211 protein-coding genes, 1 tRNA gene and 1 riboswitch (2 of these 213 cut by a window edge) are annotated in these 230,686 nt (G+C 42.8%); of the genes, 98 read left to right on the top strand and 114 right to left on the bottom strand.

Features of this window, described 5'->3' with window-relative positions; genetic code table 11:
• A protein-coding gene (locus FFM84_RS06680; protein ID WP_130844390.1) for a LysR family transcriptional regulator crosses the window boundary here: on the top strand, window positions 1–608 show its 3' portion. The gene continues 286 nt to the left of window position 1, outside the view; 608 of the gene's 894 nt are visible here — the last part of the coding sequence; its start codon lies off the left edge, out of view; it ends in the stop codon at window positions 606–608.
• Between the two features lie 55 nt (window positions 609–663).
• On the opposite strand, the gene FFM84_RS06675 is transcribed toward FFM84_RS06680, so the two are convergent.
• Entirely contained in the window at window positions 664–3,060 is a 2,397-nt protein-coding gene (locus FFM84_RS06675) for an NAD(P)H-dependent oxidoreductase (RefSeq protein WP_165444470.1), read from the bottom strand.
• A gap of 129 nt (window positions 3,061–3,189) precedes the next feature.
• On the opposite strand from FFM84_RS06675, the gene FFM84_RS06670 reads away from it, so the two are divergent.
• Window positions 3,190–4,077 carry a LysR family transcriptional regulator gene (locus FFM84_RS06670; RefSeq protein ID WP_130844392.1) on the top strand — a complete coding sequence of 296 codons (888 nt, stop codon included), beginning with the start codon at window positions 3,190–3,192 and terminating at the stop codon, window positions 4,075–4,077.
• Here FFM84_RS06670 and FFM84_RS06665 read toward each other — a convergent pair.
• Window positions 4,066–5,583 carry a hypothetical protein gene (locus FFM84_RS06665; RefSeq protein WP_130844393.1) on the bottom strand — a complete coding sequence of 506 codons (1,518 nt, stop codon included), beginning with the start codon at window positions 5,581–5,583 and terminating at the stop codon, window positions 4,066–4,068. The genes FFM84_RS06670 and FFM84_RS06665 overlap by 12 nt on opposite strands.
• 295 nt (window positions 5,584–5,878) lie before the next feature.
• Here FFM84_RS06665 and FFM84_RS06660 point away from each other — a divergent pair, with 295 nt between their 5' ends.
• Window positions 5,879–6,616, top strand: a complete 738-nt coding sequence (locus FFM84_RS06660) for a hypothetical protein (RefSeq protein ID WP_130844394.1) — start codon at window positions 5,879–5,881, stop codon at window positions 6,614–6,616.
• 75 nt (window positions 6,617–6,691) lie between these two features.
• Here FFM84_RS06660 and FFM84_RS06655 read toward each other — a convergent pair whose 3' ends face one another.
• Window positions 6,692–8,386: an oleate hydratase gene (locus tag FFM84_RS06655; RefSeq protein WP_130844395.1), complete on the bottom strand. Its 1,695-nt coding sequence runs from the start codon at window positions 8,384–8,386 to the stop codon at window positions 6,692–6,694.
• Window positions 8,387–8,596: 210 nt separating this feature from the next.
• On the opposite strand from FFM84_RS06655, the gene FFM84_RS06650 reads away from it, so the two are divergent.
• Window positions 8,597–9,418, top strand: a complete 822-nt coding sequence (locus tag FFM84_RS06650; RefSeq protein WP_130844396.1) for an HAD-IIB family hydrolase — start codon at window positions 8,597–8,599, stop codon at window positions 9,416–9,418.
• A 181-nt stretch (window positions 9,419–9,599) separates the two neighbouring features.
• Window positions 9,600–10,244, top strand: coding sequence for a DUF6198 family protein (locus FFM84_RS06645; protein ID WP_165444472.1), 645 nt, complete (start codon window positions 9,600–9,602; stop codon window positions 10,242–10,244).
• A gap of 34 nt (window positions 10,245–10,278) precedes the next feature.
• Here FFM84_RS06645 and FFM84_RS06640 read toward each other — a convergent pair whose 3' ends face one another.
• Entirely contained in the window at window positions 10,279–10,734 is a 456-nt protein-coding gene (locus tag FFM84_RS06640) for a nucleoside 2-deoxyribosyltransferase (RefSeq protein WP_130844397.1), read from the bottom strand.
• A gap of 115 nt (window positions 10,735–10,849) precedes the next feature.
• Window positions 10,850–11,722 (bottom strand): aldo/keto reductase, encoded by an 873-nt coding sequence (locus FFM84_RS06635; RefSeq protein WP_130844398.1) that lies wholly within the window; start codon window positions 11,720–11,722, stop codon window positions 10,850–10,852.
• 494 nt (window positions 11,723–12,216) lie between these two features.
• Here FFM84_RS06635 and FFM84_RS06630 point away from each other — a divergent pair, with 494 nt between their 5' ends.
• From FFM84_RS06630 to FFM84_RS06610, 5 genes are all read left to right on the top strand, one after another.
• Window positions 12,217–12,927: a GntR family transcriptional regulator gene (locus tag FFM84_RS06630; protein ID WP_130844399.1), complete on the top strand. Its 711-nt coding sequence runs from the start codon at window positions 12,217–12,219 to the stop codon at window positions 12,925–12,927.
• Between the two features lie 63 nt (window positions 12,928–12,990).
• The gene (locus FFM84_RS06625) at window positions 12,991–14,355 is read left to right on the top strand and encodes a PTS sugar transporter subunit IIC (protein ID WP_130844400.1); all 1,365 of its coding nucleotides are present in this window, start codon (window positions 12,991–12,993) and stop codon (window positions 14,353–14,355) included.
• Window positions 14,356–14,362: 7 nt separating this feature from the next.
• Window positions 14,363–14,551 carry a hypothetical protein gene (locus FFM84_RS06620; RefSeq protein ID WP_130844401.1) on the top strand — a complete coding sequence of 63 codons (189 nt, stop codon included), beginning with the start codon at window positions 14,363–14,365 and terminating at the stop codon, window positions 14,549–14,551.
• Window positions 14,541–14,960 (top strand): DUF3284 domain-containing protein, encoded by a 420-nt coding sequence (locus FFM84_RS06615; RefSeq protein ID WP_130844402.1) that lies wholly within the window; start codon window positions 14,541–14,543, stop codon window positions 14,958–14,960. Before FFM84_RS06620 ends, FFM84_RS06615 begins: the two co-directional genes overlap by 11 nt.
• A 392-nt stretch (window positions 14,961–15,352) precedes the next feature.
• Window positions 15,353–16,600, top strand: a complete 1,248-nt coding sequence (locus FFM84_RS06610; protein WP_130844403.1) for a PTS sugar transporter subunit IIC — start codon at window positions 15,353–15,355, stop codon at window positions 16,598–16,600.
• A 59-nt stretch (window positions 16,601–16,659) separates the two neighbouring features.
• Here FFM84_RS06610 and FFM84_RS06605 read toward each other — a convergent pair whose 3' ends face one another.
• The 5 genes from FFM84_RS06605 to FFM84_RS06585 form a co-directional block, all read right to left on the bottom strand.
• Window positions 16,660–17,844, bottom strand: coding sequence for a CynX/NimT family MFS transporter (locus FFM84_RS06605; protein ID WP_130844745.1), 1,185 nt, complete (start codon window positions 17,842–17,844; stop codon window positions 16,660–16,662).
• A 58-nt stretch (window positions 17,845–17,902) separates the two neighbouring features.
• Window positions 17,903–18,199: an ArsR/SmtB family transcription factor gene (locus FFM84_RS06600; RefSeq protein WP_130844404.1), complete on the bottom strand. Its 297-nt coding sequence runs from the start codon at window positions 18,197–18,199 to the stop codon at window positions 17,903–17,905.
• A gap of 92 nt (window positions 18,200–18,291) precedes the next feature.
• Entirely contained in the window at window positions 18,292–19,524 is a 1,233-nt protein-coding gene (locus FFM84_RS06595) for an MFS transporter (protein ID WP_130844405.1), read from the bottom strand.
• Between the two features lie 204 nt (window positions 19,525–19,728).
• Window positions 19,729–20,073, bottom strand: a complete 345-nt coding sequence (locus FFM84_RS06590; protein WP_225424747.1) for a hypothetical protein — start codon at window positions 20,071–20,073, stop codon at window positions 19,729–19,731.
• Between the two features lie 529 nt (window positions 20,074–20,602).
• Window positions 20,603–21,478: an SDR family NAD(P)-dependent oxidoreductase gene (locus FFM84_RS06585; protein ID WP_130844406.1), complete on the bottom strand. Its 876-nt coding sequence runs from the start codon at window positions 21,476–21,478 to the stop codon at window positions 20,603–20,605.
• Window positions 21,479–22,555: 1,077 nt separating this feature from the next.
• Between FFM84_RS06585 and FFM84_RS06580 the strand changes: the two genes are divergently transcribed.
• On the top strand, window positions 22,556–23,326 hold the full coding sequence (locus tag FFM84_RS06580) for a TerC family protein (protein WP_130844408.1): 771 nt from the start codon (window positions 22,556–22,558) through the stop codon (window positions 23,324–23,326).
• Window positions 23,327–23,405: 79 nt separating this feature from the next.
• Here the strand turns inward: FFM84_RS06580 and FFM84_RS06575 are convergent, their stop codons facing one another.
• Window positions 23,406–23,825, bottom strand: a complete 420-nt coding sequence (locus FFM84_RS06575; RefSeq protein ID WP_130844409.1) for an Hsp20/alpha crystallin family protein — start codon at window positions 23,823–23,825, stop codon at window positions 23,406–23,408.
• 151 nt (window positions 23,826–23,976) lie between these two features.
• Entirely contained in the window at window positions 23,977–24,447 is a 471-nt protein-coding gene (locus tag FFM84_RS06570; RefSeq protein WP_130844410.1) for a MarR family winged helix-turn-helix transcriptional regulator, read from the bottom strand.
• Window positions 24,448–24,563: 116 nt separating this feature from the next.
• Here FFM84_RS06570 and FFM84_RS06565 point away from each other — a divergent pair, with 116 nt between their 5' ends.
• The 3 genes from FFM84_RS06565 to FFM84_RS06555 all read left to right on the top strand — a co-directional run bounded on the left by FFM84_RS06565 (window position 24,564) and on the right by FFM84_RS06555 (window position 25,904).
• On the top strand, window positions 24,564–25,160 hold the full coding sequence (locus FFM84_RS06565; RefSeq protein WP_130844411.1) for an NADPH-dependent FMN reductase: 597 nt from the start codon (window positions 24,564–24,566) through the stop codon (window positions 25,158–25,160).
• A 90-nt stretch (window positions 25,161–25,250) separates the two neighbouring features.
• Entirely contained in the window at window positions 25,251–25,652 is a 402-nt protein-coding gene (locus tag FFM84_RS06560; RefSeq protein WP_130844412.1) for a hypothetical protein, read from the top strand.
• 60 nt (window positions 25,653–25,712) lie between these two features.
• Window positions 25,713–25,904, top strand: a complete 192-nt coding sequence (locus tag FFM84_RS06555) for a PspC domain-containing protein (RefSeq protein WP_130844413.1) — start codon at window positions 25,713–25,715, stop codon at window positions 25,902–25,904.
• Between the two features lie 40 nt (window positions 25,905–25,944).
• Here the strand turns inward: FFM84_RS06555 and FFM84_RS06550 are convergent, their stop codons facing one another.
• A complete protein-coding gene (locus tag FFM84_RS06550; protein ID WP_165444462.1) occupies window positions 25,945–26,427 on the bottom strand; it encodes a GNAT family N-acetyltransferase in 483 nt (160 codons plus the stop codon).
• 251 nt (window positions 26,428–26,678) lie between these two features.
• Between FFM84_RS06550 and FFM84_RS06545 the strand changes: the two genes are divergently transcribed.
• The gene (locus FFM84_RS06545) at window positions 26,679–29,417 is read left to right on the top strand and encodes a cation-transporting P-type ATPase (RefSeq protein WP_130844415.1); all 2,739 of its coding nucleotides are present in this window, start codon (window positions 26,679–26,681) and stop codon (window positions 29,415–29,417) included.
• A 50-nt stretch (window positions 29,418–29,467) separates the two neighbouring features.
• On the opposite strand, the gene FFM84_RS06540 is transcribed toward FFM84_RS06545, so the two are convergent.
• The 4 genes from FFM84_RS06540 to FFM84_RS06525 all read right to left on the bottom strand — a co-directional run bounded on the left by FFM84_RS06540 (window position 29,468) and on the right by FFM84_RS06525 (window position 32,405).
• Entirely contained in the window at window positions 29,468–30,355 is an 888-nt protein-coding gene (locus tag FFM84_RS06540; RefSeq protein WP_130844416.1) for a proline iminopeptidase-family hydrolase, read from the bottom strand.
• Window positions 30,356–30,497: 142 nt separating this feature from the next.
• Entirely contained in the window at window positions 30,498–30,869 is a 372-nt protein-coding gene (locus FFM84_RS06535; RefSeq protein WP_130844417.1) for a hypothetical protein, read from the bottom strand.
• Window positions 30,862–31,656, bottom strand: coding sequence for an alpha/beta hydrolase (locus FFM84_RS06530; protein WP_130844418.1), 795 nt, complete (start codon window positions 31,654–31,656; stop codon window positions 30,862–30,864). The genes FFM84_RS06535 and FFM84_RS06530 overlap by 8 nt, the downstream gene beginning before the upstream one ends.
• A gap of 17 nt (window positions 31,657–31,673) precedes the next feature.
• Window positions 31,674–32,405, bottom strand: a complete 732-nt coding sequence (locus FFM84_RS06525) for a GntR family transcriptional regulator (protein ID WP_130844419.1) — start codon at window positions 32,403–32,405, stop codon at window positions 31,674–31,676.
• Window positions 32,406–32,592: 187 nt separating this feature from the next.
• On the opposite strand from FFM84_RS06525, the gene FFM84_RS06520 reads away from it, so the two are divergent.
• The 5 genes from FFM84_RS06520 (at window position 32,593) to FFM84_RS06500 (ending at window position 38,248) form a co-directional block, all read left to right on the top strand.
• The gene (locus tag FFM84_RS06520; RefSeq protein WP_130844420.1) at window positions 32,593–33,942 is read left to right on the top strand and encodes a PTS sugar transporter subunit IIC; all 1,350 of its coding nucleotides are present in this window, start codon (window positions 32,593–32,595) and stop codon (window positions 33,940–33,942) included.
• A gap of 14 nt (window positions 33,943–33,956) precedes the next feature.
• Window positions 33,957–35,045, top strand: a complete 1,089-nt coding sequence (locus FFM84_RS06515; protein WP_130844421.1) for a DUF871 domain-containing protein — start codon at window positions 33,957–33,959, stop codon at window positions 35,043–35,045.
• A 71-nt stretch (window positions 35,046–35,116) separates the two neighbouring features.
• A complete protein-coding gene (murQ, locus tag FFM84_RS06510; protein WP_165450288.1) occupies window positions 35,117–36,013 on the top strand; it encodes an N-acetylmuramic acid 6-phosphate etherase in 897 nt (298 codons plus the stop codon).
• A gap of 18 nt (window positions 36,014–36,031) precedes the next feature.
• Entirely contained in the window at window positions 36,032–36,922 is an 891-nt protein-coding gene (locus tag FFM84_RS06505) for a BadF/BadG/BcrA/BcrD ATPase family protein (RefSeq protein WP_165444461.1), read from the top strand.
• 198 nt (window positions 36,923–37,120) lie between these two features.
• Window positions 37,121–38,248: an MFS transporter gene (locus FFM84_RS06500; RefSeq protein WP_130844424.1), complete on the top strand. Its 1,128-nt coding sequence runs from the start codon at window positions 37,121–37,123 to the stop codon at window positions 38,246–38,248.
• Window positions 38,249–38,523: 275 nt separating this feature from the next.
• Here FFM84_RS06500 and FFM84_RS06495 read toward each other — a convergent pair whose 3' ends face one another.
• Both FFM84_RS06495 and FFM84_RS06490 read right to left on the bottom strand, forming a co-directional pair.
• Window positions 38,524–39,204: a hypothetical protein gene (locus FFM84_RS06495; RefSeq protein ID WP_137643808.1), complete on the bottom strand. Its 681-nt coding sequence runs from the start codon at window positions 39,202–39,204 to the stop codon at window positions 38,524–38,526.
• 89 nt (window positions 39,205–39,293) lie between these two features.
• A complete protein-coding gene (locus FFM84_RS06490) occupies window positions 39,294–40,655 on the bottom strand; it encodes an amino acid permease (protein ID WP_130844426.1) in 1,362 nt (453 codons plus the stop codon).
• Between the two features lie 222 nt (window positions 40,656–40,877).
• Between FFM84_RS06490 and FFM84_RS06485 the strand changes: the two genes are divergently transcribed.
• Window positions 40,878–41,333 (top strand): NUDIX hydrolase, encoded by a 456-nt coding sequence (locus FFM84_RS06485; protein WP_130844427.1) that lies wholly within the window; start codon window positions 40,878–40,880, stop codon window positions 41,331–41,333.
• A 50-nt stretch (window positions 41,334–41,383) separates the two neighbouring features.
• Here FFM84_RS06485 and FFM84_RS06480 read toward each other — a convergent pair whose 3' ends face one another.
• From FFM84_RS06480 to larA, 15 genes are all read right to left on the bottom strand, one after another.
• Window positions 41,384–42,646: a glycoside hydrolase family 5 protein gene (locus FFM84_RS06480; protein ID WP_130844428.1), complete on the bottom strand. Its 1,263-nt coding sequence runs from the start codon at window positions 42,644–42,646 to the stop codon at window positions 41,384–41,386.
• Window positions 42,647–42,719: 73 nt separating this feature from the next.
• On the bottom strand, window positions 42,720–44,198 hold the full coding sequence (locus FFM84_RS06475; RefSeq protein ID WP_130844429.1) for an ABC transporter substrate-binding protein/permease: 1,479 nt from the start codon (window positions 44,196–44,198) through the stop codon (window positions 42,720–42,722).
• 173 nt (window positions 44,199–44,371) lie between these two features.
• Entirely contained in the window at window positions 44,372–46,000 is a 1,629-nt protein-coding gene (locus FFM84_RS06470) for a peptide ABC transporter substrate-binding protein (RefSeq protein WP_130844430.1), read from the bottom strand.
• Window positions 46,001–46,536: 536 nt separating this feature from the next.
• A complete protein-coding gene (locus FFM84_RS06465) occupies window positions 46,537–47,271 on the bottom strand; it encodes a gamma-glutamyl-gamma-aminobutyrate hydrolase family protein (RefSeq protein WP_130844431.1) in 735 nt (244 codons plus the stop codon).
• Window positions 47,272–47,617: 346 nt separating this feature from the next.
• Entirely contained in the window at window positions 47,618–48,634 is a 1,017-nt protein-coding gene (locus tag FFM84_RS06460) for a polysaccharide deacetylase family protein (RefSeq protein WP_225424746.1), read from the bottom strand.
• Window positions 48,635–48,790: 156 nt separating this feature from the next.
• The gene (gene cytX, locus FFM84_RS06455) at window positions 48,791–49,966 is read right to left on the bottom strand and encodes a putative hydroxymethylpyrimidine transporter CytX (protein WP_130844433.1); all 1,176 of its coding nucleotides are present in this window, start codon (window positions 49,964–49,966) and stop codon (window positions 48,791–48,793) included.
• Window positions 49,950–50,615, bottom strand: coding sequence for a thiamine phosphate synthase (gene thiE / locus FFM84_RS06450; RefSeq protein WP_130844434.1), 666 nt, complete (start codon window positions 50,613–50,615; stop codon window positions 49,950–49,952). The genes cytX and thiE overlap by 17 nt, the downstream gene beginning before the upstream one ends.
• Window positions 50,605–51,432, bottom strand: a complete 828-nt coding sequence (thiD, locus tag FFM84_RS06445; RefSeq protein WP_130844435.1) for a bifunctional hydroxymethylpyrimidine kinase/phosphomethylpyrimidine kinase — start codon at window positions 51,430–51,432, stop codon at window positions 50,605–50,607. The genes thiE and thiD overlap by 11 nt, the downstream gene beginning before the upstream one ends.
• A 14-nt stretch (window positions 51,433–51,446) precedes the next feature.
• A complete protein-coding gene (gene thiM / locus FFM84_RS06440) occupies window positions 51,447–52,241 on the bottom strand; it encodes a hydroxyethylthiazole kinase (protein WP_130844436.1) in 795 nt (264 codons plus the stop codon).
• An 87-nt stretch (window positions 52,242–52,328) separates the two neighbouring features.
• A riboswitch (TPP riboswitch) is annotated at window positions 52,329–52,436 on the bottom strand.
• Between the two features lie 200 nt (window positions 52,437–52,636).
• Window positions 52,637–53,467, bottom strand: a complete 831-nt coding sequence (larE, locus tag FFM84_RS06435; RefSeq protein WP_130844437.1) for an ATP-dependent sacrificial sulfur transferase LarE — start codon at window positions 53,465–53,467, stop codon at window positions 52,637–52,639.
• Window positions 53,468–53,490: 23 nt separating this feature from the next.
• Window positions 53,491–54,207, bottom strand: a complete 717-nt coding sequence (larD, locus tag FFM84_RS06430; protein WP_130844438.1) for a D/L-lactic acid transporter LarD — start codon at window positions 54,205–54,207, stop codon at window positions 53,491–53,493.
• 3 nt (window positions 54,208–54,210) lie between these two features.
• Entirely contained in the window at window positions 54,211–54,639 is a 429-nt protein-coding gene (gene larC2 / locus FFM84_RS16405) for a nickel pincer cofactor biosynthesis protein LarC2 (protein ID WP_263854354.1), read from the bottom strand.
• A 41-nt stretch (window positions 54,640–54,680) separates the two neighbouring features.
• Window positions 54,681–55,499 (bottom strand): nickel pincer cofactor biosynthesis protein LarC, encoded by an 819-nt coding sequence (gene larC, locus FFM84_RS16400; RefSeq protein ID WP_130844440.1) that lies wholly within the window; start codon window positions 55,497–55,499, stop codon window positions 54,681–54,683.
• A gap of 36 nt (window positions 55,500–55,535) precedes the next feature.
• Complete coding sequence (gene larB, locus FFM84_RS06415) at window positions 55,536–56,273, bottom strand: nickel pincer cofactor biosynthesis protein LarB (RefSeq protein ID WP_130844441.1); 738 nt, start codon at window positions 56,271–56,273, stop codon at window positions 55,536–55,538.
• 1 nt (window position 56,274) lies between these two features.
• Window positions 56,275–57,549 carry a nickel-dependent lactate racemase gene (gene larA / locus FFM84_RS06410; RefSeq protein WP_130844442.1) on the bottom strand — a complete coding sequence of 425 codons (1,275 nt, stop codon included), beginning with the start codon at window positions 57,547–57,549 and terminating at the stop codon, window positions 56,275–56,277.
• A gap of 223 nt (window positions 57,550–57,772) precedes the next feature.
• Between larA and FFM84_RS06405 the strand changes: the two genes are divergently transcribed.
• The 5 genes from FFM84_RS06405 to FFM84_RS06385 all read left to right on the top strand — a co-directional run bounded on the left by FFM84_RS06405 (window position 57,773) and on the right by FFM84_RS06385 (window position 62,721).
• Window positions 57,773–58,438 carry a Crp/Fnr family transcriptional regulator gene (locus FFM84_RS06405; RefSeq protein WP_130844443.1) on the top strand — a complete coding sequence of 222 codons (666 nt, stop codon included), beginning with the start codon at window positions 57,773–57,775 and terminating at the stop codon, window positions 58,436–58,438.
• A gap of 14 nt (window positions 58,439–58,452) precedes the next feature.
• Window positions 58,453–59,436: a cobalt transporter CbiM gene (gene cbiM / locus FFM84_RS06400; RefSeq protein ID WP_130844444.1), complete on the top strand. Its 984-nt coding sequence runs from the start codon at window positions 58,453–58,455 to the stop codon at window positions 59,434–59,436.
• Window positions 59,414–60,247, top strand: a complete 834-nt coding sequence (locus tag FFM84_RS06395) for an energy-coupling factor transporter transmembrane component T (protein ID WP_130844445.1) — start codon at window positions 59,414–59,416, stop codon at window positions 60,245–60,247. Before cbiM ends, FFM84_RS06395 begins: the two co-directional genes overlap by 23 nt.
• A complete protein-coding gene (locus tag FFM84_RS06390; protein ID WP_130844446.1) occupies window positions 60,234–60,965 on the top strand; it encodes an energy-coupling factor ABC transporter ATP-binding protein in 732 nt (243 codons plus the stop codon). The genes FFM84_RS06395 and FFM84_RS06390 overlap by 14 nt, the downstream gene beginning before the upstream one ends.
• 163 nt (window positions 60,966–61,128) lie before the next feature.
• Window positions 61,129–62,721 carry a cation:proton antiporter gene (locus FFM84_RS06385; protein ID WP_130844447.1) on the top strand — a complete coding sequence of 531 codons (1,593 nt, stop codon included), beginning with the start codon at window positions 61,129–61,131 and terminating at the stop codon, window positions 62,719–62,721.
• A 604-nt stretch (window positions 62,722–63,325) separates the two neighbouring features.
• Here FFM84_RS06385 and FFM84_RS06380 read toward each other — a convergent pair.
• From FFM84_RS06380 to FFM84_RS06365, 4 genes are read right to left on the bottom strand one after another with little or no spacing between them, the layout of a single operon-like run.
• Window positions 63,326–65,623: an FAD-dependent oxidoreductase gene (locus FFM84_RS06380; RefSeq protein WP_130844448.1), complete on the bottom strand. Its 2,298-nt coding sequence runs from the start codon at window positions 65,621–65,623 to the stop codon at window positions 63,326–63,328.
• On the bottom strand, window positions 65,616–66,572 hold the full coding sequence (locus FFM84_RS06375) for an FAD:protein FMN transferase (protein WP_130844449.1): 957 nt from the start codon (window positions 66,570–66,572) through the stop codon (window positions 65,616–65,618). The genes FFM84_RS06380 and FFM84_RS06375 overlap by 8 nt, the downstream gene beginning before the upstream one ends.
• A gap of 22 nt (window positions 66,573–66,594) precedes the next feature.
• Window positions 66,595–67,356, bottom strand: coding sequence for a type I 3-dehydroquinate dehydratase (gene aroD, locus FFM84_RS06370; RefSeq protein ID WP_130844450.1), 762 nt, complete (start codon window positions 67,354–67,356; stop codon window positions 66,595–66,597).
• A gap of 23 nt (window positions 67,357–67,379) precedes the next feature.
• Entirely contained in the window at window positions 67,380–68,261 is an 882-nt protein-coding gene (locus FFM84_RS06365; protein WP_130844451.1) for a shikimate dehydrogenase, read from the bottom strand.
• A 143-nt stretch (window positions 68,262–68,404) separates the two neighbouring features.
• On the opposite strand from FFM84_RS06365, the gene FFM84_RS06360 reads away from it, so the two are divergent.
• A complete protein-coding gene (locus FFM84_RS06360) occupies window positions 68,405–69,334 on the top strand; it encodes a LysR family transcriptional regulator (RefSeq protein ID WP_130844452.1) in 930 nt (309 codons plus the stop codon).
• 79 nt (window positions 69,335–69,413) lie between these two features.
• On the opposite strand, the gene FFM84_RS06355 is transcribed toward FFM84_RS06360, so the two are convergent.
• Window positions 69,414–69,953 carry a hypothetical protein gene (locus FFM84_RS06355; RefSeq protein WP_130844453.1) on the bottom strand — a complete coding sequence of 180 codons (540 nt, stop codon included), beginning with the start codon at window positions 69,951–69,953 and terminating at the stop codon, window positions 69,414–69,416.
• 509 nt (window positions 69,954–70,462) lie between these two features.
• Here FFM84_RS06355 and FFM84_RS06350 point away from each other — a divergent pair.
• Window positions 70,463–72,106: a peptide ABC transporter substrate-binding protein gene (locus tag FFM84_RS06350; protein WP_130844454.1), complete on the top strand. Its 1,644-nt coding sequence runs from the start codon at window positions 70,463–70,465 to the stop codon at window positions 72,104–72,106.
• A 52-nt stretch (window positions 72,107–72,158) separates the two neighbouring features.
• Here the strand turns inward: FFM84_RS06350 and FFM84_RS06345 are convergent, their stop codons facing one another.
• Entirely contained in the window at window positions 72,159–72,596 is a 438-nt protein-coding gene (locus tag FFM84_RS06345) for a pyridoxamine 5'-phosphate oxidase (RefSeq protein ID WP_130844455.1), read from the bottom strand.
• 259 nt (window positions 72,597–72,855) lie between these two features.
• On the opposite strand from FFM84_RS06345, the gene FFM84_RS06340 reads away from it, so the two are divergent.
• Together FFM84_RS06340 and FFM84_RS06335 are read left to right on the top strand one after the other, a co-directional pair.
• Window positions 72,856–73,044 (top strand): helix-turn-helix transcriptional regulator, encoded by a 189-nt coding sequence (locus tag FFM84_RS06340; RefSeq protein ID WP_130844456.1) that lies wholly within the window; start codon window positions 72,856–72,858, stop codon window positions 73,042–73,044.
• A 14-nt stretch (window positions 73,045–73,058) separates the two neighbouring features.
• The gene (locus tag FFM84_RS06335) at window positions 73,059–73,364 is read left to right on the top strand and encodes a hypothetical protein (RefSeq protein ID WP_130844457.1); all 306 of its coding nucleotides are present in this window, start codon (window positions 73,059–73,061) and stop codon (window positions 73,362–73,364) included.
• 191 nt (window positions 73,365–73,555) lie between these two features.
• Here FFM84_RS06335 and FFM84_RS06330 read toward each other — a convergent pair whose 3' ends face one another.
• Window positions 73,556–74,440 (bottom strand): EamA family transporter, encoded by an 885-nt coding sequence (locus tag FFM84_RS06330; RefSeq protein ID WP_130844458.1) that lies wholly within the window; start codon window positions 74,438–74,440, stop codon window positions 73,556–73,558.
• A gap of 5 nt (window positions 74,441–74,445) precedes the next feature.
• Window positions 74,446–75,006 (bottom strand): TetR/AcrR family transcriptional regulator, encoded by a 561-nt coding sequence (locus FFM84_RS06325; protein ID WP_130844459.1) that lies wholly within the window; start codon window positions 75,004–75,006, stop codon window positions 74,446–74,448.
• A gap of 117 nt (window positions 75,007–75,123) precedes the next feature.
• Between FFM84_RS06325 and FFM84_RS06320 the strand changes: the two genes are divergently transcribed.
• Together FFM84_RS06320 and FFM84_RS06315 are read left to right on the top strand one after the other, a co-directional pair.
• Window positions 75,124–76,173: an SDR family oxidoreductase gene (locus FFM84_RS06320; protein ID WP_130844460.1), complete on the top strand. Its 1,050-nt coding sequence runs from the start codon at window positions 75,124–75,126 to the stop codon at window positions 76,171–76,173.
• A 70-nt stretch (window positions 76,174–76,243) separates the two neighbouring features.
• Window positions 76,244–76,771 carry a hypothetical protein gene (locus FFM84_RS06315; protein WP_130844461.1) on the top strand — a complete coding sequence of 176 codons (528 nt, stop codon included), beginning with the start codon at window positions 76,244–76,246 and terminating at the stop codon, window positions 76,769–76,771.
• Between the two features lie 195 nt (window positions 76,772–76,966).
• Here the strand turns inward: FFM84_RS06315 and pepI are convergent, their stop codons facing one another.
• From pepI to FFM84_RS06290, 5 genes are all read right to left on the bottom strand, one after another.
• Entirely contained in the window at window positions 76,967–77,851 is an 885-nt protein-coding gene (gene pepI, locus FFM84_RS06310; protein WP_130844462.1) for a proline iminopeptidase, read from the bottom strand.
• 11 nt (window positions 77,852–77,862) lie between these two features.
• Window positions 77,863–79,413, bottom strand: coding sequence for a PucR family transcriptional regulator (locus tag FFM84_RS06305; RefSeq protein ID WP_225424745.1), 1,551 nt, complete (start codon window positions 79,411–79,413; stop codon window positions 77,863–77,865).
• A 156-nt stretch (window positions 79,414–79,569) separates the two neighbouring features.
• Entirely contained in the window at window positions 79,570–80,220 is a 651-nt protein-coding gene (locus tag FFM84_RS06300) for a nitroreductase family protein (RefSeq protein WP_130844463.1), read from the bottom strand.
• A 13-nt stretch (window positions 80,221–80,233) separates the two neighbouring features.
• Entirely contained in the window at window positions 80,234–81,079 is an 846-nt protein-coding gene (locus tag FFM84_RS06295; RefSeq protein ID WP_130844464.1) for an acetoacetate decarboxylase family protein, read from the bottom strand.
• A 31-nt stretch (window positions 81,080–81,110) separates the two neighbouring features.
• Window positions 81,111–81,971, bottom strand: a complete 861-nt coding sequence (locus FFM84_RS06290; protein WP_130844465.1) for an SDR family NAD(P)-dependent oxidoreductase — start codon at window positions 81,969–81,971, stop codon at window positions 81,111–81,113.
• 261 nt (window positions 81,972–82,232) lie between these two features.
• On the opposite strand from FFM84_RS06290, the gene yaaA (FFM84_RS06285) reads away from it, so the two are divergent.
• Window positions 82,233–82,979 (top strand): peroxide stress protein YaaA, encoded by a 747-nt coding sequence (yaaA, locus tag FFM84_RS06285; RefSeq protein ID WP_130844466.1) that lies wholly within the window; start codon window positions 82,233–82,235, stop codon window positions 82,977–82,979.
• Window positions 82,980–83,016: 37 nt separating this feature from the next.
• On the opposite strand, the gene FFM84_RS06280 is transcribed toward yaaA (FFM84_RS06285), so the two are convergent.
• Both FFM84_RS06280 and FFM84_RS06275 read right to left on the bottom strand, forming a co-directional pair.
• On the bottom strand, window positions 83,017–83,685 hold the full coding sequence (locus FFM84_RS06280) for a type 1 glutamine amidotransferase (protein WP_130844747.1): 669 nt from the start codon (window positions 83,683–83,685) through the stop codon (window positions 83,017–83,019).
• Between the two features lie 79 nt (window positions 83,686–83,764).
• Window positions 83,765–85,726, bottom strand: coding sequence for an elongation factor G (locus FFM84_RS06275; protein WP_130844467.1), 1,962 nt, complete (start codon window positions 85,724–85,726; stop codon window positions 83,765–83,767).
• Between the two features lie 158 nt (window positions 85,727–85,884).
• On the opposite strand from FFM84_RS06275, the gene FFM84_RS06270 reads away from it, so the two are divergent.
• Window positions 85,885–87,297, top strand: coding sequence for a 4-hydroxyphenylacetate 3-hydroxylase N-terminal domain-containing protein (locus FFM84_RS06270; RefSeq protein ID WP_130844468.1), 1,413 nt, complete (start codon window positions 85,885–85,887; stop codon window positions 87,295–87,297).
• A gap of 62 nt (window positions 87,298–87,359) precedes the next feature.
• Here the strand turns inward: FFM84_RS06270 and FFM84_RS06265 are convergent, their stop codons facing one another.
• Window positions 87,360–87,899: a hypothetical protein gene (locus FFM84_RS06265; RefSeq protein WP_130844469.1), complete on the bottom strand. Its 540-nt coding sequence runs from the start codon at window positions 87,897–87,899 to the stop codon at window positions 87,360–87,362.
• Between the two features lie 117 nt (window positions 87,900–88,016).
• Complete coding sequence (locus FFM84_RS06260; protein ID WP_130844470.1) at window positions 88,017–89,228, bottom strand: MrcB family domain-containing protein; 1,212 nt, start codon at window positions 89,226–89,228, stop codon at window positions 88,017–88,019.
• 721 nt (window positions 89,229–89,949) lie between these two features.
• Here FFM84_RS06260 and FFM84_RS06255 point away from each other — a divergent pair.
• Window positions 89,950–91,218 (top strand): hypothetical protein, encoded by a 1,269-nt coding sequence (locus FFM84_RS06255; RefSeq protein ID WP_225425266.1) that lies wholly within the window; start codon window positions 89,950–89,952, stop codon window positions 91,216–91,218.
• A gap of 909 nt (window positions 91,219–92,127) precedes the next feature.
• On the opposite strand, the gene cas6e is transcribed toward FFM84_RS06255, so the two are convergent.
• From cas6e to yycF, 15 genes are all read right to left on the bottom strand, one after another.
• Window positions 92,128–92,799: a type I-E CRISPR-associated protein Cas6/Cse3/CasE gene (gene cas6e / locus FFM84_RS06250; RefSeq protein WP_130844472.1), complete on the bottom strand. Its 672-nt coding sequence runs from the start codon at window positions 92,797–92,799 to the stop codon at window positions 92,128–92,130.
• Between the two features lie 12 nt (window positions 92,800–92,811).
• On the bottom strand, window positions 92,812–93,516 hold the full coding sequence (gene cas5e, locus FFM84_RS06245) for a type I-E CRISPR-associated protein Cas5/CasD (protein ID WP_130844473.1): 705 nt from the start codon (window positions 93,514–93,516) through the stop codon (window positions 92,812–92,814).
• Window positions 93,497–94,564 carry a type I-E CRISPR-associated protein Cas7/Cse4/CasC gene (gene cas7e, locus FFM84_RS06240; RefSeq protein ID WP_130844474.1) on the bottom strand — a complete coding sequence of 356 codons (1,068 nt, stop codon included), beginning with the start codon at window positions 94,562–94,564 and terminating at the stop codon, window positions 93,497–93,499. Before cas7e ends, cas5e begins: the two co-directional genes overlap by 20 nt.
• Window positions 94,557–95,186 carry a type I-E CRISPR-associated protein Cse2/CasB gene (gene casB / locus FFM84_RS06235; protein WP_130844475.1) on the bottom strand — a complete coding sequence of 210 codons (630 nt, stop codon included), beginning with the start codon at window positions 95,184–95,186 and terminating at the stop codon, window positions 94,557–94,559. The genes cas7e and casB overlap by 8 nt, the downstream gene beginning before the upstream one ends.
• An 8-nt stretch (window positions 95,187–95,194) precedes the next feature.
• A complete protein-coding gene (locus tag FFM84_RS06230) occupies window positions 95,195–96,919 on the bottom strand; it encodes a type I-E CRISPR-associated protein Cse1/CasA (protein ID WP_130844476.1) in 1,725 nt (574 codons plus the stop codon).
• The gene (cas3, locus tag FFM84_RS06225) at window positions 96,912–99,665 is read right to left on the bottom strand and encodes a CRISPR-associated helicase Cas3' (RefSeq protein ID WP_130844477.1); all 2,754 of its coding nucleotides are present in this window, start codon (window positions 99,663–99,665) and stop codon (window positions 96,912–96,914) included. The genes FFM84_RS06230 and cas3 overlap by 8 nt, the downstream gene beginning before the upstream one ends.
• 167 nt (window positions 99,666–99,832) lie before the next feature.
• On the bottom strand, window positions 99,833–100,375 hold the full coding sequence (locus tag FFM84_RS06220; protein ID WP_130844478.1) for a plasmid pRiA4b ORF-3 family protein: 543 nt from the start codon (window positions 100,373–100,375) through the stop codon (window positions 99,833–99,835).
• Window positions 100,376–101,813: 1,438 nt separating this feature from the next.
• Entirely contained in the window at window positions 101,814–102,710 is an 897-nt protein-coding gene (locus tag FFM84_RS06215) for a hypothetical protein (protein WP_130844479.1), read from the bottom strand.
• Between the two features lie 337 nt (window positions 102,711–103,047).
• A complete protein-coding gene (rlmH, locus tag FFM84_RS06210) occupies window positions 103,048–103,527 on the bottom strand; it encodes a 23S rRNA (pseudouridine(1915)-N(3))-methyltransferase RlmH (RefSeq protein WP_130844480.1) in 480 nt (159 codons plus the stop codon).
• 557 nt (window positions 103,528–104,084) lie between these two features.
• A complete protein-coding gene (locus tag FFM84_RS06205) occupies window positions 104,085–105,356 on the bottom strand; it encodes a S1C family serine protease (protein WP_130844481.1) in 1,272 nt (423 codons plus the stop codon).
• A gap of 114 nt (window positions 105,357–105,470) precedes the next feature.
• Window positions 105,471–106,286, bottom strand: a complete 816-nt coding sequence (locus tag FFM84_RS06200) for an MBL fold metallo-hydrolase (RefSeq protein WP_130844482.1) — start codon at window positions 106,284–106,286, stop codon at window positions 105,471–105,473.
• Between the two features lie 185 nt (window positions 106,287–106,471).
• Window positions 106,472–107,338, bottom strand: coding sequence for a two-component system regulatory protein YycI (locus FFM84_RS06195; protein ID WP_130844483.1), 867 nt, complete (start codon window positions 107,336–107,338; stop codon window positions 106,472–106,474).
• 12 nt (window positions 107,339–107,350) lie between these two features.
• A complete protein-coding gene (locus tag FFM84_RS06190; protein ID WP_130844484.1) occupies window positions 107,351–108,676 on the bottom strand; it encodes a YycH family regulatory protein in 1,326 nt (441 codons plus the stop codon).
• Window positions 108,657–110,531, bottom strand: a complete 1,875-nt coding sequence (gene walK, locus FFM84_RS06185; RefSeq protein WP_130844485.1) for a cell wall metabolism sensor histidine kinase WalK — start codon at window positions 110,529–110,531, stop codon at window positions 108,657–108,659. The genes FFM84_RS06190 and walK overlap by 20 nt, the downstream gene beginning before the upstream one ends.
• A 13-nt stretch (window positions 110,532–110,544) precedes the next feature.
• Window positions 110,545–111,252, bottom strand: a complete 708-nt coding sequence (gene yycF / locus FFM84_RS06180) for a response regulator YycF (RefSeq protein WP_130844486.1) — start codon at window positions 111,250–111,252, stop codon at window positions 110,545–110,547.
• Between the two features lie 323 nt (window positions 111,253–111,575).
• On the opposite strand from yycF, the gene FFM84_RS06175 reads away from it, so the two are divergent.
• From FFM84_RS06175 to pgmB, 4 genes are all read left to right on the top strand, one after another.
• A tRNA-Lys gene (locus tag FFM84_RS06175) sits at window positions 111,576–111,648 on the top strand.
• Between the two features lie 137 nt (window positions 111,649–111,785).
• Window positions 111,786–112,217, top strand: a complete 432-nt coding sequence (locus FFM84_RS06170; RefSeq protein ID WP_130844487.1) for a pyridoxamine 5'-phosphate oxidase family protein — start codon at window positions 111,786–111,788, stop codon at window positions 112,215–112,217.
• 215 nt (window positions 112,218–112,432) lie between these two features.
• A complete protein-coding gene (locus FFM84_RS06165; protein WP_130844488.1) occupies window positions 112,433–115,147 on the top strand; it encodes a glycoside hydrolase family 65 protein in 2,715 nt (904 codons plus the stop codon).
• 13 nt (window positions 115,148–115,160) lie between these two features.
• A complete protein-coding gene (gene pgmB, locus FFM84_RS06160) occupies window positions 115,161–115,847 on the top strand; it encodes a beta-phosphoglucomutase (protein ID WP_130844489.1) in 687 nt (228 codons plus the stop codon).
• Between the two features lie 696 nt (window positions 115,848–116,543).
• On the opposite strand, the gene FFM84_RS06155 is transcribed toward pgmB, so the two are convergent.
• From FFM84_RS06155 to dnaA, 21 genes are all read right to left on the bottom strand, one after another.
• Window positions 116,544–118,364: a glycoside hydrolase family 13 protein gene (locus tag FFM84_RS06155; protein ID WP_130844490.1), complete on the bottom strand. Its 1,821-nt coding sequence runs from the start codon at window positions 118,362–118,364 to the stop codon at window positions 116,544–116,546.
• An 18-nt stretch (window positions 118,365–118,382) separates the two neighbouring features.
• Window positions 118,383–120,788: a glycogen/starch/alpha-glucan phosphorylase gene (locus tag FFM84_RS06150; protein WP_130844491.1), complete on the bottom strand. Its 2,406-nt coding sequence runs from the start codon at window positions 120,786–120,788 to the stop codon at window positions 118,383–118,385.
• A complete protein-coding gene (gene glgA / locus FFM84_RS06145; protein ID WP_130844492.1) occupies window positions 120,785–122,242 on the bottom strand; it encodes a glycogen synthase GlgA in 1,458 nt (485 codons plus the stop codon). Before glgA ends, FFM84_RS06150 begins: the two co-directional genes overlap by 4 nt.
• Window positions 122,235–123,407 carry a glucose-1-phosphate adenylyltransferase subunit GlgD gene (glgD, locus tag FFM84_RS06140; protein ID WP_130844493.1) on the bottom strand — a complete coding sequence of 391 codons (1,173 nt, stop codon included), beginning with the start codon at window positions 123,405–123,407 and terminating at the stop codon, window positions 122,235–122,237. Before glgD ends, glgA begins: the two co-directional genes overlap by 8 nt.
• Window positions 123,404–124,543, bottom strand: a complete 1,140-nt coding sequence (locus FFM84_RS06135) for a glucose-1-phosphate adenylyltransferase (RefSeq protein WP_130844494.1) — start codon at window positions 124,541–124,543, stop codon at window positions 123,404–123,406. Before FFM84_RS06135 ends, glgD begins: the two co-directional genes overlap by 4 nt.
• 3 nt (window positions 124,544–124,546) lie before the next feature.
• Complete coding sequence (glgB, locus tag FFM84_RS06130; RefSeq protein WP_130844495.1) at window positions 124,547–126,433, bottom strand: 1,4-alpha-glucan branching protein GlgB; 1,887 nt, start codon at window positions 126,431–126,433, stop codon at window positions 124,547–124,549.
• A 350-nt stretch (window positions 126,434–126,783) separates the two neighbouring features.
• Window positions 126,784–128,034, bottom strand: coding sequence for a glutamate-5-semialdehyde dehydrogenase (locus tag FFM84_RS06125; RefSeq protein ID WP_130844496.1), 1,251 nt, complete (start codon window positions 128,032–128,034; stop codon window positions 126,784–126,786).
• A gap of 17 nt (window positions 128,035–128,051) precedes the next feature.
• Entirely contained in the window at window positions 128,052–128,849 is a 798-nt protein-coding gene (gene proB / locus FFM84_RS06120) for a glutamate 5-kinase (protein ID WP_130844497.1), read from the bottom strand.
• Between the two features lie 49 nt (window positions 128,850–128,898).
• The gene (locus tag FFM84_RS06115) at window positions 128,899–130,101 is read right to left on the bottom strand and encodes an MDR family MFS transporter (RefSeq protein WP_130844498.1); all 1,203 of its coding nucleotides are present in this window, start codon (window positions 130,099–130,101) and stop codon (window positions 128,899–128,901) included.
• 154 nt (window positions 130,102–130,255) lie between these two features.
• A complete protein-coding gene (gene dnaB, locus FFM84_RS06110) occupies window positions 130,256–131,695 on the bottom strand; it encodes a replicative DNA helicase (RefSeq protein WP_130844499.1) in 1,440 nt (479 codons plus the stop codon).
• Between the two features lie 15 nt (window positions 131,696–131,710).
• Entirely contained in the window at window positions 131,711–132,163 is a 453-nt protein-coding gene (rplI, locus tag FFM84_RS06105) for a 50S ribosomal protein L9 (protein WP_130844500.1), read from the bottom strand.
• A gap of 12 nt (window positions 132,164–132,175) precedes the next feature.
• Entirely contained in the window at window positions 132,176–134,188 is a 2,013-nt protein-coding gene (locus FFM84_RS06100; RefSeq protein ID WP_130844501.1) for a DHH family phosphoesterase, read from the bottom strand.
• A 675-nt stretch (window positions 134,189–134,863) separates the two neighbouring features.
• Window positions 134,864–135,100 carry a 30S ribosomal protein S18 gene (gene rpsR / locus FFM84_RS06095; RefSeq protein ID WP_003641635.1) on the bottom strand — a complete coding sequence of 79 codons (237 nt, stop codon included), beginning with the start codon at window positions 135,098–135,100 and terminating at the stop codon, window positions 134,864–134,866.
• A 37-nt stretch (window positions 135,101–135,137) separates the two neighbouring features.
• Window positions 135,138–135,737: a single-stranded DNA-binding protein gene (gene ssb, locus FFM84_RS06090; RefSeq protein WP_130844502.1), complete on the bottom strand. Its 600-nt coding sequence runs from the start codon at window positions 135,735–135,737 to the stop codon at window positions 135,138–135,140.
• Window positions 135,738–135,780: 43 nt separating this feature from the next.
• A complete protein-coding gene (gene rpsF, locus FFM84_RS06085; protein ID WP_130844503.1) occupies window positions 135,781–136,080 on the bottom strand; it encodes a 30S ribosomal protein S6 in 300 nt (99 codons plus the stop codon).
• 265 nt (window positions 136,081–136,345) lie between these two features.
• Window positions 136,346–138,898 carry a DNA gyrase subunit A gene (gene gyrA / locus FFM84_RS06080; protein WP_130844504.1) on the bottom strand — a complete coding sequence of 851 codons (2,553 nt, stop codon included), beginning with the start codon at window positions 138,896–138,898 and terminating at the stop codon, window positions 136,346–136,348.
• 49 nt (window positions 138,899–138,947) lie between these two features.
• Window positions 138,948–140,894 carry a DNA topoisomerase (ATP-hydrolyzing) subunit B gene (gene gyrB, locus FFM84_RS06075; RefSeq protein WP_130844505.1) on the bottom strand — a complete coding sequence of 649 codons (1,947 nt, stop codon included), beginning with the start codon at window positions 140,892–140,894 and terminating at the stop codon, window positions 138,948–138,950.
• A complete protein-coding gene (gene recF / locus FFM84_RS06070) occupies window positions 140,891–142,015 on the bottom strand; it encodes a DNA replication/repair protein RecF (protein ID WP_130844506.1) in 1,125 nt (374 codons plus the stop codon). Before recF ends, gyrB begins: the two co-directional genes overlap by 4 nt.
• Entirely contained in the window at window positions 142,016–142,246 is a 231-nt protein-coding gene (gene yaaA / locus FFM84_RS06065; RefSeq protein ID WP_130844507.1) for a S4 domain-containing protein YaaA, read from the bottom strand.
• A gap of 518 nt (window positions 142,247–142,764) precedes the next feature.
• Window positions 142,765–143,904 carry a DNA polymerase III subunit beta gene (gene dnaN, locus FFM84_RS06060; RefSeq protein WP_130844508.1) on the bottom strand — a complete coding sequence of 380 codons (1,140 nt, stop codon included), beginning with the start codon at window positions 143,902–143,904 and terminating at the stop codon, window positions 142,765–142,767.
• 175 nt (window positions 143,905–144,079) lie between these two features.
• On the bottom strand, window positions 144,080–145,441 hold the full coding sequence (dnaA, locus tag FFM84_RS06055) for a chromosomal replication initiator protein DnaA (RefSeq protein ID WP_130844509.1): 1,362 nt from the start codon (window positions 145,439–145,441) through the stop codon (window positions 144,080–144,082).
• 499 nt (window positions 145,442–145,940) lie between these two features.
• On the opposite strand from dnaA, the gene rpmH reads away from it, so the two are divergent.
• The 8 genes from rpmH to FFM84_RS06015 all read left to right on the top strand — a co-directional run bounded on the left by rpmH (window position 145,941) and on the right by FFM84_RS06015 (window position 154,280).
• The gene (rpmH, locus tag FFM84_RS06050; protein ID WP_003640225.1) at window positions 145,941–146,075 is read left to right on the top strand and encodes a 50S ribosomal protein L34; all 135 of its coding nucleotides are present in this window, start codon (window positions 145,941–145,943) and stop codon (window positions 146,073–146,075) included.
• A gap of 117 nt (window positions 146,076–146,192) precedes the next feature.
• Window positions 146,193–146,537 (top strand): ribonuclease P protein component, encoded by a 345-nt coding sequence (gene rnpA / locus FFM84_RS06045; RefSeq protein ID WP_130844510.1) that lies wholly within the window; start codon window positions 146,193–146,195, stop codon window positions 146,535–146,537.
• A gap of 14 nt (window positions 146,538–146,551) precedes the next feature.
• Window positions 146,552–147,385, top strand: coding sequence for a membrane protein insertase YidC (yidC, locus tag FFM84_RS06040; protein ID WP_130844511.1), 834 nt, complete (start codon window positions 146,552–146,554; stop codon window positions 147,383–147,385).
• A 649-nt stretch (window positions 147,386–148,034) separates the two neighbouring features.
• Entirely contained in the window at window positions 148,035–148,853 is an 819-nt protein-coding gene (gene jag, locus FFM84_RS06035) for an RNA-binding cell elongation regulator Jag/EloR (protein WP_130844512.1), read from the top strand.
• Window positions 148,854–149,095: 242 nt separating this feature from the next.
• Entirely contained in the window at window positions 149,096–150,487 is a 1,392-nt protein-coding gene (gene mnmE / locus FFM84_RS06030) for a tRNA uridine-5-carboxymethylaminomethyl(34) synthesis GTPase MnmE (RefSeq protein WP_130844513.1), read from the top strand.
• Window positions 150,488–150,513: 26 nt separating this feature from the next.
• Window positions 150,514–152,427 (top strand): tRNA uridine-5-carboxymethylaminomethyl(34) synthesis enzyme MnmG, encoded by a 1,914-nt coding sequence (mnmG, locus tag FFM84_RS06025; RefSeq protein WP_130844514.1) that lies wholly within the window; start codon window positions 150,514–150,516, stop codon window positions 152,425–152,427.
• 674 nt (window positions 152,428–153,101) lie between these two features.
• Window positions 153,102–153,689, top strand: a complete 588-nt coding sequence (gene lepB / locus FFM84_RS06020) for a signal peptidase I (protein ID WP_130844515.1) — start codon at window positions 153,102–153,104, stop codon at window positions 153,687–153,689.
• 204 nt (window positions 153,690–153,893) lie between these two features.
• On the top strand, window positions 153,894–154,280 hold the full coding sequence (locus FFM84_RS06015) for a helix-turn-helix domain-containing protein (RefSeq protein ID WP_130844516.1): 387 nt from the start codon (window positions 153,894–153,896) through the stop codon (window positions 154,278–154,280).
• 50 nt (window positions 154,281–154,330) lie between these two features.
• On the opposite strand, the gene FFM84_RS06010 is transcribed toward FFM84_RS06015, so the two are convergent.
• Window positions 154,331–155,209, bottom strand: a complete 879-nt coding sequence (locus FFM84_RS06010) for a DegV family protein (protein WP_130844517.1) — start codon at window positions 155,207–155,209, stop codon at window positions 154,331–154,333.
• 208 nt (window positions 155,210–155,417) lie between these two features.
• Here FFM84_RS06010 and FFM84_RS06005 point away from each other — a divergent pair, with 208 nt between their 5' ends.
• The 4 genes from FFM84_RS06005 (at window position 155,418) to FFM84_RS05990 (ending at window position 157,151) form a co-directional block, all read left to right on the top strand.
• Window positions 155,418–155,927, top strand: a complete 510-nt coding sequence (locus tag FFM84_RS06005) for a Panacea domain-containing protein (RefSeq protein WP_130844518.1) — start codon at window positions 155,418–155,420, stop codon at window positions 155,925–155,927.
• A gap of 73 nt (window positions 155,928–156,000) precedes the next feature.
• A complete protein-coding gene (locus FFM84_RS06000; RefSeq protein WP_130844519.1) occupies window positions 156,001–156,249 on the top strand; it encodes a hypothetical protein in 249 nt (82 codons plus the stop codon).
• Window positions 156,250–156,303: 54 nt separating this feature from the next.
• The gene (locus tag FFM84_RS05995) at window positions 156,304–156,588 is read left to right on the top strand and encodes a hypothetical protein (protein ID WP_137643807.1); all 285 of its coding nucleotides are present in this window, start codon (window positions 156,304–156,306) and stop codon (window positions 156,586–156,588) included.
• A gap of 110 nt (window positions 156,589–156,698) precedes the next feature.
• Window positions 156,699–157,151 (top strand): GNAT family N-acetyltransferase, encoded by a 453-nt coding sequence (locus tag FFM84_RS05990; RefSeq protein ID WP_130844521.1) that lies wholly within the window; start codon window positions 156,699–156,701, stop codon window positions 157,149–157,151.
• 67 nt (window positions 157,152–157,218) lie between these two features.
• Here FFM84_RS05990 and FFM84_RS05985 read toward each other — a convergent pair whose 3' ends face one another.
• On the bottom strand, window positions 157,219–157,689 hold the full coding sequence (locus FFM84_RS05985) for a GyrI-like domain-containing protein (RefSeq protein ID WP_165444455.1): 471 nt from the start codon (window positions 157,687–157,689) through the stop codon (window positions 157,219–157,221).
• Window positions 157,690–157,768: 79 nt separating this feature from the next.
• Here FFM84_RS05985 and FFM84_RS05980 point away from each other — a divergent pair, with 79 nt between their 5' ends.
• Both FFM84_RS05980 and FFM84_RS05975 read left to right on the top strand, forming a co-directional pair.
• Complete coding sequence (locus FFM84_RS05980) at window positions 157,769–158,728, top strand: helix-turn-helix transcriptional regulator (RefSeq protein ID WP_130844523.1); 960 nt, start codon at window positions 157,769–157,771, stop codon at window positions 158,726–158,728.
• Between the two features lie 54 nt (window positions 158,729–158,782).
• Window positions 158,783–159,175, top strand: coding sequence for a DUF1398 family protein (locus FFM84_RS05975; RefSeq protein WP_130844524.1), 393 nt, complete (start codon window positions 158,783–158,785; stop codon window positions 159,173–159,175).
• Between the two features lie 82 nt (window positions 159,176–159,257).
• Here FFM84_RS05975 and FFM84_RS05970 read toward each other — a convergent pair whose 3' ends face one another.
• Window positions 159,258–159,806 carry a hypothetical protein gene (locus FFM84_RS05970; RefSeq protein WP_130844525.1) on the bottom strand — a complete coding sequence of 183 codons (549 nt, stop codon included), beginning with the start codon at window positions 159,804–159,806 and terminating at the stop codon, window positions 159,258–159,260.
• A gap of 712 nt (window positions 159,807–160,518) precedes the next feature.
• Here FFM84_RS05970 and FFM84_RS05965 point away from each other — a divergent pair.
• Window positions 160,519–161,331: a 2-keto-4-pentenoate hydratase gene (locus FFM84_RS05965; RefSeq protein ID WP_130844526.1), complete on the top strand. Its 813-nt coding sequence runs from the start codon at window positions 160,519–160,521 to the stop codon at window positions 161,329–161,331.
• Between the two features lie 95 nt (window positions 161,332–161,426).
• Here FFM84_RS05965 and FFM84_RS05960 read toward each other — a convergent pair whose 3' ends face one another.
• A complete protein-coding gene (locus tag FFM84_RS05960; RefSeq protein WP_130844527.1) occupies window positions 161,427–161,963 on the bottom strand; it encodes a phenolic acid decarboxylase in 537 nt (178 codons plus the stop codon).
• Between the two features lie 116 nt (window positions 161,964–162,079).
• Between FFM84_RS05960 and FFM84_RS05955 the strand changes: the two genes are divergently transcribed.
• The 3 genes from FFM84_RS05955 to adhE all read left to right on the top strand — a co-directional run bounded on the left by FFM84_RS05955 (window position 162,080) and on the right by adhE (window position 166,050).
• Window positions 162,080–162,628 (top strand): PadR family transcriptional regulator, encoded by a 549-nt coding sequence (locus tag FFM84_RS05955; protein ID WP_130844528.1) that lies wholly within the window; start codon window positions 162,080–162,082, stop codon window positions 162,626–162,628.
• Window positions 162,629–162,706: 78 nt separating this feature from the next.
• Window positions 162,707–163,168, top strand: a complete 462-nt coding sequence (locus tag FFM84_RS05950; RefSeq protein ID WP_130844529.1) for a universal stress protein — start codon at window positions 162,707–162,709, stop codon at window positions 163,166–163,168.
• A gap of 287 nt (window positions 163,169–163,455) precedes the next feature.
• Window positions 163,456–166,050 (top strand): bifunctional acetaldehyde-CoA/alcohol dehydrogenase, encoded by a 2,595-nt coding sequence (adhE, locus tag FFM84_RS05945; protein WP_130844530.1) that lies wholly within the window; start codon window positions 163,456–163,458, stop codon window positions 166,048–166,050.
• A 618-nt stretch (window positions 166,051–166,668) separates the two neighbouring features.
• Here adhE and FFM84_RS05940 read toward each other — a convergent pair.
• Window positions 166,669–167,358, bottom strand: coding sequence for an N-acetylmannosamine-6-phosphate 2-epimerase (locus FFM84_RS05940; RefSeq protein ID WP_130844748.1), 690 nt, complete (start codon window positions 167,356–167,358; stop codon window positions 166,669–166,671).
• A gap of 151 nt (window positions 167,359–167,509) precedes the next feature.
• Between FFM84_RS05940 and FFM84_RS05935 the strand changes: the two genes are divergently transcribed.
• On the top strand, window positions 167,510–168,325 hold the full coding sequence (locus FFM84_RS05935) for a MurR/RpiR family transcriptional regulator (RefSeq protein ID WP_130844531.1): 816 nt from the start codon (window positions 167,510–167,512) through the stop codon (window positions 168,323–168,325).
• A gap of 96 nt (window positions 168,326–168,421) precedes the next feature.
• Here the strand turns inward: FFM84_RS05935 and FFM84_RS05930 are convergent, their stop codons facing one another.
• From FFM84_RS05930 to FFM84_RS05920, 3 genes are all read right to left on the bottom strand, one after another.
• Complete coding sequence (locus FFM84_RS05930; RefSeq protein WP_130844532.1) at window positions 168,422–169,888, bottom strand: FAD-dependent oxidoreductase; 1,467 nt, start codon at window positions 169,886–169,888, stop codon at window positions 168,422–168,424.
• Between the two features lie 16 nt (window positions 169,889–169,904).
• Window positions 169,905–170,840, bottom strand: a complete 936-nt coding sequence (locus FFM84_RS05925; RefSeq protein ID WP_130844533.1) for an NmrA family NAD(P)-binding protein — start codon at window positions 170,838–170,840, stop codon at window positions 169,905–169,907.
• A 96-nt stretch (window positions 170,841–170,936) separates the two neighbouring features.
• Entirely contained in the window at window positions 170,937–171,812 is an 876-nt protein-coding gene (locus FFM84_RS05920) for a LysR family transcriptional regulator (RefSeq protein WP_130844534.1), read from the bottom strand.
• A 92-nt stretch (window positions 171,813–171,904) separates the two neighbouring features.
• Here FFM84_RS05920 and FFM84_RS05915 point away from each other — a divergent pair, with 92 nt between their 5' ends.
• Window positions 171,905–172,582, top strand: coding sequence for a hypothetical protein (locus tag FFM84_RS05915; RefSeq protein WP_130844535.1), 678 nt, complete (start codon window positions 171,905–171,907; stop codon window positions 172,580–172,582).
• 81 nt (window positions 172,583–172,663) lie between these two features.
• On the opposite strand, the gene FFM84_RS05910 is transcribed toward FFM84_RS05915, so the two are convergent.
• Together FFM84_RS05910 and FFM84_RS05905 are read right to left on the bottom strand one after the other, a co-directional pair.
• Complete coding sequence (locus FFM84_RS05910; RefSeq protein WP_130844536.1) at window positions 172,664–175,057, bottom strand: phosphoketolase family protein; 2,394 nt, start codon at window positions 175,055–175,057, stop codon at window positions 172,664–172,666.
• 165 nt (window positions 175,058–175,222) lie between these two features.
• The gene (locus FFM84_RS05905) at window positions 175,223–175,990 is read right to left on the bottom strand and encodes a DeoR/GlpR family DNA-binding transcription regulator (protein WP_130844537.1); all 768 of its coding nucleotides are present in this window, start codon (window positions 175,988–175,990) and stop codon (window positions 175,223–175,225) included.
• Window positions 175,991–176,322: 332 nt separating this feature from the next.
• Here FFM84_RS05905 and FFM84_RS05900 point away from each other — a divergent pair, with 332 nt between their 5' ends.
• The 11 genes from FFM84_RS05900 to FFM84_RS05850 all read left to right on the top strand — a co-directional run bounded on the left by FFM84_RS05900 (window position 176,323) and on the right by FFM84_RS05850 (window position 185,751).
• The gene (locus FFM84_RS05900) at window positions 176,323–176,793 is read left to right on the top strand and encodes a PTS sugar transporter subunit IIA (RefSeq protein WP_130844538.1); all 471 of its coding nucleotides are present in this window, start codon (window positions 176,323–176,325) and stop codon (window positions 176,791–176,793) included.
• Between the two features lie 42 nt (window positions 176,794–176,835).
• Window positions 176,836–177,132, top strand: coding sequence for a PTS sugar transporter subunit IIB (locus tag FFM84_RS05895; protein WP_130844539.1), 297 nt, complete (start codon window positions 176,836–176,838; stop codon window positions 177,130–177,132).
• Between the two features lie 47 nt (window positions 177,133–177,179).
• Entirely contained in the window at window positions 177,180–178,451 is a 1,272-nt protein-coding gene (locus FFM84_RS05890; protein WP_130844540.1) for a PTS galactitol transporter subunit IIC, read from the top strand.
• Between the two features lie 65 nt (window positions 178,452–178,516).
• Complete coding sequence (locus tag FFM84_RS05885; RefSeq protein ID WP_130844749.1) at window positions 178,517–179,575, top strand: zinc-binding dehydrogenase; 1,059 nt, start codon at window positions 178,517–178,519, stop codon at window positions 179,573–179,575.
• Between the two features lie 113 nt (window positions 179,576–179,688).
• Window positions 179,689–180,309 (top strand): HAD family hydrolase, encoded by a 621-nt coding sequence (locus FFM84_RS05880; protein ID WP_130844541.1) that lies wholly within the window; start codon window positions 179,689–179,691, stop codon window positions 180,307–180,309.
• Between the two features lie 242 nt (window positions 180,310–180,551).
• A complete protein-coding gene (locus tag FFM84_RS05875) occupies window positions 180,552–181,355 on the top strand; it encodes an SDR family oxidoreductase (RefSeq protein WP_130844542.1) in 804 nt (267 codons plus the stop codon).
• Between the two features lie 15 nt (window positions 181,356–181,370).
• Window positions 181,371–183,227: a BglG family transcription antiterminator gene (locus FFM84_RS05870; protein ID WP_130844750.1), complete on the top strand. Its 1,857-nt coding sequence runs from the start codon at window positions 181,371–181,373 to the stop codon at window positions 183,225–183,227.
• Complete coding sequence (locus FFM84_RS05865) at window positions 183,228–183,746, top strand: transcriptional regulator GutM (RefSeq protein ID WP_130844543.1); 519 nt, start codon at window positions 183,228–183,230, stop codon at window positions 183,744–183,746. It begins immediately after the preceding gene.
• Window positions 183,743–184,300 carry a PTS glucitol/sorbitol transporter subunit IIC gene (gene srlA, locus FFM84_RS05860; protein ID WP_130844544.1) on the top strand — a complete coding sequence of 186 codons (558 nt, stop codon included), beginning with the start codon at window positions 183,743–183,745 and terminating at the stop codon, window positions 184,298–184,300. Before FFM84_RS05865 ends, srlA begins: the two co-directional genes overlap by 4 nt.
• A 14-nt stretch (window positions 184,301–184,314) precedes the next feature.
• On the top strand, window positions 184,315–185,337 hold the full coding sequence (gene srlE / locus FFM84_RS05855; protein ID WP_130844545.1) for a PTS glucitol/sorbitol transporter subunit IIB: 1,023 nt from the start codon (window positions 184,315–184,317) through the stop codon (window positions 185,335–185,337).
• A 33-nt stretch (window positions 185,338–185,370) separates the two neighbouring features.
• Entirely contained in the window at window positions 185,371–185,751 is a 381-nt protein-coding gene (locus tag FFM84_RS05850; RefSeq protein ID WP_130844751.1) for a PTS glucitol/sorbitol transporter subunit IIA, read from the top strand.
• Window positions 185,752–185,889: 138 nt separating this feature from the next.
• On the opposite strand, the gene FFM84_RS05845 is transcribed toward FFM84_RS05850, so the two are convergent.
• Window positions 185,890–187,146: a zinc-binding dehydrogenase gene (locus FFM84_RS05845; protein WP_130844546.1), complete on the bottom strand. Its 1,257-nt coding sequence runs from the start codon at window positions 187,144–187,146 to the stop codon at window positions 185,890–185,892.
• Between the two features lie 142 nt (window positions 187,147–187,288).
• Entirely contained in the window at window positions 187,289–188,254 is a 966-nt protein-coding gene (locus FFM84_RS05840) for a sugar-binding transcriptional regulator (protein WP_130844547.1), read from the bottom strand.
• 182 nt (window positions 188,255–188,436) lie between these two features.
• On the opposite strand from FFM84_RS05840, the gene FFM84_RS05835 reads away from it, so the two are divergent.
• From FFM84_RS05835 to FFM84_RS05810, 7 genes are read left to right on the top strand one after another with little or no spacing between them, the layout of a single operon-like run.
• On the top strand, window positions 188,437–189,234 hold the full coding sequence (locus FFM84_RS05835; protein ID WP_130844548.1) for an SDR family oxidoreductase: 798 nt from the start codon (window positions 188,437–188,439) through the stop codon (window positions 189,232–189,234).
• 20 nt (window positions 189,235–189,254) lie between these two features.
• Window positions 189,255–189,671, top strand: coding sequence for a PTS sugar transporter subunit IIA (locus tag FFM84_RS05830; RefSeq protein WP_130844549.1), 417 nt, complete (start codon window positions 189,255–189,257; stop codon window positions 189,669–189,671).
• A complete protein-coding gene (locus FFM84_RS05825) occupies window positions 189,671–190,162 on the top strand; it encodes a PTS sugar transporter subunit IIB (protein ID WP_130844550.1) in 492 nt (163 codons plus the stop codon). The genes FFM84_RS05830 and FFM84_RS05825 overlap by 1 nt, the downstream gene beginning before the upstream one ends.
• Window positions 190,163–190,176: 14 nt before the next feature.
• Complete coding sequence (locus tag FFM84_RS05820; protein ID WP_130844551.1) at window positions 190,177–190,989, top strand: PTS mannose/fructose/sorbose transporter subunit IIC; 813 nt, start codon at window positions 190,177–190,179, stop codon at window positions 190,987–190,989.
• Window positions 190,990–191,002: 13 nt separating this feature from the next.
• Window positions 191,003–191,839: a PTS system mannose/fructose/sorbose family transporter subunit IID gene (locus tag FFM84_RS05815; protein WP_130844552.1), complete on the top strand. Its 837-nt coding sequence runs from the start codon at window positions 191,003–191,005 to the stop codon at window positions 191,837–191,839.
• 23 nt (window positions 191,840–191,862) lie between these two features.
• Window positions 191,863–192,021: a hypothetical protein gene (locus FFM84_RS16100; protein ID WP_165444453.1), complete on the top strand. Its 159-nt coding sequence runs from the start codon at window positions 191,863–191,865 to the stop codon at window positions 192,019–192,021.
• 10 nt (window positions 192,022–192,031) lie between these two features.
• Window positions 192,032–192,997, top strand: a complete 966-nt coding sequence (locus FFM84_RS05810) for a ketose-bisphosphate aldolase (protein WP_130844553.1) — start codon at window positions 192,032–192,034, stop codon at window positions 192,995–192,997.
• A 59-nt stretch (window positions 192,998–193,056) separates the two neighbouring features.
• Here the strand turns inward: FFM84_RS05810 and FFM84_RS05805 are convergent, their stop codons facing one another.
• The 6 genes from FFM84_RS05805 to FFM84_RS05780 all read right to left on the bottom strand — a co-directional run bounded on the left by FFM84_RS05805 (window position 193,057) and on the right by FFM84_RS05780 (window position 200,474).
• Entirely contained in the window at window positions 193,057–194,811 is a 1,755-nt protein-coding gene (locus tag FFM84_RS05805; protein ID WP_130844554.1) for a putative frv operon regulatory protein, read from the bottom strand.
• 3 nt (window positions 194,812–194,814) lie between these two features.
• Window positions 194,815–195,981: a MalY/PatB family protein gene (locus FFM84_RS05800; RefSeq protein WP_165449992.1), complete on the bottom strand. Its 1,167-nt coding sequence runs from the start codon at window positions 195,979–195,981 to the stop codon at window positions 194,815–194,817.
• Between the two features lie 93 nt (window positions 195,982–196,074).
• On the bottom strand, window positions 196,075–197,532 hold the full coding sequence (locus FFM84_RS05795; protein WP_130844556.1) for a PTS fructose-like transporter subunit IIBC: 1,458 nt from the start codon (window positions 197,530–197,532) through the stop codon (window positions 196,075–196,077).
• Window positions 197,533–197,549: 17 nt separating this feature from the next.
• Complete coding sequence (locus FFM84_RS05790) at window positions 197,550–197,993, bottom strand: PTS fructose transporter subunit IIA (protein WP_130844557.1); 444 nt, start codon at window positions 197,991–197,993, stop codon at window positions 197,550–197,552.
• Window positions 197,994–198,174: 181 nt separating this feature from the next.
• Window positions 198,175–199,572: an FAD-binding oxidoreductase gene (locus FFM84_RS05785; RefSeq protein WP_130844558.1), complete on the bottom strand. Its 1,398-nt coding sequence runs from the start codon at window positions 199,570–199,572 to the stop codon at window positions 198,175–198,177.
• A 2-nt stretch (window positions 199,573–199,574) separates the two neighbouring features.
• A complete protein-coding gene (locus FFM84_RS05780) occupies window positions 199,575–200,474 on the bottom strand; it encodes a LysR family transcriptional regulator (protein ID WP_165444451.1) in 900 nt (299 codons plus the stop codon).
• 351 nt (window positions 200,475–200,825) lie between these two features.
• Between FFM84_RS05780 and FFM84_RS05775 the strand changes: the two genes are divergently transcribed.
• The 15 genes from FFM84_RS05775 to FFM84_RS05705 all read left to right on the top strand — a co-directional run bounded on the left by FFM84_RS05775 (window position 200,826) and on the right by FFM84_RS05705 (window position 215,770).
• Complete coding sequence (locus FFM84_RS05775) at window positions 200,826–202,058, top strand: OFA family MFS transporter (RefSeq protein ID WP_165444450.1); 1,233 nt, start codon at window positions 200,826–200,828, stop codon at window positions 202,056–202,058.
• Complete coding sequence (locus FFM84_RS05770) at window positions 202,058–203,287, top strand: acyl-CoA dehydrogenase family protein (protein ID WP_130844561.1); 1,230 nt, start codon at window positions 202,058–202,060, stop codon at window positions 203,285–203,287. Before FFM84_RS05775 ends, FFM84_RS05770 begins: the two co-directional genes overlap by 1 nt.
• 75 nt (window positions 203,288–203,362) lie before the next feature.
• Window positions 203,363–204,601 carry a CaiB/BaiF CoA transferase family protein gene (locus FFM84_RS05765; RefSeq protein WP_130844562.1) on the top strand — a complete coding sequence of 413 codons (1,239 nt, stop codon included), beginning with the start codon at window positions 203,363–203,365 and terminating at the stop codon, window positions 204,599–204,601.
• A 16-nt stretch (window positions 204,602–204,617) separates the two neighbouring features.
• On the top strand, window positions 204,618–205,763 hold the full coding sequence (locus FFM84_RS05760; protein WP_130844563.1) for an acyl-CoA dehydrogenase family protein: 1,146 nt from the start codon (window positions 204,618–204,620) through the stop codon (window positions 205,761–205,763).
• 12 nt (window positions 205,764–205,775) lie between these two features.
• Entirely contained in the window at window positions 205,776–206,576 is an 801-nt protein-coding gene (locus FFM84_RS05755; RefSeq protein ID WP_165450285.1) for an electron transfer flavoprotein subunit beta/FixA family protein, read from the top strand.
• A gap of 15 nt (window positions 206,577–206,591) precedes the next feature.
• Window positions 206,592–207,560, top strand: coding sequence for an electron transfer flavoprotein subunit alpha/FixB family protein (locus FFM84_RS16435; protein ID WP_130844565.1), 969 nt, complete (start codon window positions 206,592–206,594; stop codon window positions 207,558–207,560).
• 15 nt (window positions 207,561–207,575) lie between these two features.
• Window positions 207,576–209,177, top strand: coding sequence for a class I adenylate-forming enzyme family protein (locus FFM84_RS05745; protein WP_165450286.1), 1,602 nt, complete (start codon window positions 207,576–207,578; stop codon window positions 209,175–209,177).
• A 26-nt stretch (window positions 209,178–209,203) separates the two neighbouring features.
• Entirely contained in the window at window positions 209,204–209,644 is a 441-nt protein-coding gene (locus tag FFM84_RS05740; RefSeq protein ID WP_130844567.1) for an acyl-CoA thioesterase, read from the top strand.
• A gap of 68 nt (window positions 209,645–209,712) precedes the next feature.
• A complete protein-coding gene (locus FFM84_RS05735) occupies window positions 209,713–210,495 on the top strand; it encodes an alpha/beta fold hydrolase (RefSeq protein ID WP_130844568.1) in 783 nt (260 codons plus the stop codon).
• A gap of 278 nt (window positions 210,496–210,773) precedes the next feature.
• Window positions 210,774–211,481 (top strand): GntR family transcriptional regulator, encoded by a 708-nt coding sequence (locus tag FFM84_RS05730; protein WP_130844569.1) that lies wholly within the window; start codon window positions 210,774–210,776, stop codon window positions 211,479–211,481.
• Window positions 211,482–211,519: 38 nt separating this feature from the next.
• Entirely contained in the window at window positions 211,520–212,002 is a 483-nt protein-coding gene (gene agaB, locus FFM84_RS05725) for a PTS galactosamine transporter subunit IIB (RefSeq protein ID WP_130844570.1), read from the top strand.
• The gene (agaC, locus tag FFM84_RS05720) at window positions 212,003–212,812 is read left to right on the top strand and encodes a PTS galactosamine transporter subunit IIC (protein WP_130844571.1); all 810 of its coding nucleotides are present in this window, start codon (window positions 212,003–212,005) and stop codon (window positions 212,810–212,812) included. It abuts the gene before it with no gap.
• On the top strand, window positions 212,802–213,620 hold the full coding sequence (agaD, locus tag FFM84_RS05715) for a PTS galactosamine transporter subunit IID (protein WP_130844572.1): 819 nt from the start codon (window positions 212,802–212,804) through the stop codon (window positions 213,618–213,620). The genes agaC and agaD overlap by 11 nt, the downstream gene beginning before the upstream one ends.
• A gap of 1 nt (window position 213,621) precedes the next feature.
• Window positions 213,622–214,047: a PTS sugar transporter subunit IIA gene (locus FFM84_RS05710; RefSeq protein WP_130844573.1), complete on the top strand. Its 426-nt coding sequence runs from the start codon at window positions 213,622–213,624 to the stop codon at window positions 214,045–214,047.
• A 229-nt stretch (window positions 214,048–214,276) separates the two neighbouring features.
• Entirely contained in the window at window positions 214,277–215,770 is a 1,494-nt protein-coding gene (locus FFM84_RS05705; RefSeq protein ID WP_130844574.1) for a glycoside hydrolase family 1 protein, read from the top strand.
• A gap of 42 nt (window positions 215,771–215,812) precedes the next feature.
• Here the strand turns inward: FFM84_RS05705 and FFM84_RS05700 are convergent, their stop codons facing one another.
• Window positions 215,813–216,775: an AraC family transcriptional regulator gene (locus tag FFM84_RS05700; RefSeq protein WP_130844575.1), complete on the bottom strand. Its 963-nt coding sequence runs from the start codon at window positions 216,773–216,775 to the stop codon at window positions 215,813–215,815.
• A 33-nt stretch (window positions 216,776–216,808) separates the two neighbouring features.
• Complete coding sequence (locus FFM84_RS05695) at window positions 216,809–217,786, bottom strand: AraC family transcriptional regulator (protein ID WP_130844576.1); 978 nt, start codon at window positions 217,784–217,786, stop codon at window positions 216,809–216,811.
• Between the two features lie 122 nt (window positions 217,787–217,908).
• Here FFM84_RS05695 and FFM84_RS05690 point away from each other — a divergent pair, with 122 nt between their 5' ends.
• From FFM84_RS05690 to FFM84_RS05675, 4 genes are all read left to right on the top strand, one after another.
• The gene (locus FFM84_RS05690; RefSeq protein WP_130844577.1) at window positions 217,909–219,186 is read left to right on the top strand and encodes an MFS transporter; all 1,278 of its coding nucleotides are present in this window, start codon (window positions 217,909–217,911) and stop codon (window positions 219,184–219,186) included.
• 31 nt (window positions 219,187–219,217) lie between these two features.
• Window positions 219,218–220,795, top strand: coding sequence for an alpha-L-rhamnosidase-related protein (locus FFM84_RS05685; protein WP_130844578.1), 1,578 nt, complete (start codon window positions 219,218–219,220; stop codon window positions 220,793–220,795).
• A 15-nt stretch (window positions 220,796–220,810) separates the two neighbouring features.
• A complete protein-coding gene (locus tag FFM84_RS05680; protein ID WP_130844579.1) occupies window positions 220,811–222,082 on the top strand; it encodes an MFS transporter in 1,272 nt (423 codons plus the stop codon).
• 75 nt (window positions 222,083–222,157) lie between these two features.
• The gene (locus FFM84_RS05675) at window positions 222,158–224,116 is read left to right on the top strand and encodes an alpha-L-rhamnosidase-related protein (RefSeq protein WP_174795751.1); all 1,959 of its coding nucleotides are present in this window, start codon (window positions 222,158–222,160) and stop codon (window positions 224,114–224,116) included.
• A gap of 59 nt (window positions 224,117–224,175) precedes the next feature.
• Here the strand turns inward: FFM84_RS05675 and FFM84_RS05670 are convergent, their stop codons facing one another.
• The 5 genes from FFM84_RS05670 to FFM84_RS05650 are packed head-to-tail and all read right to left on the bottom strand — an operon-like array spanning window position 224,176 to window position 227,565.
• Window positions 224,176–224,898: a class II aldolase/adducin family protein gene (locus FFM84_RS05670; RefSeq protein WP_130844581.1), complete on the bottom strand. Its 723-nt coding sequence runs from the start codon at window positions 224,896–224,898 to the stop codon at window positions 224,176–224,178.
• 15 nt (window positions 224,899–224,913) lie between these two features.
• On the bottom strand, window positions 224,914–225,168 hold the full coding sequence (locus FFM84_RS05665; RefSeq protein WP_130844582.1) for a hypothetical protein: 255 nt from the start codon (window positions 225,166–225,168) through the stop codon (window positions 224,914–224,916).
• Between the two features lie 10 nt (window positions 225,169–225,178).
• Window positions 225,179–226,726: a PTS galactitol transporter subunit IIC gene (locus tag FFM84_RS05660; RefSeq protein ID WP_130844583.1), complete on the bottom strand. Its 1,548-nt coding sequence runs from the start codon at window positions 226,724–226,726 to the stop codon at window positions 225,179–225,181.
• Window positions 226,727–226,767: 41 nt separating this feature from the next.
• Window positions 226,768–227,079, bottom strand: coding sequence for a PTS sugar transporter subunit IIB (locus FFM84_RS05655; RefSeq protein WP_130844584.1), 312 nt, complete (start codon window positions 227,077–227,079; stop codon window positions 226,768–226,770).
• Between the two features lie 24 nt (window positions 227,080–227,103).
• Complete coding sequence (locus FFM84_RS05650) at window positions 227,104–227,565, bottom strand: PTS sugar transporter subunit IIA (protein WP_130844585.1); 462 nt, start codon at window positions 227,563–227,565, stop codon at window positions 227,104–227,106.
• 321 nt (window positions 227,566–227,886) lie between these two features.
• Between FFM84_RS05650 and FFM84_RS05645 the strand changes: the two genes are divergently transcribed.
• Window positions 227,887–228,663, top strand: coding sequence for a DeoR/GlpR family DNA-binding transcription regulator (locus FFM84_RS05645; RefSeq protein WP_130844586.1), 777 nt, complete (start codon window positions 227,887–227,889; stop codon window positions 228,661–228,663).
• A gap of 54 nt (window positions 228,664–228,717) precedes the next feature.
• On the opposite strand, the gene FFM84_RS05640 is transcribed toward FFM84_RS05645, so the two are convergent.
• Both FFM84_RS05640 and FFM84_RS05635 read right to left on the bottom strand, forming a co-directional pair.
• On the bottom strand, window positions 228,718–229,182 hold the full coding sequence (locus tag FFM84_RS05640) for a YueI family protein (RefSeq protein ID WP_130844587.1): 465 nt from the start codon (window positions 229,180–229,182) through the stop codon (window positions 228,718–228,720).
• A gap of 75 nt (window positions 229,183–229,257) precedes the next feature.
• Window positions 229,258–230,232 (bottom strand): AraC family transcriptional regulator, encoded by a 975-nt coding sequence (locus FFM84_RS05635; RefSeq protein WP_130844588.1) that lies wholly within the window; start codon window positions 230,230–230,232, stop codon window positions 229,258–229,260.
• 129 nt (window positions 230,233–230,361) lie between these two features.
• On the opposite strand from FFM84_RS05635, the gene FFM84_RS05630 reads away from it, so the two are divergent.
• Window positions 230,362–230,686, top strand: partial view of an MFS transporter gene (locus FFM84_RS05630; RefSeq protein ID WP_130844589.1) — the start only. The gene runs 989 nt beyond the window's last position; the window shows 325 of its 1,314 coding nt (coding positions 1–325); it begins with the start codon at window positions 230,362–230,364; the stop codon falls past the right edge of the window.

Genomic DNA, 230,686 nt, shown 5'->3' with positions numbered 1-230,686 from the left:
CCATTAATCAGCCGTTAGCCGCCCTTTGGTTGCCAGAGATTTTACCGGCGTTATATGCCCAATTTCCACAGTTGCATCTCAATATTCAAGAACTGACCACGAGTGAGGCCGAGCAACGATTACCCACGGGGAAAATCGATGTGTTTATCGGTAAAGCGATCTATGACCATCGACTTGCTTTTCAACCACTTGGCCGCCTAAAACTGGCCCTGGTTGTTCCCGCCAATAGTGACATTCAGCCACAAGCTGAACAACCATTAGCTGCCCTTACGAATCAACCGTTTATTCGTATCGCCGCCCCATCACGTTTTCAAGAAGTCGTTGATCATTACTTCCAAGACAATGGCATTACCGTCATTAATCGTCTAGAAGTGCCAGACTCACGCATTGCTCTGGCATTGGCAACCGCGCAACTAGGGAGCATGGTCACCGGTTGGGACACCTCCAAAACAGCGCTAAAAAACCATCCTGATCAAATTCGAATTTATCCCATTCCAACCAATCAAGTGGCCCTGGATATGGGTATCACGTATCCAGCCCACCATCACAGTGCGGTTTTAACACAATTAGTGCAGTTGACGATGACGAAGCTATTACCATTACTATGAAAAAAGTAGCGGCACCCCGGTTAAAACCAGAGTGCCGCTACTTTCACACGCTTTTTTATTGAACCGTCGTTTTAACTTTACTCAACGCATTCTTAACCGCACTCTTAATGGCGCGACTAGAAGCGGAAGCACCTGAAATACTGTCGACATCAGCGCTATTCGCTTGAACCATGGCTGCTGGTAATTGCTCAACCGCCGCTTGACCAACATCTTCGCTTTCACTCTGTTGAACAATTTCAACATTTTGTAATGTTGCATCGGTATACGTGATCCGCACAACCACTTGACCACCAATTCCGGCTTCACTAACCCCTAAATATTGATTAGGACCCACCGTAATGTTAGCTAAAGCATCAGCTTCAACAACATCATTGCCACCAAGATCAACGGTCGCTTCAGCCGGGCCATCAACAGGTGCTGTTGCAGCCAATGGGGTTTGTTGTGCGGCATTTTCACCGGCAATCTTCCCAAAGATCAAGCATTCGGCTAAGTTGCTCCCACCGGCATATTGATTGGCATTAGCGCCGCCCAATTCACCTGCACCATAAAGATGTGGAATGGGTTGCGCATGGACATCCAAGATTTCGGCTTTAGCATTGCGACGTGGCCCACCTTGCGTATTTAACATCCCCGCTTCTAGGCGTGCCGCGTAGTATGGACCATCATCAAATGCCCGCATCGTTTCTGGTGCCCGATGTTGACTAAAGTCTTCACCATTTTCAGCAAATTGATTGAAATCTTGAACTGTCTTCATTAAGATAGTTGGTTGCAAATCGGTTGCTGCAGCCAAATCAGCCAAGGTATCAGCCTTAACCAATTGATCTAAGAAGCTATCATCGGGATTATCAGCCGCTTTAAATTGCTCATATTGCGCTTGGTCAAAGATTAAGTAAGCATGATCTTGCGCCGTTGGAATCCGCCAAGTGCCATGATCATATAACCGACCATGCCGATTTGGTTCGTCTTCACGGAAGTAACGACTGCCATCATCACCGGCAACTAAGATTGATCCGGTATATAAGTCAGGCCATGGGGCCAAGATTAACTTGCCGCGTTCACCCGGTTTCGGTGCAAAAGTCATCCCAGCGAGGATGCCTAAGCCTTCGTAGCTGTGCATGTGCCACAAGTCGGCGCCAACTTCTTCAGCCATCCGAATCCCGTCACCACGGTTATATAAACTGCCAATTGGGGCCAGATGTGGCGCACCTAGGTAGTCTTGGATATACTGATTATTGGTTTCAAAACCACCCATACTCATGACGACCCCGTTACGAGCACGAATATTTACACTAACACCATGCCGTTTGATTTGAACCCCTAGAATGGCCTTCGTTTCTGGATCTTGAATCAATTTTTCAGCAGGTGAATCTAGCCAAACATCGATCTGATCAGAACGATCCAAAACGTGTTGCCGTAAGTTCTTCCAAAGCGCCGCATCAAAGAAGCCTTCGTGAACCAAGGTCAAATCAAATGCCTTAGCCCCTGGTAGTTCTGGATATTCTGGCGCCAACGCATCCGAAGGCCCAGTCTTAGGCCCATATTTATAGGTATCGTTATAACTAACCGGTTCCTTAACATCCAAATAATCCTTGAAGTAATCACGCATGTTGACCATGCCATGAACATACGTCTGTAATAAATCTTCGTCCAACTTGGTCGTGCCAAGCATCGCACGATAATAAGCTAATAGTTGGTCATAATCAGTCCCTGTCGCCACGACTTGTCCGGCATAACGCACATTGCCACCTTCGTGACCGTTTGGTGCCGCATCAACAAGCAAGGTCTTGGCATGATTATCGGCGGCAAACCGCGCAGCACTAGCCCCAGCGGCGCCAAATCCTAAGACGATCACATCGTAACTGGCACTCCACTTAAGTTGTGAGGTACTGGTTGTTTTAGGTGAAAACTTAGCATTGATCATGTCAGTATAAGCTGAAAAATGCGCGAAACATTCTTCCAAAAAGGCCACCGTCTTGGTATCCTTCAACCACCCATTGTCATCGAAAGCGGTCGTCGCGTGACTCAATAGAAATTCGTTACCCGGTAAGACGTAACCGCCAATTCCAGGCGCATCTAACGTTTCACGCAATTGAATCTGGGCTCGTGACGTCCCTTGAGCGCCCAAAGATGCACCGACAATCATGATCGGCTTATTTTGGAATGGGTGATCGACACATGATAACCATTCAATCACACTCTTTAACGCTGCTGGAATCGCATGATCGTATTCCGGTGTTGCTAAAATGACCCCATCGGCCGCTTTAATCGCGTCATTTAAATCCAAAACGCTGGCTGGTGGATTACTGAGAGCATCTTCATTGAATAAAGGTAAATCTTTAATTTCACGAACTTCAATAGTCGCTTCGGTTTTAAAATGGCGTTGCATAAACTGTAACAATTGACGATTGTACGATTTGCTGGCATTAGTGCCAACTAATCCGATAAATTTCATACCCAATCACGTCGCTTTCTATTTTGTGATTATTTTCTCAAGATCATTGTAACCCTGTCATTTATTTTTGAAACCGGTAAAATACTTCTAGAGGCGAAGTTAAACGTTCGCCTAAATCGGAGGTACTGTATGAACATTGACTTAATCCAACTCTTTTTAGAAGTTGTTGAGTCCGGTAGTTTTAAAAAGGTCGCTGAACACCATTTACTTTCTCAACGCGCGGTTTCTAAAAAGATCGGTACACTAGAGATGGCATTAGGTGTTGCACTATTCAAACGTCAGGCGAACCGGATTACCCTAACGCAGGCCGGTCATTTTTTCTATACGGCTAGTCAAACGATGACTAATCAATTCAGTGAAGCATTACGCGAGATTCAAACATTAAGTCGTGACACCCAAGAGGTCTTAAGTATTGGTTACTTCTCCATTTTTGAAAGCCAGCTTATGCAAGACCGGTTTCAAACGTTCAAGCACGCTCATCCAGCCATTAACTTGATCTTTCGCCAAGCCAGTATTGAACATCTTCATCAGAGTGTTTTAAATGGTGAACTCGATTTGGCGTTCATCATTAGTTATGGGCCACAAGCCCTCATTCCTGACAACCAACTCAACATCAAGACCGTCGCCAAACGACAAATGGTTTTAGGCTTGAGTGCACAAAATCCGCTCAGTCAACAGCCCACCATTGCGGCACGCGACTTAGCGGATACTAAAATTCTTTATTATAGTGCTGAAAACTCGGCCTACTTACAGCAAAGCTTTAGTCAACGCAATCCCGATCTAGCTCCTGATCAGATTCAACGCGTTACTAGTGTGGAACAAATGGAGCTGTTAGTCGCCTTAGATCAAGCCGTGGCGTTTTATCCAGCCGACATTTATGATCCTTTGTTAAATCCACGCCAACAGATCAAGTTAGTCCCGTTAGCTGGCGCCAATCAAAACTACCAGTTAATCGAATTGTGGCGGGCCGATAATCAAAACCCGGCATTGCAGAAATACTTACATTTAACCTTTTAATAACCATTGTAGTTGTGTCAAAGCCGCCTGGTGATCAGCATCACTTTGCTTGGCGACATAATAGTAAGTCAACGTTTCATGATACAGTGCTTGTTGGCTAGGTTTGAGTTGATAATACCGATCAAACGTCGCCGTTAAAGCCGCCGCCGTCACACTGGCCGCTAACTCACGATCACAAAATGTCCGCAGTTCCCGTCGCGTCAAGCGTGTGCGTGGAACTGGCGTGAATTCTGGTTGCGCGGCTAAACGCTTATTTAATGCTGCCGCCAAAGCTTTAGCGGCATGTTGCGACAACCATTGTTGAATCGCCTCAACCGATGTCAACGCTGCTAGGGCTTGAAAATCAGTCAAGTTGAGTTGCCTGGCCCAACGAGTGCCTAACAAGCGTTGCCAATCGGCCAATTGCGTGCTGGTTTGATGATAGTCCCAACCCCAGCAACTATTGAAGACATCATCATAAAATCGCGTCGTCTGCTGTTGATCTAACGTTTGGGTCATCTGATTCAAATCAGCCACAAAGTCGCGTTTTAGCATCGCTAATCGGCGCACTTGAATTTGACCAGTCTGCGCGTATTCGGCGACAATAATGCCAAATTGATACGCATTCAGTAACGCCCGACCAGTTTGTGGGGCGTTCAGTTTGCTGAATTCATCACGAGCCACTTGGCGATCAGGTCGTCGTACAATGACATGTGCCAATTGACTCAAGTAACGTCGATAGGTCGCACTCGTGCGCAACGCGTGTTCTGCCGTTACTGCGGCAGTTTGAGCCGCTTGTTGCGCCTGCTCATGCGCCTGTTCCACTTGGGCTTTAGTTGCTGCGATGCAATCCGCAATGGTTTGCTTTTCGCGATCCACTAGTTGATCGTAGGTCGTTAAACTTGGTTTGAGTTCGGTTAATGGCAATTGGCTCGTACGTCGACGCAAGTAGGTCGTCACTGTCGTCTGCGTGTGGGTTTGGACCTCACGCACTTGTGGTTGCCACTGACTTGGTAATTGTGGCAATAACGGCTTCGTAAACATAATGTTCGGAACCGTTGGCGCTTTTGCCGTTAGTCGTTGATACTGAGCCACCGCATAAAAGTTGTCCTCCGTGGTGATCACCATCAAGAAGCGCGTTTCCGCGTTCATAAACTTCTTCACACATTCCGAACCCACAATTAATTCGCGATGATTCTGTTTGTTTTGAACATGATATTCATATCGCACTGGCTTATGACACAGTTCACAGTGATGCCACGCTTGGCGGTCAGCACTCTGATTGACGACATAAGGCAAACTAGCTAACAATTGCCATTCTTGGCTACACGCACTCAACCAGTCGCCATGGTCATGAACGATCAGGTTTCGTACCGTTGATGGTAAAAAGTCACTATCTGCCTTAACAGTGACGTGCTCATTTAATAATCGGCTAATTTGATTTAACGTGGTTTGTCGCCGAGCATGTTCACTTAATCGAAAAAATCGATTTTCAGCAGGGGTAATTAAGGTTGTTGGCTTTGGCATCCAACCCCTCCTTTCATTTAAAACTAGCTCTCATAGCATAGCATAAAACCGTTATCGACAAGGTCGATAATGCTTCCGCTTGTACACCACTGCTAATCGTAAGTTTATATATTTTTACGCATTGTCAATCAAAAGCGCCCCCAACTTATTGTTAATTATCCTAATTTCTTTAACTCACAATCTCCGTTTCAATAGGCAGTTTATTCAATGAAATGATTGTCTTGATAAAATTAAGGTGCTAAACTGTATTTGTTTCAACGAAAAGGTATATCTACATTTAAGGGGGATTTTATTTATGAAAAAACTTAATGTCTTATTCGCAACCGCAGCATTAGCTTTACCATTGGCCGTTGCACCATTATCGGCAAGCACCACTTTGGTGGCCAACGCGGCTACTGCTAAGAAAGCCACCTCGACCACTTATACGTTGAAGAAAGCCATCTCTACTAAGAAGACGGCTTATCATGCCAAGAAAACTGGTGACAAGTATAAGATCTTGTTTGCCGCTGACCGGGCTAAAGCGACCGTTGAAAAGTCTAAAACTAAACTTTCCACTAAAAAAACCTATACCAGTGCCAAGAAGATCGAATTAACCACTGGTAAAAAAGGTGCCAAAACCGTCACCTACTTGCATTTAAAGAACAACGAAGGCAAGTACGCTGGCTGGGTTAAAGCCAGCCAATTAACCAAAGGGGCATCAACCTACAAGGCTAAGATCACGACTAAGGCTAAAGGAACAACGTATACGTTGAAGAAAGCCACTTCGACTAAGAAGACGGCCTATCACGCTACCAAAGCCGGAGACAAGTACAAGATCACCTTCGCCGCTGATCGGGCTAAAGCAACCGTCGAAAAATCTAAGACGAAGCTTTCAACAAAGAAGACCTACATCAGTACTAAGAAGATCGAATTAACCACTGGCAAAAAGGGCGCTAAAACCGTCACCTACTTGCATTTAAAGAATGGCGCCGGTCAATACGCTGGTTGGGTCAAAGCCAGTGAAATGACTAAAGGGGCTTTAGCTGATAAATAGCTAGTTATCCCATTAATACCAATTAAAAAAGCATCGTCAATCTCATTCGATTGACGATGCTTTTGTTCGTACATTTTATTCAAATAACTTCTTAGTAGCTTTCAACAAGGTCTTTGGATCCTTGTCATAACGTGGTGTCTTAACTAAGTTATCCATTGGGACACCGGCAAAGTGATAAGCTGCAATCTCACCAGAACGAACCGCACTTTGTTCCGTGAAGATCATCTGATAAGGTTGTTCCGCAAATTCACCAGTGAAGGCTAAGTTGGTGGAATGCTTTGGTAAGACTTCTGGCCGATCGCTCTTGGCCCGGTTGTTGAACAAGGCTGATGCGTATGGCATGTAAACTGGAATATTGTTGATAATGCTATCAAGAATTTCCTTTTCTTTATCCTTGATATTACCAGGACCTGGATCAACCTTTGATAATTGACCAATCAGTTCTTGGGCCATTTCTTTCCCAGTCATTTCAATATATGGTTTGTGGATGAATTCACCCTTACGCCGTGGATAGAGGAAGTAGCCCCAAAGCACGGTTTCATTAGGATTTTGAGTGGTGAAATGTGGTTGATGATGAACCACAATCGACATATTGATATCCTTTTGATTCAATGGCGTAATTGGCGTCGTTGATAAGAAGGAATTCAAGGCATTGCCGGGTTCTTGAGTGGTAATCCGAACAATTTCATTTAAGAATAAATGATCCTTGGTCGTCAACGTGAAGCTGACCCATTCACTGGCATTCCGATCGTCAAAGAACTTATCTGGTGTCCCTAAGTTATAGAACCGTTCCGTGGCTTTCTTCCAAAGTGAAGCACTAACCCCATATTCCATATTTTCAGGTGCGGGGGTATTGTAATCACCCATGGTTGCCGAATCAGTAATTGACCCATTGGTAAAGATCACACCGGTATCATCATCGACTTCGACATTTTCAACTTCACCAGTGTCAACATCTTTGACAACTAAACCAGTAACGGTGATTTCATCTTGCATCGCCGTGTCTTTAAATTTCCAATCTTCCACGATCTTGTTACTAATGAAGGTCACATTTTGACCTTGTAAGTACTTGATCAATGGTTCAATCATACTTTCAAATTGGTTGTAACGGGTCCGGTTAACCCCAACCAAATGTTCAATTTGCGTAAATTCATAAATCATTTGATGCATGTAACGCCGTAGTTCTTGTGCGGAGCTTTGTGTCCGGAACGCGAATGTGGTTTCCCACATGTACCAGAAGTTGGTCTGGAACATGTGCGGATCGTCAGCGAAGTATTCGGCAATCGTAACATTGTCGAGCTTCTCTTCTTCACTATCAGGCATCATAATTAACTTGGTCATTAAGGCGCGGTCTTTGTTATTAAAGCCCATCTTGCTGGCATTAATAATGCCTTTACCACCTTGCAATAACCGTGCTTTATCAAAGGTCCGATGCTTGGCATCAAAATCACGGGTATCTTCGGCTGCAGTCATCCCAGGTTCAGTCACGGATGGAATCCGATCAAGCAAGTCCATTAAATCAACGTAGGTCCGATAGTTTAACATCCGACCACCACGAGCGACATAACCGGTCGTGTTTTCCATTGGGTGATTCTTGTTCCAATACTCGTTGCTAAAGTCCGTGGTTGATCCACCATCATTAGCCCCATGCATATCGACACCATAGAAGGTAATATCCTTACCGTCCCAATGCCCATCTTGAATCAAATATACCGCTGCGGCCATATTAGATAGCCCAGCACCAATCATAATTGCTTTACTTTTAACCATAAATAACGCCCCCAAAAATTAGGATTTGTTAACGCTTACAGATATATTATACAACTTGGATACTGATTGTCTAGTTTGAACTGAAATCAACTAACAATTTTCATAATATCGACTTATTCGTTGATTAATTTTTACCAACGAAATATGTCTAAAAAGTGCGCTCGCACGGCAAAGACGCGTATAATAGATTTATCTTAGGAGGCCAGTTTAATGACATATTTAATTTGTTCGGATGTCGATGGCGCCTTGATGGTCAACCATACCATGCTGACACCCAACACGCACCAAACGCTCAAACAAGTCATCGCCCAAGGACATCAGGTCTATCTCGTTAGTGGCCGGATGTTACCATTAGCCCGTCAAGCCGCTAATAATATTGATCCAGCGGTTAAAGTCATTGCCGCAGATGGTGCAACTTACGAACAAGGCAACAACTTGGTCAACGCACATTTAACCAACAAACAACTCAAAACGATTTACCAAATCACCTTGAGTAACCATTGTCGTGTCTACTTCTTTGAAACCAATCGTATCTATTACACCGGTGACAAAGTACCTTACGAAGCTGCCGCGACGCAAGCTCATATGAACTTACCGGCGGAACTCAGTACAATGCCGTTGATTGGACCCGAATTTTTAACCAACCTAGGTGATCACATCACCAACGCAATTGTTTACGGTGAACCAACGAACCTTGCTTTAGTCCGTCAACTTTTAGTTGATCTGACAAACTTGAATCTAACTAGTGCTGATCACCATTTAGAAGTTGTCCCCGCTCATATTGACCGGGCCACTGCTTTAGCCGCGATTCAACGGGTCACTGGCATCGATCGAGCACACACCATTGTTTTCGGCAGTACTTTAGACGATCTTGGTATGTTTAAGTTGGCCGATCATAGCGTCGCCATGGGTAACGCCAACCTTGCACTCAAACAAGCTGCCACTGATGTCACCCTAGCTAACGATCAAGACGGAATTGCCGTTTTCCTTCAAGACTTCTTCAACTTAAACGAAAACAGAGCGCATGGCTAGCAAAGACCTTCGATTACCCCGAAGCTTAAAACCCCTTTAAACAACTTAGCACTTTGTTAATTAATTTAGCTAAAATGCCGGTTTTAGCATTGATTTTACTAAGACTGGCGCGTTATGATAGCCTCCGAATCATTTATAGGGGGCTATTTTTTTGTCAACACCAACGCAATCAGGCAATTCAATGATCGCTCGAATTGCCGCCTTAATTTTTAGTTTAGTACTCAATGCTTGTGGAAACGCCTTATCGATCACCTCAAACTTTGGTAGTGGTATCTGGACCGCTTCGGCCGTAAATATGCACGCGGCCTTTGGGTTAGATGTCGGCTTACTGCTCTTTTTGATCGGTCTAGTCAATGCCATTACCAATCAATTGCTCATTCGCCGACTGGATCTTCCACGATTTATTGGGGAAGTCTTGTTCGTCCTTTGTTTTAGCTATTTTGTCGATCTATTTACGGCTGGCTTCACCATGCTAGGCGTGTCGCAACTACCTTGGGTTATTCGCATGATTTTGTCGATGGTCGGCGTCTCAACTTTTTGTGTCGCAATCTCCATTTATCAACGAGCCAACATCTTCATGCATCCTAACGATGATACGACCAATATCTTGCGATTTATGTATTTGAAAGGTAACGCCACGGCCTCACAGTTGATTGACTTTGTGCCACCAATCATCATCATGATTATCACGTTCACCATCACCCATCAAGTCTTGGCTGTGAATGTCGGGACATTTTACTCTTTCTTGATGAACGGCATTTTGATCGCAACAGCTGATCGTCTCGTTTTTCCTAAGCTTGTGCATAATTTCAAAGTAAAAAAATAAACGGCTAGCCCATTGTGGCTAACCGTTTATTTTTTTAGCGAATCGCGCCCGTATATTGGAAGTCATCACTCGTGGGATCTTGTAAGAAGGTCTTTAAGTCAGCCATATTTTGAATCGTGGCCTTGCCTGATTTAGCTAGCATCACGTTAAATGTCCCATCACCCAAAGTTTCCAAGTAATAAGCGACTGGAATATCCAAGCCATAGGCCGTCCCGGTTTCCCAGATAGTGCCGGTATCAAAACCATCAATCACGGCAACAACTAACTTAGCCGCTTTTAAATGGTCAACATTATCCGCAAAAACCGCGTTCCGATCGGCATCGGTGGCGTCTGGCGTTAAGTCAATCCCATCTAGTCGAGGACTATAGTACGTCATTTTCAACTCGTCCATCAATTGTTCAATCTTCGCTAACCGTTCAGGCTGGCCTTCCGTAAACCAAGGGCCGGCTAAATAAACGGTTGGGTTGTCACTCTTAATTCGGGTACTCATAGACACTCAATCCTCTTTCTCAATTCGATAGTTATCTATTTTACGTGAAATTGCCACCAAATGCCAAATCAAATTAAAAACGAATCTGGGTTTTATCCCAAACTCGTTCATCAGTTTATTTAGCACTCAATTGACTGAGTTCATTAAAATCAGCCGTTGAGAGTTGGACATTGGCCGCCGCAACGTTATCTGCCAAATGATCAACCGAACTAGTACCAGGAATTGGTAACACATTTGGTGACCGTTTGAGTAACCAAGCTAACGCAATTTGAGCTGGACTGACTTGATACTTTTGCGCCATCGCACTCAGCGCACCACCTGCTTCAGCTAGTTTGCCAGTAGCTAATGGGAACCATGGCAAGAACGCCATCCCTTGATCAGCAGCGTAGTCCAACACATCATCATCTTGGTGGTTAGCCACGTTATATAGATTCTCAATCGCATCGATGTTAGCCACCTTTTGCGCCGCCTTGATTTGTTCAACCGACACTTGGCTCAATCCGATGTGCTTAATCTTACCTTCAGTTTGTAGTTGTTTGAGTTCCCCTACTTGGTCCTCAATTGAAAAATGATCATCAATTCGATGCAAAAAGACCAAGTCTTCGTGATCGATTCCTAACGTCATCATCGATACTTCCACTTGTTGCCGCAAATAATGTGGTTCACCATGCGGCGTCCAAATGTTAGGCCCTTGCCGCGTTTGACCCACTTTATCAGAAATAAAAATTTGATTGCGATTGGCCGCATCTTTTAGTCCAGCAGCTAAGTAACGATCCGCAAACCATGGGCCATAAGAATCGGCCGTATCAAAGAAGTTCACTCCATAGTCCAATGCCTTTTGGATCACTTTAACCCCATTAGCCGGATCAGCGTAAGGGCCCCAAGTCCCAGGACCCGTTAATTGCATCGTCCCATAGCCCAAACGATTTACCTTAAAGTTCTCATCAAAAGCATACGTCCCGGCATTCGCCGCATTAATCGTTGCCATCTAATCACTCCTTAATTCATTTCAAATTTACATGATTAGTGTAAGCCTAAACCACTAGGTCCGGTCAAACATTTGATCCGCGCTTCGGATGCTTAACCCGTGATTGAGTTGGGTCGCCAACTAGTGTTAAGAGTCCTGTTGCCACGAGTACGACTGCTAAAATTTGTAAAATTGCCATTTCAATGGCCCCCTTGTTTTAAAATCAATAGCGTTAGTTTACGACCTTCGAGTTGCTCGAAGGCAAGCTAAAATCGTCAAAAAATGCTAAAAACTCACTGAGGTAATCAGTTTAAACAGCTAAATGACAACTTTCTCGCCCGATTTTAACCGGTCGACTTCTTCATAACCCCAGCCGGCCGGCCTTGTATTAACTTATAAATTCTTTGGTATAAATTTCGTTATCTTGAAGCGCTTTCATAAAAATTATGCTATCCTAATGGTGGCCACAAATTTTATAGGTGCGTACCAATTTTGAAAAGTTAGGAGGTGTGAACATGTATCATACAATTGCGCAAGCGATTATTAAATCAATAATGGCAGACGAATACGTGACCAAGCTACCGACCGAAAAAGCATTAATGGTCCGATTTGATGCCAGTCGCAGTACAATTCGCAAAGCGATCGATGTCGTCTTTCGCCATGGCCTACTTCGGCGCGTCCAAGGTAGTGGGTACTTTATTATTAAGCAACCCGAAAACTCCGGGACGATTCTGAACTTATCCATTGGTTTCGATCAAGCCGCCATGGTCGAAGGGGGACCACTAACGTCAAAGATTGTCACTTTTGATAAGATCTTAGCCGATGAAAGACTGGCCAACCAAGGCAATATTGAAGTTAGCACCGAGTTACATCGCGTTATCCGATTACGTTACCTCAAAGATCGTTTATATAGTTTGGAAGAATCTTATTTCCCGAAAGCAATCGTGCCATTTTTATCCGAAGATGGGGTTAAGCATTCAATCTTCGCTTTTTTACGGGAAGCTTATGATATTTACGGGAGTACAACGGAAAACTACGTGCATCAAGTTCGCTTGACTGCGACGCGGGCGCAGTTGATGAATGAACCGGTCGGTGATAAAACGTTGTGTTTAGACGGCATTAACTATTTGGCTAACGGAAGTGTTTTTAACTTTTCACAAACCTACTTCGTTTATCCAGATTTAGAACTGTATTACCACACGGAAAACATCGACCTACAAAACTAGTACGGGAGTCGATCAGGGGAAATTGATCGACAACGAATTTAAATCATTAGGAGTGAGGGTATCATGAATTCATTTATTGAATGGCTCAATAAACACTTAGTACCAGTCGCCGCTAAAATCGGCGCCGTTCGTTGGTTAGTCGCATTACGGGACGCCTTTATTGCAATGATGCCAGCCATGATGGCTGGGTCAATTGCCACGGTTTTAAATGCCTTAGTCCGCGATATTCCAACAAAATTTGGTTGGATGGGCTTTGTTAACTCAATGCAATGGCTGATTGGGATCAATGCCATGGTTTGGACCGGGACGTTAGCCATCTTAGGGTTAATCTTCTCATTCACTTTTGGCTACCAATTAGCAATTCAATACAAAGTTGAACCAGTCACTGGTGGGATCGTCACTTTAGGGACGTTCATCATGAGCTTGCCACAAAGCTTCACTGGCACCTTGACGAAAAGCCTCAGTGCCGGCGCTACTAAAATCTTAACGGATTCAGGCATGGCTGTGGCTGGCAAAAAAGTCACTGCTTGGGGTTATTTTAACTTTAATACTTACTTTGGTTCCTACGGGTTCTTTACCGTCATGATTTTAGGCGCCATTGCCAGCACTTGCTATATTTTCTTAATGAAGAAACACATTACGATTAAAATGCCTGACTCAGTGCCACCGGCTGTTGCAAACGCCTTCACCGGGGTTATTCCAGCCGCCGCTGCCTTCTACGTTGTTGGGATTATCAACTGGCTTGTCAGCAACTTTGGTCAAACGACCGTTATCGAATGGATCGCTAAAGTGATCCAAGAACCACTTTTAAGCATGAGCCAAGGTTATGGCGCCGTCTTATTGATGACCCTCTTAGTTCAAGTTTTCTGGTTCTTTGGGATTCACGGTTCCAACGTCTTAGCCCCAATCTTGGATGGGATTTGGTTGACTGCTCAATTAGCCAACGTCAATGCTTTCCAAGCACACAAGGCTTTACCATATCTTTGGACTCGGAACTGTTTTGACTTATATGCTTGGATCGGTGGTGCCGGTTCAACATTACTCTTATTAATTGCCATTTTAATGTTCAGTAAACGAGACGATCAACGTTCAGTGGCCAAATTAGCTATTGGACCTGGCTTCTTCAACATCAACGAACCTGTTATGTTTGGGTTACCAATCGTCTTAGATCCAATTTACTTTATTCCATTTATTTTAGCACCAGTTGTAACCGTTTCTATTGCCTACGGTGCAATTTCTGCCGGCTTAGTTTCACCAATTACCAACAACATTGTTTGGTCAATGCCACCTATCATGAATGCCTTAGTTGCCACAATGGACTGGCGTTCAGTTGTCTTGCAAGTTGTCAACGGCTTAATTGCCTTTGCGATTTACATTCCATTTGTTAAAGCCGCAAACAAGATTAAACCAGATTCGATTGGAGCTTAATTAACGTATGAAAACCTTAAAGCAGAGTTTACTTATCGGGATGAACCTTACCTTATTAGCCGTCGTTTTGAGTCCGTTGGCGGGCACCACTGGTCAGTGGGTCACGCTCGGATTAGGATTAGTGGGCTGTGCTGCGCTCTTTGGGGTCTATCGGCGCGTTGTCCACTTGGAAAGGAGCCAAAAACATGCAGATTAGCTTAACCTTAAATGCACCTGTAGATTATCTTTACCAGCAATTGATTGGCTCAGCTCGTGTCGATATTCAACAACAAACTGGGAAACCAGCCCCTAAGCAAGGCTTAGCCGGCTACCGTTACACCAAAAAGTGGGCTAACGGCATGGAAGGTCATCTAACGATCACCCACGCCGAACCTGGCCAACGTTACGCTTATGAACTCGAAACGCCCCGTGATCATTACGGTGTCGATTACCAGTTCATCAAAAACGCTGATCATGAAACCCAACTCACTTATGCGGAAACGATGCTCGGTAAAGACGCTCGCACCCAGGCGAATAACCGGATTGGTGCTGCCTTACTTGGTTGGTTCCGAAAACGCCGCTTTAAGAAAATGATGCGTCAAATGGCTGCTAGTTATTATAATTAGTAGAGTGGGCTCACAGCCGGGTTGTGACTGAGCATAGCCTAGAAACACGGCTGATTGTGAGTTTCAATCCGTCGTGTTTCGTAGCTAAGCGGAAGGCGCAGGTTGTGAGCGCACGTTTCAACAAATAAGATCAAGTCGTATCACCTAAAACGCTTGGGCAATTGCTCAAGCGTTTTTAATTTAGTTTGAAGAATCCAAAAATTTTTTCGCACCTTTTTTAAGCGAATTCTCATAATCTGGTCTAGCCCATAATTTGTTGGTACAAATAGCATTTGAGGGTATCGGTTGGTCGTATCGAACAATAAGTATAGTCATATCACGTTTTGTAAGGGTTTACAAAGTGCGCCATAAAGCCTATTCTAGGCCTATCAAAACCAAGGAGGAGTTATGATATGCACAAATTTATGGATTGGCTTCAAAATACCTTAATGCCCCCGATGGCCAGAGTCGGGAATAATAAATACCTCGTTTCGGTCCGGAATGGATTAGTTTTGACCTTACCCGCCATCATTAGTGGGAGTGTCTTCTTAATCATCGGGAACATTCCGATCAAAGCGTGGACGACATTTATTGCACCCTATATGGATATGATTGGGGTCGCGGTCAACGGGTCATTTGGGATTATTTCGCTACTAGCAGTTATTGGGATTGGTTATGAATTATCCAAAGCCTTAGAGATCGACCCGTTATCGGGGGCCGGGTTAGCCACTATGGCCTTTGTGATTAGTTCATTCGACAATAAGTTTAAATTGAATACCGACAATTTCGCTTCATCCGGTTTGTTTACAGCTATTATTACCGCGTTTATTGCCGTTTCAATTTTTAACTTCTTTGTTAAACGAAACATTGTCATCAAATTACCAGCTGGGGTGCCAGACGCCGTTTCAAATTCCTTCGTTGCCCTCTTCCCAGGCTTCGTCATTCTATTATTGTTCTGGTTCGTACGGATGCCACTACACGTCGACATCAATCAAGTCGTTCAAACAATCTTCCATCCACTATTGTTTGCAATGAACACCTTACCAGGGATTCTAGTTTACACGTTGCTGGTTAGTTTACTTTGGGTCTGTGGGATTCATGGCGACATGACGCTCGAAGGGATTGCCGATCCAATCTTCTTGCAATTCTTAGCAGCCAACGGGACCGCCTTAGCACATCATCAACCACTACCATACGTGACCGCCGCTGGGTTCTCTAGCCTTTACGTTAACGTTGGTGGGACCGGGGCTACCATTACATTAGTTGCGTTAATGCTCTTCTCGAAGAGTCGCACTTATCGAGATTTAGGTAAAGTGGCCTTTCCAAGTGCCCTCTTTGAAATTAACGAACCTGTTATCTTCGGTTTTCCAATTGTCATGAATGCCATTACGATGATTCCATTTATCGTCGTGCCATTGGTCTTAGCCACCCTTTCCTACCTATTCATTACGCTCGGCTGGATCTCAGCACCCGTGGCCATGGTGCCTTGGACGATGCCTCCAATCATTGGCCCATTAATGGCGACTGGTTGGGATTGGCGAGCAGCGGTTTGGTCAGCGGCCGAATTACTCATTGCCGGCGCGGCCTACTATCCATTCTTCAAAGTTGCCGAAAAACAAATGCTAGCTTCCGAACAATCAACACCTACTGAAACTGAATAACTAAAATGAGCTCGATCAGCCGTTACGACTTGATCGAGCTCATTTTTTGCTAGTCAAACTTATTCATAGATACTGTCGTGACGATTAATGATCACACCGGTTAAGGTTAACAGCACTGATAAAATCACCGCCAAACAAATGACCAAGGTCCAGCCCAAATGACTCCCTAACCAGCCAAACAAAACCGGTCCCACTGCAGCCAATAAGTAACCGGCTGATTGCGCCATGCCAGATAGCGCAGCGGTATCAAAGCCATTATTGGTCTTTTGGGTAAAGAATACCACGGCTAGATTAAATGCCGCCCCTGAGCCAAACCCTAAAATTAGGCATAGAAAGGTCGCGACGCCTAAAGATAACCCGGGCAATAATATCCCCGCAATGCCACCAATAAAGCCAATCCCAACCGTCGCCACCATCACTGGCACACCATAGCGTTTCTCTGCCGTAATCGGCACTAAAAACGCTAATGGCAACCCACCTAATTGCATAACGGTCACTAAATTTCCCGCCGCGATAGCCGTAAACCCATGGGCGACTAAAATTGTTGGTAACCACGTTAACATGGAATAGTAGACTAAAGCCTGAAGACCAAAGAACGCAGTCACCAGCCAAGCTACCGGCAAATGCCAAACATTAACCGTGTTTTCAGTCGTTTTATCCTGATGCACAGGTTGTCCCTCACGATGATTATAAGCTAAATTAGGTACCCAAACGATCAAGTTAATCACACTCAAAACTGATAAGACAGCCATCACGATCGGCAGTGACCAATGCGCGGCTAAGACACCCGAAACGCCGGTTCCAATCGCCCCAACCAATAACATCGAAACGGTATATTCACTAGTTGCAATCCCAATCTTCGTTGGAAAATTATCTTTAATGATGGCGGGAATTAAGACATTGCCACCATCAACGCCAATGCCAACCAGTAATGTGCCAAAAAGTAGTAACCCAATGGCTGGCAATAGGCGTAAATAACTCCCAATAGCTAAAATCACGAGTAAGCCATAAATCGTCCACTCGTTCCCAAAACGGCGACCCCAGTAAGCAATCAAAGGTGACATTACCGCAAAAGTTAACAAAGGAATTGTCGTTAACAGACCGGCCATTGAACTCGGCAAGCCGAGGGTATGTTTTAAGCTACTAATTAATCCCGGCATCATCGTAATCGGTAACCGCATATTGGCGGCCACCAAGATCATCCCAAGCGTTAAGTAGCGACTGTGTGCATGTGTCTTGGTCATCATTAGTTAAGCTTCTTTCTCTCTTGATTCGATAGCCATCGAACTAGTAGTTCAAAAATTACAGGGTTGCTAAGAACCCTGGTAAGTAACGGTCAAACGTGGCTAATTGTAACGACAAATATTTGGTTTGCGCGACTTGACGAGTATTCGTTAATCCGACCAACCGTAACGCTTTAAAATGATACGAGACCGTGGACTTGCTAATTTGTAATTGCGCCCCCACTTCACTGCAGGTCATTTCACGGTGTTCATGATAAAGCACACGGATAATCCGAAGGCGATTAGGTTCAGCTAACGCTTTAAAAATAGCAACTCGTTGCTGATCCGCCGCGACTTGATTTAATTCGATATCCATAGAACTAAGGATAGACGCGCTATTCAAAAATTGCAACTATTTGACTAAATAAAAAGTGATCAATGCCAGGTTGACATTAATCACTAAACTAACTATTCCGCCATACTACGGTTGTTCTTCCAAATGCCAGGAACCAGCCACAAAATTAACCCTAAGTTAACTAATAGCATCATGGCCGTAAAAATAAAGACGGCATTATAATTGAAGGCCCCGGCGATCATCCCACCAATCATCGCGCCTAGCATATTCCCAATCGCTTGAAACGACTGATTATAACTAAAGACAGTCGAGGTTAAATGGACTGGCGTATTCTTGGTAATCAACGTCTGAATTTCAGGGAACAAGGCTCCATCTGAAATTCCGATCGCAAACCGCAAAATACCTAACGTAATGACCCCTGAAACGACACCTTGTGGGAAATACATGACAACGGCAAAGATATATCCAAATAAAAGCACTTTTCCAGAGCCATGTTCATCCCCATAACGCCCTAATCGTGGTGCCGCTAAAATGTTGGACACCCCGGGCAAAGCCGCGATAATCCCAGCAATCACGGTGATTGGGCCAGTGTGATGCATCAATTCTTGGACGTACAAACTAATAATCGGCGCAATTGACGCATTACCTAGCTGCACAATCATCGTTGAACATAGCATCACGATAATTAAGGTCGGATTTGGGAACGCCGCTAACGGATTGCGACTCGCCCCTGGTTCGCGGTGATGTTCCACTGGCTTGAAGTGTTCTTGAACAAAGAACAAACTCAACAAGAAGGCCCCTACCAGTAAACCAGCCGTAATAAAGAACGTGTTTCGAATCGAGAATAACTGGGCTAAGATCCCACCGATAACCGGACCAAACAAGTTCCCACTAACCGCACCTGTAATTAAAGTACTTAAGGCGCGACCACTATACTTCCGTGGTGTTTGCGAAGCAACCAATGCTTGGGCATTAGAAATAAAGCCCGCAAAAACCCCTTGTAAGGCGCGCAAAGCAACTAATTGCCAAACGTTGGTCACGAATCCCATGAGTCCCATGGCCACGGCCATTCCTAATGAGGCGCGCAATAACATGATCTTACGACCCTTTTTATCCGCAATAATGCCCCATAACGGCGCTGAAATCGCCGAAATGGCATAGTCGGCGGCATAAGCTAACCCACTATAAAACGTGACCTGTTGTTTACTAAAATCACCTAACTGACTAACAAATAATGATAAGAATGGCATAATTTCACTAAACGCCATCCCCGCGACAAACGTACAAAACCAAAGCACGATTAAATTGCGATGCCATGGTCCGCGCTCACGCTCCGCGTCATCCATGATTGTCATCTCCAAATCTAAGATCAACTAACTTAAAATAAGTTATTGTCATGTCAACTAGCTTAACACACTTTTCGGCTATTTCGACATATTTCCCGGGAAATAATATTATTGAATGCTTAACTTGCGGAATCTTATGCTAACTCTCCTTTCGCAGCGTAGCGACTGACAAATAAAACATAAAATGAAGGTGCCATGTGCTACTTAGATGCCAATCCAAACGAGTAAGACTATCGTTACTTTAGTGATTTTATTTGTTGGAAATATGTTTTCATCAGATTTTCTTGGCTTTTTATATCTTTTCGCATGCTTTCTTGATCCGCGCCAATGCTCTTTCACTCCCTGACTAGTTTTACCGTTGCAGCTACCGATCTCTACATCGTTCAGTTCAGAATAGTAATACTGATATAACACCATCTTATCAGCTATAGAAAGGGAAGTAATGGTAGTGGCAAGACGCCCATTTTCAATGAAGAATTCGAGATAAACAACTTTTTCGGTGACCAGAGCAAGTTTTTTAAGGCGACCTGGTTCGGCAAAATCTTCCAATAATTATTCCTCAAGTGGAGTTTCTTTTGGACGTTTTAAGTTAGCCTTTATAGATATTGAGACGCTCATTTATTAATACCTGGTGGCTGTACCGGGTATGTCGAACTCACAAAATATTTTTTATATTTTAGATGGTCTTTGAGTTAGAACCAAGGATACTGTGCGCGAAGTCGCCAACGTTGCTCGAAAGCATTAGCGTAAGGTGTCATTTTTGTTGGTAGAAACGCTGGTGACCCAGAGCTTTATGTCGTGAAATTCAGTTTCTTTAGATGCTTGAACTAGGCGCCAGCTTGTCACCTTTCTTAGTGATAAATCGAGTTGTGTAAGATAATTGCCAGCCATCGGTGCGAGAAACAAATCTGTGTAAAGATTATGAATCGCAAGGACGTTACCCACATCTCCAACTAACTTCCAAGTTTCACATTGCTACCATTGCGGCGAATATCGAATAATCGGAGTCTCAGGAGTAGTTATTGCGTCAAAAGGACGCATTGCAAACTTGTTAGCCTCATTTTGTAATCGATAGAAATTAGCCATGGGCATTCATATATGGTTTGACCAGTGTTAAACAACGATCCCACAGCTCTTGTTCACGAGCTATTGTATAGTATTTGTCTTCCGGCTTTTCAAGTTTTTTCTTGTTGTTAAAAAACTGACCAGTAGTAGTCGTAACACTGGCGGAATCAGCTAGAAAGATCGTTGTTTGGGCACCTTTTTCTGGAGTGCTCTCAAAGATTGGCGCAATTCGAAAGATGAGATTTGGGAGGAATCCTTTATCATCGTCCTTGCCAAAGTTAGTCGCTACTGCCCCCGGATGAGAAGCATTAACTGTGACGTTTTTGATACCGCGACTTTGTAATTCCTTAACCCAGTGCCTAGTTAGCCAGATAACGTATAATTTTGTTGATGCGTAAGCGCTAGATGCTTCGAAATGCTTCTTAAACTGAAAATCATCGAAGTTTGGTTCAGGTGCTCGACGGTGCATGCCAGAACTTGTATTAACGATACGCCCAGCAAGACTTTTAGCAATTAATGGTAAAAGTAATTGCGTTAGTAAAAAAGGCGCTAAGACGTTCAGCGTCAACGTATGCTCAAGCCCCTCTGTATTAATGCGACGCTCTTTTCCTAAATACCCACCAGCGTTGTTGATTAAAACATCAAGGTGATCAAGTCGGGTAAGTAACCGATTAGCCATGTTACGGACAGCGTTAAGATCGAAGAGATCAGCAATTTCGATTTCAATGTTGGGATTACCAGATAATTTGATTATTTCTGCCTGAACCATGGCGGCCTTATCAGCTTTGCGACCGTGAATAATAACGTGGTATTGCTTCTTAGCCAGAGCCAGGGCAGTAACTTTGCCAATACCATCTGTTGCGCCGGTAATTAGAACTGTTTTTTGCATAGAAAATTCTCCTTTTATAATAAGTGACCGTTCAGTTTTTTAAAAATAAAAATAATAGCAATCAAGGTAGAATTGCCTTTATGATCAAATCGATCAGTTGAATTTGGTTCACGGAGCAGTAATGCTATAGGCGTAATTGTGTCTACTTTATCCTCATTAGTACAAGTATGTTCATCTAGTTGCTCAGGGTTATTCCAAAGGGTCTGGACATTCTTTGAAGGGTTGCTTAAATGTATCAGCTGAGTAATGAAGAAGCTGCCGCAATACTTATTCAAGGAAATCCGAATTTTTGCTGAAATCAATATCATTTCTTGAGTGAAGTTTGACTTTCACATTTTCGTAGGTACGACTAAGCATGCCTGTTTTGTCTTTATAGTAGGTGCATAGAGTGCCGGGCTAACACCAGCAGTCTTAACCACTTTAGCCGTGATAAAATTGGCAATACCGATCTTATCGACAAAATCCAACACCGCAGCTTGACGGTTTCTGATCTTAGCTTTATCTATTGTTCGCATGAGTCAATAATAAATGATTAGTCACTTATGGTCAAGCTCAATATCTTAGCTGTTGTAGTCGCTTACCCATCTTACTTAATTAGTTTCAAAGCCCGCGTTGCTGCTCAATGCATAGTCATAAGACACGCTTCTAGTTTAAGAATTTATTTCACCCAGTTAGCAGCCACCGTACCTGGCCAACCTCATAAATATCTTTCAAGATAGTTGGGACAAAGAACGTTATTGGATTCACCTTATTTTATCGTAACGGACAAAGAAGACTGCCTTTTTAATAAACTAGCAAATATCCTTACCTAAAGCTAAATTAGTCTCTCATACCTCTATTTTTACCTTGAGTACCTGTCCCAAAGTAAATTGACGATAGCGAACAAAGCGTTTAATATTGAAATGAATTACGGTAACGATCTATTAAATCACAACGTTATTTGTAACACTCATTTCCATGACATCAGAACATTTAATATTTAACGATTCAAATCGAGACGTTTACCTTGATTAGCTAACGATTAAGCCGTTATGCTCCTCGATATGATTGTCAGCTACCCTAAGGAGACCTTAACTTATGACTAAACTTATCAGTCTTTACACCCCGTTCTTTGAAGCCAGCGATTGGCACGCTGCCATCATGACTAGTGCTGGGCTAATGACCATTTTGACGCTGGCCATTATGGAATGCCTGCTGTCGGTCGATAACGCCGTCGTCCTGGCCGCCCAAACAGCTACCCTAAAAGACCCCAAGAAAGAACATCACGCCTTGATGTGGGGACTATGGGGCTCCTATCTCTTCCGGTTCATTGCCATTGGTCTCGGGGCTTACCTCATTAAATTCTGGATCGTCAAAGCAGTCGGTGCCGGTTATTTGCTTTACATGTCGATTCACTTCTTCTACGAACAACATCATCAAAAACGGACTAAAAATAAAGGTGAAAAACCAAAAGTTAAAGTGCGTTCATTTTGGGGCACCGTGGCAACGATCATCTTGTTAGATATCGTCTTCTCGATCGACTCGATTCTAACCGCTTTGGCGTTAGATAATAATCCCGTGATCGTCTTACTTGGTGGTTTGATTGGGATCTTAGCAATGCGTTTTGTGGCTCAGGCCATGATCGTCTTATTAGCTAAAATTCCAGAGCTCTTATTTATGGCCTATGTCTTAATCGGCTTTATCGCCCTAAAACTGGCGTTAAGCCTACCGATGATTGATATCGAAATCTCCAATACCCTCTTCAGTATCTTTGTCATTCTCGCATTTGGCGCTACGATTGCCTTACACTGGTGGCGTGACAAGCGCGATGCCAATAAGCGAGCCGCCGCCAACAATTCAGACAAATAGTTAGCTAAGTTCCCATTCTTGGTTCAACACAAAAAGGACATCAAGCGCTGGCTTGATGTCCTTTTTCAATTAAACGTCATTATTGAATTTCAATTTGGCTATCGCCAGCCGCCTTAGTCTTTGGCAAGGTGATACTCAATACCCCATCTGTTTGAACGGCTTTAATCTGGTCAGCAGCGACATTAGGCAATTGATATTGACGTTGTACCGTGCCCGAGCGACGTTCGCTCATCACAACATTTTGATCTTGATCACTATGATCTTCAAAAGTATCTTTTTGCACTTTGATCGTCAACATGCCATCTCGATAAGTCAACTTAACATCCTGCTTATCAACACCTGGCACATCCACTTTTACTTGATAGTGATCGTCTGTTTCACTAATATCTGTTTTCAAAACTTGCGCCGTCTTGTCAAACGGTGCCCAGAACTGTTCTGCCATCCGTGCAAATGGATCAAACATCCCAAAATCATTGCGGTTCATCATTTCATTAGCCATAACTCACAATCCCCTTTCAAAAATTAAGTGGCTTCAATCTAAGGTTTGGTTGGTCAATAATTTGTTTGACCTTTCCTGACCTTCAATTAATATCTTAACACCTTTATTCAGGGATGCAAGGATTTAGCACTCTATGCCATCGAGTGCTAAATTAGGGCTTGATTTCGCGAATTCGGCGCATCAAGGTTGTAAACCGAGCCAACTCAGCGGGTGTATAATCAGCCGCAATTGTGGTAATTTGTGCTGCCAAGGCGTCATCTAGCTGTGTATGCAACTGCGCAATCGCTTGCCCCTTAGTCGTTAGCCGGACTAAAACTTCTTTATTATTTTGTAAACTACGAAATTTTTCTGCTAATGCTAATTTAGCCAGTTTCGTTAACCCACGAGAAACCGTGGCTTGCGACAACCCCGTTGGGATCGGTAAGTCTTTAGCGTGCGTTGCTGGCGCTAACGTTAATTGCGTAATTAGCTTGATATCGGCTGTTGAAAGCTGTTTTAAGGCTTGTCGCAAGTCAGGATCAGTTGTTTGCTGTTGCGCCCACTGTTTCTCAGCATCATTAACACCATCTTGGGCAATAAACCCATTTAATTCAGCCATAAGTTGTTGAATATTCGAAGTCATGCATTGGCCCTCCTTTTTATTCACATGAATAAATGTTTGCCATTTCATTTTCTTACGCCTATAATACCATTTTGTATTCATGTGAATCAAAAAATAATAAATGAGGTCTTAAACATATGACAACTATTGCAATTATTCTCGGTAGTACCCGTCAAGCAGCATTAGGACGGGCACTATTCAACCAACTCAAACAATTAACCACGACTAATCCGACAACAACGTTTACTTTTCTCGATCTAGCTGACTATCAACTGCCACTTTTTGATGAAGCTTTGCCACCCATGGCAAATACTGATCGCCAGCTTCCAACTAATCAACAACAATGGTTAACAGATCTAGCAACAGCCGATGGTTACGTGATCTTAACCCCAGAATACAATCACTCAATTCCAGGTAGTCTAAAAAATGCGCTCGATTATATCGCTTGGGAAACCCAACGCAAACCGGTCAAACTGGTCAGCTATTCCGACAACGGTCGGGGTGGTCAATTTGGAGCGGCTGCCTTAGTACCTGTCTTACAGCGATTGGGAATGCTTGTTTTACCAAAACCAACCCCCGTTGGCTTCGTTCAAGATAATTTACAACCCAACGGTGACTTCAAATCAGACGCACCACAAAAGGCCCGCTACACTAAAGGCTTACAACAGGTCTTGGCTGAAATTACCTATTATACAACCGTCTTAACCGCTAATCCGTTTCCAGCTGATCATTGAGCGAATCGCTAGGCAAGCCCGCTTAATTTTTATATAATAAATTATCGTTACAATCAGATAAAACGAATACAGCAATTGGAGGGATTCCCCATGCAAGCCATTAAACATTACGTTGACCGTTCACTCAGCCACGTCGCCAGCTCCGCCTATAAACGGCGCTTACGGCGACAACTGACGCAGCAACTCACGCAACGCTATCATACGTTAGTTCGCACAGGCACTCACGAATACGCGGCCTTTGCGACTACCACTCGTGAGTTTGAAAACAGTGGTCAATATCAACGGTTACGTCAACTTGGTGGGGCAACCGATCCTGAACTTTACCTCAGTCGCTTAGCACATTGGCTATATTGGCCATTAATTATTTTATTGTGGTTAAGTGTCAGTTGGCAATTCAGTAATTGGCGTTTTAGCTGGCTCATTTTAGTCGTGGCTGGGGCGGGCTTAACCATCTTTAACCTATTAGTTGATGAATTACGCCGACACCGTTAATATTAGTGGACTTCTTTTAGTTAGGCGCTTACACTTAGCCTTGTAAGGAGGAGATTTTCTATGAAGATTAATATTCATCGTTCTAACAATGATCGCGTCATTGCTGGCGTTATCGGGGGCATTGCGGAACATTATGACTGGAACGCAAACTTAACCCGTTTGATTTATGTGCTATTGTCACTTACGCCACTTCCCGGCCTGATTATTTACCTTATTTTATGGCTATTAATGAAAGATCCAATTGAAAACTAACTTAAAACCGAGTCTGGGATAAAACCCAAGCTCGGTTTTTTTAAACCAGATACGCCAATCGATAATCGTCCACAAATTGACCTTGTAACCAGAACGCTTCTCGAGCCACCCCTTCAACTTGAAAGCCTTGTTGCGCATAAAATTGTCGCGCCGACCAATTGGTTCCTAAGACTTGCAATTGAATCCGGTGAATATGCTGTTCACGTGCAGCGGCTTTTAAAGCGGTCATTAATCCTTGACCAATACCCTGATGCTGGGCGGTTTGAGCCACACCAATACCAATGTCCCACGTTTGGTTAAAGGCCGGATATGGCGGTAACGCATTCCACGAAATCATCCCGACGACCTGATTACCTTGAACAGCAACCAACTGACTACCAACTGGATACCGATCAACATAATCATCAAGCGTGGTGTCGATCATTGGTACGGGTGTATTAGTCGCATTCCAAATGGTCTGATCAATCGCAAATAATGCAGGTAAGTCAGTTACTTTTGACCAACGATAACTTATTTTATTCATAAATTTCCTCCAATACGTCTCAACTAGCGACAAGGCCATGCAAATTTGGTATTATAATGCAACCAATGTAATTTTTTGTTATGAAAATGTCAAACATTTCTGTAACTATCTATAATGATATTCATATATAATATTAGTTAATCATACAAAAAAGCTGGAAAGGATGTGGCGAAATTGGCCTACTTAACTCGTAATAAACGACGCGACTTTACCGAACCAAACAGATAAATTGAAATTTAGGAGTGGATTTAATGATTGATAATGATGCGCAGCAAGTAACTTCCGAAAACACCTCAGATAAAGACAGTATGCCTCCCGACGCCACCCACTTGTGGCAGCTTGATGAACCGACTTTGGCTAAACAATTCGACACTGATCCTGAAAAAGGACTAAGTGAAGCCGAAGCCGCTCGCCGTCTCCAACAAGATGGGCGTAATGAACTGGAAACCAAACGGCAATCCCGCTTCATTCAGTTCATCAAGCAGTTTAATAATAGTATCATCTACATCTTGGCGGCGGCCGCCGTCTTAACTTTCTTCATGCAACGCTATTCCGATTCCATCGTTATTGGCTTAGTCATCATCGCCAATGCCATCATTGGTTATATTCAAGAACGCCAAGCTGGTAATGCGTTGGAACGTATTCGGGAAATGCTGATTTCTAAAAACTTCGTCATTCGTGACGGTCAAAAACTCGAGCTAGATGCCCGCGATCTCGTCGTTGGGGATTTAGTCAACCTTGAAGCTGGAGATGCTGTACCAGCCGATATGCGCTTGATTAGCGCGGATAACATGGGTGTTCAAGAATCAACGTTGACGGGTGAAACCAACGCCGTTGAAAAGATTGAAGAATCTATGACCGCCACTGATTTAGCCTTGGCCGACCGTCGAAACATGGTCTATGCCTCAACTGCCGTAACTAGTGGTTCCGGGTATGGGATTGTCGTCGCGACTGCCGAAGATACTGAAATTGGGCATATCCAACAATCCGTTGGTGAAGTTAAATCTAAGCCAACCCCACTGATGCGAAACTTAAATTCGCTAGGGTTCGGGCTCTCGATCGCAATTGTGGTCGCTGCAGTCTTACTGTTTATCTTAGGGATTTTCATGGACACTTACAGCCTGCCGACCTTGCTAATCGCCGTCATCACGATGGTTGTGGGGTCAATGCCAGAAGGGTTACCCGCTAGTACGTCTGTCGTATTAGCGATGGGCACACGGCAAATGACGAAGAAAAACGTCATTGTGAAATCATTACCCGCAGTTGAAACTTTAGGGGCCGTAGATATCGTTAACACCGATAAAACCGGGACCTTAACCAAAAATGAAATGACGGTCACTAAAATTCTGACGCACGATCACGACTATGATGTGACCGGGGTTGGTTATGATAACAACGGTGGCGTCAACTTTGACGGGAATTTAAAATTCAAAGGCAAAAACTTTGATTGGCAACAAGATGACCACTTAGCTTGGCTAATTAATGTCGCTGGTCAAACAACCGATGCCGAATTGCACTTTGAAAACGGCAAATGGGAATTAAACGGTGAACCAACCGATGGGGCGTTAACCACCCTCTATCGGAAGATGACCGGACATGATCCCGAAGTCCAAGAAGTTGATTCGTTACCATTCGATTCAGCATTCCGTTTTTCGGCCCGCTTAGCGGACTTAGACGGTCAACGCGTCTTAATGGTCAAAGGCTCTCCAGCGACAGTACTACGTTTAACCGATCAAGCTGCCGATGAAAAGCAATGGGATACGCGCTTAGATGACTTAACCGCTGACGGCTTACGAGTTGTCGCGCTCGCCTATCAAGCCGTTCCTGATACCATGACCGAAATTGATGCTAAAGCCATCGGTGGGTTAACCTTAGCCGGGATGGTTGGGATCATTGATCCACCACGTGAAGAAGCGGCTACCGCGATTCAAGAGCTACGTCAAGCCGGTGTGCAAGTTAAAATGATTACTGGGGACCATCCCGATACCGCCATGGCGATTGCCAACAAACTGAATTTAGCACCGCAAGTGAAAGCCATTACTGGTCCAGAAATTGATGCCTTAGATGACGATCAATTAAAGGCCAAGATCGATGATTACAATGTCTTTGCGCGTGCAACCCCCGCTAATAAATTGCGGATCGTTCGTGCTCAACAGGCCAATGATCACGTTGTTTCCATGACGGGTGATGGGGTTAACGATGCTCCCGCCCTAAAACAAGCTGATATTGGCGTTGCTATGGGGATTAAAGGGACCGAAGTTGCTAAAGAATCGGCCGATATGGTGTTAGCCGATGATGACTTTGCCGATATCGTGGCCGCGGTACGTGAAGGCCGTCACGTCTTCGACAATATTCGCAAAACGATTCGCTTCTTACTGCCAACTAGTTTTGCGGAAGGCTTAGTCGTCATCATCAGTATCTTGATGGGACACGATTTGCCGCTCTACCCAACACAGTTACTTTGGATCAATATGGTTTCAGCATTAACGATCCAGTTCGCCTTTATCTTCGAGCCACCCGAGGCTGGTATTATGTCACGGGGACCACGGAATGTGAAAGCCGGACTGCTGTCGAAACTCGATTCGTTTGAAATCGTCTACGTTTCCTTGCTGATATCTGGTTTAGGGATCTTTGCTTACGATATGTTAACCGCAATGGGCTTACCAAACGTCGTTGGGAGTACCATGTCCCTAAACATCATCATTTTTGGGAAGATCTTTTACTTGTTCAACTTACGGAATGAACATCCCGTTATTTCCAAGTACTTCTTCCAAAACAAGATGGCGTTTTACATCATCGGGATTCTAATCGTCTTACAATTGGGGATCATCTATCTTCCATTCATGCAAGACGTGTTCCACACGACTAACGTCAACTTCTGGTATGGTTGGGGCATTCCAATCATTGCCGGAATTATCGTTTTAATCGTCACTGAGATCGGAAAATTCATTCGGAATCGCTTCATTAATCCAAATGGCATTACCGAATAACGGGTAAATCAAAAGCCGCGTTGCTAATTTTAGCAGCGCGGCTTTTGCGTTCACCCCTGTGTTAAAAAGTCACCTAGATGTTTAAAATAATCGAGTGGATTGTCGAGCATTTGTCCATGACCCGCACCTGGCGTGACGTGCATCGTGGCATTTGGTAGCGTCTTCGTCATCCGTTGAATCGCCGACAGTGGCATCGTATCATTCTCACCGACCGTTAAGTAAGTCGGAACGTTAATTTGACTGAGCTTCGCGCGAAAATCCCAATCTTTTAGCGCCCCGACCATGACGAACTCATTATTACCTTGAAAATAACGATAAATATCCGTTGCCAAGGTTGAAACTAAATGTTGTGGATGTGGCGCATCGGCCCGATGTAAGTGATGATGGCCTAACTCCATGATGAGCTTTTGATAGCGCGGCTCACGAAACGCTTGCCGGCGTTCGACATCTTGCATGTAAATCACAGCCCGTTTCGAGAACTGTTGCGCCCGCAAGTCATTAATATGCGTGATGTATTCGGGTAAGTTGTCGATCATACTCGATAGGATTAGACCTTTGAGATGTTGAACGTATTTCAACGCATATTCCTGGGCTAAAATGCCACCCCACGACTGACCAAGCAAGTAGAACTGATCTAGCCCCAATGCTTGGCGAACCGCTTCCACTTCGTCAACATAGTAATCAATATTCAGGTACGCCTTTCGGTTAGTCACATCGGTCCAATCTGGCGATTCTGAAAAATACGACCCTAGTTGATCATAAAAACTGACTTGAACGTGATAATCTCGCAACCGCTGCGCAAAATTTTCGAAGACTTCATGTGTCCCCCCAGGACCACCATGTAAGCATAATAAGTTAATCGGACCGGTGCCATCTGTCCGCGTCCAGAGATGATAACCGTTATTGAGCGTAATAATTTTAGTACCCGTTTTGATCATATATATGAACCTTTCAGAATTGGTTTTATTTTAGTATAACGCCAATTATTGAAACATTGGTCGCTAATTTTTCGATCACTAAATGTTTCACGTGAAACAAAAATGACGATGAACGCAAGTCCGCATTCATCGTCACCTTTTATTAATGGATGATCGTGACAAAAATTTGAATCAGCACCATTAATCCTGCTAAAGCATCCAATACCCAACTGCCCCAGATATAATAGTTTTCTAACGGTTTATAAGCTTGCCGGGTTGTCTGCAAGTTTTTCTCATAGAGTCGATTAAAAAAGATAAATAACCAGGCCATAAACCATAGGGCTAAACAAAACAATGGATAAATAAAGATATTGCTCCGAATCCCCCACGATGTCATGCCGGCAATCGAAGTCGGCACAAAAATCTTTGCCGGTAAGACGGGATAAGCAATCACCGCCAGCAATAGCGGGATACCGGCTAACCCGGTTTGTTTCCATAAATTATAATGACGTAATTTCGGTGTAAAGTTAGACAATTCGCCAACCTCCTTTAATTAACCAGTGCATCGCTGCTGGTAATTGTTGATTCCATAGTGTCCAGTCATGACGTCCAGCTTGCTGTTGCCAAGTAAAGTCTGACCCCAGTTTGACTGCCAACTGCGGGCGAAACTGTTCGTCCATATCACGCAAAATATCAGCATCACCCGCGGTCATCAAGACACGTAACGCGGGCGTTGGCGCTTGGTAGTGTGCTAATAAATATGGCAAGTTTGCAGGACCAGTTGCCAATTGTTCTGGCGAAAACGCCAACTCAAAATCGGGCATTAAGGCAGCTTGTTCTTGTTGAAATTTAGCGAGATCTGTCACTGGTGATAACGCCGCCACGGCGGCAAATTTTTCCGGAAAATTAAGGGCCCAGCGTAACGCACCGTACCCGCCCATGGAGTTTCCCATCACAAAGTTTTGAGCCCGCTCACTAGCTAACGGAAAGATAAATCGCATTCGAGCCATGAGTTCCGTGGTTAAATACGTCCAATACTTAGGGCCAGCGACCATATCGGTATAGAAGCCACGATCCGTTTCCGGCATCACCACCGCAACACGATACTGAGTCGCTAGCAACTCAATACTCGTACGCCGCACCCAACTCGTCGCATCACCACCGAGACCGTGTAACAACCAAATCGTGGGTAATAAACGTGACCCACTCACATAATCAGTCGCCACCGACCCGGACGCCGTCATCGGTTCTGGCAAGATCACCGTCACGTTAGTTGGACGTTTTAGCACATTTGAATAAAAATTATTTTGATGAATCGACATTTACGCATCCTCCGTCATTAACGAATATCACTAGCCATGACCGGTTGTGATTCACTCGTTAAGTGTAACCCAAAGTAGTTTGGCAATAAATAACTCAAGGTATATTCTAATGGCGCACCAGCTTGTAAGACCCAGCGCTCGACTTTCACGACCATCGTGGTTGCGCTCACATGCAAATAATCGGCCACTCGCTGATTAGGCACCATCGTCACCGCATAGTTTTGCTCAAACGGCTGGCGCGCCAAGTCTAAATGCGCTTGTTGCCGAATCAACGCATACAACGAATGTAATTGACGGGGATGCTGCACACTCGCAGCCGACAACAAGTCTTTCAAGTACCATGATTGCGAAAATTCAAAGGGCACCCCTTTAATTTCACGTAACCGTTCAAAATACCAAGTCGGCGTGGCTGGATCAAACTGACTCACCGCACTAACGGGGGTCTGATCGTTGACGACTAATATTGCCACTTCTTCGGCATCGACATCATAAGTGTGGGTATCCGTAATTTTAACGGCTGTGCCGCGATTAAACTTGGACACAAAGCTCCCCTTCCCTTGAATGCGATGAATAAAACCCTGATCGGCCAACGTATTCAACACACGGACGACCGTGGTCGAACTGACTTGATACTTTTGCCGCAAATCACTTTCACTATAAAACGGATCATTCTTTTTAAAATGACTCGAATTTAGTTCTGTGATGAGCGCATTTAGAATGGTTTGATAGATTGGTTCTTTTCGACTCATGATCGCATCTCCTCAATTAACAAGTTAACCCATTAAATGTATATACTTATATCGACTATTCATGTATCTGGTGACTTTTCAGCGTTGTAAGCGTTAACTTCACTAATATCATATGCTATACTCGGTGGTGAATTCAAGTTAATGTGTTAACTTGAGTGATTTATTTTTTTAAGGAGATGAAGTTCTGATGGATCAATCAAGTTCATGGAAAGACAACACTGTCGCCGTCATGGGTAAAATTGCCGCTAACCGTTATTTACGGGCAATTCGTGACGGGATGGCCGTTATTATTCCGGTCGCGATCGTGGGCTCTTTCTTTACAGTTGTCACGCAATTTCCAATCACTGCTTGGACTAATTTCATTAAACCCTATGCTGCTGGTTTAGCTATTCCAATTAATTTTTCAATGGGGTTTATGGCCATTTATGCGGCCTTCGCAATTGCGGGGCGTTTAGCCGAGGAGTATGATTTTGACCGCATTTCAACTGGGGTCGTTTCTGTCATGGTGTTCTTACTACTTGCTGCTAAACCAATTGCAGCATCTACACCAGCAGCGATTAAAGCGCTGGGCTTAAAGGCAGCAGCAACGGTTGTCCCATTGACCAATTTTGGCGCTGCAGGTCTATTTACTGCGATGCTAGCTGGGATTGCAACCGCCGAAGTGACCCGCTTCTGTCGCACGCATAACATGGTCATTAAAATGCCCGATGGGGTACCGCCTGCTGTTTCTGCATCATTTTCAGCATTAATTCCGGCCACTTTCTTGATCGTGGCCGCATGGGTGATCCATGTTGGTTTTGGCTTTGATGTAAACGCCTTCTTGCAATGGATTTTTAGCCCATTAGCTTACTTCGGTAAAGACAATTTAGCTTCAGTTCTTGTGCCAATCTTGTTAACCGATATCGCTTGGTTATTTGGGATTCACGGGGCGGCCTTAGCCACACCAATCTTCTGGCCACTCTGGTATCCAAACCTAAATGCCAACATGGCAGCCGTTGCTAACGGTTCAGTAACTTCTGCCAATGCCCCTCACTTCATGACCGAACAATTTTTCCAATGGTTCGTCTATGTTGGTGGGGCCGGGGCAACCTTGTCACTCTGTATTTTATTGGCATTCTTCTCAAAATCTAGTTACGGGAAAACCATCGGGAAAGTCACCATTATTCCTGGGATCTTTAACATTAACGAGCCCGTTATCTTCGGGGTGCCAATTGTCATGAACCCTTACTTTGCGATTCCATTCGTCGTGGCACCATTAGCCATGGGGGTCTTAACTTGGTTCGCCATGGTTACCCATATGGTCAGTCGTACAGTTGCTCTGGTACCATGGACCTTACCTGGACCTATTGGGGCCTTAATGACCACTGCTTGGGATTGGCGTGCAGCCGTCTTATGTACCGTTAATATCGTGGTTGCTGTCTTCATTTACTACCCATTCTTCAAGATTTGGGATCGGAACCAATTAAAGAACGAACAAAAAGCGGCTGCTGAAGATGCCGCTAAAGCTGCTGGTATCGAAGCTGTACCCGCTGAATAAGAAGGTTAATAATTATGTTAGGAATTTCGGTTTATCCGACTGAAGAAAGCATCGCTTATCTTAAACTAGCGGCGCACTATGGGTTTAAACGCGTCTTTGCGAGTTTGCTTGATGTGACACCTGAAAATAAAGACGCCATTTTAGCACAATTTAAAACCGTCTTTACGGTAGCTAACGAGCTCGGCATGTACGTCACAATTGATGCCAATCCACGGTTATTCGACACGTTAGGCGTTGATTATCATCACCTCGGCTTGTTCAAAGATCTTGGTGCCAGCGCAATTCGCCTAGATGCCAACTTCGATGGCTTAACCGAATCGATGATGAGTTACGAAGACTCTGGTTTAGATATCGAATTGAATCTGTCAGTCGACACGGGAAATATTGGCAATATCATGTCTTACCTCCCCAATAAACAACGACTGAGTGGCTGTCACAATTTCTACCCACAACGCTTTACCGGTCTTGATTTAGATTTCTTTACCAAGTGCACCGAAAAGTATCGGCAAATGGGGCTTAAAACCGCGGCCTTTGTGACGTCACAAGTCGCGACAACTGGACCACATCCATTTAACGATGGCTTGCCAACGTTGGAAATCCATCGTGACTTACCAATCGTGGTCCAAGCCAAGCACTTATTTGCGACGGGCTTAATTGATGATGTCCTCATCAGCAATCAATTTGCTAGTGAAGCTGAACTACAACAGCTCAGTCAATTAAATCAATCACAACTCAGCTTAGCCGTTGACTTTGAACCAACCGCCACACCACTTGAAAAAGAGATCTTGTTAGCTCATCAACACTTCAATCGCGGCGACGTCAATAGTTACAGTGTTCGCTCTACCTTTGTCAAATTGCAATATAAAGATCAGTCCATTCCTGTTAACCATGCTGGCGCGGCCTTGCAACCCGGCGATGTGGTTATTGGCAATGACTCCTTTGGCCAATACAAAGGTGAAGTCAACATTGTGAAACAACCGATGCCAAACATTGATCAACACAAAAACGTTGTCGGTCATTTAGTTCCTGATGAACAATTCTTAATTCCGTACATTCAACCATGGATGAAATTCCGGTTTGAAGATGCCCATCCAATTCAATGACAGTCAGCTGGGGGAGCTGCGGCAATTGCCGTGGCTCTCTTTTGACTTAACCTTAGCTTAAGGAGGAATTTATTTTGAAAACTGATATCAATCAACTCACCACTGAAAGTCGTAATCCGGCCAGTGCCCATTTGGACGACATGGCAACCGCCGACATTGTCACGTTAATGAATCAAGAAGATGCCAAAGTCAGCCAAAGTATCCAGTCACAAATTCCAGCAATTGCCCAAGCCGTTGATCGGATTGTGACAGTCTTTAAAGCTGGTGGTCGCCTCATTTATATGGGTGCTGGCACTAGTGGACGTTTGGGTGTGCTAGACGCCGCCGAATGTGTGCCGACGTTTGGCACTGATCCCGCAATGGTTCGGGGCATTATTGCTGGTGGTGACCAAGCCATGACTGTTGCCGTCGAAGGCGCTGAAGATTCGTTAACGCTTGGTGAACAAGACTTAACGGCCTTGCACTTAACTGAACACGATGCCGTCGTTGGGCTAGCCGCTAGTGGTCGTACCCCTTACGTCATCGGCGCCCTAAAATACGCTAACCAAGTCGGGGCAACAACGATTAGTCTCGCCTGCAACGAACAGGCTGTCATTAGTGAGCTAGCCGACGTCGCCATTGAAGTCGCTCCCGGTCCCGAAGTTTTATCCGGTTCAACTCGTCTAAAGGCCGGCACCGCCGAAAAGATGGTCCTTAATATGTTATCGACAATCGCCATGGTAAAAATTGGCAAAGTGTATCATAATTTAATGGTCGATGTGAAACCCACGAACGAAAAACTCGTCATTCGTGCAAAACACATCATTGAACTCGCGACCGGGGTCGATGCGGTTACCGCGGCTAGTCTTTTTGACGCCGCCAATCAAGATGTTAAAACTGCCATTGTGATGGCTTTAGCCGATGTAGACGTAACTACGGCACAACAACGCCTCCAACAAGCTGATGGCGTCGTTCGTGATGCACTATAACTCAGGGAGATGGGACACATGGATTATGTGATCGGGGTTGATTGCGGCGGTACCAATACCACCGCAATTGCCTATAACTTGGATGGCACACCAATAAAAACCACCGTAACCGGGCCAGCCAACTTAATGGTGGATGACTCGCGTGCCTTAAACAACGTCCGCAACGCCTTGCGGAAATTGTTAGCCAGCGTTGATGGCACTTGCCAAGCCATTACTGTTGGCTTAGCCGGCTTACGAGCTTATCAATTTAAAGAACGGTTCCGTCAACAACTTAATTTACCAACTGAAAATATCCAATTAATCAATGACGCGCAATTAGCCCTTATTGCCAAACTACATGGTCAAGATGGTTTGGTCGTGATTGCCGGGACTGGAGCCATTGTCATTGGTACGGCTGATCAACGACAATTCAGTGCTGGCGGCTGGGGTCATTTACTTGGTGACGAAGGTAGTGGCTATCATCTCAGTTTATTAGCCGTCCAACAAGTCACTATGGAAGCTGATGACCGCCAAGCGACCGCTTTTGGGCAGGCCTTATTAGCTCACTTGAATTTGCGCTCAGTCTTTGAACTGATCGATCATTTTTATCAGTGGGATAAAGCCCGCGTGGCTAAACTCGCACCATTCGTCTTAGCCCAAGCTGAAGCTGGCGATCCAACCGCGATTGGCATCGTCAAAAAATCCGCTCAAGGCCTAGCCACTAAAATCATCCAAGCCCGGCGTAAAGGGGATTGGTCCGATACCGACACTGTTAAGATTGCGGTAACTGGCTCCGTTCTTGAGAAAAATACTTATTATCGTGACATCCTCAAACAAGCCGTTATGGCTGCCGGCTTGCCATTCACCTATTTACCAATTACGCCGACAGTTAGCAACGCGATTGCGGCGGTATATGACTACCAAGATTAAATAAAAAACTAGTCTAGTTGAGGCTAGTTTTTTATTTTGACTGTTTAGTCTAGTTCGATGTTTTTTATAATGCTTGTCAAATTTCACTTTTTACGATAAGCTATGGATAAATCTTAATTCCGATAGCGAGTTCACACTCGTCATGTTACTAGTAAACACTGCTACTAGGCTGGAAATGCCTAAAGGAGTGTTTTTTTGATGAAAAAATCAACTAGCTTACTATTAATCGTTGCCATGAATCTACGCTTGGCCGTAACCGCGATTACCCCATTATTTACCTTGATCCAGCAACAACTAGGCCTCAATAACGCGATCATGTCCCTACTGATCACGATTCCACTACTTTGCTTTGCTGGCGGTGCTTTATTTGCGCCACATTACTTGCAAACGCACCGACTTAAAACCGTCTTACAAGTCATGACTGGTCTATTAACTATTGCCAGCCTAATTCGTCCTTACAATACCAGTATCTTACTAGGTGGCACGTTATTAACTGGTCTAGCCATTGCGATTTTAAACATTACCGTACCCACAATGATTGCACAATCTACTAAGACTAAGGTCACACAGCTAACCAGCTATTACTCAGCCACGATGAATATCGTGGCCGCGATTGGTACAGCGTTAGCCATTCCATTAGCCACTTGGCTCGGTTGGCGACTCGTCATTTGTTTCTTTGCAATTCCTGCTGTTATCGCCTGGTTAAGTACTTTCTGGTTATCACCAACTACAGCGGCGACACCACATCAAAAGACGTCAACGACGCCTAACTTATGGATCGTATTTACCCATGACCGCATCGCTCGACATCTGGCTTTACTAATGGGTCTACAATCACTCACTTTTTATACGTTAGCAACTTGGTTACCTGCCATTTATCAAGCTAGTGGCGCTACCGCTGCAACTGCTGGCATGCTTGCTTCTATTTTTCAATTGGTCGGGGTTCCAGCGGCATTATTGTTAACAATTTTACCAAATTCACGCCAAAAATGGTGGTTACTACTTGCCGGTTACACACTCGGTTTAACTAGCATGGCCTGGTCTGGAATCGGTTGGTGGCTATCGGCGGGCATCTTAGGGTTCACTTGTGCTTTAATGTTTAGCATCGCTTTAAACCAGATTGCCACTAGTAGCTCACACCCCGACGTCATTACCAGTCGGTCAGCTCTAGCCCAATCGCTCGGTTATTTATTAGCCGCTGTTGGTCCGATTCTAATCGGTCAGGGCCAAAGTTTGATGCACAGCTGGCTACCAGCACTCTTTGTACTAGGTGGCTTTATGTTAGCGACAATTTTTGTCGGTCAACAACTGGATAAAATGAACTAAAGGTTGAAAGTTACCTTATTAGTAAGCACAAACTTAATTAACATCCGCGATATAACCGGAGCCAGTTAGTGATGGCACCGGCCGTGAAAATATCGTAAAGTCCGGCAAAACCATCCGGATTTTACGATATGGATGACTTTTAAGACTTAGCGGTGTTGGCTAGGCTTAAAAGCGAGGTGGAAGCCCGATTTTTGGCTGGAGCTGGTCCCCACAGGTGGCTTTAGAAACTAGTAAAAAATGACCTGAACGCGTTGTTCAGGTCATTTTAAATCACACTAATCTTTACCAAAGTCGGCCGCCGTTAATTTTGCTAAGCGTCGCAACAGCCCTTGCATCCCTTGATCAAAAGCCGCCATGTCAATTTTAATCGGCCCACATAAAGCGGCAACTTGGGCCCAGTTCACTTGATCATCAGTCTGCAGCGATGTTTGTAATTGCTCAACTTGCGCTGTGGTCAATTGTGGCAGCTTTTGGGCATCGCCACCTAGCGATCCTAACAATCCATTAATCGCCAATTGCTGGGTTAATAACTGCTGCCAAGCTGCCGGTGTCAACGTGGTCGTCACACGTAACCGAGTGGTCAACGGTACGGCCGGTGCTTCCTTAACTAAAAAGGCTTGCCACGTTGCAAACTGTTGGTCGAGCACCGCATAATATTGCCACGGCAATTGCCAATTGGTTAATTGCAAGGTGCGTTCGGTGAGTGCCGCTACGTCCCAAGCAGGTGCCTCATCATTCGTTGTCGCAAAATCTAACCACTGACCAAAGAATTGTTGCATCGTCTTTTGAATCACGACCCGTTGATGCTTGGATTGCGTCAAATGGTAGCGGACCAATAAATAGTCTTTCACTTTACGGTCATCAATTGCTTGATCTTCATGCGCCGCGTGATGTTGTTTAAACTGCCGCACCACTTTTTTACGACTAGCTTTCGCATAATGTCCTTGTTTAACCATCCCGATGTCCTCCGTTAATTGAATAGTTTCCATTTTAACGCCTAAAAGCCAAATAAAAAAGCCGCATCGTTAATCGACACGGCTTTTGATTAATCCTCACTAATGGTTCGGTGATGATATTTTCGGAAATAGATCAACGTCATAATCGCTAAGAAAACGACCCCAACTAAGATTGAGTACCGTGTTTCTGGATTGATGAACATGAAGACCAACGTTAACGCCAAAAATGCTAACGTTAAATAGTTTGAGTAAGGTGATAATGGCATTTTAAACGGATGATTGGCCATTTTATCTGCATTTTGTTTACGAAACGCAATTTGACTAACCAAGATCACAAACCACGGGACCATCCCCGGCAAGACACTAGAACTATAAACCATCACGAAGATTTCACTGGCATCTTTGAAAAACATCGGCAAAATAACGTTTAAGACAACCCCGATCAAGATACCGACCGAAATAGCGATCACGGCATAAAATGGCACCCCATGCCGGTTTAACAAGGTCATCTTTTTTGGTAATTGGCGATTTTCAGCCAACGTGTATGTCATCCGACTCGCACTATAGATCCCGGAATTCGTCCCGGATAAGGACGCCGTAATCACCACGAAGTTAATAATCGAAGCGGCAGCGGTAATCCCAATCTTGGCAAACGTTTGAACGAATGGTGAGCCAATTTGACTTAATTTGTCCCATGGATAAATGCTGACAATCACGAAGATTGCGCCGACATAAAAGATCAAAATGCGGGCAACCGTTGAACGAATCGCTTTAACCAAGGTACTTTGTGGATTTTCAGCTTCCCCAGCGGTGACCCCAATCAATTCGATACCTTGATAGGAGGCCAACACAATTGACAGTGCGAAGACAAACCCTTTGACCCCACCGGTAAAGAACCCATGTGACCATAAGTTACTAATCCCAATCGCATGACCATTATTCCCAAACCCAAAGAGAATTAACCCTAAGCCGGCAATAATCATTAAGATAATCGTGACCACTTTAATAAGTGAGAACCAGGTTTCCAACGTCCCAAACATTTTGACCGAAATCAAATTAGCTAAACATAGGAAAACAATCGCAATGAGTCCTGGAACCCAGTCCGGCAAGTTAGGCCACCAGTAGCGACAATAACCACCCAGGGCGATCATTTCACTCATCCCAACCACGACAAATTGGAAAACATTACTCCATGCCGTCAAAAAGCCAAAAACTGGATGAATATACTCGGAAGCAAACTTCGCAAATGAACCGGTATTGGGATCGACATACAGCATTTCCCCGAGGGCCCGCATAATCAGATACAAAAAGGCGCCTGAAATGAGATACGCAATTAACACCGACGGCCCCGTCCATTTGATCGTCGAGCTCGACCCCATGAAGAGTCCCACCCCGATCGTGCCGCCCAGTGCAATCATCTGCATCTGGCCCGTACTTAATTTTCTTTGCATAAACTTCTCTCTTTTCGTTAATAAAGAACACTAGCCCAAATAAGCTATAACTTCCATGTTAACTAAAAAAATACTGATACGCAACTCGGTATTTTCACTTTAAAAGCTGATAAATGCGCCACACTGCGGCTTTAGTCATTCTTAGTAAAATTTAATTTACAAATCAACCCCGACTTATTTTCGCGTATAATGGACTTATCCTATGAAGAAAGTTGTGATTCGATGGCAAATTATATCCAAGAAATTCGCGCTTTAGTTGGGCACAAACCGTTACTGTTAAATACGGCCGCCGGCATTCTAGTGAATGATCAGCAACAAGTTTTATTGAACTTACGGACCGACACTCATGACTGGAGCCTACCAGGTGGCTATCTCGAATATGGGGAAACCTTCGCCGAAGCCTGTGTTCGTGAATATCGTGAAGATAGCGGCGTTGATGTTGAAATTGTCGCCCCCATTGGACTCTTTGATCGTGGCGAAACCGTCTATCCCAATGGGGACGTCACCCAGACCATCTCACGACTCTTCTTGGTTCGCGCCGTTGGTGGTCATGTGTTAGACGAGGCCACTGACGAAACGGTGCGCCTAGATTACTTTGACTTTGACAACTTACCCCCATTAATGAACCAACAAACAGCCGATATGTTAGCGGCAGCCGCTGAATTTATTAAAAAATAAACATAAAAAGAGGATGTTCAGTCATTTTAACTGGACATCCTCTTTGAAATTTATGGTTTCCGTAAACCTTTGGTCCCTAATTTAACTTGACCGTCTAGACTGTAGAATTGACCCTTCTTCGATTGCCAAAGAGTCGGTTTCACGAACTTGTATAACTTGCTATTCCAAGTCGTCCAGTCGCTATTCAACAAGCCACCAGTATCACCGGAGTTGTTATTCAAGCACCAGAACGTAAAGTTCAACTTATGCGTCGTAATCAACTTACGTTCAGCTTTCATCCATTTCAGATTGCTACCGGTTAAGTAGCCGCCCCATTCACCAATGTACAATGGTGCGGTCTTCTTCGCATGAATAAAGTACCAGTTCGGCCGCCAGTAGTTCTTCATCAATGAATTGTAAGTAAAGTTACCTTGTAACCATGAGCTCCCTGGTGCCACACTAGGACCGTAATCATGAATCGAATAGACCAGTTGTGACTTCTTCACCTTGACTGGATATTTAGCGACCCCACGTAAGTTGGCACCCCACAACGTGTAGTTGTATTGCGCTGACTTCTTATAGCCAGTCTTCCAACTCTTCGGGGTGCTTTGAACCCCTTCGACGAAGATCAACGCATGCGGATTAGCTTTCAACACTTTCTTACCCGCTTGAGCGGCGATATAGCGCCAGTTGTTACTTGCTTTGGAGCCGTCCCATTTCGCATAGCTGGCATCAGTCACGAGGCCATGTGGTTCATTCTTCAAGTCATAACCAATGATCGTATCATTCTTCTTGTAACGCTTAGCTAACCAAGTTAACGCCGCATAATAGTCTTTAGTGGTATATTTACCGGATTTCCATAATGGTGCATTGTGGCCTTGTGGATCACTCTTGGCACTATGCATATCAATGATGACTTTAATCCCATTTTTCTGGCAATCAGCCAAGAACCGTTGCCAGATCTGTAAACTATTTTTGCCCTTCAAAGCGGCATTGGTACTTAAATTAATGTTCGCCTTGGGATACTTTTTCTGTGACCAAGCTTTTACCAATTGAACAGAAAATGGCACCCGAATCGTATTAAATCCATGATTAGCCACCGATTTAACCGTCTTATCTAAGTTCGCGGTCCATAGTCCATCAAACGTATTGGTCCCAGTGTTATACCAAAACCAATTTAACCCCGTAATCCGAACCGTTTTGCCCCGTGCATCCACAATTCGATTACCCTTTGCATGCAACCAGTCACTCTTAGGTCGACTCGCCGCCTGACCACCGACACTCCCCAGTGCCAAACCTGCAATAAGTGTCAACAACCCAATGCGCCACTTCATTCGATCACCCCGTTTTTTATTTGTAACCTTGCTTTTATCCTACCACCATTCGTTTAAAATCGGTAGGCGCATGCTAAACGGTTTGACCATGATTAATCCGTCGTTCATAATACCGCAATACCCGTGTCAATAGCCAACAGATAACAAAGTAAATCACCATCGCTACCCCAATTGGTGCCACGCCCCGATACGTATCAGCTTGCACAATACCTAATTGATAAATCAATTCTGTGACCCCAATGATCGAGACCATTGACGTATCTTTGATCAGGTTAATGAATTGGTTACCCAGTGATGGCCAAATGATTTTCAAAGTTTGTGGTAAAACCACATAACGTAACGTGGCCCATTGCGATAATCCGAGACTGGCAGCGGCTTCGGTTTGCCCTTTATCCACGGCTTGAATACCGCCCCGGATAATCTCGCTCAAATAGGCCGCGCTATTCAAGCCAATCGCAATCATCCCGGCTGTTAAGGCCGAGACATCGACAAACATCCCAATGCCAAAGTAGACGAACATAATTTGAACCATAAGTGGTGTCCCACGAACGAATTCAACATAGGCCGTTGCTAACCAGCGCAGTGGTCGACCGGCACTCACCCGTAATAAGGTTAATAACAAGCCTAAGATACTCCCCGTAATAATCCCCACTACAGCAATCAATAACGTATATTGCAAACCCTTAATGAAATAATCACGATAATGCCACATTGACGTATTAGCCGTATTCACCTTTAAGTATTTTCCGGCCGTTTTTAAATACCGCTTTTGAATCCAGCCATGCCGTTTAACCTTAGCTAACGATCGATTAATCGCTTGCTTCAAGCTAGTTGATCCTTTTTTCAAGGCAATCGCATTCCCCGCTTGGGCCGTACTGGTTTTAAAGTGACCATTAATCGCCACTAAACTTGGATCATTTTTAGCATACGCCGTCGCTGAGGCTGTTCCTTTAACCACGGCCGCCACTTTATGGGTCTTTAACGCCAAAATTAAATTAGCCGCACTACTCATCCCGGTTAATTTGGCAGCTGGAAGCTGTTGTTTGATTAAATTATATTGTAGCGTGCCAGTTTCGGCAGCGACTTTTTGACCCGCTAAAGCTTTTTTATTCGCATACTTAGCCTGGTCTGCCCGATTAACCAGCAACGCCTCGCCTTCGGTATAGTAAATGTTGGTAAAATCAACACTCTTACGTCGGGCTGGTGTTGGGCTCATGCCAGATAAAATCATATCTACTTTACCAGTCGTTAAAGCCGGCAGTAATGAGTCAAATGCCAGCTTCTTAACGACCAACTTAACGCCTAGATCATGAGCAATCTGTTTGCCCAATTCGACATCCATCCCCACAATCTTAGCTTGTCCATGCTCATTGATCTGAAATTCATATGGTGGGTAATTCGGTGATGTTCCCATAACCAACGTCCCTTTGGCTTTGACACGTGCCAATGATTGATCGCTAGTTGCTGCATGGACTGACAAGTTTAATCCGCCCATCAGCATGATTAAGCTCACTATTCCCAGCAACCAAACGCCTAACTGTCCTTTTTTCATCCCGCTTGCCTCCGTTACAAAATTAAACCAAGTATAAGCGTTAATGATTATTAATACAATATTTTTTGAAATAAAAGTATTTTTATGCATTTTATTCGAAATATACTGTATAAAATACCTCTGAGGACAAAAAAATCGCTCAGTCATCTCAGACTGAACGATTAACAACTCGTTTACTTCCAATAAGCGTAACGATAAAGGGCATCCCGCAACAACGTAAAGTGGACACCACCGACTTTACTACTGATCAAATGTGCTGCGGCCGTTTGATACAACGGTGTAACCCCTTGTTTTTCAGCAACGAGTTTAGCCGCTTGTTGCATGGTCTGATAACGCGCAGGCTTTGACTGCGTGCCAGCCGTAATTTTAGCAATCAAGCTTTCATATTGCGTATTCTTAAACTTCCCAAAATCAACCGAATTCGTAACCGAAGCTTTGTTCAAGAAATCAATTGGATCTTGGAAATCACTTGACCAAGATAAGGTGGCAAAGTCAAAGTTACCTTTACTCAACGTTGAGATTTCATTGGTCAATGGCACGGACTTCACATTAACTGTGACCCCCGACAAGTTCTTTTCAATCGCGGCTTGAATAAATTCGGCAACCGACTTGTTAACATCATTGTCATTGGTCAACAACTGCAAGGTAATCTTCTTTTTGCCCAAACTAGCTTGAGCCCGACGCCAATATTTCTTAGCCTTGGCTGGACTGTACGTATATAGATTACCGGTGTCAGTGTTGAAGTCTTTACCCGTCGTTGGGTTCTTGGTATTTCCCGTTGGAACTAACGACGTGGCCGCTACCGATCCATCCTTCAAGACATTCTTCACTAATGACTGGCGATTCAAAGCGTAACTCACCGCACGCCGTAAATCAGCATTCTTGGTGAGCGTCCGTTTTTGGTTCCATGGCATGAAATATAACTGATTGAGCTTAGTGATGGTCAGATTCTTGTTAAGCTTGCCTTGTTGGGCACTGGCCACTTGAGTCCCAGTAATTTGAGTGACTTGCACCGCATTACTTTCAAATAAATTTTGTGCCGTCGTATTCGTCTTAACCGTTTGAACTTTTACATTTTTGATCTTAACCGATTTGGCTGCATAGTAATGCGTATTCTTGGCATACCGCCACGTATCACTCGTACCATCCCAGTCCTTTAAGACGTATGGTCCATTTGACAACGTCTTAGTCGCAGTCGTTCCATACTTGTTACCATACTTTTCAGTAAAACTCTGTTTTAACGGATAAATTTCGGTTGCTAACCGATAATTAAAATACGGTACTTTTTGTTTCAAAGTAATCTGTAGCTTGTATTTGCCGATCGCTTTGGCCCCTAGACTGCTGACGGCTTTTTTGCCACTCGTAATCGCGGTGGCATTCTTAATCTCCGCCACATGACCGACTTCTTGTGACTTCGTCTTGGGGTTCACTTGTCGTTGTAATGAATAAACAAAATCCGCTGCCGTTACGGCTTGACCGTTCGACCATTTCGCATTGTGCCGTAAATTAAAGGTGTACGTTTTGCCGCCATTAGTTGGTTTCACAATCTTTGTGGCAATCGCCGGAACGATCTTCCCTTTTTGATTAGTCGTATACAACCCTTCCATGAACTGGGCAATGGCAGCCTGACTAGCAATATCGTCGGCTTTATTTGGATCAGCTGTGGCAATCGCTTGGGAAGCCGTCACCGTTAAAGTCTTGTTGGTTGTTGAACTCGTTGATTTATTTTGACCACAGCTGGCTAAAACTAAGCCTAGTGCAACCAGGCCCAACCCACTGAGCCACTTTTTTGATGTTTGCATATATTTACCCCTAACTTAAAACCCATTATTTTAATGTAGTTGCTTGACTAAAGGTTGAAAGGTGTATTTTAGCAACTATCATTGATATGGCAAGTGTTTACCAATCAAAAATAGTTATGCTTGCCACCTGCCATTCACCCACATCGAGCCGGAACGCTGTGGACGAACTGGTCGAGCCACAAAACGGTCTCGACCATCGTTTTGAACCGTCAAACCCACGTTTCAAAAGCGCCGAGCTCTAAGCGATAAATCGCTAAGAGACTCCCATGGCTGGGCTCAATGTGAGCTCACTCTCGGTTATGATAGTGGTGACTAGATCAGTTTGTGTTCGCGAAATAACCGAAGTCAGCCAGTGATGGCGCTGGCCGTGAAAATATCGTTAGTCCGGATGATTTTCCCGGACTTACGATATGGACGACTTTTAAGACTAGCGGTTTTAGCTAGGCTCAAAAGCGAGGTGGAAAGCCCGCACTTTGGCTGGAACCGGTCCCACAGCCGGCAGAATCGCTGGCTGGCGTAGGTGACATAGTTAACTTTCAACCTTTAGTTACTTGAATAAAATGTTTAAATAATTGCGCCATCACGGGATTAACTGCCTGCATTTCTTCAGGATGCCATTGCACCCCTAATTGTAAGCCGCCTGCGGTTGATTCAATCGCTTCGATGACTTGATCGGGTGCACTAGCAACGGCTTTAAATCCCGATGCCACTTGTTTTAATGTCTGATGATGAAATGAATTGACTGTCAGTTTAGTTTGTCCCAGCCACTCAGCTAATATCGAATCAGCTTCAACGTCAATATGGTGCATCCCATAATCGGGATGTTGTAATTGCATATGCTTTAAGGTCCCCTGACCGGCCGGCATATAACTGGTATCTTGGTACAACGTCCCGCCATAACACGCATTCAAGAGTTGCACGCCGCGACAAATGCCCAAAATCGGCTTGTGCTGTGCATGCGTGGCTTGAACCAAGGCTTGTTCATAGGCATCTCGTTCTGGATCGATCTGGCTTAACTTGGCTAATGGTTCTTCGCCATAAGTTAGCGGATCAATATCGTCGCCACCACATAGTAATAACCCATCGATTAAGCCGACGTAGCGGGCAATCGTGTCAGCATCATCAGTCACTGGCAACATCAACGGTATCCCACCATTATCTGAAATCGACCGCAAATAGACGCGATTGACATAGTCTCGTTGCCGTCCAGGAAAGATTTGACTATTGACGGTAATGACACCCGGCGCAATCCCAATAATTGGTTTACTCATTTTAAACACGACTCCCTCTCTTTTTTGCCAAGAAAAATCCCTACAGGCATCAACTTGCCTGCAGGGACGATTGGTTTCGCGGTACCACCCTGACTTGTGACAATTCGTCACCTCAGCTGGTTCCTATCGCGACCATGCGCACTAGCTCACACTAGTAATACTCCGAGCCCATCTTCCGTATTTGGTCTAGCTGCCCTTTCACTGTCGACAGTCGCTAGTCTAGCCCGCCACACGTACTCTGCTCATCATTGTTATTAATAATTAAAATTAAATGGTTGTTTGGTTAGTTATAGATTAAATTTATTGATTACAATTGTCAACCGAAAAGTTGGCTAGCCTTAAAAACTTATTTACCAGCCGTCCGATAATTACCAGCCGCAAAGTATTGTAAGCCTGGTAAGGCTTGTTGATTCAATAACTGACTGACCGTGACAAAATGGTACCCCTTCGCTTTTAATCGTTTAATAATCGTTGGGACCGCGGCGACTGATGGTGCATGAATGTCATGCATCAACACAATACTTCCTGACCGGGTCGCGCTTAACACGGACTGAATATCTTTTTGTGTATTCAGCAGTGCCCAGTCACGCGAGTCAACCGACCAACGAATAATTGGATGCTGAATTTGCCGTCCTTCAGCAGCGGTAATATTGCCATATGGTGGTCGCATGTACTGTGGTAATTTGCCGGTTGCCGCATAAATCGCCTGATCAGTCCGAATCACTTGGTTCACACTGGCGCTAGTGCCAATTCGACTAAAGTCAGGATGATTCCAGGAATGGTTCCCCACTTCATTGCCAGCCGCCAAGACGGCTCGCGTGATTTTTGGATAACGACTCACGCTTTGACCTACTTCAAAGAACGTTGCATGCACATGGTTGGCTTTTAACGTTTTTAGTAACCGCGGTGTCAAAGTTGGATCAGGACCATCATCGAACGTCAACGCCACCACTTTCTTGTATTTCAACGGACTAGTCCGCGCTGATTTTGGTAAATAGCGGTTCAAAATCTTACCAGTAAGTTGGGCGTACGGCAAAGTGACCTGTTTAACGTTAAATTTATTTGGTAACAGGTTCATCCGTAGGCCACTAGTCGTTAAGGTCGCCTTTTTCGTCATATGCGTTGGCAACTTCACTTGATAAACTGCCGGCACCCGACTAGCTTTAGCGTGTGTTTTCGTTAAAATCGCTTGGCGGGCAACTTCCCGAATTGCGGCTAACCGATGCGGATTTTGATTGGTTAATTGACCAAACGTAACAGTCTTTGACTGACTGGCAGCCTGTGCTGGCAACCCAGCACTCCCCAAACCGCCGATAACCACTAACAAACTTAACCCATAGATCTTTAACTGACGCATTTTCATCATCAGTCCCCCCTTTTAATATGGTTTGTTTAACTAGCTTTATTTTACGCCTAATGCGCAGAAAACACCGGTTAGATTACTCGGTGAAACTAGAAATATTCCCCGGGAAATAATGTGTCTTTAAAGTAAACAAAAAAACGTCGTTTCCGACGTTTTTTAAGCTAATCGTTTCAGCGGTAAAGCTTGCCCTGACAGCCATACTAAGCCGCCTAAGCCAACTAGCACTAACAGTGTTGTCCCACCCGGGAAATCTAATTGTTGTAGCGGGTAATAACCCACGGCCCCAATTAACCACCAACTAAAGTTCGCCCATAATGGCAAACTCGCTTGCCGTACAAAGTAAGTGACGAAAATAATGGTATAAAGTGGCGTAAACACTGATCCAATTAAGTATAAAAAGTTTTCATAATAGCGCATCGATAAGGTCACTGCAATGATGAATCCCATCACCGTCACGACCATCGCCACCCGGTTAATCGCTCGACTGCCAGTAATATTAGCTAAGCTGGTCGCGGCTGAATAGGCATCCAAGAAGGTTGTCGTCACGGTTGAAAAAACGATAATGAGTAACGCGACCAATCCTAATCCCGACTGCGTTAAAACCGTCGTGATATCCGTTTGCCCAGTCCGCAAGACAACCAACAAGCCAGTCATAAACATCACGATGCTGCCTAGACAATACCCCCCAGCACTAACTAATGCAATCGGCGCCGGTCGATCAACGCGTTGGGTGTAATCCCCAATGACTGGTAACCATGACAAAGCCATCGTGACATTCAATTCCACCGCTTGCCCAAAAGATAGTGAACTGGTCGTCGGTACACCAGCGCTTGCCGGCGTGGCAAAAACCAAGCCAAGCATGACGATTACCCCGATCACCAATAATCCAACAATGACATTGTTTAATTGGAATAACCGCTGAGCATCTAACCGTAGCCAAATTAAAATCAACCCAGTAACAATCAATGCCATCACTAACGGGCTTTGGAAATGAATAAGCTGACGACTAACTGCATTCATTGCCAGTTGCGCATTGACAATCATCACGGCTGTCCAGCCGATCAATTGCAAGGCATTTAACCCGGAAGCCAAGGTGACGCCCAACTTACCAAAGGCTAATTTAGCGGTACCAAGGGCTGAGCGCTGCAACTTGGCACCTAAATAACCAGCCGGAAACAAGAACAAGCCCCCACCAATCAGATGACCGAGTAAAATAGCTGCGATCCCACGCGATAAGCCTAATGGGGCTAGTAGTGTCCCGGTCACGATTTCTGCAATCGAAATCGCAGCGCCGAGCCACAATAAAAATTGGCTCCTATATAATTTTGTCATCGGTCACCCCCGTGCTGAGCATCGCCCGCACCGTTCGTTGAATATTTGGGCTTTGGGTCACCATCGAAATAACCGCACTACCGGCTGCTCCGGTCCGTCTAATTGCCGGTAATTGCGATTCAGTGATGCCACCAATCGCCACAATTGGCACTCGAGCGGTCTGCACCAACTGTTTAAGTTGCTTGAGACCGACCACTGGATCAGCATCGGCTTTAGATGTCGTCGGAAAGATCGGACCACTACCGATATAAGCCAAACCAGTTAATCGATTAGCCTGCTGAATTTCCGTTAAGGTCGAACAAGATAAACCAACGAACAGTCGACCTTGAACGCGTTGCAAGACGTGTTGAATTTGATCATCGCTTTGACCAACATGAATGCCATCCGCGCCAATCGCCAACGCCAAGTCCACATCATCATCCACAATAAACGGCACACCTTTAGCTGTACACAACGCTTTCAATTGACGTCCCAACGCTAATCGTTCAGTTGCTGTTAGTTGGCTGGCCCCTTTATCGCGAAACTGAAACGCTGTAATCCCCGCAGCTAAGGCTTGTTGAACAACGGTGACCAATGAGCGACCTGGTACATCTTGAGTGCCAGCAACTAAATAAACTTGTAATTGTGCCGGATTAAAGTTAATGGTCATCGCGGCTCACCTCCGTACTAGGTGTCACCCAATGATTCAAGGGTCCATGACCGTGGCCAACTTGGATCGTAGCTTTAATGGCCGCGGCCACAAAAGCTTTACCCGTTTCAATCGAAATTGATAAATCAGCCCCTTTTGCAAGTTCTGCGGCAATGCAAGCTGACAACGTATCGCCCGTGCCATGGGTTCGCTTCGTCGCAATCCGTGGCGCACTCAACCAGAAATGTGACCCATCAGCCAACAGGACAAAATCACTTGCTAACTCAGGGTTATCACCATGACCACCTTTGATCATCACATTTTTAGCTCCTAATTGTTGAATCAGCTTAGCCGCCTCGATCATGTCAGCCGTGCTTTCAATCGGTCGATCCGTGAGTGCCACGGCTTCCGGCAAATTCGGCGTTACTAAGGTGGCCAATGGTACGAGTTCCTCGCGCACCGTTTGAATGGCATCCGCTGCTAACAAAGCCGCACCACCTTTGGCAATCATGACCGGATCAACTATCAATGGCCCAAAATCCACTTTTTTCAAATTCTCGACAACCGCATGCACATGTTCAGCATCTGCCAACATACCCGTCTTGCAAGCCCGTGGTTTTAAATCCGCAGCTAATGATGCAAACTGTTCATCAATTAGTTTGGTCGGTAAGGCCATAAAATCTTGAACCCCTAACGTATTTTGCGCCGTCACTGCCACAATCACAGCCTGCCCGAAAACATGCCGAGCTTGTAATGTCTTTAGATCCGCCATCACACCAGCGCCACCGCCACTATCAGTCCCTGCAATGGTTACCACTTGTGGAAATTCATTTGCCATTTGCTTTACCTCCATTAATCCTCATAATCAGCCACCTCAGTTAATTCCGATACGGTCACCAAATGTAATTTATCAATTAAGTCAGCCGCAAATGTGCCTGGTCTTGGTGCCGTAAATTGTTTAGCCACCAACTCACCGGTACCGGCCAAAACTAAGCACGCCGTTTGCGCCGCATCAAATGGTGCATCGGATTGTACGGCTGTAAATGCCGCCACAATACTCGATAGCAAATCGCCAGAACCGACATGCAATTGAAATAACTCAGTGCCGTTGTGGACTTTAGCGACTTGCGTGCCATCGGTAATGACATCCGTTGGCCCTGACAGGACGATCACACAATGATATTTTTGCGCACAAGCTTTAGCAATAGCTACCACATCGCCCGACCCGTTCCCGGCATCAATACCCTTGGCTTGCCAATCCACACCAGCTAACGCGGCAATCTCTCCGGCATTCCCACGAATCACCGTCATTTGGATCGTTGCCAACAAGTCCTGTGCCACTTGTAAGCGATACGGTACGGCCCCAACCGCGACTGGATCAAAAACAATCGGTAACTGCCGCTCATTTGCCAACCGGCCGACTATTTGCATTTGGTTAACTTGGGTGGTTGTTAACGTCCCCAGGTTAAGACAAACAGCACCAGCAATGGCAATCATTTGATCGGCTTCGGCAACTTCGGCTGACATAATTGGCGATGCCCCAACCGCATTTAACCCATTAGCAACATCTTGAACAGTCACGAAATTGGCAATATTAAAGACCACCGGATTTTGTTGGCGCAACGTGGTTAATAAGTCTAACTTCATTTGAAATTCCTCCTTTTAAGCCTCGTATCACGCCAACTCAAAAAGCGGTCCCAGTTCAATGACACATTGAACCTAGGGCCGCTAAATAAAGCTGCAGTGACACTTTCCCTACGCAAGTCTGAACTTACAGGTTCGAAGGGATCGGTGCGCACTTGCACCGTCTCAGCCCGACTACGGACACCCCTAGTGTTTAAGATAACTATTTGTATGCATTCAGTGTAGCGGTTGTAACCGTTATCGTCAACCATAGATTTTAACTATGTTTCACGTGAAACATAAAAAATGAGTTTAGGACAAAAACCCCAAACTCATTTCAATCTCTAAATATTTATTGTCGAAACGTGACAGAAGTCAGTTAGTGAGCATTAACTCCCCGACTTCTGTCTCACTCTAATTTAAGCGAATGTTGCTAATTGTTGTTTCGTTAATGTATCGTTCATCCGACCACTACGGAAGCCACCTAAATCTAAAGTCACATACCGGAAGCCTAATGATTGTAATTGACGATTGACGCGATCGTTAAAGACTAAGAAGTCACCGATACGTGCTTCAGGTAATTCGATCCGCGCAATATCATCGTGATAACGAACCCGGACGGTTGGAAAACCTAAGCCACGTAAGTAACTTTCAGCAGCCATTACTTGAGCAATGTTTTCAGACGTTAAGGTCGTGCCATATGGGAAGCGTGATGAAACCGAGCATGAAGCTACTTTATTCCAGTTGTTTAAGTTTAATTCTTGAGCTAAGGCCCGAACATCAACTTTGTAAAAACCAGCTTCTTGTAATAAACTCCGGGCACCAGCTTCGGTCCGTGCCTTTAAACCGGGACGATAATCTTGCTCATCGTTTTTGATCATCCCATCTAAAACTGCCGTACTTCCGTTTTCGGCAGCCATTGCTGTCAAACGCGTGTAGAACATCTTCTTCGCATAGTACCAGCTATCTGGCGTGTTATGTTCAATATGATCATCACTCAAGTAATCCAAAATCGTAGTTTCAATCGGTGCGCCGATTTCTTGGGCCAAACTAACTGCTTTATCGAATTCTTCATCGGTAAATAATTCAGAGTTAGCCACGACCGCCGTCACATGATCAGCGCCTAAAACATCCAAGGCCATTTTTAAGATGACCGTACTGTCAATCCCACCAGAAAAGGCGACCGTCACGCGGCCTAAACCTTTCAATAAATCAGTTAATGTTGCTTTCTTCGTTGCTAAAGTTGTCATTATAATTGCCTTCTTCATTTTAATTAGTTAATTCCAAAAAATCCGTGCATGAACCAAGCCGCACAGGCCGCGCCAATAAACGGCGCAATTCCAGGGACAACAATTCCATATTGCCAGTCGCTATCCGCTTTATTCGCAATCGGTAAAATAGCGTGTGCGATCCGTGGTCCCATATCTCGCGCCAAATTCATCGCAAATCCAGTTGGGCCACCCAGACCCATCCCAATTGCCCAAACCAGTAAACCGACACCAATCGGCACGACTCCAGGCGTTTTGACTGTCGAAATGGCTAAAATCCCAGAAATAAAAATAAACGTATCGAAAAATTCCACAAAAAAGTTCCGCGGTAAATGACGAACCGCTGGTGACGTACAAAATAAATTGCGAATCGTAATTGGGGAAATTTCACCCTCTGAAGCTTTAAAGTGATCGGCATACATGACCCACACGATCACCGATCCAATCACCCCACCAAACAGATCGGCTAGTGAATAGGGGATAAAGCTCGTCCAAGGTAAATTGCCTAACAAACATTGTGCTAAAACCATCGCCGGGTTAATGCACACATTGCCAAAAATAAATAACGCAATACTAATCCCAAATCCCCAAGTCGTAATCGCAAAGATGTGTCCTGAGCCACGATATTTTGTCCCCTTGAGTACCGTACTACAATGCACCCCAACCCCGAAGATAATCATCAAGGCAGTGCCCATAAATTCTGCTACTAATGCGTGTAACACCGATTAGCCCTCCTCATCTAGTTGTTCTAATGCTGCTAAAGCCGCTTGATAGACCATCATCAATGGCACTTGCTGTATTCGTGCCAAGCTAGCACAATCCGCATATTCCGGTGTTTTTTTAATGATGCCATCATATGTGGCAACCTTTATTTTGACCGGTCCATACGGCGTAGTGGCCGTTACGAAATGCCGCCGCATGATCGTTCGGTGCCACGTTTGATAACGCACGCCGATGGTACTGGTCTCGGCTAAAATCAACTTGGTTAAAGCCAGCCGATCACTCGGTGCACTTAACACTGACAACTTAATTGCCGGTCGATTCTTTTTCATTTGAATCGACGTAAAATACACGTCATAGGCCCCGGCAGCTAACAACTGCGTCATCACATAGCCCAGACCTTCGCCAGCCTGATCATCTAAATTCGCTTCCATCAAAATGACGGCATCTTTAGTTTGATCAACAACTTGTTGACTTAGTTTTTTTTTTCGAATAAAACGGCCCGTAAGCCATTCAAGCTACCCGTTTCACGCTGACCAAAACCATAGCCGACTTTGGTTGGCGTACTCGTTGGTAGTGGTCCAAATGCGGTGACCAACGTTTTGACAATCCCCATCCCAGTTGGGGTAATCAATTCCGTCTTCACATCCAATCGTTGATGAATCGGAATGTCTGTCCCGACTCGCATCTGCATGACTGCGGGCACCGGCACTGGCATTTGACCGTGAGCGACATTGATAAAGCCACTGCCGTCAGTGAGCGGTGACGCTTGAACGTCATCAATTTTCATTAGTTCCAGGGCCACACAACAACCGACAATATCGACAATTGAATCTAATGCCCCAACCTCATGAAAGTGCACCTCGGCCAATGGCATTTGGTGAACCGTCGCTTCGGCTTTGGCGATCTCCGTAAAAATGGCGATAGCGCGTTGCTTAACCGTTGCTGATAAGTCACTGCCATTAATCAACGCTAAAATGTCATTTAAATGCCGAGCCTCATGATCATGATGATGCGCATGTTCGGCAACCTGCTGATGTGGCGTTGCTTCCGAATGATCGTGGTGATGATGTTCCACAAAGCCGTGATCTTTTCCGCCAGCGACTTGAACGTCAAAACTGGTCCCATAAATGCTGCTTTTAGCCAGCCGTTCGTGAGTCAACTGATAGCCAGAGACTGGTAATTTAGCTAGTTCTTGTTTTAAGGCCTCAAAATCCAAGCCTAAATCTAGCATTGCACCTAAAAACATATCACCGCTAATGCCAGAAAAAGCATCCAAATACAATAATCGCACGTCAAGTACCTCCTTTGTTCAGTTAACTGAATTTTTCTACAATTGATTAATCATACTTGCTGAATAAGCGGCACCAAACCCATTATCAATATTGACAACGGTAATCCCAGAAGCACAGCTATTGAGCATCGTAAGTAACGCTGTCATGCCTTGAAAGTTCGTCCCATAGCCAACACTCGTGGGCACCGCAATTAGTGGTTTATCAATCAAACCACCAACCACACTAGCCAGCGCGCCCTCCATGCCAGCAATAACGATGACCACTTTGGCACCGCGGATGACATCCAGCTTGGCAAACAAACGATGAATCCCTGCCACACCGACATCGTAGACCCGTTCAACATGATTGCCAAAAGCTTGAGCTGTAATGGCTGCTTCTTCGGCCACCGGTTGATCAGAGGTTCCGGCCGTCACGACAGCGATGTAATCGTCCGTGGCTGGCGTTGGTAAGGTCCCCACCGTCATACATTGGGCTGCCGCATGATACACCGCTTGTGGTAATGCGGGTTGCAGCGCTGCAAATTTTTCGGCCGACAATCGCGTCGTCAAAATCGGCGTGATTTGTTTGGGCATCGCTTGAATGATCCCAACAATTTGAGTGGCCGTTTTACCGGCACCGTAAACGACTTCCGGCACACCATTGCGCTGTTGACGACTTAAATCAACGTTGGCAAAACCCAAGTCGGCAGTTTGACTGGCTTCTAGTTGTGCGCTAGCCGCGGTGGGCGTTAGTTGCCCAGCCGCCACTGCCTGTAAAATATCTAACGTCGTCATCTTACTTGACGATCACGCCAAGCCCATCAGGCACAACGGTAACTTTAGCATCCTGACCTTCACGCTCATAGGCTTTTGTCATGGCTTCATCCAAGGTTTTAGCTAATTCCATATGCATCCCTGTAATTAAGTCTGGATCAACTAAATCTGACACAAAAATGACATGATGATGAACCAAGATCCGGGCAAAAATTTGCGCCGTCCATTGATCAGGAATTGTCTTTAGTCGTGGCGTATTAATGGCTTGATCTAAAAAGTCTTTAGGATCATCAACATCAGCTAGATTATGGTAGAACCCTTCACCACCGTGACCATCACGAGCCCCAGCAACCATCACAATCGTGCCACCTTCTTTGTTAGTCGCTTCCGCCGCTGTCATCCCTTTAACGGCTTGATAAATGTTTTGATCTAATGGGTAGCCCCCATTAGTTGAAATGGCGATGTCGCAAGGAATTGCGGGGACACTAGACAAGTCTTTGACAAAATCACATCCGACCTTGTGGGCAGCTTCCATATCACCAGCAAATGAGCCGATGATCTTTTTATCTTCGTCTAAAACAACATTAACGATAAACGCCAACTTCGCGGTCCGCGCCGCATAGACCATGTCATGATGGATCGGATTATGCATTAAATTCCCGGTCCGCGCTTTTGGTGAGTTAATAAATTCCCCAGAATGGTTAGCCATAATCGTTTTATAAGACGCAATCCCTGGCAAGACCGATTTTCGACCACCGGAAAAACCGGCAAAGAAATGCGATTCGATGAACCCTTCAGAAATAAGTAAGTCGGCTTCCGCCGCAACTTTATTAATAATGCAATCACCACCAGAAGGTAATTGGCCAATTTTGACCATACTGTCATCATCGGTAGACACATGCATCACGATCTCTTCATTAGCCACAATATCTTCACCATATTTGTTAACTAATTCTTCATGGGTTGATGGCCGGTGAAAACCAGTCGCCACTAAAATCCGAATCCGTGCATCTGGTGCCACCGATCGTAACCGCCGTAACAAAATCGGCGTGATAATGTGTGACGGTACTGGCCGTGTGTGATCTGAACTGATAATCACGATATTGGTTTTGCCTTTTGCGAGACTTTCTAAGCTAGGCGTCCCGATCGGGTTGTCTAACGATTTTTCAACTGTTTCACTTTCAGAGAGTTTGTTATGATATGTTGCCGCTTGCGAAACTAATTTACCAGCAAAATTTGCAGCTGGTATTTCAGCGGTCAACGTGGTTTTGTCATAAGGTAGCTTGATTGCAACCATGGTATTGGGCATCCTCTTTCATCAATTAATTTTTTAACACGTAGCTCTGGTTATACGCGTTTCTAATCAACTTGTCCGTGACATTTAAAGTGTTCAAAACGTGTTAACAAATGTATACTTTAAATGCGATTGTCTCGATTTCAAAAAACGGTATGATGGGCAGAGTGATTAGTTTTCGGTCAATCGCCGCCCTAATCTCATAAATGAAAGAACTGAATCTAAGATGGTACTAACAGATATTGAATACTTATTAAGCTATTTAGAGGCGCACCACGTGCCGACCATTCAAAAAAAGCGTCATACGTATTTGACGTATCACGGTTTGGCCGAACATTATACGTATGTTTTAAAAGATGGCATCATTAAAAACAGCATCATCTTGCAAGATGGTCGCGAGTTTAACTTATCCTATATTGCCAAACCCGATGTGATCTCGTTATTGCGTGACGAAGTCTCCCGGTCAACGGATCAACCATTCAACGTCCGAATTGAATCTGACTATGCGACTTTTTATCAAGTGAATCGCGTGGATTTCTGGAAGTACGTTAATCGAACACCAGAATTACAAAACTACGTTAAAAACTACTATCGAAAAAAGTTGTCTGAAAATATTTTTCGCCTACAACGAATGGTTATGAATGGGAAGAAAGGCGCTATTTGTGCGTTTATTTATAGTCTTGTGGACCTATTCGGCCGCAAAATTAAAGATGGCATTTTAATTGATTTCGTGGTGACTAACGATGATATTGCCGGATTCTGTGGCATTAGTTCCCGAAGCAGTGTCAATCGGATGCTCAAAGAACTACGTGAAGACGGCGTGCTCTCAGTCAAAAATCACAAATTTGTTATTCAAGATATTAGCTACCTCTTAGATCAAATTGCAAATTAAAGAGGTGCTCATCCGTGCATATTCCGGATAATTATTTAAGCCCCGCTACTTGTGGGACGCTGGTTACCGCGATGGTCCCCATTTGGACTGTGGCGGTTTTAAAAGTTAAAGTTCAACTCAAACGTCAGCGTGAAACATTACCCATGTTGGGGATCGCCGCTTCACTGGCGTTTTTAATCATGATGTTTAATTTACCGATTCCTGGTGGCACTACTGCTCATGCGGTCGGTGGTACTTTGTTAGCCGTACTCATTGGCCCTTGGGCGGCATGTTTAGCTTTGACCGTCACCTTATTCCTACAGGCACTACTCTTTGGTGATGGCGGTATTTTGGCCTTTGGCGCCAATGCGCTCAATATGGCGGTCATCATGCCATTTGTCGGCTATGCTTGCTATCGCCTTGGACAAAAGTGGCATCATCCAAAAGTAGGTTTAGCCATCGGTGCTTACCTTGGCATCAATACCGCAGCACTGGTTGCCGGTATTGAGCTCGGTTTACAGCCCTTAATTGCGCATACAGCTAGTGGCGCCCCCCTTTATTGCCCCTATGGCTTGAACATTGCCGTTCCCGCCATGCTTGGCGCGCACTTACTCGTTGCTGGTTGGGTTGAGGTCGGCTTCACCTTGTTAGTTTATCAATTTGTCCAAAAAGTGGCGCCAACTAGCCTCTATCAAACGGCACCTAAAACGAGTCAACGCCGGTGGCTGGGCCTATTACTCGGGCTAGCCATCTTGACACCACTTGGTTTACTGGCTAGCAATACTGCTTGGGGGGAATGGGGACCTAGTGAGTTGAAACACTTACTGGCACAACAACATTTGGCTGCTCAAGTCCCACAAGGGATGGCCCACGGTTTTCATTTCCAAGCGTTATTTAGTGATTATGCGATTGCCGGCTTACCGGTGAGCTTAGGCTACATTTTATCGGCCTTAACTGCGATCGTGATTTTCGGCTTATTGATTCGAGGTTTACAACATGATCCCCAACCCAAAAACTGAACTACCAAACTGGCTACAACGGCCAACGCCGCCGACTAAAATTCGACGACGCTATTCCCGACAATTTTTAGCACATAATCAACGCCGGTTACGCCATTTATTACGACGATTAGCCCAACCAGCACCAGTTGTCACCAGCAACTGGCACTTGTCAGCTCAAGCTAAACTTTTACGTTTAGGTTTAATGCTTGGACTGATTGCCAGCGTTCAAAGTCCAAGTTGGTTATGGCTATTAGGCCTAATGCTCGGCATACAACTCATGCTATTGCCGCCACGCCAACTCCGTTATTTTGGTCGTCATTGGCTACTGGATTGCCTAGTTGCTGGCCTGGTCGTCTTACCAAGTTATTGGTTGGCAGGACCCACAACGGTGCTCTTCTTTGGACTCAAAACCAGCTTAATGCTGGCGCAGGCCCTGCATTTTCGTTTAACAACGCCTTTTGCAGCTATTTTGACTGGATTAAAAGCTTGGCATTGTCCCAATGTCATCATCATGACGTTGGCAATTGCCATGATTTATTTACGAATGCTTGGTCAATATTTATTGCAAACCACTGAAGCCATGGATTTGCGTTTGGTGGCGCCAGCGCGACATCCTTATCACTTAATCGGGGCCTTATTCGGCAATCTTTATTTAAAAAGCTACACCTATGCCTTGGAACTTTACGCTGCAATGGAGGCTCGCGGCTTCAACGGACAATACGTTAAAGCCACTGCCACCAATCGTTGGCGTGACTACTTGGCCGTCAGTCCTAGTTTGCTATTAATGGGCTTGTGGCTGTTTGGAGGACATTATTTTGGCATTAATTGACTTAACGGATCTAAGTTATGACTACCCCAATACTTGCGGCCTAGCGTCTTTAAGCTTAACCATCAATCCCGGTGAATTCGTCTGTTTAATGGGGCCAAATGGTTCTGGCAAATCAACTTTACTACGCTTGTTAAGCGGCCTAGCAACGGCTACTCAAGGGACTTACCATTTTAATCAACAGTTAGTTGATTCAGGCTACTTAGCGGATGCGGTAAAACGCCAACAACTTCATCAACAAATTGGGATGGTTTTTCAAAATACCGATGTGCAATTATTTAATCCAACGGTTGCTGAAGAAGTCGCCTTTGGTCCCCAACAACTTGGACTATCACCGAGTGAAGTGACTAAGCGCATTAACGATTGTTTGGCCTTAACGCGCAGTGCTGATTTACGCGATCGTGTCCCCTACCAACTTTCTGGTGGGGAAAAGAAACGGGTCGCCTTAGCGAGTGTGCTGGCACTAAATCCGCAAGTTTTATTGTTAGACGAACCACTTAACGGCCTCACCATCGCGGCTCAACAGCAGATGTTAACCTTGCTGCAACAATTACAAGCTGCTGGTAAAACCATCATTATGGCCAGTCACAACTTTCAACAAGTTCAACCGGTGGGTCAGCGATTCCTAATTTTTAATGCCGATCACCAGGTCACCGCTGATGTCACTGCCAGCGAGTTAGCGACACTCCCTGATTTACAAGCACAATTAATGACTTTATAGCCCCCTTTGTTTCACGTGAAACATTTTAAAACCCAGCTAGCTAAGGTTGCGATCACCGCAATTTTAGCTTGCTGGGTTTTAATTTAAGGACTCTTTAATTCAGCCTTTCGCACACAACAGGTACAATAAGTTGATCATTAAAAAACAGAGGGGGTGTTGACTGATGCATCTGATGCTTTCGACGTTCATTCTGGTTTTAGCCGCTATTATCAGTATTTTCGCTTCACGCGTCTTAACCAAGATTTCGGTCAACTATATTAGCATGCTCGTTGGGGTCGGACTCTATCTGATTCCAGTATTGAGTCATCACATTGAGAAGTTTGATTCAGAAATTTTTATTGGCCTAATTGTGGCACCATTGCTCTTTTTTGAAGGCCAAGCAACCCGATTAAATGCCGTTGGTAAAGAGCTTAAACACATTATTCAAACCACGGTGGTCTTAGTCATTCTTGCAACTATTGTGGCTGGTTTCAGCATCCGGTTACTAGGCATGGTTAGTTTACCACTGGCCTTTATTTTAGCCGCGGTAAGTACCCCCACTGATGCCACTGCCATGGAATCCGTCACTAACGGCCTAACGATGCCACCAACCGAAGGTACCTTTCTGAAAATGGAGTCGCTCTTCAACGATGCTTCCGGAATCATTTTGTTGAATATGGCCGTTTTGTGGACGGTCAATGGGCGCATTAATTATGGGCAAACCTTGATTGACTTTCTAGTATCGGCTGGCGGCGGGGTGCTATTTGGCGCCGTTATGGCTTGGATCATCGTTTTATTTCGCCAGGTCTTATTGCGTTCTTCCTATAATGCCTTGAACGCCTCACTGTTAGTCTACTTAGCGACACCGTTTGTCCTCTACTACACGGCAGAAGCGATTCATGTTTCTGGGATCATCGCCGTTGTGGTCGCTGGATTAGTGCATAACGCTGAAGCGCAGCGTAGTCGCCTGATTAATCCGCAACAAGTGCACTTCGCTTTTGATCTAGTCGGCATGATCACCGAAATTTTCAACAGCATCGTGTTTGTTATTCTGGGCTTCATGTTCGTTAAGATCACCGCTACCGAACACTTAGGCATCGGCTCTTGGAACTTTCTGCTCATTGGAGTCGTCCTCTACTTCGCCAATCTAGTCGTCCGGTTTGGCTATAGTCGTCTCCGCTTAAAATTCAACCAACGGGCCGCTTGGATTTTTGCGTTAGGCGGTGTGCATGGCGCCGTCACGTTGGCGCTAGCCTACACCTTGACGGAAACTGCCATTAAAACTGCCGATTTCCGTTTAGTCTTAATGGCTGCTAGTACGCTCATTATTTTAAGCATGTTAGTCCCCACCATCGTTTTTCGGTGGCTACTTAAGCCGGCTGTCACCGATGAACAAGCAACAACTGAAATCGATAAATTGCGGGTCGAAATGGTGCATCGGGCGATTGAAACGGTACAAAAAATGTATCTACCGCCTAACGTCAAGGAATCCGTTATTTTCGATTTAATGACCCAAAAGCAACGCACCCGCACACGTGATTTTACCCGCGCTTGGGTAAGCGTCGTGCGCCGTCCAGAATTTACAGGCGCGGAAAAAGAACTAGAAATGCGCGCCTTCATGAACGCGCTCGACCAAGAACGGCAATATCTCGACATGGTTTCACAACGAGAAGTTAAATATCAGACTTATGTGTTTAAACTTTATAACGAAACGTTACTGGCAGAATCGTTGATTATTGGGCCAACTATTTTTGACGCCGATCAAACAGATAACTAGCAAAAAATCTAAAGGTTGAAAGTTAAGTATGACGGTAAAAGCTTTACTAGAATTGCCTTAAGTCATGCTAAATTGATCACCTACGCCAGCTAGCGATTCTGCCGGCTGTGGGGACCGGTTCCAGCCAAAGCGCAGGCTTCCACCTCGCTTTTGAGCCTAGCCAAAATCACTAGTCTCAAAAGTCGTCCATATCGTAAAGTCCGGGGAAACCACCCGGACTAACGATATTTTCACGGCCGGCGCCATCACTGACTGGCTCCGGTTGTATTGCGAATAGCAATCAATTTCGTAATCACCATCATAACCAGAGCGAGTCCACATTGAGCCCAGCCGTGGGAAGCTCTTAGTGATTTATCGCTTAGAGCCTGGCGCTTTTGAAACGCGGGTTAGGCGGTTCAAAACGACGGTTCAGACCGCTTTTTGGCTGAACCGGTCCACCCACAGCGTTCCGGCTCAATGTGGGCGAACGATAGGTGGCAAGTAAGTGGTGAATACTTACCATATCAACCGATTATTACTAAATAAGCAACTTTCAGTCTTTAGATAATAAAAAAAGATGGGCAACCACTCAAATTTGAGTTTGGTTGCTCATCTTTTTAGGCACTTAAGCCAAAACTGGTGTTGATTCGTCAGTTTCAATAAACATTAAGAAGTTGTCAAAGCATTGCTTTAAGAAATCAACGCTCCCTTGATCCATTAATTGGCCGCGATCATCAAACTGTTTCGCTGCTTGTGGCAACATGAATTCATTGCCAGGTAATACTTTAGCATCAACACCGGGTGAATCCAAAATTTGCCGTAAGTTCATTTGCGCACGAACCGTGCCTTGAATCCCTAAAGAGGTCCCGACAATCATGACTGGTTTGCCTTTAAATGGATGTTCCTTGCAAGATAACCATTCTAACGCACTCTTGAGCGCCGCTGGAACTGCGTGATCGTATTCAGGGACCGCAATCACAACCCCATCAGCTGCATCAATCTTAGCGCTCAGATCGGTAACCGATGCCGGTGCCTCATCAACACAGTCTTCGCAGAATAGTGGTAAATCTTTGATTTCTTCAATACTAAAATCAACTTTAGCGTCAAATAAATCCTGCATCGCACTTAACAAATCCCGGTTATAAGACTTGCTAGCATTAGTACCCATCAAGGCGACGATATTTAACTCAGTATCGCCGGTCGCTTTTTGGGCCTCAGCATTGTCGCTGGCTGCCGCACCAGCGACATACCCGGATGAAATGCCCCAAGTATTCATCATACTTGGCATTGAGTCATGACCATTAGCGCCGCCGGCCACTTCGCCGGCTGCATAGTAATTCGCCACGGGAACGGTATCTTTAGTGATCAGTTCCAAGTCAGGTGTCGTCACCGAATAGCCACCTAACGTAGTGGCAAACCGGCCACGCTGTTCAATTAAGTAATACGTGTCACCGTCAAAGGTGTGCAAATATTGGGCATCCCGTTTGAATTCAGGATCCTGACCAGCTTGTGCATAGCCTTGATAAGTCGTGACAGTTTGTTGTAATTGTTCAACATCGATACCTGCAGCTTTAGCAACATCCGTTAAGCTACCTTTTGTAAAGATCGGTGTTTGATCGGGATTATCAAAGAAGCCTTGAATTTCTTTTGGTGTAAAGTCATGTAACACAAGTAAATCGTAAACTTGTTTCCAAGTCCGCTCGTCCATCAACAAATAAGCTACTTTATCTGGTTGTGCCAAAATCGCATCCCGAAAATCGCTGTAAACGGCCGATTCATTAACGATCCGATGGCCTTTGGTATTCACATACAAGGCGCCCATATCAGTCGCTTGCTTCGAGGCATACGTCGTTAACTTCGCAACGCCTGGTTCAACTTCGACCCCATGTGGGTAAACTTTATACCAACCTAAATCATGCGTTTGCAAGTTTAATTTCGCATTGAAATCATAAGCATCGCCGGTGGATGTCATCGGGCCATAATAGTCGAGGCCTTGGCTTTCAGCGCCACGCATCTTTTGACTGGCACCGTGACCACCGGTAGCCAACACGATTGAACGGGCTTTGATTTTAACTGGCGTTGAATGTTGATAAGCAACGAGGCCATTAACTTCGCCATGGCGGTTAAACGTTAATTCCTCCACCCGCGTATCTAACAACGTCTTGCCACCATGCGCATTAAAGGCTTTTGAGACTTTTTGAATAAATTCGTAACTGCTAGCCGTGGGTAGTTCAATTTGACGATTAATCGAATGTTCTGGCGTTTGAGTTTGCGCTTTTTGATAGTGCAAATCAGCAAAGTCACTAATGAAATCAATCGCTGGACCAATGTTGGCTGCCATTAAATCGGTCATCGCCGGATAATTAGTGTGCTTACTTTCGCGAGCCACATCCGCCGCTAACGTTGCCGGCGTATCATGATTATCGCCAAAAATCTTAGCGGCCACTTTAGACCCAGTTCCGGTTACATTTGAGCCGTTTAAAATAGTGGCGCCACCTAAGTAGCCGTTCTTTTCAACTAAGATGACTGATTGCCCCTTCGTTAAAGCGCGACTCCCAGCGACTAACCCAGCTTCTCCACCACCAATCACCACGACGTCAGCACTTAAGTGTTGCGTATTGGTCGACTTAGCAGCCATGGGTTTCGGCGTCAATTTGACATCGTTAGCCGCCACTGCTTTTTTCGCCGAATCGAGTAATGCTTGGGTCATGACCGTCGCGCCACTAATGGTATCAACGTTAAAAGATTGCGCGGTAATCACGCTCTTTTTTAACTTATCAATTACTTGGTTAAAAATTCCCGATGTTTCAGAATGCTTCAGAATCTTTAAATCTTCAATTTGGTTATCATCGACATCGACTTCGTAACTAATGATGCCATTGTGACCTTGAGCTTGACCCTTAATTTGTTTGACATTACTCATAGCAATACACTCCTTCACTCAAATGCTGTAACCCAGCCGTCACATGAACGTGCTGCTGGCGATCGATAAAGATGGCCTCGACATTAGGTAATTGATTCAGCCATCGGACGCCAGCCACGGCGCCTTTAAAAAAACTTACGGTTGATAAAATTTCAGCGTATTCGGACTGATCAGTCAAGATCGATACTTGCTCGATCGGATTAGCCACCGGATAGCCGGTTTGTGGATCTAAAATATGATGATAGAGTTTTGATCCAATCCGAAAATACCGCTCAAAAATCCCGGAAGTGACGACCGTTTTAGCCGGCGTCACCACTTGCAAAACTGGCGTCCCACGAGGGGCTTTAGGTGCCTGAATGCCTACTGCCCAAAGCCCGGTATCGGTTGTCGGGTTAACGCCCAATACCTTTACGTTGCCACCTAGATTAACGATAGCTTGGGTCACCCCAGCTTGTTGCAAGCGTTCAATCAGTTGATCGGCAAAATAACCTTTCGCGATCGCCCCTAAATCGAGTTGCATCCCAGGTTTCGTTAAGTAAACACTGTGTGCCTGCGCATCAAGGACCACGTCTTGCGGATTCGTTAACGCTAAGCACCGCTGAATTTGCGTGGATGCCGGCACCGTTTGCCCACCAAAACCAATCTGCCAAAGCTTGACGACTGGTCCCATCAACACGTTGAAGCTCTGTGAGTAGACCTGTGACGCTTTGACTGCCCGCTGGACTAAATCAAAACACGTGGGGCTTACCACGACTGGTCGTACGCCAGCTTGGCGATTAATCGCCATCAGCTCTGAATCTGGGCGGTTCATCGAAAACGTTTGATCCATTTTTGTTAAATAGTCGTAAAGTGCCTCGACTAACGGTTGATTGGGCGTAAAGAGCGTAATGGTGATGACAGTTCCCATCATCGTAAATTGGGAAATATATTTTTTTTGCGTCATCACCATCACCTCCCTATCGGTTAAAAACCTAACTCAATTTCAATGCTTGTAACATTGGGCGTAATTGGGTCAGCGCCATTTGACCAGGTGCCGACCCGGCCCCAACTGTCGCAAACGATAAACACGACCCAAAGACTTCGCCGGCAAGTCGCGAAACTTTCCCTAGATCACCCATTGACATCGTAATCACTGGTTGAGATAACGTTTGCCGCGCTTGATTAGTCGCCGTCAATAACGTCAACACATCATCCACGGACTGTGGCATCACCGCAATCTTAGGTACGTCCGCGCCGAATTCAGCCATACTAGTTAAGCGTGACACAATTTCAGCCGCGCTGGGGGTCGCTTGAAAATCATGATTACTCATCACAATAACGACATGTTGATCATGAGCCGCGGCAACGGTTGCCTTAACAGCCGTTTCATCGTGATAACGTTCAACATCTAAGGCATCGGTGAATTGACCGTTAATCACCGCTTGGCAGATGTCAAAGTAAGCCTGCTCAGACGGTAATAACAATGCCCCGCCTTCGCCTTGGGTCCGAAATGTCGTTAATAAGGCAATATCACCCAAAGCTTGCCGAATTTGTTGTCCGGCAGCGACTAATTTTTCCGCATTCGTCACATCGGCGAAATAATCAATCCGCCATTCCACTAAATCAGGCTTTTCAGCGACGATTGGTTTTAATTGTTTTAATAAGGCTGCCGTTGTACGTCCAGTAATTGGCACAGCCAGTTTGGGCCGATCTTGACCTAAGAAAATATTGCGAACTTTTACTGCTTGTGTCATGTTAAATGACTCCTCTCGTGAAACTACTGTTGGTCATCATCAAAGAGAATTTGGCGAATATAGTCAACTGGCATATCTTCACCTGTCCAAAGTTTAAAGGCCGCGGCACCTTGTTCAAGCATCATACCTAAACCGTTGAAAACATGTTTAACACCCGCTTGTTCAGCGACTTGCATGAGTTTCGTATTCCGTGGTGCATAAACGGTATCAAAAACGACTAAATCTTCACGGAACCAACTTGGATCAGTGACCAACGTTTCATTTTCTAAGGGTTTCATCCCAACCCCCGTAGCATCAGTATAAATAAACGAATCAGCAATTTCAGCCTTTAAATCATCGCGATCTTCAAGTTCATGTAACGTGGCCTTGCAATCAGTCTTTTCATTCAATAACTCAACATTGCGCTTGGCATTGTCCCAAGAATCATCATGCAAGTTAAAAATCGACATTTCAGTAACGCCATCTAAGGCAGCCTGAACCGCAATTGCGGTACCAGCACCACCAGCACCAGCTAAGGTCATCTTATGGCCACGGATGTTAATCCCTTCGTCATCCAAAGACTTCATAAACCCGATCCCATCAGTCGTGTAACCGGTTAAAATTCCGTCGTCGTTAACAATCGTATTCACCGCGCCAATCATTTCAGCGGCTGGATCTAATTTATCCAATAATGGGATAACTTTTTGTTTGTTAGGCATTGAAATGTTAGAACCGCGCATATCAAGGGTCCGAATGGATTGAATCGCGGCCGGCAACGTCTCGTTAGTCACTTCAAATGCCAAGTATGCGTAGTTTAATCCCAACTTTGCGAACGCGTTGTTGTGCATGGTTGGTGACATTGAATGTCTGATTGGGTACGCCATCAGGCCAATTAAAATTGTGTGTCCATCGATTCGTTCCGTCATTTCAAATCACTCCTAAATTTCTGATTATTTTTTAAATTGTTACTTAATTCACTTGCTATGTTAGCAGTTTCATTTATTATATTAAATAGGGATACGTCGTTTAATTTATTAAAAAATTCTATTAGTCAAAAGGAGTTGCGCTCATGAACTTACGGCACTTGCTTTTCTTCAAAGAACTCGCACGGACACAACATATGTCTCAAGCCGCGGAAAACCTTGGTATTTCGCAACCATCACTCAGTTACGCCATTAAAAAACTCGAAGATGAATTGGGTGTGCCGTTGTTCGAACCCGATGGCCGCAACATTAAGCTTACTCAACTTGGTGAGGTCTACTTAAAATACGTTACCGCCAGTTTAAACGATTTATCACAAGGTAATGAACTCATCAGTCAGTTGATGGACCCGAATCAAGGACATGTCAATTTTGGATTCACTTATACGATGGGCCAGCAGCTCGTCCCAGAGCTGGTTACCCATTTCAAAGCTGAAGAAAATAACCACGCCATCACATTTACCATGGGACAAAGTAATTCAGCGCACCTTTTACAGGATCTCGATCGCGAAAAGTATGATGTTGTGATTGCCTCTTACGTCGATAAATTGGGCGACTATGAAACGGACAATCGCTTTCAGTTCATTCCGATCGTCCAACAAGAAATCATGGGCGCCGTTCCCGCTGATAGTGAGTTAGCGCGACTTGAAAAGCTTACTTTAGATGACTTACTCGCTTATCCGTTAATTATGTTCTCTAAGAATAGTGGTCTACGCCCCTTAATTGATCAAATTATCCAAACCGCCACGGTCGAGCCACAAATCTTGTATGAAGTTGAAGAAGATCATACAATGGCTGGCTTTGTACAGTACGGTTTAGGGGTCGCTTTGATGCCTTATTTACCATTATTAGATCAAAAGAAGATCCGTTTACGCCATCTCGCTGATAACGACTTGAACCATCAGATGTATTTAGTCGTCAAACAAAACCGGTTTATGACACCATCTGTGCATCGGTTTGTCGAGTTTGTGCGTAGTTATTGTTGGCAACATTATACGAATGTTGGGAAAATGATTTAAGCTTGATATAAAAAGGTAAGCAAGGAATCGGTTCCCTGCTTACCTTTTTATATCACTTTGACAGTCATACTTATAGCATCTAATTTGACCGAATAGTCAAAATTAAAGGAAGGCCTCTTATATACTTAACTTTTTTAATCCACTCCTGCTTAATATAAAGAAAAACCGTTTGTGCTGAGTTAGCGTCTAACTCATAAGCATATTCATGTTGTTCTAACCATTTCGTATCAAACAATTTCTCCCAGTCTTTTTCCAGAGTCAAACCGCTATCCTCATCAAAAAGTAGGCGATTTAAAACAATTGACCAACTTTCAAAGTTAGTTTCAAGAATTAGCTCATCCGGTACCTCTACCCATAAATGGACGGCGGCCACACGTTTATCCATAGGTGGATTTAATTGATAAGCCTCGATTGGATACGGACTGGGCCAACCCCAAATCAAGGCTTGTCTTGTATCTAGTGGACCACGTCTTTTAACATATTGGTCGCGTAACCAATCATAAGCCTGTTGAAACTTTACATCTGGATACACAATCCCCATTTCACATTGTCGGCTAGTCGTCAAAATATCCCCAGACTGTTTTAAAAATCGCTGTTTTTGAAAAGTTTCGATTAGCATGAATTCCCCCCTTATCTCATATATGCTAGTTTAAATTAAGCTTGTTTAGAAAACCATCAAATAGAATTTTATGTTGACAAACGATTTCCCTAAGCTGTACACTAGTCCCAACTTAAATATCCGTCCTTTTAAACCAATGACGTGGAGATCAAGATTATCGTGCCCGCCCAGAGAGTCATCGTTGCTGAGAGTATGACCGAACGCAGATAATTAAATGGACCACCGAGGGCTTTTCCGAAATTACGAGAGTACGAAAAGACGTGTGACATACGTGAGTTGTCAGGAGAATGTTAGTTCTCTATGGAGTTGGCGTGCATATTTAGTCAATTAGTGGCTAAAGTGGGCGCAATTAAGGTGGCACCGCGGTTTTTAACCGTCCTTATACCAGCATTGGCTGATAAAGGACGGTTTTTTTGACTTTTAAAACGGGGTGAACCACATGCAACAACGATGGCAAAGCTTAATGATGAACTAAACCAACAAACAACTTATTTTGGAGGACATTTATCATGAGCTTAATGGCACACAAAAAATCATTATTAGTTTTAGGCGGCATTATTATTATCGGCGGCATTGCGTTTACCGTTAAAGCGAACTCACACGCAACCAAAACTGCCGCAGTTCAAAAAATCAATTTATACGAAAGCACCAATTTAACTAGTCTCGACACATCTAAGATTACCGACGGTGTTTCTAGCGCACAACTCAGTCAAGTTGACGAAGGCCTCTATCGGTTAAATAAAAACAGCCAACCCGTCAACGCCCTAGCCACTAAGACCACAATTACCAATCATGGCAAGACCTACACAATCGACTTACATCACAATGGTCGCTGGAGTAACGGTCAAAAAGTGACGGCTCAAGACTTTGTTTACTCATGGAAACGGACGCTTAACCCTAAAACTAAGTCAGAATTCACTTATTTGTTTACCAACATTAAAAATGCCGATGCCATCGCAGCCGGTAAAAAATCAGCCAATAGCCTCGGCGTCAAAGCAACTGGTAAGTATCAATTAACGATTACATTAAGTAAACCCGCGGCCTACTTTAAGAAGCTACTTGCTAATACCACGTTCTATCCGTTGAACAAGACCGCTGTTCAGAAATATGGCACTAAGTACGGTACCACCGCTAGCAAAACGGTCTATAATGGTCCCTTCATCGTCACTGGCTGGACTGGGACTAACGATAGCTGGACGTTGAAAAAGAATCCAACCTATCGCGCTAAAAACGTGGTCAAACTCAAGTCAATCAGCTATCAGGTCATTAAGTCTGGGACCACGGCTTACAACCTTTACCAAGCCAATAAACTTGATATGGTAACGTTAACCGGTGAACAAAACGTTCAAAATAAAGCTAACACGGCGCTAAAGACCTTACCCGCTGGTCGAGTGGGCTTTATTCAATACAACCAGAAAGACAAAACCGCGGCTAATCGCGACTTACGAACGGCGATTTCACTCGCTATCAACCGTAAACAATTAGTTAACAAAGTCCTTGAAAACGGCTCAGTTGCGGCCAAAAGCTTTGGCGTTAGCAATATGTTGAAGAATCCTAAGACTGGGACTGATTTTGTCACCGATGCTAAAGTCAAAAATACGGTCGATTACAATTTAACTGAAGCTAAAAAATTACTAGCAACGGCGAAGAAACAACTGCATCGCTCACAATTAACTTTAACCATTACATGTGCGGATGACGATACCAGTCATCAAGCAGCCGAATTTATCCAAGGACAATTGACCAGCCATTTATCTGGGGTAAAGGTTAACGTCCGGGCAATGCCATTTACATCGATGCTCACTAAAGTTTCCCAAGGTGACTTCCAGCTTAATTTAACAAGCTGGGGCATTGATTTTGCTGATCCAGCACAGGTCTTAACGATTTTGACGACTCATAGTAATTCTAATATGGGCCATTATACGAACAAAACCTATGACCAAGCATTGGCCAAAGCGGATGGCTCCGATGCTATGAACACGACGGCACGCTATCAAGATCTGGTTAAAGCAGCTAAAACGGCAATGCAAGATCAAGCAGTGACCCCACTCTATGAAGGTCGATCACATATTTTAGTGAAATCCCACTTAAAAGGTGTGGTTTATAACCAATTCAGTGGTGATATGAACTTCCGAACAGCCTATGTAAAATAACTCAATCAAAAGCCAACGACTGCCCTCAATAAGGCAATCGTTGGCTTTTAGTTTAGTTAAAATGGAGTGTTCCTTTGTTTTGTCCTAAACCAGGATCGACATAAACATCTTTTAATTTCAATTCAAAAACAACTAGGGATGGCCCAATCATGTCCCAAACGGTTTGATAATGGGGCACCGTTTCCAAATATAGTGGCAACAAGTCATCTGCCATCGTTAAGTCAGAACGCTTTAACTGCACATGTTGTGCCCGCATGTATGGATTGCCTGGTGTCCCGTCATTGGGCACCGTAATAAAGGCCACATCCGGATTTTGATCATAGACGGCCAAGGCTGGACTATCTTTCACGGATGAAAAGTACAACGTATCTGGCTGTGCTTCTCGCCAAACGATATTAACGATTTTGACATCGGCCTCACCATTAACTGCCGTGCTCAGCGCAATTTTATTCGTAGTTGCTTTAACTTGTTTGAAACCTGCAAGATCCATAATTGATTCCATCCCTTCGTTAGTTAACTCATAACTTGATTATACCGCAAATCAGCGTCAAAGCAAACAAACGTTCCCTCCCCTAAAGTATCCGTGATGAACACACTCAGGAAATACTAATTACCGTGTAATTTCATTTAACCTGTCATGTTCAAGCTGGCAACAGCCAATAGTGTAAAAAGGATTTGACATCAAATTTATTTACTGATATCCTACGAATGTCAAAACAATTTGACTTTTTGGAACGGATGATGAACTAATGCAAAATAGAATTAATACAAAGCGTATTCAGGCTCACCTTACGCAACAAGAATTAGCAAAAAATTGCGGTGTGTCGCGTCAAACGATTAACGCAATTGAGAACGATAAATACGATCCCACCTTAAAATTAGCATTTGCTTTAGCTAGCAGTTTGCATACTACGGTGGATGAATTATTTATACAATAAGGGGGCATATGGGGATGCTATTAGCAGCAGTTATAGCAATTGGTTTATTGGCAATTTTTACAATTTGTATCGGCATCATGTTGGTAGTGATTGCACGCGGTGGAGATGAACGTCGAAAGATGATTCTTGATAAAACTGCGGCAACTACATTAAAATATATCGTCATCATACAGGTGATTTTGTCAGTAATTGACCTATTTCAAGGTAAGAATATTCTATCAATCAATGACACCAACACTTTTTCAAGCCTGACAATCACTGCCTTTTTATTCGTTATTGGATTACTGTACTATAATCAAAAATTCAAAGCGTTATCATAACTGTCAAAAATTTTAGGATATTATTTCATTTTAGAAACTCATTTAAAAACTACGAATAAATCCCCTTATAGAATCAAATTTAGATTCTATAAGGGGATTTATTTTGCTAATGATTTATTCTTCTAAACCGTATTTAACCATATTCTTAACCAACGTTGAATCACTTTTATAGTAATGTTTCACGTGAAACATTACCGCGACACACGCTTAGCTGACCACCGATTACTAACAATCACCGCTAAAATAATCAACCCAACACCAACTAACTGCCAACCACTAACTGGTTCTCGTAAAACCAAGTAAGCCACCACAATTGAAGCGGGCAATTCCAGTGATGACAAGATTGGCCCCACGCCTAATGCCAATTGCGGCATAAAAAATGAGTAGCAGGCTAACGGCAAAACTAGTGAAAAGAATGCTGTGATCCCACCCCACTTGATGGCAGCCAAAGTAACAGGCGTTGTTAACAACTGGGGTCCCCAAACAACCGTAATTAAGCCTAGAGCACCTAATCCTAGTAACCACGTCTTAGTCAATGGTTGTAGTTGATTACCTAAACTGGCAGTGGCTTGAATCGTGACGGCGTACGCTACTGCCGCTAAAAAGCTCAACCCAAGACCGGACCAAGCAATTGGCGCCGTAACCGGCAATAAATCAGCCGCTAACACCGTTCCAATCAATACGACAATAATACTCAACACTTGCATCCGCGTTGGTCGACGATGCTGAACTAAGGCACCAAGTAAAACAGATAACCAGACCGACTGCATCAGCATTACGGCGGCTACCGCCACTGGAATGGTTTGTAGCGCCAACATATAAAACGTGTTGGTAAAGCCTGATGCCGTTCCTGCTAGCAGCACCCAACCAATTTGCCGTCGGTCAGCCGTTTGTTGATGTAATGGCTGACCATGAACCAGTTGAATAACGGTTAAGACAATCGCTGAACTCAAGAAGGACCAAAACAAAAGTGGCCCATTTTCTACGCCAGCACGGTTAGCTAATTTAAATAAAGTGGCTGGGACACCATAGCTGATGGCCCCCAGCGCCACCATAATTGGCGCTAATCTTTTCAAAGCACTCATCCTTTCAATAAGGCTTGTAAGGTACTGGTCTGGAATGTGGCGAGTAACTGATGAATCGTGGCCAATGTTTCAGGTTGATCGCTAATTAACCATGTCCGCCAGATGGCATACACGCCAGCACTCATAAACTCCGGCCAATACTTCCGTTGGCTCTCGGTTAACGCCAACGGTGCCAGCAATTCCGCATAGAGTTGTTGCATATTCGCTGCAAACAACTGTTGAATCACCAGCTCAAACCCGCGTTCACTAGCCAATCGCAACAAATCCGCGTAATCTTTAAAAAACTGGCTAATCGCTGCTTGCTTTTGCGCGACGTCAACCTGTTGCCGAATATCATCAAAGCGGGCATCGATGGCCGGCTTGAAATAAGCTGTTAGGATATCAGCTAAGGTCTCAAAATTCCGATAAAACGCCATCCGGCTAACTCCCGCACGTTTGACGACTTGCGTAACCGTGATGTCACTCAAATCCTTGGTTTGTAGTAATTGTAATAACGCCGTTGCTAAGTAAGTCTGTGAATCTTGTTTGATTGCTTGCGCATGATTTGTCGCTGCCATTACACTTTCTCCTTTTTGTCACAGATGCGTTGATCTTGCTTGTTTAACCCTAGTTTTCATTGTAAGCTATCTCCACAGACGTTACAAATGTCACAGACAAATGGAGGAATTTAAAAAATGAACAATCAAAACGCAAAACCTTTAGTCGTCGTTACCGGCGGCAGCGGCTTTATCGCTATTCACATCATCTTACAACTCTTACAACAAGGCTACGCTGTTCGGGCAACGGTCCGTTCACTCAAGAAACGCCCCGTCATTGAAGCCATGCTCCGACAAGGCGGTTTAACCGATTTCCAAGACCTATCCTTAATTGAAGCCGATTTAACCCATGACACACATTGGGCAAACGCGATGCAAGACGCCACTTATGTGATGCACGTTGCCTCACCAACACCTAAATTGAACTTCAAAAACGAAGCCGAAATGATTCAACCAGCTGTTGACGGCGTGTTGCGCGTCTTGACTGCCGCCCGCGATGCACACGTTAAACGCGTTGTCCTTACATCGGCTTACGGCGCGATCTTTGCAGGTCATCCCCATCGGACCACGCCCTACACTGAAGCCGATTGGTCGAATTTAGACGCCAAAAACATTCACCCTTACCAAAAATCTAAAACACTCGCCGAACGAGCTGCTTGGGACTTCATTAAGCGTGAAGGTGATGGCTTAGAACTGGCAGCCGTTAATCCAGTTGGTGTCATGGGGCCGGTCTTAGCCAGTGACTACTCACATTCCAATGTCCAAATTCAACAATTATTAGATGGCGACGTTAAGGCTGTGCCACAAGTCGATTCTGGGTATATCGATGTGCGTGATGTTGCCAGTTTACATTTATTAGCCATGACGCAACCACAGGCGGCTGGTGAACGCTTTTTAGCTACGACTGGTGAAACCTTGTCGATGCTTGATGTTGCCAACCTTTTGCGAGCTGCTTACTCACAATATGCGGACCGGTTACCACAAAAAGTCTTACCAAATGCGGCCGTTAAAGCAGCTGCGTTAGTGAAACCACAATTACGCATGTTGGCAACATTAGTTGGTGGCTACGCTGAAACTAGCAATGCCAAAGCTGTAAAACTATTAGGCTGGCACCCCCGCTCAGCTAAAACGGCGATTCTTGCTACCGCGCAATCAATGATTGACTTAAACTTGGTCAAACCAATTTAAATTATTGCCGATCAGCAATTGTTAGCAGACGCAAACTTAGGTATACTAAGGTTTCGAGGGGGGATTTCTTATGAAATTATTATCAAAACTGGGCCTAATCGGCGCGGCGGTGCTCGCTGGTATCACACTGACGGCACCACTAGCATCACATGCCGCTACCGTTCGCGATTTTAGCAATGTGAAAAAAAATTGGGATAGCGATAACGCCATCACCAAACTACAACTTTATAAAACCAAACACGGCCATTACGTCACCGGCAAACAATCACAAAACTACTTCAATATGAAAATTACGAATCGGACCAATCACCCATTCCGATTCCGCTTCACTAAAATTGTGGCCGACACGAGTGGCGGTGAATTCGATGGCTTTACGTACAAACTCACGAATCGGCATCGTGCTGTGATTGTGCAGCCACATCATACGGTCACCGTCAAAAAGGCCTTTGCCACCAAACAAACGAATCTAGCCAAATGGGACTTTCCTAAGAGTGAAAACTACTTAAGTTATGGGAAGAAAACCACGCATTATTTATTCATGATTACACCAAAACGGTTCTATCATTTATATCAAGCTGGTTACCATACCTTTGACTAACTAAAAAAACCTGATCTAAGCCCACGCTTAAATCAGGTTTTTTAATTGACTTTCATAGGCCAGCTATGCGACACTAAGTCTGGTGCCAAACCATGGTAAGGGTACGCGATCGGTGCGCAAGCATTCAGAAGGTCGCCGCACCTTACCACGACATTTCCGAGTAGAACGCGGAAATGTCTTTTTTTATCGCCTTTTTTAAGCTCGATCCGCAAACCAAGTCGTCAATCGCTCAAAATATGCCGCCGACTCATCAATAAACGCCATATGCCGACTATGGGCGAATAACGTCCAAGTCGCATTTGGTAAGTGATCCACCATCGTTTTGGCAATCAGTGGCGTACAGAGATCATCCACCCCGCTAGTGATGAGCGTCGGTAACGTTAATTGCGCCAATTTATCCGTATAGTCATAGGCCTTTAAATTACCATTAGGTCCATATTCATTCGGTCCCCAAGCGGTTTGATATGCCAACGTCCCTGCTCGTTTTGGACGTCGTAAGTATTCTGGCGATGTCCCCGTTATCGGACCCGCGGCATGCCGGAGCATAAAGTGATCATTGGCTTTAAGATAAGCCGGTTGCGTAAAATCACCACTGGCTTCAGCTTGGGCAATAGCGGCCTGATCAACGGGTAACAATGAATTGATCAACCGGTGCTGTTCTTGGGCCCAAAGTGCCGCCGATGACAACGTACTGGCTAAAATCAAACTCTGAACACCTTTCGGGTGCGTGTCACAAAGGTAGATAAGCGCCAACATTCCACCCCAGGATTGACCTAACAGATGAACTTTCGTTAATCCCAATTGTGTTCGTAAATTCTGAAGTTCTTTGACCCAAGTTTCGGCACAAAAGACGCTCGGATCGGTGGGCATTGATGACTGCCCACAGCCTAATTGATCATACATCACCAGCGGCCGCCCAGCCCGTTCAGCAAACTGATCAAAGCTTTCAAAATAATTGTGGGTTGATCCGGGACCACCATGTAGCAACAACAATGGCGTGACCCCACTAGTTAAATCACCGACAATTCGGTAATACGTTTGATACTGTCCAAATGGCAAATAGCCCGTTCTAACTTGCATTCACAATTCCCCTATTCTGAGTCTGGCTGGACATCATGATCTGGCACTAATGCCGTTGGTTGATAGTGATTTTGACCTAAAAACCGATACAATTTGAATCCCGCCGCTAATTTAAAACAAGTCTCGGCATCACGTAAATCACACCCAGTAATCTTAGTGATCTGTTTTAACCGATTGCGTAACGTATTCGGATGCACATACAAGTCCTGTGCCGTACGGGTTAACTGACACGTTGCCTTCAAATAGGCATCTAGCGTCGGCGTCAAATCCGTTTGATTGGCGACATCATAGGCCATTAGCCCCTGTAAGGCGGGATTAATAAAGAATGGCAAAATTTCTAAATGGTTGACGCGGGCAAGCGATAAATTGAAAAATTCATCTTCACAAAAAACGACCTGTTGCTGAACGGTTTTCAATTTAGCCGTCCGCTGACAAACCGTATACGCCGCAAACGTATCTTCTGGATGGCTATAATAGTTCGATACAACTAATCGACAGTCGGCTTGCGCGGCTACTTTGCCCAACTGCGTTTTAAAAGTGGCTTGATTGTAGGCGGCTAAGTCGATTGTAATCAGTGCGACACATTGTTGCTGGTACACCGAAACCAAGACTTGTTTAAATTGCGGTGTTAACAAATAGCGTAGTCGTTGTTGCAAAACCGATGCCGACTGTCCGGCCAAAGGTTCACAAGTCACCATCACCATTGATCGTGGCAATTCAGCTTTTTGTTCAGCAAACTGATCTTCAAATGTAGCACTTCGCCGTTCCGTTAACAGTCGATTTAATAACAAGTCGCGTTGTGATGTCGCAGTCGGTAAAATTTGGTTTTTGCTTAAAGATCCCGCAATGATTTTACCTAAATCATTAATTAATAAGGCATGCTTCGTGTTCAACGGGGTGGTTAACGCTGACATCACTAAATAACCCAACGGCTCATCATGGCTAGCAAGCGGTGTAATTAACATTGGGACATACGAGATATTGTCCTGCGCAACATAGATTTGCGTTAAAAAATCAGGATTATCTGGCGCAAAACCATGTTCGAGTAACCATTTTCCCACTTGATTTTGATCAATCGCGGCTCGAATCTGTTCCCCACCGATAGCGGTCGTGTGGGATCGCGACAAAATTTGCCCATTAAGATCAATAATCGCCACCGGATTTTGCAAGATGGTCACCGTTTTGGTCAAAACTGTATCAAAATCGGCCGTAATGGCGGTCATTGCTAATTGGCTAATCGTGGTTAACGTCGTCGCTTGCTGATGCAATAATCGCCCTAAGTGAAACAATAATTTCAATAACTGATTTTGCGTATAAACCGCATTAGCCACAATCGCCCCCAACGTGACTAGACCGACTTCACATAACTGGCCTTGACGATAATAACTCAGCCGTACTTGCGATGGTGCCACTAGTTTTAACAGTAAGACTTGGCTTGGTAACGGCCGCATTGATTGATTATCTAACTGCGCTTCGGTGATTTCAGGATTGCCGACATTCGGCATCACGTGACTCACTGGAAACTGCGCATTAAGTTGGTTTAATAGTTGCTGTAATTGCATCTTGCCACCCCCATCTGGTCTTCACTGTTTACTTTAGAGAATTTCTACGCGCTTGTAAAGGCTACCAAAAAAGCGTTGCAACGTGCGCAACGCTTTCAATCAGTAGTCCATAATCGTTTTGGCGAAATGATCGCTAGACGCTACTAATTTACAAATTTATAAAAATTCCGTCTGGGTGGTCGTCGCGTACCGTTCCGTGTGTAACGGTTCTTCCGCGGCCTTCCCAATGGCCACGCCCATCACTGGGACATAACGCTTAGGGTCTAAGCCTAAAGTTGGAATCATGTTGGCAAAATCAATCCCAGAAAAGGCATTGGCATCGTAGCCATGCGCCCGAGCCATTAATAAGAGTTGCATCCCCACAATTGAGCAATCCATTGTTGCATCAAGTTGTAGAAATTCAGGCGTTGCCTTTTCATATAACGGTAAGAAGGTGCCTAGAATCTGATCTAACCGTTCCTTGGTGATGTTGCCCGCTTGGTAAACTTGATTCCAAACATCCCGATAAACCAAGTGTGATTGCGTATCACCAGCGATAAAGACAATGGCTGACGCGCTATCAACTTGCGGATAATTGAATGGCATGACTGCCTTTTTGAATTTTTCTTTAGCTTCTGGCGTATCAATAACAACGAAATGCCAGGATTGTAAGTTGCAAGCTGATGGGGCTTTAGCAGCTTCTGTCAGCATCGCTTGAATTTCGTCTCGTGAAATTTTAACCGTTGGATCGAACTTCCGAACAGAGTGCCGATTGAAAACGACATCACTAAAATCATTATTGACCATTGTTTTAGTTGCTTCTGACATGTTAGGTTCCTCCTTAAATCCGATATGACGTGGCTTTAGGATTGAAGAATCCCCGGTCATAACGACCTGTTAATAATTTTGGCATCGTGCTATCGGCGTCAACCTTTTCCAGTTTCAATGTATTGAACATCACCGAGGTATCAAAGTGGAACCAAGCAGCCCCCAATGGTTTCAAAACTTTTAATTCACCAAATGGATCATCATCGGTTGATTGTAGTTCAATCGATAAGTTCCCAGGTTCCACCCGATCAGCTAAGGACCGTAACTGGGTCGCCACTAATTCCACATTAGTAAAGTGGTTTGAGCCATCTGAATGTTGATCCAAATCATAGGTGTAGAAGAAACTATTCATTTCAGCTTCTTTGTTTAATGCCAATGCCCCAGCGAATTGTTGCATAATTGACGGATCGTTCAATTCACCAGCAGTCCAATCAACTTTCAATAACGTCTTACCATGACGTTCTACTGTGGCGGTTGCCGAATTATCATTGCGGCGTAAGTCAATCATATCTGCGAGCTTCTTAGGAATCCCCGCACCTTCACGACCCGCAATCATCCCGTTTTCGGCACCAGGGCCATGCAGTAATAATGAGATCGGATAAGCGCCCATCATTTTATCTTGATAACTAACCATCGCAAACAGGTTCAACTCCAAGTAAGGTCCGCCAAAGGTTGGCTTGCCCATGTGAACCACGTACCCACAAACGACTGGTGCCATCAACTTCAATGGCGCTGGAATTAAGCTTTTAAGAACCGCTTCATCGGTTGCATAAGCAAAGCCAATCCCTTCTTGATCGTTCATACTTGGTAAATTCAAGAAATTTTTAACATCATCATTGCTAACGACATAACTTCCCATGATTTAACACTCCTTTTTCAATCAAGATAACTTACATAATCCCATCCATGACGTGAACATCTGGGGCACCATCACTGACAATCCGATGAACCCGATCCGAGATCAGCGGATTAAATTCTGGATGTGTCAAAATGTAGAAGCGGTTATTTGCTAACGCGTCAAATACGGTATCGGCAATCGTATCGATTGGTTTCCCATTGGTAATAACATACTTGGCAAATTGCTGACCCTTTAAGAATGCTTCACTTTGATAATAAGGATCACTTGGATCACTATATTGAGCTGGCCGATGTTGTTCAGTGTGATAGAGATCCGTTTGAACAAAGCCTGGACACATCACATGCATGTCAATATCCGCACCGGCACGCTGTAGATCATAAGCCGTGGCTTCAGTCATCCCAACGGAGGCAAACTTGCTAGCATGGTAAGCGGGCATTCCGGGGGTGTCAACTAACCCAGCAATTGAAGCGACATTTAAAATATCGGCGTGCGTCTTTTGTTTCATCATAATTGGAATCACTTGTTGCATCGCGTAGACTTGGCTCATGACATTAACATGCATGATCCATTCCCAATCGCGACTTGGTAATTCCCACATCCGGCCAGGTAGGGCGATCCCAGCGTTGTTGATGAGTAAATCAATCTGGCCGAATTTAGCCATGGTTTGTTTAACCATCGCATCAACATCGGCTTCTTTAGTCACATCGGCCACGATCATTTCAACGTCAGCCCCCGTTGCCACTAATTCGTCATAGGTTGCCTTTAAGGCGTCCTCATCAATATCTACAATCGCTAACCGCATGCCACGCTTGGCCCCACCAAGGGCGATCACGTGACCAAAACCATGAGCCGCACCCGTAATTAACATTACCCGATCTTTAAATTCTGTCATGATCTATATGCTCCTTCATCATTGTGAATTAACACTCAATTTAATCTAATCATGTGGGTTGTCGACAACCATTCGCATTTACGACTTCATTGTAGCGCTTACATAAATACTGGTAAATGGCGAAAAGCTACATAAAAATAGGGATCACACTGTATAAATGTCACAAAGATTATTAGAATTTAATTTCACAAGTTCACCGAATAAACCAGCCGCCATGCTAAAATGGACCTATCACGTTTGAAGAAAGCCGGTAGATTGACTATGAAAATCATCATTGCGCCCGCTAAAAAGATGGTCGTCGCCCCTGACGACTTTCCTTATACAGCTTTACCACAATACTTAGCCCAGACGGAACAGCTTTTAGCCACATTACGCCAACTCAGTTATCCAGCGGCTAAAGCATTATGGCATTGTAGTGACAAATTGGCGCAGCCGAACTACGACTGGCTCCAGAAACTCGACTTGCATGCCCACTTAACCCCTGCCATTTTGAGTTATCGCGGATTACAATACCAATACATGGCCCCAGATATTTTTACCGAACCAGCTTTAGCCTATATTCAAGCTAACTTGCGCATTTTATCTGGCTTTTATGGTATTTTACGTCCCTTCGATGGCATTGTGCCTTACCGCTTGGAAATGCAAGCTAAACTAGCCGTCGCCGATCATTCTAACTTGTATGACTTTTGGGCCTCCCGTCTCTATGACGCCCTTGCCACACCTGATGAACCAATTATTAACTTAGCCTCACAAGAATACGCCAAAGCCATCACCCCTTATTTAGCACCCACACAGCCCTTTGTGACCATTGTGTTTGGCAGTTTGGTAGCTGGTCGTTTGAAGGTCAAAGCTACTTTGGCTAAAATGGCGCGTGGCGCGATGGTCCGCTACTTAGCTGAAAATCAGGTTTCTGAACTAGATCAAATCAAGACCTTCGATCACCCTGATTATCAGTTTGATTCTGAACGCTCCACCGCTACCGAATTAGTCTTTATTTATCAAAAATAAAACGCCGCTAACCCAATCTGGGCTAACGGCGTTTGTGCTATTCAGCGGTAATATAATCTAAAATTTTAAATAGTGTTGTTTGATTTTCATCAGGGACCGGTGTTGCTAAAATGTCGGCCGCATTTTGGCCTAAAACTGAGCCTTCAATATATGGATAATCGTTGACCACCATTTCGCGCACATTGTTGGCCTTTGGTTCAAAGTGGAATTGTAACCCGACCACCTGATGATTGAGCACGAACCCCTGATTCGTCACGCGATCACTGGAAAATAGCAAAGTCGCGTCATCTGGCACCGTGAACATTTCTTCATGCCAGTGCAACACATTAAGTTGCGTTGGCAAATTTGGAATCAACGCTGTTTGCCGATAGACCGGCGCCCAACCCACTTCTTTGGCCGGCGCTTTAGTTACCGCATATCCTAACGCTTTGACAATTTGTTGCGCACCATAGCAAGCCCCAAAGATCGGCGTCTTTTTAGCTAAAAGGACCCGAATTAACTCTCGTTCTTGGGCAATCCACGGCAACTCATCATTAGGACTCATCGGTCCACCCAAAATGACCAACATATCCGTCTCGGCGGCTGTCGGTAACGTGCCAAACTGATACGGATGATACGTGTACATCAGATGTCCATGTAAATTGGCCCAGTCTTCGATCATTCCAGGGCCTTCGTTTGGGGTATGTTGCAACACATTAATACGCATGATAAATCCTTTCGTCAACGGCAATGTTTGTCATGGGGATCGCCTGCAACTGCCCAGAATATAGTTATTATAGCGCAATCTAATCCGCAGTTAAAGCAGCCAGCTCAGCGGCTGTATAGCGATAATCGCAATGGGCCATCTGTGGGACTTGATCCCACGGAACCGGATAGCCGGCACCATGGGCACAAAAAACAGAATCCGGCGTATTGGGTAGGTCACTAACTGGCTGATAGTCAGTCGCCGTAATCACTGTTTCAGCATTGTGGCACGGCCGATAACCATCAATCAGACATTCTAACTCGCCTTGCCCGTGGGTATAGGCATTCACAGCCTGTGAATAATCTTGCATCTCCGCTACTGGCGCGGTTCCCGTTAAAACAGTCATGCCTGTCATTGCATTGGTTTCGGGCGCCTCAAATTCGCCACTCATCCGTTGAATATCAGTCATCGCACGCCCAACTTGGTCTTGACCGACCACTAATCGGAAACGATACCATGGTTCCAGTAGCTGACACTTCTGTTGTTCCCGCAGCATCATTAGCCCTTGGCGCACCGCGCGCCACGTGGCTTCCCGAAAGTCGCCACCAACCGAATGCACGTTGCTGGCCCGACCGCCGACTAAGGTTAATCGCACATCAGTCAATGGTGCGCCAACCAACACCCCTCGTTGAACTTTAGCTTGTAAATTAGACAGCACCTGATGTTGCCAATTACGGCCTAACACGTCTAAATTACAGTCCGCCGCAAACGTCAGCCCACTTCCCGGCGCCGTTGGTTGCAGTAAAACATGGACTTCAGCATAATGCCGTAAGGGCTCAAAATGCCCGACACCTTCAACCGCTTGGGTAATCGTTTCTTGATATAAAATGCTGCCCTCACCAAAACCTACATCTAAATGAAACTGATCTTGCAAGCGTTGTTGTAAGATTTCTAGCTGAACACTCCCCATGACTTGTAACCGAATTTCTTGCAGCTCTTCTGACCAAACCACATGTAATTGTGGGTCTTCATCGGCGAGTTGCCGAAAAATCGTTAAACAATCATGAACATCATTGGCTTTGGGATCGACCGTATAATTCAATACAGGCTGCATTAGCGGCTGACCGTCGTCTGGCACGACACCTAAACCTTGGCCTGGATACGTTCCCGTCAAATTAGGAATTGCCCCAACTTCTCCGGCAGTTAGTGTCGGTTGAATCGTATACTTCGCACCATTGTAAACGCGAATCTGATTGATTTTTTGCTCCGGCAATAGTTCGGCTTTCGCCGCTAACGTGCCACCTGTTAGGCGTAGCCACGTCAATCGCTCGCCCGCATCATAGGAAATTTTAAAGACCTTAGCCCCAAAGTCATCGGTGGGTGCTGGCGTTTGCGTCCATTGTTGTAACCCGGCCAGTAAGTCATCGATACCGTCGATTTTTAAGGCCGAGCCAAAGTAACACGGAAAGACGGCCCGTTGTTGAATCAGGTTGGCAATCGTGGTTTCGTCTAACGATTCGTTTTCTAAGTATTGTGCTAACACATCGTCATCTTGCATCGCAATGGCTTCCATTGCCGATTCAGTTAATGGCGCGGTAAAGGCAATACACCCCGGACTTAATTCGGTTTGGAATTGGGTTAACACCTTAGCCTGGTCGACACCATTGACATCCATTTTGTTCACAAAGATAAACGTTGGCACTTGATAGTGGGCCAATAGCCGCCAAAGCGTGCGCGTGTAGCCTTGAACCCCATCGGTCGCTGACACGACTAGAATCGCGTAATCTAACACGCTTAGCACTTGTTCCGTTTGTGCCGCAAAATCAACGTGTCCAGGGGTATCAAGTAACGTCAAATCCAAATTTTCCAGTTTTAAATGGGCTTGATGCGAGAAAATTGTAATCCCGCGTTGCTTTTCTAAGTCATCGGGATCTAAAAAGGCATCGCCTTTATCCACTCGTCCTAATTGCCGTAACGTTCCGGCGCGGTAAAGTAACGCTTCGGATAACGTGGTCTTGCCGGCATCGACATGCGCGACAATTCCAGCTGTGATTGCTGACATTTCAGCACTTCCTTTCAATCTTGCTTGTTAGGTTCTATGTTATCAGATAATCAAGCCCATGCGCTGATTCGAGTCGCAGAAATGAGAAATTATATAAAAGCGCTTTATTTAACTGACGAGTCTGTTATAGTGAAATTAATCACTAAGGGGGCTTTTACATGCACACCATTGATCAACTAGACGATGGCCGCGCAGTTTATCTCAACGGTCAGCGCATTAACGTTGCAACTATTCCTATTTTCCGCAAAACCTTGGCACTGAACAATCAGTACTACGCCTTGCAACAAACACATCCGACCGTCCACACGTATCAAGAAGACGGTCAGACCTATGACATTGCCTTTAAAGTGCCACGCAATGTGGCCGATTTACGGCAAAAGCACCGCGCCTATCAAGAAATTGCCCAAACAAATAACGGCATGCTCGGTCGAACGCCCGACTTTCTCAATAGCGGCATGGCCGTGCTCGCTGAACGAAGTGCCTTTTTGGGCCATAACGACTGGACCGACTTTGCGGCTAATGCGAAACGTTATGCTGAACAAGTTAAAGCTCACGATACCTTTATTAGTCATGCCTTGCAAAATCCACAGCTGGACCGCAGCCAACCGATTAACGGGATTCCAAGTGGCTATGCTGGCGTGCACACCATTGAACGCCGTGCCGATGGTATCGTCGTCTCTGGCGCTAAAATGGTCAACACGATGGCGCCAATCGCTGACGATTTACTCGTGTTCAATCCACCAGAGTTACTGTTAGAAAAAGGCGATACCAGCTACGCGGTCGCTTTTGCCACCCCATTGACTACCCCAGGCGTTAAGATCATTTGTCGTAAATTGCTTGATCATCCTGGCTATACCGAAGATGACTATCCATTAAGTAATTCATTAGACGAGATCGACGCGTATGTTGTTTTTGATCACGTCTTTGTGCCTTGGGAAAACGTCTTCGTTGAAAATGATTATCAAATGAGTAATCGCTTCTTTATTGACTCAGGGATTTTTATCCAGACGTCTCACCAAGATGAGGTCCGTGGAATTACCAAACTCGAATTCGCCACGAGTTTAGCCATTCGGGTCGCGCACGTTTTAGGACTAGATGGCTTTTTAGGTGTGCAAGAACAGCTTGGTCGGTTAACGGCTAATCTTGAATTAATCAAAGGGGCCATCACGCGTTCCGAAGAAAATGGCCAGCTTGATGAATTTGGTATCTATACGCCTAGTCAGCAAGCGCTACTGGCTGTCCGAGCTAGTTTACCCGGTTACTTTGAAGACGCCTTAAAAGTCACCCAACACTTGGCTGCGGGCTCGATGGTCGGCGTGCCTGGTTTTGGCGAGTTTAATGGCGACAATGGCCCAATTTTACAACAAGCGTTGGCGACTTCACGCGCAACCGCCGAAGAACGCTCGAAATTATTGAACCTAGCGTTTGACTTAACCAGTTCTGGTTTTGGACAACGTCAATTGATGTATGAATACTATCACGGCGGAGATCCAATGCGTATTCGTTCGAAACATTATTTGGGTGAAGATTTGACTAATGGCGATGCGATGTTGGATCGATTGTTGAAGTAAACTTAATTTTGCTAATAAAAAGCTGACAATTTCAATTGCGAAATTGTCAGCTTTTTTGTTAATTAATAGGCATTATGACGGTCGCCTTTGAACCACCGATTAGCATTGGCCTTAGCCGCTTTTTTCGTATGATACCCGTAACCATCTGTCCAGATACCAGCACCGCTAGCCATTTGTAAGGTTGCATATTTTTTACCGTGAATCGTGTGACTCACACGGCGATAATAATCACCAGCACCAGCGCTTTGATACCAGCCATAAGTTTGGGTCCACTTCTCACCTTTATACGTGAAGTTACGACCAATAATCCAACTAGGATGCTTCATCTTAGCCCCTTGTTTAGGATATTGGCTTTCTTTACGTTGATGTAATCTCGACGTATATTTTCCATTGATCATCTTTTTAGCTGAAATCTTAATTCGGACAACTTTATGATCGTAATTATCATACCAGTACCAAGTTCCCCGCAACCGCTTTGGAAATGTCTTAATTGTGTACTTTGACGCCGCCTGTGCTGGTTGGTTCATTGATGTTGTTCCGACACTGATAATAGTCATCGCTACCCCTAGCATGACCATTAGTAATAATCGTTTCACTCGCATGTTTAACCCCTCCAAAATAAATTCACTCGCTTTTGAGTTAGTTTTAGCTTAGTTCACAGATAAGATAAATTCAATTAGTTTAAACAACTAATTACATTTCAAATGTTGTTCACGCTTTCATTCAAAATTGGGCATTGCTTGATAGCTTTGGGCAGTTAATCTTAATTTTTTACTTAAATCTCCGATAATTCGATAAAATTTACAGTCCCCATTAAGATCATAGATACGAACCAGTTCATATGCTTCTTGGTATTTCTGAGATATTCTAATTTCATTAGGTGTCACATAAAATGGCGCATTAATCCCGTTCGCAGTCGTTTTAACCTCAATATATTTAGGCTCACCTTCTATCGAATATGAAATAACATCATAACCCAATCCATCACCTTTAGTTTCAGAAACTTGTTGTACCTTATCGGCTAAATCTGGTCGATTGGCATCCACTAATTGTTTTTTCTCATAGGCTAGCATTAATAGTTCACCAGAAAATCCTATTTTTGAATTTTCTCGCTCTTTTTTTTCATAATCTGGCTTATTGATACTTACCCTTTTTGAGCTGGTTTTCGACTTTAACTTAGGGCCAGCCGTTAACTTCAGTTTTTTCTTAAGCACCGAGTTCTGGTGTGCCTTATTTATGCTGTAACCAGTACTTTCTTCAGCAATACTTGAATTATACTGCTTTAAAATAAATGAAATAGAATACGCCAGATTTTCTGGTAAATATAATTGCGCTTTTAGACTAACTAAGAGTGACTTCATTTCTAACAGATCCTGCATTAGCTTAACATCACTAGGAATAGATCCTTTTTCATACTTGATGCTTAAAATATTGCCACGTTCATATCCAGTTGGTAGCTTTGTTCCCTGGTATTGAGCAGCGTGTAAATCAATATCATCACCTGTAATTCTATCTGACTGAACAGCCAAATTACTTCGCCAATAATCTGCTACCCGTTGAATATTTTTCAATCTCGCTTTCGGTTTAAACCTATCTTTATAGAAACTCCATCCTTGATTAAGCGATAAATAGACGCATTGTAGATCTGCTGAAAACAAATATACAATATCAAAACCCGCTTCAGCACTAACTGATATTTCACTATCAAATAGTCCAATCCAAGGAATAGTTGCCCAATTTCCCTTTCCGGCCGAGCCATTAGAAACAAAGCCCTCTGTTAAAACTAATTGATTATTATTAATACTGTTCAATCCGGGGTTCAGTAATTTTGACAATTGATTTCCTTTAAACTGATGGTTTCTAAAGTCAGCCGCCATTCTTTGTGGATAATTATCTAGAACATAATTAATTAGCTGGTTCAAATTCAACATGTATTCCCCTTTTCATAACCAATATTCTAACTGTTAACTATATTTATATCACAAAACTTATCTAAGCTAGCCTGGCTTTTAGCGAACATCTTTTATTTGATCATAATCATTTCAAATGTTCCACGTGAAACATTCTAATTTACTAATTCATCGTTTTTTCGCTATATCCTATTACTTTAACTATCAAAGAGTAATAATAACACATCATTATCTGCACAAAGCTTGGCATTTGTTAACAACATTTTATACTCACAATCAATAACTAAACAGTTAGCTAAAACTATTCCAACCTAACAAAGAAGCATCTTGTAGTTACTTTTTAAAAATCCCGCAATTAGTTTTCAATTTCACTCCAAAATGTAAAAGTTGTCTTATAAAACATCAGATGAATTAAATTATTTTATTTTAAAATCATAAAGGGTTCATAATAACAAGAACTAGCATTAGACTGATCATTCTCTTTCATCATAGAAAATAAAACAAGTATCCCATTTTCTTAACATTGTGGATCTTGATGGTATAATTTATTCATCAATAATAGCAATAGCGAAACGAGGACAATATTATAAAAATTTATTTTTACGAACACCATGATATTAACTTTAATTTTTTGAATTCGAATGACATTGAAATATACTTTCAACTCAAAGATATAACAGTTCAATCAATAACTGCTGAAAGAAAGGAAGAAATTAGAATAGAAATAAAAGGTACTATGGACATGGATTCTATTTACTCACGATTTGACGTAGCAAGATTAACCCGTCCATGGCTACTAATCATTCATGGAATACTGTCACTTTTTTTAGACTACCCAGTTACGGTTTATGATATTACAGAGTCAGGCAACCATGTTGATAATAGTTGTACTAAAGATGATGATAATCCCGAAGATAAAAACAAAACTAATAAAACAACCTTTAAGGTTGGTAAAAATGATTATTCAAGCGATTTAAACAAAGTAACGAGTAAAATTTATGATTCGAAAGATAGTAAGTTAGCCATCTCTCTACTAGATCGATGGCGAAAAAATCTCAGCTTAGAAAATGAAGATATGGATGGTCATCTGTATCGTGACGAAGTTTTGCTTGGCTTGTTTCAGATTTTGGAATTACTCAGCAACAACTACGCATTTGAATTACAAGAAAAAGCAAAACAAAAGATACAAGAAGATCTAGAGGAGTATGCTTCTCTTATGCTAATTAGAGATAGCGAAATAAAAAATTTTGCCGATCAAAACTTGAAGCTTATCTCAAAAGTCTTAGATTCAGACAACTTAAGTTTTGCAACTAAAATAAAGTATCTGCTTTCAAAAAATGGTATCACTTCAGAAAATGAAATGTACTTTGCCGAATCAATTGTAAAAATCAGGAATGGAATTGCACACGGAAGAATTTTATTTCAGCCTGTATTTCGTTGGCCTGTAACACCTTTTTTTAATATTTCGAACAAATTTACAGAAATAGATATGCTACGTTATTTGTTAAAAAAATTAATTGGAAATTTTTTTGAAATAAGTACATGGGATTCTGAGTACCTGGAAATTGCTGAACATTATTTAAAACCACCTGTCGCAACAATCAGTGTGTTTTTAAATATGCCTGAGAAATTCAAAGGACTAGACTCCAGTACGCTAGAATCTTCAAAGGGAAATAAATGGGGAATCACTTGGAAAAATATTTTTATTAGTTATCTTGAAAACCCAAAGAAATTAAGACTAAATAATCTTGCTAATTCTTTAAAGTCCTTCTTCTTCAATTTAGAAAAAAGCGAAGAAAACATTGATGATATCTTTAATATCTCAGTGATATTTATGGAATCCAGTAATCCCGAAATTGTTGATCAGTGTAAAGAAAATATTGATTGGCTGCTGCATAGTGGTTCAATTAATGATAGTCTTTTACTAGACATAATACCTGATCTTGACTTTTATAGTATTTGCTACAAGGAGTATAAAGCATTTATTGGTAAAAAAATAAATAGATCATAGTTTTTTTAATGTCTATACTAAAAATATAATATTTCTTAAAAATCCGCATCATCCCCCTATGATTCATTTGATAAAAATCTGAGTCTCTAACAATACTATTGGAAAGCTAAATAAATCTATATTCTGTTATTTCCAACAGCTGAAGATAACTATTCGTATTCAACATGGAAAAACATATTAATGTTCTTCTTCGATGGCACTTAATCACAATAAAAATCTCCAATAAGTACTATTCAACACAGGGCTGGGGCTACTCCGAGTCAAGAAGACAGTTCAAATAATCAAAATTCACTATGCAGTTTTAGAATGGTATGGTCTTGAATTTCTTTCGAGGATATACCATTTAGTGTTTTTGGCGACGTTTATTATCGTACTGCTAATTAAATACACCCGTTCAATCAATGAAATCATTTGATCACTATTCAACACATACTCGGAACAGAAAAATTTATCTTGGCATGGTTCCAAGCGTCTTCCATGGTCTCACGCTTACTAAACCTATAATGGGTCCCTTTATAGTATGCAGCTCTTGAAATATGCATAAAAACACGTGGCATTAATGCACATAGGTCCTTTATATTATGTTAAGATTTATTTCTCTTTGGTTTACTAATTCAATATAATAGAGCTTTTCCGGAATTGTATAGTATGCACAATTTTGGCTCATACAAAAACTCCTCTTTATGTGGACAAGCCTTGATTATTTGCTTGTCCACATAAAGAGGATTTTATCTGACATTGCAACCACGCTCAATAAACTTGAATGAAAAATCTGAACCAACAAGTACCTTTTCCATCGTGGATCACGTCCATCTTTTTTCATGGTACAACTGCTGATTTTTGTGATTTTATTACAGACACGGAACAATAAATTTTCAAGTCATCTCTACGAATGGCACACACTAAGAATCACGCATTCTCCGAAATAACCGTCATGAGTCCCATACCAAACGCCTTTTCACGACCAAGACCAGTCGTCAACGTTTGCTTAAATACAGCAACATCACTAATCCGTAACAGGCCTTCAAAGGTCACCCGACTAAGACGGACACCACGACCCGTTTTACGATGCAACATTGGCCAATCACGACTGACAATGTCAAAAGCTTGCTTCACGTCTTCGTCAGTACCCACAATACTTTGCTCAACTAATTGAAAACCTGACTTTTCAGCGCGATCCGCTAACCACTGCCGTTGTTGTGCAATTGTCACGTGCGGCACTACGCGACCTTGTTTTTGCCCGGGCCGACTAATCGTATGCGTTGGATTAGCGGTTAAGCGGAACTGCATAAGCTGTCCATCTTGTAATCGTGACAAAAACGGATCGTATGACTTAGTAACTGCTGTACCGGGGACACCATACGTTAATAGTAAGTCCGCATCAGGCGCAGTTTCACTTAAAACTAATAAATATTGTTTACCTGCCAAAGTATCTAGCCGCCACAAATGTCGATGCCGAATACCGGTTGCAAGCTCCTTTGGGAAGCTTTGCTCCACCCAATTATGAAAGGCCCCCAAATGTGTTAAATCTCTAGTTTTATAACGATTCTTTGTATCAATTTCAACTCTTGATAAATACATAACGGCTCCTTTCTAATCTAGCTGACTCATCGCATCATGCTGCGTACTTACTGGCTGTTTAGGTTGATCTATGTCTAAGTATAATTTATCTACGCTAACTTCCGTCTGGGCAACCGCTCGAAAACCATAACGACGATTTCGTTGATCAAACGATTGTACCTTGTCTTTCACAAAGGAACTGGGTTTATCTGGCATTAAATCAGCATCAGCAATGATTTCAATCGTTTTTCGCTTGTACCGATTAATTGCCTGACATTTTAACCTTTTTAAAACAGTAACTGGTGATTCTGCCTCAAACAAGTTGAGTCGCAATACTCCAGCTGGCGCATTTGATAGCCGCCCTAAAAATAGTTGAAATTTAGGATGTTTTAGCGCTAACTCAATCTGCTCAATAAATTGATCATCGTCACTACCCAACGCCACCATAAATTTGGCGTCCTGTAAATATTCACGATAAGTAATCTTGCGGGTATTCTTTTTCCATTCAACTGTTTGGTAATCTGTTAATACCGTACCCGCCTGATCAATTCTAACCGCAAAGCTTAAGTCATTGAGCGCTAGAATTCGTGAATCGGTGCGCCGATAACCTAAGGCGGCGGCTACCATCCCAATCACAGCACTCTTGGTCGGATAACGTGCGGTCGTACGGCGTTCAAAAGTCGCTTCATTGCCGTAAGATTGTAATGGTGCTGCTAATTTAATTGTTAGTATTTTCATCCTGAACCACCTCTGACAAAGTCGCTGAGACTTTTTCTAAAAGTTCAGTCAGGTTAGCCATTTGATCACCAACCTGGGCATCAGTTTTACTGACAATCACATTTAAAAGTGGCTGATCCACTAAACCTAGTGTTGCCTTATATTCTGCTTCCAGACGTTTAATTGACGGCGTCATGTAGCCATTATCAGACACTACTGGATTTTCAAAAGCCGACACCAAATTAACGGGGGTATCGGTGCGAATTGTGACCATCACATAACTTGGTAAAGTCTTATTGGCAAACGTATTTTGTTTCCCAGTTGGCATCGATAAAACAAAATCCTTAATAAAATCTATCGCACCATGAATCGCATCTTCAGTATCGAGATTTTCGACCAATTCACGCATATTAACGTTGGCATAACGATATAACGTGGCTGAGTTGAAATCGATTGTCCCGAGCATCGCCGCACCAGACTCTTCATCACCTTGCTTCTCATCCAGCGCTGTAAAGTAATCATATTCTGGAACAACTTCATGAGTCGAAATTGCATGGGCCACTTGTGCAGAAGCATCAACGTTTAATTCAGGGTTATCTGCAACCATCCGACCAAATAAGGCTAAGTCTAGCGACTGATCACCCTTTAATAACTTTTTAACTTCTGCTTTGTCTGGTTCTTCGTTATCAATAACATACTGCGCTAATTTATTAATTTGACCTCGACTAACTAGTAGCAAAGCTTTTGTTTCATCATCTTTAAACTTAATCTTGGCCATTTCAAGGACGGCTTTTGCTTTACTCATCGCCATTTCATCATCTAAAGCTGAATCACGTTCCTTTAGCGCTTCTTTTAATAACGTTGCAACTTTTTTGGTCCGCGTCCCAATATTAATATTGTCCGCTTTAAAGACTTGTCGCACCACTCTTTTCCAGCTCTGTGATGAAACACGCAAGCGCATGACACCGCCATACATCGCTGTCTTAGGTGCTCCTGTATCATCTCGATTAATGTTAGACGATGGCACCGTTTGTAAGATATGTAAATCAATATATACTTGTTTAGTCATTGTTTTGATCTCCTTTATCTTTAGAAGTGACTTGGTTGTTTCTGAAATATTGCTCTCCCCAATGCCAGCGAATCCGATCGGCCTGGCTACGATTCCCCTGCAGACCATAGATATCTTGCGCTAGCATTGCATAATCAATTTTTCGTTGCTTTTTTGCTGACCTTAAAAGTCTGACTAACTGCGACAAAATATTAATCACTCTAGCTGTGTCGGTTGTTGCTAATACCAATTGAACGCGACTATTTACCGAAGTTTGTCTGTTTTTTTCTTTACTCAGTTCTGCTAAAGCTTTGAAAAAAGACAGTCTGCTATCTTGTACATCCTTATCTTGCGCATCCTTATCCAACACATAGACTGATTGTTCTAACCCCTGTTGATGAATGGCATAGAAATGAATGGCTGTATACACGGCGATCTCACCTGAAGTTGGGGCACCAGTATGACTAATATCCTTTTCATTTAAGTGTGCTAAAATCAATGGCCACGCAATCTGTGCATGCGGACTCGTTATACTTGCTGCCTTCCTTAGCCCTGCCAATACGGCTTTATTTGGCTTTCCATCGTGATCACAATTAATTGCCTTGATAATTTGATCAGTAGCTTTCTTAATTTCATACTCCATCGATATTTTCACTCCTCTGGTAGCTTAAGATGTATTTTCAAATTATACATTAGGTCCCTTTTAGCTGTAAAAACATTGATCAGCCCCTGCTTACCAGGGATTCCTTTAATATCTCTAAGTGAGCTTGTTTGCATAACTTCATCAGCTGCATTTAAAACAATACCGTTAAGTTCTCTTTTCCATTCAATAAGTCGCTGATCTTGCTTGTTCTTGTCCTTATAGTTTAGTTTAAGCAACCACTTTTTAAATGGCTCATTCAAACGTTCATAAAACTTGGCACTCATATCAGTAGCAAATGAACGCACGTCAATATTACGAATCTGACTGATTTCACTGACAAAGTGCCGGTAATCAGCGCCTACAACTTGTGTCACTTTAATCGCATCCTCAATTCGAATCGGCCAACTTTCAGTTAACGCTGAATCAAAGAGAATCCCTGTCTGCATTTGCATATCATCCATAATCTCAATCGCTGGCATTTGTGATGATTGATTATCACCGCTAACCAGTACAATTGAATTTAAAACCAACTGCTTCTCAGGCTTGATCAAGTCTTGATCTTGTAATTTCCACAACCATTTTACAATGCCAGGTGTGCGTACTTTGTCATCATGATAAACATTGACGTATTGACCAAATTTTTGCCACATTGAAGTCCCAAGTGACGACAAACTCTTAATTACCGGTTGATAATCACCCGTTTTTTTATCTCTTTTCCACGTTGTCATCGGTTCAATAAAAGCATTATTACGATCAAACATCGGCATTCCAGCACTATATATCGTCGGCTGTCCAGTATCACGCCATTCAATATGCAAAAGCCGCGACCAGCTCGTATACAATTCGGCCAAATTATTTGGTAGGATTTCGTCAATTCGATATTGAACGTACTCATTGATGCTGTGATACTCCCAGACCGGCTTTTGTAACTTTGGCTCCCAATTAGCCTTATTTAAAATTGAATCATCCAAAATAAGATTCAACATTAACGTTTCAAATAATGACTGGCCTTTGGCAAAAACTGGATTAATATGGTAAATCCAACCCGCCGATTTTGAAAATGCTTCTTTAGTGACAATTTTAGTTTTATCCGTCACACCAGTGAAATTTTGATAAGTAATCACCCATCGTACTAATTCATCTAAGGGAAGATCATCTTTGGTGCTTTCAGACTTGGGCGCAAAAATAGCTGGCGTATTACCACTTTGTGAAATTTGCCGATTAATTTGTCTTACAGCCACTTGCCCTGTGTGCGTATCAATCCTTTTACCAGCTGGAACCACCGCATCATAATCCATCTTAGTCACTTGATAAAAAGGCCGGTCACCAAAAAAGTCAAAACAATCTGCATTATCTTTTAAGTATTGCGTCACTGCTGCTGTAAAACGACCACCTTGATAAAGCGTCTCCCAAGTATTCATTAAATCATCTTTGCTATCATCCAGATCAATCTCTTCTTGGTCGATTTCCCAATTCCGTGACAATTTTGAATCAGCCTTTATCCATTCATATGGCTGATTATCGGCATCAACCCGTGAGTATACGGTCGTCAAAATCGCTAATAACAATCGAAAAACAGCTAAGTCTTGACTATGCATTTCACCAGCTAATTGTCGATAATCGGCTGCATACTCAAACAACTTAATCAAAGAGACCATCTTTTCATGATTAGTTTGACGGTCAATAACTTTAATCCATGGATCCGTCGTTAAATTAAACTGTTTACTAGTCATCTTTACCCTCCTTTACATACTGTAACCCAAGTTCTGAAGAATACGACAATCTCCAATTCATAAAACTTACTTCTAAGTTCTCATCTAACGGTAATACTAATGATTCCTTGAGCCAAGTATCATGTTGCCATTCTGGAAACTGTCCTTCGATTATTTTTTCTAATTCATTGATTGCTTTATCAATGCACTTACCTTTTGGTGTTATCGCAGCCGGAAGTCTAACAACCTGTTGTGCAATTTTATACGACGATACATCATTTAAGCGCTGACCATCTAGTAAGAAATTACCATTCTCAGTCTGTTGTATCAGAATGACTTCTAATGTTTCCTGGATATCCCGCACTGCTGCGTTTACCCTTTGAGCATCCTTACGACTAACAATAAATTCACGATCCAACCAATCATGAATGGTCTTTCCCGCCTTCAAACTTGGTTCACTAATTTGAAATTTGCCAGCTCGATCTTCTTTCTGCCTAACTTTTTTATCAAAATCTGCTCGTATCGGCTCAATTCCTGATATTTCAGTATCAGTATTCTCATCATAAACTTTTTGAATAAGTGGCGAAATATCTGCTGGTAAATCGATTGTCTCAGGCAAAAAGTGGACCGTCTTCATCAGCAAGTATTTACCATAAACAGCTTCATTGCCTCCACCATAATTGTTAGCATCTTGAATACCCATAATGTAGACTCGGGGTTGCTTTAAGGCAGCCGGACGAACTAATGAATGTCGATGCAAACGCCCAATCCGTTGTAAGATAAGATCCATCGGTGCTATATCGGTATAAAGGACATCAAAATCAATATCCAAGGATTGTTCCAACACTTGTGTTCCGATCACGATTAGTTTTTCAGGCCGATCATCATTTTTACCAATTGCAGCCAGCAATTCAGCTTCATATTTTCCACGATCAGTTGCTAAAAAGGCCGAATGTAAAAGTATTAGTGGCACATTATCTGGTACTAGTTGTGCTAACTCTTGAGCTCGGCGAACTGTATTGACAATAATACCAGCAACGCCACCACCATCGAGTTGTTGGACAACCTGATCCATGAGTCCGTTATTTGAAAGACTTAACCGCTCAACTTGAACGCTTACTGATTTTTGATTGATGATTGGTTTAGTTTGCTTAATTTCACAGCCATCTAAAATACTAAGCAACGGGTAAGCCTGTGTTTCTTGCCAATCCTGCTGTGTATCTAATTGTTTTCTACATTTTTTACCGTATTTTCCTTCAACATATGCGTCTATCAACGCTTTACGCTTAGCCTTAGGAAGCGTCGCCGACAAAATAATAATTGGTACATGATACGCCCCTAGCCATTCGATCACCTTATAGAGATATTGATTCATATAAGTATCATAAGCATGAGCTTCATCAATGATGACAACTTTCCCGCTAAAGCCCAAGTGCCGTAAAAACAAGTGTTTCTGCTCCAGTCCCATTAGTAATAAATTATCAATGGTCCCAACGTCAAATTTTATTAAATTCTTTTTCTTACCCGAAAACCAAGGACTTTCTCTGGTTACACTAGCATCGCTATTCCAATCAGGTAATTGTAAATATTTAAGATTGAATTCTGATTTTCCATGGCTCAACCCAGCAGCAAATGTTGCATTTTGCTGTTGCGCTATGTACGTCATCCACTGCACAACACGCTCAAACATTGCATTGGTTGTCGCTTGTGTGGGTAACCCCATAAAAATACCATCCCGTCCCGTTTTTTGAGCGAGTTTTTCAGCTGACAGTAAGGCTGTTTCTGTCTTGCCACTTCCCATAGGAGCCTCAATAATGATCATGCCTGGATCAAGCGTCTTATCAATGGCCGCCGTCATTATTTTTTGAATCAACCGTTCCATAAATCCCCAACGCGCTTGATACGGATCTATCTTGCTAATATCGATAGGGCTTGGTCTCCATTGATCATCTGATCGCCAGTTAGTCATAGCGTTCTGTAAACGTATCATCGAATTATCTTCGTCCCAAGTTTGATCTAAATCAATCAACGGAAAAAGTGGTACTGTCTGGTCTGAATCCAAATATTCACTGGAAGCTAACCAATCAGCCATGATCAGCAATCCTTCTAAAACAATCGCTTGTGGTTGCTTAATCTCTGGTACTTCATTAGCTGCCTGATAGCCAGCAGAAGCCAACCCATACTCGAATAACTCACGCTGAACATGTCGCCATGGTTTTTGTATTTCTGTATTATCTGGAGCCTGATAAAAATTTGCGGGATACTGTTCAATCGGATTGTGTGATCGTGTATTTTGTGCAGTGCTCTCTGGCCTACCATGATGCCCACCAATAATGGCGCCAATCGAAACTGGAAGTTCAAAATTTTCAACAAGTGCCTCACCAGCTTTTGCATGTAGTGTCTCATCAGGTGAAGCTAAGTACTTCTCATCCAAGTCACAAAAACCAGCTTCTAATAATTGCGCTTTCATTTTTTTGTCCAATGAGGTGTCTCCATCACGCGACTTTTTAACCTGAAAGACCGGCGTGGCTTTTCCCAAGTCGTGTAAGAATCCAACTAGACTTACTAATTTTTGAGTTTCTGTTTTTGATAACTCCCCACATAATAGCTGACGTTGCCCTGGACTTAGCCAGTGATCGAACAACCAATTGATGACGTTTTGCGTGTCGGTTAAATGTGTAATCAAAGTTAACCAATATTGATGTCCATTTTCTGAACGTTTTTTAGCCCACAAAGCCGCCGCTTGACGTGATACTTCCAATCTCATTTTGTGCCTCCTATCGGCATTCATCTACTCATAATGTAGCATTAAAATCGCAGATAATACGCTATCTATATGTAATCAATACACACTTTACAAAATTAATACATTGACAGTGTCTAGTCCATTTAATTAACTAGAAAAAGTCAACCGTTCATTAAAGTTGCTTAGTTTCATAAGTTAGGTTTTGGCATCAAGCCTAAATCATCAGCACAAATTAACTGTTCCCCGGCCTGTGACCACAACGCCAGGCGCGCATTTAATTCACGCCGATCAAATGGCAATGCCAACTTGGCAGACCCGCCATCTTCGGCACAATTAGCACCTCGGCTCCAGTTACAACTAGGCACTTGAATCGTTGTCACATCATCAAATGTTAGTGTCCGTTTTAAAGTGATTTCATGTTGCCAATCTGCACCAAAATCGTAAGTATAAATAACCTTATCATGTTGTAAATCAGGGTAAACGTAGGCTTGGTCGGCAGGAATACGTTTGGCAAAATAAGTCATATCATTATTATAGGCACTGTATTCTAAATTCGGCCGATGTGCTAGTCGAAAGCTGTACAAATGATAATTCATCCAGCCAAAGGTCAATTGAATCAAGACATGCAGCTGATCATACCGAATAGTACTGGGTACAATTAGTTTGCGTGAAACAGCTGGTTTGACCTCTTTTAGTTTAATCATAATTTCAATTGCAGCAATTGCTTCCATGTCTTTCACATTCCTTATATTTAGGTTTGGCAAGATTTGTACACGCTTACATTGCGTTCCATTTTAATCTGTTCTTGTGGGCAATAAAGTTCTTTCAGAAAAAACATTCCACGTTTTAAATTAGGTAATAGCTTCTCTCTTCTGTTACTATAATATGGTGTTTTATTTTTTACAATACATTATATGGTTATAATAAAAAATAATTTCAGATGTCAACTCATTAAACAAAAAACATTTTACACATATTATATATATACAGTAACTGCAGAACCATGGTTATGCAAGAATCACCCCTACGTATGTAGGGAACACTACTAAATAAAGATACTTTCAATACATGATATGAGGATCATCCCTACATACGTAGGGAAAAACTGATTATCGCTTTTATATGGCTTAGTTATTAATACAAGAAAGGATTCACCACGCCAACCCTCAAGTATAAGTATTCAAGGATCATAAAACTATTTTCGCTTTTTCAGTATACAATATTAAGTTAATCAAAGTCTAAAAAATAAGTTTTAACGTAGCATTTCAAAAGTACTGATGTAGCCACTAGCTTTTCAATCGGGATCATCCTACATACATAGGGAATACGGTGCATCACCATCGCTGAGTAAAGCCATCGATTTACATAAGCTTGCATTTTAAATATATCCCAAATCTCATTAAAAAAAATAAAAAGCATCGCATCCCAATCTTATCCTATAACGCCTCAACTCATGACTCCCCCATTTCAAACAATTTATCTTTTCATTCTGTCTTAAAAATATCTAAACCATGGTAAACTAGTCTTCAAAACTAAGAAAAGTATTAAAATTAAAAATTATTTTTACCAGCTACAAAATGGTAGCTTTGAACAACTAAAGTCGCCACATTACAGACGAATATCCTTAGTTCACGAATCCTGAAATCGGATTATCAAGCTGGGCTAGTCGCAACCGGTGGTGCATAGCAAATCACCCCTGCTGGTGCCCTGAAAAGATTAAACAACCACAATATCTGGTTAATTTTAATTACGGTACTTTTTATTCTAGTGGCAACACAGCAATCAACAATTTACTAGCCAAATTGTCCCACGTAGCATTCAAATTACATTCGATGGCTATCTTGAGGTCTACAAAAACACTGCCCAGGCCAATAGTGTTAGTTATTATCGTCAACCAGACAGTTCCGTAAAAATTTAACGTGTCACCGTTAATACCGCGTACAACCATTTGACGACAGTGACGATGGTCCATCTCTATACGATCACCAGCAAAACTTACTACACCCATTAGGTTCAGTAAGCGGCTAAAAATAACCCTGATTAATCCTGTCTCATTGTGTGAGCTAGATTGATCAGGGTTTTAGTTTGAAGAGATTCACATTTTTAGTTATGATCATCTTATTTGTGACAAGGGCCTCTTTAACACGTTAAAACATAAGAATAATACCCTTAATTACTACTTACCAATGTATTAATATGATCCATTGCGCTACTTAGCAAACCTTTATCTTCAGCCGTGAGATATGCTATCATTCCTGCACTCAGATACCCTTGTAAAAAGAAACTAACCTTTGGTAATATTTCAATAAGTAACTCCTCTGGTGTTATTCTTATCGAATCTACTACAGATAAACGTTTCTTTTTTCCTTTTACCTTTATTTTATGATGGTTTTTTCCTTCAAATACCCCTTTTCCTAAATTAAAGTGAATATCCGCATGACTATCGGCATTTCTTAAAATACTATTCCATCCTTCACTTAATAGTAAAAATTGTTCATCATAGTCCTGATCTCGAAAACTTTGCAATTTTTGTGAGCTCGTTAAAGACGAAAGCTCTAATAAATCATAGTCTTTTCCATTTGCAATTCTTAAAATCGCTATTAAAAAAGCCAATAGTTTCATATCGTATTCAAAGCCATCTGAAAAAACTCTCAACGCTGCCTGAGCAACTTCCAATCTGTCACTTGAAAGTCGTGATCCCTCTAACTTGTGTACTTTATTTTTAAATATCTGATTACTTTCTTGATACCGCAAATATGAACTGAGTGTTTCTAGTTCTGGATGCTCACTATTACCAGTAATACTGGTAGATATTAGATCTGCTACTGCTTGTGAATTTCTTTTAAATCCAGCGTCAAAGAGTCGAATAAAGACTGCCGTGACTTCCGCTAGTCGATGTACATCTTCGGCTTCGTCAAACATTGCCAGAAGAGAATTATAATTTGATTTCACTGTACTATCATCACTCCGCTGTGCTAATAGTTCCTGAGATTTATTTCCAAAGAATCCCTCTTTAGTTAAACCGTCTAGTTCTTTCAATGCTGATGTTAAAGAATCATTATTCATACTACCATCTCGCCTCTTTCAGACAAAAAATTTCTTGAACTTATCGTAACTACTCCCATTTTCCCTAAAAATATCACAAAATCATAAATACACTAATACAGGTGATAACACCATCTAATTATCGTCGATTACTTGCTTTCCTGATAAAGTGGCTTTTGTATATTTTTATCCATTAAGTAAATTCACCAAACTATGTCCGAGGTGCGGCTCTAAACATATTGTATTTACTGAGCAACGTTGAACTACACGTTAAATGATTTAACTACTCCATACTGCCATTCTCATCTAAAAGGTCATATATGGCCCCTTGGCTATCATAATTGCTACATCAATAGCGTCACTTATGATAAGGACTACCAATATTAATCATAAACGCCCGATAAACCTGCTCCGACAGCACCAACCGCATCAACTGATGAGGCAACGTAAACCGCCCAAACGAAATCTGCGTGTCCGCGCGCTTCAACACTTCCGGCGCCAACCCTAATGACCCACCAATCACAAAATCAATGTCGCTGTGACCATACGTCGTCAACTTGTCGATTTCGGCAGCGAATTCTTCACTCGTCCGTTCCTTACCTTTAATCGCCAACGCGTACACGTAATCGCGATCTTTGATCTTATCTAAGATCCGTTCGCCTTCTTTAGCCATCACATTAGTCATCTCTGCGTTACTTAATGACTCGGGGGCTTTTTCATCGGGCACCTCGACGATTTGGAATTTTGCAAATTTACTCATCCGTTTCGCATATTCCGCGATCCCCTGTTTAAAATATTTCTCCTTTAATTTCCCGACACAGATAATTTTGATGTTCATAATTAACCACCTTTACACAAGTTATCAACATAGTTATCCACAAGTGGATAACTAGTCTTTCTATATATTGTGTTAAACGTATGTTCGCCACAATATTTATTTATTTATCGTTTGTCAATACCGCGTCGACTTATCCACAGTTATCCACCGCAACATTTGTTCGCCTGGCAACGTCAACAATTCAGTATTGCCAGCGATTACAGCGATTTAAAAACATCGATTATTTTTTAATCCACAGCCCAGAATTGCATCTGTGGATAACTTTTAAACAACGTCAATTGCCCGTCTGACGGCGCTATTTTATTTTACCACGTTCGTCGCCAAAGTTTTTCCCGAAGTTGTCCACACTTTTACCCTAACGCCGTGACCGGTTAAAAATGGTTATCGAACCATCACCTGCGTTCGTTCGGATTCTTTCATAATTAGACCGGTTTCATCGCCCGCAACCGCTTTTTTGAAAAGCGAATTTTCGGCTTTTCACGAATTAACGTCAAAATCACTAAAAAACGCGGTGCCAGGACATTTTCCTGACACCGCGCTTATGAAATTCTCATTTATTAATTCGATTGTTTAGTCAACGTTTTGGTGGTTTCAGTTAACTTCATCGTGGTGCTCTTCAGCTTCCCATTATGATAGTACTTCACGCTAACCGTATCGTTGACACTGTGTTCATACAACGCTGTCCGTAAGGTTGCTAAGCTCGTGATCTTTTTACCACCTAATTCGGTAATCACATCATACTTAGTCAGCCCGGCTTTCTTCGCTGGTGAACCAGAGTAGGTCTTCATGATAACGACCCCTTTGGTCACACTCGTTGGTAACTTCAAGACGGATTTACGATCACTGGCTTGAATGCTTGATAAGTTATAGGTCGCAACCCCTAAGGCTGGTCGAACCACTTCACCATTCTTAACCAACTCATTGATGATCTTCACAACTTCATTACTTGGAATTGCAAAGCCCATCCCTTCAACGCTAGTCCCAGAACTATCAGATGATAACTTCATTGAGTTAATCCCAACAACTTGACCCGCCAAGTTAAAGAGTGGCCCACCAGAGTTCCCAGGGTTGATTGCAGCATCGGTTTGGATAACCGTTGCATACCCCGTTTGTTGACCAGACGTATTAGTCGTGGCAATGGTCCGTTTCTTCGCAGAAATGATCCCTTCAGTCAAGGTCGTGGCATAGTTTGAGCCTAATGGCGACCCAATGGCTAAGGCAGTTTCCCCAACTTCGATATTGTCGGAGTTCCCGAAACTAGCAGTCTTGGTCACTTTCGCTGAATTAATCTTCAAAACAGCCAAGTCGGTTACTGAATCAGTCCCAACGATTTTAGCAGTTAACTTCGTCCCATTACTCATAATGACCCGGACGGCATTGGACCCACTCACCACATGGTTATTCGTGACGATATAAGCCACGTTACCACTCTTCTTGTAGATAAGCCCTGAGCCTTCGCTATATTCCTGTAGCTTACTGCTACTGCTGCTAGAGGAGCTTGAACTCGACCCACTACTATCAGATGAGCCATCATCGCCACCTAAAATTCCACTCCAGCTACTTGAACTACTTTGCTTTTGGAGATTAATAACAGAGACCACAGCTGCCTTGTTGTTCTTAAAGACTTTCGTGGCTTGCGAGCTCACATTAACTTTCACATTGGTCGTTGAAGTTGAGCCCGACTTATTTGAACCGGTCGGTACACTGGTTGAAGACGTGGTGACATTATTATTACTAAAGTAGGTAATCCCACCATAAGCAATCCCACCACCGAGTAATCCGGCTACTAAGGCCGTTACAGCGACTTTAACTAATGAATTATTTGCCATAATTTCGCGTCGAAACGCGTTCCCTCCCAACTAAATCTTCTATTTTAAAGACTATTTTAGCGAAATTTTGTGATTTTTCTATGACTGAACAATTGTGGAATTATTAATTCGTGATCATAGCGTCACTAATTTCGTCGCCTGTTCTGGTTCAGTGTCGTACAGTTGAAAATCGTGATCAACACCAAAATCATGTTCCGTCATCATCGATGCGACCGTTAAATGCGCCAACGTTTTCAAGTTATTATCTTGACTACGGTGACCTAAATAAATCTGCTTGGTCCGATTACCAATCACATCCATCAACGCATTAGCGCCATCTTCATTGGATAAATGTCCTTCATCACCTAAAATGCGTTGTTTAAGCGGCCATGGATACCGACCCATCCGCAACATCTCTAAGTCATGATTACATTCAAACAAGTAACCATCCGCATCTTTAATGACACCTTCGACGTGTTCAGAAACATAACCAGTGTCGGTCAAGATCACAAACGACTTACCGGCATGGTGCAATTCATAAAACTGTGGTTGGGCCGCATCGTGTGACACACTGAACGACTCCACGTCGAGGTCCCCTAGATCTAACGTCGTATCGGGGTCAAAGACATGGCATAATTCTGGTGGTACTTTACCAATTTTATGCGCCATCGCATCCCAAGTTCCTTGATTGGCATACACATCTAACCCATATTTACGGGCTAAAATCCCAGCCGAATGACAATGATCGGTATGTTCATGAGTCACAAACAAACTGTCGACTTCATTGATATCACGACCAATGGAGGCCATCAAGTTGGTAATCTTCTTGCCACTCAACCCGGCATCGACGAGGACTTTATGTTCCGGCGTTTCAATATACGTGACGTTCCCAGTACTGCCGGAAGCTAACACGCTGATTTGCATTTGATCTGTTGCTAATTTCAATACCATCTTTTAGGTTCTTCCTATCTCTGAAAAAATCAGCTGTTTACATGATCAATGATACACGCTTTTATGAGGCTTGAAAAGTTTCCCGCCACTAAACCAAAACGTGCGATCAAAGTCCGGTTGTGCCTAAACAAAGATCACAACACTAAAGGGCCCGAGACAAAAGTCTCAAGCCCTTTATCATGACACTATTCAGCATTCCAAATCATCCCGGTAGCGACTGAACTCGCACTATCGGCACTGGATGAATCGCCATTCGTACTCGTCTTCATCGCCGCACCAGTAAAGGCGTTAATTCGCCGCAGACTGATATTGGAACTATTCTTACTCCGCACCGCAAAGACCCACGTCGGCACATACACGCTACTGTCTGTTAGTTTCAGCAGTCGTGAATACCCGAGCTTGCCCCAAACGATTCGCGAGTTATTTGACACTTGGTTATATTGATACAACGCCACTAAAGCTTTCTTTTCACTAATCGTGACGGCTTTTTCACGCAACGTTTTGACATTATTCAAATAACCTTGCGTGTAACCAATCAATTGATGATTTCGGTTAACCGTAAAGTGAATTTGACCAGTACCCGTCAAGATCTTGCCATCGGCCACTTTTTGCACGTAAACGTAATCACCACTAGACGACAAATCTTCACTATAAACGTACTCCGTCCCATGAATCACATTGGTCGATTGCGCAATAAACTGATCAAGTGATTTTTCCGGATGATCTGCATTCACCGCCACCGTCGTTCGCAACGTACTGGAGACTTTGCCATTACTGAGTAACCGCGTTGCTTGACCACTCAACTGACTTAAGTGGGCTTTTAAGCCACTATCGTTATTCCCCGCGATATAATAACCCGTATTTTCCTTACTACTTGGATTACTAAAACTAATATTATCATCGCGCATTTCGTGAATAATGGTGGCCGTAGTACCACTCGTCGATTTTGTATTCGACGTACTCGAACTCGTTTGAACAAACATATAGGCTAAGAAAACATCTAGCACCACGAAGGCGACTAAAAAGATCCATTCAATTCTTCGAAAGTTCATTTTACGGCCCCCTTACGATCCACTAAGCATCGACGTGTAGGTCCGCCACTTATTATTGTAGTAGACGTAGTACGTCGGATTGAGGTCAATGACCAACTTGGATGATGTGTTGCGAGACCAATGATAGCCAAGTTCGATGCTACCGAGTTTACTTTGCTTATACCCAGCTGCTAACAATTGTTTTAGCACCGTCGTTGAGCTTGGTAACGTCACAGATTGTTGCTTACCCGTTGTTGGCACTGGAACTTGTAAACTTTCCAGTGAGAAGAAATAACGGTCTAGACTATTGGACGTCATTTGAATCCGAACGTCACCATTTTCCGTTTGATTAAAGATTGGGAACCCTTCGACATAACTCCGATAAATCACACTATTGCTAACTGAATCATAACCATAGTACCGAATATTATCCATTGGCAAGCCAATGCTGACCAAATGGTTATAACTTTTATGCAATTGTTGCGTCAACGACAACTGACGTTTTGTCCCCATATCGCTATAATCTTCATACTTCACCGTGTTAGATGTCGTATTAACGGTCATTTGCTTGTATGATCCGATCGTATATTCCTGTTCATGCTTGCGATTATGCACCGAAACTGACGATGTCCCATCAGCATCCAACAACCGGTTCGCCAATTGGCTAGCCGATAGTTTATTCAACAAATAACTATATTGCTGCATTTTAACCGGTCGCGTATAGTCCAAATACGTTGAATTGTTATGATAGACCATTTTCACCGGAATCGACTTCACACTGGCCGTATTCAAGGTTTTGTCCATCGTTGTTAATGTTTTTTTCTTCAAATGCACACTATAAATCTGATGTTTGCTATCATTCAACAAATAGAGATGGTCGGTATCATTGATTGGAATGACAATTCGGCTAAATTCCGACGCCTTATAATGCTGCAAATTCTGATTAAAAATCGTGTTAAATAAGCTGATCGTGACACTATCTGGGAAGTTCAAAATATAGGAATCTTGCCCGTTCAGTAGTGCCGTATAACTTTTAGACGACGTAATATGGACCTTTGAAATACTATCCGCTTGCCACTTACTGATTTGCGTTTTAAATTGACTAACTAGGCTAACATTTTTATTGATCAGCAATGTCTGTTTACCTTGCGTATCAGTATAAACAAGCTGGGTTGGCAAATAGATATCGTCCATGGTCCGCGTTGCTAACGTCGAGTCGGAACTGGCGGTACTAACTTTACTCTCACGACCATAACGCGACGGATTAGTCCAAATATACACTGACAAACCGACACTAAGTAGGATCAAGAATCCTAAGACGATCGGTAAGATTAACCGGCTAAGCTTGCGAGTCATCATCCCAAAGATCCTCCTCTTCATAAGGTTCATATGGCAAGGAAATGTAGAATGTTGAGCCATGTCCTTCCACACTATCAACCCAGATTCGACCACCTAGCATTTGGACAACTTCTTTAGAAATTGCCAAACCAAGACCAGTCCCACCTTGAGCCCGTGACCGCGCCTTGTCTACCCGGAAGAACCGGTCAAAGACATGTGCTAAATCGGCCCGTGGAATTCCTAAGCCTTGGTCAGTAATACTGATGATGACCTGATTATGCGTCTCTAACAAGCGACACGTAATGACCCCACCATCAGGTGAGTACTTGATCGCATTATTCATAATATTATCTAAGACTTGCGTAAACTTATCGGTATCAATTTCAACCCACAAGTCACGTTTGGTAAATTCTCGTTTGATCGTGTAATACTTAGCTGGGTTATCATCTTTTTTCAAAATCATATCGAAACGATTCAAGACATAGTTAAACATTTCATTGATATTGACCAACTCCATATCAACTCGCGTTGTCCCAGAATCCATTCGTGACAAGCTCAACAGTTCATTGATCATCCGAATCATTCGGTCCGTTTCTTCTTGCGTCACCTTTAAAAAGCCCGGTGCGACTTCGGGATCTTGCCAAGCCCCATCACTCAAGGCTTCAATATAACTCCGCAAACTCGTTAACGGTGTCCGCAATTCATGTGACACGTTTGAAACGAATTGTTTACGATCATTGTCGATCTTTTGTTGTTCCGTGACATCATGCAAGACACAGACCAACCCACTAATAAACCCGGATTCCCGTTGAATCAGTGAGAAATATGCATTCAAAATAAGGTCACGATCATTTGACGAAAAATCCAAGGTTAATTCATCTTGGTTTTCGATCAAATCCCGTAACGAATAGTCATCGCGAATCTGAAGCATGTCTAAAATGGAATTACCGATTGCTTTTTCAGCACTGACATCCATAAAGTCCGACGCAGTCTCGTTAATAATCGTAATGTTCCCGCGACGATCGGTAGCAATGACACCATCACTCATATGCGCCAGGACACTATCCAGCCGCCGTCGTTCCGCTTCGGTCGATTCCTGGGCCTCTTCCACCCGAATCGACAAGTTATTAATCGCGCCAGCCAATTGACCGAGTTCATCATCGCTATAAACGCGCACTTGACCCGCGTAATCGCCACGCGCAATTCGTTGCGTCTGTTGCTTCATTTCTTCAATCGGTTTGGTAATCGCTCTGGCAATCACAATCGCAATCGCTAAACCAAGCACAATCGCAACTAGTGACGCCCCCGCAAAGATCACCATAATATTATTAATCGTGTTATAGACGGACTTCATATTGGCCCGCACGTATAAAACCCCGACTAACTGACTATTATTTCCCGTTGTACTGGAGTTATACAATGGCACCACCGAAATATAGTACCGACTATTATTTTGCGTATCATAGGTATTTTTCGTATACGACCGGTTATTATAAATGGCATTCTTAACGTTACGGTCCGTAGTCTTTTGACCAATCACCGCTTGATCGTTAATGTCGTTAGTTCCGCGAATAATCCCTTTATTATCAATCACTTGAACTTCATCAATATTGGAATTATTGATATCCGATAAAATCGACTTAATCTGCGAATTGGCCTTACTTGTGTTGCTAGTCGCCAGTTGTTCCGCAATCGAATTATCCACATACGACTGAATTTGGACCTGACTCTTAAACTGCCGCAAGTTGGTATCTTCCAACTGCCGCACAAAAATCGCCCCAACAATTTCCAAGGTAATTAATAGTAATAACGCAAAAACGAGCGCAATTTTAAAATTAATCGACTTTAAAAAATTTCTCCGTTTAAATCTAAACACGGTTCAATACCCTCTACTCATTTTCTGGATTGCGGAGATAATACCCAACGCCCCGCCGCGTCACTAACCATTGCGGATGACTGGGGTTGTCTTCAACTTTTTCACGTAAACGCCGTACCGTGACGTCGACTGTCCGAACATCACCGAAGTAGTCATAGCCCCAAACCGTTTGGAGTAAGTGTTCCCGTGTCATCACTTGCCCAATATGTTGGGCTAAATAGTGGAGTAATTCAAATTCTCGGTGCGTTAATTCAATATTATCGCCCCGCTTAGAAACCATGTAGGCATCGGGATGGATCACTAAATCACCGATTTCAATGTCAGAATTGGTTTCTTCTTCAACAGCTTGCGCAGCTGGCGCCCCTTGACGACGTAAATTAGCCTTGACCCGGGCCACTAATTCCCGGTTTGAGAATGGTTTCGTGACATAGTCATCTGCGCCAAGTTCCAACCCAAGTACTTTGTCGAGTTCAGAATCTTTAGCGGTGACCATAATAATTGGCATGTCATAGTTTTTGCGGACTTGCCGGGCAACTTCGAGCCCATCCATTTTTGGTAACATTAAGTCTAAGAGGATCAGGTCTGGATGGACTTCATCAACTTTTTGTAGCGCTTCTTCACCATCAGCGGCCACATGGACTTCATAACCTTCTTTGGTTAAGTTAAACTTCATAATATCTGAGATTGGTTTTTCGTCATCAACGACTAAGATTTTTTTCATTACGATTCTTCCTCCTTAGGGGAAAACAAACGGTCTTTTTTAAATTCTCGAATAGTTGTAACGGTTTTTCAGCCTTAAAAGGCTCCGTTACGTCAGGTGGCTAAAAAAGTTTCTTTCAGCACTGTTTTAAGTATATCACAAATATAACTTGCTTTCTTTGTTTGCTAATCCCGCCATTTAAAGGTATTTCCCGGGAAATGATTTTTGAAAACGCGGACCCATTTATCATGATTATGCTGATAAAATGATCTTTTTCAAAAAAAATTTCAAAAACCTATTGTCAGAAGTCCAGATTCATGATATTATATTTTTTGTTGAGTTATGGGCAGTTAGCTCAGCTGGCAGAGCAACGGACTCTTAATCCGTGGGTCCAGGGTTCGATCCCCTGACTGCCCATCATATAACCACACTAATCAGTTTTCACGCCGTGATCATCCACCGTGAAGGCTGATTTTTTTGTGTCGTTATTTTGAGCAAAAAACATGACAAGCACTTGTTTCTCCCGCATACTGGATAGAAACGAGGTGACTGACATGCAACATACCACCCGTCACGTGGCCCAGCAGTTGTTGCAACAACAAACAACTTTTACAGTCGCAACGGTCGATTCCCAGGGCTTTCCAACAACCGTGGCCTTAAGTGCATTGCCTCAACAGCGCTCATTAGAAGCCCTTTTCTTCTATACTAGTCGCCAAACCATGACGGTTCAAAATATGCGGCACCAATCTCGGGCGACCATCTTTTGTTTCGATGAAACGACACATGCCTCTTTAATGTTAAAAGGTTACTTAACTGAAGTGGGTAGTACCCAGTTGCCGGTTGACTGGGTGCAACAACTGACTCCCTTTCAACAACAACTCGATTATCAACAACCGATTATCTTACAGTTTAAAACCCTCGCAATGAAAGTCCGACCGATGACCACGATTGATCATCTGGAACGATTACCGAAAACACCCCATTAAAAGATGTTTGGTTTAAGAGCCAAGCGTCTTTTTTGATTGCAAAAATGAACACTTGCTTCTTTAGTTCACTTTCATTATCAAGTCCCTTAAAATCCCGAAAACTAGGGCTTTCCCTATCGCATTATTTGCGAGTCACCCCCAAAGCGCTTAACCTAAAAATGTAATCAACCCTCAACCGATCGCGCACTTTTTTAACATTTAAGGAGTGATCAATCATGCAATTAATTCGATTAACCATTAATCACGACACCATTATCGTCGCCTACTACCCAGTTGACGACCAAACGGCAACCGCTCGCTTTTCCCTTACTTTAGATCCGCAGCACAGTTTCAGTGAAAATCTGGATCATCTCAAGGCGCGCTTAGCCGGGTTAAAAGTCACGGCTGCGATTTTAGAAAGCAGTCTCACTTATCCGTTTTCCGACACTATTATTAGCTTCAACGGCACCCGAGTCGATGCGGGTCTGGCATTAACTGACTGTCTGAACATTCCAGTAGTGAGCCAAACGGCCGTTGATCGTGATGGCCTTATTAAAGCGGTCAAAGCTAAAACGGCCTATTTAGATTGGCATTTGGACTATTATGGTCAAGCACAAGCTAGTCGTAGCCATGGTCAAGAAGCCATGCTCACCGTTGGCAATGGTTATTTCGGTCTACGGGGCGCTGATGTCGAAAGCCACGCCGACGACGATCATTATCCTGGCACCTATGTGGCCGGTGGTTTCGATCAAGAGACGACCCAACTCAAAGATCGACCGATTGTCAATGAAGACTTAGTTAACCTACCTAATGCCCAATTCATCACGTTTGGTGTTGATCATCAACCCCCATTTGATCTAGCCCCCACTGAAATTCAAGATGTCTATCACAGCCTTGATCTTAAAACTGGTATTCTGACTGTCACTACTTTGATTCAACTTGCTTCCGGTCATCAACTACAAGTTCAATCGCAAAAACTCGCTAATCTCAAGCACTGGCATCGTTATGCCATTCGTTATCAAATTACCCCGTTAAATTTCACTGGGACCGTCCAAGTCTATTCAAAAATCGATGGAAGCGTTGTCAATAGCAATGTAAGTCGGTATAATGTCTTTGACCAGCATCACTTGCATGCTGATGGTAGTGCCTCGCAAGGTAACGCCATTTATTTAACCGGTCATACCAAAACGTCGCATCTTCATTACACCATTGGGGCCTCATTAAGTAGTCCGAATTTGGACCTAATCCCTTTGTTGACGGTAACGGAACCCACGCAAAGTATTCAGCAACAAGTGTCAATTCCGGTCCAGGCTCATCAAACGTATACCTTTGATAAAAATGTCGTGATCACCACTAGCCATGTTCAAGACACAACGGTCGATGCTAACCAGGAGCTTGCTCAGGCCAGTTTTGACACGACGGTTACTCAGAGTCAGGCTTATTGGCATCATCGCTGGCACAACGCTGATATTCGTATCAAAGGTGATATTATGAGTCAACGCTTGCTACGGGTGAATCTATTCCATAGTTTCAGTGCGGCCGAAGCCTTAACTAGTGGGCAGTTGGATGCTTCTGTCGGTGCTCGTGGATTACACGGCGAAGCCTATCGTGGACACGTCTTTTGGGATGAAATGTTCATGTTGCCGTATTACGCCTTACAAGCACCTGAACTAGCCAAACAACTCTTACGTTATCGTTATCGTCGCTTACCAGCGGCTCGTCAAAATGCAGCGGACGCTGGTCATGCCGGTGCGATGTATCCTTGGCAGTCGGCTCAATTTGGTGACGAACAGGCCCAACTCGTTCATCTGAATCCATTAACTGACACTTGGGATGCGGATAACAGTCGGTTACAGCGGCATGTCTCGTTAGACATTGCTTATAATGTCTGGTCCTACTATCACGTGACCCACGACTGCGACTTTTTAGCCGATTACGGGATAGAAATGATGCTGTCTATCGCGGCCTTTTGGTTAAGTAAGACCCATTACAACGCCGCAACTGATCGTTATGATATCAGTGGGGTTATGGGACCGGATGAATTTCACGAAAGCTATCCAAACAGTCCCACACCCGGGCTCACGAATAACGCCTACACCAATATCATGGTCACTTGGTTATTCACGATTATTGAGCATTTGCGGACCAAGATTTCGGCGGACGCTTACCAAAAGGCCGCTAAAGCTGCTCATTTCGACCACGCTTTGACTGAACAAATGCGGCTCATTCGCCAAAAATTGAGTCTAAACATTGATCAGCAAGGGATCATTGCACAATTTGATGGCTACTTTGACTTACCAACTTTAGATCTCGCCGCTTATCGTCAAAAATACGGGAATATTGCTCGAATTGATCGGATTTTAAAAGCTACGGGGCAAACCCCCGACGCTTATCAAGTCGCCAAGCAAGCTGACGCCCTAATGGCCTTTTACAACTTCGACGTCCCAACGGTTGAAAAGTTGTTACATCAGCTAGGCTATCAGCTTCCCAAGGATTACTTGACCCGTAACATTCAATACTATTTGGCCCGCACCACGCATGGCTCAACGTTATCACGAATTGTTTACGCGGTCTTAGACCAGCTGGCTGGTCATCGTGAGCAAGCCTGGACGCTGTTCTCTGAAGCGTTGATTTCAGATTATGACGATATCCAAGGTGGGACAACTGCTGAAGGGATTCATTTAGGGGTCATGTGTGCCACTCTTTTGTTAGCCACTCGTAATTTTGGTGGCGTTAGCGTTTTGGGGAATTACTTACAAGTTACCCCTCAATTGCCAACACATTGGCACACATTAAAGTTCAAGCAACAGTTCCGCGGCACTCAATATAGCTTCTCCATGGACCACACGACGATTACGGTCAACGCCGATCATGATCAGCCGTTAAGCATTGTTGGTAAAACGTATCACTTAAAAGCAGATCAACCACTAACGGTGATCTACAAACAATAGGAGGTTTTTTTCGATGGCACAATTTTCAGATATTAAAGGATTTGTTTTTGATTTAGATGGGGTCATTACTGACACGTCAATCTTTCATAGTCAGGCTTGGCATCAAGTCGCTGATAAGGTCGGCGTTGCTTGGGATGACACGTTAGCCGATGCGTTAAAGGGGATCAGCCGGATGGATTCCTTAAACTTGATTCTCGCTCGGGATCACAAGGAAAATGAGTTTACCCCAGCTGAAAAGACCGCCTTAGCAACTGAAAAAAACGACAATTATTTAACACTCGTCAATCAAATGACGCCTGACAATATTTTGCCCGGAATTAACGACTTTTTAGCCGACTTAAAGGCCAACGGTTACTTATTATCATTGGCTTCAGCTTCAAAAAATTCGCCACGAGTCTTAGACCATCTAGGGTTAGCCGACTACTTTACCAAATCAGTTGATCCGGCCAGCTTAAAACACGGCAAGCCCGATCCTGAAATCTTCCGTCGTGGCGCCGAAATCCTAAATCTTGATCCCGCTCAATGTATCGGGGTTGAAGATGCGGCAGCTGGCGTGCAATCAATCAATGGCGCTGGCGAAACCTCCATCGGAATTGGTGATCCTAAAGTCTTAGCGGCGGCCGATATTAACTTTACCGATACCACGCAACTCACTTTAGCCAACATTCAACAAGCCATGACTAGTGCCTCACTCGCTTAATTGGCAAATAAAAAAAGCGGCTATCAAACTCAATTGACGAGTTTGATAGCCGCTTTAAGTTAGATTGAATATTTAGCAAGAATGAGTATGCTTGCCACCTGCCGCTCGCCCACCTTGAGCCGGAACGCTGTGGGCGGACCGGTTCAGCCAAAAAGCGGTCCGAACCTTCGTTTTGAACCACCAACCCCGTGTTTCAAAAGCGCCGAGCTCTAAGCGATAAATCGCTAAGAGCTTCCCACGGCTGGGCTCAAGGTGAGCTCACTCTCGGTTATAGTGGTGATCACAAACTTAATTAACATCCGCGATATAACCGAAGTCAGCCAGTGATGGCGCCGGCCGTGAAAACATCGTTAGTCCGGACGATTTTGCCGGGCTTACGATGTGGACGTCTTTTGAGACTAGCGGTTTTGGCTAGGCTTTAAAGCGAGACGGAAGCCTGCTCTTTGACTGCAGTCGGTCCCACAGCCGGCAGAACCACTGGCTGGCGTAGGTGGCAAATTTAACTCAACCCAAAACCATCAAAAAAAGGCGTAGCAAAAGGCCGCAGCCAATCAAGGAAAGCTACGACCTTCTTCTACGTCTTTTAAGGATCGACGGGGATACTTCTTAATGACATAATCGCGGGGTGCTGATTAAGAAGTACAGTTAATACTATAGCGATCCCCCGACTTAATCACTATCGCAATTGCGTAAAATTCAGGTAAAGTTTTCACTAAGTTGCAACTGATTGACCTTTAACGAGTGACCCACTAATTGCGAGCGGACTTGAGCCGCAATCGTTGTCGGTAAACAAGCTAACTGTAAGTCATTTGCCGTCACCACTCGTACCATATCAGTCACGTTAAGGGTCACTAAAACTTTCAGTTGATCGATTTCCCAATAAACATAACCAATCCCATAATCAGCCATATAAAATGGGGCAAACGTCCATGTGTTGAGCATTGGATGAGCCCGTCGCCACTGAACCCATTGCTGTACCACTTGTTGCAACGGCTGATCCACTTGATTCCAAGGATAAAACGCACGATTGTCTGGATCCTTACCACCGGTCATCTTGGCTTCATCACCATAATATAAACATGGTACCCCCGGTAGCGTCAGCAATAATCCCATCGCCAAAGACAATCGAGCCTGATCATTTTGTAGCATCGTTAAAATTCTGGGCGTATCGTGCGAGCCAATATTATTAAAATTATAGTTAAACGCGGTCGCCGGATAATTTTCTTTAAGCGTCATCAGCTCACGCCACCAATCACTCGGGGCTAGTGTGCCAGTCAAGACGTGGATAATCAACCGTCTTAGCGGGTAATTCATCACCGCTTGTAACCGACCACCTTCTAAATAGTGCCGGCGCTGACCATACGCTAATTTGTGCGACGCATCTTCCCAAACTTCACCAATAAGCACCTTATCAGGATAACGATCCAAGGCTTGTCGAATCCCCGCAATAAAGTCGTCCGGTAACTCATCGGCCACATCTAATCGCCAACCATCAACGCCACGCGCGGTCCAATAATCGATGACCGACCCTGGCTTGGCATAAATGAAATCGCGATAAGATTGATTTTGTTTGTCAACGGTTGGCAAATCATTAATGCCCCACCAGCTATCATATTCAGTCGGATAATTGATGAACGTGAACCAACTGTAATATGGGCTTGTCCGCGCTTGCGCGGCGCCGAGCGACTCATAATGGCCGCTCCGATTAAAGTACCGTGATTCGACACCCACATGATTAAACACACCATCCAGAATTAAACGCATCCCGGCTTGATGCAATGTCGTGACTAGTTGGTCAAAATCACTTAGGTCGCCTAAAACTGGATCAATTTGATAGTAATCGCCGGTATCATAACGATGATTGCTATCAGCTTGAAAGATCGGCGTTAAATAAATGCTCGTCACACCTAACTGCTTCAAATAAGGCACCTTGGCAGTTACGCCACGTAAATTACCACCATAAAAATCCCACCGTAAAATCGCTTGTTGCGCATCACGAATGTACAGCGGTCGATCACTCAAACGACCATACAAGAAGCTGTTTGCTTTAGGGGCATTAACATGACCATCCGAATTGCCGTTGTAGAACCGATCAATAAAGATCTGATAGGCCACGCCTTCACGATACCATTGTGGCAGGCTTTCTTTGGCCGCTAGCGTCGTGAGTTGATACATTTGCACTTGTTCACGACGAGCATATTGAACGCCAGTCCCCCCATAACCACCATCACGACAGCCGTAGTAGACCACCTCATGAGCCAGTTGCACTTCAAAATAATAAAAATACAATCCCGCTTGAGTGGGGATAAAACTAGTCGTATAAGCCCCGCCAGCCATTGCGTGCATTGGTTGAACGATCTCAGCGTCCCACTGGCCATCATGGGCCACCCGAAAATTCACTTGAGAAATGGGCTCACTAGCAGTGACGGTGAGTCTAAACTGGACTGGCGTTTGTGGCATGACCGCCCCAAATGGTGAACGATCGGCTGTTTGAAACGAATTATAGTCAATTTGCATCACCGCACCTCATTTCATTTACAGCTGTATCCCTGGATGACGTAAGTGCCAAATATCATCAGCATATCGCATGACCGACAGATCAGCCGAAAAGCTACCAGCTGCGGCAATATTGGCTAATGATTTTTGTTGCCATTTGACGGGATCTCGAAAATCACGACTAAGTTGTTGTTGCTGCTGCACATAACTTTCATAGTCGGCTAGAACAAAGAACTCATCATTGTAACGTAATAATGACTCATAAATTTCACGGCCTTCTGTTGAAATGCCGGGAATCGATCCGTCAACTAACATATCTAGCACTTGTTTGAGTTCGGCATTACTTTGATAATAGTCGTTTGCCCGATAGTCCCCGCGCGCATAATAGTCATAGACGGCCTGCGCCGTTAACCCGAACGGATACTCATTAGCAGTCCCCGCCGCTTGAATGATATCAATGTTGGCCCCATCATAAGTCGCTAATGACAACGCCCCGTTAGCCATTAATTTCATGTTACTCGTCCCAGAAGCTTCCTTAGAGGCCGTTGAAATCTGTTCACTTACATCAGCGGCCGGAATGATTAATTCACCTAGAGAAACGCCATAATTAGGAATAAAGACCACTTTTAGTCGATCACCAATCGCCGGATCATGATTAACAAGCTCAGCGACGGCATTAATCAACTTGATAATCGCTTTGGCATAGTGATAGCTAGGCGCGGCTTTAGCGCCAAAAATATGCACTCTTGGCGGCGTTTTAAGGTGCGGATTGGCCTTTAACGCCACATATTCTCGTAAGATCTCTAGCACATGCAATAATTGGCGTTTATAGGCATGAAGCCGCTTAATTTGAACATCAAAAATCGCATCGGTTCTAATCGTGATACCTAAATTTTGTTGGATATACTGCGCTAATGCCTGCTTATTTTGCTGTTTCACGGCAGCTAACTGCGCCAAAAATTTAGGATTCTCGCGTTCAGCGATTAATCGTTGTAGTAACTGTGGTTGCTGCCGCCATTTAGTGCCAATATGCTGATCAATTAACGTGGATAAAGGCTCATTGGCCAATTGTAACCAGCGACGCATGGCGATACCATTGGTCTTATTATTAAAACGCGCTGGATAAACTTGATACAAGTCACGTAAGACGTCATTTTTCAACAGTTGCGTGTGTAGTGGCGCGACACCGTTGACACTGTGGCTACCAATCACCGCTAAATAAGCCATCCGCACTTGACCATCACCCAATGGCGCTGTTCGATTAACCAACTCGCTTCCAAATAGAGGTGTCTTAGTTAATCGATAACGCCGATCAATCTCCACCACAATTTGATAGATTCGGGGTAATAAGTCTTTAAATAGGTCAATTGGCCACGTTTCTAAGGCTTCTTGTAAAACCGTATGATTCGTATAGCTCACAATTTGGGTGGTTAAGGCCCACGCCTGCTCCCAAGTATCATGATGATCATCCATTAAAAGCCGCATTAACTCAGGAATCACCAAGGTCGGGTGCGTATCGTTAATATGCAACGCAATCTTTTGACCTAAATCCTTTAACCCATGGTGACACCGCTGATAGTGACGTAGAATGCTTTGAACGCCTGCCGATGTGAAAAAGTATTCTTGGCGTAAACGTAAGGCTTGTCCGGCTGAATTCGAGTCATCTGGATAAAGGACTTTTGTAATTTCATCAACCCGATCACGTTGTGCTTGAGACGTGCCAATTTGATCCGCATTTGGTGGCAACTCAGCCGACCACAATCGTAACGTATTGGTCACGTCATTATGATAACCAACGATCCCAGTATCGTAGGGAACAGCTAAGACATCCTCCGTGTTGGTATAAACGGGGGTCAATTGGCCTTCAGCGGTCGGTTTCAACCAAACCTGACCACCAAAATGCACTAAACAAGCTTTATTTTCACGCCGAATTTCCCAGACATTGCCATTGCGTAACCAATCATCGGGTAATTCTACTTGATAGCCATCCATAAAAACTTGTTTAAACAACCCATAGCGATAGCGAATGCCATTGCCATGTCCGGCGATGCCCAGACTAGCCATTGAATCCAAATAACAGGCTGCTAAACGGCCTAACCCGCCATTACCAAGACCGGGGTCAGGTTCAGTCGCACTAATTTTGTCAAAATCCAGGCCAAGTTCGGTCAACCCTTGACGTACCGTTGTCAGCAGTTGCAAATTCAATAAATTGGACTTAAGCAAACGTCCTGGTAAAAATTCAATCGAAAAATAGTACACTTGTTTTTGATCCTGTTGACAATAGCGCGCTGACGTCTTGGTCCAGTTTGGCCCATCATAGCACCGGACTAAATGACCTAAAGCCAATAATTGATCCAACGCTGACGTATCACTAAGTTCCGTCGCATATAACGTTTTGATTTCTGTTAGAAAATCCTGTTTGAATTTGGCAGTTGTTAATTTCACAAGGCACCTCCATCTAACCCGCATAGTTGTTGATAAAGCGCTTGATACTTGGCAGCCGATTGTGCCCAACCGAAATCTTGCGTCATGGCTTGTTGCTGCAAGTGCTGCCAAATCGCTGGTTGTTCTTGATAAACACGCAACGCTTGGCACATCACTTTTCGCAATACCGCTGGTCGATAATCATCAAACCCAAACCCGGTGCCTGCCCCAGTATAGTGATTGTAAGGTTGTACCGTATCTTTTAACCCACCGACAAGATGCACCAATGGCAACGTGCCATAGCGCATCGCCATCATTTGCGATAGGCCCGACGGTTCAAACGCCGATGGCATCAAGAACAGATCACTGCCCGCATACAGCTGTTGTGCTAATTGCACATCAAACTTAATTTGAGCTGCCACTTGCTGTGGATAGGCCGTTTGAAACGTCTTGAAGGCTGCTTCTAACACTGGATCACCGGTTCCTAACACAATGACTTGTGCCGAGCTCATTTTCAAGAAATCATCTAACGCATCTAATAACAAATCCATCCCTTTTTGTCGCGTTAGCCGCGAAACCACCGCTAATACCGGAACTTTCGCAACCGGCAAACCAACTGCCTGTTGCAAGGCGACTTTATCAATGGCTTTCGGCGTTAAGTCTTGCGCCGAATAAGCCGCAACTAAGTCGGGGGCAGTCGCTGGATCATATCGCTTCATATCGATCCCATTCATAATGCCATGCAGCTTCCCCGCATTTGCCCGTAACACGCCATCTAAACGTTCCCCAAAAGCCGGGGTCTGAATCTCAGCTGCATAGCTTGGCGACACTGTATTCACCGCATCCGCAAAGTTAATGCCGCCCTTTAAGAAATTCACCTGACCGTAAAATTCAATACCCGTTTCAGTAAACGTCTGGCAGCCAATTCGAAATAGACTATCCAAAATAATGGGGTCATAAATCCCTTGAAATTGAAGATTATGAATAGTTAGCACGGTTTTGATCTTTCGGTACGCACTAACCCAATAATATTTTTCAGCTAGCAATACTGGAATGAAAGCCGTATGCCAGTCGTTTAAATGCAGCACATCTGGGATATAGTCGACATGCGTCATCAATTCACAAATCGCCAGTTGAAAAAAGGCAAAGCGCTCACCATCATCCCAATAGCCATACATGCCAGGACGACCAAAATAATCCAAGTTATCAATCAGATAGTACGTCATCCCTGTTAAGGTAAGGGTTTTGACCCCACAATAAGCCCAATGATCACCCACTTGAACATCAAAGTGACATAAATCGGTTAATTGCCGTTGAAACCTCATTGGCATCAACTGTGCATAGTAAGGTAAGACGACTCGAATCGTCGTCCCGGCTTGGTGTAGTGCCCGTGGTAGAGCATCACTGACATCGCCTAAACCGCCCGTTTTATAAAATGGCGCCGCTTCGGCAGTTGCAAATAAAACCTTAGTCACTAGCCACCACCTCCGTTTGCTTAAAAATGTGGGCCCCCTTGCGAATAACCAGTGGCTGGTTGGGTTGGCCTTTCAAGACTAAGTTCGGCCCAATGACCACATTCTTATCAATCACCGCATTTTCGATCTGTGTCCCCGCACCGATTCGCGTCCCTTGCATGATCACGGCATCTTTTATCTGACTATCACGATTAATCAACACATTGCGAAAAATCACTGAATGTTCGACTTGCCCCTCGATGTAGCCCCCAGTACCACATAAACTCGCCCGGAATTGGGAACCTTGCGCAAAGAAGGTAGGGACTTCATTTTTAACCTTGGTATAAATCTGACGCGAACTGTAAAACAACGCTCGGAAGTTGGTTTCATCCAAAATCGCCATATTCGCCGCATAGTAGCTCGAAACATCATGAATATTGGCGTAAAAGCCAGTGTATTCAAAAGCATTCGCATTTTGCTGCATCACGGCTTGCATCATCAACTCTTCTAAACTAATCAAGACCCCACGACGATTAGCCTCTTGTAAAATATCAATCAAATCAACGGTGCTCAACAAGTAAATGCCTAAGTTTTTTGCGACCGTTTTAGCGGTTTTTTTTAGTTTCGCTTTATCGGCCGGCACCACCGCAGTGGCCATACCTTTAGCCGTCAGCTGCAAAATGGTATGGTCCGGCGCTAACGTGTTGGGATCAATACTCTTGTAAACCGTCGTAATCGGATTATCCCGTTCTTCGTGATAACGCGTCAACGCCCGTAAATCAATATTACTGACATTACGCGTGCCCATCACCACCGTATACTCACTCTGACTACGTTTTAAGAAAAGCATCGCGTTGTCATAATAGTGATGAAGTAGCGTGGCCTTCTTCTCCACTGAAACAAGTTGTAAATCATTGTATGGATACATAAAGAGCCCCCCACGAATCGAGTCTAAGTTCCAGTCACGACCACTACGTAAATGATCCATCACTGAGCGTCCTGACCGTGGCGCCGCCACCATGACATTTTGAATGCCGGCATTCGTCGCACTGGACAATGGGAAGTCTAATAGGCGATACCGCCCACCAAACGGCAACGTCCCAACTGGCCGTTGCGTCGTTAACGGTTCTAACGCCGCCCACGGTTCAACCAAATTCACAATTGCACTAACACTGCCTCTTTTCATGGTTGCTGCACCCCCACAGTTTCGTGATAACCCACCACCGCAATGTCCGCCGTCGTCCCTTTGACAGTAGCATCATCGCCAATGATGGCGTCTTCTCCAACCAACGCATGGTCAATAACCACGTTCTTACCAATTGTGGCGCCCGACATAATCATACTGTCGACAATCCGGCTGCCCATGCCAACTGACACGCGTTGTGACAAAATGGAATGATTGATTTCACCAGCTACATAACAACTATCGACGATCATGGCGTCATTCACTTGGCTGGTTGCCGTCAAAAACATTGGCGGCAAGACTTGTGCTTTCGAGTAAATCCGCCAATGTTGATCACCAATATTTAAGCGATTATGCGGCGATAAAAATTCCATATTTGCTTGCCACAAACTCTGAATCGTCCCAACATCACGCCAATAGCCTTCAAAAGCGTACGCATAAACCGACTCGTTATGCGTTAAATAGGCGGGAATGACATTCTTCCCAAAATCTTCCAATGACTTATCCGTTGCATAGCTTTTAACCAAGTAATCGCGTAACGTCGGCCAGTTAAAAATATAGATGCCCATTGAGGCCTTGTCACTCTTCGGATGAACCGGCTTCTCTTCAAATTCGATAATTCGATCCGTTTCATCGGTATTCATCATCCCAAAACGCTTCGCTTCTTCTTTAGTTACTGGAATGACGCCAACCGTTAACGCGGCTTTTTTGGCCTTATGATAAGCTAGCATCGCTGCGTAATCCATTTTGTAAATGTGATCTCCTGACAAGACCAGTAAATACTTCGGATGATGTTGGTCGATGTATTCAATATTTTGATAAATCGCATGGGCGGTGCCTTCAAAAAACTTTTCACCTTCCGTTGACGAATAGGGTTGTAACACCGTCACCCCACCACTTGAATCATCTAGTCCCCAACTTGCGCCATTACCAATATGGGCATTTAGTTCCAACGGTTGGTATTGCGTAATCACTCCAACCGTGTTAACCCCTGAGTTAGCGCAATTACTCAACGTAAAATCAATAATGCGGTAGCGACCTCCAAATGGTACTGCGGGTTTCGCGGTATCCTTGGTAAGTTTGCCTAATCGGGTCCCCTGACCCCCGGCTAAAATGATTCCCAACATTTCATCAGTCATCTGTCACCGACTCCTTTTTTCAACACGCTGTGACCGAATTAATAGCGCCCCCATCGCAGGCAGTGTGACCTCAAAGCTAGCGGGTTGGCCATGATACGGTTGTTCAATCGCCGTAAAGGTCGTCTCGAGTTTGGTCCAAGTACCCCCAAAGGCTTGCGCTTCAGTATTTAGTAACAACTCATATTGTCCTGGATACGGTACACCGATTTGATAGTGCCGCCGTTCAATTGGCATAAAATTAAACGCGGCCACCACAAAACTATACTTCCGCTTAGCTTGGCGAATAAAACCCATCGTTGCGCTAGCAGGATCATCCGTATACGTATAAATGAGACCAGCTGGATCATGATCCAATTCCCATAATGGTCGATTCTCACGATAAACCTGATTCAACGTTTGGGTGAACTGTTGCATGCCATGGTTTAACGGATCTTTTAGATCCACCCACTCTAGCTGACTCCAATCACGCCATTCTAAAAATTGCCCCCACTCCGAGCCCATAAAATTCAAGACTTTGCCTGGAAAAGCCAGCATGTAAGTCAGCATCGTCCGTAAATTGGCGAATTGATTATACCGGTCACCCGGCATTTTATGCATGAGTGACTTTTTGCCATGCACGACTTCATCATGGGAAAACGGTAAGATAAATTGTTCATCATAAAGATAGACAAATGCAAAGGTGAGTAACTCGAAATGATCACGTCGTTGCCACGGATCTAATTGAAAAAAGGCCAACGTATCATGCATCCAGCCCATGTTCCATTTGTAATTAAACCCGAGACCGCCTTGATCAACTGATGCGGTGACTTGCGGATACGCTGATGATTCTTCAGCGATCATTAAGACATCAGGATGTTGTTCAAAAATGAGTGTGTTCAATCGTTTTAAGAAGGCGATCCCTTCTAGATTTCGATTATCACCAAATTGATTACGCTGCCCCGCACGCCCTTCGTCGTAATCAAGATAGAGCATATTCGATACCGCATCGACACGTAACCCATCCAGATGACAATCTGTTAACCAGAATAACGCGCTGGAAATGAGAAAGCTTTGGACTTGGGCTTTACCAAGATCAAAATTCCAAGCCCCCCAACGCCGATTATTGGCACGATCCGGGTCTTGATATTCAAAGGTTGGCGTCCCATCATATTGATATAACGCATCGTAATTGCGGATAAAGTGTCCGGGTACCCAATCAACAATCACACCAATATTAGCTTGATGGCATTGATCGACTAACTTTAAAAAGTCTAGCGGTGTTCCAAATCGACTTGTCGGTGCGAAATACCCCAATTGTTGATAGCCCCATGACGCATCTAATAAATGTTCCATGACTGGCATGAGCTCGATGTGGGTATAACCTAACTTTTTGACGTATGGAATTAAGGTTTCTGAAAGTTCCTTGTAAGTATAATAGCGACCATCCGAATGACGCCGCCACGACCCTAAATGGACTTCATAAATATTGATTGGTCGGTTAGCTGACCGTGATTTTTTACGACGAGCTAACCATAAACTGTCATGCCATTGCATCGGCGTGGGATCCGGAACCACACCAGCATCGCCGGGCTTTTTTTCAAACTGACGGGCAAACGGGTCAATTTTAGCCTGAACGTGTCCCGCTGCGTCCGTCACTTGAAATTTATACAAGTCGCCAACTTGAACGCTGGCGACCGCCCCGACCCAAATTCCGGTTTTTGGGAGTAACATCAATGGGATCGGTTGCCAATCGTTAAAACTCCCGATGACTTGAACGAGTTGGGCATGCGGTGCCCAAACCCGAAAGCTAACTTGTGTCGCTGATTCCCAGTGACAGCCCAAATATTGTTGACTTTGATATTGTGCTCCGGTATTAAATAAATAACTTTGCGTTGCCGCGACTTTTTCCAACCGTGGTCACCCCCAAATAGGTGTCTGACTAACCGACTAAAACTGGCTTCATTATACGAACCAGTGCCATTATTGCCCAGACTTGATAAGTTGGCCTTATTATGTCGAACTTATTGACCCAAAACGTTGTGCTACCAATCATTCGGTAACTTTGGCCACGCAAAAAGCTGGAAACTGTCTATTGATAACAGTTTCCAGGAATTGCGTTCTAATCGCATTTGGCTCGCAATCGCCATTAATTTCAAAAAAACGCCAAATAATTGAGTTTATTAATTTAAACACTTACCAAATTAACAAAAAAAGTCACTGACAACGCATCGTCATCAGTAACTTTGCTAAACAATTGTTGGCTATTGCCGAACTTGGCCGTTACCATCAATCACGTACTTGTAGGCCGTTAATTCATTCAAGCCCATTGGCCCCCGTGCATGTAATTTTTGCGTGGAAATACCAATTTCGGCTCCAAATCCAAATTCAAACCCATCCGTAAAGCGCGTCGACGCATTAATATAAACACAGGCTGCATTAACACGTTGCTGGAAAACCTTCCCGGCTTGGTAGTTATCCGTCACGATGGCTTCTGAATGTTGCGTGTTATAGCGATTAATATGTGCAATCGCGTCAGCTTCAGAATCGACCACCTTAATCGCTATAATGAGATCATTATATTCTGTCGCCCAATCCGCAGCCGTAGCCGGTACCACATCAGGCACAATCGCCTGAGTCGCCGTATCACCGCGAACCTCTACGCCTTGATCGCGCAGTGCTTGGATAATCGTTGGTAAATAGTCGGCCGCAACTGCACGATGAATTAAAACTTTTTCCGTTGCGTTGCAAACTGAGGGCCGTTGTACTTTTCCGTTCACAATAATCTTCGTCGCCATGTCTAATTGTGCGGCTTGATCGACATAAACATGACAGTTACCCGCACCAGTCTCAATGACAGGTACTGTTGCTTGGGTTAACACCGCTTGAATCAAGCGCGCACTCCCGCGTGGAATTAAGACATCAACATAATCTGTCAGTCGCATAAAAGCTGCCGCCGTTTCGTGCGACGTATCTTGAATGAGCTGAATCGCATGACGATCCACATCAGCAGCTTGTAAGACATCCTGCAACACGTTAACTAGGGCTTGATTAGAATGCAAGGCTTCCTTCCCCCCGCGCAAAATCACGGCGTTACCCGTCTTAAAACATAATCCCGCCGCATCCACGGTGACATTAGGCCGAGCTTCAAAGATCATCCCAATGACCCCTAATGGGACTCGTTCTTTCGCAATCAATAGTCCAGCATCGTTGCGCCAAGCCCGATCAACATTGCCAATCGGATCAGGTAATGCCGCCACTTGACGTAAGCCAGTGGCCATTTCAGTCAAACGCGCTGACGTTAACGTTAAGCGGTCAACAAATTTAGCCGGAATTTGTGGATTCGCTAAATCCTTGGCGTTAGCCGCTAAAATCGGTGCCTGTTGGTCAATTAAGGCCTGCGCCATTGCCAATAAAATGGCATTCTTTTGTTTCGTTGATAATAACCCTAACGTGTAGCTAGCTTGTTGCGCCTGCTGCCCTAATGTCGTTAAAGCCGTTGTTGCTGCATCCATAACGTTTCCTCCTAACACTATCCAAACAACGTACCGACTGATTCACCAGCCAAAATATCAAAAATAATGGTGGGATCGGCGCCATTTGCTAAAATCATTTGCCCATCTGCTTGTATCATCCGTTCTGCAGCCTTGAGCTTGGTCACCATTCCACCAGTGCCAAAACGACTGCCACTACCACCGGCTAATGCATAAGTATCATCGGTCACCGCTGGAACATGCGCCAATAAATTGGCGGCCGTATCCGCATGCGGATTACCATCGTAAAAGCCATCAATATCAGATAGCATAATCAACAGATCAGCCCCAATATTGGTTGCAACGACCGCCGACAACTGATCATTATCACCAAATTTGGTTTCATGATCCAATTCATCAACCGCAACGGTATCATTTTCATTAACGATTGGCACAATTTTTTGCGCGAGTAACGCTTCAAAGGTATTCAACACATTTTGATGACTCTTCGGATAGATAAAAATATCGCGGGTCAATAAAAGTTGCCCGATCTTTTGTTCATAAACGGCAAATCGTTCTTTATAAATTGAAATTAATTCAGACTGCCCAATCGCCGCAATCGCCTGTTGTTCTGGGATAGCTTTTGGCCGTTGGGTTAACCCGATATAGTTCAATCCGACCCCAATCGCCCCGGATGAAACGAGCACGACTTCGCGACCCCGATGCCGCATCGCACTAATGACAAATGCCAATTGATCAATGGCCCGTAAATTAATTGACCCATCGGGATAAACTAACGTACTCGTCCCGACTTTAATGACGACGCGTTTTGCTGATAACTGTCGTTTTACTCCCACTATTGCCACCAACTTCTTCATTATTTAATTGTTTCACGTGAAACATTGTTTATTTTTTAAGTGGTTCCTGCAAATAATTAACTGCGCGTTTCTGATTCCAATGAACGACACCCACATTAACAGCAAGCACGACCATCAATATCATAAACGCCACTAAGAACAGACTTTTATAGGACCAATTGTCAATAATGACCCCGCCAAATAATGGCCCTAACGACCGACCTAGCGCACTAAACGCCTGAACTAGGCCTTGATACCGCCCTTTAGCTTTTAAGGGAGACAATTGGCTAACTAAGGTTGGCATGGCCGGTGACCAGGTCGCCTCACCAATCGTCAATAACACCATTGCAAAAATAAAATGAGCATAATCATGCGCACTAATCAGTGACAGAAATGATAATCCGACAAATAACATGCCAAAGAAGAATTGATGATAAAGACTCTTAATTCGATCACCCAATAAACTTAGCACACTTTGAATCACGACTAACAGTCCCGCATTAACCGTCCATAATAAACTATAATTGCGTAATGGCAACCCCAGATTGGTCATGTAAACCGATAAATTGCTCACCCATTGCTCGTAAACCAGCCAAATCATAAAGAGACTAATAAAGAACGTCCAAATCATGCGGCCATTAGCTTTCGGTAGTCGACTAGCCGTTGCTTGTCGCGGATCAACGCCAGTAACTTGACTGGCATCCACATTGTATTTAAAAATCGCAATGACTAAGAAGATCACGAAGAGACTCGTCGTCATTGAGAATAGCTTAGCCATTCCCATTTGATACACGATTCCGACAAATAACGTGCCAAACACCACACCCAGATTAGCTGCTAAATACATCAGCGTAAACGTCCGGCGTACTTTTTGCCGGGGCACACTAGCCGCTAACGCATTAAACATGGTATTTAGCCACCCACTAGCAAAGCCGGTAATCACCAGCAAGATTGGGTACCACGGCCAACCATGCATCCAGATCAACGAAAAGTTAGCCGCCCCATTCAGCCCGATTCCCAGCAAAAGCAACGTATAAGGATTGTGCCGATCAAAGATACGACCACCAATCGTACTGGCGCAAACGTTAGCAATCGAGTTGAGCATTAACACCACGCCAGTTTCGGTGAGTGATTTTCCTAGCACATTATGCATATAAATCGTCGTTAACGGCCAAATGAAGCTCATGCCAATATTATTCATAAATTGCCCAGCAATTAACCACGGAATCCCGATTGCTGACTTTTTTACCATGCGCTCACCGTCCTTTTTTGATTGCTAGCCCTAGCATCGGGAATTAAGTCTATCATATCACAGCCAATTCTAATTTTATGTAACAAAAGATAACAGCTGTCCTTTAGAAACCAAATAAAAAAGCCTGAGATCATATCCCAGACTTCTGAATTCACTATGGATTTTGCGGGTCTTGCGCGTAGGAAACTGACGAGAATTTATTGAATGGTTTGACAAACAATAACTTAACCGTCCCCCGCGCCCCAGCTCGGTTCTTTTCAATAATAACTTCAACTTCACCGACATCTTCGGAAGCATCTTGATCACGTGGATCGCCACCGTTAAAGTCGCCTCCGCCACCACCAAAGTTACCACCACCGCCATCGTCGTCTTCACCATCGGCCCGATCATAATAATCTTCCCGATAGAGGAAAGCGACGATATCGGCATCTTGTTCGATTGACCCAGATTCACGAATATCAGATAGCACCGGTCGTTTATCCTGCCGTTGTTCAACACCACGTGATAACTGGGACAACGCAATAACTGGAATGCCTAATTCCTTAGCTAACTTTTTCATTTGCCGTGAAATTTCAGACACTTCTTGTTGCCGACTTTCCGTATTACTACCTTCAATCAGCTGCAAGTAATCGACCACGATTAAGCCGAGGCCGCCTTGTTCTTTCGCTAACCGGCGACTCTTGGCCCGGATTTCAGACATCTTAATCCCTGGGGTATCATCGATAAAGATGCTTGCCTTGGACAAACTCCCCATGGCGACCACCAAGTGTTCCCACTCTTCTTCATCTAATTGCCCAGTTCGCAGATGACCAGCGTCAATACTACCTTCGGCACAGAGCATCCGATTAACTAGTGACTCAGCCCCCATTTCCAAACTGAAAATGGCTACTGTAGAATCGGTCTTGGTTGCCACATTTTGCGCAATGTTTAACGCAAAGGCGGTCTTCCCGACGGCCGGTCGCGCGGCTAAAATGATCAAGTTATCAGGTTGTAGTCCAGCGGTCATTTTATCCAATTCCGCAAAGCCAGTTGGTAAACCGGTAATATCATCATCATTTTGATACAAACGATCAATCTCTTCAATTGACGAATTCAACACATCGGCAATTGACTTAAACCCACTTTGATTCCGCTGTTCAGAAACATTCATGATTTCTCGTTCAGCGTCATCAAGTAACGTGGTGACATCGTCATTTTCGGTATACGCTTTAGTCGTAATTTCGGTCGCGGTCTTAATTAACCGCCGCACCGTTGCTTTTTGCGCCACGATTTTAGCATAATAACCTGCATTAGCTGCCGTTGGGACCGAGCCAGCTAGTTCGGCAATATAACTCATCCCACCGACATCTTCTAATTGATTTTGCGCCGTCAACAAGTCACTGACTGTCACCGCATCAATCGCCTCATCACGGTCATTTAAAATAACCATGGCGGCAAAAATAATCTGATGGGCCCGGCGATAAAAGTCGGGGGCTTCCACGAATTCCATCGCTTCTACCAAAGCATCGCTATTTAAGAAAATAGCCCCTAGCACCGCTTTTTCAGCTTCAAGGTTTTGTGGCGGGGTTTGATCAATTAACCCATCGTTGTTCATGTGCGGTCCGTCCTTTTACTTTTCCACCACGTGCACACGAATCTTAGCTGTCACTTCTGGGTGCAGCTTAACGGGCACGTTGGTATAGCCTAAAACCCGAATTGGATCAGGTAATTCAATCTTACGTTTATCTAATTTAACTTGGTATTGATCGGCTAATGCCTTGGCAATTTGCTTGCTAGGAATTGAACCGAATAAGCGGCCATCAGTCCCAGCCTTAGCAGTAAGTTCAACGACCGTGCTATCGGCCTCTAAAGTCGTCTTAACCGTCTTAGCTTCAGCTAATTCTTCCGCAGCCCGAGCAGCTTCTGACTTTTGTTCTGCCTTTAAGGTGTTAATGGCAGCTTTAGTGGCTTCTTTAGCCAATCCTTTTTTGATTAAAAAGTTTTGTGCATAACCATCGGGCACGTTCTTCACTTGGCCCCGTTTACCTTTACCACGAACATCACTAAGAAAAATAACTTGCATGTCTGATCACTCCTAATTAGATTCTGATTGTTGTGTATCTGGTGCCGTCAAGATATCAATCAACGCTTGCTTAACTTCTTCCACTGATTGCCCTTCGATTTGAGTCGCCGCATTTGATAAATGCCCACCCCCACCGAGTTGTTCCATGTAGACTTGCACATTAATCTCGCCAAGTGATCGCGCTGAAATTCCAACTCGACCATCTTCACGACGGGTAATGACAAAGGAAGCGTCCACACCGGACATGGCTAACAATGAATCGGCAGCTTGGGCAGCCGTGACTGGATCATAAGCCTGGTCATTTTCGCCCACACATAGCGCCATATCTTGATTCACAAATTCAACGGATTCAATCAAATGATTCCGTTGTAAGTAACTATCGACATTTTCCTTCATGAACTGTTGCACGAGCAGACTGTCGGCACCAGCCGAGCGCAAATAACTGGCCGCATCAAAGGTCCGTGAACCGGTCCGTAGTGAGAAGGACTTCGTATCAATGACGATCCCCGTCAACATTGCCGTGGCCTCAATCTTATTAATTGGTTCCGCATCATGTGATTGATACTCAAACATTTCGGTAATTAACTCACAAGTTGATGAGGCATATGGTTCAATATAAACCAAAACGGGATTTTCTGGAAATTCTTCGCCTCGCCGGTGATGGTCAATAATCATCACGCGATTTTCCAACCGTTCATACAAGGCTTTTGACATCGAGATGCTAGCCTTAGAATGGTCAGCCATGACTAGCAAACTCTGGTCCGTCGCTTTTTCCAAAGCTTCAGCTGGTGAAATAATGGATGCCGAAATGTTTTCGTCTAATTTTAATTGGTCTAATAACCGTTGAATGTCGGAATGCAGGTTTTGCTCATCTAAAACAATCCAGCATTGCTTGCCATTCATTTCCGCAATCCGCCGAATCCCTAAACAAGCCCCAACGGCATCCATATCTGGTTGATGATGCCCCTGAACGAAGACTTGATCAGACTGATTCATCAATTCAATCAGGGTCTGACTAATCATCCGGGCCCGAACCCGAGTCCGCTTTTCCATTGGATTCGTCTTGCCACCATAAAAGCGGGCCGGCTCATCTTCAGCTTTAACGACAACTTGATCGCCACCACGACCTAAGGCTAAGTCCATGTTACTTTGAGCCAAGTCCGCTAAGTTATTCATATTGCGTTCACCATAGGCGATCCCAATACTCAACGTTAATGGGAAGTTTTGCTTCGACGTTGATTCCCGAATCCGATCAAGAATTCGGAATTTATTTTCTTCAACCCGCCGCAAACTATTGGCATAGCCGAGTAAGAAGAAATGGTCATCATCCAGACGTTTCAAATACATCCCAAAGGTTTGCGTCCACTTCGATAACTCATTAGTGACGTAATTATTCAGATTCGAGATATCTGTATCCGCCATTGATTGGGTAATTTCATCATAGTTATCCAAGAAGATCTGCCCAATCACCAGTTTTTCATCTTCAAATTGATCAGCCAATTCAGCGTACTTAGTCACGTCCATTAAATATAACGTTCGCGTACTATCCTGAACCCGTAAATCAAATTGATAATCTTGCCAACAAATCGTGGCTGGCTGATCACCATGTTCCGCGACAGCCGCCGCTAGCTCTGGGTCTAATTCTTCCAAGCGATAACCGATCACATCCCGATCACCAAAGTACCGTTGTAAGTACGGATTGATCCATTCGATCGTTTGGTCCGCATTAAACAAGAGTACCCCAATCGGCATTTGAATTAACGCCGCTTGTTCGCCTCGCTTAATCCGGTATGATAAATCTGAAATATACTCATTAGCGCTTGAACTTAACTCAATCAACGTGTTATATGACATAATGCTAGCTAAAATGATTAGAATTAGAACCACCGTTCCGAATATCCAATTCATTAAAAAGCCCGTCACTAGCGTAATCAGCGATAAGCCAAAGATAACTAACGCCAACAATCGCAATTGTTGATTTTGTAAGAAAAATGGAATGTTTTCGCGCGAAAAAAATTTTTTCATTTGAAATTCCCTCAAAAGTTCTATAGTAATAATTATATTTTATCACAAACCACGTTAGCATTTCAGTGTCGTTCGTCTGACAACACGCAAAATCCATCGAACTAACGCTACGTTGTCTAACCAAACGGCCGTTTTGCTTTAAAGATTGTATGAAATATAGTCGTAGAAATCTTACTAGTATCACCTAAATTAGTCACCTACGCCAGCCAGTGATTCTGCCGGCTGTGGGACCGACTGCAGCCAAAATGCGGGCTTCCGTCTCGCTTTTAAGCCTAGAAAATCACTAGTCTCAAAAGACGTCCACATCGTAAGCCCGGAAAACTCATCCGGACTAACGATGTTTTCATGGCCGGCGCCATCACTGGCTGACTCCGGTTATATTGCGGACAATTAATCAATTTAGTCATCGTCATAACCGAGAGCGAGTCCACATTGGGCCAAGCCGTGGGGGGCTCTTAGCGATTTATCGCTTAGAGACTGGCGCTTTTGAAACACGGTTTTAGTGGTTCAAAACGACGGCTCAGACCGCTTTTTTGGCTGAGCCGGTCCGCCCACAGCGTTCCGGCTCAATGTGGGCGAACGGTAGGTGGCAAGTTACTTCTGATCAGCAATCATTACTAAAAATAACCAAATAAAAACCACGGAAATAAATTCCGTGGTTTTAAATGATCAGTTTTAGTCTTCGGAAACGAAGGCTAATAAGCCCATAATCCGAGCACGTTTGATCGCGATTGTTAAAGAACGTTGGTTCTTAGCACTCGTCCCAGTCACACGACGTGGCAAGATCTTCCCACGTTCAGAAATGAAACGACGTAATAAGTCAGTATCTTTATAATCGATGTATTCGATATGGTTTGCGGCGATGAAGTCGACTTTACGACGACGACGGCCACCTCTTCTTTGTTGAGCCATGATTATTTCCCTCCTCTAATAACTGCAGGTAACCTGCTTAGAATGGTAAATCATCATCGGAAATATCAATTTGATCCCCACTGTTAGCAAATGGATCAGCTTGACTAGCATTGCTGCCACTAGCTGCCCCATTATTAGCATTAGCGTTGCCGCTATTACCATTACCAAAGGGATTGTTATTTGCCGCCGATGATTGTTGAGGAGCGTTATTTTGGCCACCTTGATAACCACCATTGTTATTATTGCCGTAGCTGTTACCACCATTATTCGTGTTGGTATTGCCACCGCCGTTAGCAGCCCGATAGCGTTCGGATTCTGCCCGCGATTCCAATAGTGAGAAGTTTTCAGCGACCACTTCAGTTACATAGACCCGTTGGCCCTGTTGGTTTTCATAATTCCGGGTTTGAATCCGGCCATCAATCCCAACCAGGGATCCTTTATGGGTAAAGTTCGCAAAATTTTCAGCAGCTTTACGCCAGATGACGCAGTTGATGAAATCAGCTTCACGTTCCCCATTTTGGTTAGTGAAATTCCGGTTAACAGCTAGCGAAAATGTCGCTACAGCCGCACCACCAGAAGTGTATCGTAACTCAGGATCTCTTGTTAGTCGGCCAACAAGAACTGTACGGTTAATCATAACAGAAGTGCTCCTCTCTCAATTTATTTCAAGTTTGTTGTAATTAGTCTTCGCGACGAACGATCATGTGACGTAAAATGTCATCATTGATCTTTGAAAGACGGTCGAATTCGTTTAAAGCAGCATCATCGGTAGCAGTTAAGTTAACGATATGATACGTACCTTCATTGTAACCACCGATTTCGTATGCGAAACGGCGTTTTGACCAATCTTTTGAATCAATTACTTCAGCACCGTTATCAGTTAAGATTTTGTCAAAACGATCAACAACGGCTGTCTTAGCAGCATCGTCGATGTCTGGGCGTACGATGTAAGTAATTTCATATTTCTTTGATTCACTCATGAAATTTGCACCTCCTTATGGACTTCAGGCCCTTTCCTTTGAAAGAGCAAGGAAAGTAATCTAAGTGAGACTTAGATACTCACGAATTACAAGTATAGCATCTAAGTCAATTTGTTGCAAGGGTTGACGCAGCCGACAAAACAAAAAAATCCTAAGCTTCGATACGTCTTACAACTACGTAAAACGATCAGCGCCAATTTAATTTCCCGGGCAATAAAAAAGTTGCCACTAATCAAATTAGTGAACAACTTTTTTAAAATTCTAGTTAAGCTTGATCTTCTGGTGTGGTTGAATCAGTTGACGTCGCGTCTACCGATTCATCAACTGAATCCGAATTTGTGGCTTCAGTATCAGGTGTTTCACCATCGGCTTCATCGATCGTTTCTGGATCAACTTTGGCCATCGTGGCCACTTTACCGTTGTCATCAATCCGAATCAGGCGAACCCCTAAAGTCGCCCGACCCGTTTGCGAAACGGTTGCGATATTAAAGCGAATCATCACCCCTTGGTCAGTCATCACCATAATATCTTCAGCACCAGTCACGGTCGTTAAGCCGGCTAATGAGCCGTTCTTATCGGTGACATTAGCTGTCTTGATCCCTTTACCACCACGACCCTTAATTGGGTAATCAGCGGCTGGGGTTTGTTTACCATAACCTTTTTCAGTAATGATAAAGACCTTACTGTCAGGCTTCAAGATATCAAAACCGACAACATAATCGTCATCGCGTAACCGAATCCCACGAACCCCAGCAGCGGTCCGACCCATTGACCGAACCGTGCCTTCGTCAAAGCTAACGGCATAACCAGCATGCGTCCCGATAATCATATTTTGATGACCATCAGTAATCGTGACACCGATTAATTCATCGTCATCCTTCAACGTGATTGCCTTTAATCCATTACTGCGGATATTGGCAAATTCTTGGACAGGCGTCCGTTTCACGACCCCATTCAAGGTGGTGAAGAACAAGAAGTCATCGCTGGTGTTGGCATCGCCGCGCACATTAACGACCGCTTGAATTGTTTCACCGGAATTAACGCCTAACAAGTTAATGACTGGGATTCCTTTGGCCGTGCGACCGTATTCTGGAATCTCATAGGCTTTCATCCGATAAACTTTACCGGCATTGGTGAAGAACAAGAGCACGTCATGCGTTGAGGTCGTCAAGAGATGCTCAATAAAGTCATCATCATGAACATCCATCCCTTGAATCCCACGACCACCACGATGCTGCGACTTGAATTCAGTCGTTGGCAAGCGTTTGATGTAGCCATTGTGCGTTAAGGTAACGGCAACTTCTTCTTCTTCGATTAAGTCTTCGTCTTCAAGGCTCAAGACTTCCCCGATCATCAATTCAGTCCGACGTTCATCGCCAAACTTACGTTGAATTTCAAGCAATTCTTCGTAAATGATTTGGTTTAGCCGTTCTTTGCTACCCAAGATCACTTTGTAATCCGCAATAGCTTTCAAAAGATCTTGGTATTCACTTTCGATCTTTTCACGTTCCAAACCGGTCAACCGAACGAGCCGCATATCCAAGATTGCTTGGGCTTGTTTATCAGACAACCCATAGTTATCCATCAATTGATTCTTCGCAATTTCACTCGTCTGTGAATGACGAATAATTGAGATGATTTCATCGATGTGATCTAAGGCAATCCGTAAGCCTTCTAAGATGTGTGCCCGTGCTTGAGCTTTCTTCAAATCAAATTCAGTCCGCCGCCGGATGACATCTTCTTGATGTTCCAAGTAGTAGGTCAAAATTTGTTTCAAGCTCAAGACTTTTGGCGCACCTTTGACGATCGCCAACATGTTGAACCCAAAGTTCGTTTGCATCAAGGTCATCTTGTACAAGTTGTTCAAGATCACTGAAGCACTCGCATCACGACGCACGTCAATCACGACCCGCATCCCTTCACGGTCACTTTCATCATTGATGTCGGTGATCCCTTCGATTTCTTTATCACGAGCTAACGATGCAATCCGTTCGATTAATTTAGCTTTGTTGACCATATATGGTAATTCAGTGACAATAATCCGTTGCTTACCATTCTTTTGTTCTTGAATGTCAACTTTTGCCCGGATAATGATATTACCCCGACCAGTTTCGTAAGCTTTCCGAATACCGGACTTACCCATCACAATCCCACCAGTTGGGAAATCAGGACCTGGGACGGCTTCCATCAAATCAGCCGTCGTCACGTCAGGATTATCCATCAACAAGTGAATAGCAGAAATGACTTCCGACAAATTATGTGGTGGAATATTGGTCGTCATCCCAACCGCAATCCCAGTCGCCCCATTAACTAGCAGGTTCGGGAAACGTGCTGGTAAAACTTCTGGTTCGCGTTCAGTATCATCATAGTTTGGTTGCCAGTTAACGGTATCCTTATTGATATCGCGTAACATTTCAACCGCAATTTTGCTCATTCGAGCTTCGGTATACCGCATGGCCGCGGCACCGTCACCATCGACGGACCCAAAGTTCCCATGACCATCAACTAGCATGTAGCGATAACTGAAGTCCTGCGCCATCCGGACCATTGATTCATAAATTGCCGAGTCCCCATGGGGATGATATTTCCCCATGACATCGCCGACAATTCTGGCCGATTTCTTGTAAGGTTTTTCAGGGGTGACCCCTAGTTCACTCATCCCATATAGAATCCGCCGATGGACGGGTTTTAACCCATCACGAACATCAGGTAATGCCCGCGCCACGATGACACTCATGGCATAACTTAAGAACGATGTTCGCATCGTCTTCGACAAATTCACATCGGTTATTCGCGTTGGTAAATCTGATTCAGCCAAGTCTTGTATCCTCCTTTATCGATGTTTTAACCAGCTTTTCAGCTACACATTAAACATCGAGATCCTTAACAAACACCGCGTTATCCTCAATAAATTGCCGCCGGGGTTTGACTTGATCCCCCATTAACATCGAGAACACGTCATCGGCATCGGCCGCATCTTCATCACGCACCCGTAGTAAGCGGCGCTTTTCAGGATCCATTGTGGTTTCCCACAATTGTTCAGCATCCATTTCACCTAACCCTTTGTATCGTTGGACAACTGGTTTTGGTGATGGCGCCAATTGACCCATGACTTCACTTAATTCTTCATCGGAATCAATATAACGTACGAACTTACCTTGACGGACTTGATACAGTGGTGGCTGAGCAATGTAAACGAATCCAGCATCCACTAATGGCCGCATGTAGCGGTAGAACAAGGTCAATAACAAGGTCCGAATATGGGCCCCATCGACATCGGCATCGGTCATGATGATTAACTTGTGGTAGTTGGCTTTGCTCAAGTCAAAGTCACCACCAAAACCAGTGCCCATCGCCGTAAAGAGTGACCGAATTTCTTCATTCGCCAAAATCTTATCGATGCTGGCCTTTTCCACGTTCAAGATTTTCCCCCGGATTGGCAAGATCGCTTGCGTTAACCGCGACCGGCCTTGTTTTGCAGACCCACCGGCGGAATCCCCTTCAACAATGAATAATTCACTGATTTCAGGGTCTTTGCTGGAGTTATCGGCTAACTTACCAGGTAAATTACTAATTTCAAGACCACTCTTTTTCCGAGTGACTTCCCGCGCGCGTTTCGCTGCTACGCGGGCTTTAGAAGCTAGCATCCCTTTGTCGACCACTTTACGACCGATGCTAGGATTTTCTAACAAATACTTATTGAAGTGTTCTGAGAACAACCGATCAACCGCTGCCCGCGCATCGGAATTTCCTAATTTGGTCTTGGTTTGCCCTTCAAATTGAGGATCGGGATGCTTGACACTGACAACCGCCGTCATCCCTTCACGGACATCTTCACCGGACAAATTAGCATCGTTATCTTTCAACAAATTATTCTTACGGGCATAATCATTAATAACCCGGGTTAAGGCTCGTTTGAACCCTTCTTCATGGGTCCCACCTTCGTAGGTATGAATGTTATTCGTAAAGGTTAATAAGTTGCTGTGATAATCGTCGGTATATTGTAACGCGACTTCCACGGTGATTCCATTTTGTTCCCCTTCAACGTAAATTGGTTCGGGGAATAGGACCGTCTTATTTTTGTCCAAGTATTCGACATAATGCCGAATCCCGCCTTCATACAAGAAGTCTTGTTCGGTTGGCTCGTCAAGACGATTATCACGAATCGAAATTTGTAGCCCTTTATTCAAGAAAGCCAATTCGCGAATTCGTGTCGTTAAAATATTAATATCGTAAGTGGTGGTTTCTCGGAAAATATCTGGATCGGGTACAAAATGAACAGCAGTCCCATGGGCATCTTCTGGCGCCGTCCCGATGACCTTCATCTGAGTCTTAACTTTCCCACGTTCAAAGTCCATGTAATAGACTTTGCCGTTTCGAGTAACTTTAACGTCTAAGGTTTCGGATAAGGCATTCACAACTGAAGCCCCAACCCCATGTAACCCACCGGAAACTTTATAGCCGCCACCGCCGAATTTACCACCGGCATGCAGAATCGTATAAACCGTTTCTAGCGCTGGCTTGCCTGTCTTCTTTTGAATATCAACTGGAATCCCACGCCCATTATCGGTAACGGTGATACTGTTATCTTTTTCGACCGTGACGTGAATTTCATTGGCAAAACCGGCCAAGGCTTCATCGATCCCATTATCGACAATTTCCCAAACTAAATGGTGGAGTCCTTGGCTACTAGTTGTCCCAATATACATTCCGGGCCGTTTACGAACAGCTTCTAAGCCTTCCAAGACTTGAATCTGACTGGCATCATATTCACGTGCCCGTTCTAGCTTGGTTTCTTTTTCATTTTCGGTCACTGCGGTTCCTCCTCATGTAAACTGCCTTGGTTTACTTCAAATACCTTTGGCGCTTTGATTAATTTACGGGCAACCCCATCCAGACTAGGCGTCGTCAAGAAAGTTTGGACTTTATCTTGAATCGCCGTCAGTAAATGCGTCTGCCGGGCTGCATCTAATTCCGAAAGCACGTCATCTAAGAGCAAGACCGGATATTCACCGGTCTCCGCCTTCATTAAGTCAATTTCGGCTAATTTCACCGATAGGGCCGTGGTGCGTTGTTGTCCCTGCGACCCAAAAGTTTGAACATTTTTATCATTCACACTGAATTGCAGATCGTCACGGTGTGGTCCGAGTAACGTTGTCCCTTGAAAGATTTCTTTAGCCTGCTGTTGTTGATACAAGGCTTGCAACGCCGGATATAACTCAGCAGCTGTAGTCGTTTGTGTCGTATCAACCTGAGTCACATAATGAAACGTCAAGGTTTCTTGTTCTTGGGTAATCGTCGCATGGACTTGTTGCGCCCAGGTCTGCAATTGTTGTAATAATTCTAAGCGTTTCGCAATGATTTCGGCACCAAATGCCGCCAGCTGATCAGATAGGACCCCTAAGTAGACCTTATCTTTAGCTTGCTGACGGTTCAATTGCCGCAAGTATTGATTGCGTTGTTTCAAAATGGTCCGATACTGGCTCAGGTTATAGAGATACTTGGGACTCATCTGACCAAATTCCATATCCATAAACCGACGACGAACCGCGGGCGCCCCTTTCACAATCGCAAGATCTTCTGGGGCAAACACGATCACGTTTAAATTGCCAATATATTGCGACAATTTCGCCTGTTCCAAATGATTAACTCGCGCACGTTTACCATGACGTCCTAATTCTAGTTCCAGTGGGACACTGCCAGTGGTCTTGTGCAATCGACCTTTCAATGTCGCGGTCGTTGTTTGCCAACGAATTAGTTCTTTATCATTAGCCGTTCGATGACTACGCGTTAAGGCCAGCACATAAATCGCTTCAAGCAAGTTCGTCTTACCTTGTGCATTTTGTCCGAGCAACACATTAACGCCAGAACTAAAATTGACCGTTAAATCGGCATAATTCCGAAAATCATGTAACGCTAAATTCTCTAAATACATCTAATCAGTCGTTTCTAACTGGGACTGCACCACATAAGTGCCTTCACCGGTAACGGTTACCGTATCGTCAGAATATAATTTACGTCCACGACGATCTTCTGGTTCATCGTTAACCAGCACCGTGTTTTCTCGTAAGAACCACTTTGCTTGGCCGCCGGATTCAATAATTGATTCTTCTTTCAATAATTGGCCTAACGTAATAAATAAGGCATTGATTCGTACTGTTTGCATGACATTGTCACCTGCCTAACCTTCCAAATTGACTTAAAAACGCGTGCTCCTAGGACTCTAGCGCACTTCTCAACAAGTTATATTATACCGTTTTTTTTATGAAAATTCAATTTATTACCGCGTTCAGAGCCATTTTAAGCCGATTTAAGCAAAACTAATGTCGGGGTACCAACCCGGGGGTAAATTCGCTAAAAATTTAAAAATATGCCGATTTCGTTAAAATTACCTTTATTTTTTTACCGAAACGCTGATGAAAACGGTTCTTGCTAACACGATGTTACTTGAAGTTAACTGACACCTCTGGCTGTTTTAGCCGACAATTATGGGATTCAGCGTAATAATCAGTCTCACTGCATAAACTAATGCTAGCGTCAGTTTATGTGTAACTTCAAAAATCACAAGAACGTTTAGTCCCCTATTTAACACGTCTTCTAGACCTAGATAACCACAAAAAAACGCGCGACAATCTAGTTGAGATTGTCGCGCGTTTCAGTTGATTTGAATAATTATTCAGCTAATTAGAACGTCCGAACCGGCGTAATTAATTGAATAAAGTTTTCGCCTTCTTCAGTTGGCACTAACGTAAATGGTCGTAATGCCATCGTGAATGAAATCTTGATCATAGCTTGGCCGAATGAACGCAGAGCTTCTTTCATGTAATCAGGGTTAAATGAAATTTCTAATTCATCCCCACTTAATTCAGCTGGTTGCAACTGTTCGGTAACTTCACCGACATCTGGTGAATTCCCAAAAATGGTAATGGTCTTGTCCGTTGGATTAACCGAGAAGCGAACCACGTTATTCCGACTTGCATGTGATAACAACGATGCCCGTTCAATTGCGGCCGATAATGCTGGTGCTTCAATTTCAACGGTTGTGTTAGATTCTTTTGGAATTAACCGTGACGTATCTGGGTAATTACCTTCTAACAAGCGTGAGTAAAAAGCTGTGTGACCAAGCATGAAGAGCACTTGATTTTCTGACAACCGCATTTGGACGTCTGGATTATCATCACCAATCATACGTGACAATTCCGTTAAGCTTTTCCCAGGAATGATCACATCGTAGTCCGCATTGTTGGCTTCTGGTAACTTGATTTTCCGTTGACTTAACCGATGAGAATCGGTAGCGACGGCCAAAAATTCACCATCTTTCAAAATAAAGTGAATCCCGGTTAAAATCGGACGACTTTCTTGATTTGATACGGCAATAACCGTTTGACCGATCAATTCTTTGAACACATCGCCTGCCAAGGTGATGGTATTGGTTGTATCAATTTCGGGTAGATGCGGATAATTATCAGGATCTAACCCATTGATGGTAAATGAAGCTGCGCCTGAGGTAATTTGTGTTTGGAACCCATCTACTAAGGCGACCGTCATCGTTTCTTCAGGCAATTTTTTAACAATTTCACTAAAGAAACGAGCAGTTAAGACAACTGAACCCGGTTCTTCAACAACTAACGTATTGTTGTCATCGTCAGCTGGAATGGTGGTTTCAATTGAAATATCAGCGTCACTACCGGTTAAGGTAATGCCATCAGTAGAAACATCAATTTTTAACCCCGTTAATATGGGAATCGTCGTCTTTGATGAAATAGCTCGTTGAACGTTGTTTAATTCTTTAATAAAAGCAGCGCGATTGATCGTGAACTTCATATCGTAAATCCTCTCTTCTTGGTGACACGGTTTAATATATATTAGTAAAGATAAGGTCGTAGTAACAGTAGGGCAGTGGGTAATGTGGAAAAGTTTTGAAACCCTACTAACCATCGAGTTTTCCACATGTGCATAAGCTGTGGAAAACTTTTAGACTTTTCCGGTTTTATCCACACTACGCTTTGAGCTGACTCTTTAAATCGCCGATGGCTTGTTGCAATTCAATGTCAGTTTTAAGCGCTGCCGAAATTTTATCGTAGGCGTGAATGACCGTTGTATGATCTTTCCCACCAAATTCATTCCCGATTCGTGGCAATGAACTGTCGGTTAATTCCCGCGATAAGTACATCGCAATTTGTCGTGGCGTGACAATTTGTTTGTTGCGTTTCTTCCCTTTAAGGTCGGCCATCGTGAGGTGATAGTACTTGGCAACCTTTTCCTGAATGACGGGAATTGACACTTCGGATAATTTATTACTAAGGTTGAGACTCTTCAACGCATCAGCGACTAAACTGGTACTGATTGGGGAGTTGTTCAGCCGGGAATAAGCTTGAACTCGGGCTAAAGCCCCTTCCAATTCTCGCACATTCGAATCGATTTGACCCGCGATATAACTCAGCGTGTCATCAGGAATCGCAATGCCTTCTAGATCAGCTTTGTTCCGCAAAATGGCGATCCGGGTTTCGAGATCTGGCGGCGTAATATCAACCGATAAGCCCCACTTAAACCGCGACACTAAACGATCTTGGAGTTGTGGAATTTCGTTTGGTAACCGATCAGATGTTAACACGATTTGTTTATCGTCTTCATATAAAGCATTAAATGTATGGAAGAATTCTTCCTGTGTCGCTTCTTTATTCGCAAAAAATTGAATATCATCGACTAGTAGTAAATCGACGTCGCGGTAAGTTTCACGAAAGGCTTTTTGGCGCCCAGTTTGAATGGCGGTAATCAAGTCATTTGTGAAGGCCTCACTGGTCACATATTTGACCCGGTAATTAGGATTACTTTCCAATAATTTGTTACCGATGGCGTGCATTAAATGAGTCTTGCCTAAGCCCACACCACCATAGAAAAACAACGGATTATACATGGTGCCCGGTTCTTCGGACACAACTAAAGCGGCAGCATGCGCCATTTGGTTCCCTTTACCAATGACGAAGCTTTCGAATGTATATTTCGGGTTGAGTTTCGTTTCCCGCATAAATGTGGGGGTAGTTGCCGTGGCAGTTTCGGCACTTGCAACGTTACCGGTCGCAGCTTGCGATTTTTTGGTGAGCTGCTGACGTTCTTCTTCGGTGATCATCACGGGACTGATCTCTTCGTTAGTTGCTTGAAAGGCATAGTCACGAAACTTGTCCGCTAGATTATTTTCCCAATAATCGCGGTGTAGTTTGGTCGGTACCTCAATCGTCATTTGGGACTGATTGAGTTGTAGTGGATTAGCCGGTTCAACAAACGTTTGAAAAGTCATGGGTGATAGATCACTCTTCAGAGAGAACTTAATGATATTCCATAAATCATTTCGTTCCAGCACTTGGATACCCCTTTTCTTAAAAAAACGTAAGTCTATTTTAGCATGAACAATAAAAGTTTTCCACAGCTATAAAGTCACACAAAGAACGTGCTGTTAGACAAGTTATGCACAGGACGGTAAAAATCGGAGTATTTCTCCATAAAAGTGAGTTGTCCACAAAAAGATGGTTAAAAGTGGCCTTGATAGATCAAGGATTGATTGAGTTATGCACATCAAATGGATTGCTTGTGGAAAACTAAATCACACCTTGTCAATCTGTCGACAAGTCGGTGAGTAACTTGGGGATAGTCAAAAGCACAATTTGAGTAATCCACAAGATCATCAACGGATGTTGTGCGGAACTTAGGCTTGAAAAGCGCAGCGATTATTTATTTGGAGGTTTTCAAATCAGATAATTTATGCTATAGTATCTAGGAAATGCGTTTAGATATAGACTGCGTTTTGAAAATAACGACTTAATCTAATTGATTCATGTCATTATAGAGAAGGAGGTGTCATGATGAAGAGAACTTACCAACCAAAGAAGCGGCATCGTCAACGTGTCCATGGCTTCCGCAAACGGATGAGCACCAGCAACGGCCGTAAAGTGTTAGCTCGTCGACGCCAACGGGGCAGAAAAGTATTGTCTGCATAGGCCACTGATAATCAGTGGCTTTTTCTTTACAGTCCTGAGTGACTTCGGTCATTGAGGGCTGTAAAGTTGTGTAGCAATTCGCTCAGGTGAGCTTGAGCGCACACATGGAGATGGATTATGCGAAAATCATATCGGGTAAAAAAAGAAGCTGAGTTTCAGCAGGTTTTTGAGACCCGCAACTCGTATGCCAATCGTCAATTTGTCATTTACGTTTTGGACAAGCCAGCGCAACCTCATTTTCGGGTCGGTATCTCAGTTGGTAAAAAAATTGGGAATGCTGTTGCCCGTAATTGGGTGAAACGCCGGATTCGGCAATCAATTACAGAGTTAAAGCCGCAACTGAAACCAGATGCTGACTTTCTTGTGATCGCTCGACCAACCGTTGCCGGTAAGTCGCAAGCCGAGACCAAAGCTTATCTAAGCCATGCGCTAAAGCTAGCGCACCTGCTGGACAATGATTAAGTGAGGATATTCGTTTGAAAAAGTATAGAAAAATACTGGCAATGCTTTCCGTGCTAGCCATTGCGTTAGTACTGACCGGGTGTAGTAATACCCCGATTACGGATAAGAGTACCGGATTTTGGGATGGCGGTATCATCCTAAACTTCTCACGGGCGATTATTTGGTTGTCACACTTGTTCGGTCAGAGTTATGGACTTGGGATTATCGCGTTTACGTTGATTATCCGGATTATCATTTTGCCATTAATGATCTTCCAAACTCGTAGCATGTTAGCAATGCAGGAAATTCAACCGCAGATGAAGGCTTTACAAAAGCAATATTCATCACGCGATATGGAAACTCAGCAAAAGCTACAAGCCGAGATGAAGAAGCTTTATAGCAAACATGGGGTCCATCCAATGGCCAGCATGTTACCATTATTAGTTCAGTTACCAATTTTGATTGCGTTGTACCAGGCCATCTGGCGGACGCAAGTCTTAAAATCAGGGACGTTCTTATGGTTACAACTTGGTAGTAAAGATCCATATTACATTTTGCCAATTCTAGCAGCGTTATTTACGTTCGCTAGTTCCTGGTTAGCGATGAAGTCGCAACCAGAACAAAATGGGATGACACAGTGGATGACCTACTTGATGCCGTTAGTCATTTTGGTTACCGCCATCAATGTCCCATCTGCCTTGTCACTTTACTGGGTGATTTCCAACGCGTTCCAAGTTGGTCAGACAATGTTGTTGCAAAACCCATTTAAGATCAACCGTCAACGTGCTGAAAAGCAACAAGCGGCTAAAGATCGTCAACGTGCGATTGAACGTGCCAAGAAGCGTGCGATTAGAAATCATAAACGTTAAATACAATGAGACCTGCCATGTGGTGGGTCTTTTTTTGTTGTCTATTTAATAAACTATGCCACCTACGTCAGCCAGTGATTCTGCCAGCTGTGGGACCGGCTTCAGCCAAAGTGCGGGCTTCCACCTCGCTTTTAAGCCTAGCCAAAACCGCTAGTCTCAAAAGTCGTCCACATCGTAAGCCCGGAAAAGATCATCCGGACCAACGATGTTTTCACGGCCGGCGCCATCACCGGCTGGCTCCGGTTAAATTACAGATGTTAATCAACCGACATAACCGAGAGTGAGCTCATATTGAGCCCAGCCGTGGGAGGCATCTTAGCGATTTATCGCTTAGATCCTGGCGCTTTTGAAACACGGGGTTAGTGGTTCACAACGATGGTTCAGACCGCCTTTTGGCTGAACCGGTCCGCCCACAGCGTTCCGGCTCAAGGTGAGCGAACGGTAGGTGGCAAGCCGATCTATTTTTGATTGATGGATATACTTGCCCATATCAGCGATAATTGCTAAAACAATAGTCAATCTTTAGTGGTTTATATCAAATTGAATTTATTTTTACTGAATAGTCAATAATGATCTTGTGAGGTTCCGACCCCATCGATAACCATGAAATGCTATAATAAGCACAGGTATTTTATCGAGGAGGATTATGATGACAGTATTTGAAGGTCATACCGTCGAAGCAGCAATTGCCGCGGGACTTAAACAATTACAAACAACTCGCGATCAAGTGAACACTAAAGTTATCGCTAACCCTAAAAAGGGATTTTTAGGATTGGGGAAACGCTTGGCTCAAGTGGAAATCACGGTTAAGCCGGTCGCAACACCAGTGGCACCTAGCCAACCAGCAGCGGTATCGAAAAAGGCTGTGGTTAAACCGAAAATGCCACAATCATCAAAGCCAAAAGCTAAAGCGCCAGTAAAACCCAAAGCTGCGGTTAAGGCAAGTCCAAAACCAGCTAAAGTGGTTGAAACACCGCAACGGACGGATGCAGAAATTGCTGAACGTCAAGCAGCCAACGAACAAGCTGTGCGGGATTTAAGTGCGTACTTGTTGGAAGTGGTTAAACAACTAGGTATTCCAGCTGATTTGGATGTAGACTTTGGCAATCGCTATGCGACACTTAATTTTGACACGGCTAAACAAGGCTTACTTATTGGGAAGCATGGTCGGACAATTAATGCGTTACAAGATTTGGCGCAAGTTTATATGAATCATCATGGGGCGTCGCATGTGAATGTGGTTTTAGATGTCGATGACTATCGAGAACGGCGGGCAGAAACGTTAAAACGATTAGCGGAAAGTACGGCGCGCGAAGCCGTTGCGACCGGCAAGCAAGTCTTTTTAGATCCAATGCCATCGTTTGAACGAAAGTTGATCCATGCAGAACTTGCTGATAATAATCACGTGACGACCTTCTCAGAGGGCCGCGATCCGCACCGGGCCGTGGTTGTTGCGAGTCGTAAATAGCTCATTTAAATTAACGCAAACAGGCGTTTGACAAACATCAATTGAGCTATTATAGTAAGTGGTAATCATTCTTATCTTTTAGATAAAGTAGTCAAAGTGCTTTATCCACGCTTTAAGGTGGCGTGGACTAGGCGCTTTTTTTCTGCATTTTAGGACATATCATTAACTAATTAGTTAAGAAGCTTGGTATAGTATTAGGCGTTAAAACGCTGTGACATGGTTAGAAAGGAAATGATGATGACATGCCGACGACCACGGAATTTGATACGATTGCGGCTATCTCGACACCACCTGGTGAAGGTGGAATTTCAATTATTCGGATTAGTGGGGAGCAGACTTTTGAAGTCGTTACCCAACTGTTTAAAGGTAAAGACTTGAAACAAGTGGCTAGCCATACGATTAACTATGGCCACATTGTTGACCCGGAGACGCACCAAGAAGTCGATGAAGTGATGGCTTCAGTCATGCGGGCACCGAAAACCTATACACGTGAAGACGTGATTGAAATTAACTGTCATGGTGGTCTAGTTGCCACTAATGAGATCTTACAGTTGATTTTGAGCCACGGCGCACGGATGGCTGAACCAGGTGAGTTTACGAAACGGGCCTTTTTAAATGGTCGTTTGGATTTATCACAAGCCGAAGCCGTGATGGACTTGATTCGAGCAAAAACGGATAAGTCAATGAAGGTTGCCCTCAATCAATTGGACGGGAACTTATCAACGTTGATTCGACACTTGCGCCAAGACATTTTGGACGTCTTAGCCCAAGTCGAAGTTAACATTGATTATCCGGAATATGATGCGGTTGAAGCGATGACCACCAAGATGCTAACCGAAAAAGCCGCTGAAGTGAGTCAAAGTATCAATCAATTGTTGGCGAGTGCCAAACAAGGAAAAGTGTTGCGTGAAGGGCTTGCTACCGCGATTATTGGTCGACCAAATGTGGGTAAATCCAGTTTGCTGAACCATTTATTGCATGAAGATAAAGCCATTGTGACGGATGTGGCCGGTACCACACGTGACGTGATTGAAGAATACGTTAATGTGCGCGGGGTACCGTTGAAGCTAGTTGATACTGCGGGCATTCGGGATACCGAAGACAAAGTTGAAAAGATCGGGGTCGAACGTAGTCGCAAGGCGATTGGCGCGGCTGACTTGGTCTTACTAGTCTTAGATAACAGCCAACCGTTGACGGATGCTGATCTGGAATTGTTAAACGCGACTGAAGAGACAAAACGGATTGTGATTTTAAACAAGACCGATTTACCAGCACAATTGGATCAAGCTAAGCTTGCCAACCACGTGGAGATGGCCGATGTCTTAAAAATGTCGGTCTTGAAACAAGCTGGTGTTGAACAACTTGAGCAACGGATTGCTAAACTCTTCTTTGACGAAGGGATTGAAAGTAGCCAAAACAGTGTGATGGTAACCAATGCGCGCCATATTGGGTTGCTTAATCAAGCTAAACAGGCCTTGCAAGATGTGCAAACCGGTTTGGCTGCTGGGATGCCAGTCGATTTAGTACAGATTGACATGACCCGTTGTTGGGAATTCCTTGGACAAATTACCGGGGATAGTTATGAAGACGAACTATTAGATCAACTATTTAGTCAATTCTGTTTGGGTAAATAGCGTTAGCATGGAGGAAATCGTTAATTATGACAAAAGTAAAGCAATACGCGGGTCAAGACTACGACGTGATCGTAGTCGGTGCCGGCCATGCCGGTTCTGAAGCCGCGTTAGCCGCTGCGCGCATGGGTAACCGGACCTTACTCATGACCATTAACTTAGATATGGTCGCTTTTATGCCTTGTAACCCATCAGTTGGGGGTCCGGCTAAAGGGATCGTGGTCCGTGAGATTGACGCCTTAGGGGGCGAAATGGGCCGCAATATTGATAAGACCTATGTTCAAATGCGGATGCTCAACACGGGTAAAGGCCCAGCTGTGCGGGCATTACGGGCCCAAGCGGACAAGCATGCTTATCATGCAGAAATGAAGCATACCATTGAACGTGAACCTAATTTGACTTTGCGCCAAGGGATTGTCGATGGGTTGATCGTGGAAGATGGGATTTGTAAAGGGGTCATTACCAACACTGGGGCGCGTTACAGTGCCAAGAGTGTGGTCTTAACCACTGGGACCGCTGCTCGTGGGAAGATTATTATCGGTGAATTAATGTATTCATCAGGTCCTAACAACTCGCAGCCAGCGATGAAGCTATCTGGTGATCTTGAAAAGCTTGGCTTTGACTTGGAACGATTCAAGACTGGGACGCCGCCACGAGTTGATGGGACAACCATTGACTATAGTGTCACCGAAGAACAACCGGGCGATCCAGAACCCCATCATTTTAGCTTTGAAACAGATGATGAAGCCTATTTAGATTTAAAGCATCAATTGTCTTGCTGGTTAACGTACACCAACGAAACCACGCATAAGATTATTCGCGATAATCTTGATCGTGCACCAATGTTTACTGGTGTCATTGAAGGTGTTGGCCCTCGTTATTGTCCATCAATCGAAGACAAGATTGTGCGCTTTGCAGACAAGAAGCGCCATCAATTGTTCCTCGAACCTGAAGGCCGTAATACCGACGAATGGTATGTTCAAGGGTTATCGACATCGATGCCAGAAGAAGTGCAACAAGAGATCTTGCATTCTATTGCTGGGCTTGAAAATGCTGCGATGATGCGGCCAGGTTATGCGATTGAATATGATGTTGTGGCCCCTTACCAACTAAAAGCTACCTTGGAAACCAAGCTGGTTAAGAACTTATATACGGCCGGACAAACCAATGGGACTTCTGGTTATGAAGAAGCTGCGGGTCAAGGGTTAATCGCCGGGATTAATGCCGGTTTACGAGCACTTGATCGTGGTCAAATGACGTTGAAGCGTAGCGATGCCTATATCGGTGTGATGATCGATGATTTGGTCACTAAGGGAACTAAAGAACCATATCGCTTATTGACCAGCCGGGCTGAATACCGCTTAATCTTGCGTCATGATAATGCTGATTTACGGTTAACCGACAAGGGACATGAACTTGGATTGATCGATGATGATCGTTATACGGCTTTTGAAGCTAAACGTGAAGCAATTAAGAATGAACTTGACCGATTAGGCAAAATAAGAATTAAACCAACGGATGAGGTTAATCAATTCTTACGCGACCGGCATTCGGGTGAATTAAAAGATGGTGTTTTGGCAGCTGACTTTTTGAAACGGCCTGAAGTTCGTTATGCGGACCTAGCGCAATTTATTCCTGCTGCGCCAGCACCATTGGAACGACACATTGTCGAACAAGTTGAAATTCAAATTAAGTATGCAGGATATATCAAGAAGGCCGAAGAACGGGTGGCTCACTTGAAGAAGATGGAAGCTAAGCAAATTCCTGACCGGATTGATTATGACGCAATTGATGGCCTTGCAACCGAAGCCCATCAAAAACTTAAGAAGATTCAACCGACAACGATTGCACAGGCGTCACGAATTAGTGGCGTTAACCCCGCTGATATCGCTATTTTGAGTGTTTACATTCAACAAGGGCGTATTGCAAAAGTTGCTGACTAATTAAAGGTTGAAAGATATTGGCTCTAAATTAGCCACCTACGCCAGCCAATGATTCTGCCGGCTGTGGGGACCGGCTCCAGCCAAAGTGCGGGCTGCCACCTCGCTTTTGAGCCTAGCAAAAAAACGCTAGGCTCAAAAGTCGTCCATATCGTAAAGCCCGGGGAAATCACCGGACTAACGATATTTTCACTGCCGGCGTCATCACTGACTGGCTCCGGTTGTCTTGTGGACGTTAATCAATCGAGTCATCACTACTATAACCGAGAGTGAGCTCACATTGAGCCCAGCCGTGGGAGGCTCTTAGCGATTTATCGCTTAGAGCTTGGCGCTTTTGAAACACGGTTTGGGTGGTTCAAAACGACGGTTCAGACCGCTTTTTGGCTGAACCGGTCCGCCCACAGCGTTCCGGCTCAAGGTGGGTGAACGGTAGGTGGCAAGTATGACTAGTTTTGATCGATGAATGCTTATCATATCGATCAACGATCATTGCTAAAAAGTAGCTTTCAACCTTTAACTAAACTGAATTAATGATTAGCGAGCTGGAGATAAATTCTCGGCTCGCTTTTTTATTCGCGGATTCTTTAAATTTATAGTAACCTGGCAGGATTAACGGACACACGCCTATAATTGGATTATAATGATTTAGAATTAGCTGGGTAGAGGGAGTTCGTGGGATGAAAACGTTTAAGAATGTCATGAGTTGGGTCTTGCCAATTATTGTGGGGTTACTGATCGCAATGGTGATTCGCCACTTTGTTTTTTCGATGGTGCGAGTTGATGGTCCATCGATGGAACCAAATTTAGAAAATAATGAACGGGTGGCGGTGGTTAAAACCGCTAAAGTTAAACGGTTGAGCGTGGTAGTCTTTAATGCCTATCATGTTGATCCAGATGCGACGTCAGCCAATGTGAAGTATGTCAAACGGGTGATTGGGATGCCGGGCGACACGGTCAGTTCCAAGAACGGCCAGCTTTACGTGAATGGTAAAAAAATCTCACAAAACTTTATCAGTCAATATGAACGAACTCAAGGAACGGGTAATTGGAACTTGTGGTCGTTATCCAATAAATACAGTTGGCATGTGAAGACGACTAAAGTCCCCAAGCATGATTATTTTGTGCTAGGCGACCATCGTTCAGTGTCTAATGACGGGCGTTACTGGGGTTTTGTGCCCCAAAAGAAAGTGATTGGTGTGGTTAAAGTACCATTCTGGGATACGGATGCCACAAAGCGGCATAATGTGAATGCGTTAGGTCAATAAATGAACGTGGTTGAGCTGAAAATTCAGTTCAACTACGTTTTTTTGACTAATCGTTCAGAAAAACGAACTCAAAGTTGAATTCTGATTAGAAGCAGGTTAGAATAATGAGTAACAGCCCTTAAATGGGGCCTTAGAACGGAAACCGTACTAACTATAATTGCCGGCGTGATCGCGTCTGTTTAAATATTAAAGGAGGCTATTAATATGAGTATCTTTGCCGAACGATTGAAAGCAGCCATGCAACAAGTACCAATCACATCAGCGCAATTAGCGAAACAAACGGGGATTGGTCGTTCATCTATCAGTCAGTGGTTGAGCAGTAAGTATGTGGCTAAACATGATAAGGTGGTTGTCTTGGCCCAAGCCTTGCAAGTTGAACCTGAGTGGTTAATTGGTGCCGAGGTAACTGAACCAGTTGCTAGTGAACCAACGATTGATCCTGAGTTGTTAGCCGTTTGGGAACAATTGGATGTCATTGGTCGCGCGAAGCTCTTGAAAAAGGGTCATAAGCTGGTTGCTAAAGCTAGTGAACCGACCAAAAAGCCCACTAAAAAAAGCAAAAAGAAAAAGTCGAAGAAAGCATCACGCTAACTCGACTTCATGTCGATAGTCAGCCGTTAATGGTTGACTATTTTTTATGATTAATTTTTAGTAATCGGCCATTTTTCCCAGTCTTGGGCCCAAAAGAGTCCCATGACACCTTCACCGACATGAACACCGACAACTGGGCCGATTTCGCTTTCGTCAATGATCAAATTTGGAAAACTGGCATGTAAATCTGCGACCCATTCAGCTTGGAGCTTAGGATTGTTTCCATTAACGACCATGGCACGTAATGGCTCTTTCGTGGTTGCCAGGGCGTGCGCTAGTTTGGCTTTGATGCCTTGATAGGCGCGCCGCATGGTCCGTTCTTTTTCAATTGCGATAATCTTACCAGCATCGTCAAAAGTCAAAATAGGTTTAATCCGTAAGAGGTTCCCAACTAGCCCGGAGGCATTCGACAAACGACCAGTACGAACCAGATGACTAAGGTTATCGACAATGAAGAAAACTTGTGTTGTGGCGCGCAGCTTGGTTAACTCTTGGAGTACTTGTTCTGGTGAATAGCCGGCTGCAACGAGTTTTGCTGCTAGTAAGACCATATTGGCTTCACCACCCGCGGTGATTAAGGAATCAAATGGGTAAACTTTAATGTTGGTGACGTTTGGTAAATAGCTTTCTAAGTTTGGGATGAAGCTAGTGATCCCAGAAGACAGATGAATACTAATGACCGCGTCATACCCGTCAGCTGCTAGTTGATCATACATTTGTTGCATTTGTCCCAGCGTGACTTGAGTCGTGGTTGGCAGTTTCGCCGCAGTTCGCATCCGTTCGTAAAATTCTTTCGATGTGATTTCGACGTTTTCTAGATAAGTTTGTTGGCCGAAAATGACGGTGATCGGCACGACGTGGATGTCGTATTTTTGAATATCCGCGGCGGACAAGTAACTCGCACTATCGGTAACAATTGCTGTTCTCATTTTTTCCCTACTTCCATACTGAAAGATTTAAGTTGTATTATAACGCTACCGCGGGGATGAAGCTAGTTCACGGCGAAACGTGAATTGTAAATCTTTGGTATTGTTTGCTTGAAGTTTAGTACTAGGTAGTTGTATTGTGTTAAGATTACTGCAACAATATAATATGAAGATACATGATATGTTGAATTATTGGAGGGGGGATCTAAGTATGCTGAATCAGTATGTTTTTAACGATGTTAATGAGTTAATTGCACATTTAATGAATAAATTGGACAATCCGACACCATTAAAAATTCAAAAGAGCTTGTATTTTTTATGGGCATTTTACACAGCGACCTATGGCAATATTGATTATGATGTTTCAGAAAATGAATTCGCACAAGGGACGCGTTATCCAAAAGAATTATTTAAAGCTGAGTTTGAGGCTTGGCGTTATGGCCCGGTTTTGAATAAAGTATATGCTGAAAATAAGAGTGGTCAATTTGATGATTTAAAGGATACATGGGTTCCTACCACAGCTAATGAAAAAGAAATTTATTCTTTTATTGATGATTTACTTGTTCAAATTAATGGCGTAAACGATTTTGGCTTAGTAGAGCGTTCGCATCAAGATCACGCTTGGAAAATAGCATTTAAAGGTGAGGACCATTGTAAAATGGATAATAAACAAATAAAACAGGATTATATTGGCTATGTCAAACAACAAGCCGAGTTTTAGACCACGATTATTAGGCAGTGGGTCTTCGAACAAACCGAAAAATGCACCGCGATTAAATGCTGGAATCAGATTAATGAGTAGCAATCGGCCACTCGCACTGAATGTGCATAATGCTGATGCTCAAGTAGCATTTTTAGAAATTTGTCGAAAGTGTCTAAAAATAACTGATTTGTCATTTTCCAATTACATTCCTAATGATATGTGGCTCAACGGTGATCGTATTGAAAAAGATGTGCAAGCTATTTGCCGAGAACCAGCACTTATTAAGAGAAGAACAACGCCTGTAAGAATGAATCAGCGCATTGAAAAGATATTGTTATAACATCTACCAGTTGACTTAGTACATGAGTATCGAGATGGTATTCGTGAGGCTGATATGGATAATTATGCGATGCAATTAACGAGACGAGGAGCTTTTAGGGCTTTTTTGATCTATGCAATTAGTAATCCAGGTAGTGATAAGGCTAAGAATTGGCTGGTTGTAGTACTGTTTGATCCATATCATTTGGTTTTTCCGGTTGCTCAGGAGAAACAAACAAAAGATGAATTTATGGTTAGTACTTTTAAACGGGTCAAAGATTATAATGAGACTTATGAAAATTACTTTAAGGAAGAGTTTCGAAATGTTCAGTTTCTTGATGTTGCAGATTTACTAAATTGATCAGTACTAGTAGAAAGCCACTATAATTGTGGCTTTTATTTTATGAATTTAATTGTAATCGTTCTCAAAAAAATAGATAATAAGAGCAAATATTAGAAAGGGTGGGGCTCATGAGTACAATTCAAATTCGACCCGCAACACCAGCAGATCAAGCAGCACTGGCACAGCTTTATTTAGTAGATCGCCAGCAAGACTTTCCATGGGTGACCAACCCAACGCTGGAAGATTTTGACACCGATAGTCAAGGCGAACTCGTTTTGGTTGCTTGGCAGGGCGATCAACGGGCCGGTTTTGCGTCTTTTTACCGGCCAGCTAATTTCGTACACTTGCTATTTGTTGCCCCCACAGCCCGCCAACAAGGGGTCGGGTTAGCATTGTTAACGGAGTTACGGCAATATGCGACGGCGCCACTGACTTTAAAATGTGTCATGGATAACGAAGCGGCGTTACGTTTTTATGCCAAGGTAGGGTTTCAAATTGTGGCGGCCAATCGTGATGCTTTGCCGGCAAACTATACTTTGAAAGATACGCAGGTGCATCAATATGTACAAGTGAATCGATAGTTTGGATAACTGAATTATCGTGTAGACAAAAACGACAGGACGATCGTCCTGTCGTTTTTTTGTTTACTTATTTTTCGACCAATGGCACCCACATTTCACCACTCACGCCGGTTGAAGTTGTCGTCGTTTTTACAGCTGTATTCGGACCACCAACATAAGCATAGTCGGTTAAAGTTGGTAGAATCTGGCCAAAAGCGAGTCCTTCCAAGGCGTTATATAAGGCCATTTGATCATCTGCTGTAGCGGTGATCACTAAATAGTTACCAGCTGGAAATTCAATTAAGCGTTGACCGGTTGTCGCCACCGTTGCGGGATCAATTTGTCGGCCAGCATAATAGTGTAAAACACCATTAATCGATTCGTTGACGGCGAATTCAAAGTCATTGACACCGGCAAGTGCGGCCAATGAATGAGCGGCGTTGATTTGGTCCCAGAAGGCAGCCTTTTGTTGCCCCATTTTAAGATAATCTCCAGTTAACGTTGTTTCTAAACCTAATACTGCGAAAGCGGGTTTGGTTTCAATTTGATAATTTGCCATGTGTGATGGCCTCCTTAAATATGATAGACTCAGTATAGCGACTAATAGTACCAAAAACTGACACTGTTTGGAGAAAATAATGACAAAAACGGCTCGCATCAATACAATGATGCGTTATATCAATAATCGACAATATTTCACGATTCGAGAATTGATGACCCAATTTAAAGTCTCTCGCAGCACGGTCATTCGGGATTTAAATAACATTCAAGAGTTAGGGATGCCATTAACTGCAAGTGTGGGACGCGATGGTGGTTACGCAGTGATGCAAAATCAATTATTGCCGGCTGTGCAATTTAATAGTGAAGAGTTAAAAGCCCTTTTCGTGAGTTTTTTAGCGACGTTAAATACACAATTACCCTATTTGCAGAACCGAAATACTTTAACGGAAAAGCTAGTGGCGATTGCCTCGCAAACCCAACAAGATGATCTACTAACGTTGCAGGAGCTATTAATTTTTGATCAGACAAATCCGCGTAATCCGAAACTAACGGAGCTGACAGATTTTGCACCGCCAATGCTCAAACAATTACTGAATATGTGTTTAACGAGTCGACAGTTGATCGTTACGTTAGCCGAGCGAGATTATCGCGTGTGGGTTCAGCATTTTTACACACGCCAGGCCACTTGGCTACTCGAGGCTTGGGATCTTAACGACCAAGTGGCGCTTGAATTAACGGTTAGTGATATTTTGCAAGCAGTACCGCTTGATCACGCTGCTGAAATGGATGATGCGACGATTACCGCTGCGATCAAAGCGGCGCAACCAACGCCTAATGTGCAGTTGCAGCTAAAGACTGAAGCGATTCAACGGTTCCGGCAACAGCCACATCCGACGAGTGTCTTAGAGTTTTTAGATCCGTTTCAACAGACGGCTCGGTTTACCTGTTACTTGGATGTGCGGCAGTCACAGCTCGTCACGGATTTTGCAGCGTGGGTGACTTTCTTAGGTCCTACGGCACAATTAACCCAAGCGCCAGCTGAATTGATTACGGCGATTACCACGCTTTGTACGACCATGTTAAACCAATTGTCTTAGCACGCTTTTTTGCGTAAGCTAAGTGTAACTAAACTTTAGAGGAGTGGCTTTGAGATGACATTAGATTATCATGCAATTGAACAAGCTGTGAATGCAGAAGGCGATGCTAGTGGCTTTGCCAAGTTAATGCAGGCCTTTCGTCAGCTAGGCGTGACCCGCTATGACTACTTGGTCGCGGACGGTCTATATCGCTATTATGATGCGGATAGCTATGTCGAGTTACGAATGAATGGGATACCGCAACCGGTCGCGACAACTGGAGATGCGACCTTGATTAAAGCGGCCGTTAAAGGTGCGCAAGCGGGGACGTTTGATTTTACGCGGTTTTGCGAATTAGCGGGTCAGGCGGGAGTACCGGTCTGGACGAGTGATCTGCGCACAAAAACCGTGAGTTACTATGACGCGCAACAGCGAGTCTTGTTGGCCGAACCAATTCCTGGATTGTAGCAATGATGTTTAGAAAACTGAATTTTTGTGAGAATAACAAAGCGATGATCGGTAAGATCATCGCTTTTACTAACAAATTAAGTTATTTAACGCGGACAAAAACAGCTTGGGTGACATCATTGTCAACATTGCGAGCAACGTGATAACCAGTTAAGCTGAGCTTACCATGTGTCCCACTAACTGTCTTTTTCAATGTCAGAGTCTGAGCAAAATCAATGCCAGATAATTTCCCTTTTAATTTAATAACTGTTTGATTTTTCTTATTTTGACTAACCGTGTATTTCACAGTACCAGAAACGATTAGTTTACCAGCCTTTTTCGCAGCGGCCTTGTCAGCATAGAACTTAGGAATGTTATAAATAACAACTTTGCCGTTAGACTTGAAGTCATAAGCTTCCATCCCGTTGCCACTATTAGGATTCTTAATGCTACCAGCAACATACCATAATCGGTTGGTGACTTGGACAGTTTTCTTCACATAAGCCGGTTTTAAGGCCGCTTGTGTGGTCGTTGCTGACGATGACTTAGCCGATTTTGAACCAGTTTGATTCGTGGCCAACCAGCCCCCGATAATGACGGCTGCAATGACGACGATTGTCCCAATAATCGTCCATTGACGCTTGTTTTTCATTTAAATCTCCACCTCAACTTTTCAGCCTATTGTATCATAGTCCCCCTAACTGACCCTATTAGTTTCATGATAGCTTAAACGAAATTTGAAAATACTCTCACTTTTTTTTAATGATTTGGGTTGACAGGCCAAAAAACTGGCGCTAAACTCTAATCATTAATTAAATTTAGATTAGAGACTTTGAGAAGGAACGATCCTAAATATCGTCAAGTTAGCGAGCTGTAGATTGGTGCAAGGCAGTCACGACGTTTTAGGACAGATCACCTTTGAGTTGAACCCCGAAAGTTAATGGAGGCGGTTCTGGATGGTACCCATTAGTGTACCGGCGTATCGCAATTGCTGTACGCGCTAAGGTGTTTATCGTGAGATGAACATGAATCAAAGGTGGTAACCCGTTATCGACGTCCTTTAACTAACTCAGTGGAGTTGGTGAAGGACGTCTTTTTTTGAAGTCATGAAAGGTGGTGAGGACGATGAAATCGGACATTCAGGTGGCTAGCTATCGAGAGGTCTGGCCAACGATAACTAGTCGCACAACGACGGTACTGGGACAAATCGTCCTGGCAACCGGCGGCAATCGGCCATAGGGGACACATAGTCACATGAACCACGCGCAGGCGTGACACATATATAGATACACAACACATAATAGCGCCACACACATAAGGTTAGTTTAACTAGTACGTTACACATAGAAATGGAGATCTTGCTTATGACGAATACCACCACAACAACACCTACTGAAACTGAAACAAAATTTGCCACTCAATTATTTGACGCGTTACGGACACAACATCCATTAAATGCGGCCGACTTTGCAGATGTCGTCGCAGATGAAGACGCTGCGTATCGCGTCCAAGATCATTTAACAACTTTAAAGAATCAGCCGGTTGGCGGTTATAAAGTTTCATTGACGAGTGAAGAAACGCAAAAGATGTTTGATGCGCATAATCCGTTGTACGGTGCGCAAGTGCAAGATCATTTTTTAGCTGCACCAGCGAAGGTTCGGCTAGGCCAATTAATGGATCCACTCGTGGAAGTTGAATTGGTCTTTAAGGCGAAAGAAACGTTGTCACCGGAGGATTCTTTAACCGATTTATGGCATAAGACTACGGTTGCACCAGGCCTTGAATTGCCTGATTCACGTTTTGCCGATTGGTTCCCAAGTTTAGCGAAGAACTTAGTCGTCGCGGATGCGGCGGTCGGGGGCTTGGTCGTCTATGGTGAGGAACGCGATACTGATCAACAGTTTGATTCAGTTGATGCCGTGGCAACTGTAAAATGTGAGTTAACACATGATGGTGAGACTCTTAAATCCGGTGTCGCAAGTGAGGTATTAGGTAATCCGTTGAATTCGTTACACTGGCTGGTGGGCAAGCTAGCAGAACAAGGGCGGGTGTTAACAAAAGGTCAACGGGTATCATCCGGGACCTTCGTGTTACCACCACATTTAACGGCGGGACATTGGCAAGCAACCTTTGATCAACAACTCGGTCAAGTCGATTTAGACGTAACTAACGATTAATCAATAGTAAAATTCAAGTATAACTTCAACGTAAAAATGCCATCGATGACTAAAAAGTCGTCGGTGGCATTTTTGACTTGTTTCACGTGAAACAATTATTTATTCAAGCGGTGGTAGTTTTCGTCAAAGTACTTACCGTTACGAATGTCGTCTGGTAAGCCTTCATAAGGGGCTTCGGCGATAACGTCATCGTTATTTTGACCAGCATCACCTTTGTAAGTGATCGTGGCAAATTCAGGCACGACCATCTTAGGATAAGTGGCGTACTTTTCGCGAGCAGCTTCCATTACATCGATATGATCATTTTGGAAAGTAACCGTGATTTCTGGATGTTCTTGAACCCATTTTGGGAAGAAAATCGTCCCGTTAACTTTGTTTTCGTTAGGTAAGAAGTCTAAAGCCACGTCGGTCCCAGTTGGTTCCGTCCAGGCAACCTTGTAGATGCCTTCGGTTAACATGACAATGTTGGCTTCTTGGTCTTTAACCCAGCGACCGGCAACCATCCCACCATGAATTCGGTAGTCAACAGTATGGTCATTCTTTGCATACCATTCGTATTCCCAGCCATTGTCGTAAGTGTAAATAAAGTGGGTGCCTAAAAAATCATCTAATGTTTTAAAAGTTTTGGTCATAATAAAAAGCCTTCTTTGTTTAAATTAGGTAAATTAAAACGTGTAATAAATTACATGTTTTAATCAACAAGGTTAGTGTATACTGATGTTAAACATTCGTCAAGGGGGAACTTCCAATGGCGCAAAAAAATAAGCTACAATTTATCATTTTAGGGCTCTTAAATCAGCAACCATTAACGGGTTATGATTTAACGAAAGCCTTTGATACCGAGATCGGTGAATTTTGGCAAGCCCAGCACAGTCAGATTTATCCGCAGCTCAAACGATTAGAAGAACAAGGCTATATCACACATGAAATTACCATCAGTGGCGAAAAACTTGAAAAGAAGCTCTATCACATTACGGCGATCGGACAGACGTTACTTGGCAGTTGGATTAGTGATGGAACGCCAGATTTAACCGCAACTAAAGACGAATTTATTTTAAAATTGTACTTTATCCAAACTAATCGTGATCCACGATTGAAGGCGATGGTGCAAGAACAATTACAATTGCATACCGATAAGCTCACTCATCTGCAACAGCGGTTAGCGACGGTCTTTCCAACCAAAGCGAGTCAAACGGCCAATTATGGTCATTATTTGATCTTGCAACACGCGTTAGGCCGCGAGGATTATTATGTAAATTGGCTTAACCAAACATTATCGGCATTACCCAAGCGTTGATGACGATACCGATTCGGCATTGAAACTGTTATAATAACCATGGACTGACCAATTCATCCTAATGAGGAGGGCAACAATATGGAAAATCAAGCAGTTAGTGATCCACTAGTCTATCGTCGGGTCTTATTAACGGTGGACGAAGATGATAATACCTCGTCAGAACGCGCCTTTCGTTATGCGTTAACGTTAGCACGGGATTATGACGTGACTTTAGGGATTGCATCAGTAATGGAAAGTGAAGATATCAATATCTTTGATTCGTTAACCCCATCAAAAATTGCTGAAAAACGAGCTCATGTTGAGCAAGTAGTTCGAGAATACGTTGACCTAGCCGAGCAGAATGGCGCTAAAAAGGTCGAACCACTGGTTTATGAAGGTGGCGACGTTGACGATGTGATTTTGGAACAAGTGATTCCCGACTTTAACCCGGATCTATTAGTGACGGGGGCCGATACGGAATTTTCGCATTCTAAAATTGCCGGTGCCATTGGTCCACGGTTAGCACGGAAAGCACCGATTTCTGTAATTGTGGTGCGGTAAATAATTGAACTTAACGAAGTGTCACCTAAAACAGGTGGCACTTTTTTAATATGACCATCGGGACTACTGATGTCCCACACGTGACATCGACCGGCCATTCTTGTTAATTAATGCACTTTGTTTAAAATTTACTGGGACACGTAAAAGCCCACCGGGTAAGGGCTTTAGAAACATTGATATGAAACGGTTTAAATTTTTATTTAGAAAACGCTTGCAAAAATAAAACGAGCATGTATAATGATGTTTGTAAAATAATTCACAAGGGGATTGAAACGGAGGAACCCATCATGATCAAGGAAAAAACCACTACTGTTGAAACTGAAGTTGACCAATTAGTGAAACGGTCAAAGAAGGCCCTCGCAGTCTTGAAAGACTACACCCAAGAACAAATCGATGCTTTATGTGAACAAGTTGCGGTCGCAGCATTAGACAAACACATGAAGTTAGCCAAGATGGCCGTTGAAGAAACCGGCCGGGGTGTGGTTGAAGACAAAGCCATCAAAAATATTTACGCCAGTGAATATATTTGGAACAGTATTCGCCATGATAAAACGGTTGGCATCATTAAAGATGACGACGAAGAACAATTGATGGAAATTGCTGAACCCGTTGGGATTGTTGCCGGGGTCACTCCAGTGACGAACCCAACGTCAACGGTAGTCTTTAAAGCCTTGATCTCGTTAAAAGGTCGTAACACGATCGTCTTTGGGTTCCATCCACAAGCGCAAAAAGCCAGTGCTGAAGCAGCGAAAGTCATGCGCGACGCGATTGAAGCTGCTGGTGGTCCAGCTGATGCTATTCTCTATATTGAACATCCAAGTATTGAAGCGACGAATGATTTAATGCATCATCCCGATGTTGCGACGATTTTAGCGACTGGTGGTCCCAGCATGGTGACGGCGGCTTACTCATCAGGTAAACCAGCTTTAGGTGTTGGCCCTGGTAATGGCCCAACTTATGTTGAAAAGACAGCAGATATTAAGCAAGCCGTTAACGATATTGTCTTATCTAAGACGTTTGATAATGGGATGATTTGTGCATCTGAAAATAGTGCGATTGTGGATGCTGAAATCTACGCGGAAGTTAAAGCTGAATTCAGTCGTTTGGGCTGCTACTTTGTTAAGCCAAAAGATGTTCAAGCCTTGAGTGACGCCGTGATTGATCCTAATCGTCATACGGTTCGCGGGCCAGTTGCCGGGAAGACCGCTTATCAAATCGCCCAAATGGCCGGTTTAAAAGATGTGCCGGTTGATTGCCGGGTCTTGATCGCCGAAATCAATGGTGTTGGGGTGAAGTACCCACTATCCGGTGAAAAATTATCACCTGTTTTGACGGTTTACAAGGCAACTTCACATGAAGCAGCCTTCAAACGGGCCAATGAATTGTTGCATTACGGTGGCTTAGGTCACACGGCTGGGTTGCATACGACCGATGACGAGTTGATCAAAGAATTTGGTCTTCAAATGCCAGCTTGCCGCATTTTAATTAACACGCCATCTTCAGTGGGCGGTTTAGGGAATATCTACAATAACATGACGCCATCATTGACCTTGGGCACGGGCTCATATGGGGGCAACTCGATTTCTCATAACGTTACAGATATGGATCTGATTAATATCAAAACAGTTGCGAAACGCCGGAACAACATGCAATGGGTAAAGATGCCACCTAAGGTTTACTTTGAACGTAACGCGGTGCGGTATCTTGAACATATGGATGGCATCAAAAAAGTCTTTCTCGTTTGTGATCCTGGGATGGTGCAATTCGGTTATGCTGATCGTGTTACGGCCGTCTTAAATAAACGGACTGATCCAGTGGATATTGATATCTTCTCTGAGGTTGAACCGAACCCGTCAACGGACACCGTTTATAAAGGGGTTGCCCGGATGAAGGCCTTCCAACCTGATACGATTATTGCGTTAGGTGGGGGTTCCGCGATGGATGCGGCTAAGGGGATGTGGTTATTCTACGAACATCCAGAAGCCTCGTTCTTAGGCGCTAAACAAAAATTCTTAGATATTCGGAAACGGACTTACAAAGTACCAGTTGCTAATAAAGTGACTTATATTGGGATTCCAACGACTTCTGGGACGGGTTCTGAAGTGACACCATATGCGGTTATCACGGACTCTGAAACGCATGTTAAATACCCAATCACCGACTATGCGATGCAACCGGATATTGCAATCATTGATCCGCAGTTTGTTGAAACCGTTCCAGCTCGGACAACGGCTTGGACGGGGTTAGACGTGATTACCCATGCAACGGAAGCTTATGTCTCCACGATGGCTTCAGACTATACTCGTGGCTGGTCAATCCAGGCCTTACAATTGGCCTTCAAATACTTGAAAGCCTCATTTGATGGCGATAAATTGGCCCGTGAAAAGATGCATAATGCGTCAACTTTAGCAGGGATGGCGTTTGCCAATGCGTTCCTTGGGATTAATCATTCGATCGCGCATAAACTTGGTGGGGAATTTAATTTACCACACGGATTAGCAATTGCGATCACGTATCCACAAGTGGTGCGTTACAACGCTGAAATTCCAACGAAGTTAGCAATGTGGCCGAAGTATAATCACAATACGGCGCTAGAAGACTATGCGAACATCGCGCGGGCTTTGGGCTTACCAGGCAAGACCGATGAAGAATTGAAGGAAAGCTTGGTTAAGGCGTATATCGACCTAGCACACTCAATGGATGTGACGTTATCCTTGAAAGCTAACCGCGTTGAAAAGAAACACTTTGACGCGACCGTTGATGAATTAGCCGAATTAGCGTATGAAGATCAATGCACGACCGCTAACCCTCGTGAACCTTTGATTAGTGAATTAAAAGCCATTTTGGAACGTGAATGGGATGGCAAAGGTGTTGAAAAATAAGACGTCACAATTCCTCCTTGTGAATTGAACGGTATAAATTGAATCGCCCGATCAACTGGCTAGTGGGCAGCCAGTTGATCGGGCGATTTTGTATGTAAACGGAAATAGTGGGCAGGACTAAACTGCAATGATACAATTAAATCGGTGACAATTCTTGTGCTGAGTTGCTGGTGACGCGTCCTAAATACAGGAGGTGTTGCCAGTGGATGATTATTTGCTAGGTAATTTATTTAGGAGACGGCTTTTTCGACTTGTTTATGATCAAGTTCGACGTCGCGAAAGTTTTGAAACAATTTCGCAAGCTACCACACGACGTTCAACGGATACTAATTTTGATGTTTTTTGGGTCAATTGTCATTATTAGTGTTGTCGCGTTGGTTCATGACTAACTAAACCAGACCACAAAAAAGTCCGTTGTTCGCACCAACGGGCCTTAGTGGTTTTTGAATCAAAGTTTCGCAAAAACTTCTTAGGGCGCGTTTCAATCAAGTCAAGCACGTTGCAAGCATTAATTGAAGCCAAAGGTCGAGGTAACGACAATTACCTCGGCTTTTTTTGCGGTTTAAGCCGCAAACACCTTATATCGTCATTATACTAGCTGACCGAGTCGTGTCAAGATTATTGAATAGCAGTGACAAACCGACTGGCGATCTCCAAAGGTCGTGTAATCGCGCCGCCAACAACCATGCCAGCTGGGTGTAAATCATGAACTTCTTTCGCCTGTTCAGGTGTGTGAATGCGACCTTCCGCAATAACATCAACATTGTGCGCGATTAACCCTTTAATGAGTTCAATGTCTGGTCCAGCTAGTTGCGGACTTTCAGCGGTATAGCCACTGAGCGTTGTGCCAACAAAGTCGATACCTTGTTCCCAAGCGTTGAGACCTTCAGCCAAGGTAGAACTATCGGCCATGAAAAGCTGATTTGGATATTTTGTTTTGATCTGATGGATGAAGTCATTTAAGGCTAAGCCATCATGACGTGGTCGATCCGTACAGTCTAAAGCAATGACGGCAACACCAGTGGTGACTAGCGCGTCAACTTCTTGCATGGTTGCCGTGATAAATGGGGCTTCTGGTGGATAATCCTTTTTAATAATCCCAATAATTGGTAAGTCAACGGCCGCTTGAATTTCTGTGATATCACGGATGGAGTTGGCGCGAATACCAACGGCACCGGCTTGAGCCGCAGCTTTAGCCATGAGCGGCATGACGCCACCGGTGGGACTGTATAAGGGCTCGTTCGGCAATGCCTGACAAGAGACGATCAGGCCGTTTTTGATTTGTTTTAAAAAGTCTATTTTTTTCATCATCCGTTAATCCTCCAAAACTGTTATTTGTTGGAAAATATCTCCAATTACAATTTAACAGATAAATAAACCGTTTTCAAACGATTTGGGAGAATTTCTCCAAAAAGAACGAAAAAACGGTATAATATTATCCAAAAGGATGGTGACGGGCATGCGATATGATTACGCGATTCATGAGCAGTATGAAAGTTTAACGCGTTCGGAAAAAAAGGTGGCCGACTACGTGTTAAAAGTTGGTAGTCAGTTGATGTATGCCACGATGAGCGACATTAAAGCCGCAACTAAAGTTGGCGATGCCACCATTATTCGATTTTGTCAGAAATTAGGTTATAACGGCTTTTCTGATTTTAAGATCGAGCTGGCCAAGGAAGATTTTACGCAACAGGCAGAAACGCGGCCAGCTGATTATTATGATGATATTAGTCGTCATTTGCAAGAAGCGTTAACGGCTACTGCCAAGTTAATTGAACCAACTAAGCTGAATCAAGCGATTGATTTATTGAGCCAAGCACGCCATATTTACCTCTTTGGCGTTGGTGGTAGTGGGCAGACCGGTGATGCGTTTAGTGCGATGCTGTTGCGGGCTGGTGTTCAAACGACTTCGATTAGTGACCCACATCTACAAGCGCAAGTTGCGTCATTATTGACACCGCGTGATTTAGTGATTGGCTTGTCATTGACTGGCCGAACCAAAGATACGTATGCCTCATTGAAGATTGCTGCCGACAATGGTGCGCGTATTATCGCGGTGACGAATAATCTCAATAGCCCGGTGGCACAGTTAGGCGAAGTTGTCTTACAAACGGCTATTGAAGAATTGTTAAACGGGGGTTCCGTAGCTGGCCGGATTTCACAGTTGTATATTGGTGAGGTCCTCGTTAAAGGCTATGAACAGCGTAACCAGGTCGATGCGGTGGCCTTGCGGGAACGTGTTTTGCGATCGATTATTGATAAGCGGATTGAGTGAAGCACATAAAAATTAAAGCGTCGTTCCGAGAAAGAATGTGTTGTCTTCTCGGAACGACGCTTTAATTTTATTAAAAAGAATCTTTGGGTTTAATGATTAGTGTTTTGCAGCGTCTTCACCAGCAATCCGGCCAGAGTTCCAGGCAAAAGCACAGCTAATACCTTCTAGCGTAGGATATGAGGTGTCATACATGCCACTGGCATTGTTACCAGTGGCATAAAGATTAGTCATAATTAGACCATCCTTATCGAGTACATGTAAATGGTCATCAACTGCCACGCCGCCGATGGTACCTAGAGTTGTTGATTGTGCTTTAATTGCGTAGAAGGGTCCATCAGCAACCTTGAACCGGAGAAATGAGTCATCTTTATTGAATTCCAAATCATGACCATTATTGATCATCTGGTTGTATTGTTCAAAAGTGTTTTTCAACGTTTTAGAGTCAATCTTTAAAGCGGAGGCTAATTGTTCAGGTGTTTCTGATTTAACTGCGGCACCTTGGTCAATAGCTTCCTTAAGATCACTTTCTATTTCTGAAAAGGGTCCAACCGTATGAGTCATTGGGTCATGGGAAAGTGTTTTAAACGTCCGTTCAAATGAGTCAGTCCAATTTAATTGATTGGTTTTAAGGTAACTAATGGTTGCTTGATCCAGCACAAAATAATAGTACCCACCATTGGTATAAGTGCTGTTACCCCAAAGTGCAAAATCATAGACGATGTCTTCATTCACAAATCGTTGACCGCGACGATTAATCCAGAGAAATGGGAGATTAGTCAATGAGAAAATAGTGTTATTGTGCCATTTGGGATCAGCTTTAGAAATAACTGAGGCAGCATGATTTTCAAACGTTCCTAAACCACTAGTATCAGCGTTTAGTTGGTTTAAAAGCTGAATGCCATCACCAGTTGCTTTTCGTTCACCCATACTATAAAGGTTCTCGCTATTTATTTTCAAGTAATGATCAACCATTTTGGTATTGCCGACAAATCCACCGTCAGCAAAAATAACTTTAGTACAGTTAATTGGTTGTTGGATACCATTATGGTCAATTAAAACTTGCTTAATTGTGCCATCTTGATAATCTAACGAAATAATTGAAGTTTGAGTGAACAATTGGCCACCGAAACTAATAAAACGTTCCATTAATCGTTGAAAACCAGCAAATTTATCAAGGTATTGGTGATACACGCGGGGATGATCTTGGTGCACCTCTTGAGTATTGTTCACCAATTCTGTTTTTAACCCATTCTTGGCTAGCCAATCAATCGTATCGGCAGACTTGTCAATAATCGCTTTTGTTAACCGAGTATTGGATCGATAGTGAGTATAAGCCATCATCTCTTGATAAGCAGCAGTTGGTGAATAATCAATGTGAGCGGCTTGTTGCAGATGACTACCAGCAGCAAATAATCCTTGTGCACCAAACATGCCAGCACCGCCAAATTTGGTGCCTTTTTCTAAGAGAATTACTTGTACACCGTTTTCAACGGCACTTAATGCGGCACCAATGCCAGAGGCGCCAGCCCCGACAACCACAATATCTGTGTTTAATTGTGTCATTTTGGTAGCCTCCGTTCTAAGCGTCGACCGAATGGCGTTCACCGATTTGATAGTCGGCGGAGTTTTCAAACATAGCCTGAACGGTGCGTCCTTTTTGACCAGTTAGTTTAAAGTAGTCGTCAGAATAAGTAGCCATTTTACCTTCACGAATTGCTTTACCGAAAGTAACCATACCGTCGGACGAGAATGGCGCTGAGCTACCCTTTTTAAAGTGGCCGTCTGTATTGCGAGGAACGCCCATTTTATCAAAAATGGCGTAATCTTCTTCATCACTAACTTCTTGGTAGCGAACATTATTGCCAGTGACTTCATTACCAATCTTAATGAAGTCACTAATCGTCATTAATTCTGGTCCATTGATATTTAAAATTGAATGTTTTAAATCAGAAGCCATTGCGTAGGCAGCAGCCGTTGCGCAATCTTGCCGGGAAATATAGGCCATTTTACCATCGGCCTGGTTGTTAGCTAGAACGCCGGTTTTTGCCATGGCGAAATAGTTAGAAATCATCGCTTCAGCGTATTGGGAGTTACGCAAGAAAATATAATCTAAGTTAGTATTCTCGACATAAGACTCCGTCCAGGCGTGATCCAATTTTTCAATACTTGGATTAGTTGGGTCGGCGGCGTTTACTAAGGATGTGTAGACGAGTTGTTCAACGCCGCTAGCTAAACAGGCATCGATGACGTTTTTATGGGCCTGACGGCGTTTCTTGCCAACAAAAGGCATTGAAATCAATAAGACCTTTTTTGCACCAGTAAAGGCTTGGGCCAAGCCATCAGGATCATTAAAATCAGTGACTTTGGTTGTGATCCCTTGATTCTGATATTTAGCGAGACCTTTTTCCGTAGGTGCGGTAAAGATTAATTGCGATTTATCAAGAAGTTTTAAGGCCACTGTGGCTGCTTGACCGCCAAAGTTACCGTCAACACCAGTAAAGACATATTTATCCATGAGAGTAGACCACCTTTATTAATTGTTAATTTAATTCTATGTGAATTAGTTAACAATTGCCAACATCGAATTTAAGTGCCACATAAGTAAACGCTTCTACCTTTGAAATAATTGAAGGATACGTCTTAATTCTGGGTTCGTATCATTTTTCTGCCAAGCTAAACAAACCTGATACTTGTGTTGACTACCAACGACTTTGACACGATGTAAGGTTGTAAATTCATGGGTTAGGCGCTTATAGTCTGGAATGAAGGTGATGCCTTTGTTGAGTTGAACCAATAGTAAGGCAGTATCAATATCGGAAACTGTGGCAGTAATTTTTAACGGCACACTATCTGCTTTTGAATGGTCTTTCATCTTGAGATAAGAGTTAGTATTGGGCCGGTTTGCGACATAAATCACAGCTTGATTCAGCAATTGTTCTGGTGTAATCGTAGTCAGTTGGTACCAGGGATGGCTTGGGCCAACGACAATATCGTAATTGCCTTGAGCTAAAACTAGTGTAGATAATTGATCAGTAGCAGTGATTTCTGAATCAAAGCTAACAGCTAAATCAACTGTTTTGTTTAATAGTTTATCTTGAATGTCGTTTAGGTCACTTTTGACCAAAAAGAGTTCTAAATCGCTGATTGGCTTAACAATCGGTAATACGAATTTTTCGACAGGCTCAACAGCGCCATTGGGATAAGCAATTGTTAGTAATTTAGGAGTTTGCTTTAATTGGGCGATTTCGCCTTTAAGAACATTGTATTGTCCAAGGATGATCAATGAACGTTTATTTACCACCTCACCAATTCTAGTCAACTCGATAGGAAGCTTAGTTCGGTCAATCAACGTAACATCTAACTCTGATTCCAGTTTAGCGATTTGCTGACTAATGGCTGTTTGAGAAATGAAATTTTCTTCCGCAGCTTGAGAAAAGCTGTGGAGTCTAGCTACATCACAGAAATAATGAAGGCGAGTGAAATTCATGTTTTCCTCCTCAGAAATCAAGTGTAAAGTTTAATGGTATGGATATATACGTTCATTTATAGCATAGATATTATTCAGAAGGTAGGTTAATCATGTCTAAACCAATTATGCCAAGTACTAATGGAACCGTTCAAATTGATTTAAAAGCTTATCAGCAGTGGCAGCAGTTAACGAAATTGCTGGTGGCTGCTCAAGTAGAAAGTAAAGATCGAATCGTGAAGTTTGATGCAAAAAAGTTAACCACGGCACTAACTTACGGTTTACAGTTGTCTGATTCGGCGTTACGTGCTGAAATCGTGAATGGGTCAGCACCATCAGTGATTCCTCAAAGCCATTATACGTTATGGCCACGAGTTGAAGGCGGCGTAGATTTGGTTTGGTCAAATGGTGATAAGACCATCAAAAAAGGACTGTTATCAGAAATCGAGCTTCGGCAAAAAGCATTAATCGGTGGAGATATAGTTTCGGCCAAAATTAACGATGCAAAACAAGTTAGCGATATTCGAAAACTTGATCATGTTAATATTGAAAGTGAACTGATGACGCTAACACGAGCATTCATTGAGAGTGGCGACATGCTAGGTATGCCAGAACGTCTGATTGTAACTCATAATAACAAGACAACCTTGGTGGATGACAGCGGGATGCCGTATCCTTATGTGATTCCGCAATCAGTTGTAGCACAAATGCAGTTACAAGTGGGTGACCAAGTGGATCTGCGGTGGTATGCGCATGATTTGATGACGATGCGCTTGATTTGGCGATACTAGCACAAAAAAAGACTCATCCAGCCATACGGTTAGATGAGTCTTTTTAGTACCAAATTAAGGAATTAGCAAAACTTAGATGAGCTATTTAAGTGGTGACCATTTCCAGTTTTCAACTTCAGGAAGATCAGTTCCTTCGGCCCGAATGAAGTCATGATGCTTATCAAGCGTCGTATTCATTTCTTGAACCAAATGAGCACCTTTTTCAGCGTAAGCTGGTGTTGCCAAGATGGCAGCCTTAACTAAGTGGAAGCGGTCGAGTTCATTACGGACCCGCATATCGAATGGGGTAGTAATGTCGCCTTCTTCACGATAGCCATGAACGTGTAAGTTATGGTTATGACGATCGAAGAAGAGGGTCTTTACAAGGTCATCGTAAGCGTGATAAGCGAAGATGACTGGCTTGTCCTTCGTGAAGATTGAATCGAATTCAGCGTCCGTTAAGCCGCGAGGATCGTCTTTTTTCAACTTCAAGAGGTCAACGACATTGACGAAACGAATCTTCATTTCTGGGAACGCCGCATGCAAGATTGAGACCGCAGCTAAACTTTCAGTCGTTGGTTCTGAACCAGCCGTTGCAAAGACAACATCAGGTTCTTCACCGTTATCGGTACTTGCCCAGTCGATCACACCGAGACCATCACGAACTAAGTGTTTAGCTTCATCCATGGTGAACCATTGTGGACGTGGATGCTTGCTGGCAATGATCAAGTTGATCAATTGCTTACTTTGAATAGCTTTATCAAAGGTGGCAATCAAAGTATTGGCATCACCTGGCAAGTAAGTCCGAATATATTCAGTCTTCTTTTCAGCCAAATGTGAGATGATACCTGGATCTTGGTGTGAGTACCCATTGTGATCTTGTTGGAAAGCTGTTGATGAGGCAATCACGTTAAGTGAAGGCACATCAGCCCGCCAAGGGGTTTCTTCGTGTGAGTTCCGTAACCACTTGAAGTGTTGGGTTAACATTGAGTCCACAACGCGCAAGAATGATTCATAACTTGCAAAGAAACCATAACGACCAGTTAAGTTGTATGCTTCCAACATTCCTTCGTCCATGTGTTCTGACAACATGGAGTCAATGATCCGACCTTTAGGTGCCAATAAAGCATCGTTAGGTTCGTGAATTGGTTCCATCCATTGACGTTTAGTGTCTTCAAAAGCCGCACCTAACTTGTTAGATAAGGTTTCATCAGGACCCCAACCACGGAAGTTCTTGTTATGTTCGTTTAATTTAATCAAGTCACGGATATACTTCCCAAGTTCAGTCATATCTGAACCGTCTGCTTTACCATGTTCCTTGTTATCTAGAGCATAGTCATCGACATTTGGTGTGATTAAATCTTTGGTTAACTTCCCACCGTTGGTTACAGGGTTAGCAGCCATTCGAGCATCACCAGTTGGTACTAGTGATGCAATTTCTGGTTTCAAAGTCCCATTTTCGTCGAATAATTCTTCTGGTTTGTATGATTTGAGCCAAGCTTCCAATTTATCGGCATGTTCCATATGATTACGGTCAACAGGAATTGGAATTTGGTGAGCCCGGAATGATCCTTCAATTGGTTCGCCGTCCCAAGTCTTAGGACCTGTCCAGCCCTTAGGTGCGCGGAAGACAATCATTGGCCACTTGGGACGTGATTCATCGTTGTTATCCTTGGCATTCTTACGAATAGCATGGATTTCTTCGATAACTTTGTCCAATTCGGCTGCCATTAATTTGTGCATTTCAGCAGGGTCAGTACCTTCAACAAAGTGAGGATCCCAACCAAGGCCCTTGAAGTAATCTTCAAGTTCTTCGTGTGATTCACGTGAAAGCACTGTTGGGTTAGAAATCTTGAAGCCATTTAAGTTCAAGATTGGTAAGACAGTCCCATCACTGATTGGGTTGATGAACTTGTTAACTTGCCAAGAAGTTGCCAATGGACCAGTTTCAGATTCCCCATCACCAACAACCGTAGCGGCGATTAAGCCAGGATTATCAAGAACGGCACCAGCGCCATGCAAGATTGAGTAACCAAGTTCGCCACCTTCGTGGATTGAACCTGGTGTCTTAGGATCAGCATGAGAAGCCACACCACCTGGGAATGAGAATTGTTTGAATAAACGTTTCATCCCGGCAGTATCTTGGGTGATTTTTGGATAAGTTTCGGTGTAGGTTCCATCTAAGTAGGAGTTTGAAACCATGACTTGACCACCATGACCTGGGCCTTCGATGTAGAACATGTTCAAACCATACTTATTAATAACCCGGTTTAAGTGGGCATAAATAAAGTTTTGACCAGCAATGGTGCCCCAATGGCCAATTGGATGGACTTTAACATCCGTTGCCTTTAAGGGTTCTCTTAATAGAGGATTATTTAATAGGTAGAGTTGACCAACTGATACGTAGTTGGCAGCCCGCCAATATTCGTCAACACGATTTAAGTATTCATCTGAAGAGTAATCAACAGAAGTATCTTTGGTAATTGTTTCGCTCATCGTTTTGCAACTCCTTTGCAAATCTTTGTTTTATTTATCATTACGGTTATTATGATAGCGGTTTCAAAAATAAAGTCAAGCAAATTTTGGCATTCATAGGGAATGGATATTATGCGAATGCCACTAAAGCTTGCTAAATAGGGATTCTGTCAGATTTTTGATTTGTTATTTTCCACTGATTAAAGAGATGTCAGTCAAGCGAATTTGCTTGGCAATTCGTTGATCTAATTGATCATCTGTAATAATGACATCAATATCATCGACACTAGCAGTTTTATAAAGCGCATTTTTTTCGAATTTGGTGTGATCAGCCAAAACAACTTTCATGCGGCAATGTGCCATCATCTTTTTGGAAACTTCAACCTCTTCTATATAGTGGTTTGTGATACCGGCTTGTAAATTAACCCCACCGCAACCAAAGAAACCGATATCTGCATAGATATTATGGATATTACTTAGCGTAATTGGGCCGGAAAGGGAACCTTCACTAGTACGCATGGTACCGCCTAATAGGACGATCTGGATGTCTTTGACAAATTGTAGTGAGTTTAAGACAAAAGTTGAATTGGTAATTACCGTTAAATTGTGCAGATGGCTGTGCTTAATCTCTTCGGCAACTTGAAATGAGGTTGTACCATAGTCTAAAAAGATTGATTCCCCATCATGAATTAACCGTAATGCATTGACGGCAATTTGATTTTTTTCACTGACTGCTTCATGTTGACGACGACCGTATTTGGTTTCACTAACACTTTGTGGTAATGTTGCCCCTCCACGAATAGCCTGAACGAGGCCTTGTTTATCTAGATTATAAATATCTTTACGAATCGTTTCGCGTGAGACATCGATTTGTTTACTAATATCAGCAATTCTAATAGTTCCTTGTTGATTTAGTTGATCTAAGATATATTTTTGTCGCTGCATGACGTCCATAAAGTTCATCTCCTTTTAATTAGATAGGTAGATTAATTAAATTTTCGCTATTATCATAGCACACTTTTGGCAATTGTTTGCAACATGTTTTGACCAAGTGAAAAAAAGAATAAGATAAACACTGATTTAGCAACCGCTTACATCATTAATTAAACAACATTGTGAATTCATTTACTTGCTGGTTGCCAACCACTATGTCTTGCCAACTGCATTTTGCAAATACGGGAACAAAAGTTTTTAAAAGAAAAGTCTTGCAAAAGAATTGCAAAATGATACAATTTAATCATTGAAAGCGATTACATTTTATCGATCCACGAAAGGAGAGACATATTTTGAGTGAGAATGTTGTAGAAGTTAGCGATTACCTAAGAGATCAATTAATTCTCTTACATACTTCTTTTAAATCATCAGAGGAATTATTTACGGCAGTTAATGCCAAGGCAGAAGCTGGCGGCTTCGTTACCGATCAGTTTTTACCAAAGATCATTAAACGTGAGGCAACTTTTCCAACTGGTTTGCAATTAGAGAAGCGAGGCGTTGCGATTCCGCATACTGATGCTGACACTATTAAAAAGGAATTCGTTGCAGTTATTGTTAATGATGAGCCAATCAACTTTAGTCGCATGGATGATCCGGAACAAAAGGTTGGTGCAAAACTAGTCTTTGTTTTAGGACTGAACAAGCCACATGCACAATTGGACATGCTACAAGCATTAATGGCTATTATTCAGGATGATTCGTTGATAACTGAAATTGAAAGCGCTAACAGTAATGAAACAATTCATCAATTATTAAGTAAATAAAAATTAAGATCTATTTATATAGAAAGAAAAGGGGAACTTATTATGAAAAAATTAAACGTCTTAGTCGCATGTGGTGCTGGTATTGCAACGTCAACGGTTGTTATGAAGAAGGTTGAAGATTTATTTGCTGAAAATAACATTGATGCTAATTTAATTCAAATTAAAATTGCTGAAGCAGCTGGTAAGCAAGATGACGCAGACATGTTGATCTCAACAACGGTTTTACCTACTGAATACAAGATTCCAGCCATTAAAGCCATGGGATTCTTAACAGGAATTGGCGTTGATAAGTTAAAGGATGAGATCATTACTAAAGTTCATGAAATTCAAGCACAATAATTAATACTTTGAAAAGTTTTTAGATTCACTTAGTAGGAGGAAACATTATGAAAGTCTTATCTGACGTGGTTCAAAGCGTCATCAACGTTGGCCCTAGCGTAATGCTACCAATTATTATCTTTATCGTTGGGTTAATTTTCCGAGTGAAACCTGGAAAAGCACTCACCGCTGGGATTACGGTTGGTATTGGGATGATCGGGATCAACTTAGTTATTAATTTATTGACCACGAGTGTTGGTCCGGCTGCCCAAGCCATGGTTAAACGGTTTGGCTTCCACTTGACGATTATTGATGCTGGTTGGCCAGCCGTCTCAGCCGGAACCTGGGCGCAACCGATTTCAGCTATTATGATTCCAATTATCTTAGTCGTAAACGTTGCCTTGATTCTTTTAAATTGGACCAAGACTTTGGATATCGATATTTGGAACTATTGGCATATGATTGCCGCTTCTGCTACAGCTTATGTTGTAACTAAGAACTGGTGGTTTGCAATTCTTGCCGGAATTATTTATGAAGTTGCAGTCTTAATTATTGCTGATAAGACAGCACCGATGGTCGAGGAATTTTATGGATTAGAGGGGATCAGTTTTCCAACTGGTTCTGCTGCAGCTTATGGATTACTTGGTATTCCAATTGGTTGGGTTGTTAGCAAGATTCCTGGTATTAAGAAGTGGGATGTTGATCCACAAACGATTCAGAAGCGCTTCGGTGTGTTCGGCGAACCAATGGTTATGGGGATTGTGATTGGGATGTTATTAGCTGCTTTAGGTGGCTATTCCGTACCAAATATCCTCAAACTTGGGATGTCTATGGGTGGTGTTATGTTCTTAATGCCACGGATGGTTAAGATCTTGATGGAAGGTTTAATTCCAATTCAAGAAGGTGCCCAAAAATTACTTCAAGAAAAATATGGCAATCGGAAGATTTACTTAGGGATGGATGCTGCACTTTCAACTGGTTCACCAGCTACGTTGGCAACTGGGTTGCTGATGGTTCCGATTACGTTATTCTTAGCAATTATTTTACCTGGTAACCGAGTTTTGCCTTTCGGTGATTTAGCAACAATTCCATTCTTTGCGGCCTTGATTGTACCTAGTCGTAAAGGGAATATCGTTCATTCTGTCATTTCAGCAACGATTGTTATGACCTTTGCTTTGTTAATGGCAACGGACTTTGGTCCAACTTTAACTTCAATGATGCATGGGATTGTTTCATTCCCTAAAGGCGCATCCGAAGTTACTAACTTGGATACCGGTGGTAACATTTTGAACTGGATTATTTTGAAAGTTTCACAATTGGTCCAACCTTTATTTAACTAAAAAAATTTTTAGATACTCAGAAAGGAACATGAATTATGTCTGCTGAAGAATTTAATGAAGAAACAATGGAAGCTGTTGTTAAGACCGAAGCTGGTTATGACAATATGGAATTAAAACAAATCCCTGTACCCGAAGTTACTGGGGACAAGGTGTTATTAAAAGTTGCTTATACTGGAATTTGTGGGACGGATATCCATACTTTTAAAGGTCAATATGCAAACGCTGTCACCCCATTGGTTTTAGGTCATGAATTCTCAGGGAAAGTTGTTAAAGTAGGCCCAGACGTTACAACATTAAAGCCTGGCGATCGAGTTACTAGTGAAACGACTTTTGCTACTGATGAAACTTGTATTTATTGCCAAGACAAGGAATACAACTTATGTCCTAACCGTGAAGGGATTGGGACTAAGGCTAATGGCTCGATGGCCAACTACGTGTTAACTCGTGAAGAAAGTGCCCATATCCTGCCAGACAATGTGTCATACAAGATGGCTGCAATGTCTGAACCACTTGCTTCATGTGTTCATGCGATGTATCAAAAGACACCATTCACGTTACATGATACGTTACTTATCATCGGACCAGGACCAATGGGCTTACTTTCATTACAGATTGCCAAGGAAATTGGTGCACGGGTCTTTGTTTCTGGGATTACTAAAGATGCTGACCGTCTCCAAATTGCTAAAGAACTTGGTGCTGATATTGTTATTGATACGCAAAAAGAAGACCTTGAAAAGATCATTATGGATGCTACTGATGGTGTTGGTGTTACAAAAGTTTATGATTGCTCTGGTGCCACCCCAGCTGTTAACGCTGCTTTGCCATTAATTCGTAAAGGTGGAACTTTCCAACAAGTTGGACTGTTTGCTAAACCAATGAATGAATTGGACGAACGTTCAATCATTCAACATGAAATCACTTATCGTGGTTCACGTTCACAAAACCCATATGATTGGCCAATTGCGTTACACCTTGAAAGTAAAGGTGCTATCAACCAAGATGCCATGATTACAAAAGTCTTTGATTTGGAACACTGGCGTGATGCTTTTGATGCCATGATGGCCGGCAAAGAATTGAAAGTCATGATTGCATCAAATCCTGATGATCCAGATTTAGCTGAATAATCACTGGCTTGGCAATGAATATATTAAGTAATTACTAGAATGACAAACCTCCTTGTAAAGGTGCTACAGCTACGATGGCTGGGCACCTTTTTTGGAGATTAAGGAGATAGTTAATGACCTATCAAACGATTTTATTTGATATTGATAATACCTTGATTAATTCTGCCGACCTAATTGCCGAGACGTTGCAGAAAGGTGCTGCAGCAACTGGGGTTAATGTTCCCGTGTCTGAATATCGTAAACGAATTGGCCGACCTGGTGATGAGATTTTAAAGGAATTTGGGGTAACGAATTGGAAGCAAGTTTTAGCGGATTATATGGTTGAATTTGAGCGAAATATGGATCAGTTAACCTATTTCCCTGGTATCGAAGTATTATTGTCGAATTTAAATGAGTTGGGGATTCAAACTGGTGTAGTGACATCTAAGGATCAAGTGCAGTTTGCCAGGGAGACGAAGTATTTTCCACTAATTGCGGCTGCTAAAATTGTCACAACCTCAGATCTGACAACGAAGTCTAAACCTAGTGCAGAGCCGTTACTATATACTGTAAAGATGCATCAACTAGATCTAGAACAGACGTTATATGTCGGAGATAGTGTTTATGATATGCAGGCGGCTCAAGCAGCGCGGATGGACTTTGCAAGCGCTGATTGGGGTGCATTGCCAGATATCGAATGTAATTATGCTAAGTATCAGTTGGCACGACCAGATGTTTTATTAAAATTAATTTAAAGACTAGGAGAACAATCATTAGCAAGGCTAATAATTGTTCTTTTATTTTGTTAACGAACAAAAATGGAGTTTTAGTTGTAAAGCGTTGGCAACTGAATTCATTAATGATATCAAGGAGCTATGTCTCATTAGTAAACCACTTTGTCAGGGATGTTGGAAATTAACGATATTAATTAATGTAGGCGCTTACATTATGATGTAATCATAGAAATTAAATATAAGTTGTGAGGAGCGTATTAATTATGTCAACAGATTGGTTAGCGTTAGAAGATCGCGTCATTATTGTTACAGGGGGATCATCAGGAATTGGCGATGCCATTGTATCAGAGCTTTTGAAACATGGTGCTAATGTTATTGATTTGGATCTTAACCCAAGTGAACGTGACGATGAGCAATTAACTTTTATTAAATGTGATGTAATATCGGGGACGGCCGTTGATGAAGCGGTAGATAGAGTAGCAACTAAGTTTGGTCATATTGATGGTTTAGTAAATAACGCTGGAATTAACATGCCACGTTTATTAGTTGATAGTCAGACACCACGTGGCCAATATGAACTCAATGAGGCGGCTTTTGATAAGATGTTTGCCGTTAATGTCAAAAGTACGTTCCTGCTTTCGCAAGCAGTCGGGCGGTATATGGCTAAACAACAGGATGGCGTTATTGTGAATATGTCATCTGAAGCCGGATTAGAGGGTTCACAGGGCCAGAGCATTTATTCAGGAACTAAGGGTGCAATTAATGGATTAACTCGTTCATGGGCCAAAGAACTAGGTGAGTACAATATTCGTGTCGTTGGTGTGGCACCCGGCATTATGGAAGCAACTGGTTTACGTACACCTGCTTATGAAGAAGCATTAGCTTATTCACGTCACAAAACGGTAGCTGATTTAAGAGCAGGATATAAGAGTACAACAACCACACCACTAGGTCGTAGCGGGCACTTATATGAAGTGGCTGATTTAGTTAGTTACTTTTTATCGAAACGAGCAAGTTATATTACTGGCGTAACCACTAATGTAGCCGGAGGTAAATCGCGCGGCTAAAAAGGAATGATGTCGTTGAATAGTCAATATCTGCGGTTGCTAAGCTTTTTTATCGTTAATGATTCAGTAACGATAAATGAATTATTGGCAGTCGAACATGTTTCCGAACGAACGATGAACAAATACATTCAACAATTGAATGAAGAGCTAGCTGGGGCCGCTCAAGTTCATGAAAAGCGGCGGCGATATTATTTACAGGTTAATGATTACCAGCGATTGGCTAAGTTACAAACTGGACACTTAAAAAAGAGTTTGGATTTCAATGATGCAAATAAACGCTATGCCTATATTGTAAAACGGTTATTTCAAAGTACTGATTATATAACTTTGGATGACTTGGCAGATGAGCTAACGATTAGTAAAACAACATTGAATCGTGACTTGAAGCAGTTAAGGCAAGCCTTGGCTAGCTATGATGCTGAGATTTATGCAATGACTAACAATGGTATTAAGTTAATGATTTACGATGATTATGAGGCACCGATTATTGTTGACCATTTTGTATACGACTACTTTGACTTGCAAGCAATGGTCACATCAGAATGGTTAGATCGCGTACGGCAATGTTGTTATCGATTGGGATTAGAGGCGTCAATGAGTAAATTGCTTCGTCGTCATCTGATTGTTTTAAATTTTTCGATTAATAGTGGTTATCGAATAACATCTCAGATTCCAAATTTCCATCGATTGTGGCAATTATCAGAGAATCCACTCCAGTTAGCAACGGTTTTATCAATAGGTTTTAAGACTGAACTCAGCGATAATGAACTCGACTATTTGATGGCACCGCTGGCATTTAAAGCGAATGGACTGTTATCAGAAGCGTTGATTGACAGTCAGTTGACTCAAAATGGCATCATTTTTGAAAGAATTAGACAACAAAGTGAGTTGTCTAGCGCTTTGAACTTTGAGCATATGTACGACCAAATTAAATATCATTGTTTATTTTTAATTAATCGGACGATCTTTCATGTGCAAACCAATCAATTATTACCGAGTAACTTATTAGAGAAATACCCAATTGCTTATGACTTGGCACAAACAATGTTGAAAGTACTAGAGGGACATCTAGGTGTCCCAGTTGATCCTGCCGAAATGGGTTACTTGGTGCTCTATTTTGAAATGGAATTAGAGGATCGTCAGAATAAAGGGCAACCAAGTTTTGAAGTGGCGATTGTTGGACAAGTAGGCGCTAGTGTTATCAAATTTATTCAACATCAATTGGATGAGATTTTTGAAGATGAAGTGGTGGTGACGGTTTTTGCAAATGCTAAACAACTGAATATGAATTATGGTCATTACTTGCTTATCTTTTCCGATCGGCCAATTGAATATGGCGATACTACCACTCCAGTTGTACGAATTAGTGCCGCCTTTCGGGCTAATGAACTACGTGTGAAATTACAAGTCTCATTAGTCGAAAGGGCGATCTTGAACAGTAACTGTGAGTTTGATTTTTGGAACTTAAAGCATCAGACACCATATCTTGATGCCGTTAAAACGATGATTGAAGCACGGATTGATGATGGTAGCCTAAATACTAGTTTTATGAAGTCATGGCAGCAGCGTGAACAACAAGGGTCAAGCGTTTTTGAGAATGGTATTGCGATTCCGCATGTGATTGATAATTCTGGGCATCAACGGATTTTATTGCAATTAGGTGTTTTTGATCGGCGAACGAAATATCAAGATCGAGATGTTCAGTTTGTCTTTTTGATTGGAATTCCCCAAAAACTGAATCATGAGCTAAACAAAGTTCTGTCACAGGTGTATGACTTGATTTTCTTAATTGCAAGTAACAGCAATATTTATCAAGGGTTATTGAATTATGATCAGCAACAACCCTTAACTCAAATTACGGAGGGCATTTAAATGACATTAACGTTATATCTTGGTATCGGGCTTGTCGCTGCTTTCCTTTTACAGGGATTATTAGGATTTATTCAGATTAAAAATTTTTCGCAAAACTATCGTGAATTACGACAGCATGGCCGAGTATTGATTGGTAAAAATCCTAAGCGACTCCAGGCTGGAAGCTTATTATTATTAGCGATTGATCTTGATGGCAACATTAAAGAGGCTCGAATAATGAAAGGGGTTACGATATTTGCTCATTTTAAGCAACTACCGTTGTTAAAGCAGCATAATATCGTGGTAGTTGCTGCAGATAACGAGATGATGCAACAAGTTGATAAATTAACTCGTGGTTGTATTCTAAATGCTTATCGTAACTTTGTTAACTTTAAGACAGGACAATTGGCATACGATGATCTCAATACGAATGTCAATATCTTCTCAATGCCACTATTCGAAAAAATCAAGCAGCTATATCATCAACTGAATCGGCTTATCGGCCACCAACTCAATAAAGTTAGGAGAAATGAACTATGAAATATATTACAGCATTTGCCTCGGGTTTTATGGGCTTGTTCCAGACCGGTGCTAAGACGTTTATCGGTTGGATGAGTTCAATCGTCCCCGTAGTATTACTTTTATTGGTTTTAATGAATACGATTATTGCTTATCTTGGGGAAGAACGAATGAACAAGTTAGCGCGAGCATCTTCGCGAAATGTGTTAACTCGTTATATGATTTTGCCATTTTTATCAGCGTTTATGTTAGGCAATCCGATGTCATTTACCATGGGACGGTTCTTGCCAGAATTTTACAAACCAAGTTACTACGCGGCGCAAGCACAATTTTGTCATACTAGTAATGGGGTTTTTCCACACATTAATCCTGGGGAGTTGTTCATCTGGTTGGGGATTGCCCAAGGGGTTGAAAAACTTGGCCTAAATACGATGGACTTAGCCATGCGCTACTTATTAGTTGGATTGGTGATGAATTTTATTGGGGGTTGGGTAACCGATTATACGACCGCTTACGTTTGTCGAACCAGTGGCGTTAAATTATCTAAGGATGTCAATGTTGTCACTAATGCTTAAGGAGGGGTCTAATCATGTCATGGAAAAGTATTCAAGTTGAACACGGAACTGGTGGCTGGGGTGGCCCACTCACAATTACACCAACAGCTGAGAAGCATAAGTTTATTTATGTGACTGGTGGAAACAAACCGGCAATAGTCGATAAGATTGCCGAGTTAACGGGTATGGAGGCTATTGATGGGTTTAAGACCTCAATTCCAGATAATGAAATTGCCGTAGCCATTATCGACTGTGGTGGTACGCTTCGATGTGGTATTTATCCTAAAAAAGGTATTTTGACGATTAATGTGTTACCAACTGGGAAGAGTGGTCCACTAGCGAAATATATTACACCTGAATTGTATGTTTCAAATGTCGGTGTTAATCAGATTAAGTTAACTGATGCCGTTGCAGAACAAGCACAGTCAGTTGATGATATGGCGAAGAACGAAGCGCCTGCTGAAACTAGTGATAGCGAAGCCAAATACGATAATAGCAAGACAATTACCCAACAGATGGAACATAAAAGTTTTATTGCAAAGATTGGGGTTGGTGCTGGTAAAGTTGTTGCCACGTTCAATCAGGCGGCTAAGGATTCGGTACAAACCGTAATCAATACCATTATTCCATTTATGGCCTTTGTCGCATTGCTAATTGGGATTATTCAGGGGTCTGGTATCGGTAAGGTTTTTGCCAAGTTAATGACGCCACTGGCCGGAAATGTCTGGGGACTGATGATTATGGGCTTTATCTGCTCTTTACCGTTTTTATCGCCATTATTAGGACCCGGAGCAGTTATTGGCCAAGTGATTGGGACGTTAATTGGTGTTGAAATCGGTAAAGGTAATATTTCGCCACAGTATGCATTACCAGCATTGTTTGCGATTAATACGCAGAATGCCTGTGACTTTATTCCAGTTGGTTTAGGTTTGGAAGAAGCCGAATCTAAAACAGTTGAAGTTGGGGTGCCGTCAGTTCTGTATTCGCGGTTCTTTAACGGGGTACCTCGAGTATTTGTTGCTTGGATTGCCAGTTTCGGTTTATATCCTGGCAAATAATGTTGAAAATTATTGAGTAGGTGAATTTGAATGATGGAAATTGATAAACATATAGCATATCAAACAGTGGTCAAAGAAATTGGCAATGAAGCATTAGATTTTGCCGAAATTAAAATGGTGATTTTCTTTGGTGATGAAGCACCGGAGGCTTTACGGCCGTCCTGTTATATTGTGGATGTTAATTCGATCGCTGGTGATATTAAACCAGGAATGTTTTTAGTTATTGATGATGAAAGCTATCAGATCACGGCTGTAGGCAAAGAAGTTGAACGGAATCTACAAAACCTTGGCCATATTGCCGTTAGTTTCACTGGTGAAACTAAGGCCGGATTAGCGGGAACCATGTATGTTGAAGATAAACCATATCCACATATTAGGGTAGGGAGTCGGGTCAGCGTTCAAGTGGCAGAGTAAATTAACCTAAAACGCCTACTGAAAATGTAGGTGTTTTTTATTATGAACGATATCCTTGGAAGAAAATAAACTGATCCTTAAATTGATTGTTTATCAATTTAAGGATCAGTTTTGATTGTTTGCAGTGATTTCTGATAGCTAGATGTTTGCTGTATCTTCAGCTGAAATGTCCGGCATATTAGTCATAATCCATTGTTCAGCTTCTGGTGACCATAAGCCATTATGTTTTGCTAAGACTTTACCTAAACCAGATTCTGGATCAACTTTGGCTAATTCAATACGGTCGAATTTCTTTTGGGAATAAACAAGCTTCTTACCACCGCCAATTTCGGGCTGTGTCAAAGTGGTTTCTGCAGCAGCGTTGAGACCTAACACATGGGTGATTACTTTAGCAACGTTGACCTTACGCTCGGCGATTAACTGTGCAGCGGTTGCCTCATTCTGAGCATTACCGCCAGAGGTACCAGCAACGTGAGTAAAGTTGTAGTGTACATCATAGAAATTCAGCTGTGCTGTGAAGTCTTTGTGCATTGGACCGGCAAATTGATTAAGGCAGCCATCAGGATTGAGAAGTTCGCCAGACATTGTCACTAAAGCTGGTACGCTAATCATGCAGAAAATGTCGTCAAAGCCAGCACCATCCACCGTCGCCTTTAATTTTGCTTTTTGTTCATCAACTGATAAACCGTTTACATTTACGAAAGAAACGTTAACTTCGTCAGAAGGATACAACTCTTTAGCACGATCTAGTTTGCTTTGGTCAATATCCGTAACGACTAAGTTCTTAGGTTTTACGCCAGCATGTAAAGCGTAATCGATTGCCAATAGTCCCATTGGACCAGTACCACCAAGCATTAAGATATTCCCATTAGCTTTGATACCCATTTTGTGATTATAGGTGTGTGGAATGAGGTGAAATTGTGCCTCAAACGCTGCAATGACACAGCTAAGTGGCTCACAAAGCGAACCTTCGTAGTAAGCTTGACCGTGAAAAGGCACTAGACAATCTAATGCCATTACTTCGTTTGGAATGATAATAGCCGTGGCATCGCCGCCGATGTAGGGGTATGAATAGCCAGGTACAAACGGTGTGTCATCACGTGCCAAATTTGGCTGAATGGCATAATCATCACCAGCTTGATACTTATCAGCCCACTTTTTACCGACTTTTAAAATTTTGCCTGAAAATTCATGACCAACTAGTGCCGGGTTTTTATCCAGATTATCTGGCGTTTTTTTATGGTCTTCACCTTCTTGGGCAAGTTTCCAAGACGACATACACATGGTATCGCTGACCACCGTTGCTAAGATTTCATCGTCTTTAATTTCTGGTAATTCAAATTGTTCAACTCGCAGATCCTTTTTACCGTGAATTCGTAATCCAATACTGTTCATTACTTGTTCCTCCTCACAAATGTGTTTAAAATGTGTGATTTCATTTACAAGACCAATAATAAACGGCACTTTAAAAGCAGTCAATACGCACGCGCCATTACTCACAAATGTGAAAATGGCGCGTGCATATTGACTGCTTTGCTTAATTGATTAGTTTTTTGACTGCCACGGCAGTTTTGTCGGAGGTTATCAGAACATTCAATGTCCCAGAACGTAAGGCACCTAGAGTTGCCTCGGCTTTATTTTCACCAGTTGCAACACCGATACGCAACGGAATGTTTTTGAGCGCGGACAATTCCATACCAACCAGACTACCATTGGCCTCTTTGATTAGCCGACCATCGATTGTAAATGGTTGGGAAAGAATATCACCAACGGCTGAACCTTGTAAAACGTCTTCAAATCCGGTTCCTTTGTAAAACCCACGCCAAGTTAAGTTGTTGGTGATTCTAGAACTACCAATACCGAAGATTGCAATATCTAGTTTTTTCCAGAAGTTAGTAACAGCTTTATTGTTGGGATTATCTAATAATTCTTTTCTTAAAGCAGGACTGCTAATCATTACGGGTGAATCTAGTGTGTAAGAAGTGGAAGCTTTAACACGATTAGCAAGTGTGTGTACTAAATTATTCGCTTGATAATCAACATCAAGCTTGCCAATTGGACCACCGATTAGAGGCACTGTTGTGATATTTGAAATATTGTTTAGTTCATTAACCGAATTAATAACAGTAGCCAAAGTGCGTCCCCAAGAGAGACCAACGATATTATTTGAATTTAGTTGCTGCTGCAAGTAGTTGCCAGCATACATACCGATAGAACTTAAGTCATCACTATAACTACTGCCAGGTGTTGTGGGGACAATGATTGCTTTTTTTAAATGGAAAATTGATTGGAATTCTGCAGAAAGCTTTTCACTGGCACCAAAAGAAGAATCAATGTTTATTTTAACAATTCCGAGTTCACGAGCTTCTTTGAGTAATCGACTGATCTCGGTTCGATGGATATGAACTTGTTTTGAAATATCTGTTTGATTTAAACCGTCTTCGTAATAAAGCTTGGATATTTCTATTAGTTGATTGACGCGTTCAATATCAAATTTAGACATAGTTAGTCACCTCTAATATCTTAATAAATTGATTGTAATCCTTTTTTAGAAAAAATACCAGATGCTATCACAAATGTGCAAAACCGTTTATCGATATTGAAAAAGCTTTTTATGGTGATAATATAGCAAGTGAAATAAATAACATTCATCAATAACACAAATGTGAAACGGAGGAATTCGAAATGGATTGGTTGAATTTAACAAATAAAACGTATGTAGTTACAGGTGGTTCTTCGGGGATAGGTGCAGCCATTGTTAACGAATTAATCAATAATGGTGCCCAAGTTGTAAATGCTGACTTAAAAGAAGGTGAGTTGAAAGCTGATAAATTGACTTTCATTCAGACTGATGTGACGTCACATGAACAAATTAAGGCATTGATTCAAACTGTTACAACTGAATTTGGCCAAATAGATGGTTTAGTAAATAATGCTGGCATTAATTTACCAAGATTGTTAGTGGATGCCCAACATCCAGAGGGGCAATATGAATTAGGTGAAACTGAATTTAATAAAATGTTTGCAGTCAATGTTAAAAGCATGTATCTCATGTCGCAAGCTGTTGGACATGAGCTAGTTAAAAATCATGCTGGTGTCATTGTTAATATGTCATCAGAAGCGGGTTTGGAAGGTTCGCAAGGTCAAAGTGCCTATTCTGCAACTAAAGGTGCAATCAATGGTTTTACCCGTTCTTGGGCTAAAGAATTAGGATCTAGTAATGTACGAGTAGTAGGCGTGGCTCCAGGAATTATGGAAGCAACCGGTTTACGAACACCTAGCTATGAGGAAGCCTTAGCTTACACTCGCAATATTAGTGTGGATACACTACGTGCAGGTTATAAGAGTACTAGTACAACGCCAATGGGTCGTTCCGGTAAGTTGAGCGAAGTGGCAGATCTTGTTAGTTATCTTTTATCTGATCGTGCAAGTTATATTACGGGCGTCACTATTAATGTTGCAGGTGGTAAGTCTAGAGGCTAAATGTTAGTGAGGTAAGAAATATGAAAGTTGTACTTATTGGACATGGTCATACTGCCGAAGCGATGAAAGGCGCAGTTGAAATGATTTTTGGTGAAGTGGCTGATTTCTACCCAGTAGCTTTTCTTCCTAAAGAAGGATTACAAGAGCTTATCACTAAAATGAAAACGGTTACTGACGATTTTGAAGCGAAAGACACTTTAGTGATTGCTGATTTATTTGCGGGTACACCTTACAATGCTGCAGCGACTTTAGCGTTACAACATGAAGTTCAGGATGTGATTGCAGGCATGTCATTACCGATTTGTTTAGAAATAGCTAGTCAAATGAATCAATTATCGGTTACTGAATTAGTTACTTATATCATGAAAAATAGTCGCGATTATACCAAAGCACTTAGCATTATAAATCAAGAACAAGCAGCAGAGGAGGACTTCTAATGATTATTACGTTAGCTAGAATCGATGATCGTCTGATTCACGGTCAAGTAACGACAGTTTGGTCGAAGGAATCACATGCAGACCGAATCATTATTGTAAGTAAAGATGTTTTTCAAGATACAATTCGCAAAACCTTGTTAAAGCAAGCCTGTCCTCCCGGTATGAAGGTAAATATTGTTGATGTACCTAAAGCAATTGCTGTGTTCAATAATCCAAAGTACAAAGATGACAAGGTTTTCTATTTATTTACCAATCCGAGCGAGGTATTAGCTTTAGTTCAGGGCGGTGTACCGCTTGAAACTTTGAATATTGGTGGGATGCAATATTCAGAAGGACGAACCCAAATAACAAAGTCGGTTTCTTTAACTCAAGTGGATGTTGATGCTTTTCGACATCTAGGTCAATTGGGTGTGAAGTTGGATCTTCAAGTTGTTAAGACTGATCCGCATACTGATATTTTAAAGAAGATTGATGAAACCTTTGATAAGTAAGGGGGAAAGCTATTATGAAGATTACAATTTTTCAATTAATCCTGATTTTTATTTGGTCATCAATTACAGGTGCTGGTAGTGTACTCGATGAATTTCAAACTCATCGGCCATTGATTGCTTGTAGTGTGACTGGATTAATTTTAGGTGACCCGGTTAAAGGGATTATTTTAGGGGGAACCTTGGAATTAATCGCATTGGGTTGGATGAATATTGGTGCGGCCCAGTCTCCTGATTCGGCTTTAGCAAGTACGATCTCTACTATTTTAGTTATTGTAGGTAGTCAAAGTATTCAAAAAGGAATTGCGATTGCATTACCAGTTGCCGCTGCGGGACAAGTTTTAACGGTTTTTGCTCGAACAATTACAGTGGCCTTTCAACACGCTGCTAATCGACAGGCCGCAAAAGCAAATTTTAAAGCAATAGAGTGGCTACATTTTTCAGCACTATTTGTACAAGCACTTCGGGTCTCAATTCCAACAACACTTGTGGCGATTTTTGTCAGTCCAACAATGGTACAGTCAATGTTGAACGCTTTGCCTGACGTGGTCACTGGTGGTTTGACGGTTGCTGGTGGCTTCATTGTAGTCGTTGGATATGCGATGGTTATGAATATGATGAGTGTTAAATATTTAATGCCATTCTTCTATTTAGGTTTTATTCTGGGTGGCTATTTAAAACTTAGTCTACTAGCTTTTGGTGGTGTTGGATTAATTTTGGCTTTGGTATATGTTCAATTGAATCCTAAGTTTAGTAAACAAATGAGTGCGACACCGGTAAGTAATACGGCAGTTGAAAATGATCTGGCCGAAGACGAATTAGAAGACTAGTGGGGTGATGAGTATGAGTTCAGCGGAAGAAATTGTCAGTACTTTGACCAAACGTGATATTTTCCAAACTTTTGTATTTGAAAACTTTCAACAAGCCTCATTCAATTATGAAACGATTCATGGCTTAGCATTTTGTGTAGATATGATTCCAACGATTCGACGAGTTTATAAGACTAAAGAAGACCAAGCAGAGGCGTTAAAGCGGCATTTAACCTTTTTTAACGTAACACCGGGTGTTTGTGGGCCAATTGTTGGCGTCACGATGGCCCTTGAAGAAGGTAAGGCACAAGGTGAAAATATCGATGCTGGGACTATTCAAAGTTTTAAAGTCGGCTTAATGGGACCACTGGCCGGAGTTGGTGATCCGGTAATGTGGGGGACACTACGACCAATTTTAGCAGCATTAGGCGCTTCGCTGGCCGTTAAGGGTTCTTGGATGGGACCTTTCTTATTCTTCTTTGCCTTTAATGCAATTCGGTTGGCATTAAAGTGGTATGGGTTGAAGCTTGGTTTAAATCGTGGTTTGGCGCTAGTTAAAGATGTGTCTGGCAACCTGTTGCCTAAGTTGACGGAAGGTGCGACAGTCCTAGGACTCTTTGTAATGGGTGTGTTGGTTACAAAGTGGACAACAATCAATATTCCACTAGTCGTTTCAAAAACGCAGAATGGTGGCAAAGAGGTTGTAACAACTATTCAAACGATTCTTGATGAACTTTGCCCAGGGTTGCCGGCCTTAGGTTTAACATTACTAATGATGTATTTATTACGTAAGAAGGTTAATCCGATTATTTTGATTTTTGCTTTGTTTGGTGTTGGTATTCTTGGATACGGCTTGGGTTGGCTTAAATAATAATTCTTGAGGAGGGCATGAAAATGAATGAGCGTACGTTTGCCATTATGATTGGCATCCTACTAATTTTTGCAGGATATCTTAATAAGAAGAAACGTGGTAAAACCGATTCATTAAGCGTTGGTATGGGAATCTTTATTATTCTCTTGGCTGTTCATGCCTTCCCATTTCTGTCATATTGAGGTGTTAATTATGGTTCTAGTATCTTCAAAGTATTTAGTCGATAAAGCTTACCAACATCATTTCGCCATTGGGGCGTTTAACGTTGGTAATAGTGAATTTGTTAAAAATATTATTAGTGTAGCTGAAGAACTGCGTGCACCGGTGATCTTACAAATTCACCCTTATGAATATGATTTAATGGGTAGTGGCATTGTGTCATATGCGCGTGAAATGGCACTAACTGCCAATGTCCCGGTGGCCATTCATCTGGATCATGGTCGGGATCTGAATGATGTCATGCGCGCTGTTCGTGATCAAATGAATTCGGTGATGATTGATACGTCGGGTTTATCCTTTGAAGATAATCTGGCCATTACGAAGCAAACGGTTGGCTTGTGTCATCGGATTGGGGTAGCGGTTGAAGCGGAATTAGGGAGTATTGGCAATCGAAATGCCAGTGCTGCCGAGAATATGGGGCGAGTTTACACTGCTCCAGGAAGTGCCAAGCAATTTGTTGACGCTACCGGTGTTGATGACTTAGCCGTCGCCATTGGAACGGTTCATGGGCCATATCCAAGTGGTGATAATGACATTAAAATTGATCGTTTAGATGCCTTAAACGATGCGCTGCACATGCCGTTAGTTTTACACGGTGGTTCTAACAATCCTGATGATAAGATCCGCGAAGCGGTGGCCCATGGCATTGCCAAAGTGAATATTTCAACCGATATTAAGATGCCATTTTATCATACGATTAAAGACACGGTTATCAACCGGCCTAAGGACTATGAACCATGGATGATGACACCGGATGCGGATGAAGCCCAAAAGGCTGTTGTTCGTGAGAAGATGCGGTTGTTCAGTAGCGATGATAAAGCTGATTTATACTTTGAAGATTCTGTTCATCTAAACCCACTTTATCCATATAGCTGTGATATTGTCGACCATATTATTTATGATCAACAACCAGATGAAACCTTGGTTACACAAAAATAAATGAAAAATAATCCCCGCAATTAAGTCGGCCGTCAGGCTTAATTGCGGGGATTATTAGCTTAGTTTTCGGTCAATTCAGTTAGCAAACTCTGATGTGTATTGAGCTGCTTTAATTGAACCGGTTTGAGATTTTTTAGCTTGGTGTAGATATAACCAAACACCTGTCCACTATCGGGTCGGTTTTGATTAGCTAAAACGATCAACATCAAGTAGATTTGGCGATCATCAATTTTGAGTTCATCATCAAATGCAATGGCGAAAACCTCATAGGCATCGACAAGTCGTGCTGATGCGTGTGGAATCGAAACATGATTCAAAATCAATTGATTTCCAGCGGCTTCACGAGCAATTAGTGCAGTCACTGCCTCATGAGTGAGCAAACCTTGTGATTCGAAGCTATCCAAACCAGCTTGTAGGACTTGATTAGCATGGTGATAGTGACCATCCAAATGAATAAAGTGACTAGCCGGAAAGAAGTTAACAAGGTTTTCTTGGATATAGCTTTCGCTACTTAGATTTTTTAAGCGATCTAATTCGTCCTGATTGATAACGCCATTGAAGGTGCTGTCAAAGTGCACTGGCAAGTGTAAATCGTTTGGATGTAGACCATTGCCAATGATTAAATCATAGTCGGTATAGTCTAGTCGAGTCGTTAATTGTTCCTTTGAAAAAACCATCTCGATCGTCATATTTGGGACTTGTTCGGTGATAATCATCTTGTTAATGTTGGCGACTGATTGTCGTGTTGCATACATTAAAGTTCGAACATTGCGGGCCGCTGGTGTTTCAACGGCGTGTAAGACATATAAGGCAATGTAGTCAGCGTCGATTTGGATCGCATCAAAATCTTGTTGTAACTTTTGTGCTAAATCAAATGCAAAATCGAATGCAAATGGGTTTTGAATCTTTAAGTAACGAATTTGTTCCGAAAGTGAAGCCGGGACAAAGGTTGGAAACATAGAACTGCGGCAGAGATGATTAAAAATTTCTTCGGTAAAATCATGATTGAGACTATCTAACGTATAGTGGATTTTGGTGGCTTCAATGGTCGCATGCACTTGGCGCATCGTTAGGTCATTTAGCAACGTGATTTTTGCATCAAAGAATAAAGCTAGGGTTGTGACTACTGATGCATCAAGGCCAGTCGACATCAATTGCGTGGCTAATGCATTGGTTGTTGTCGCAATGGATTGTGGCGCAACGAGCAGACAAGCTAAAATTTGTGCATTAAATTGAGCTTCGGTGAGATAGTCAAACAATCGTTCAGGCAGTGCGTCTCGAACCAATTTTGCAGGTAGCAGTGGATCAAGTTGCCAATCTAGTTGCTTAAGCTGACTAGTAATCAGGGGACGATTGTCCAAAATCAAGGCCGCTAAAACGTCAACTTTGGAAATATGCTGAACCTTAACAGTAGTCCCAATACGTGGTCGTAGGCTAATTTTTAAAACTCGTTGAAATTGACGATTAATCTTTTCAACACAGTTCAAAATGTTTTGTCGTGATAAAAAGGTTTTTTCCATGAGTTCCGCCAACGTAATATTGGGATGAATGAGTAAGTAAAATAAGACTAAGTTGCTCTCGTTATTAAATTTAGTCAGTAATTGATTGAAATTAGCGGTATTCAAAATGAGCAAGTGATACTTTTTAATGCTTTCAATCGAACCAATCTTTTCATCTGCTAACAAGGCATTAATACGTGCAATATCACGAATAATGGTGCGACGCGAAGTTGCGAGTAAGGTGGCTAATTCTTCCCCCGATAGATCATGTTCTTGTAGTAACAAAATGATTCTTAATTCTCGTGAATTTAGCATAAGTTACGAACGGATCCCGTGCTCCATTCTTTTCAGTCCTTCCTGTAATTTCGAAAGTGGACAGGCAATATTCATGCGTAAATAGTGACGATCACCATAAGTTTTACCTGGCATAATACCGACACGACCAGTGTTGATTAATCTGTCTTGAAGTTGATCAGATGTTAGACCCAGCTTGGAAATATCCATCCAAGCGAGATAGGTCGCTTGTGGTTGTTTGAACCCAACTTCTGGCAAGTTATCTTGTAAAAAATGTCCTAAATAGTCGAAATTGTTTTGTAGGTAATCTGTTAATTGTACCAAATAGTCATTCCCGGTGTCATACGCGGCGATTTGGCTCTCAATTCCGAAAATACTGGCGGACGATAGGGCGTTTTTTTGTTTTAGTTCAAGTAGAAAAGCGTCTCGTAACGTTTCTTCCGGGACAAATAAGTAGGAGCCAATTAGTCCGGGAGTATTAAACGTTTTAGTTGCCGAGCAACAAAGGACGACATCGGTTTGGGTATAGGTCGTCACGGGCGTGTAGCTGTTGGGCGCATAGACGATATCTTTATGAATGTCATCTGAAATGATAAACACATGATAATGCTGACAGAGGGTCACCAATTGTTTGAGTTCGGCTTTTGAAAAGACTTTCCCAGTCGGATTATGTGGGTTAGTGAGTAGCAAAATTTTGGTGTTCTTTTGCGCTAGGATTGTCTCTAAAGAATCCCAGTCAATTTGATAACCCTGTTGTGCACTGCCAAGTCGAACTGGCATTAGTTGGCGGTCATTGGCCTGAATGACATTGTAAAACGCATCATACATCGGGGTGAAGACGGCAACCCCATCGCCCGGCTCAGACTTCAAGCGAATAAATGTGGCGATTGAAAAGACAACACTAGGACTGTATAAGATCCAGTCCCCATTAACGGTGTAATTATTCTGTTGTTGGAACCAATTGATGATGCTATTTTTATAGTCAGCATGATTCCAGCGCGTATAGCCATAGATTGGGTGCTGGATACGTTTTTCTAAAGCCGCCTGTACGCCTGCTGGTACTGGGAAGTCAGTATCTGAAATTGAAAATGGGATAATGTCGTCACGACCAAAACGATCCTGAATGTAGTCCCACTGCGTGCTGTAAGTACCTTTGCGATTAATTACTCGATCAAAATCATAGTTCATCATCTATACCTCGCAATCGTTAATTTAAGTGATCATGCAACAAAAGGCAGTCGCGAATGCTTAACTGCCTTTGGTCGTACTGCAATAATTTAATTATTAGTGGTTTTCAACTTGTGCTAATTTAGCTTGTTCTTTTTTTTCACGACGCTTTAACCAAGCACTCTTGAAGGTGATGATAAAGAAGACGTTTAAGAAAAGGCCAATGGCGACACAGAGATAGAACCAGTACCATGGTTTTTCAAGACCGATTAGCGGATCGAAAATCCCAATCCCGGGTGCCATCCGTTCCACATTTAACATAATCGTGATAGCACCAGTAATCCCACCAGCTAAAGTGTTAGCGGCGATCATTGGTAATGGTGCGGCTAAGGCGTAGGGAATCGCTGGTTCAGTAGCAACGGTCATCCCAACAATGAAGGCACTCCAACTAGCAGCGCGTTCTTGTTTAGAGAAGAGTGATGGCTTGATCCAAGTGGCGATGGCAGCAGCCATTGGTGGTAACAAGGTTACAACGCCAACAATTCCATACCAGTTGTAAACACCAGAACTGAGTAGTGAAAAACTAAAGAACCAAGCAGTTTTGTTGATTGGACCGCCCATATCGAAAGCCAACATACAGCCGACTAGGAAGCCACCAACGAGTTTCATTGATGTTGGAATGTTCTTCAAGAAGACGAGCAAAATACTCATGATCCAACCCATGAATGGGCCTAACAAGTAATAGGTCAAAAGGCCAAAAACGAGTAACGTGACAAATGGAATAATCATGAATCCTAAGATAGATTGGAAATTTTTGCCCAATTTAACTTTCTTGAAGTACTTAACGAAGTATCCAATGGAAAGCCCAACAACAATCGCACCTAAGAAGCCGGCCCCAGATTGGGTACCCAATAAGTCCGTATCATTAGCCAAGTAAGTGACTAAGAAAGCTGGTGCAAAGGCTGGTTTGTCACCAATTGCAAAGGCGATGTAAGCCCCCATGATTGGAATCATGAATTGGAAACCTAAGTTCCCGATGCTGGTAATGACCCAAGCTAGTGAAGGCGTCACACCTTTGGCTAAGGCCGTATTAGGCATCCCAAATTGTACCATCATGCTCCCGATGGCAATTAATAACCCACCGCCAATCACAAATGGTAGGGCGGCTGAGACACCAGCCATGAGGTAACTCATGACCCCATCAGTGACGGCATCTTGTTCGCTACCGAGTTTAACCTTTGAAGCGGTGAAGACTTTAGCTTTATCATCAATATCGTCGAACAAGGTATCGACTTCTTTGAGCGCTTCAGAAACGGGTAGTTCGACCACCTTTTTGCCATTGAAGCGTTGCTTGTCTTCATCGGTCATCCCTTTACCAAGGGCTAAAATGACGTAATTAGCGGCAGCAATTTGATCTGGTGTTAATTTATTCTCAATCCCGCTGGCCCCTTGTGTTTCAACGTGGACTTCATAGCCTAATGATTTTGCTTTTTCTTCAATCGCTTCGGCAACCATATAGGTGTGGGCAATCCCAGCGGGGCAATTCGTTACGGCAACAATTTTAGTTTCTGCCATTTTGAATCTCTCCTTTGCTAACTAATGGCTTCGTTGATCGCGTTTAATACGGCTTGTTGATCACCGGTTTTTAGAATTTCAACAAAGTCTTTGTGAACTAGCTTGCGGCTCAAACTAGCTAATAACTTCAAATGAACGTCACCAGCATCTGCGGGTACGAGTAAGCTAATGAATGTGTTGACGGGCTTGCCATCCAATGAGTCCCATTCGATAGCTGCTTGACTACGGCCAAAGAGAATCGTGGCTGTTTTAACATTATTAGATTTAGCATGTGGAATAGCTACGCCGTTACCAAAACCGGTCGTGGATTCTTTTTCACGTTCGTGATAATCGTTAACGAGTTCTGCTTCGTCAGTAACGAGGTCGAGTGATTTTGCTAAATGGGCGAGATCTTTGAGAATTTCATCTTGAGTGGTTCCAGTTAAAGTCATATTCATATGACTGATTTCAAACATTGCCATGGGTAATGCCTCCCTTGTTTAATTTACAAGTTCAGTATATATGGCAACGCTTACATCGTTAATATCAACTTTGTCACTTGATCGGTGACATTTTGGTGATAATTGGTTAAAATTATTGCTCAATAAACAAATAACGCTCAGTACAATCGAATTAAAGATTGTACTGAGCGTTATTTTAATGTTAAAAGATTTTATCGGGATTTAATAGGCTATCAGGATCTAATGCGGCTTTAATTGCCTGCATAATTGCTAGTTCAGCCGGTGAACTGGCGGCCTGTAAATAAGGACGCTTAGCATAACCAATGCCATGTTCACCAGAAATTTTGCCATTTAGCGCGATGGCCTTATCATATAACGCCTTGAAAATTGTGGTTAGTTTGAATTTCCATGTGTCATCGTCGTAATCATCTTGGCAAATATAGAGATGAAGATTACCATCACCAACATGGCCAAAACTAGGAATACGAACATGTTCTTCGGCAGCAAGTTGATGAGTAAAGGCGACAAACTCAGTGGTGGCACTACGAGGCACTACAGCATCGGCTTCATCCATGGTTGTAGTCGATGCCTTGATTGCTTCTAAGAAAGCATCACGTGCCGACCAAATTTGTTTTTTTAAAACATCAGTATCTAAAACATAGACATCAATTGCACCTTGATCTAGGCAGAGTTCAGCAATTTTTTCGTAATCGGTGGTGACCACGTCAGATTGTTGACCATCGACTGTCAGCAGTAGATAAACCGCTGCACCAGCTTGTGGAAATGATTGATTGGCAAATGCTTCCCAACATTTAATGGTGTCGGCTTCAAAGAATTCAACTGCCGTTGGTTGTGTGCCAGACCGTAAGATTTTAGGAACTGCAGACAAAGCAGTTTCGAAATTGTCGAAGGGAATCAGTAAGCTAGCACTAGCTTTAGGTAACGATCGAATCTGTAAAGTTGCTTCAGTAATGATCCCTAGAACCCCTTCAGAACCAATAAACAAATCTTTTAAATCTAAACCTGAACTATTTTTAACCACTTTGCTACCAAGTTCTAGAATCTTACCTTGCGCAGTGACAACGGTCAATGCACGAACAGAGTCGCGAGTGGTGCCATACTTGACGGCACGCATGCCACCAGCATTTGTGGCAATGTTACCACCAATAGTTGCGGCTTTTTCACCAGGATCGGGAGCATATAAGTAACCTTGATTAGTTGCGTAAGCGGCGACATCTTTTAATAGTGCCCCAGCTTGGGTAGTTAACGTTAAATTTTCTGTGTCTAACTCAATAATCTGATTCATGGAAGTTAGATCGATCAACAAACCGCCTTCAATGGGAACACAACCCCCAACTAGACCAGTGCCAGCACCGCGGGCTGTGACTGGTACTTGGTATTGGGTGGCGAGTCGCATCACTAAGGCAACTTGTTCGGTAGACTGGGGTTTGACGACTAAGTCTGGTAAATGTTGAAAAGTATTCAGTTCATCGTGACCGAGTTCAGTGTTAATCTGTTTGCCAATCAGTACCAATGATGGGTCTAAATGGCTGACCAATTGTTGATATATGGGTTGATAGGTAGTTGTTATTGTTGTCATTTCTAATCCTTCTTTCCAGTTGCTTCGGCTTTAGTCTCTTTAAGATAATCAATAAAATGTTGGACTACCGGTGAAAGTTGCCGCGTATGGTTATAGACGATATAAACAACGCGTGTATCACTTGGAACATCCAGAGGGATCTTCTTCAAGTTAAATGAATCTAAAAGAATCGTGTTAGCTACAATACCAACGGAATTATTTTCAATAATTTGACCGGCAATAGTTAGTTCACTATCCAATGATTCTGCAATATTAAGGTTGGGGCAGCGAGCATTGAGGGCGTTACGGATAACTTGCCCAATTGGTGTCTGTTCGTTATAGGTCATTAAGTCATACGGACGTAATGAATTTGGATCAATTCGTTCTTCATTAGCTAGAGGATGGTCTGGTCGAACGACGACGGTGATTGGTTCTGAGAAGAACGGGATAAAAGATAAATCTTTATATGTTGCATCTCGAGAACAAATGCCGACGTCATAATTTCCATTAGTTAAGCCTTCTAAAATTGGAATAGAAAACTCATCGTGCAAAATAAAGTAAGGCGAGCTCGTATTATCGGTTTGAAAGTGTTTAATAAATTTGGGCAAGCGTGTACCGATAGAGGTTGGAATACAAGCGACATTGATAATGCCAGCATCGCTTTTAATCTTTTGCTGAAGTTCACGTTTGCCATCTTCTAATATGTTAAGGGTTGAGCATGTAGTGTTATAAAACATGCGTCCGTATTCGGTTAACTGGACATTACGACCCGATTTTTTAAATAAAACGCATCCTAATTCTTTCTCTAAAGATTTCATTGCATTACTTAAACTAGGCTGACTAATGTAAAGCTTTGCCGCCGCTTTAGTGTAATGTTGGTATTCTGCTAAGGTTCGAAAATAATAGAGTTGATTTAAGTTCAACAAAAACCCCTCCTAATAATGTCATAATTTGGTTGACAATTATCATCTATATCATAGATGAAACCGCTACCAAGTAAAAATAGGCTTTATCTATAAATATATAGTTTCACGCTATGTCAAGCAAAAGCCCTTCATAAATAACGTTCAAATAAGGTCATATTGATATTAAAATCACAAAAAATGTAGATGATTGAATAGGTCAACATTTGTTTTAAATGCCTAGATTTCAACACTATTCACGAAAGTTATGAATTTCACTATTTTAAGAATTTTTATTTTATGAGTTGGCAACCTACACTAGAACTTGTAAGAAAGCGATACCAAATCACCCCGAAAGGAAGGAGGTTCGTGATGGAAACAACCAATGCAAAAGTAGTTCGACGCTCGCATGTGTTTACCGCCGCGTTCCTAATTATCTTTTGTTGTGCAGCATCTTCAGCGTTTTCGGTATTTTCAGTTCCGTTACAAAAAGCCACCGGTGGCACTGAGTCACAAGTGGCGTTGACGTTAACCTTATATGAATTTTTCATGGCGTGCTTCGGAGTTGCCTCCGGACATATTATGGATAAATTTGGTGCTAAGAAGTTAATGTATTTTGGTGGATTAATCTTCGGGCTGGGCTGGTTGTTGACCGCTTTCGTGCATAATTTATTTTTCCTATATCTCACTGTTGGGCTAATGGCTGGTGCTGGGAATGGGGTTATGTATAACCCTGCCTTACTAACAGCTTTGAAATGGTTCCCTGAAAAACGGGGGACAATTTCTGGATTCTTATTAGCCGCCGCCTCATTAGGACCATTGGTTTTGGCTAAAGCTGGCGCAATTCTATGTGATCAATATGGGATGAATGGGTTTATTCCAATCGGCCTGGCATACCTCATCATTTGTTGGGCAGTTGGTTGGATGATGGATACCCCAACGGAGCAGGATCAAAGTGCTGTGACGGTAACAGCCGTACAAGACAATGATTATACGCCGCAAGCAATGCTTAAAACGTGGCAATTCTGGCTATTATTGTTACTATTCTCAATTGCTTGTACGGCTGGGATCATGTTGATCGGATCGTTATCAATGATTGCGCAAGTGCAACTAAGCATGACGCCGATTGTTGCAGCAAACATGGTTGTCGTTAACACTTTAGCTAATTTTGGCGGTCGAATTCTTACGGGAACGATTACCGATAAGCTAGGGCAAAGTAAGACGCTAGCTGGTATTTTAGCGTTAACGATTATTGGTTTAGCTGGTTTGAGATTTTCAACTGGCTTGGTTAGCTTTACGATCTTCTTGATTCTCCTAGGAGCTTCGTTCGGTGGCGTGCTCGTGGTCTACCCGACTTTGACGGGAAATACCTTTGGAACGACGCATTCAGGTATAAATTATGGGTTAATGTTTTTCGGTTATGCGATTGGTTCACTAGTTGGTCCCCAAATTGCGGCCTTGTTTATTAATAAGAGCGCGGGGACAGCGGCATATTATCCCGCTTATATGGTGGCCATTGGTGTAGCAGTAGTCGGTCTATTAATTGATTTGTTCTTAATGTCGAAAGGCGTAGGAGCATCACAAACTAAGGAGCGTGCAAAATAATGGAAGCAACAACAGAAAAATTACCTTACGAACCAACTAAAAAGTTAGTGCATACTAAGCCAGGTACCAAGATGACGAATGAAGAATTCGCATTGTACTTACAGCAAATCAAGCATTTGGCAGAAAATGAATTTGATTATTTACAAGGCGAAGTTGAAGTAACAAATCGTTTTCCAAAGAAATTCTTTGAATTAGCCATTGATAATGACCTGTATCGGTTCGCTTTACCATTGAAGTATGGTGGCTTCGGCCTTAGTTGTAGTCAAATCTTTCAAGTTCAAGAGATGTTTTCTCGTGGCCCTGGTGGTATGCGGATGCATTTACACTATGCTGCTGATTTAAACTGGCGGATTTTGGATGAATTTGGCCAACCAGAATTAAAAGCTGATGTGATGCCAAAATTACAAGATAAAAGTATCTTTACTTGTTTCGCGTTAACTGAAGAAACTGGTGGGACTGGTGCTGATTTGCATACGACCGCTGTTAAAGATGGTGATGATTACATCTTAAACGGTGAAAAGACGTTGATTTCACATACCGACTGTTCGGATGCTGCATATGTAATCGCTGTCACCGATCCAGATGCTGAAGGTGATAAGCGTTTGAGCGCCTTCTATGTACCTGTTGACACTCCAGGATACGAAATTGTACCAATGCCTCACATGATGGGTTGCCGTGGTGCTGGTCATGCCGGTTTGAAGTTCACCAACATGCGGGTTAACAAGAAGTATTTGCTTGGTGAAGAAGGCGACGGTTTACACGTTGCGATTGCGTCATTATCAATCTCACGGGCTCATATCGCATCAAGTAACTTAGGAATGAGTCAACGGATGCTTGAAATGGCAATCGCTCGAGCTAAAGACCGGGTAACTTTTGGTAAACCATTAGCAAAACGTCAAGCTATTCAACAGGAAATTGCTGACATGGGGACTGAGATCTTTGCTTTGCGCACAATGCTTCATAACTTAGCTGATCAATATGATCGTGGTGAAGATATTGAAGAAAAAGCAGCTATGTGCAAGTTGTTCAGTATTAATACGGTTAAATTAGTTTCTGACTACTGCCTCGAAATCTTTGGTGGCATTGGTTACTTTGAAGATAACCCTTATGGTCCGGTTGAACGGATGTATCGTGACTGCCGTGCGATGTGGCTTGAAGAAGGCCCTCGTTCAGTTCAACGCTTAACCGCTGCTCGTAAGTTAATTGCTAACGACGGTATTATCGAATAATAAACACACATAACATGCCGATAGTATAGGTGAATAACACATGCTATCGGCATGTTTACTTAGGAGGAAGTTTTCATGAGTAAGACTTTAGATGGTGTACGTATTGTTGACATGACAACGTTCCTGGCAGCTCCTACGGTTACACGAGTATTAGGTGAATGGGGAGCAGATGTCATTAAGGTTGAACCCCCTAAAGGGGATGCTGAACGGACCCAAGGCGCCGTTTTCAACATGCACTATTCAGATGATGAAAATTTAGGGTTTGATATTTCAAACTTAAACAAGCGTTTTGTGACATTGAACTTGCGAAAAGATGATGGTCGACAAGCTTTTTACGACTTGTTAAAAGATGCCAATGTCTTTGTTACTAACGTGCGGACAAAGTCCTTGGAACACTTAGGTATTGATTATGAAACATTGAAGCAAAAGTTCCCCAAATTAATTTTCGCTCAAGTTCTAGGGTACGGTGAACATGGTCCGCAAAAGGACGCTGCAGGGTTTGATGCAACTGCTTATATGGCTCGTGGTGGAGTCTTAGGAACCACGTTAGAAGCTGGTCAAAGTCCAATGAATCCAGCTAATGGTTATGGTGATTTTCAGGTTTCTATGTGTTTAGCTGCTGGTATTTGTGGTGCGTTGTTGAAGCAAGCACGTGAAGGCAAGGGCGATAAATTAACGGTCAGTTTGCATCATGCCGCGATCTTCATGCAAAATGTGGCGATGGTTTCGGCACAATATGGCAATGAATATCCCAAGAGTCGGTTAAATGTTGCTAATCCATTTAACGATTGTTTCAAGACAAGCGATGATCGTTGGTTTGTCATGTGTGTGCCAGTCTTCAATCGAGATTATGACAAGGTCATGACGTTAATTGGTCGCGAAGATTTAGTTGATGACCCACGCTATAACAACATTGATCATATTAATGCTGAGCAGCTGAATCAAGAATTTATCAATATCTTGGATACCCAATTTAAGCAACAGCCATTACAACATTGGGTCGATATTTTCAAAGAAAATGATTTGCCATTAGAGGCTTGTTATGTGCCAACAGAAATCTACAAGGACGCGGAAGCGTTAGATAACGATGAAATACGGCAAATTAAGTTTCCATCTGGAAATGAACGGATGATTCCAACCAATCCGGTTCGGTTTGAATCTATGGGGAACCCAGAGTTGAAAGTATCACGGCCACAAGGTGCAGATACTAGGAACGTTCTGAGTGAACTCGGATATTCAGATGAAAAAATTAACCAGTTATTAGCAGACGGTGCGGCCGCTACCACGAGACATATTGGCGACCCCGTTAAATAGAAGGGTGTGAGTCATAATGGCACTGCAATATACAGATGAACAAAAAGACTTTTTAAAAATGGTTACAGAATTTGCTGATGAAACTTTGACACCATCAGTCGTCAAAGCCTGCGATGAAGCAGGAAGCTGTCCAGAAGAGTTGTTTAAGCCAGCATTTGATATGGGATTACACATGTTGGAAATCCCCGAAAAGTTTGGCGGTGCGGGTTTATCTTATGAAACAACCGCGATGATCTTTGAAAAGCTGGCCAGTTATGATCCTGGTTATGCGATTACGTTGGTCTCAACTTTTGTGGCTTTACGGTCGGTGATGATTGCCGGAACCGATGAACAAGTTCAGCATTTTGCCGATATTATTGCCCCTGGCAAGTTTGCGGCTTTTGCGTTAAGCGAACCTGATGCCGGGACTGATGCTGGTTCCGTCAAAGCGACAGCAACGCGTGAAGGTGATTATTATATCTTAAATGGTGATAAGACGTTTATCACTAACGGGAGCTTGGCGGACGTTTTTGTCGGTATTTTCCGGACCACTGATGATGGTAATAAGGGCTTAAGTGCGTTTATTGTTGAAAAATCGCGTGGCGGTATTACGGCCGGCAAGCATGAAGATAAGATGGGGTTACGTTTGTCGAATACAACGGATGTTGCTTTTGATCATGTAAAAGTACCAGCCGCTAACCGAATTGGTGATGAGGGTCATGGCTTAAAAGTGGCCCTAAATAGCTTGAACTTATCACGTGCTTTTGTGGCAACTTTGGCTGTTGGTATTATGCAACGGGCTTTGGATGAATCCGTGAAGTACGCTAGGTTACGGCAACAATTCAATCGACCAATTATTAAGTTTGAAGCAGTGCAAGAAATGTTAGCTGACATGGCGACTCAAACTGAAGCTGCCCGCTTAATGGTCAACAATACCATGAAGATGATGGATGCCGGAAGCCTAGTCCGTAAAGAAGGAGCGATGACCAAGCTGTTTGTTACTGATGCTGTTCAAAAGGCGACTTCTGATGCGGTTCAAATCTTTGGTGGTTATGGGGTTTCAAAAGATTATCCAGTTGAAAAATTAATGCGAGATTGTAAAGTTTTCCAAATCTTTGAGGGTACAAACCAAATTCAACGCGTAACCATCGCAAATGAATTGAATCATGAATATCGCGATTAGGAGATGACTGTTATGGATATTCTAGTCTTAATTAAAGGGGTGATTGTCCCCACACAAAAACCAGCTTTTGATGAAAAAGGGCAATTGACTGCTGAAACAAGTACAGCAATTTTGAATCCTTATGATAAGAACGCCATTGAAGCAGCTTTACAGTTAGTTGATGATCATAATGGCGATGTTACGGTAGCCTCATATGGAGTAGCAACTACAACTGAACCAGCTTTACGAGCAGGACTAGCTTTAGGTGCCACAAAAGCGGTCGCGATTGATAGCCCATTAGTTGCGACTGATAAGGATAATGATAGTGCGATTGGTGTGGTATTAGCGGAAGCTGCCAGAAAGTTAGGTCAATTTGATTTGATTTTAACAGGGAGTCAAGCTCTAGATATGCCACAAGGGTATGTTGGTGCTTTGGTTGCAAATAGTTTAAATCTACCATATTTCGATAATGTCAACGCGTTGGCTACTGTTGATGATGAATTGGTATATACGACGTTATGGGAAAAGGGGACGATTACGGGTAAAGTCCAAGAACCAGCCGTGATTTCTGTGACTGACTCGATTAATAAACCACGGTTACCGAGTTTTAAAACTAAGATGATGGCCAAACGTGCGGAGCTAGAACAGCTAACGATTGATAGTATTACGGTTATTGATCAATCTGCTTGGGATGATCTTAATAAGCAAGCCCCAACAAGTCGTTTGGCACCGTTACCAGTTCAAAAAAAGAAATCGGTTGTATATCAATTAGCTGATGATGAAGCGGCAGTGACCAAGTTAATTACAACGCTAAAGGCACAGAGTATTTTATAGAAGGTGGTGTTTACCATGAAAAAATCAATTTATTTAGTATTATTAGCTGATCCTGAGTTTGAAGATAAAAATTTAAATTTGATTCACTTTGCTCAAATTAATTTTGAAAATGAAGACTTGAATGCAGTGGTGGTAGCGCCATCGGATCAAGGCATTGAAGAAAAGTACGGTGAAACTGGATTAAATGAAATAGATATTTTAGCTTATTCACAATTTTCAAAAATTAATCTAGCGCAAACTGCGAGTGTCTTGAGTGACTACTTTGTGAGTCAAGCACACTCATTAATTTTATTTGCCAATGATAAAGGAACTACAAGTATTGCAACACGTTTGGGTGCAGCCTTGAAAGAGAACGTGATTACGCAGGCCAATCAATTAACGATGACAACAACTGGACTTCAAGCGCAAAAGAAAGTCCAAGCTGGAACAATGTTACAACAAACTGTGTTAACAGCTGCTGCTAAAGCCGTGATTACTTGTGATGTGACAGGAATTAATGATCGGATTACGACTAATACAACTGCAACGATTACGGTGAAGACAGCAGGTGAATTAGTCGTTGCTGATGATGTGACGTATGCAGATTTACCAGTTAAAGCGAATGATTTAGAAAACGCTAAAATTGTGGTGGCTGGTGGTCGTGGTATGCAAGGACCAGCGGGCTTTGAACTCTTACAAAAGTTGGCCGATCAACTGCATGGCGCTTTAGGTGCATCACGGGTCGCCGTGAATAACGGTTGGGTCGATGAAAGTACAATGGTCGGTCAAACGGGTAAAGTCGTGGCACCAGATTTATATATTGCTGTTGGCATTTCGGGTGCGTTACAACATACGGTTGGCATGGATCAGTCAAAGTGCATCATTGCGATTAACACTGATCCAACCGCACCAATCTTTAAGTTAGCCGATTACGGGATTATTGGTGACGGCGAGACTGTTGTTAAGCGATTATTAAGTGAACTGTCAACACCGGTTCCAAGTTAAAAGGAGGTCGGCATGATGATTAGTTCAGATGAATTACTCGGAGCCAATGCCTTCCCACTGACAATTGCAGAAGTTTGGCGAGAGCGTTGTGAAAAAACGCCTGATCATATTTTTGTAGCCCAAGCTGACCAGCAATTAACTTATCATGAGTTTGACCAATTAAGTGATCAAGCGGTAGCCTTTTTGGATCAACAGCAATTGGTTGCTGGAGATGTCGTGGCGATCCAAATGGCGACTTGTCTGACCTCAGTTCAGTTGATGATTGCGTGCCTAAAACGGCAGCTTACAATCTTACCGTTGAATCCACATCTGGATCAAGAGGAAGCATTGGCATTAATTGGACGATTTCAACCAAATTTGATTGTGACTCAAGCAGATGGTCGTAACTCATTAAGTTTTGAAAATATTAGCCAGATCGGTTATATGGCCAATCACACTAAGCTAACATCTGTACCGCTGATTACATTGTCGTCAGCTCAACGGCAAACCAACCACTCGGCTGACCAGGTTCAACCAGTTGTTATTCTTTGTACATCTGGAACCACAAGCTTTGCTAAGGGTGTGATGTTGTCTAACCAAAATGTACTATACAGTGAGTTACAGTTTAATCGGATATATGGCATAACAGCAACGGATGTCTTGGTTTTGCCTTCGGGATTTTATCACGCGATTGGGTTTCATCATGGCTTAGTCTCAACGATTTTGGCAGGGAGTTCAATGGTGTTGATGCAGCATTATTCAGTGGCAGGGCTACATCGATTAATTGATCGTTACCACTGTACTTATCTAGTAACCGTGCCGACGGTTATTTACGATGTTTTAAATTGGTATCAGCGACCAAGTTCTTTAACTAGAGTTATCTCTGGCGGCGCTCGACTGGATGATGACTTAATGATGGCGGCTAAAGCCGTGCAGCTACCGATTTATAATATTTATGGGTTAACAGAGAGTGCGCCATTCTTATGTACCTCGCCTGCTTATTTTAAAATGAAACAAGCTGAAACAACGGCTGGTTATCCGATTGATGGTGTCCAGGTGAAATTGATCGATGAGCAACAGCGTGAGATCAAACAAACCGATCGCATTGGTCAAATTATTGTGCGTGGTCCGGTTGTTTTTCAAGGTTATTATCGTGATACGGTTGAAACACAAAAAGCGTTAAATGCTGACGGGTGGTTTCAGACGGGGGACTTGGGGCATTGGAATCATGATTCGGCATTAGAGATAGATGGTCGGAGTAAAGACATGATCATTCGGGGTGGCGAAAATGTTTCTACGTATATTGTCGAACGTGAATTGCGACGTCATCCAGGAATTAAGGAAGCTGCTGTTGTTGGGTTAAAGAATCGTCGGCTAGGAGAAATCATCGGTGCCTTTATTATCATGCAACCAGACTATGTACCATTATCTTTAGACCAGATAAAAAAGTTTTTTGCAGAAAACCACATGGCTAAGAAGTTTTGGCCAGAAAAAGTTGTAGTTGTCACTGATTTTCCTATGACTAGTTCGGGAAAAATTAAAAAACACTTGTTGATTAAAATGGTTGAACATGGCTGCTTAAATGATGTTAAACCGGTTCTTCAGCACGTCAGTGGCGATAATGGCTGGGGACGCTAAGTTTAAATTAAAAGAGGTCGATAAAGATGGCGGAGAATGCGTTTTATCAAGTTGAAGCTGGTGACTTTTTTGTGGGACCCGATATGCTAAATCATTTAAATATTTTGCATGGTGGGGTCTTAGTGAAACATTGTGATTCAACCGTTGGGCTAATTGCAAATCGCTACACGCAGTCGCGAGTTCTGACAGTGGCAATCAAGACATTTAATTTTATGCAACCAGCGCGGGTTGGTGATCACATTAGCTTTAGTGTGACGCTATTAAAAACGGGCCATCATACAATGACTTTTTATGTGGAAGCTTGGCGGCAAACGTTTGAGAGTAAATCGGAAGTTATTGGGACAGGAATCTTTGTTTTCGTGGCTGTTAACGCAGATTTAAAGCCAATTAGTGTTGCCCCATTTACCGTTCAGGATGTTGAACAGCGTGATTTCATTGAACAAATACGAATTAAATTTAATGTCTAAAAGAACTGAGCTTACTGAAGTTTCTAATTCAGTTGGCTCTTTTCTGCGTATAAGGAGGAAATTAAGTGATGGAATTTGAAACTTCAGATCATGTGGTATTAGATTATACAGATGAGGGTCAAGGCCAACCGATTGTTATTTTAACAGGATTCGGTGGGGCAAAAGTAATTTGGCGGTCGCAAGTGAGCGTATTAATCGCAGCTGGATATCGTGTTATTAATGTTGATAGTCGTAACCACGGCTTATCAATGCATACGGATAAAGGTTTGCGAATCAGTCGATTGGCAATGGATGTCTATGAACTGATGCAGGCATTGCAATTACAGCAACCAATTGTGATGGGAAACTCGATGGGGGCTGCAATCTGGTTTGCCTATGTGTCATTATTCGGAGATGACGGGTTAAAAGCAGTAATTGATGTTGACCAGTCACCTAAGATGCTCAATACACCTGATTGGTCGTATGGCTTTAAAGATGTAACTTGGGCAGACTTTCCGGAGTTCTTTTATCAGCCACTTGGCTCAGCGACTTATCAGCATATTGATAATTTGACGTATCAAGCAGTTAAGCGAATTGCAAAAATAGAACCTTTTGATAATGAGTTGACGCAACCATTGTTGATTGATCATGCTTTTCAGGATTGGCGCGATGTTGTGGCCCAATTAACCGTTCCTTTGTTAATTATTGCTGGAGGACAGTCACCATATTTTAATCCGGAATTTGCAGCTGTAACGGCTAAGCTGGCGGTTAGAGGACAATCAGTAGTGGTTCCGGAAGCTGGGCATATTGTGATGGCGGAACAAGCAGATGCGTTTAATCAGGCAATGCTCAGATTTTTAACGACGATTTAGTTCTAAGATAGTCGCAGTTCTCAAAGTTAAGATAGCTGTTATAATAAAGTCATAAACTATTCATAATACAAGAGTCATTATTCATATAATGAATATGGCTTTTTATTTTATACTAATTAAAAAGAAAACTTGTTAATTTATACAATCGCATTGTAATAATCATTTGAAATGAAGAAACGCCGATGGTTAACGATGAAAGCGTTGACATTGCAACTGAATGGTGTTTTAATATTGGTGTGGTTGTTATAACAACATAACAAGTTAGGGAGAAAAACCTAATGGCTAATATTGTTCCACTTTATCAAAGCATGCTAAATGAATTAATTCGACAGATTGAAGCTGGAGAACTTACTGAGAATAGTAAGCTACCTTCAGAACAAAAGCTTGGCGAAATGTATCATGTTTCTAGAATTACGGTTAGACGCGCACTAGCTGAATTGGAACGGAAACAATATATTTACAAGAAGCAAGGACAAGGATCGTTTGTTTTAAAGAAAGATGATACTGACTTAGGGGTTCGTTATTTAAATGTTAGAGAAGCTATTAGTAATATGGATGCAGTTCCACTAGTTAAATTGGAATCATTCAAGTTAATAGTTGATGGTAGCGAATCTGAGGTGCGTAAAGTATTGGGATTGAATACCGATGATTATTTATATCAGATGCGGTACATGTTCTATGCTGGTGAACACCCGGTCTTTCATGAGACAGTTTATTTGCCATTTACTCGTTTTCCACACATTTACAATAGTGAGATCAGTCATAATGACTTAGTGCCATTTTTAGTCAAAAAGTATGGGCTTAAAGCTGAATTCTTTACCCACACTCAAGCAGGCTTAATTACAAAAGAAAATCGGCAGACTTTTGAACTAAATGTTGGAGATCCTCTGGTAAATGTACAAACTAGTGGCATTGAGAGTCGTGAGGTTATGTATTACAGCAGAGCAACCGTGGTAGGAGACTTGATCATGTATATCGTTGGTTAAGTGACTATTGACGGATTAATTGGAATAGAGGGATAGATATGGGTGAACCAAATATTGTATTGACGAGAATTGATAATCGATTAGTGCATGGTCAAGTTGGGGTTGTTTGGACATCTTCAGCGGGCGCTAACTTACTACTTGTTGCTAATGATGAAACAGCCAATGATCAATTACAACAAGAACTCATGGCGGCAACTGCCGAAACGTCTGGTGTTGGAATTCGTTTTTGGACGATTGATAAAACTGTCAGCACGATTAGTAAAGCAAGCGCGCGTCAAAAAATCTTTCTAATTGTGCGCAATCCACAGGATGCAAGGCGTCTAGTTGAAGGTGGTGTGCCAATTAAGGATCTAAACATTGGTAATATGCACTTTTCACAAGGTAAAACCCAAGTCACTAAGTATACTTACATGGACGATCAGGATAAGGCGGATTTAAAAGCCTGTGCTGATGCTGGTGTTAACGTTTATGTTCAAGAAGTTCCAGAAGACAAAAAACAACCTTTGGAAGAAGTGATCTAGATGCAAGTCACGCTTATTCAAGGTCTATTAATTGCCTTGTTTGCGATCATTGCGGGGATTGATTTTTGGTTGGAAGGTTTTTATATTTTCCGGCCGATGATTGTTTGTACCGTAACGGGTGCAATTTTAGGTAATCTGACCTTGGGGATTATTGCTGGTGGGCTAACAGAATTAGCCTTTGCTGGTTTGACACCAGTTGGTGGGACGCAGCCACCGAACCCAATTATGGCTGGGATTATGACCGTTGTATTAGCTTATACAACCGGCAAAACTCCGGCGACTGCAATTGGTTTAGCATTGCCATTTAGTATTTTAATGCAATACATTATTTTATTCTATTACTCAGCTTTTTCAGTTTTAACTAAAAAACTAGATACGTACGCTGCTAACGGTGAAACCAAAAAGTTCACGCAGTTAGCATTGTTGCCAACTTGGATTGTGGCACTTTCATATGGGTTAATTGCGTTTTTATGTGTTTATGGTGCACAGGAACCAATGAAAGTTTTGGTTAACTCCATGCCAGTTTGGCTAAGCCATGGATTTGAAATTGCAGGTAGTATTTTACCGGCTGTTGGGTTTGGGCTTTTACTCAAGAGTATGCTTAAGGCCGAATACGTTCCATACTTGTTATTAGGTTTTACTGCTGCCTGCTTCATTAAGTTCGGTAATTTGATGCCAGTCGCGGTTATTGGGGTTGCTTTGGCTTTCATCGAGTATTATCACAATAAACGTAATCAAGATAACGAAAAGAAAATTAAGACTATGATCGACAATGCTAGCGGAAATGGGGATGATAGTGATGGCATCTAATGCACCTGAAACTAAAGAACGTGGTAAATTAACCAAACGCGATATCAGTCGTTTAGGAATGCGTTCACTTTTTAACCAATCCGCGATGAACTATGAACGGATGCAAGCAGACGGTTGGACGTTAGCGATGCTACCGGCTTTAAAAAAGATTTACAAAGATGACAAAGAAGGTTTGGCCAATGCTATGGGTGCCAACCTACAGTTCATCAATACGAATAATTATGCAGCGCCATTGTTGTTAGGTTTGGAAGCATCTTTAGAAGAACACGGTGAAAAACGTTCAACGATTGATGGTCTACGGATTGCATTATTCGGACCTTTGGCCGGAATTGGCGATGCGATTACTTGGTTTACCATTTTACCAATTGTTGCTGGGATTACCGCTTCATTTGCCAAACAAGGTAGTATTTTAGGACCGTTAGTGTTTTTCCTAGTTTACGTTGCCTTATTCTTTGCACGAATTCCAATCGCACAACTTGGTTATAATGCTGGGACTAAAGCTATTTCTAAAATTCGTGAAAACTCGGCGATTGTGTCCCATGCGGCCAGTATTTTAGGCTGTACAGTCATTGGTGGTTTAATCGCGACCTATGTTCAAATCTCTGTTAAAACGAAGATCCCAGTTTCAGCTGGTCATACGATCTCTATTCAAAGTCAATTCTTTGATCGGATTTTTCCTAATATTTTGCCATTAGGTTATACGTTCTTACTTTATTGGTTATTGAAGAAAAAGAATGTTAGTCCAGTTATTTTAATCCTAGCAACTTTCGTTTTGGCGATTGTACTTTCATGGTTAGGAGTTCTTTAAGATGAAGATTATTGTTACAGGTCATGGTAACTTTGCGACAGGTTTACAATCTACCGTCAAACTACTTGCTGGTGAATTGCCCAATGTGGCGTTTATTGATTTCACCGGTGATATGAATGATGGTTCACTCAGCGACCGATTTAAACAAGTGTTAGCGGACACTGATCAAGCAGTTTTCTTTTGTGACTTGTTAGGCGGAACACCCTTTAAAGAAGCGGTTAAGCTTAGTAATCAGTTAGGAAAAGATATTGCAGTTATCACTGGATGTAATATTGGGTCGCTATTAGAAATAGGATTGCAACTTGGTGATTATAAAGCTAATGCAACCACATTGGCAGAACAGTTAGTTACAACTAGTAAAGCTCAAACTAAGGTCTTTCATCATCATGCCATTGTAGAACCTTCTGATGATGAGGATGGAATTTAAATTAATAAGTTCAGAAATAGCATATACTTGGTTTTAATGATAAAGATAAAAATGAGATTGTGCTATGTACTCAAAAGGAGTTGTCGGATAGTTGGCAGCTCCTTTTGAGTTTTACTAAACTAATAACTATGATATTGACAGCGCTTGCATCCGTTGTTAGCATAAAAGTATTACATATTAGATTAAGTTTAATTGCTAATTTAATCTAACAATGAAGGGAAGAGAATAAATGTCAACATTTCCAAAAGGATTCCTATGGGGCGGCGCGACTGCTGCTAACCAATTAGAAGGTGGCTACCAAGAAGGTGGCCGCGGCCTATCGATTGCCGATGCATTGCCAGGTGGTAAGGATCGTTTTAAGATCGTGGCTCAACCTGATTTTGATTGGACGATTGATGAAGATAAATATACGTATCCTAATCATTTAGGTATCGATTTTTACCATCATTATAAAGAAGATATCGCGTTGTTCGCTGAAATGGGCTTCAAGTGTTATCGCTTCTCAATTGCGTGGTCACGGATTTTTCCAAATGGTGATGAAACGCAGCCTAACGAAGAAGGCTTGAAGTTTTATGATGATGTGATTAATGAATGCTTGGCTCATGAGATTGAACCGGTTATTACGATTTCACATTACGAATTACCATTGAACTTAGCGAAAAAGTACGGCGGTTGGAAGAACCATTACTTAATTGAATTCTATGAAACTTTTGCACGGACTGTTTTAACTCGCTACGCTGATCGTGTTAAATATTGGATGACCTTTAACGAAATCAATAGTGCGGCGCATTTCCCAGTCATGGGTCAAGGCTTAGTACCATCAACTGGTGCTAACGACAAGCAGAATGTCTTCCAAGCTTGGCACAATCAGTTTGTGGCGAGTGCTAAAGCCGTTAAGGTTGCACATGAATTGAAGCAAGGCTTACAAGTTGGATGCATGATTCTTTACGCAACTAGTTATAGCTATGACGCTAATCCCGTTAACCAGTTAGCTAACTTGCAGGATAACCAGGAGTTGAACTTCTTCTGTAGTGATGTGCAAGTTCGTGGGGCCTATCCAGCGTATACTGACCGAGTTTTGGCGAAGTATGGCTTGAAGTTTGATGACCTAGAAACCAATGATGGTGAATTGGCCTTACTTAAACAATATCCAGTTGATTATATTGGCTTTAGTTACTACATGTCGTCAGCGGTCGAAACGACCGGTAAGACGAACGAAACGGTTAATGGTAACTTGATGGGTGGAGTTAAGAACCCATTCCTACAGGCGAGTGACTGGGGCTGGCAGATTGATCCAACTGGTCTTCGGATTGCGTTAAATGAGCTCTATGACCGTTATCAGAAGCCACTCTTTGTTGTTGAAAATGGCCTAGGGGCTATTGATAAACCCGATAAAGATTTCTATGTTGAAGATGATTATCGGATTGATTACTTGAAACAGCATATTAAAGCGATGGCCGGGGCTATTGATGATGGCGTAGACTTGATGGGCTACACGCCATGGGGCTGCATTGACTTAGTCAGTGCCTCTACTGGTGAAATGAGTAAACGTTATGGCTTCATCTATGTTGATCTCGATGACGAAGGCCATGGGACCATGAAACGTTATCGGAAGAAGTCATTCTACTGGTACAAAGATGTGATTGATAATAATGGGTTAGAACCAAAGAAATCAAAAGAGGATAAGCCTAAGCTTGATTTAACGGCATTAAACTTAGATTAAGCGAAAGCTCAACACTGCCATTTTGGCGATGCTGAGCTTTTTTTAACGGTCTTTTTGTGGGGTCGTGTGATAATAAGCTTGATATTTTTGATAGAAGAAAGTTTTGTTAGTTAGGCCCACTCGACGCATGATTTGACTGATTGGTAAAGATGTTGAAGCCAGTAGGAGATGGGCTTGAATTAAGCGCTGTTGGGTGACAACGGTACTAAATGTTTTACCGACTTCTGTTTTGAATAGATTACTTAGATAGTTTCTATTATAGTTATATTTATGCGCCAATTGAGTCAAATTAATCGTTCGATAGTTGGTCGTAATATCTGTTAATAATTGCATGGCGAGTTGTTGTGGTTTGTTCGCTTGGGACACCCGATTAAGTGGATATTCTCGAATCAGTTGAACGATTAAAGCTGAGAGGTAGGCTTTAATAATACTGTTAGCAAATTCATGGTGTTGGTAATATTCTTCAATAATTCGATTTAAAGTCGTCTGTACTTGATGGTTTGGATGCTGATTAAATACCAAATAGTTTTGTGGATGCGATTGATCACCCGTGATATGGCTGACTAAAAAATCATATAAGATGTTATCGCTATGGCGAAGATCATTTAATAATTCCAAACTAATGTTTTTGGTTCGAAATAAGATATTAATTAGGAGGTCGTGGTCACCTAGGGCTTGAATTGAATGTGTTGAGCCACTATCCAATAAAATAAGATCGCCAGTGTGTAGCGTAACCGATTGTTGGTCGACAACTTCATGAGCAATACCTTTGAGAACATAGTTGATTTCTAAAAAAGTATGCGTGTGTTCAGGGTAGTCAGCATAGCGGTTATGGCGACTGATGTAGATATCTTGACTATTGAAAAAGTAATCAGTTAGCGTTCGTAATTGGGCCTGCTGATCGATAGCAGCGGCATCTAGATCCTCAATAAATTGATGAGTTTGTTGTTGCCGATGTTCGATTGGTGTTAGTTGACTCAGTTGTTCTAAAAGCTTTCTTTCCATAAGAGACCTCCGAGATTAAGTGGGAATTAATAACTAACGACCACTAACCTTTTTCTTATAAGCAGAAGGGGTAGTCTGTAAGTATTTCTTGAATAATCGAAATAATGACGACGTGTTTTCATAGCCAATATTTTCGCAAATTTGACTTAAAGTACAGTTTGTTTTGATCATGAAATTCTGTGCTACTGAGAGTCGGCGATGGTCTAATAATTCCTTGAACGTATGGCCAGTTGACTCTTTAATTTTATTACCTAAGTAATTGGGGTTGTAGGAGAATTTCTCACTAACCTCAGCAAGTGAAGTATGATTGAAATTGGTGTTAATATATTGGGTAATCGCCAGCATTCGATCATCAGTCGCATTGGAAAAATTGGTATATTCTTGTTCGATTGATTGTGATAATTCAATAATCAGTGTAGATAGTAGGAGTCCCATTGAGCGATTACGCTGTCGATCATCAGTTAAGCCCTTGATAATTAAACTTTCAACGGCATTGATGGCAACGTCATGATTGTTAAGATTGAACAGAATGAAATTGTTATGCATTGTGTTAACCCGTGAGGCATTATATAAAAATTGTGTGATTTTATTTTCTTCAATTGGAATGTAGTCAAATAATTGGTCCATAGCAGAATCGTCTTTAATTAAAATGTTGACTAATAGATCATTTTTGTCAGTGTAGTCAATTTGTTGCACGATATCTTTGTCCATTAAAATTAAATTGTGTTGATGAAGGACAATCTTTTCCCCGTTAATATATTGGGTACAACTACCAGAGTACATATAGTTAATTTCAATAAAACTGTGAGTATGGGCAGGGACATAAGAGAAACGATTATTCTTAGTGATGGCCACATCACCATTTTTAAAGAAATCAGATTGTGGCATTTGTGGGATTGGATCATTTAAATAATCGAAATTGGTATAGTTATAATTTCGCTTGGTATCCAGTTGAACTTGTTCAACTGGATTTATTTTTGCCAATATTTCGTTCAAAAAGGGCGCTGCCATTAAAAGACACCTCGTTTAATTAGCAAAACTGTGATTTTGCATGATAATCTATGTGATACAGATATGGTACCCCTTTCAGCAACCGTTTACAATTGATTTATAAATTAAAGGAGGTTATTCAAATGGATAACGGGAATACATCTGAATCGATGGTGAAAAAGTATCGTCCTTTAGCGGTTGCAGCTGGTATTGGGTCGATTTTGGGATCGGGTATCATTGTCGGCTTATCAGCAACAATTACGGTCTGGCAAAATGGATTAGGATTAACCAATAGTCAGGTCGGCATCATTTCAGGGGCCTTAACTTTTGCAATCGCGATTGGCTCATTATTCGCTGGACAAATTACAAAGTCATTTGGGCTGATTAAATCGTTCAATTGGTTGAACTTGATTTATGCAGTAGGTGCGTTAATTTGTGTTTTCTCACAAAGCTATGTAGTTCTCTTAGTTGGTGTAATCATCACTGGTCTAGCCTCTGGCGCGGATTTACCAATTAGTTTAACGGTGGTTTCTCATGATGCGCCAGATGATAAAACATCAGCGAGTTTAGTTTCTTCAACTCAGATCTTTTGGCAAATTGGGGTCTTTATGTCATACGTTTGTGCCTTTATTGTTTCGAAGATGGCCGGTGCTTCTGGTGCGCGGATTGTCTTCACGATTCTTGCTATTTTTGCGTTAATTACTTGGGCATGGCGAACATTTTCAACTCAATTCAAGACTTTCCATGAAGCAGGCGAACGACGTCGTTTGGCTAACGAAGCGGCTAGTCAACAAACTGAAAAGGTTTCAATTAAAACGGTGTTTGCAGGTAGTAATAAAGGTCGGTTCATGAGTTTCTTCTTCAGTATTCTAATTTTCTATGTTTGTTGGAATTTGTTAGCCAATACGTTCGGCCAGTTCCAAACCTTTACTTTAGTTCAAGCACATGCTAGTCAAAGTTTTGCGACTGGTGCTGGGATCGTCTTGAACTTCATTTCATTGTTAGCAACGATGGCATTCGCTTCGGTTGCTGGTGGGAAATATCGGAATAGATTCTTTTTAGTTGGGATTACGGTTCAATTCTTAGCGATGTTAGGTTTAGCGATGAGCAGTCATTCATTATGGCCAATTGTGATTACGATCGGTTGCTACAATATTGGGAATAATATTGCTGGTGAAGCGATGTATAAGGTTTGGACACAAGAAGCTTTCCCAGTCGAAGTACGGGCATCTGTACAAGGCTTTATTAATGGATTTTCTCGAGTTTGCTGTGGATTGTTTGCCCTAATCACTCCAGCCTTGGTAGTACCATCAGCGATTCGGAACACGATGTTTGGGTTTGCTGCCATTGTATTCATCAGCTTCGTTGCTGGGGTCATCATGATGCGGTTAGAAAAGAAACATCATGTTAACGATTTTTAGAACGATAAGTCAAAACAGGAAGTGAGCAAAAATGGGATTTACTTTTCAAATTAACGACGATGTTCATTTTGAACATAATCAACAGTTACTCGCAAAATCAACTGCTAATCGGCCACAATTACACCACCAAACGCTAACCCCAACGCGACTAGTTGAACTGGTAAAAGATGCGCATGGCCTTGAGGGGTGGGGTGTTAAGCAATTAGCACCGATTAGTGATTTGTCCAACTATCAACTTAAGCGTGATGAAAAGTTAATCTTGGATTTTGGAAATCATCAAGTTGGTCGTTTTAGTATGGATATTGCGTCAGTTGGGTCACCAATGGATGCGCCGCTCTATGTCAAATTGAAGTTTGCTGAGATGCCGGCCGAATTGGCACGGAAGAGCGAAGATTATACTGGTTGGTTAAGTCGATCTTGGATTCAAGAAGAATATGTCCATTTGGATACGTTACCTGCTAAGTTATCACTACCACGGCGTTATAGTTTCCGGTATGTAGAAATTACGGTAATTGATACTTCACCTAAATGGCAGGCCGTTTTTACTAATCCAACGGTCATAACCGATAGCTCTGCTGATTTAGCAACAGTTGCGGTGCCTAAGCTAGAAGATCAGCAGTTAACCAAGATTTATCAGGTTGGTTTAAAAACGCTAGAAGATTGCATGCAGGATGTCTTTGAAGATGGGCCTAAGCGTGATCGCCGATTGTGGATTGGTGATTTGCGTTTACAAGCTTTGGCGGATTATGCCACTTTCAAAAATACTGATTTGATCAAGCGTTGTCTTTATCTATTCGGGGCCATGCCCGCAGATGATGGCCGTATTCCAGCTAATGTCTTTACGCAGCCAACTGAAACACCAGATGACACTTTCTTGTTTGACTATAGTTTATTCTTTGTTTCAATCTTAGCCGATTATGAGGCCTTCAACACAGATCAGATGGTTTTAGATGATCTATATGCAATTGCTAAGCGACAAATGGATTTGGCGTTAACTAAAGTCGATGATCGTGGGGCGTTGCAATTAGATGAGGACTACCCAGTCTTTGTTGATTGGTCTAATGATTTTGACAAGGCAACTGCTGGACAAGCCATTTTAATCTATACTCTTAAGCAATTTATAACCTTAGCTAAAATGACTCATGATACCGAAATTGAACAATATAAAGCGCAATTAGCGAAGTTAGAAGACTTTGCCAAAACGACCTTATTTGATCCAGAAGCTGGCTTATTTGTTTCAGGACCTGATCGTGAAATAAATGTTGCCAGCCAAGTATGGATGACGCTAGCGCATGTACTAGACTCGTCAGCAACACGTGAGTTAATGACAAAAACAGTCCAACAATTATTCCCAATTAAAGGGATTGCGACACCATATATGTATCATCATGTCACTGAAGCTCTATTTGAGGCTGGTTTAACTGATGAAGCGGTTAAGCTAATGAAAGCATATTGGGGCAAGATGATTGACCTTGGTGCCGATACGTACTGGGAAGCGTTTGATCCAGACAAGCCTGATTATTCGCCATATGGCAGTCCAATTTTGAATAGTTACTGCCATGCCTGGAGTTGTACACCAGTTTACTTAATTGAAAAGTACCTCGTTTAAAGAGGAGGAATTGGGATGTCAAGCGAAAAAGTTAAGCTCAGTCGCGCCAATATTTTACTGATCGTTGTGGCCGGTTTAGCGTCGTATATGGATGCAGCATTACTAGTTAGTCTCGGTGTTGCTCTACCGATTTGGACTAAATATTTAAGTTTGAATAGTTGGATGGTTGGATTAATCAGTACGTTATTGACGGTCGCCGTTGCAGTTGGGTCATTTATTGGTGGTTGGTTATCAGATAAATTCGGTCGAGTTCGAGTGTTCAATGCTGATATTTTCTTCGTTTTCTTAGGATCAGCCATTATTGCGATGTCTCGTAATTTAACGTTGCTAATTATTGGTGTTGTAATTGCTGGACTGGCGTCTGGTGCGGATTTGCCGACTTCATTAGCCGTTATTTCGGAACGGATGTCGAATAAAGTGTATGGTCGAGCTATTGCAACGACACAAATATTTTGGACAATTGGCATTTTACTTTCTCAGTTCATTGGATTTATTACGGCTAATGCTGGGATGGGCAGTCCAACGGCATTATTTGGTTGGATCGGGTTAGTTGCCTTGCTTAATTGGTTTGTCCGCGTCTTCTCCAAACGGTTTAAAGCCATTGAAGAAGATTCAGTGGTGCCTGATAATGTAATCGATTCCAGTACTGATAAACCGGCTAAAAAGCTTCGGCTAGGTCAGCTGCTAAAGACGGGAACATTTTTAGGCCCATTAGTTTTACTGACCGTGTTCTATCTTTTTTGGAACTTGCCAGCTAATACATGGGGTTCATTCGTGAATTACTTTTTAGTAACGATTGATGGTCAAACGCAATCTTTCTCAACAGTGATTGCCTTGGTTGCCAATATTGTTTGTTTGCTAGTAAATGTGGTTTACCTTAAAGTGTCCGATACAAAATACCGGTATAAGGCAATGTATCTTGGGATTGCTGTTGCATTAATTGCTTTTGTTGCTGCTGGCAGTTTCAGTGATCAATGGCAAGTCTTCACAGTAGCCTACATTTGTTACTCAGGTAGCACGGTTCTATGTGGAGAAGCGCTGTATAAGATTTGGAGCCAGACCTTTTATCCAGTAGAAGCTCGCGCAACCATGACTGGTTTTTCGTATGGATTGGTTCGTGTCTTCACCGCGGTATTCTCATTGGTTACACCAACGTTGATGGCGTTCTCACCAAAACTATTACTCTGGATTATGGTTGGCTGTACCGTCTTGTTCGGGTCATGTGCCTTGATTATTGTGGCTCTGATCAAGAAGTGGGGCTTAAAAGATCCAACGATGAATGCTTAATTTAAGAGTGTGTGTCTAAGTAAGTCAGGCTAATGATGTCTGACTTATTTAAACACAATCAGAAAGGAAATTGATATGACAAAACAAGCAGTGTGGTTATGGTATCCTGGTGATTTTGAAATTCATCAGGGCATGTTGCAAAACTTTCAACGTGAGGAACGTGGTATGGGATGGCCAGCCTATTGGTATATTGATGATTGCCATCGGAATGTTAATTTTAAGAGAAGTTACACATTAACAACACCCACAAGCTTTACGGTTTATGCGCAAGGCACCGGTTATGTTGATGTCAATGGGACGAAGTATCGGTTAAATCAGCCAATCGCTTGTGCTGCTGGCGACGTGACGATCCAAGTCTTTGTTGGTAATACAACAGCCCTACCGGCAATTTATATTGAAGGCGATGTGATTCAATCTGATCAAGGTTGGTTAGCCAGTAATTTTGTGACCAGCTTACCAGCTGGTCATGATCAATTGTTTACCGACAAGCATCAAAACCCAAATGTGATTGTTTATCATAAGCTGCCAATTACCGCTAAAACCGTGAAGGCATTAAATGATGGGATACTGTTTGATTTCGGCCGAGCAGTTAATGGTTCAGTGGTCTTGAACTTCAATTGCAATCATCCTATTACACTTTGTTATGGTGAGTCAGAAACCGAAGCTAAAGATGTGGAAATGTGCTACTACAAGCAAGATGGTGTCACAGCGACAACGACAGTTCGTAAGCGAGCTTTCCGGTATATCTTTGTACCTGATAGTCAAGTTGGCGACGTTGAAATTACAGCGATGCATGAGTATTTACCGAAAGATAATATTTCGGTATTCCAGTCAAATAATAAATTAATTAATCAAATCTGGAATGTTTCAACCGAAACATTGAACTTATGCAGTGATTTATTCTTTATTGATGGGATTAAGCGTGATCGTTGGATCTGGGCGGGTGATGCTTACCAGGCCAACTTTATGAATCAGTACTCGTTTTTCAATGAAGATCTTGATAAACGGACTTTGCTGGCACTGCGTGGTCAAAATGATATTAAGCAACATATTGATACCATCGTGGATTACTCCATGCTATGGGTTATTGGGGTGCTGAATCATTATCAAATGACTGGGGATAAGGAATTTCTCGAGATTATCTATCCTAAACTTGAAAGTATGGTGCAATACTTTATTGCTCAGACCAATGAATTGGGATTTATCTATGGTCGTGAAAATGATTGGATCTTTGTTGATTGGTCAGAAATAGACAAGGAAGGAACCGTTGCGGCCGAACAATTGCTTCTATTGGAAACCTACAAGACTATTTTGGCATGTGGTCGGGTCTTAGATAAGACGGTGGACACGTATCAAGCCAAGTATGACCAATTGTTAACGAATGTCATGAAGTATTTCTGGGATGATGGCAAAGGGGCCTTTATTGATAGTTATGAATCAGGCAGACGGCATGTCACGCGTCATGCCAATATCTTTGCGATTTTATTTGACGTGGTTGATGCGGATAAGCAACAATTAATTCTCAATAACGTTTTGTTGAATGATGAGATCACTCAATTAACAACGCCATACTTCAAATTCTTCGAACAAGATGCGTTGTGTAAATTAGGACAACAACAGCGTGTTTATCAAGTTTTACTGGACTATTGGGGTGGTATGTTAGATAGAGGAGCCGTTACTTTCTGGGAAGAGTTTGATCCTAAGCAACATGGCAAAGAGATGTACGCGATGTATGGTGATCGTTATGGCAAGAGTCTCTGTCACGCTTGGGGAGCTAGCCCAATTTACTTGTTGGGTCGGCACTTCTTAGGTTTACGGCCAACTAAGCCAGGTTATGAAACGTTTGAAGTGACGCCACACTTAGCAGCTTTCGATGATTTACATGCAGTAATGCCGGTCAAAGGTGGCACAGTAACCTTTGATAAAAAAGATGGTAGACTATCGTTAACGGCTTCTCGTGATGGTGGTAATGTGATCGTTGCCGGACAACGACAAGTTTTACCAGCTGGTGAAACGGTTGTAGTCGATGCATAGACTAGTGGTTTAAATAAAAATAACCGATTCCGCAATTTACGGAATCGGTTATTTTGAGTTTAATCCAGAAAGGCCGTCGTTGATGTACCACAGGATTGATAGTCTTTAATCAATCCTAGTGATTTAAAGATGGTTTCTTGGTAAGCAATTTTAGCATTCCATTCAACTGTTTCTAGAATTCGAGTGGCTTCATGCAGGTCAGTACAAGTAATCAAAACACCATGACTGTTCAGTAAAAAGATATTAGTTAGCGCTTGGTTACCAAGCGCACTTAAACTGCTGTGAACTTGGTCTGCAAGTTCTTTTGAACAGGCTTCGCGGTAAGGGAGACATTTGATCTTACCTAAGTCCTGATTGACCGCGGTAATTTCAGTGACGTTAGGCATATCTTGCCCAATTGTTGCCCAAAACATTGATTCCTCGGCATGTGAATGATAAACCACTTTAATGCCAGGATTGGCTTCATAAGCTTCGATATGCATGTTAATTTCACGTGTTAAGCGACCAACGCCATCTATTTGTTCACCTGTAGCCAGATCGACAACGAGAATTTGCGCGCCGGATAACTTGCCATACCAAGCTTCAGACATAAAGGTTGGTGTCATGATGATATAATCATGGCCTTTTTTTATATGAACGTTACCAAAATCGATGGTCTCAGGTGCCGTGATTTTAACGGAAATATTACCACCGGCGACATTCGTGTTCTTTCGATTAAACATTTCGCGCGCAACCATTGCGAGATCGCGTCGTTCAGGTTCAAATACATATGCTTCTGTCATTATTAATCGCTCCAATTATTTATTGGTTTTTAAAGTTTTTCTTTTAAGATAGGCTTGTTGTCGCGCGGCCCAACGAGCTTTACGTTTAGTATCATAGGTGCCAAATAAAGCGTGGTTGCCTTTGAAGTAAATGATCTCGCTGAGAATCATAACCACGATACAAGCCCAAACACTATTAGTACTCAGTGCTTCAACAAAGAGGAGAACATCAACGAAAAGAAGTAGGGACCAAAATAGTTTTTGTCGATGTTGCCGCTTAGTAAATTTCATCAAAGATCACCTACTTTTTATTTTTCGAAACTTGGCCAAAGTCCATGCCATCAAGTGCATCGATGTTAGTAGTGTTTTTCGTTGAAACCTTGTCTTTAGTTGTTTGCCCAAAATCAAGACCGTCTAGATCATCAAGTGAGGTGTCAGTGGTCGTATCAGTAGTTGGTTGTGGCTGTTTGGTTGCAGGCGTTGCAGCGATAGTGGCATTGCTGGCGGTGTATCGCTGGCTTGGTAATTTGGCTTTGTTCTGATCGAGATATAACCAAACGAAACCTAATAACCAGAGTACTGATAATCCAATTGCCCACCATTCACCAGTGAAAGCTTTGGCGAAGAATAGCCGGAAATCGGGACCTTCGAAAGTCGACCAAGAAAGTTGTTGTCCAGCACGAACCTTAACTGTGCCAGTTGTTTTGGCAAGATTCGTGATAATCGGTGCAAAGTAAGTCGCACCATAGAGAAAGATCGGTGTCGTAATGATACCTAAGACGAGCATCCGGAGTAGGTTAGCACCAGTAAGTAATAGTGCAGCCACAACAAAGGATAAGTTAATAATGCCGGCAAATGGTAACACCGTATTTCCTGGTAAAATCATGGCAAAAATAAGCATGATTGGGACTAAGATAACTACAGTTACCCAAAGTTCATTACGACCGGCTAAAATTGGCCAATCCAAGCCAATATAGACTTCACGACCATTGAAATGTTTCTTCATAAAATCGCTCATCGCATCAGCAATTGGCGAAAGTGCTTGCATAAATAATTTTGAAATCATTGGGAATAAAGTCATTGCTGTTGCCGCCTGGACAGCCAGATTTAATGATTTGGAGACCGAATAACCGGCACCGAATCCAAGTAGAACCCCAATAATGGCACCCATGACAGTATTGTCACCAAAGATCCCGATCTTTTTCTGTAAAGCGGCAGAGTCAAAGGGACGATTCATGGCAGGAATGAAGTCCAGTAACTTGTTCAGTGGTTGTAGTAGCACCGCAAAAAGGGTGATGAAATGTGGAACCGTGACACCAGGCATTCCAGTAAGATCCTCAATATGCCGTTGCCACATATCACCGGCTTTTAGTTCGAGGACAATTTGAATCCCAGCAACGAGAAAGCCATAAAAGGCATTATGCGTAAAATACAGTACAACGACATAAGTGAAAATCTTGTTCCAAACATTCCACATATCAACGTTTAATGTTTTAGTCCAATTGAAACTTAACATGACGAAATTAATGGCTAATAATAACGGGAAGAATAGGAATGCTGATTTATATGACCAAGTAATAGCGGCAACTCCGGTCCAGCCAGCATCAATGGCATTAAGACTTAAATGGAAAATCTTTGACATCGCTTTAGCGGCTGGTGAGATTGAATCCATCATATAATTAACAACTAAGGTCATCCCACTAAAGGCGACCCCCAACGTTAAGGCAGCCATGACGGACTTCTTGAGCTTTAGGCCAGCAATAGTTGCAATAATAAACATGATTAAAGGTACGAAAACAGGCGCACCAAGGTTTAGAACATAATTAACGATAGTTTTTAAGACGTCCATGATTAGTTCCTCCTAAGTAATCAACGAATTAATAATCACAACTAAGCTTGCATTTTCTTAAGGGCCGTAATGATTTCCATATAGGCGATCTCCGGGTTCTGACCAGTGAAAATGGGTAATCCGTTGACGGAAGCAATGCGATGTTGATCAACGATTTGTTGAATTTCTTCATTAGGACGGGCAATCCAGACGTAAACATCGTAATTAGCTAAAATATCTGGTAATTTTTTGAAATCAGTTGCTTCAACCTCAACGCCCGTGATGTGATGATCATCAAAGAAATCAACGATATGTTTAACGACTAACTCACTAGATGCGACACCACTACCACAAGCCACAATAATTTTTGCCATAATAAAACACTCCTTTTTAGTTGGTTATTTGAACTTTTTAAGTAAGTAATTGAACATTTCATTGGTATCAGTGATTTGCTCAAATTGCGTAACGAAATCTTTATCTTGAATCAAGGACATGAACTTTTGTAAGAGTACTAATTGATCATCTGAGTGGGTAATACCGAGAAAGAAGAATGTCTTGGCTTTTTCTTCGGTGTTATAACCCATCTGTAGCATTTGAATTGGTTTCTGAGTGGTGACGACACAAACAAATGGTTGATGAATATTTTCAGGATCAGCATGAGGTAGCGCAATCGAGATGTAATCACTGACAACGCCAGTTGGAAACTCGTCTTCGCGCTTGTTTAAGGCAGTTTCGTACGTGTCTTTGACGTAACCTAAAGCCAAGAGTTTAGCAGCCACTTGCTGATATAGATCAGTCCGATTCTCAGCATTAACATTGAGAAAAACCAAATCGGGTTTTAGCATGTTTTCATAGTTCATAGTGAACCCTCCTATAAAATTATTGAAAGCGCATTCATTTTCGTGTAAAACAAGATTCAAGAAGATATATTGCTAAAAATTACGACCGTCATGAAAAATATTCATTGGCGGAACCGATGTGATAATATGTTAGTAATTAATTAAAATAGTTTGAACCTTATTCACATGATCATGACCTATCGCCCTTCAACATGCAGTATATGCTGGCGTTATGTTGATTAATAACCAATTCGACATAAGCTGAAACTCATTCAAATTTTTTCTCATCAAATGTTCAAATTGAGCGGAAAAAGTTCAGAAATATTCATCTGGAGGGTATTTATGACTAATCGGGACGATCGAGTATTACACATACTGAAAGTATTGGATAAACATCCACGAATCAGTGTGAAACGGTTAATTGAATTAACTGGTGAAAGTATTTCTACAATGCGTCGGGATCTAATTATTTTGGAGCAATCTGGGCGGGTAAAGCGTACCTTTGGCATGGTATCGTTACTTGCAGATACAAATGTTGAATTTGCATCGCCTTATCGTTATCGCGAACGGGTAACGGAAAAAAAGCTCATTTGTCAATTGTTAGCACGCAAGATTATTAAAGATAATCAGGCGATGTTCATTGATCCAAGTACAACTGCAGCCTATTTGCCGAGTTATTTAGCGGAGCGACTCAATTTAAAAGTGATTACGGATAATTTGCAGTTTGCAGTAGCGGCCAATCAGATGACGAACTTAAATGTTTTTTTAACAGGCGGATCACTACGCCCGAATTCAGATTCGATTTTAGGCAGTCATACGATTCAAGATATTACCTTGTTTCGACCGCAATTAGCCATTATGTCGTGTAGCACGTTAGATCAATCAGGTGCTTACATTGCCGATATCGAACAGGCTAATGTCAAACGGCAAATGATGGCCAATGCGAGGGAAAGCATTTTGTTAGCTGATCATACGAAGTTTCAAGTTGATAATTCAGATTATATTCAGTTGGCGAAGTTTCCAGCTTGGTCAACGATTGTTACGGATCGTCGTCCTGCCGATCCGTTTTTATACGGTATGCGACAAATGGGTGTGAAAGTGCTCTATCCGCAAGCATAACTAAAAGAACAACTAACCGGTCTAAGCAATTGCTTAGACCGGTTAGTTGTTCTTTTAAGATTTTTTTCGATTGAATAAATTGGGTAACCAAGACTTTGTTGATTGCCGTTGGATCTGTTCTATTGGTTCTGGAAAGCGGGTCACGATATTAATGTCAGCATAATTTAATGGACAATCTGCACATAAAATAATTGCAGCATCGTCATGCTCGTGATGGTAATAAAGGTCTGTTTTAATACTGAACGGCAGCTGCTGTTGCTGTGCGAAATGGAGATAGTGGCTCAGCAAATCAGCATCCAATTTACCATGTAACAGTAATTGCGCATTAGGAACTTTGGCTAATTCTATCTGAAGTTCAGTGACGAAATCGCGTTGCCAAGCTTGAGTAAACGAGATACAAACATCAACGCGTTCACGAAAAGTTCCTAGATAACGATGCTGTTCGTCTGGTCGCAATAAAGGTAGGCCAAATAGTGCATTTTGTAGACGGGGATCAAGTGGTGCATTATGAAAATCCATAGTTTCACCTCATTGTGGTGAAATCGCTTACTTAAGCAGTGCTATATCAAAAATTAACGAACTTGTAAATCAGACTTACCGATCGATGCTGGGGGTCGAATGATAGTAGGACTTATATTTTTGATAAAAGAAACTTTTATTGGAAATTCCAACTTGATCCATGATAGCGGCAATCGATAGCGATGTTGATGTTACTAGCGTACGTGCTTGAATTAGGCGTTGACGGGTCAGCGCTTCACTGAACGTGGTTCCGACTTCGGTTTTAAATAAGTTACTTAGATAATTTTTGTTGTAATTATAACGATCGGCTAGCTCACTTAAGCTGACAGTTCGATATTCAGTTGCGATGTCCTTTAGAATCTTAATGACTAGTAGTCGACTCTTATTGGCATGGTGAGGGCCAGTTAATGGATATTCGCGAACCAATTGGACAAGCAATATTGACAGATAGGACTTGATAATGGTGTTAGAAAAATCATTTTTTAAATAGTATTCCTCGATAATGCGATCGAGTGTGTCTTGAATTTCATTACTTTTACGTTTTTGAAAAAGTAAATAATCTTGTTTCTTTGCATTTTCGCCCACTACTCGATTTAGCAAAAAATCATAGAAAATACTATTACTACGTCGTAAATCATTCAGTAAGTTGATACTGATATTTTTACTGCGAAACAAAACGTTAATTAGTAGATCATCATCACCAAGTGCATCAATGGAATGAGTCGAGCCACTGTCAAGTAGCAGTAAGTCACCAGTATTTAGTATTATGGGCCGACCATCAACAACTTCATGCGCAGTACCACGAAGCATGTAATTGAGTTCAATAAAAGTATGCGTATGGGTGGGATAGTCAGCGTAACGATTATGACGACTAATGTAAATGTCTTTGCTGCGGAAAAAGTAGTTGCTGAGCACGCGCGCATGTTCTGCCTGTGAAAGCTCTTTATTAATAGCATAAGGAGGCAGGTCTTCGACAAAGTGTTGCAACTTTTTCTGATCTTTTTCAATTAAGGTCGGCTGTTCTAAAAGGTCCAAAATACGTGCTTTCATTCACAATCCCTCCTGTAAATATGGTACACACCTAATCCGTAAGTGACATTGTAGCACAGCCTAATCGATAGTTACAATGTGCTTGTAAATAAATGAAACCGCTTACTAATAAAAAGAGAGGGTGTTGAAATGAGTAAAGAAAAGAAAGAATCAGTCGGTTCGACGATTGCCGTATCCATCACAAACTTTTTAGATTCAGGCTCAATCGTTGCCGGTGCTAGTGGACTGACTCTATGGACTAAAGCACTAGGTTTATCAAGTTTTCAAGTCGGTTTATTGGGAGCTTTGAGTGCCAATGCGTTTGGTTCAGCGATTGGGGCTTTGATTGGTGGACATTTATCAGATAAATATGGCCGGAAAGTGATTTATACGTATGACATGGTGGTTTACATGTTAGGAACTGCAATTGTTGCTTTATCAGTTAACTTTCCGATGCTATTGGCTGGGTTCTTAA

This window comes from Lactiplantibacillus mudanjiangensis (genome assembly GCF_005405385.1).
GTDB classification, from domain to species: Bacteria; Bacillota; Bacilli; order Lactobacillales; family Lactobacillaceae; genus Lactiplantibacillus; species Lactiplantibacillus mudanjiangensis.
Note: the sequence above shows the minus strand (reverse complement) of the source record. Positions and strands in the feature narration are given on the sequence as shown.

Coding starts and splice junctions, on each gene's coding strand:
- FFM84_RS06675 (WP_165444470.1), bottom strand. CDS start 3,060: ATGAAATTTATCGGATTAGTTGGCACTAATGCCAGCAAATCGTACAAT.
- FFM84_RS06670 (WP_130844392.1), top strand. CDS start 3,190: ATGAACATTGACTTAATCCAACTCTTTTTAGAAGTTGTTGAGTCCGGT.
- FFM84_RS06665 (WP_130844393.1), bottom strand. CDS start 5,583: ATGCCAAAGCCAACAACCTTAATTACCCCTGCTGAAAATCGATTTTTT.
- FFM84_RS06660 (WP_130844394.1), top strand. CDS start 5,879: ATGAAAAAACTTAATGTCTTATTCGCAACCGCAGCATTAGCTTTACCA.
- FFM84_RS06655 (WP_130844395.1), bottom strand. CDS start 8,386: ATGGTTAAAAGTAAAGCAATTATGATTGGTGCTGGGCTATCTAATATG.
- FFM84_RS06650 (WP_130844396.1), top strand. CDS start 8,597: ATGACATATTTAATTTGTTCGGATGTCGATGGCGCCTTGATGGTCAAC.
- FFM84_RS06645 (WP_165444472.1), top strand. CDS start 9,600: ATGATCGCTCGAATTGCCGCCTTAATTTTTAGTTTAGTACTCAATGCT.
- FFM84_RS06640 (WP_130844397.1), bottom strand. CDS start 10,734: ATGAGTACCCGAATTAAGAGTGACAACCCAACCGTTTATTTAGCCGGC.
- FFM84_RS06635 (WP_130844398.1), bottom strand. CDS start 11,722: ATGGCAACGATTAATGCGGCGAATGCCGGGACGTATGCTTTTGATGAG.
- FFM84_RS06630 (WP_130844399.1), top strand. CDS start 12,217: ATGTATCATACAATTGCGCAAGCGATTATTAAATCAATAATGGCAGAC.
- FFM84_RS06625 (WP_130844400.1), top strand. CDS start 12,991: ATGAATTCATTTATTGAATGGCTCAATAAACACTTAGTACCAGTCGCC.
- FFM84_RS06620 (WP_130844401.1), top strand. CDS start 14,363: ATGAAAACCTTAAAGCAGAGTTTACTTATCGGGATGAACCTTACCTTA.
- FFM84_RS06615 (WP_130844402.1), top strand. CDS start 14,541: ATGCAGATTAGCTTAACCTTAAATGCACCTGTAGATTATCTTTACCAG.
- FFM84_RS06610 (WP_130844403.1), top strand. CDS start 15,353: ATGCACAAATTTATGGATTGGCTTCAAAATACCTTAATGCCCCCGATG.
- FFM84_RS06605 (WP_130844745.1), bottom strand. CDS start 17,844: ATGACCAAGACACATGCACACAGTCGCTACTTAACGCTTGGGATGATC.
- FFM84_RS06600 (WP_130844404.1), bottom strand. CDS start 18,199: ATGGATATCGAATTAAATCAAGTCGCGGCGGATCAGCAACGAGTTGCT.
- FFM84_RS06595 (WP_130844405.1), bottom strand. CDS start 19,524: ATGGATGACGCGGAGCGTGAGCGCGGACCATGGCATCGCAATTTAATC.
- FFM84_RS06585 (WP_130844406.1), bottom strand. CDS start 21,478: ATGCAAAAAACAGTTCTAATTACCGGCGCAACAGATGGTATTGGCAAA.
- FFM84_RS06580 (WP_130844408.1), top strand. CDS start 22,556: ATGACTAAACTTATCAGTCTTTACACCCCGTTCTTTGAAGCCAGCGAT.
- FFM84_RS06575 (WP_130844409.1), bottom strand. CDS start 23,825: ATGGCTAATGAAATGATGAACCGCAATGATTTTGGGATGTTTGATCCA.
- FFM84_RS06570 (WP_130844410.1), bottom strand. CDS start 24,447: ATGACTTCGAATATTCAACAACTTATGGCTGAATTAAATGGGTTTATT.
- FFM84_RS06565 (WP_130844411.1), top strand. CDS start 24,564: ATGACAACTATTGCAATTATTCTCGGTAGTACCCGTCAAGCAGCATTA.
- FFM84_RS06560 (WP_130844412.1), top strand. CDS start 25,251: ATGCAAGCCATTAAACATTACGTTGACCGTTCACTCAGCCACGTCGCC.
- FFM84_RS06555 (WP_130844413.1), top strand. CDS start 25,713: ATGAAGATTAATATTCATCGTTCTAACAATGATCGCGTCATTGCTGGC.
- FFM84_RS06550 (WP_165444462.1), bottom strand. CDS start 26,427: ATGAATAAAATAAGTTATCGTTGGTCAAAAGTAACTGACTTACCTGCA.
- FFM84_RS06545 (WP_130844415.1), top strand. CDS start 26,679: ATGATTGATAATGATGCGCAGCAAGTAACTTCCGAAAACACCTCAGAT.
- FFM84_RS06540 (WP_130844416.1), bottom strand. CDS start 30,355: ATGATCAAAACGGGTACTAAAATTATTACGCTCAATAACGGTTATCAT.
- FFM84_RS06530 (WP_130844418.1), bottom strand. CDS start 31,656: ATGTCGATTCATCAAAATAATTTTTATTCAAATGTGCTAAAACGTCCA.
- FFM84_RS06525 (WP_130844419.1), bottom strand. CDS start 32,405: ATGAGTCGAAAAGAACCAATCTATCAAACCATTCTAAATGCGCTCATC.
- FFM84_RS06520 (WP_130844420.1), top strand. CDS start 32,593: ATGGATCAATCAAGTTCATGGAAAGACAACACTGTCGCCGTCATGGGT.
- FFM84_RS06515 (WP_130844421.1), top strand. CDS start 33,957: ATGTTAGGAATTTCGGTTTATCCGACTGAAGAAAGCATCGCTTATCTT.
- FFM84_RS06505 (WP_165444461.1), top strand. CDS start 36,032: ATGGATTATGTGATCGGGGTTGATTGCGGCGGTACCAATACCACCGCA.
- FFM84_RS06500 (WP_130844424.1), top strand. CDS start 37,121: ATGAAAAAATCAACTAGCTTACTATTAATCGTTGCCATGAATCTACGC.
- FFM84_RS06495 (WP_137643808.1), bottom strand. CDS start 39,204: ATGGTTAAACAAGGACATTATGCGAAAGCTAGTCGTAAAAAAGTGGTG.
- FFM84_RS06490 (WP_130844426.1), bottom strand. CDS start 40,655: ATGCAAAGAAAATTAAGTACGGGCCAGATGCAGATGATTGCACTGGGC.
- FFM84_RS06485 (WP_130844427.1), top strand. CDS start 40,878: ATGGCAAATTATATCCAAGAAATTCGCGCTTTAGTTGGGCACAAACCG.
- FFM84_RS06480 (WP_130844428.1), bottom strand. CDS start 42,646: ATGAAGTGGCGCATTGGGTTGTTGACACTTATTGCAGGTTTGGCACTG.
- FFM84_RS06475 (WP_130844429.1), bottom strand. CDS start 44,198: ATGAAAAAAGGACAGTTAGGCGTTTGGTTGCTGGGAATAGTGAGCTTA.
- FFM84_RS06470 (WP_130844430.1), bottom strand. CDS start 46,000: ATGCAAACATCAAAAAAGTGGCTCAGTGGGTTGGGCCTGGTTGCACTA.
- FFM84_RS06465 (WP_130844431.1), bottom strand. CDS start 47,271: ATGAGTAAACCAATTATTGGGATTGCGCCGGGTGTCATTACCGTCAAT.
- FFM84_RS06460 (WP_225424746.1), bottom strand. CDS start 48,634: ATGAAAATGCGTCAGTTAAAGATCTATGGGTTAAGTTTGTTAGTGGTT.
- cytX (WP_130844433.1), bottom strand. CDS start 49,966: ATGACAAAATTATATAGGAGCCAATTTTTATTGTGGCTCGGCGCTGCG.
- thiE (WP_130844434.1), bottom strand. CDS start 50,615: ATGACCATTAACTTTAATCCGGCACAATTACAAGTTTATTTAGTTGCT.
- thiD (WP_130844435.1), bottom strand. CDS start 51,432: ATGGCAAATGAATTTCCACAAGTGGTAACCATTGCAGGGACTGATAGT.
- thiM (WP_130844436.1), bottom strand. CDS start 52,241: ATGAAGTTAGACTTATTAACCACGTTGCGCCAACAAAATCCGGTGGTC.
- larE (WP_130844437.1), bottom strand. CDS start 53,467: ATGACAACTTTAGCAACGAAGAAAGCAACATTAACTGATTTATTGAAA.
- larC2 (WP_263854354.1), bottom strand. CDS start 54,639: ATGGAAGCGAATTTAGATGATCAGGCTGGCGAAGGTCTGGGCTATGTG.
- larB (WP_130844441.1), bottom strand. CDS start 56,273: ATGACGACGTTAGATATTTTACAGGCAGTGGCGGCTGGGCAACTAACG.
- larA (WP_130844442.1), bottom strand. CDS start 57,549: ATGGTTGCAATCAAGCTACCTTATGACAAAACCACGTTGACCGCTGAA.
- FFM84_RS06405 (WP_130844443.1), top strand. CDS start 57,773: ATGGTACTAACAGATATTGAATACTTATTAAGCTATTTAGAGGCGCAC.
- FFM84_RS06395 (WP_130844445.1), top strand. CDS start 59,414: ATGATCCCCAACCCAAAAACTGAACTACCAAACTGGCTACAACGGCCA.
- FFM84_RS06385 (WP_130844447.1), top strand. CDS start 61,129: ATGCATCTGATGCTTTCGACGTTCATTCTGGTTTTAGCCGCTATTATC.
- FFM84_RS06380 (WP_130844448.1), bottom strand. CDS start 65,623: ATGAGTAATGTCAAACAAATTAAGGGTCAAGCTCAAGGTCACAATGGC.
- FFM84_RS06375 (WP_130844449.1), bottom strand. CDS start 66,572: ATGGTGATGACGCAAAAAAAATATATTTCCCAATTTACGATGATGGGA.
- aroD (WP_130844450.1), bottom strand. CDS start 67,356: ATGACACAAGCAGTAAAAGTTCGCAATATTTTCTTAGGTCAAGATCGG.
- FFM84_RS06365 (WP_130844451.1), bottom strand. CDS start 68,261: ATGACGGAACGAATCGATGGACACACAATTTTAATTGGCCTGATGGCG.
- FFM84_RS06360 (WP_130844452.1), top strand. CDS start 68,405: ATGAACTTACGGCACTTGCTTTTCTTCAAAGAACTCGCACGGACACAA.
- FFM84_RS06355 (WP_130844453.1), bottom strand. CDS start 69,953: ATGCTAATCGAAACTTTTCAAAAACAGCGATTTTTAAAACAGTCTGGG.
- FFM84_RS06350 (WP_130844454.1), top strand. CDS start 70,463: ATGAGCTTAATGGCACACAAAAAATCATTATTAGTTTTAGGCGGCATT.
- FFM84_RS06345 (WP_130844455.1), bottom strand. CDS start 72,596: ATGGATCTTGCAGGTTTCAAACAAGTTAAAGCAACTACGAATAAAATT.
- FFM84_RS06340 (WP_130844456.1), top strand. CDS start 72,856: ATGCAAAATAGAATTAATACAAAGCGTATTCAGGCTCACCTTACGCAA.
- FFM84_RS06335 (WP_130844457.1), top strand. CDS start 73,059: ATGCTATTAGCAGCAGTTATAGCAATTGGTTTATTGGCAATTTTTACA.
- FFM84_RS06325 (WP_130844459.1), bottom strand. CDS start 75,006: ATGGCAGCGACAAATCATGCGCAAGCAATCAAACAAGATTCACAGACT.
- FFM84_RS06320 (WP_130844460.1), top strand. CDS start 75,124: ATGAACAATCAAAACGCAAAACCTTTAGTCGTCGTTACCGGCGGCAGC.
- FFM84_RS06315 (WP_130844461.1), top strand. CDS start 76,244: ATGAAATTATTATCAAAACTGGGCCTAATCGGCGCGGCGGTGCTCGCT.
- pepI (WP_130844462.1), bottom strand. CDS start 77,851: ATGCAAGTTAGAACGGGCTATTTGCCATTTGGACAGTATCAAACGTAT.
- FFM84_RS06305 (WP_225424745.1), bottom strand. CDS start 79,413: ATGCAATTACAGCAACTATTAAACCAACTTAATGCGCAGTTTCCAGTG.
- FFM84_RS06300 (WP_130844463.1), bottom strand. CDS start 80,220: ATGTCAGAAGCAACTAAAACAATGGTCAATAATGATTTTAGTGATGTC.
- FFM84_RS06295 (WP_130844464.1), bottom strand. CDS start 81,079: ATGGGAAGTTATGTCGTTAGCAATGATGATGTTAAAAATTTCTTGAAT.
- FFM84_RS06290 (WP_130844465.1), bottom strand. CDS start 81,971: ATGACAGAATTTAAAGATCGGGTAATGTTAATTACGGGTGCGGCTCAT.
- yaaA (WP_130844466.1), top strand. CDS start 82,233: ATGAAAATCATCATTGCGCCCGCTAAAAAGATGGTCGTCGCCCCTGAC.
- FFM84_RS06280 (WP_130844747.1), bottom strand. CDS start 83,685: ATGCGTATTAATGTGTTGCAACATACCCCAAACGAAGGCCCTGGAATG.
- FFM84_RS06275 (WP_130844467.1), bottom strand. CDS start 85,726: ATGTCAGCAATCACAGCTGGAATTGTCGCGCATGTCGATGCCGGCAAG.
- FFM84_RS06270 (WP_130844468.1), top strand. CDS start 85,885: ATGCACACCATTGATCAACTAGACGATGGCCGCGCAGTTTATCTCAAC.
- FFM84_RS06265 (WP_130844469.1), bottom strand. CDS start 87,899: ATGCGAGTGAAACGATTATTACTAATGGTCATGCTAGGGGTAGCGATG.
- FFM84_RS06260 (WP_130844470.1), bottom strand. CDS start 89,228: ATGTTGAATTTGAACCAGCTAATTAATTATGTTCTAGATAATTATCCA.
- FFM84_RS06255 (WP_225425266.1), top strand. CDS start 89,950: ATGGATTCTATTTACTCACGATTTGACGTAGCAAGATTAACCCGTCCA.
- cas6e (WP_130844472.1), bottom strand. CDS start 92,799: ATGTATTTATCAAGAGTTGAAATTGATACAAAGAATCGTTATAAAACT.
- cas5e (WP_130844473.1), bottom strand. CDS start 93,516: ATGAAAATACTAACAATTAAATTAGCAGCACCATTACAATCTTACGGC.
- cas7e (WP_130844474.1), bottom strand. CDS start 94,564: ATGACTAAACAAGTATATATTGATTTACATATCTTACAAACGGTGCCA.
- casB (WP_130844475.1), bottom strand. CDS start 95,186: ATGGAGTATGAAATTAAGAAAGCTACTGATCAAATTATCAAGGCAATT.
- FFM84_RS06230 (WP_130844476.1), bottom strand. CDS start 96,919: ATGACTAGTAAACAGTTTAATTTAACGACGGATCCATGGATTAAAGTT.
- cas3 (WP_130844477.1), bottom strand. CDS start 99,665: ATGAGATTGGAAGTATCACGTCAAGCGGCGGCTTTGTGGGCTAAAAAA.
- FFM84_RS06220 (WP_130844478.1), bottom strand. CDS start 100,375: ATGGAAGCAATTGCTGCAATTGAAATTATGATTAAACTAAAAGAGGTC.
- FFM84_RS06215 (WP_130844479.1), bottom strand. CDS start 102,710: ATGAATAATGATTCTTTAACATCAGCATTGAAAGAACTAGACGGTTTA.
- rlmH (WP_130844480.1), bottom strand. CDS start 103,527: ATGAACATCAAAATTATCTGTGTCGGGAAATTAAAGGAGAAATATTTT.
- FFM84_RS06205 (WP_130844481.1), bottom strand. CDS start 105,356: ATGGCAAATAATTCATTAGTTAAAGTCGCTGTAACGGCCTTAGTAGCC.
- FFM84_RS06200 (WP_130844482.1), bottom strand. CDS start 106,286: ATGGTATTGAAATTAGCAACAGATCAAATGCAAATCAGCGTGTTAGCT.
- FFM84_RS06195 (WP_130844483.1), bottom strand. CDS start 107,338: ATGAACTTTCGAAGAATTGAATGGATCTTTTTAGTCGCCTTCGTGGTG.
- FFM84_RS06190 (WP_130844484.1), bottom strand. CDS start 108,676: ATGATGACTCGCAAGCTTAGCCGGTTAATCTTACCGATCGTCTTAGGA.
- yycF (WP_130844486.1), bottom strand. CDS start 111,252: ATGAAAAAAATCTTAGTCGTTGATGACGAAAAACCAATCTCAGATATT.
- FFM84_RS06170 (WP_130844487.1), top strand. CDS start 111,786: ATGCAACATACCACCCGTCACGTGGCCCAGCAGTTGTTGCAACAACAA.
- FFM84_RS06165 (WP_130844488.1), top strand. CDS start 112,433: ATGCAATTAATTCGATTAACCATTAATCACGACACCATTATCGTCGCC.
- pgmB (WP_130844489.1), top strand. CDS start 115,161: ATGGCACAATTTTCAGATATTAAAGGATTTGTTTTTGATTTAGATGGG.
- FFM84_RS06155 (WP_130844490.1), bottom strand. CDS start 118,364: ATGCAAATTGACTATAATTCGTTTCAAACAGCCGATCGTTCACCATTT.
- glgD (WP_130844493.1), bottom strand. CDS start 123,407: ATGAAAAGAGGCAGTGTTAGTGCAATTGTGAATTTGGTTGAACCGTGG.
- FFM84_RS06135 (WP_130844494.1), bottom strand. CDS start 124,543: ATGACTGATGAAATGTTGGGAATCATTTTAGCCGGGGGTCAGGGGACC.
- FFM84_RS06125 (WP_130844496.1), bottom strand. CDS start 128,034: ATGGATGCAGCAACAACGGCTTTAACGACATTAGGGCAGCAGGCGCAA.
- FFM84_RS06115 (WP_130844498.1), bottom strand. CDS start 130,101: ATGGTAAAAAAGTCAGCAATCGGGATTCCGTGGTTAATTGCTGGGCAA.
- dnaB (WP_130844499.1), bottom strand. CDS start 131,695: ATGAACAACGATGGGTTAATTGATCAAACCCCGCCACAAAACCTTGAA.
- rplI (WP_130844500.1), bottom strand. CDS start 132,163: ATGCAAGTTATTTTTCTTAGTGATGTTCGTGGTAAAGGTAAACGGGGC.
- FFM84_RS06100 (WP_130844501.1), bottom strand. CDS start 134,188: ATGAAAAAATTTTTTTCGCGCGAAAACATTCCATTTTTCTTACAAAAT.
- rpsR (WP_003641635.1), bottom strand. CDS start 135,100: ATGGCTCAACAAAGAAGAGGTGGCCGTCGTCGTCGTAAAGTCGACTTC.
- ssb (WP_130844502.1), bottom strand. CDS start 135,737: ATGATTAACCGTACAGTTCTTGTTGGCCGACTAACAAGAGATCCTGAG.
- rpsF (WP_130844503.1), bottom strand. CDS start 136,080: ATGAGTGAATCAAAGAAATATGAAATTACTTACATCGTACGCCCAGAC.
- recF (WP_130844506.1), bottom strand. CDS start 142,015: ATGTATTTAGAGAATTTAGCGTTACATGATTTTCGGAATTATGCCGAT.
- yaaA (WP_130844507.1), bottom strand. CDS start 142,246: ATGCAAACAGTACGAATCAATGCCTTATTTATTACGTTAGGCCAATTA.
- dnaN (WP_130844508.1), bottom strand. CDS start 143,904: ATGAAGTTCACGATCAATCGCGCTGCTTTTATTAAAGAATTAAACAAC.
- rpmH (WP_003640225.1), top strand. CDS start 145,941: ATGAAGAGAACTTACCAACCAAAGAAGCGGCATCGTCAACGTGTCCAT.
- rnpA (WP_130844510.1), top strand. CDS start 146,193: ATGCGAAAATCATATCGGGTAAAAAAAGAAGCTGAGTTTCAGCAGGTT.
- jag (WP_130844512.1), top strand. CDS start 148,035: ATGACAGTATTTGAAGGTCATACCGTCGAAGCAGCAATTGCCGCGGGA.
- mnmE (WP_130844513.1), top strand. CDS start 149,096: ATGCCGACGACCACGGAATTTGATACGATTGCGGCTATCTCGACACCA.
- mnmG (WP_130844514.1), top strand. CDS start 150,514: ATGACAAAAGTAAAGCAATACGCGGGTCAAGACTACGACGTGATCGTA.
- lepB (WP_130844515.1), top strand. CDS start 153,102: ATGAAAACGTTTAAGAATGTCATGAGTTGGGTCTTGCCAATTATTGTG.
- FFM84_RS06015 (WP_130844516.1), top strand. CDS start 153,894: ATGAGTATCTTTGCCGAACGATTGAAAGCAGCCATGCAACAAGTACCA.
- FFM84_RS06010 (WP_130844517.1), bottom strand. CDS start 155,209: ATGAGAACAGCAATTGTTACCGATAGTGCGAGTTACTTGTCCGCCGCG.
- FFM84_RS06005 (WP_130844518.1), top strand. CDS start 155,418: ATGCTGAATCAGTATGTTTTTAACGATGTTAATGAGTTAATTGCACAT.
- FFM84_RS06000 (WP_130844519.1), top strand. CDS start 156,001: ATGAGTAGCAATCGGCCACTCGCACTGAATGTGCATAATGCTGATGCT.
- FFM84_RS05995 (WP_137643807.1), top strand. CDS start 156,304: ATGGATAATTATGCGATGCAATTAACGAGACGAGGAGCTTTTAGGGCT.
- FFM84_RS05990 (WP_130844521.1), top strand. CDS start 156,699: ATGAGTACAATTCAAATTCGACCCGCAACACCAGCAGATCAAGCAGCA.
- FFM84_RS05985 (WP_165444455.1), bottom strand. CDS start 157,689: ATGGCAAATTATCAAATTGAAACCAAACCCGCTTTCGCAGTATTAGGT.
- FFM84_RS05980 (WP_130844523.1), top strand. CDS start 157,769: ATGACAAAAACGGCTCGCATCAATACAATGATGCGTTATATCAATAAT.
- FFM84_RS05975 (WP_130844524.1), top strand. CDS start 158,783: ATGACATTAGATTATCATGCAATTGAACAAGCTGTGAATGCAGAAGGC.
- FFM84_RS05970 (WP_130844525.1), bottom strand. CDS start 159,806: ATGAAAAACAAGCGTCAATGGACGATTATTGGGACAATCGTCGTCATT.
- FFM84_RS05965 (WP_130844526.1), top strand. CDS start 160,519: ATGACGAATACCACCACAACAACACCTACTGAAACTGAAACAAAATTT.
- FFM84_RS05960 (WP_130844527.1), bottom strand. CDS start 161,963: ATGACCAAAACTTTTAAAACATTAGATGATTTTTTAGGCACCCACTTT.
- FFM84_RS05955 (WP_130844528.1), top strand. CDS start 162,080: ATGGCGCAAAAAAATAAGCTACAATTTATCATTTTAGGGCTCTTAAAT.
- FFM84_RS05950 (WP_130844529.1), top strand. CDS start 162,707: ATGGAAAATCAAGCAGTTAGTGATCCACTAGTCTATCGTCGGGTCTTA.
- adhE (WP_130844530.1), top strand. CDS start 163,456: ATGATCAAGGAAAAAACCACTACTGTTGAAACTGAAGTTGACCAATTA.
- FFM84_RS05940 (WP_130844748.1), bottom strand. CDS start 167,358: ATGAAAAAAATAGACTTTTTAAAACAAATCAAAAACGGCCTGATCGTC.
- FFM84_RS05935 (WP_130844531.1), top strand. CDS start 167,510: ATGCGATATGATTACGCGATTCATGAGCAGTATGAAAGTTTAACGCGT.
- FFM84_RS05930 (WP_130844532.1), bottom strand. CDS start 169,888: ATGACACAATTAAACACAGATATTGTGGTTGTCGGGGCTGGCGCCTCT.
- FFM84_RS05925 (WP_130844533.1), bottom strand. CDS start 170,840: ATGGATAAATATGTCTTTACTGGTGTTGACGGTAACTTTGGCGGTCAA.
- FFM84_RS05920 (WP_130844534.1), bottom strand. CDS start 171,812: ATGAATTTCACTCGCCTTCATTATTTCTGTGATGTAGCTAGACTCCAC.
- FFM84_RS05915 (WP_130844535.1), top strand. CDS start 171,905: ATGTCTAAACCAATTATGCCAAGTACTAATGGAACCGTTCAAATTGAT.
- FFM84_RS05910 (WP_130844536.1), bottom strand. CDS start 175,057: ATGAGCGAAACAATTACCAAAGATACTTCTGTTGATTACTCTTCAGAT.
- FFM84_RS05905 (WP_130844537.1), bottom strand. CDS start 175,990: ATGGACGTCATGCAGCGACAAAAATATATCTTAGATCAACTAAATCAA.
- FFM84_RS05895 (WP_130844539.1), top strand. CDS start 176,836: ATGAAAAAATTAAACGTCTTAGTCGCATGTGGTGCTGGTATTGCAACG.
- FFM84_RS05890 (WP_130844540.1), top strand. CDS start 177,180: ATGAAAGTCTTATCTGACGTGGTTCAAAGCGTCATCAACGTTGGCCCT.
- FFM84_RS05885 (WP_130844749.1), top strand. CDS start 178,517: ATGGAAGCTGTTGTTAAGACCGAAGCTGGTTATGACAATATGGAATTA.
- FFM84_RS05880 (WP_130844541.1), top strand. CDS start 179,689: ATGACCTATCAAACGATTTTATTTGATATTGATAATACCTTGATTAAT.
- FFM84_RS05875 (WP_130844542.1), top strand. CDS start 180,552: ATGTCAACAGATTGGTTAGCGTTAGAAGATCGCGTCATTATTGTTACA.
- FFM84_RS05865 (WP_130844543.1), top strand. CDS start 183,228: ATGACATTAACGTTATATCTTGGTATCGGGCTTGTCGCTGCTTTCCTT.
- srlA (WP_130844544.1), top strand. CDS start 183,743: ATGAAATATATTACAGCATTTGCCTCGGGTTTTATGGGCTTGTTCCAG.
- srlE (WP_130844545.1), top strand. CDS start 184,315: ATGTCATGGAAAAGTATTCAAGTTGAACACGGAACTGGTGGCTGGGGT.
- FFM84_RS05850 (WP_130844751.1), top strand. CDS start 185,371: ATGGAAATTGATAAACATATAGCATATCAAACAGTGGTCAAAGAAATT.
- FFM84_RS05845 (WP_130844546.1), bottom strand. CDS start 187,146: ATGAACAGTATTGGATTACGAATTCACGGTAAAAAGGATCTGCGAGTT.
- FFM84_RS05840 (WP_130844547.1), bottom strand. CDS start 188,254: ATGTCTAAATTTGATATTGAACGCGTCAATCAACTAATAGAAATATCC.
- FFM84_RS05835 (WP_130844548.1), top strand. CDS start 188,437: ATGGATTGGTTGAATTTAACAAATAAAACGTATGTAGTTACAGGTGGT.
- FFM84_RS05830 (WP_130844549.1), top strand. CDS start 189,255: ATGAAAGTTGTACTTATTGGACATGGTCATACTGCCGAAGCGATGAAA.
- FFM84_RS05825 (WP_130844550.1), top strand. CDS start 189,671: ATGATTATTACGTTAGCTAGAATCGATGATCGTCTGATTCACGGTCAA.
- FFM84_RS05820 (WP_130844551.1), top strand. CDS start 190,177: ATGAAGATTACAATTTTTCAATTAATCCTGATTTTTATTTGGTCATCA.
- FFM84_RS05815 (WP_130844552.1), top strand. CDS start 191,003: ATGAGTTCAGCGGAAGAAATTGTCAGTACTTTGACCAAACGTGATATT.
- FFM84_RS16100 (WP_165444453.1), top strand. CDS start 191,863: ATGAATGAGCGTACGTTTGCCATTATGATTGGCATCCTACTAATTTTT.
- FFM84_RS05810 (WP_130844553.1), top strand. CDS start 192,032: ATGGTTCTAGTATCTTCAAAGTATTTAGTCGATAAAGCTTACCAACAT.
- FFM84_RS05805 (WP_130844554.1), bottom strand. CDS start 194,811: ATGCTAAATTCACGAGAATTAAGAATCATTTTGTTACTACAAGAACAT.
- FFM84_RS05800 (WP_165449992.1), bottom strand. CDS start 195,981: ATGATGAACTATGATTTTGATCGAGTAATTAATCGCAAAGGTACTTAC.
- FFM84_RS05795 (WP_130844556.1), bottom strand. CDS start 197,532: ATGGCAGAAACTAAAATTGTTGCCGTAACGAATTGCCCCGCTGGGATT.
- FFM84_RS05790 (WP_130844557.1), bottom strand. CDS start 197,993: ATGGCAATGTTTGAAATCAGTCATATGAATATGACTTTAACTGGAACC.
- FFM84_RS05785 (WP_130844558.1), bottom strand. CDS start 199,572: ATGACAACAATAACAACTACCTATCAACCCATATATCAACAATTGGTC.
- FFM84_RS05775 (WP_165444450.1), top strand. CDS start 200,826: ATGGAAACAACCAATGCAAAAGTAGTTCGACGCTCGCATGTGTTTACC.
- FFM84_RS05770 (WP_130844561.1), top strand. CDS start 202,058: ATGGAAGCAACAACAGAAAAATTACCTTACGAACCAACTAAAAAGTTA.
- FFM84_RS05765 (WP_130844562.1), top strand. CDS start 203,363: ATGAGTAAGACTTTAGATGGTGTACGTATTGTTGACATGACAACGTTC.
- FFM84_RS05760 (WP_130844563.1), top strand. CDS start 204,618: ATGGCACTGCAATATACAGATGAACAAAAAGACTTTTTAAAAATGGTT.
- FFM84_RS05755 (WP_165450285.1), top strand. CDS start 205,776: ATGGATATTCTAGTCTTAATTAAAGGGGTGATTGTCCCCACACAAAAA.
- FFM84_RS16435 (WP_130844565.1), top strand. CDS start 206,592: ATGAAAAAATCAATTTATTTAGTATTATTAGCTGATCCTGAGTTTGAA.
- FFM84_RS05745 (WP_165450286.1), top strand. CDS start 207,576: ATGATTAGTTCAGATGAATTACTCGGAGCCAATGCCTTCCCACTGACA.
- FFM84_RS05740 (WP_130844567.1), top strand. CDS start 209,204: ATGGCGGAGAATGCGTTTTATCAAGTTGAAGCTGGTGACTTTTTTGTG.
- FFM84_RS05735 (WP_130844568.1), top strand. CDS start 209,713: ATGGAATTTGAAACTTCAGATCATGTGGTATTAGATTATACAGATGAG.
- FFM84_RS05730 (WP_130844569.1), top strand. CDS start 210,774: ATGGCTAATATTGTTCCACTTTATCAAAGCATGCTAAATGAATTAATT.
- agaB (WP_130844570.1), top strand. CDS start 211,520: ATGGGTGAACCAAATATTGTATTGACGAGAATTGATAATCGATTAGTG.
- agaC (WP_130844571.1), top strand. CDS start 212,003: ATGCAAGTCACGCTTATTCAAGGTCTATTAATTGCCTTGTTTGCGATC.
- agaD (WP_130844572.1), top strand. CDS start 212,802: ATGGCATCTAATGCACCTGAAACTAAAGAACGTGGTAAATTAACCAAA.
- FFM84_RS05710 (WP_130844573.1), top strand. CDS start 213,622: ATGAAGATTATTGTTACAGGTCATGGTAACTTTGCGACAGGTTTACAA.
- FFM84_RS05705 (WP_130844574.1), top strand. CDS start 214,277: ATGTCAACATTTCCAAAAGGATTCCTATGGGGCGGCGCGACTGCTGCT.
- FFM84_RS05700 (WP_130844575.1), bottom strand. CDS start 216,775: ATGGAAAGAAAGCTTTTAGAACAACTGAGTCAACTAACACCAATCGAA.
- FFM84_RS05695 (WP_130844576.1), bottom strand. CDS start 217,786: ATGGCAGCGCCCTTTTTGAACGAAATATTGGCAAAAATAAATCCAGTT.
- FFM84_RS05690 (WP_130844577.1), top strand. CDS start 217,909: ATGGATAACGGGAATACATCTGAATCGATGGTGAAAAAGTATCGTCCT.
- FFM84_RS05685 (WP_130844578.1), top strand. CDS start 219,218: ATGGGATTTACTTTTCAAATTAACGACGATGTTCATTTTGAACATAAT.
- FFM84_RS05680 (WP_130844579.1), top strand. CDS start 220,811: ATGTCAAGCGAAAAAGTTAAGCTCAGTCGCGCCAATATTTTACTGATC.
- FFM84_RS05675 (WP_174795751.1), top strand. CDS start 222,158: ATGACAAAACAAGCAGTGTGGTTATGGTATCCTGGTGATTTTGAAATT.
- FFM84_RS05670 (WP_130844581.1), bottom strand. CDS start 224,898: ATGACAGAAGCATATGTATTTGAACCTGAACGACGCGATCTCGCAATG.
- FFM84_RS05665 (WP_130844582.1), bottom strand. CDS start 225,168: ATGAAATTTACTAAGCGGCAACATCGACAAAAACTATTTTGGTCCCTA.
- FFM84_RS05660 (WP_130844583.1), bottom strand. CDS start 226,726: ATGGACGTCTTAAAAACTATCGTTAATTATGTTCTAAACCTTGGTGCG.
- FFM84_RS05655 (WP_130844584.1), bottom strand. CDS start 227,079: ATGGCAAAAATTATTGTGGCTTGTGGTAGTGGTGTCGCATCTAGTGAG.
- FFM84_RS05650 (WP_130844585.1), bottom strand. CDS start 227,565: ATGAACTATGAAAACATGCTAAAACCCGATTTGGTTTTTCTCAATGTT.
- FFM84_RS05645 (WP_130844586.1), top strand. CDS start 227,887: ATGACTAATCGGGACGATCGAGTATTACACATACTGAAAGTATTGGAT.
- FFM84_RS05640 (WP_130844587.1), bottom strand. CDS start 229,182: ATGGATTTTCATAATGCACCACTTGATCCCCGTCTACAAAATGCACTA.
- FFM84_RS05635 (WP_130844588.1), bottom strand. CDS start 230,232: ATGAAAGCACGTATTTTGGACCTTTTAGAACAGCCGACCTTAATTGAA.